This is a genomic window from Pontiella desulfatans (assembly GCF_900890425.1).
GTDB classification, from domain to species: domain Bacteria; phylum Verrucomicrobiota; class Kiritimatiellia; order Kiritimatiellales; family Pontiellaceae; genus Pontiella; species Pontiella desulfatans.
This window is the reverse complement of sequence record NZ_CAAHFG010000001.1, coordinates 3,574,759-3,805,444: the sequence shown is the minus strand read 5'-3', so window position 1 is coordinate 3,805,444 and position 230,686 is coordinate 3,574,759. Positions and strand designations below refer to the sequence as shown.

The following is a 230,686-nucleotide window of genomic DNA, read 5'->3' as shown; positions in this document are numbered from 1 at the left end:
ATACCAAGCGGATCGGGCAGCTGCGGGAGCTCAGCCAGAAATACGCAAAAATAAAACCGGTCGATAAGAAGCGGTTGCCCGACAATGAGTTGGCGAACCTGTTCAACGAAGCCAAGACGGCCAACCAAATGACGATGTACTACCTCTACTACCACCACATGCGCCGGCGTCCCGCCTCCGCATCGCCTGAGCAGCATGTTGCCCTGGCCGGGGCCGTGCTCGACAAGCTCAACTATGCCCGGCGTTCACAGAACCAGCCCCTGGCGCTCACCAAGACGGAGGAGGGCTACCATCTCGATTTGTCCCGCAGCTCCTACACCGTTTTCAAGATCAACATTATTGATGTCTACCGCCGCAACGTGCTGGCGGCCCTGAAGCTGACTTCGCTGGATGTCAGCCATACCAAGCTCGATAATTTTTACGAGTTGCGTGGCATTCGGTTGCAGGAACTGCGCATGGCCGGGGTTAAGCTCGAGAATCCAAAGCAACTCTACAAGCAGATCGAGCCGTTCCGCCTAAAACGGCTTGTGCTGGATGTCGAAGACTATCCGAAAGAGGTCATTGCGGAAGTCCGCAAGAATAAGATCGAAGTGATCGATGCCAAGAGGCTGGCGGCCCAGGCAAAGAAGCAAGCCGAGGCGAAGGAGCAATCCGCCGCAAAGAAAAAGAACGCGGCTCCCGCTACTCCAGCTCGTCCCGCAGGTAGCGAATCTCCTGGATCAACCGTTCCTTGACGCGGTTCTTGAGGCGGTAGACCGAGTTTTCCTTCAGGTCGAGTTCCGCCGCGATCTCCTCGACGCTTTTTCCCTTGAGGGTCAGCCGGAAGGCATCGACGGCCTTTCCCGAGAAGAGCGGTTCGATGTTCTCAAGCGCCAGGTTGGTTAGGTGGATCTCCCATTCGCGTTCGGCAATGTTGTCGATTTCCGGCAGGCGGATGGCCTTGAGGTAGGTGAGGGTGTCGTCCTGCCCCGCCTTTTCCAGGCGTTTGGCCTCGCGGGTGCGCTTGCGGATGAAGTCGGTCACGCAGTTCTTGGTTACGGTGCTCAGCCAGCTGCGGAAGCGGTTGATCTTTTCGTAGTCCATCTTCGGAAGGCTGTTCCAGAGGTTGATCAGCACCTGTTGCAGAATGTCTTCGGTGTCATGTTCCGAAATGTTCATGCTGCGGATGATGGCGTAGATGTAGCGCCGGTACACCTGCACGAATTCTTCCCACGACTGTTCGTCCTGCTGGTTCTGCACGCGTTGGATGAGCGTGGCCCGAGTCTGGTACTGGTCTTCTGCTGCCAAAATAAAACCCCTCTGCATTTCGCAAATCACACAAGCTATGGACATGTGTGCCGAAAAGCAAAACAAAACGCCGCCCGTATTGGTGATCCGAGTTGCCTCAAATTAAATGACACCGAAGCATCCGATAGGATGCGGGCGGAAAGGATTCGTTGACTCACAAAAAATCACACCCTGTATACAGGGAGGATGAAAGAGATGAGTTGCGAAACCAGAATGGAATACATCGCGGTACAAAAACGCCGCTATAGGCGCGCGGAAAAGGCCTACAAGACCCGGTTGCTCGATGAAGTATGCGCGGTATGCGGCTATGATCGCAAGCATGCCACCAAGCTGCTCAACGACTCGTTTACGCCCTCCAGGGGCAAACGCGGCCGCAAAGGCGAGTACGACTCTGCTGAATTGCGCAAGACCCTCAAAACTCTGTGGCTTCGTTCTGGACAACTGTGCGGGAAGCGCCTCAAGCCTGCTATGCCACATTGGCTGAAGCACTATGAAAAACATTACGAACCGCTATCGACCGAATGCCGTGAAAAGCTACTGAGAATCAGCCCGGCAAGCATCGACCGGGTGCTCAAACCCTTCAAAGCGCAGTACCAGCGAAGGCGCAATACCGGTACCAAGCCCGGCTCGCTGCTCAAGAATCAGATCCCAATCCGCACCTCCACCGAGGACATCGACCGGCCCGGCTATCTCGAAGCCGACACAGTAGCCCACTGTGGCGGATCGATGAGCGGGGACTTCATCTGGTCGATCACCTATACGGACATCATAAGCACCTGGACGGTAACCCGCGCGGTCTGGAACAAAGGCGCTGAAGGCGTGATGCACCAAACCCACGACGTGGAAAACAAGCTGCCCTTCGCCATCCTGGGCTTCGACTGCGACAACGGCAGCGAGTTCCTCAACCACCATCTCACGCGCTACTTCCTGCAACGCAAACAGCCCGTCTGTTTTACACGCAGCAGACCGTACCACAAGAACGACAACGCCCATGTCGAACAAAAGAACTGGACGCACGTGCGCGAGTTGCTCGGCTACGACCGGCTCGACAACCCGGCCATGATCAGAGAGCTCAACGCACTCTACCGCGACTGGGAACGGCTCAACAACTTCTTCAAACCCTCGTTCAAGCTAAAAAGCAAGGTTCGCGTCAAAAGCCGGTACAAAAAGAAATACGATGCCCCCGCCACGCCCTTTGACCGCCTGAAGGTCAGCGGCATCCTTGGCGAACAACAGGAGGCTGCTCTGCAACGCGAATACGAAACGCTCGACCCTTTCGAGCTGGGCAATCGCATCCAGCGCCGACGTCGCAAGATCGAAAAAATGAAGAAAACCGGCGAGTCCGCCGCAGTCGGGGAACCCGGGTTCCCCGACTGCCTCCCCACCTTGACAACCCCCGAATTAGAGGGTACCCATTAATGCAGTCAAACGACTCCTCATCCGCACCTCTACGGTGTCATTTATTTTTGAGGCAACGCGGATCCAGGATGTTTTTATAGTGTTAACAGGGGTTGACATTGCGCGGCAATACACCTAAAAAGGCAACAGTTTCAGGGTGAACCAGTCTCCTGCCCTTGGATTCCCAACCATGACTTCCAATCCAACCATTCATGTCGGATAAAAAACGCTATCCAATTGTACTCGGCTTGACCGGGGGGATTGCGTGCGGAAAGTCGGAAGTTGGCCGGATTCTTGGCGAGATGGGGTTCGCCGTGTGCGATGCCGATCGCGTCGCCCACGAACTGATGCGCAAGGGGACGCCGGTGTTCCAGCAGGTTGTGGATTCTTTCGGAAACCATATTCTCGCGGACGACGGCGAAATCTCGCGTCCGATCCTTGGCAAAATCGTATTCGAAAACCCTGCCCGAAGGACAGAGCTCGATGCGTTGGTTCATCCGGCGGTAAGAGTTGCGCTGGAGGGGTGGATTGCCGAAAGGCGATTCAACGGGGAAAACGCCGCGGTTCAAATTCCGTTGTTGTTTGAGAGCGGAATGGAGACGCTGGATTGGGATGCGGTTTTCTGTGTTTCCAGTAGTGGGGAATTGGTTCTTCAACGACTGGGGATGCGGGGCCTGGGGCGGGAAGAGGCCATGTTGAGGATCCAATCCCAGATGCCGCTCGCCCAAAAGGAGGCACGCGCGGATCACGTGGTGCCAAACCTTGGAACCTTGGAAGAACTGGAAGCGGCTGTTCGGCAGGCCGTTGAACAAACTGCCGTGCGAAAGGGTTGAAATGAGCGACGAAAACGAAGTTGTGGTTGAAGTGGTAGAGGGCGCACCTGCGCCGGCAAAGAAAAAGGCCTCCAAGAAGAAAGCCTCCAAGAAAAAGGCCGTCGCCAGGAAGGATGGGCCCGCGCCTGCGGAAACGCCTGCAATGGGTGAACCTGCCGCCGAAAAGCCGCAGGAAGCTCCCGCGTCCGAAGAATCCGCGCGGCAGGCTCCGGCGGAAGCCGCTTCCGGGGAAAGGCCGGCCGAACCCAACAACGACCGCCCCCAGCATCAGCAGCGCGATCGCTTCAACGGTAAGCACAACAAGAAAAACCGAAACAAGAACAAACAGCAACAGCAGCAGCAACAACGCCGCAGCGAGGAGCCGCCGCCGAACACCGAAAACCTCCCTACATTTTCCCTGCACGAAATGCAGGTCACTCCCATCAACGATATCAAGGCCTTGGCCGAACAGTATGGGCTCCAGGACTATGCCGGCTACAGCAAGCACCAGCTGATTTTCGAGCTGCTCAAAAACCATGGCCGCCGCGGCGGCCCGTTGAATGGCCGCGGAGTCCTGGAGGTGCTGCCCGATGGTTTCGGATTCCTGCGCTCCCCGCTCAACAGCTACCAGCCCGCCCCCGACGACATCTATGTCTCCCCGTCGCAAATCCGCCGCTTCGGCATCCGTACCGGCGACTATGTCGAAGGTTCGATCCGCGCCCCGAAGGAAAAGGAACGGTTCTTCGCCCAATACAAAATCGAGCGGATCAACAAACAAGAACCCGAAATGGCCCGCAAGCGTGTGCCCTTCGAAAACCTCACGCCGCTCTTCCCGGATGAACGCCTCGTAATGGAAACCGATCCGAAGGAAATCTCCATGCGCGTCATGGACATCGTTACACCGATCGGTAAAGGCCAGCGCGGCCTGATCGTGGCACCGCCGCGTACCGGAAAGACCGTCCTCATGCAGAAGATGGCCAACAGTATTTCCGTGAACAACCCCGAGTCCAAGCTGATCATTCTCCTGATCGACGAACGTCCCGAGGAAGTCACCGACATGCGCCGCAACACCAAGGCCGAAGTCCTCGCCTCCACCTTCGACGAGCCGCCGGAGCGCCACACGCAGGTTGCCGAAATCGTGATCGAAATGGCGAAGCGCCTCGTGGAGCAGGGCCAGGACGTCATCATCCTGCTCGATTCCATCACCCGGCTCGCCCGCGCCTACAACACCACCTCGCCGCACTCCGGCAAGATCCTTTCCGGGGGGGTCGACTCCAACGCCCTGCATAAACCGAAGCGTTTCTTCGGGGCCGCGCGCAACATCGAGGGCGGCGGCAGCCTCAGCATCATCGCAACCGCGCTCGTCGACACGGGTAGCCGCATGGACGAAGTCATCTTCGAGGAGTTCAAGGGCACGGGCAACATGGAACTGGGCCTCGATCGTGAACTGGTTAACAAACGCATCTACCCGGCGATCAACATCGAGCGCTCCGGCACCCGCAAGGAAGAGTTGCTGCTGCACCCCGATGAACTGCAACGCGTCTGGACGCTCCGCAAGGCGCTCAAGGATGTGCCGCAGGTCGAAGCGATGGAGCTGCTCATCAACCGACTCAAAAAAACCAACAACAACCTTGAATTCCTCATGACCCTGCAAGGGGGATAGTGGAAACGATCCATGGAGCTGGACAAGGCGGTCGAATGACCGCCTTTTTTTTGCAGGCCAAAGTATATCATCCATCACCCACGATCGTGGGTGATGGATGATATACTTGTGGCGGCGGTCGCCCGAAAGTCTTTACATCCGATCTTTGTCCTTTATAGTGATTCCGTATTCGAGGGGACACCATGCGAACGGCAAGAAAAGTAAACGCGGTGTTGCTGGCGGGCGACCGGCGGGCCAGCATCCAGTTGCACCATGAAAACAAGGCCTTCCTGGAACTCAACGGCCAGCCGTTGTTGATCCATGTGCTGAAGGCGCTGCTCGGGGCGGAGCTGGTTGGCGAGGTGGCGGTGGTCGGGCCAGCCAACCGGATTCGGGGCGCGTTGGAGGCGGTCGGGATCGATGAACGTGTGATCGTGGTCGAGCAACGCGAAAACATGATCGAGAACTTCAAGGTGGGCTATGTTGCCTCGCTGGGGCTCGATGTTGCGGTTCCTTTCTGGGACTTGAAGGGATCTGGGCACGATGCAACTCCCGTGCTGGTTGCGCCGTGCGATATCCCGATGTTGCTGCCGGAGGAGGTCGATGAATTCCTGAAGCGCAGCAACATGCATGAGTACGACTATTCCATCGGCGTCACCTCCCGCGATCTCCTCTCGCTCTATCATCCGCGGGAGGGCAAGCCGGGCATCCAGATGGTCTATTTCCATGTGAAGGAAGACCTCATGCGCCACAATAATCTGCACATGGCCAAACCGCTTGTGCTGGATCATCTCGACTACATAGAAAAGATGTACGAATGGCGCTACCAAACCCGTTTCGCCAACATAGTGCGCATGCTGTTTTCGTTGTTGTTCAACGGGTGGCGGCTGATGAAGAGCCTACGCATTTTCATCCTCATGCAGGTTTCGCTATACTACGACCGTCATGGCCATCCGCATCTTTCCGATCGCCTGCGCTCCCTGGTTGGTTTCAATCGCTTGTCCGAGGGGATTGGCAACGCGCTGGGGGCTCGCGTCCAGATCGTCTACACCCACTTTGGCGGCGCCGCGCTCGATGCCGACAACGAAAAAGACCTTGCGGTCATCGAAGAACGCTACGATGAGTGGATGGCGCTCCAGCGCAGCATGCACACCTAGCCGCGCGAGATATCTTCGACCACGATGCGGTTGCCGTGGACTTCGGTGATGCGGACGGGGGTTTGGCGTTGGATGTAGTCGCCGTGGGTGACCACGTCGATTTTCCGTTCTCCGAAGTAGGCGGAACCACCGGGGCGCAGGTCGGAATGGGCAACGCCTTCAAGGCCTAGCAGGGTTTCATCTTCATCCACGTCTGGCACAACCGCATCCAGTGTCAGGGTCTGGAAGATCCGGGTTTTGGGAAGGAACTTCCCCGCGGTTACCACCAGGGCAAATGCGCCGAGGAACGAGAGCATCACCTTCAGAAAAGGGATGGAGAAGGTTTCGGGCGAAAAATCGATGGGGCGCCACTTGCCGGGCATGCGCTCGCTCATGGCGCTGATGAATGAAACGAAGATCAGCAACAGGCCGCTGAAACCCATCACGCCGAATCCCGGAGTAACGAATATTTCGATGCCCAGCAGGATGACGCCGAGCATGAACAGGACAACGTCCTCCATGCCGGAGAGTCCGGCAATGTGGTGCCCGGCAAAGAAGAGCAAAAGGCAGAGGATGCCGGCAATGCCGAAGATGCCGAAGCCCGGGGTTTTGAATTCCAGCCAGATGCCGCCCAGTCCAATCATCATCAGAATGGGGGCGATGGCGGCGATCAACCTAGCCAGCTTTTCGGCGGCCGTGACCTCGAGCGTTTTCTTTTCCGCACCTTTTAGGCCAATCGTTTCCAGCATTTCGTCGATGTCTTCCACGGTGCCTTTGGAGAACAGGGGGCGTTGCTCGTCGCCGACGAGTTGTTCGGCCTCGGTGTTGGTTAGGGTCAGCACATTGCCGGCCTTGCTGATGACCTGGTCGCCAATCTTATACTCGATTTCGGCCCGCACCATGGCTTCCGCAAGTAGAGGGTCATAGCCCCCTTTCTCGGCGGCCGAACGAACTTGGGCGGCCACATAGGAGGTCATCTTTTCCTTCTCGGCCGCCGGCAAATCCTGCACGCCGCCCGACATGCCCATGATGATCGGGGTGATGTCGCCGATCAAGGTGCCGGGAGCCATGTATATGTTGGGGGTGGCCAGTGCAATGAATGCACCGCCGGAGATGGCTTCGCGGCCAACAAAGGTGTAGAGGGGAATGTTGGCCCTGGTTAGCTCGTCGATAATGGCCACTGCGGCATCGACCCGTCCGCCGGGGGTGTCCATGTCGAGGATGATGGCATCGGCGTTGTTGCGCACGGCATCGGCGACGCCGCGGCGCACGACGTAGAGCAGGGCCGGCTCGATCATCTTTTTGATGGGGATGATGTAGACGAGCGGGGTCTGGTTGGTCTGCTCCGCCCGTGCGCTGCCAAGCGTGAGCAGGGCCAGGAGGGTGAATAGTAAATTACGAATCATGGTGCGCTCTCCGTTACTTCAGCTTCATTCTTGCGCGAACCGCTAAAAAGGAAAGGCAAAACTTCCAATGTCTGGAAAATGCGCGTATTAAGAACCTCATGATTCTCGAAGGAAAAAGGGCGTTGGTGACCGGTGGCGCGGTGCGCATCGGCAAGGCGATTACGCAGGCGCTCCAGGCGGCGGGCGTGGAGGTCGTGGTGCACTACCGCCATTCACGCGGGGAAGCCGAGGCGCTTTCCGACTATGCCGTCTGTGCCGATCTCAGCTCGCCGGACGATTGCGCCGACCTGATTCGGATGGCCGGTTCCATCGACATCCTCATCAACAACGCTTCGCTTTTCACCAAGGATCGGTTGGCCGGATCAACCCCCGAGCGCGTTCGGCGCGAGTTCCAGGTAAACCTGTTTGCCCCGCTGGAATTGACCCGCCGGTTTGCCGATCAAACGAATCGGGGGGCGGTGGTGAATCTGCTTGATCGTCGTATTCGCGCCAACGATCCCTCCTGCCTTCCGTATGCCATCTCAAAAAAAGGGTTGGAAGAGCTGACCAAGCTGACGGCCTTGGAACTGGCGCCGGGCATACGCGTCAATGCGGTGGCCCCGGGGCCGATCCTGCCTCCGCCCGGCGACAGTGGCGATGGGTTTGCCGAGATGGCCGGCAAGGTGCCGCTCAATCTTTTCCCGACTCCCGAAAACATTGCCGAGGCGGCGCTCTTCCTATTGCAGGCCGATTATTGTACGGGACAGGTGATCTTTGTCGACGGCGGGCAACATCTGTTAGGAAACGGAGTTTAACCATGGATCGGATCTTTATTCGCGACTTGGCGTTGCGCTGCATCATCGGGATCTTTCCCGAAGAACGGCGCGAGAAACAGGACATCGTCATCAATGTCGAAATGCATGCCGACCTGCGCAAGGCGGGGCGGTCGGACAACCTGGACGACACGGTCGATTACAAGTCGATCAAGAAAGCGATCCTGAAGCTGGTCGAAGGCAGCGGATTCCAATTGATCGAAGCGCTCGCGGAAAACATTGCCGAAATCGCACTGGCCAACGACAAGGTCGTGAAGGTTGTTGTTACGATCGACAAGCCGGGCGCATTGCGCTTTGCGAAAGCTTCGGCGGTGGAGATTACGAGAAAACGTATGTAGTTCAGCCTTTGGGCGGCGCTGTGGAAAGGCCACCTGAAGGCGAAACCGCGAACGGATTTACTCCACCGAACCTTCGAACTCGCCCATCACGCGGAACTTGTCGTAGCGATCCTGCATAATCTGCTCCGGCGTCATGGCCATGAGTTCTTCGAGGTTCTTGAGCAGCGCGGTTTTTAGATTGGCGGCCATGGCCTCGTGGTCGGTGTGCGCTCCGCCCTTGGGCTCGGGGACGACTTCGTCGGCCAGTTTGAGCTTGATCAGATCCTTGCCGGTAATCTTGAGTGCTTCCGCCGCCTGGTCGGAGAAGGCGCGGTCTTTCCAGAGAATGGCCGCGCAACCTTCCGGCGAAATAACTGAATAGTAGGCGTGCTCAAGGATCAGGATGCGGTTGCCGATGCCGATGCCCAATGCGCCGCCGCTACCGCCTTCGCCAATGATCACGCAGATGATCGGAACCTTGATGTTGAAGCTTTCGCGCAGGTTGACGGCAATGGCTTCGGCAATGTGGCGCTCTTCGGATTCGAGCCCGGCATAGGCGCCCTTGGTGTCGATGAGCGAAATAATCGGCACGTTGAACTTATCGGCCAGCTTCATCAGGCGCAGCGCCTTGCGGTAGCCTTCGGGGTGGGCGCAACCAAAGTTGCATTCAACGTTGCTTTTGGTGTCGCGACCTTTCTGCGAACCGAGGATCATGACTTTCTGGCCGTCGATTTTGGCAAAACCGCCAACGATGGCGCGGTCGTCGCGATGGATTCGGTCGCCATGGATCTCGACGAAGTCGGTGGTCATGGCGTTGATGTAATCCATGGTGTAGGGGCGGTCGGGGTGGCGCGCCACCTGCACCTTTTGCCACGCGGAAAGATTGGCATAGATCTCGGTGCGGGTCTGCTCGATCTTGTTCTGCATGTTCTTGATTTCATGGGACACGTCGATGTCCTGTTCCTGGCTGAAGGCTTCAAGTTCGTTTAGCTTGGATTCCAGTTCCTGAACGGGACTTTCAAAGGGAAGGCTGAATTGTGCGCTCATGCGGTGCTCCTCGTGGACAATTTATTCAGTGATTATAACGGTAGTTTTGCGCGGAACCAGATCAAATAATTCCTCAACATCCTCGTTTAGCATGCGGATGCAGCCCGCGCTCGACTGCTTGCCGATACTGTCGCGTTCCCAGGTGCCGTGGATGCCGAACCCCGTGATTTCCGGGTGGTCGACGGACGTGATGGCCATCCATCGCGTGCCGAGCACGTTTTCCGGATCGCCATATTCAATCTGCTTGCCATCGGAGAACCGCGTCCACGGCGGCTCAACGATCTTGTCGTAGATCGTGAATTCAACGGCAGGGGTCTTCCCGAATTTCCCGGTTCCAACGGAATAGCGCTTGAAGATCTTGTCGCCATCCATCAGGTCGAGCGTGTTCTGGGTTTTGGAGACGCGGATGCTGAATTCGCTTTTGTAGACTTGCAGCCGTGCGCCGGCTCGGATGACATCGGTCTCCATGCCGTTCATGGCTTTGATCAGCGCCACGGTGGTGTTGTATTTTTTCGAGATTTTGGAAAGGCTGTCGCCCGAGACAATCGCATAATATTCCTTGCCGGGAATCATGATGGGCGATTTCAGAAGCTTCATGTTAACATTGCCCAGCATCTGGATGGCTTGGGCGTCGGGGGTTTGGGCCACCAGCTTATCGAGCGTGATCTTTGCTTCGGCCAGCTGGCCCGCGTCGAGAAATGCCTGGGCATCGGAAATGACCGCTTGCGATTCCGCCGTGGAGGTAACGGTCATGATCGGTGCAGGGAGTGCCGGGGTAGGCATGGCCGGAGCCGCTGCGCCGGCAAGCGGGGCCGGGGGCGGGGCGGCCATGTGGGCATCGGGCTCGACGTCCTTCCCCTTGAACTTGTTGTAGCCAACGATTCCGCCGATAACAATCAAGTGGAGCACGACGATTGTAATGAAGACGCGCTTGAAACGCCCTCCGCCGCGATTGGTGTAGGTGCCTGCATAAATTGGTTTTGCCATAGTCTTTTGCCTTCGTTTGGTACAAGCTTCTCATTTATGCACAATCAGCTTTTACCGTGCAATCATAACCGCATCCCAGATTGCCAAACACCGGTTCCATCCAGATGGCGCAACCCAAAAACATCTAATTAGATTTCACGGCCGTCAATTCCAATTAGACGCTCATCGACGCGATTCATCCGTTTGTGATTGGAATCGGGGACGGATTGCCGGTAGGTTGCCTTGCTTTAGCCATGAAAATTTTGCTCATAACTCCGCCTCTGCTGCAACCGAACACGCCCTATGCCGCCACTCCTTTGCTGGCGGCCTGGCTTCAGTCGGTAGGTCACGATGCCGTCCAGGCCGATCTGTCGCTCCAGCTCTTGCTCCGTCTATTCTCGAGAGAGGGGGTTTCGACGCTGACTCGCGAACTGGATATTCCCGAAGATGCCGCCGAACCCTATCTCAAGACCATCGATGAGGTCGTGGCCTTCCTCCAGGATCGGAATCCCGGTGCCGCAGAAAGGATGGTTACACGAGGTTATTTGCCGGAAGGGGAAAACCTGGCCCGTGCCTACGAGGAGGATGAGCAACTGGGCTGGGATTTCCGCGGGCTGGATATCCATGACCGCGCGCGGCATTTGGCCAGTCTATACCTCGATGATATTGCGGACGTTGCCGCAGAGCTTGATCCGAACTTCGGCTTCTCGCGTTATGCGGAAAAGATTGCGGGAAGCCTCCCGGACTTTGCTGTCCTGCAGGAGGAACTGGAAACCAACCATTCCATTTTCATCCAATGGCTGGATGAGCTGGCCGATGCCGCCATGGCTATGCACCAGCCTGACCTGGTGGCGCTCACCGTTCCCTTCCCGGGGTGCCTTGTGGGCGCACTCGCCATTGCCCGCCGCATTTCCCACACCTCACAAGGTGTGAGAATCGTGTTGGGGGGTGGATATGCCAACACCGAGTTGCGGGAGTTGGCCGATCCGGCCATATTTGACCATGTGGATGCCATCACGCTCGATAGCGGTTTTGTTCCCCTTCAGCGTCTGGCGGATGGTGGCGAACTGGTGCGGACCTACGTACGGGAAGGCGGGAGCGTGGTTTTCCGGAATGCGGAGGTTGTGGAGGTGGCCCACAATGAGCTTCCTCCGCCGGCATACGACGGCTTGGATCTCGACGGCTATTTCGGAATGTTCGAGACCTTGAATCCGGTAACGAGCCTGTGGTCGGACGGGCGCTGGAACAAGCTGGTGCTGGCGCATGGATGCTGCTGGAGCCGTTGCGCTTTTTGCGATACCTCCATCGACTATATCTGCCGGTATGATCCAGCCACACCCGCAACCATTTGCGATTGGATCGTGCACGTCCTTCACCAAACGGGGTTCAATGGGTTCCACTTTGTGGATGAAGCGTTGCCTCCGGACTTGCTGGAGGGAGTATGCGACGAAATCCTGCGGCGGGGCCTGGAAATCGAGTGGTGGGGCAATGTCCGATTCGAAAAGCGATTCTCCAGCAGTTTGATTGGGAAAATGGCCGATGCGGGGTGTATTGCCGTAACCGGCGGGTTGGAAACCTGTTGCGACCGGACGCTCAAGCTGATGCGCAAGGGGATCGTGGTGGAGCATGCCACCCGGGTGCTGGCCGAGCTGGCCGAGGCGGGCATCATGACCCATGCCTATCTCATGTATGGATTCCCGACCCAGACGTTCGCCGAAACCCTGGTTGCCTTGGAGACCGTGCGCGACCTGTTTGATGCCGGGATTCTTCATTCCGCCTATTGGCATCGGTTTGCGCTTACGGCCCATAGCGATGTTTCGTTGCATCCCGATCTCTACGGCATCCGCCTGCTGGAGGCGGTGAAATCCACGTTCGCCGTCAACGAAATCCCTTTCGAGGGCGATTTCGACCATGATTTGGATGCGGTGGGCGATGCGCTGAAAGCGGCAACATACAACTACATGCTCGGCATCGGGTTTGACTTGCCGGTTTCGGAATTCCTGGCCCGTGCAGAAAGCTAGTTTTTACAGTTCTAATTTGGGTCTGTTCTGCTAATTTCGGGAATTTCCAGTGTCACCAGGGGTAGATGAACAAAGTTGCATCCATAGTGTTGGGGTTGTTGTTGGGCGCGCTGACCATAAGCGCCGTGGCGCAGGAAACCAACGGGGTTGCCAAGACGGCGGCACCGAAGGTTACCGCCGTGTATGGTGTGACGGCCGACGACTATCTTCCCGTTCAGGAGATTGCACGCCAGCACCTGCGCCCCAATGTGCGCCGTGCGGCCGCGCGCCCGGCCTTTGATCTTCCCGATGCCTTCTACTTCATCGGTGGCCCGATCTTCCTGTTGCTGCTGCTCCGCGTTCTCGTGATTTTCCTGAACGGATTCGAGGAAAAACGCAAGGAAGAGCAGCGGGCGGCGGCGAGCCAAAGCGCCAATCCCGAATAATCCGGCTTGCCCCGGGCCCTTCTTATTTGGATACTCCGCCGGAATATGCTCAGAACGTTAAAGATTAAAAACCTCGCGCTCGTTGACGACGTCCAGGTCGGGTTCAACGAAGGTCTCAATGTCATCACCGGCGAAACCGGTGCCGGCAAGTCGCTGATGATCGGTGCCTTGCGCCTGTTGCTAGGCGAACGCGCCGATAAATCGATGATCCGCACCGGCGAAACCTCCTGTTCGGTGCACGCCGAGTTCGGCCTCACCGATACGGCGCAAGTGGACGCCATTCTCTTGGATATCGGGATGGAACCGTGCGATGGCGGCCTGCTGATCATCCGCCGCATCATTACCGAAACCTCCAGCAAAACCATGGTGAACGACGACCCGGTTACCCTGCAGGTGCTCAAGCGCCTGGGGGAGGTGCTGGTCGATATGCACGGCCCCTACGACCACCAATCCCTGCTCGACCAGGGGGTGCAGCTCGAAATCCTTGATGCTTTCGGCCAGTTGGCGGAAACCAAGGCCGCCTATGCGGTCGAATACGTTAAATATCGCGAAATTCAAAAACAGATCGACGCGCTCAATTCCGACAACGAAGAAGACCTCGAACGCCAGATCGAATTCCTCGACTACCGGGTGAACGAAATCGAAGCCGCCAACCTGAGTGAGGACGAAGAGGCCGAGGTGGAGGAGGAACACAGCCTGATCGCCAACGCCCAGCAGGTGATTGGGCTGGCCAACGGCGCGGTCAGCGCCTTGACCGAAGGCGAGGGATGCGCGTTCGATGGCCTTGCCACCGCCCAGCAGGCGCTCAACCAATTGGTCAAGCTGCTTCCCGAGGCGCAGGATTGGCACGACGAAATCGAAAGCGCCGTCACCTCCGTGCAGGAGGTGGTCCGGTCCATCGAAAGCTCCGCCGCAGGCATCGAGGGCAGTGCGGAACGGATGCAGTGGCTCGACGACCGGCTCACGACCTACCAAACCCTCAAACGCAAATATGGCACCACCGTCGAGGACGTGCTGGCCAATGGCGAAACCTGGAAACAACAGCTCCAGGAGCTGCGCGGACGCGACAAACGCCGCGAGGAATTGCGGCGCGAGCAGGAGCTCGTCTACAAAGCGCTTGAACAGGCCGGGCTCAAACTCCGCTCCGCGCGCGAAAACGTGGCCGACAACCTATCCGAATGTGTTACCCGCGAGCTGGTCGATATTGGCTTCGAACACGGGTTTTTCGATGTGCAGATCAATCCGTGTCCGCCCGGCGCAAGCGGCATGGACGAAATCGAGTTTGGTTTTGCACCCAATGCCGGCGAGGATATGCGGCCATTGCGCATGATTGCCTCCAGCGGGGAGATCTCCCGGGTCATGCTCGCCACCAAGGCGGTGCTGGCCAAGCAGGATCAGATTCCCGTTCTCGTGTTCGACGAGATCGATGCGAACATCGGCGGCGAAATCGGTGGCGCGGTCGGGCGCAAGCTGGCCCAGGTGGCCCGGTGCCACCAGCTGCTCTGCATCACCCATCTCCCTCAGGTCGCCGCCTGCGGAACGACGCATCTGGCGGTTTCCAAGAAGGTTGAGGATGGCAGGACCTTCACCGAGGTCGAACTGCTCGACGACGAAACCCGTCCCGAGGAAATCGCCCGAATGCTCGGTGGCAAGGATTCCACCAACGTCACCCTCCAGCACGCCCGGGAAATGCTCGGACTCTTCTAGGCGTCCTGGCTGGCGCTGATGATGCGGATGGCATCGAGGCGCAGGCGGGCGGCGGCCAGGGTTTTATCGAGTTCGGTGATGGCGCTGCGCGCGTGGGCGAGTTCTTCCTTGCGAATGTTGTTGTTGATCTTCTTGAGATATTCGAGCCGTTGGTATTCCTTCCCCAAGGTTTCAAGCATGTTGCGGCGCGCGTCGGCAATGGTGGACTCGGCGGCCTGCTCAGCGAGCGGGCGCGTTGCTTCAATCATTGCGGGGATCATCTGCGTACGGATCGATTCATGCTCCAGCAACTTCCACGGGTCGGCGTCTTTCAGATGCCGTTCGCCGGTTCCGTCCATCGCGCAGCCCGCATGGTTGACGGTGATGCTGACCGGGGTGGGGGGCAGGAAGCGGTCGGCGTTAAGCCCGGGTGGCGCGACGGTTTCCAGGACATAGATGGCCTGAAGCTTGAGCGGGGTTTCCTGGGTGGGGTCCACGGCCATGGCGCAACTGCCCCGTTCAGACCCGATAACCAGCTCGCCGGCTCCGGTCACCATCGGGTGGTCCCAGCTCATCAGGGTGGTGTCCGGGCGGATCAACGCTTCATCCCGGTTGAACGTGATCCGGATGCCCTCGGGTTTCAGCGGGAACCAGTCGTCGAACATTTGGTCGGGGCGGATGTGGTAGGAGGTGGCGTCGAGCGCCTCGGCGTGTACGCCGTAGTGTTCGAACATCTCCAGCAGATAGGTTTCAAGGTCGGTCGACTGTTCGCATTCGTTGATTTGCCGGGCCACATCGTTGCCGATGTCGGGGCGGAAGGACGAGAGCTCCAGTAGACGGTCGCGCCCTGCGGCGATTTGTGCGCGCAGGGTCTCGTAGAACGCATGGGTTTCGGCGATCACTTCATCGGTGACGTCATCCAGCCGGGTTTCAAAGCGCTCCAGCAATTCAAAGCCTCCAACGACCGGCTCGGCGAAGGCGTTGAGCCCTTCATGCAGCCACCGCACAACGTGTTCCTCTTCCGTTCCCTTCAGGTAGGGCACATGGATATGGACATCGCCGCGCTGGCCGATGCGGTCGAGGCGGCCGATGCGCTGCTCCAGCAACTCGGGGTCGCGCGGCAGATCAATCAACACCAGGTGCGAGGCCACCTGGAAATTGCGGCCTTCGCCGCCCATTTCCGAAACCACCATCACGCGCGCGCCTTCCGGTTCGGCGAACCAGGCGGCCTGGCGGTCGCACTTCACCAGATTCATCTGCTCGTGGAAATGGGCCACGTCCACCCCCGAGCGGTTGCGGATGGCATCGACAATCACGGAAACCTCGAAACGGGTCCGGCCGATCACCAGCACCTTTTCCTGGGGGTTTTCGCGCAGGAAGGCGAGCAGCCAGTCGAGGCGCGGATCTTCGGGCCCCATTGTGTCGGCGCCTTCCGGCAGCTCCATCGGTATGGGGTCGGGAATCCGCTTCGGGAAGCCGGTCATGTTTCTGCGCGTGTTGCGGAAGATGACGCGCCCAGGGCCGTGGCGATCCAGCGCTTCGGCCCGTTCCTGTTCGTTCATCGTCTCCAGTCGTTCCCCGATCTCCGCGGCAACCTCGGCATAGCGATCATGCTCAACCTTGTAGGTCTCGAAGTCGGGATAGCGTTGCGGGTCGAGCAGCCGCAACCGGGCGAAGTGGCTTTCGAGCCCCATCTGTTCCGGGCTGGCTGTGAGCAGAAGCAGGCGCGGGATGCAACCGGCCAGCCGCTCGACCACGCAATATTCCGGGCTGGTTTGTTCCGGCGACCAGTGCAGGTGGTGGGCTTCGTCGACAATCAGCAGATCCCAGTCGCACGCGATGGCCTGCGTGGCGCGCTCCGGATTCTCCGTGAGAAACTCGATGCTCGAAAGGATCAGCTGGTCGTCGTGGAACGGGTTGATGCCGGGTTCGGTGGCTTCGATCGCTGCGCAACGTTCCTCGTTGAAAATACTGAACGAAAGATTGAACCGGCGCAATAGTTCGACAAACCATTGGTGAACGAGCGCGTGCGGGACGAGAACCAATACGCGCCGGACCAACCCGCAAACCATCAGGCGATGCAGGACGAGGCATGCCTCGATGGTTTTTCCAAGGCCCACTTCATCGGCCAGCAGGACGCGCGGCAGGGGGCGTGCGCTCACTTCCTGCGCAATATAGAGCTGGTGGGGCAACAAGTCGACGCGCCCGCCCAGCAAGCCGCGCACCGCCAGCTGGCCATGTCGGTGGCGCGCATTCAACGCGGCCACGCGTAGGTCGAACAGGGCGTTGGCATCCACATGGCCACCCAGCAGGCGGGTTTCCGGCCGGTCGAAGCTCGAGGTGTCGCACAGGTCGGCTTCGATCAGCTGCGTGCCATCCGCCGCCCCGTAGAGGAGCAGTCCGTTTTCCTCGGTAATGGTTTCGACCGTCAGCCGGGTGCCCTCGCGCGATTCAATTTCGTCGCCCTCGGCAAAGCGCACGCGCTTGAGCGGAGCCATGTTGATGGCGTAGTGCCGCATCTCGTTGGCCGCCTGGTAAAACACCTGCACGGTGCGGGCGGTGGCGTCCACAACCAGCCCCAATCCAAGCTCGGGCTCCGTTTCGCTGATCCAGCGCTGTCCTTTGAAATATTTTTGCATAGCGGCGGAACCTACCGAATTCGCGCAAGCTTGGGAATAAAGATCTGGAGTGCGTCCTTCTGGGGATTTGTGTTTTGAATCGATGCAAATCGGCGTATTCTCCTGCTTATTCCGGATGGGAGGTTGTCTTGCGTAGGATTGGTTTATTCAGGATTTCCACGGGCGTGCGCATGGGCATGCTGTTGGTCTGTTGGAGCATTGGCTCCGGAGGGAATCCCTTGAGCGAACCGGATTCCATGGGCAAGGAGCCGCGTTCCCTGCAAACGCCGGAGCGGTTTCGTGAAAACCTGAAACAAATGGAAACCGCTTCCGTTCGGGGCAAGGAGAACAAATATGCCGTTCTCGTGAATGCCGACAAAAACAACCGCCTGCACGGAACAAATATCAGCAAGGCCTACAAGGCGTTTAAGGCCGCGGGCTTTTCCGATTCCGACATTATTATTCTCAATCATCTAAACCCGCGTTCCGATATGAGCCCTGACAGGCCATATCCAACCACCACTTCGAATCATGAAATGTTCAAGGACACGTTGACGGCTCTTTCCCGGATTGTTGATTACAACGATCTCCTCTTTGTCTACTGCACAGGCCACGGCAAGCGGGTCGGGGGAGCGATCACGTTGGCTTTCCGAGATCAAACAATGTCGGCCATGGAATATTGCCAGCTACTGGAAAAGATCAGCGCCTTAACGATCGTGAGTGTGATGGATCAGTGTTACTCCGGCGGTTTTTCAAGTGCCATCGAAAATTCCTATGCACCGATCATCTCGATCACGGACACCGATGAAAAGCATGCGACGTATTGCCAACATTTTGCCGAACAATTCTGGAGTTCGTTTTCCCGGATCGATTGTTCCTCAACCGGAACCCTCACCAATTCACTCGAAGCCATTTTTTCGGAAGCATTGATCGTCCATAAGGACAAGCTCAAGCAAACGCCTGCCCGAACCCGCGGAAAAATCACCTATTCAAAAGGGATGGGGTGGTAGTGTTGTAGGGTAGGGCGGGGTGTCCCACTCCGCCGTTCGGTGGATCGGCCCTGCGCACGTGGCGGGCGCGCGGTGACACGCGTCCCTGCCTTTTGGATTTGCCAACCCGTTCATCTGGCTGCATCATCCAATCATGTTGCCGGAACGCAAAACACTGCCGCATGGAATTCCTTCCTGGGTTGAGGATGGCGCGGAATATTTCATCACGATCAATACGCAACCAAAGGGTAAAAACCAGCTTTGCACCAACGAGGTTGCCGATGTTCTCTATCGGTCGCTTATATTCTATCAAGAACGCGGCGATCTCTGGTTGCACCTGCTCGTTCTCATGCCTGATCACTTGCATGCCATCATGAGCTTTAACCGTGATGTTGGAATGCTGAAGAGCATCAAGGAATTCAAGAAGTATACGGCGAGGATGTTGGGTGTTTCATGGCAATGCGATTTCTTCGACCATCGGTTGCGCAAGGATGAAAGCTACATCGAAAAGGCCCATTACATCCGCATGAATCCGGTTCGGGCGGGGTTGTGTGTTCAACCCGAAGATTGGCCCTACGTTTGGGAGAATCGCCCAGGGTAGGGCGGGGTGTCCCACCCCGACGCACGGCGGATCGGCCCTGCGCACGGGCGGACGACTGAGGACAGTCGTCCCTACCCAGGGTAGGGCGGGGTGTCCCACCCCGCCGCACGGCGGATCGGCCCTGCGCACGGGGCGGACGACTGAGGACAGTCGTCCCTACCCAGGGTAGGGCGGGGTGTCCCACCCCGCCGTTCGGTGGATCGGCCCTGTGCTCGGGGCGGACGACTGAGGACAGTCGTCCCTACCTCTTGATTAGCTCGATCAGTTCCTTCAGCATCGGGGTGGTTGTGTCTTCTTCCAGGCGCGGGTGCATGCCGCCAAAGGTGCGGTATTGCTTGTCTTCCGAGAGCATGACTTGCCGCTTGCGGACGATGACGGATTTAAGCCCATGGTCGGCAGCGACGATGCGTAGCTCGGCGATGAGCATGAGGCGGTGGACTTCCTGCGGCAGCCTCCCGAAGCGGTCTTTGATCTCGCGCTTCATCAGGGTGATTTCCTGCTTGGTGGCCAGGGCCGACATGCGCTGGTAGAGGCGCAGGCGCAGGTTTTCGTCCTCGATATAGTCGTAGGGGATGTACGCTCCGTTTGCCGCGGTCCCGGTTTTCGGGGAGAGGTCGAGAAAGTCGATCTTGACGGTCACGTCCATGAGCGGCGGTGGCTTCTTGCCCTGCAAAATGGCGATGGTGCGCTTGAGCAGCTGGCAATAGAGGTCGAACCCGACGGCGGAAATGTGGCCGCTCTGCTTGGCCCCGAGCATGTTGCCGGCACCGCGCAGCTCGAGGTCGCGCAGGGCCAGGCGGAAACCGGAGCCGAGGCCGGTGTAGCGCTTGATGGCGTTCATGCGGTCGCGCGCGGCATCGATCATGTCGCCGCCGGGCGAGAGCATCAGGAAGGCGAAGGCCTTGTGGTTGGAGCGCCCGACCCGTCCGCGCAGCTGGTAGAGATCGGACAGTCCGAAGCGCTCGGCGTTTTCGACAATCAGCGTGTTGCAGTTGGGTATGTCGACACCGCTTTCAATGATGGTGGTGCAGAGCAGGACATCGAACCGGCCTTCAACGAAGGCGTGCATAATCTGCGAGAGTTCCGTTTCGCCCATCTGTCCGTGGGCAACGGCGATGCGGGCTTCGGGCACCAGCGTCATCAGCCGGGTTTCGACGAGATGGATGGTTTTGACGCGGTTGTGCAGGTAGAACACCTGCCCGTCGCGGTGCAGCTCGGCGCGGATGGCTTCGGTAATAATCTCCTCGTCGTAGGGAATCACGTTGGTATCGACCGGCTGCCGTTCCTGCGGGGCGGTCTTGATGGTGCTCAGGTCGCGAACCCCGGTCAGGCTCATGTAGAGCGTCCGGGGAATCGGCGTGGCCGACATGGTGATGACGTCCACCTGTTTGCGCAGCTCTTTGAGGTGCTCCTTGGCGGTGACGCCGAAGCGCTGCTCTTCGTCGATGATGACGAGCCCGAGGTTCTTAAAGTTTACATCCTTGGAGAGGATGCGGTGGGTGCCGATGAGGATGTCGACCTCGCCTTCGAGGGTTTGGACGAGCGTCTTGTTTTGCTCGGCGCGGCTGCGGAAGCGGCTGACCATGTCGATCCGGATGGGAAAGGCGGCCATGCGTTCGGCAAACGTGTCGTAGTGCTGCTGCGCCAATATCGTGGTTGGAACGAGCACCGCCACCTGCATGCCATCCATCACCGCCTTGAAGGCGGCGCGCATCGCGACCTCGGTTTTGCCGAAGCCAACATCGCCGCAGAGCAGGCGGTCCATCGGCCGCAGTTTTTCCATGTCGCGTTTCAGTTCATCGGACGAAGAGAGCTGGTCCGGCGTTTCGGTGTAGGGGAAGGCCGCTTCGAATTCGGCCTGCATGGCGGTATCCTTGGAGAAGCGGTAGCCGCGTTTCGCCTGGCGTTCGGCCTGGGTCAGCAGCAACTGGGAGGCGAAATCCTGAACGGCTTCCTCGGCCCCTGCCTTGTCGTTTTTCCACTTCCGTCCGCCGAGGGTGTGCGGCTTGGGCGCATTCTTGCCCATGCCTTTATAGCGGGTGAGCAGGTGCGCCTGCGTGACGGGGAGATAAACCTTTTCGCCCTTGGCATATTCGATGCAAAGCACTTCCATGCTTTTGCCGCTGAAGGACGTCTCGACAAGGCCGAGATATTTGCCGACGCCGTGCTCGACGTGCACCACGAAATCGCCGGGCTGGATGTCGGCCGCTTCGGAAACGCGTTCCTGTTGCTTGTGGAATCGTTTGGCGTTCCGGGCGTGGGCGTTGCGGTTGGTGTGGTAGGCATAGAAGTCGGATTCGGTGACGATCAGGAATTTCCGGCCGTGGTCGATGGCGCTCTCGTGCAGTACGCCGTGGTGCAGTTGCAGCGCATCGAACCCCTCCAGCTCTTCATAAAGCTCCCTGAACCGGTTCAGGGTGCCCCGGGTTTCAAAATAGAAATGCACGCTCCAATCGGCGGAAGCATCGGCACAGCGCTGATCCACGAACCGGCGGCGGGCCTGTTCGGCCTCTTTCGGATGCGTGTCATAGGAAACCGATACGAGTCCGGTATCGTAAAAATCAAAGCGGGTATTTATTGCTTGCCCGCTTCGCTCAAGCCGAGTAGCCGCCAGGCTCGCTTCATGGGTGCCGTTGCGCCTTTGGGCGAGATCTTCCGCCGCATCTGGATTAACGATCAGGGTGTTTTCGGGGAGAAGGTCGGTAATTGGGCAGGAGTCTTCGCCGGCAAAGCCAAAGTCCATTTGCGGGAGCTGGACGGAATCGATCTTCTCTATGGAGCATTGGGTCTGGTCATCGAAATAGCGGATGGAGTCGATTTCGTCGCCGAAGAACTCGATACGCACGGGGCGGGGGGAGCCGGGGGGCCAGCAGTCGAGAATGCCGCCGCGCAGCGCGGCCTCTCCCTGGGAGTAGACTTCCACGCCAAATTCATAGCCGGCATCCGACATCCAACCGGTCAGGGTTTGAGGATGATGTTCCTCCCCGACCCTAAGCGTTTGAACCGCCAGTTCGGATTCCCCCGCGAGCGGAACCTCCTGCTCCAGCGCCTGCGGGCAGGTGACGATGATAAACCGGACCCCACGGAAAATGTCACGATCGTGACTTTTTCCGTGGGGTCCGGGAGGGGTGAGGTATTGGACAAGTTTGAGGTGTTCCCCGAAGACGGCGGGATCCTTTTCCATGGGTTGGAAGAGGTGGATGTCTTGCGGCGGGATCGACGGGGCGCCTGCGGTATCTTCCACAAGCGTGCGCAGCGATTCGTGGAGGCGTTCCATTTCGCGGACATCGGCGGCAATCCATAGCACGTTTTGTTTGAGGATCTGGAAGATATCCCGGCAGAGCAGGGCTTGCGCGCAGATGGGGGCGTCCACCACCCGCGCATGTTTCCCGGTAAACCTTTTAAGCACCGCCGGATCGACCCCGGGGGTGCTTGTTTTGTTCTCTTCGACTGCCATGCTGGGAATGTAGGTGAAGAAAACCCGGATTGGAAGGGTGGACTTTGTTCTCTCGGCCGCTATTATTGGAAGCTTGTTGGAGAAAGGGGCAAAGGAAATTATGGATACGGATAAAAAACTAAGCGGCATCTCATGGAAGGATTTCAAGGCTCTTCCGCTAACGGAGAAGGGGGGCTATTTCCAGTCGGAACCACCGCATACGCTGATCGCGCAGCAGTTCACCCGCACCAAGTTGGAGGAACTTTGCACATTGGCCACGCGCATTAAACGCATCAACAAACGCCGCGAGGGGGCAAACTTCCTGAAGACCCTGCTGTCGGATAAGCGGGCGATGCTCTATTTCGCGCAACCTTCTTCGCGCACCTACCTTTCGCATAACGCCGCGTGCCAGATTCTCGGCCTCGATACGATGGACGTGCGCGACACGAAGACCTCGAGCGAGGTGAAAGGCGAGTCGCCGGAGGATACGATCCGGACCTTCAGCTCCTATGCCGACATGATCATCATGCGCCATCCGGTCGGCGGCTTTGCCGAACGTGTGGCCTGGATGCTCGCGCATACCGGCCGCGAGATTCCCGTGCTGAATGCCGGTTCCGGGTCGGATCAGCACCCGACGCAGGCCTTGCTGGACATCTATACGCTCGAACGCAGTTTCGAGAAGATCGGTGGAGTGGATGGAAAGCACGTGGTTTTCGTGGGCGACCTGATGCGGGGCCGGACGGTGCGCTCGCTGGCCTGGATGCTGACGCTCTACAAGGATGTGACGCTCTATTTCGTGGCTCCGGAACAATTGCAGATTGGCCAGGATATCCTGCATCTGCTGGACCAGGCCGGAACCCGGTATGTTGTGACGCAGGATTTCGCCGGGATCATGCCGATCGCGGATGCCATCTACATGACCCGCATCCAGGACGAATGGGACGCCGAAGGCGAAAGCAGCACGATCGATACTTCGGGTTTCAGTATCGGCGCCGAGCACATGGACATCATCAAGGATACCTGTGTGATCCTGCATCCGTTGCCGCGCCGCAAGGAAATCAGCACCGATATCGACAACGACCCGCGCGCGGTCTACTGGCGCCAGATGCGCAACGGCATGTGGATCCGCGCCGCCCTGATCCTAACGACTTTCGGCCGGCAGGATGAGGTGAACCGATATTACGACGACTACAAACCGGGAACGTGAAACGTGACGATTGAGACGTGGTTTTTTCACGACTCATAACTCACGCATCACGACCCACGTATCACGAGGTAAACTATGGAACATTTGATTTCACTGAAGGAATGGAGCCCGGAGAAGATCCGGGACGTATTGGATTTGGCGCGGGATGTGAAAACCAACCCGGCCAACTACCAGGATGCCATGGCGCGCAAGACGTTGCTGATGATTTTCGAAAAACCCAGCCTGCGAACGCGCCTTTCGTTCGAGGCCGGCATGACCCAGATGGGCGGCCACGCCATCTACTACCACACCGGCAACTCACCGATGGGCAGCGGCAAGGAGAGCATCAGCGACTCCATCAAGACCGCTTCGCGTTTCGTCGATGTCATCATGGCGCGCCTGTTCAAGCACGACGATCTGTTGGAGATGGCTGAGTATGCCACGGTTCCGGTGATCAACGCGCTGACCGACGACAGCCATCCCTGCCAGATTCTCGCCGACCTTCAGGCGATCGAAGAAAAGAAGGGAAAGCTGGCGGGGCTCAAGCTGGCCTATCTCGGCGACGGGTTCAACAACGTGACGCACTCGCTGATGTTCGGCGGAACCAAGATGGGCATGCATGTGAGCGTTGGCTCCCCGGCGGGCGAGGACTATTCGCCGCGCGCCGACGTCGTGGCCGACTGCGCGGCATTTTCCGCCGGCTCCGGAGGTTCCGTATTCGTGACCGACGATCCGGTGGAGGCCATCAAGGATGCCGACGTGGTCTACACCGATTCCTGGATGAGCTACCATATTCCGAAGGATCAGGAAGCGGCGCGGATCGCCAAGTTCATGCCCTACCAGGTGAACAGCGGGCTGATGGCGCACGCCAAGCCGGATGCCATCTTCATGAACTGCCTGCCGGCCATCCGCGGCTGCGAGCAGACCGCGGAGGTGATCGACGGTCCGCAGTCGATTGTGTTCGACGAGGCCGAAAACCGTCTCCACGCCCAAAAGGCTGTAATTCTCACCCTTTGCGGCGCGGCCTAGACGTTTCGAGATGCGGATCCTGATCGTCAAAACCAGTTCGCTGGGGGATCTGTTCCACGCCTTGCCGGCGGTGCATCTGCTGAAGCAGGCCTATGGAGCGGAGATCGATTGGGTGGTGAACTCGGGATATGCCGGTTTGGTGGACTGTTTTTCCGATGTGCGGAAGGTGATTCCCTTTCCACGCCAAAGCCTCTTCTCCAGTTTTGGGAATTTCCGCAACGCACTCCGGGAAGAGACCTATGATCTGGTTGTGGATTTCCAGGGCCTGCTGAAGAGCGCCATGGTCTGCCGGATGGCCAAGCGCTCGAAAGGCGCCCGGATCCTTGGCACGTCGGGCCAGCGCGAAGGAGCGCGTTTTTTCTATTCCACCGTCGTCGGGAAAAAAAACAAGAACCGGCATGCGGTCGAGGAAAATCTCGATGTGCTCCGTTTTCTGGGTAAGCCGGAGGAACCGCTTGAGTTCCCGATCCGCTTTCCGGTGGTCGATTTCCCCTGCCTGGAAAAGCATCCGGTGGTGGTGTTCGCACCCTGCTCCCGGCACGAGGCGAAAAACTGGCCGTCGGAACGGTTTGTTGAACTCGGCGAGCATCTCGATGCCCAGATTGTCTTGGTTGGTTCCCCGGACGATACCGAAACCTGCACGAGGATTGAAAACGCCCTCCCGGAGGGATCGGCCACCAATCTGTGCGGCAAGACGTCGTTGCTGGAGCTGGGGGGCGTTTTGCAACGGGCCGATCTGGTGGTAACCGTCGATTCGGGGCCGATGCACATGGCTTCGGCGGCGGGGACGCCGTGCCTGGCGATCTTCGGCCCGACCGATCCGATGCGGGTGGGGCCTTATGGCGGGCAGCACCGGGTGTTGAGGAATTCCTTGGTGAAAAACTATTCCAAGCAGGACTTGGAGAGTATTAAAATGGTGGAAACAATCGAAGTTGTAAAAAATGCTAGGGAGATGCTGAACCATGAAGCTATGGGACTATGATGCATTTATCTTGGACTTGGACGGCACCCTGATCGACTCGGGGAAATACCATGCGCAGGCGTTTTCCGATGCCGTGCTGGCCCATAGCGGCTATTCCTTGAAGCCGGACGAGCATCACGAATTCTTCGGCAAGCATAGCACGTGGTACGCCGAAACCCTCAACGAGCGATACGGTCTGAGCTTGGATCCAGCCAAAGTGCTGGAATACAAGCGCGGGCGGGTGCAGGAAATCTTCAGGGCCGAACTCTTTTCCGGCGCGCGCGAGTTCCTCGAGTTGTGGCATCGGAAAAAGCCAATGGCCCTGGCGACCAACTCGCCGTTCAGTTTTGTTAAGCCGGCCCTCGAAGAGGCCGACGTGCTGAAATTTTTCGACTGCATCACCACGGGAAGCGATGTCGTCAACCGCAAGCCCGATCCCGAGATTATCGAGGTCACTGCGCAAAAGCTGCGGGTTGATCCCCTCAAGACGCTGGTGTTTGAAGACCAGTTGATCGGAATCGAGGCCGCCCGCGCCGCCGGCGCAAGGGTGGTGGCGGTCGATAACAACCAACCCGTCAACTATCCGGTGGATGTCGCCGTGCACACCTGGCGCGAGCTACTCAAATTATCGGAGATGCAATAGTGGAACCACAGCTTTTGATTTTTGATTTGGATGGAACCTTGATCGATTCCCGCGCCGACCTGGCGGCGGGGATCAACCATATGCGATGCCACTATGGATTGGCTCCCTTGCCTCTTGAAACCGTCAGCGGATATGTCGGCAACGGTGTGCGGAAACTGGTGGAGCGATCGTTGCAGGGCGCGGAGGTGGATGTTGACGAAGCGCTGGCGATCAACAAGGCCTACTATGCCGGGCATTTGGTGGTTCATACCTATCTCTACGACGGCGTCGCCGACGGAATTGCCGAGCTGGTGAAGGCGGGCCACAAGGTGGCGCTGCTCACCAACAAGCCCGGCGAACCGAGTCGCAGGATTCTCGAACATTTTGGGTTGGCGGACCGCTTCACCTCGATTATCGGTGGCGGGGATGTGCCTAACCTCAAGCCGGAACCCGACGGAATCCTTGCCTGCATGGAAGCGGCCGGCATGGATGCGGCCACGGTTTGGATGGTGGGCGACAACTATACCGACTTGGCGGTGGCCGAAAACGCCGGGGTGAAGAATGCCTATGTCCGGTATGGGTTCGGGGAAGAGCGGGGGTATAAAGCGGACGCATATTTTGCTTCGTTTTCGGAGTTGGTCGGGTACTTTGTCTGAGCCATGAAAACCTATCTTTCCGAAATATTCAGTTCCATTCAGGGTGAAGGCCCCTATGTCGGCGAGCGCCATCTTTTTGTCCGCTTCTGCGAGTGCCATCGCGCATGCATCTATTGCGACACCATTACCGAACGCACCGAGACCGTGCTGATTGAAATGGAGCCGGGGTCTGGCAAATTCGAACAGATCCCCAATCCGCTGGCCATCGACCAGGTGATGGAACTGGTTCGGAAGATCGATGGCAAAAAGACCAACAAGCGCATTTCCCTCACTGGCGGCGCCCCGTTGTTGCAGGCCAACTACCTGCAAGAGTTGCTTCCGCAGCTCTGCGGCGACGACCACAACATCTATCTCGAAACCGCCGGCGATCTCCCGCAGCAGTTGAAAACAATCATCGAATGGATCGATGTGGTGGCCATGGATATCAAGCTTTCCAGCGTGACCCGCGAAAAAAACACCTTCCCTGCGCACTGGCAATTCCTGAAAACCTGCCGCGATTTCGACGTCGAGGTGTTCACCAAGCTGGTGCTCTCCGCCGAAACCCACGAAGGCGAACTGATGGAGGCGGTCAAAGGCATCAAGAAGGCCGGGGGCGCGGATACGCTGGTCGTCATCCAGCCCATGTCGAAAGCCCGGAAAACCGACGCGGTTCCAAGTGGTGCCCAGTTGTTGCGTTGGCAGGACAAGGTTTCCGGCGTGCTCCCCAATGTGCGGGTCATTCCACAAACCCATAAAATGTTGGAGATGCTCTAGTGAAAAAGGCAGTGGTTTTGTTGAGCGGCGGTCTCGATTCCGCAACGGCCATGGCGATGGCCCTGAATGAGGGCTATGAAGTCTATGCGGTTTCTTTCCGCTATGGGCAGCGCCATTCCATCGAGCTCGATTGCGCGGTGGAGCAGGCTTCCGAAAAGGCAAGGCAACACAAGATCGTCGATATCGATCTCGGTTCGTTCGGAGGCTCCGCGCTGACCGCCGATATCGACGTGCCGAAGCACGATGATGTGGGGGAATTGACCGACGAAATCCCCGTGACCTACGTTCCTGCGCGCAACACCGTCTTCCTTTCCTACGCCCTGGCCTGGGCGGAGGTGCTCGAAGCCTACGACATTTTCATTGGCGTCAACGCGCTCGACTACAGTGGCTATCCCGACTGCCGCCCCGAGTTCATCGCCGCCTACGAAGCCATGGCCAATCTCGCCACCGTTGCCGGTGTACAGGGGAAAAAATTAACCATCCATACCCCGTTGATTGATCTAACCAAGGCCGAAATCATTCAACGCGGGCTTGAATTGGGCGTCGATTACGCTAAAACCACCAGCTGCTACGACCCCGCCCCCGACGGGCGCGCCTGCGGATACTGCGATTCGTGCCTGCTACGCAAGAAGGGGTTCAGTGAAATTGGACAAAGCGACCCTCGGGAATATGTGTAGATGTACTGCGTATTTCGTATTACGTACTTCTTGACTCTTCCGGCAGGAACCTGACCATACGCAATACGCAACAAGGAATACGACCCATGCCTAAAATGAAAATCTACAAGGAATTCAAGTTTGATTCTGCGCACTGGCTGCCGAATGTGCCTCCAACGCACAAATGCGCCAACATGCATGGGCATACCTACTACATCGAAATCCATGTCGAAGACGAACTCGATCCCAAGCTGGGGTGGGTCATTGACTTCAATGATGTTCGACGTGTGGTTGATCCCTTGGTCGACCAGCTCGATCACAAGGTGCTGAACGAAATCGAAGGGCTGGAAAACCCAACCGCCGAATACATCGCCCTATGGTTCTGGAACCAGACCAAGCCCGCCCTGCCTCAGCTCACGCAGGTGGTCGTGAAGGAAAATCCCTCCAACGTCTGCGTCTATTCGGGCGAATAGTCCGGTTTATGGACGAACGCGAAGCACCAGGGTCCGGATGATTGGTATTCCTTCGCGTATGTGGCGGTCTTCTGTGAAAAACTATGCTTCAGCGGAATCAATCTTCACCGCAGAGGTAATGCCGCCGCGCGCGGTGAAGTCGCCGTTCACCACCAGCCGCTTGGGCTTTAGCTGTTCGTCGAGATCCGAATAGATCCGGTTGACGATTTCCTCGTAGAAGGTGCCGGTCTGGCGGAACGAGAAGAGATAGAGCTTCAGCGACTTGCTTTCCACGCACAACGTGCCCGGAATATACTCGATGGTAATCGTCGCAAAGTCCGGCTGGCCGGTAATCGGACAGAGCGAGGTGAACTCCGACGTCTGGAAGGTGATCCAATAGTTCCGCCCCTGGTTCGCGTTTTCGAAGGTTTCCAGTTTCGCCTCGTCCGGGCTGGTCGGGTAGCGCGTTTCACCCTTCTTGAGCAAGGTGAGTCCGGTCAGTTTGGTTTCGTCGGTCATAGCATGTTCCATTTCGTTGAAAATCCGCGCCATCATATCCACCCTTTGGAAATGGGCAAGCGCGAACCACCGCGGTCGACGATTGGTCCGGACGGAAAAACTGACGGCCGTCACATTTTCCGTCCGGAAATGAACACCGGGATGGGGGATGGGTCAATGAATTAAGCGCTTTGCAAGATTGACCGGATTCGTCGGTTTCGGTCTACTTTGCGGACTTTGAAAGGAAAGCATGTTCAACAACGAACCTAGAAACATAGGAAGCATGGTGGGGATTTCCTCCTCCGTGAAGTTTCTTCTGATCCTGAATGTTGTGATTTTTGCCCTGGATGCATTGACGTCGCAACGATTGCTGACCGAAAATTTTGCCTTGCGCGCAAACTGGTGGATGAATTTTGAGATCGGCCAGTTGTTCACCTATATGTTCATTCACGGGAGTTTGAGCCATTTGATGGTGAATATGCTGGGCCTGTTTTTTATCGGCCCAACGGTGGAGCGCACCATTGGGGCATTCCGCTTCTTCATTCTTTATTATGTGAGCGGCATTCTGGGAGGGCTGGGGTGGTCGCTCATTGCGGATCCCTTCCCTGTTGCCGATGCATTTGGAAATACCTTTATGCATTATCCGATCTGCGTCGGCGCCTCCGGCGCGGTGATGGGTATTCTCGGGGCCTTCGGCGCGCTATATCCCAATGCGAAGCTGCTGCTCTGGTTCGTGATTCCCTGCCGGGCCTGGATGCTGGTGCTTGGATTGGCGATCTGGGAGCTGCACGAAACCATCAGCGAGCCGTTGATTGGCGGAATTGCCAATGCCGCCCACCTGATTGGCGGTGTTGCGGGCTTCTCCTATGCCATATCGCTCAAACACCCGCATCTGGTTGATGAATTCAAGGCCAGGATTCCCGGTTTGGGAAAAAAGAAGCCCAGGCCCAGCAACGCTCCCCGGGCAGAACAGCTTTCCAAGGAGGACGTCGATCGCATCCTCGACAAGATTGGCAAGGAGGGCATGGGCGCCCTAACGCCTCGCGAGCGTGAAATGCTCAAACGCGCCACGCGCGGATAATCATTAACCACAAAGGCTCCAAGGACTCTAAGAAATATCCATCTTCGTGTTCTTTGTGTCTTCGTGGTTAGCCTTTTTCTTCCAGCGCTTTGATCTGGTCGCGCAGTGTGGCGGCGCGTTCGAATTCCAACGCTTCGGCGGCTTCGAGCATTTCCTGTTCGAGTTGGTGGATGGTTTCGCCGACGCTGTATTCCACGCCATCCTCGGCCACGGCCATCTCGACGGTTTCCTCGGCCGTCTCGTAGATGGTTTTCAGACTGTCCTGGATTTCCTTTTTGATCGCCTGCGGAACAATGCCGTGTTCCTCGTTATAGGCGCGCTGCTTCTGGCGCCGGTGGTCGCACTTGTCGAGCATGCGTTGCATCGAGTCGGTAATCTTTTCGGCATACATGATGACGAGCCCATCAATGTGGCGGGCGGCGCGACCGGCGGTCTGTACCAGCGCGGTCTCGGAGCGCAGGAATCCCTCCTTGTCGGCGTCGAGAATGGCAACCAGTGAAACCTCGGGCAGGTCGAGTCCCTCCCTCAATAGGTTGATGCCGATCAGGCAGTCGACCGTTCCGCTGCGAAGCTCGCGCAGGATGTCCACCCGTTCGAGGGCATCGATGTCGGAGTGGAGGTATTGCACCTTCAGCCCGGTCTTTTCGAGATATTCGGTCAGATCCTCCGCCGTCCGCTTGGTGAGCGTGGTCACGAGGGTGCGCTCGCCGCGCTCGGCGCGGATGCGGATTTCCTCCATCAGGTCGTCGATCTGATTCTTGAGCGGGCGGAGTTCCACCGGTGGATCAACGATGCCGGTGGGGCGGATGATCTGTTCGATCGGCGTCCCGCCATGCTCCCTTTCAAAAACGCTGGGCGTGGCGGAGAGGAAGATCATCTGGTTGGTCACCGATAAGAATTCATCGAAGTTCATCGGGCGGTTGTCGAGCGCCGAGGGCAGGCGGAAGCCGTGCTCGACCAGCGTCCCCTTGCGGGCCTGGTCGCCGTTGTACATGCCGCGCACCTGCGGCAGGGTTACGTGCGATTCATCGACGATGGTCAGGAAATCGCCCGTGAAATAATCGAGCAAACATTCCGGCCGATCCCCGGGGTTGCGTCCCGCGAGATGCCGCGAATAGTTTTCGATGCCGCCGCAAAAGCCGATCTCCTTCATCATTTCCAGGTCGTATTCCGTCCGCATCTTGATCCGTTGTGCTTCGATCAACCGGTTTTCGCGCTCGAACACCGCCACCTGCTGCTCCATCTCCTGGCGGATGGCCACGAGGGCGGCATCGATCTTGGTCTGCGGCATCACGAAATGCTTGGCGGGGGAAACCATGATGTGGTCATTGATTTCGAGCACTTCGTTGGTGAGGGGGTCGATCTTTTTGATGGCTTCGATTTCGTCGCCCCAGAATTCAAGGCGGATGGCATAGTCCTTGGCGTAGGAGGGGAAAATATCGAGCGTGTCGCCGCGCACGCGGAACTTGCCGGCGCCGGGTTCATAGTCGTTGCGTTCATACTGGATCTCGACCAGCTTCTTGAGCACGGCATCGCGGTTGGATTCTTCGCCCACGTTGGCGCTGACGACCATTTTTTTGTAGTCCTCCGGCGAGCCGAGACCGTAGATGCAGGAAACCGAGGCGACGATGATGACATCCTCGCGGTTGAGCAGGGCATCCGTTGCGGCCAGTCGGAGCCGTTCGATCTCGTCGTTGATGGCGGAATCCTTCTCGATGAAGGTGTCGGTCTGCGGGATGTAGGCTTCGGGTTGGTAATAGTCGTAGTAGGAGACGAAATATTCCACCGCATTGTTCGGGAAGAAGGCTTTCAACTCGGCATAGAGCTGGGCGGCAAGCGTCTTGTTGTGCGAGAGCACCAGGGCGGGGCGCCCATGGCGAGCAATGGTGTTGGCCACCGTGAAGGTCTTGCCCGATCCGGTTACCCCTTCCAGCGTCTGGAACTTTTGGCCCTTCGCCAGTCCGGCGCACAGCTTTTCGATCGCCTCCGGCTGATCGCCGGTCGGCACGAAATCCGCAACAAGTTGGAAGGGGTAGTTCATAAGGCGAGAGGGCTCAGCCCATTCACGGGATCATGCGATCAGACGAAGAATATCCTTGGGGAGCTTGGCTTTGATGGGCGACATTGTGTAGTCGCGCAGGTTTCGCGTTGCGATAACGTCCGCGCCGCAGGCGAGTGCGGCAGCGGCCTGCATGGCGTCTTCGAAATCCTTCATGTTGAGAGAGAGGGCGCGTTGCATGTCGATGGTCGATACGGGAGCGATCTGGATGAACCTGAACAGGTCGTCCAGAAATCCCCTTACGGCCTTGTCGTTTTGGGTTGAGGTGCAGAGGTAGTAGAAGTTCGCGGCCGAATGCCATGCGGCGAATCCGGTCGCCTGTCCATTCTGCAACGCATCCAGCAACTTGCCGGATGCATCCGCGAACGGGGCGCGACCCAAGGCGACGTCGAGCAACACATCCGTGTCAATTAGGATTTTCATAGATACTTCTTGCTGAGTTGCTCGAAGCGCGGGTCATCTTTCCCGGAAATGGAGATCCTACCTTGCCAGCGTTCTGAAAAGCGGTCGGGTTGGCCACTCGTCAGTTTGGCAAGCGATTCCTCGATCACACTCGATAGGGAACGGTTGTGTTCGCGCGCGTAGCGCTTGGCCTGCGGAATGAGTTTGTCATCCATTGTAACGGTCAGCTTGGTTTTCATGGTGTACGTATGATTCCACGCGAGTACGTGTTTTTTCAAGCTCAAAAGCTGTCGTTGCGGTTTTGGTTCAGGTTCATCTGATGATTGATTGCGCGAGCTGTTCCGGTAAGCTTCGCGCATGATTATAATGCGATGGGTGACAAGGATGGGGATGTGTGCCGTGGTTGGAACGTTTCTGTTCGGAGACGGGGCCATGGCGGATGGCGGGGATTCAATCAGCAACATTGTGGCTCGGTTGCTGGAGCTTCCATCTCCTCCGCCCGATTGGCGAGAGCAGCCCAAGGAGCGCCTTGTTCCAGTTGAGCTTCGCCATAAAGATAAGGTGCAGGAGGAGCCTCCCTCCGAGGAGGAGCTTCGAAGGAGGGAGCGCGCTTTCCGGGCCAAGTTGATCAAAGAGGCTGAAAGCGCGCGTTTTGATGGAGAGTACAACTCTCGCCACGAGACGCCGCTGAACCGTCTGGCGGAATATGATTGGAGCGCAGCCAAGCCGATCCTCGAGAAACACGCCAAAGGCGATGACGTGCGCGTGGCCGCCTATGCAACGGGGTTGCTTTATAAGCATGGCGATGAAGCAACCCGAACCGAACTTCGAGCCAAACTGCAGTCCATGGTTTTTGAGGAAGGCTTGCCGGCTTCCACCCGGGCGATGGCGTGCGAGCGCGTGCTGGAATCGGATTGGCCAGGACGGGACGAATATTTCCTGCATCTGCTTGGCTCCTTGCCCAAGTTGAAGGAAGGATATTTGAATTATCGCCCGCTTGAAAATTTTGTGGAGGCCAATCCGGATCATTGGATTCCCGTCTTGACGGAATGGGTCGATAACGAAAACCGGGTTGCGCATGAGCGAGTCGTTAGCTGCCTGGTTCAATTTAATCTGAAGGATGCGCGCGCAGACGCCCTGCGTCCTTTGCTTCCCTGGCTGGACGATCCGGAGTGGGCAAAGGCGAACATGGGGCGGTTGCGATTGATTCAAAGCCTGGATCGTGTTTGCATCCCCGAAAGCGTGGACGGGCTTATGTGGGTCGCCGGGCATGACACGGGATTCCGCTTGGCAGGGGCGGCGGATGATTTGGCCTATTATGATGCAACGAACGCCGTCCCCATCCTAAAGGAGGCGTTGAGCCGGGAAAAGCAGAGCAACCATCGACGCAACGTAATTGCCGCGATCCATGCATTGAACGGATTCAGCGACGACGAGCTTGTTGAGGGAATCGAGGCGTTTGCGGTGCAAACCGCTCGTGGGAACAACGAAAAACCTCATGAAGACCTTTCGTCGCTTTTGGGGCCCAGCAAAAAGTCGACCGAGTTTGCCATTGGGCAGTATGTCGCTGCTCCCGAGCGGATAACGGCGCCGGTTGTCGACCTGCTGCAAAAACGGGCAGGGCAGCTAAAGGTCGGATCTCCGGATGTTGCGGAAATCATCCTCCAAATTTCTTTGGCGGGGGACGATGTCGCGAACGGGCAGCGGATGCTCGATGCACTGGCCGAACCGGAGCTCTCCGAGGAATCCATTTTAGTCGTGTTGAATACTCGGGAGATGCTGCGGGAGCATTATCTGGCACGGCTGAGGGAATTCGGCGCCCGGGGCGGAGGCGTTGCAGGAATCGCGGCAGTCCTTGCAGGAAGCCCCGGGAAGGCCATCGAAATTCTACAGGGCGATGACCGCGATGCCCAGTTGATGCTGTTGGCCTGTGCAAGGCTCGTGCGGGAGCCGCTTCCCGTCGAGATGCTGATAGCTCGTTGGGCGCAAGTGAACGATCCGTTGCTTGGCAACGCCATTGAGCGGTATCTGGAAGCCGACGACAGTGCCGAGGCGCGTGCCGCGATTCTTGACCGCTATCCTTCGGAGATGCGCATTCTGGGTGCGTTGCAGGGATTCGATCCCGGCCACGGCTCTTTTTCCAAATTTGCCGGATGGGAAAAAGTGCTCCGCAAGCGTTTTTCGGGGGAGTCGCCGCCCAACGAAATCCATGCGCTTTTAAGCGCGGGGTATTGGGGTAACCGGGGGCAGATTGTGGTCGGCGTTCGGGATGGAAAAGGAGAGTTGACGGCTTATTACAGCAACGGCCGCTACGCAGTGCGGGAGCTTGCGGAAGAGGAGCTTGCTCGTTTGAAGCTTTCCATCAAGCAGAATAATTTTGACGGCCTGGCGCCGCTGAACATTCCCGTGTGCGATGGTATTCAATATGAATATGTCCATCTTGCAGCGAATGGCGGAAGGCGGGTTTATATGAACAATCCCAGCAATGCGCAGGATGAAGCTCCGGTCTATGATTTCATCACCCAGTTGTTTCATGGACTTGAAGCTGCTGGCGGACTCGCGCTGCACTACGGCTGTGAAAGTCAAGTCGATGGATTCTCCGTTCTGCATGCTGCATTTGAAAACAGGGTGGACGCCGTTTGGACGGGTGCGGGTGGCATCCGGGTTTTGGTCGATTCAAACGACGACGATCCCCCTCAATGGCATCGGTTTGAAAACGGTCGGGTTGGGGGTATGGTTCCGCAGCCCGATGCATGCCGGATTATTGGCTCCAACGATGATGTCCCGAAACGTTTCCGGTTTCCGGAACACCTGAACAACCATCCTTGGCAATCCGGGACGACGGGGGGGGTGGTTCGCGCAAACTTCGATGGCTTGTGGTTATGCGAAAAAGACAAGACGCCTATCCTATTGAACGCTGGCGCCCATGCCGACCCCATCGTTTCCCCCGACGGAAGGTGGGTGGTTGCCGCGAAGGCCGAGCAGGGCTGGGCCAAGCCGAATATTCTCATTCGCTACGACCTTCTTCACGATGTGGAGCACATTGTGGACATTCCGCCAGCGGGGGATTTGAGTCCCATCGCCCATATCCCGGCGCATGGGAAATTTCTTGTCGTCCGGGTTGAGGAAGGGTCGGGGGATGCCGAAGATAAACCCAAGGTCGCTTATTATCTGCTCGATCCGGCAACCGGGGAGCATGAGATGGTTGAGGGCTGTTTTTCCCCGCTCTTTGACTTGTCATACCGCCCGTTGCAACCATCGAAGAAACCAGGGTTCCATTGGGCTGCCATCAACCATAGCATACATGGCGGAGCTGAGATCGGGCTGTATGATATGGAAAACTTTGCATTCAGCCCTGTCGTGCAGATTCCGTCGGTGTTTTTCGATAGCATGGACATGTGGGTGGATAAAGAGCGCGAGCTGGTGTACGTCGCGGTTAACGGCGACCTTGTCCGGTTTGCGTTGCCGCGGAATTAGTTCGGTGCAGGGCGACGGGGCAGGCGGAAAGGTGGCATGCCAATAACAGTTAGTTTCAGGCGGTGTCCAGTCGGGTGCTGCCGGATGCGTTGTCTGTTGAAATAAACAAACCGAAGGGGAAGAGATGATGAAGAAAAGCATTCTATATGCGGTGCTGGCTTGTGCCTGCGCTACGTTTGCCGCTGATAAACCCAATGTGTTGATTCTCTATGCCGACGACATGGGCTTCGGCGATCTGGGGGCCAACAACCCGGATTCAAAAATACCCACGCCCAACCTCGACCAGCTTGCGAGCGAAGGCATGCGCTTCACCGATGGCCACAGTTCATCCGGCATCTGCACGCCGAGCCGGTTCGCCCTGTTGACCGGCCAGCACCATTGGCGCCGGTTCCACGGCATCGTCAATGCGTTCGGTGAATCGGTTTTTGAACCGGACGATTTTACGTTGGCCAAAATGTTCAAGTCGAAAGGCTACAGCACGGCGGCGGTCGGTAAATGGCATCTGGGCTGGGACTGGAATGCGTCCAAACGGGAAAACGTACCGAGCGAAACCGTGGGGGAGGGGAAAAAGAAAAAGAAGGCCTTCAAGCCGGAAGCCTTCGATTGGAGCAAGCCGGTCACCGGCGGGCCGCTCGACCAAGGGTTCGATTATTATTTCGGCGATGGCACCATCAATTTCCCGCCGTATTGCTTTATTGAAAACGACCGGGTGGTGGAAGCGCCGTCGGTGATGATGGACACCAAGCTGTTCAAGAAGATCCCCGAAGGGAGCTGGGAGTTCCGTCCGGGGCCGATGGTCGATGGTTGGGATCCCTACCAGGTATTGCCCTCGCTGGCGGACAAGGCCGTGGCGTGGATCGGGAAGCAAAAAAAGGACCAGCCGTTCTTCCTGTATTTCGCATTTCCTTCGCCCCATGCGCCCATCATTCCGAACGATGAATACCGTGGGAAATCCGAGGCCGGGCCCTATGGCGATTTCGTGTTCGAAACCGATGCGATGGCCGGCAAGATCCTGCAGGCTCTGGAGCAGGGCGGGTTTTCCGATAACACCATCGTGGTGTTCACGGCCGACAACGGGCCGGAAAAATATGCCTATGAACGTCTGCAAAAATATGGCCACTGGAGCTCCGGCAAGCAGCGCGGCCTGAAGCGCGATGTTTGGGAGGGAGGCCACCGCGTCCCGTTCGTCATCAAGTGGCCGGGGCGCGTCCAGGGCGGATCGACCTCCTCGGAAACCGTCAGCCAGGTCGACCTAGCCGCAACGCTTGCCGCGGAAATCGGCTATGACCTAACCGCCAAGGAAGCGATCGATAGCTATGATCTTGCGCCGGTTCTCGACGGCAAGGAGCTCAAACAACCGCTTCGCGAGGCAACCGTGCAAAACACCTATGACTCGGCGTTTGCCTTGCGGAAAGGCGACTGGATGCTCATCGACGCCAAGAGTGGAGAGCATTCCAAGAGTCCGGGGTGGTTCAACGAAGCACGCGGCTATGGCAAAGACGGAACACCAGGGTTGCTCTACAATCTGGCCAAGGATCCGGCGCAGCACGAAAACCTCTATGCCAGCCATCCGGAAAAAGTGGCGCAAATGAAGGCGCTGCTCGAGCGCTACAAGGGCGGCGAAGGCTGCGCCCCGCATGCGAAATAGGATCAACCACGAAATACACTAAATACACGAAAGACTGGCGGCGGTTTGGTTTTCGTGTGGTTCGTGGTTCCAAAAATCAGTGGAGAAGCCAATGAAGAAAAGCATCATAGGTCTATTGGTTGGCCTTGCCTGTTCCGTGGGCGGAGCGGAGCGGCCGAACATCTTGTTGATGATGGTGGACGATCTGGGGTTCGCCGATTTCGGGTGCTATGGCTCCGAGATCGAGACACCGCGCATCGATAAGCTGGCGGCCGAAGGCTTGCGCTTCTCGCAGTTCTACAACACGGCAAAGTGCCACTCGTCGCGCGTGTGCCTGCTCAGTGGCCTCTACTGCAACCAGGCGGGCAACACCAAGCTCAACCGGGCAACCACCATCGCCGAGGTGCTGGGCAAGGCCGGATACTTCACGTCGATGGCCGGCAAGTGGCATCTCGACAAGCAACCGACCGATTTCGGGTTCCAGCGCTACTGGGGCCATCTCTCCGGGGCGACCGACTTTTTTGTGGGCGACAACACCTTCCGGCTCAACGGCGGGGAGTGGAACGAATTCGGCGACGATTTCTACACGACCGATGCCAATGTGGATTGGACGATGAAGTTTCTCGACGAGGCCTTGGAAACCGGGAAGCCGTTCTTCCACTACATTGCCTTCAACGCGCCGCACTATCCCTTGCAGGCCCCCAAGGAAGACATCCGGAAATATCTGGGCCGCTACGATGCCGGGTGGGGCGCCATCCGCAAAGCACGTTTCGAAAAACAAAAGCAACTCGGCATCTTTCCGCAGGACATGAAGCTTCCGCCCTTGCCCGAGCATGTGCCGGGGTGGGAAAGCATGACCGTTCACCAGCGCGAGTTCGAACGTTTCCGCATGGCCATCTTTGCCGCCATGGTCGACCGCATCGACCAAAACATCGGCCGTTTGGTGGATTATCTGGAAAAGAAGGGGCAACTCGAAAACACACTCATCATGCTCTGCTCCGACAACGGCGCCTGCCCGTTCGAACGCAGCAAGAACATCGATATCCCGCCTTGGGAAGGGAAGTCCTACTACCTCTACGACGCGAGCTGGGCCACCGTTGGCAATACACCGCTCAAGCACTACAAGCAGACCCAGCACGAAGGCGGCATCTCATCGCCCTTGATCGTGCATTGGCCGGGGAATCTCAAGAACACCGGTGGGTGGGTGCGCAGTCCGGGCCATCTGGTCGATTTCATGGCCACCTGCATCGATGTGGGCGGGGCACAATATCCAACCGCCATAAACATTGAACCCTTGCAAGGCAAATCCCTCGTGCCGTTGTTCAGGGGGATCGACCAACCCAGGCACGACGAAATCTACTTCGAGTTTTCCGGTTGCCGCGCCCTGCGCATGGGCGATTGGAAGCTGGTGAGTTTCTACAAAAGCAAGTGGGAACTCTACAACCTGGCCGAAGACCGCTGCGAGCAAACCGACCTGGCCGGAACCTATCCGGAACGCGTCGCCGCGATGTCGGCGCGGTGGCACGAGTTGGCATCCGGAACCGATAAGCTTCCGGAAAAGAAGAGCGGACCGGTCAGCGGCCAGCCCTCGCCCGGTTCCAAGTCGTCGTGGCATGATCCCGCGGTTTTCAAAAGTTGGGAAAAACCCGTTTTTTAGAAATCCGGGATTGCGTCGGCCAGGCCTCGGAGGGTAAAAAAGCAACCTATCTAGAGAGCGGGAGTAATTCAGTGGTAGAATGATTGCTTCCCAAGCAATTCGTCGCCGGTTCGAGTCCGGTCTCCCGCTCCATTTTTCTAGGGTTTATCTTAGCGGATAAGCCCTTTCTTATTGGTTCATGTGTGCGAAAGCGCAAGTGCGGGAAAAGTTGATAGCCCGTGATGTTTCTTGAGTAAAACTGATCATTGGCGGAAACAATGCGGAAACGTTTTGAATGTGGGCTTGGAGGGTGCGGAAAGGTGTCGGCGCAGGAATTGGTTGAAAATATTTGGTGAAATTGAAGTTTTCCGCACGAAATGTATGCGGGCCGAGCGGATAAGCGGTTAGAATAGAGCGATGAAAAAAGTAGCAACAGCTAAATTCATGAGGTCAGGACGTATCGAAATAGTCGTTCAATGTGAACGGGCAGGTGCGTTTTGATGTTGGCCTCGACAGGGCTATGCGGCGGCGCGGTAATAGTGCGAAATGATCCCGCCGAGCTTCTTTTCCCGTTTAATTTCACCTTCAGTTGTGGGTGTGAAATCAACGTTAAGAACCTTATTGCCGATCTCTTTTCCTTGATGAGGCCGTGTGAAGTTGTAATGCGCCAGCCACTCTCGGTTGATGTAGTCAAGGTGTTCAAGGCTCAGGCAGATAAAGTGGTCAAGGCATTGGGATTTCACGGTTTTTACGAATGCTTCCGCGAATCCATTAGCTTGGGGGGTGCGCGGTGGAGTTCGGATTATTGTCGTTCCCGAACCTTCCCAGAACGTATCGAAGCTCGCCGCGAATTTCGTATCGCGGTCACGGATGAGATGACTTACTCCGACTCCAATATCATCCAGCCACATGGAGGCGTTCCGCGCTTGTTGAAGCACCCAATTTTCATCGGGATGAAACGTGGCCGGGCTCATGAAGACCCGGCGGCTTCCGAGGTGGATAAAGACCAGAACATACGCGTCGAATTTCCCTTTAAGCGTATAGACGGGCTTCGAGAAAAAATCGATTGCGACGAGAGTCTCAATATGCGAGCTGATAAACTTCGACCAAGTGCTGTCCGGGTTCTTATACGCCTTATCCGGCACCGGGTTTATGCCGTTTCGCTTCATGATGTCACGGATCGTTGTCCGCCCGATTTTAATGCCCAACTTTTTGAGTTCCCCGTGAATCCTTTTGTATCCCCATCCAAGGTTCTCTTTGGCAAACCGGAGAATCAACTGGATGATGCTCGCATCCGTTTCTGGACGTCCGCCCTTGCGCTTCGGTTTCTTGCCCGCCTTCTTCCGCAGCCAGCCACAGTAGGTCTTTGGTTTCACGACCAGCATGACATCCGAAATGTCGTGGTCGATCAATGCCCCCAATCGCATCAGTTCCGCACGTTCGTATTCCTCTGTAATAATTCGCGGATCATCAATGCGGTCGCAAAGCATCTGGATCTGGTATTTCAATATCTGAAGACGCGCATCGTATCGCGGCATGAAAAACCGCGAAATCAGAATAAAAACCACCTGCAAAAACCAAGAATCTGCGTTGCTCTTCCCCAAAACCAACTCCCCTTAAATCCGTTGCCGTACATGAACTTGCGGGAGGCGATACCTTTCCGCACCCCTAAAAAAACTAACCAAGCGGGAGAATTTACCGTGGAAGAGTGAGTCGAACCATCGAAAAGCTGGATTTGTCGGTGGGTTTGTGGAATTCTTCAGTTCGTTTATTTATTTGAGAGGTTTGACTATGCCGACAATTTCCATATTTTACGGGATTCTGATTAAGATGTTTTTCTATGACACGGAAAAACATCATGTGCCGCATATCCATGCGGAGTATCAGGGTGATATGGCAGTGTATTCCATCGAAAACGGAGACGTGCTGGCCGGAAAACTTCCGCCTAAAAAGAACAAACTGGTTGTGGCGTGGATCGAGATTCATAAAGAAGATCTTATCGCCGATTGGGAACTCGCTGTTAATGGTCAAAATCCTTTGCCAATCCGGGGGTTGGATCAATGATTATTCAGGAAGTAAAACCCCTCGAGGCAGGGGTGCTCCAGGTCGTAGCTGAAGATGGCCGCTCGGGAACAGTCGATGTCAGCCCGTATCTTGATTCTCCTGCGTTTGCTCCTTTGAAGAACTGGGATGCATTTGTTCAGATTCGAAATGGGAAGTATTACGTGGAATGGACCTGTGGGGCAGATCTATCTGCCGACACACTTGAGGCCAAAATGAAATGGTCGTGAATGGTTAGAAATGCTGTTCGGGAAACTGGGGTTGCGAACGGGTCTAAGTTCGCATTGCTATCCAGTAAGGAGTACCGTTCAAGACGATTGTTCAAAAATCGAAACTCGCGTCATATTGACCCGGTTTCGCGCTTTTCTGTTGCAACACATTGCCATTACCTAACTTAACTTTTGGAGAATCAGGTTCGCATCGCTATCCTGATCGTACCGACCCGAATGGAGAGTCATTTTTAGAAGGTTCGCATTGCCATCCTTATGTTGCACACCACATAAGGATGGTTATGTTGCGTGGTTGATTATGTTGCGAAGCGTGCGGATGAATAGCCTCCTGTTGATGTTGGCACAGGAAGGTCGCAACATAATTTCCGGTTGTGCGACAGGCTCGTAAGGAATTCGATGATGCCGAGTTCTTTCCATTCCGGCATTTCAACGGGGCCTCCCGACCCTGGCGGTGGTAGTTTTTCCAGGGCTTTGCGTTTGCGCTCGACGCTGACTTCGATGTATTGGCTCGTGGTTTTGATATCGGCGTGACCGAGCCATTCCTTGACGATGGTGATGTCGCTTCCGGTTTCGATGAGGTGCAGCGCGGTGGTGTGGCGAAAGAGGTGTGGCGTGATCTTCAGATCGTTTAGGCTTGGGCTTTTTTCGGCGGCGTTTTTCCCGTGGAGTTCTATTCGCCGACCGATTCCAAAGCGGGTGATAGGCTCTCTTTTGTTGTTTAGGAAAAGGTGGTCGGAGTGGACGCCGGCGTGTTCCCTTGCCAGTAGGTAGGCCTGGATGTGCTGGACGGTTTCATCCCAGAGCGGGATAGTGCGGGTTTTCTTTCCTTTGCCGGTGAGGGTGACGGTTGCCGGATTTTCGAAGCGCAGGTCGCCAATGCACAGATCGGCGATTTCCTGCACGCGGGCGCCGGTGTTGTAGAGTAGCTGAATAAGGGCTTTGTCCCGGAGCCCGATGAGGGTGGAGGTGTCGATGGAGTCGAGGATGGCGCGGACTTGTTCAACGCTGAGGCTGGGCGGAGGCTTGTGGTCGGTCTTTTTGGATCGGATGGCCTGGATGCATTCGTTTGGGAGCATGAGTTCGGGATTTTCGCGGGCGGCGTAGTGGAGGAAGGATTTGATGGCGGCGAGCCGCTGATTCCTCGTGGACTGGCTGTTGCCGCGGTCATGTTCGAGGTGGTCGAGGAAGTCGAGAACCTCCTTGGAATCGAGCATTTGCACACTGAGTTTTTCAGGCAGCTTGTTTTGTTGTTTGCAGAGATGCTTGATGAACAGGCGCAGGGTGTCGCTGTAGGCGGCGATGGTGTTTTGCGATGCGCCGCGTTCGTTGGTGAGGTAGGATGTAAAGAAGCTGGTGATGAGACGGCTGAGGCTTGGGTTCATTGGTTTTCCCCGTTGGGTTGGATGAAGCGGTCGCGGATTTTTCCGGATGCATCGAGCAGGGTTGCGGCATCGATATGGATGTAGCGCTGGGTGGCCCGCGGGTTGACGTGGCCCATGGCGACGGACAGGACGGGGAGCAGGGTTTGAATATCTTTGCCTTCGCGCCGCCACCGGGCCAGGCATTCGCTGGCGTAGTTGTGCCGGAGGTCGTGCAGGCGCGGTGGCGGATCGCCGAGCAACCCGCATTGCGTGCGCAGCTTCCTGAATGCGCGTTTGGCCTGCGGGTAGCTGAGTCGTTTGTTTGGTGCGCCGACGAGCAAGGGCGCGGAGTTTCCGTTTCCCGCATGGAACGAGCGCAGGCCGAGCCAGGTATTGAGTGCTTGAACAGTGGATGGAGCCAGGGCGACGAGCCGGTCTTTCCCGAATTTGCCGCGGCGGACGAAGAGGGTGCTGCGTTCAAGGTCGATATCGCCGAGGTTCAGGTTGATCGCCTCGGAGATCCGCAGCCCAGTTGCGTAGAGCAGGCCGAAGAGGAATCGGATGCATGCGGCGCGGATCTTCGGAGACAGCTTCGTGGCCGCATCCATCAATGCGCCAACTTCGGCGGCCGTGATGCGGTGGAACCGAATGCTTTGCTCAACAGCGGGCAGCCGCCGCAAGGGCATCACCTGGCTATCGGGGCGGAAGGCGTTAAGGTATAGGCTGAACTGATGTACGACTCCCAGCCTGCTGTCCCGCGTCTTCAGCTTGAGATGCGCAAGGCTTTCAAGATAGCCGGAGAAGTGTTCGCTGCGCAAAAATCCGTCCGGGCAGTCTTCCGAGCAAAGAAAGCGGTCAAAAAACTTCAATCTGTATGCCCGGTCTGTGTAGTCAAGCCCCTGCATCTGCTTATGCACAACAAAACGCTCCATCATGTCGGAGAGCGGACTTTCAAAAGAGGTTTGAGGGTTCATCGTCCACCTCCCGGCCATGGCAGCGCCGCCTGGCGCAGGCCGTCGAGATCCACCTTGGAGTAGACCAGTGTGCAGGCGGAATCGCGGTGCCCAAGCTGGTCGACCAGATCCTTGAAGGGCACCTTCCCGACCATGCGGCTCGCAAAGGCATGACGGAACCCGTGCGTCCCGTACGACACCCCGTCGGGGAGCACCATGCCAAGCCGCCGGATCCGCCGTCGGATGACTTCCGATAGTTCGTTCGCGGCAGGAATCGGCCCAAAGGGCTCGCAAAGCATAAGGAAAACCTCGGCAGATTCCGACTCCGGGCGACCGAACAGAACATACTCGGAAAGCAGGTTGCCCGCCTCCGCAATCAGGTGCTGTTCAACCGGTCGGCCTCCTTTTGCCGCCGGAAAATGGATGCGTTCGTTTGGCCAATCGATGTCATCAAGCCGCAAGCGGCGGATCTGCACCCCGCGAACGCCGTAGGTGGCCAGCAGACAGATGATCGCCGAATCGCGCATTCCTTCCGTCGTGCTCCGGTCGATGCTGCTGCGCAACCGTTCAATGCACTCGTCGGGCAAGCCACGGGGAACCATCCCGAGCTGCCTGCGTTTTCGTATCGGAACCAGCTCCGCCAAATCCCTCCCGATTCGGGAGGTCCGATGTGCAAAGCGCAGAAAGGATCGGAGCAGGGTTTGCATTCCTGCCAGGGAACCCGGGCTGTATGCCCGGGCATAATCCTGAAGAAAATCGCTGATTGATCCCGGCGATAGCGCTTGGAACAACTTGTCGGAAGACGCGGGCGGGCCGAAATGGCGGAAAAAGCGGCAGAGGTAGCAAATCTCAAGCCTGATCGTCTCCAGCGTTATGCCGCGAATCCGAAATGCATCCGTGCAAAACTGCTCAGCTAAAATGCATAATGAAGGCGGAAGGTCATCGGGAATGCGAAAGGTTTCCGAATGCATAATAATCTCCTTGTATGTTGGTTGTTCACATACAAGGAACACTACGCTTCGACTGAGGAATTATGTTGCGATCTCTACTCCAAATATCGGGTTTTGCTCAGCAAAAGGAACCTTCGCAACATAATAAACCACACAACATAACCATCCAACCGGGCCGACCATTTATTTTTACGGCGAACTCCTTCGGGAATCGCCGTTTTTTTATGTCCTCAAAACACCCGTTCATAACCGTAACTGCTTGAGGTGGTTGCGTGAACGATTTGAGGTGCTGTACGCCGAATTGCCGCTCCCGTATCATTCTCCCAACCCCGAATTCACGATTTTGTAGTCCGATTTCTCCTGAGATTCTCCGTTCGCTCTCCGTTCTCCACAAAGTTAAACCCCAGTTACATCCGACTCGGTTACCTTACGATATGGCAAAGCGAACTCTTTCTTCGTGCTAATTTCCCCCTCAACCCCAGTATCATCCAGCAAGGTGCACCGGCCATGTCTTAAGGCGAACTTTTTATCTCTGCATGTGACGGTATGGCACAGTTTGCTCTCCGCGACCTCTGAAGGTAAACCCCGGTTCATCCTGATCGGGTATCAGGGAGTCCAGTTCCTCGCGGAGCTGCTGAAGTTCGTTGGCAGGATCAGGCATCAGTACCTACAGTTCCAGAACCTGCTTCAGCTTATCTATGGATTGCTTGTGTTTTTGGGCGTCCATGTTGTGGATGTTTCTAAGCTTCCATTGAAGCGCGGGCAAGCGCTCAAGGTGCTCAATGGGTATGCGATTCCATTCTGGTTTGCCTGTTTTGATCGAAAGTAGAAACAGCCTTTCATTTTCTGACAGACTCTCTTTCAGCTCACGAACAAGGCGGGTTCGTGTTTTCGCTAATGTCTCGATGCTTATTGGCTCACGGGCCATGCCTGCAAACTGCGAGGCATACAGGTTTTCGAGAGGTTGGTTATTGGGGGTGAGCAGCTCCGCCATAGGCCGCGGGTGTCCCGCGAGATATATTGTGCAGGCCGTGCGGATTTCATCGCTAAGTCCGAACCGCTCGAACATCAGATGGACATCAAACAGGTCTCGGGGATGCTGTCGGTCTAGTGCCGCTGCGATTTTTCCGCCATAAAGATCGGCGATAGACAGAACCCGGCACTCCAGAAAAAGTTCGAACAGATCCTGGGCATCAGGGCAGAGCAGGCGTGTTTCCTCTGGATGCACAGCCCCTCTGAAAACGAAATTCGGCTCTACTTTAATGGTGGCTGCCGGAGAGTTAACGACCAGTCGCCCGGTCACCCCGGCCACAGGCTGATGGGTGACGGAACATTCCGGCAGTATCGATTGTATTTTACCCGAAAGTGACTCAAGTGTCTTCGAGATCTCTTGAAGAGCTTCATGGCGTGGGATCAATGGAAGAAAGGCCAAATCAATATCAACGGAAAGCCGGGGCAGGTTCTGCACAAAAAGGTTCATGGCTGTCCCGCCCTTCAGGGCAAAGCTGTCGTATTCTTGGATCAAAGGTAAAACGCTGAGCAGCAGCTTCACTTGGTTTGAATAAGCGGGATTAAACATCAGACACCCCTTCCGGGCGGGGAACGGTGATCAAGAATTCCTGATCCAGTTTGCCTCCCTTGTAGACCACCCGCTTTCCACTTCCCAAATCCACTTTCTCCATATCCATGTATTTAAACCATGGATGACCGCAATCCCGAGCCATCCATAAAAAAAGGCGTTTGACCCGAACGGACTTACATGTCTGCAAAAGTTCCTGGCTCTCCTTGGGGCGAAGTGTGCTCAGCCCCTCAAATACAGTTCGGGCATGATCAAAATCAGAATTGTCTTTTATGCCATGGATCATTTCGAAAGCAGCCAGCTCCGGTGGGGACATTTCTATTTCAAAACTCTTATGCGGCACGGAACTCATCTGGAGGTTTTCCGCATTGCTGAAAAGGGATGCCGTGCGGTGTTGGATCTGAACGCCCCAATCCGTCTCGCGGAACCATGCGGGAAGCGGTTTAGCGCTCCCGCTGAATAGCTGGATGGATTGATCTGCATCCAAAGAAAGAAAATGCCCCATACCCTTGAGTCGGAGGGAACTCAACCCCCCAACATGAACTTTCAATCCAAGCTGGGACTGCAACGCATATAATCCACCCTGCCAATCGACATCGTCACCGTATCGTATATAGGCACCTTGTCCGATGCGTTCAAACCATCCCGATGAAACATACCTTCGTGCAAGGTTGTTTGATACTCCATGCACTGTCAGCCAGTTAGAAGTTAACACAGCCCCCGGAGCCATGTTTTGTAGCACGAGGTTTATTTTTGTTTGTTTTTGCGTACTCATGGTATGCATGTATTGCAAAATAAAAACCGACATGCAACTGCTTAGTGTGATGCAGAAAATGATGATCGGAGAATTTTTCCGTATCAGGTTTTAATCCTGCTCGGGCACCAGTCATGGCTTATGGCGAACTTTTGCTTCCGATTTATAATCCTATCAGGACACCGAGTCGGATAGAAATGCGAACTTTTTACAACCCCAGTTTGGGCAGCATAAAAGACTCATCTGTAATCTGTTGATTATTAGTGTTTAGGGAGTGTATTGGTCACTATATTAGCATGATAAAACTGGGGTTTAGTCCGTAAGTTCAAATCCTATCAGGCCGACCATAGTTTTTGGGTGCAAACCCATGGCGTCAGGTTCCCGAACTGACCCAAGTGCGGCGAGATAGCTCAGTCGGTAGAGCAGCGGATTGAAAATCCGCGTGTCCCCAGTTCAATTCTGGGAGTCGCCACCACTTTCCTCTTTTCACTCTATAGTTGTATAAAATGCAACTATAGCTGTCTATCGGCACACTTTCAGTGATACACATGGTACACACGTACGTGTGAGAAAGTAGTAGGATAGATATGATGGTGGACCTCAAAACAAAGAATCTCCAGAACCGAAAGGGAAACCTGCGTTTCCGCATCAGGGTACCTGCGGAGTGCCGGGCAGCCCTCGGGGGCAAGGCGGAGATTGTAAAAGCCCTCGGTCTAAAAGAAGACCGGATATCGGAAGCCAATCTCGAAGCTGAACGCCTGGCTGTTGAATGGAATGAAAAGTTTGAAAAGATCCGCAAATCCGCGGACCCCTCGCGGTTGGCTGTGAGTCTGCCATCGGGCCGGCAGCTAGAGGAGATGGTCAGAAACCTGCTCATCCACCGAAACGCCGTGCGCGAGCTAGATTCGGTGCTGGCAAGGTATCCTCTCCCTCAATGTGAGGAATACCTGAATGAGATCAAGGAAGAGCACAGCATACTGGTTGGTTTGATCCGCAGTGATACCCTGACTGAAGAGAGGCTGGGCCACCTACGCGTCCTGGGGCTTCTCAGCGGTTACGACGCCAATAAACCGCTAGCACCATGTTCGATCGAGGGCATGCGCCACCCTGAGTACGATGTCTGGGAGGATGACGAGGACGCGACAGACCACAGCGTCTGGACGCTGGCAACGGCGCTGGGCGTGCAGGATGACCGACGGGGGCTGCGCGGTATTCTCCGGGCGCTGAGAGATGAACTCGAGTACATGGCGCGGGAAATAATAAATGAATTCCCGCAATTGGATGTCGTGGAACAATGGGGGGATGTCCTCGGGCTGAAACGGGCGTTGCCGGTGATGGATTATGCGGATGATACCCCTGGAACAAAGGATCAGGGACCCGCTATTGCCGATGTGCTGGCAGAGTGCCTGCGGCTGAAGAAGCGTTCTGTGAAGAACGAGGACGCTATCAAAGGCGAGGTGAATAGTTTTCTGGAGTGGCATGGTCTGGATGGCGCAACCACCCCAATCAAATCCATCAAAGTCGAGATGGTTATCGACTACCGGGACAACTGCCTTTGTCGTCTTCTTCTTAATGCCAACAAGCTTAGTGATACCAAAGATCTCGGAGTCAGAGAACAGGTGGCATACGCCGTGAAGAACGAGAGTAAACGGCTGAGTATTACCACGGTCAATAACAGGCTGACCCGCCTCGGCGTTGTATTTGGGTTTGCGAAGAAAAAACATTATGTGCCGTTTGCCGTGTCCGAGGACATGCATCTGGAGAACAGGGCTAAAAAGGCCAAGTTGTCAGGGCGGGCGTTCGATGGATATACGGCCGGACAGATGAATAAATTGATGACTTATCTTGATGATAACCGGGATAAGCACAAGGCGCATTATGAGTGGCGGTATTGGATTCCGCTGCTGGTGGCGTATACCGGTTGCCGCGCCAACGAACTGGCTCAGTTGATCCCTGCCGACGTCAAGAAAGAGGGGGATATCTGGTATCTGGAGATCGGGGATGATGAGGCCAGTAACCAGCGTATCAAAACCGAATCCAGTGTTCGCCGTGTTCCCCTCTGCCAAAAGATCCTGGATCAGGGGTTCATCGCCTATGTCGAAGGCATCCGGAAACTGACGGATAAGAAAAATCCTAATGGCCGCCTATGGCCGAGTCTTACTTTCTGTGAGAAAAACGGCTGGATCAGAAAGCCTTCAGTCTACTTCAACCAGACTGTCAAGGTGGAGATCGGAGCCGTGGATAACCACCGGGGGCTTCACGGCATCCGGTCGAATGTGAGCCGGGCGCTGCAAAGTACCGGTGTGAGGCAGCGGGTTATCGATGAACTGGCCGGACATGAAAACAAAGAGGCCAGCAGGGTGGCCATGAGTTATCAGGGGCGGTTGCAGCTAAAGGAACTGGCAGAAGCCGTTGAACTGCTGGACTGGGAGAAAGAGGATGAGTGAGCGGGGAGCAGATAATACCTGACGCCTGCTTCCGTCGCAGTTCATTCTCTATGCCTACAATGGAAAGTACGCAACCCGCGCAATTGCTAAATTGGTTGGCTGTAGTACAACGAGTGTCACCAACTGAATCGAGCGATGGCGAGACGGTAGTGCCTAGTAATTCAGATTGCATTGGGATTTTCCGATGCCGTTGCGCTGAATCCGCGTAGTATGGTAACAAGATTCGATCAATGGAGAACGCCTGTGCCTGAAAACTATATTCGTCAATATGCCGCAAATATTCTTTCATATGAGCCGTTTATCAGAGAATTGGTGAACGAGGATCGGGCGGGAAAGAAGAAGATTGAAGGTGATAACCCCTCTAAAATATTCCGGGCGGCTATCGATACGTTGAACAAGCCGGTTATTGGCGACGATGCTCAGAAAGTCTTGGGGGACCTCCGAAAATTTTATGATGCAGGAGATGCGTGTATTTGGCCTGAGCGGATTGAAAGATATGTGCAGAGCATTTTCCCTCCTCCAATCGTTTGTCCATACGTGCAGAAAAAAAAGAGATCAGATTTACGTAGGGATGAAATAGCAATAGATCCGACCATCCTCAACGCGGAACGTGCTGTGAATGTTGCTCGTTGGATGAATCGACTTCAATATCTGGTTACAAAAAAACCAGAGGACTGGATGGAGTGGGAGTTGCTGAAACCTCGACCATATGACGTACAGGCCATCAAAAGGGAAGTTGATGCGCTGCAGGATGATTGCGGAGGCTGGCTGGAGTATTTTTGTGATGAAGACGGTTCCCTTCGTTCGCCTGCGTACAATGAAATTAGCCTGTTTTTGGAAAAAATTCTATTGGAGCCTGATGAGAACCGGCGTCAGTACTTAGCTTCTGCATTTGGTTGCCTCCAGAATTTCTTCATGGAAAACAGTGTGCATAGGCTTATTTTTGAGGACGGAAAATTGACAAAATGGGAACCTGATTTATTCAGATTCGAACGCCCTGATATGATTGAGGGGAAATGGGCTGGCAGCGGCGTGGGGACCGTAAGGGTCGTGATGCCCGCCGGTTGTGCAGGAGTCGGCCTAAATAACCATTTCCCGCGCGAGGCATATCGTGTGGTTGCCGAGCAGGTTTCCCCTTTACGCAAAAAGGAGCGGAATGGAAACCGGGCAACCGGTATATCTGATGAGCAACTGATTCAGGTTATTGTCAGTGTGATGGAAGACAAGGCGCGGGAGGCGAAAGAGTTTGTAGCTAAAAACCGTACACCAAAGAGCTACTACAATGATGAAATGATGGATTATCTGGAGAATAAGTCTATTGCTTTGTTCGATGTAAAGCCTACCAAAGCGAGACAATCTTTTAGCAAAACCAGATTTTACCGCAAGCGGCTGGCCGGCATTTCCAAAAAAGCCGGAAAGTCGAACCTTTTGGTTGATAAATTCGATGAGTGGCTTAAGGCGTTGAGATAAAATTATATCATGTAAATATCTGTAACACTTTCACATACATCTCTTTGTAGAAATATACAATAGAGTTGTGGTGAAGTGTATTAAGGTATAATCGACCGCTAATTCCTCTATATATAGATTCCTTCCTGAAAGTTGGACATGGAGTCCTTCAACACATACAACCACAGGAGAAAAAATGAGTAAAATCGAAGAAGCAGGAAGTGGAAATAATAGTGAAGTAACTTTGGAGAGCTTGGGAAGTTTCGAGGATTTCGCAAGATATTATGCCGCGATAGATGGTATGGAACTCCTGAATGAAAAAGACCTGAGGGTTTACATCCTGGGGCTTTTAATTCATGCAGTTGAAGAGGTAAAGGCAACTTCAGGGGCGATAACGGGGCGGAATGCAATCTGTCCTCAGAGCTGGCCCTTGGAGAGAGCTTTCAAATTGGCCACATTCAATAAATCTGAATATAAGTGTTATGTAGAACACTTCGTTGATGAAGTTGAAATCTCTTTCGCCATGGACATTGCCGAGTTTCTCATGAGTCGTGAAAATCAGGTTTCTTTTCAGGATCTATTTATTACGGCTGATAAAATCCTCGGTCGTATCGGTGAAATTCAAGAAACAGACGAATTCATGGAGCTTAAGTCCAGATATCAGGAATCCTGTCATCGGGGATTTGATTTTTCAGATGTAATTCGCGACGGAATGTTACTTGGGCTCACAGTGTCTAAGCGATGGGGATCTAGGTTTGATGATTATGAGATGCATCATGCAAGTGTTTTGGCACGGGCCTGGAGTAATATTTCTAGCATCGGAAATTTTCATACCTATACCTTTGAAGTTGTGAGCCAAATCATACTTGATTATATGAGCATGGACACTAGCTCTATGTGCCAAGAAATAATGGCACAGTCGAAAGAGGAAGTGTGCCGAACGGGCGGCTCGCATTTGGATTTTTTGTATGACGCTGTCATCGCCTCATTTATCAATGACCCGCAGGATCTCACCTTAGAGAAACTTGAGGAAGGTCGGTATTTTGAGCGAGCCGCGGAGCAAGCTAGGACCCGTTTCACCGAGATGTATCCGGAACTCACCTGCGAGCAGGCTGCATAGTCGGGGTTGATTTGAAAAAGGTAATTCAATTAATGGGGGCGGCTTTGCCGCCCTATTTCAACCCGCCGGTGGAGAGCCTTATTAAGTGGATCATAGATCTGCTTAAACGTGGCGAAATATTAATGATCGTCGCGTCGGAGTATGTCCCTGTTTCCGTTCGGGTGATTGGGGCGCAGTTAGCCGTGGATCTTTCATCACTTGGGTTGAAGGTTGAGTTTCTCAACTATGACGCACCAAAAGTTCGTCAGGATATTTTCCGGGCGGAGGAAAGTGCCAAGGCGTTGCTTTCAGAGCAGGGGACGAAACATCCCCTAAGCTTCGGTTGCCAGCCTTTAGGTGAACTGCATGTGGTTGAGTATCTTCCCTTTTATGGTCTAACAGATACGGCGTCACATATCCGTGAGAATAGTAAGGGTGCTGATGTAATTATTATCAATGCCCTGCCGAGAATGGTCGGGGATATCCATGTACGTAAGGAGTCTCTTAGCTGGGTTCGAAAGAAACTCGGCCTAGCAGCTCGGGCTTCTGACGTTGCCATCATTCTGCTGAACCATACCCGGGAATCCCTATTGGAGAAGCCTCCTACGTTTCGGCCGGAAATAAATCACGCGAAGGGTATGAAACACGTTACCCATACGGTAGATCATGCCCTGTTCATCGGAAACGGGGATAAGCGGGATAAGGGTCCGCGCTACTTCTCGGATCCCCAGGCGGATCGGCATAGTCTGATTTATATCGATCCTGAACTGGGACGTTTCCGCAATCTTGGAGCTCCAGGGCTTTTCTATCAGGCAGACGGAAGGAAGTTTGTAATGACCCTTACAGCTATCGAGGCAGGTTTCACTTCCTGCGCCGATGTCGCCTCACATATTGAATCCCTAAATTGTATGAAACCATTCGTTCTTCCTGAACTTAAAACATTGGAGATTAAAAATGAAAATAAACTCTTCGCTAAGCGCGAAAGAATCAGTCCTTGGTAACGCCGTTATGCAGCTGGATGAAGATAGCATACGTAATGAACAGTACCATGCAGTCACTGGCCTACGAGTCATATCAGAAGATGTTCCAGTACATAGCGTTCCTCGGGATGAGCGCATGGCAATCGCACGGTGGTGGTTCAAGCTCCCGTTTGCCGCACTGATTGCCTGCGCTTGCCGTCAAAAATTGAACATGCACGACTGTATAAAAACCGGGCTGATAAAAGGTCTGAACCAGTACCAAATATCTCTTTTATGCTGCCATGGTAATCACACGGCACTGATGGATGAATTTATTTGGGATCCAGACGATCATGCCCGTAATGAACAGCTGGTGTGGTTTGAGGACCTCCAGCAGTTGGCCAGAGAAAATGCCGCCCCCGAACAATGGCCGCGTCAGCGTTTCGAGGATGAGGTTGCCGAGGCTTTCGAAATGTATTTAGCCGCCAGTGCTAATGGGCTGCTAACGGGCCCTATCACGGATTTTACAGGTAACGATGATATTATTAGTTCAATTTATACGGCCCATGCATGGTTGCGGGAAACCTATTCTGAGCTGCTGGATGAAACATGCAGCGCTAACGTGCAGGCCCTGGCATAGACTGAAATAATCAACGGGCATCCCTATACGGGGGATGCCCATATTTTATGAGGTAGTATTATGATTATGAAATCAAACGCGGGTGCAGGGGCGACCTATCTGCCGGGTATGAGTTTTATTCAGCGCCTGTTTGGCGGAGGGCTTCCAGATGGAAAGCTGATCGGTCTGGTCGGCCCAAGCGGTGGAGGGAAGACGCTGCTGGCAACCCAGATAGCTGAGGCGGAGGCATCATTGGGAAAGACGGTAGGTTATATCGGTCTTGAGTTTCAAAATCTATATAAGAAACGGTTTAAGAGGTTGGTGTATGGGGCCGGTGACAGTGTTGTTGATCCGCTGGTGAATCAGTTGCGTTCTGCGGAGTGGAAGGTGTTGTGCTCCCGAATACAACTCCTGCAGAAGCAAGTCGTCCGTGGCTGGACTACAGAAAATGTAGAAGCCTATATCGCACAGAATCAGGATGATCTGGATCTTGTTGTTATCGACCAGCTTCAACAACTGCTTAACGGGCGGGATGTGAGTCATAAATCCATAAAAGCTATCTGCAACAAACTCCAGACTGTCGCGGCGTTATACGGGATTCCAATCCTCCTGCTGCACCAGGCGCGGTCGGCTATGGCTACCGGAGACGCTACTGTATGCCCGACAGCCGGTGACGTTATGCAGTCCCGTGATTTTGTCACCAAATTAGTGGATGAATGCCTGATGATCGGCGGGGACGGGGGCGGGGATGAAAAAGTCTGCTGGATCGCGAATCCAAAATCCAATCATCGAGAGTTGGCGTGGCTTGATGGGGCCAACGGCAGGTTCCGGAGTTTGGGAAGGCCGGGAGAGTTTTTTGACGTAGATATGGACCTTGGGAAATTTGTGCTGAGCGCAGAGGCTGAGTCGTTGGGGTTGCGGAGCGCCCCCGATGTCGCGGGGTATCTTCAGGCTGGATTTGCGCTCGGACAGGAGCCTGCTGTTCAGCCTGAACTTCCGGACGTGGAGGTGGTGTGATGAGTGGTGTACTTTTTTTCTCGGGAGCAAACTGCCTCCCGGTTGTCAGCAAAGCCGGGGATCAGGAGCAGCTGTTGCGTGCCGCCGGCCAACTGGTGAGTTCAATGACACCTCGGCAGGGTCTTGTTCTTGTCGCGTTATTCTGTCGTGGTTCGTCGGCAGATATTAAGTCAACATTGATTAGGTTGTGTCTGTTTTTCAGGGCTTATGGTCGCAGGGATATACTCGATTTACTTTCATCCGATCCGATAGCTAAAGCAGGTGAAGTCGTATCGCTTGTCAGTGAGCATGAGATGCTGGATCTGTATAATAAGCTGACGGGCATCGAGCCTGATGCCGAAGAGCTGAAAGCCGAGACAAAGATGTTGGACTGCCTCTTGGAAGGCGATCCGTGCATGAAATTAATTACTCACTTCAAGGCCGATCTCGCCATCCGGTTAAAAGAGCTGTTTGTTGTTCATCGCACCCGTGTCGGTGATGCCGCGGCCATACGTGCCGATAACCGGTGTATGGTCTCTGCGCCGCAATACGATGATACGCGTTACAAACCCAGGCATTGGCAGTCTGTTGTCGAAGACTTTGCCCTGAATGGGATTTATCCGCCGGCCTTTCTCAAAGAATGGGGGCGGCTTTATCAAAGCGTGCCGTGGCCGGAGTCGTGCCGGAACTTGTTTGAAGGTTACGAGTCGCCCAGGGGCCGGGAGCCGGTTCGGCACCGGTCAGTTGACCGGATCCTGATCGAACTGTTGGAGGGGGAACTCAGATCGGCAGACACCGCGAGGTTGGCACTCAACGCATCGGCGCTGAGTGTGCAGGGATTGTATATTCCGCGTTGCCTATGGGGTGAGCTGGCCTGGTCCTTACTCGACCGGTATAGGCGAACTACGGGGCTCATAAGCGATCTCAGATCGTTTGATGCCAGGATGAGTATGTCCATTCCCGAAGCCGAAGTCCTAGTTTAAAAACCGTGCCCGACCGCTCTATCGCGGCTTCCTGCCGCCAGGGTGGTCAGGGCATCCGCCACAAAGTGGGGGTCGTGGTAGAGCGACAGCATCCAGAACGGGAACTCCGCAAACGTTCTGAAGGCATCACACAGCCCCGCCTTGGTCGGAGGAAATTTTAGCCATGGGCCTTCCGACATGAAGGTTGTGGGGAAGTCGGAGGTTTTGGGGAATGCTTCCTCTGGTGACTGCAGCTTTTCCCCTCCCTCAGCAAGGGCGATAACAGTGGTGCGCCATACCAAGTTATATTTATCGTCGCTGTCTTTATCATAGTTGGCTGTCCGAACCCTGTACGGCAGCGTTATTACATAATCTTTCAGCCAGCCCTTGTTCCTGCCCTTGCAGGCGCTCTTAACCGCCTTCTCATACATAGCCGGATCACTGTTTACATCGAAGGTGCGTCGGTCGCACGGCGTGGAGAAGTGCGTCACACAGACCTGCATATCTTTCTTCAGTTCAGCGACGATCTCAGTGAACATGTAGTGGATTTTTTCGTAGCGGCACCACGGGCATAATCGGTACTGCCCACAGGAATACTGCTGGCTAAGGTTGTTGCCCACGCCCTGGTTCGGTGTGCAGAAAAACATACGTTTAAGAAGTCGGAGGCTTTGGATGAGTGTGTCATCAGGAATACGGCTTGCAGGAAGCTCCATGGCAACCTCATCGTCTTCGAAAGGGTAGGGTATCAAGGGGGTATGACTTCTGTCTTTGAGAAGATTATATAAGCTGGAGGCATTGGCCCGGTATCGTCGGGAAATATAGGCCACCCGACGCGCTGCTTTGTAGATGTTGGATTTGGGGTCATTTGTTTTTATATCAACCATCTGGTGAACCCAGCTGTTTGTGTCCTTCAACTCGCTCTTGAAAGCATCCAGCTTGCTCACATGACCGTAAACAGCGTCATGGATATACCGGTTGTGGAGGTACTCGGTTCCGTCCTTTCCCTTTCGGTTATCATAGATTACGCCGGTAATCTTCAGCGGGTTACTCGGTCCCCAGGCTTTAACAATATATTTTGGAACGCTGTGCAAAAAACTCCCCCCAATCAAAAATGACGATAACTCGCATATACCTTATCTAAAGATAAGCGGATTCCTTTTTCTTTTTTTACCCTCTGGTCGGCGCGAGCCGGAAGCGCAAAACCTCCAGGAGGGTAAAAAAAGAAAAAAGTAACCACATTGTATAATGGTATATGCGAGTTATCGGCAAAAGTGAAATCCATTTTATTTTGGAACACTGTACCAAAATTTTGAAGCGCTGGAAGGATTTGTATTTCCTCCGTCATCATGGGTGGGGCTCATAAATGGCCGGTATTTCGCCGTATAGACCGTGATATAACCCTGAAAACCCTGAAAATCATGAAAAATGGTTAAAATGATCATAAAAGATGTAATAATATAGTAGAGAGGAGAAGGATTGGTTCCGTAACCCCTCTGACAGGCCCTTCAGCTGATGCTGTCGGGCCTTTTTCGTGTTAACACTAAATATGGAGATCACCATGACTAAGATTACAGGAAGCTATTCTAAGAAGCTCCCGACAGAGGCACGGTTCAGTTCTGAATCTGTATTCTGCAGCATCGAAAAAGAGATCGGATCTGATGCTACGGCATCTGAGATCCAGCGGGCTATTGCCGAAACATTTGAATTGGTTCGTGATAGCGTCGAGTCAGAACTAACCATTGGCCGGGGTGCCCAGCGACCACGTCGCCGGGAGGAACGCCCGCATGATCGTCGTGACCATGATAACGGCCGCGGTACCGATCAACGCTGTACTAATCGCCAGGTTCAATTCATCCTTCGCTTAGGACAGGAACAGAACCTCGGCCTTCCTGAATTAAACCGCAAGGTTGCCGAACTCTACGAGGCCGGTAACGTGTATGACCTCAGTAAGCGCGATGCAAGCGCCTTCGTTGATGTGTTGAAGGCCGCCGCTTAGCCCAGGTCACTACCAACCCCGAATCAAGCCCCGTCGTCCACTGTGGATGGCGGGGTTTTTATGTGTAACCCAAGGAGAAAATGAACCATGACACAGTCATTAAGCCAACTGCGGCAGCGTCCGCACCTTTCGAACAGTCAGATAAATCAAATTCTGAATTTATGTAGCTTGCAATTCTATTATGAGCGGGTTGCTAAGCTACCAAAGCCATTCGTATCTAACTCGTTAGTGTTCGGTACCTGTGTGCACAAGGTGTTGGAGCACTACTATCAGTGGATCCAGCGCGGTGAACAGCCTGATGTCGATTCTCATATCGAAATGTTCTCAGAACTCTGGAAAAAAGCTAACAACGAACAAAATATCAAGTTCGGTGCGAAGACTAGTTTCGAGTCACTGGCGGATACCGGCCGGAAGGTGGTGAAGTGCTTTATCGATAATGCCGATCCCAAGGAAAAGGTGTTATCGACGTCTCAAGCCTTCTGTGTGCCCGTGCACGCGCCCGATGGCTCGGTAGTTGAAGATCCTCTAGTTGGTGAATTCGACCTGGTTGTTGAGCGTGATGGCAAGCCTGTGATTGTTGACTTCAAAACAGCTGCACGAAAATGGAGTGCCGGTCATGAGCACAAGAGCTTTCAGGCAACGGTGTATAGTTACGCATGGCATCAGATGTATGGAGGAATAAGGCCGGAAGTTGCGTTCAAAGTGGTTACCAAAGCAAAAGAGCCATCACATGAATATCGTTCCACCCGCCGCTCCGCTAAACAGGAACTGAGGATGGCAACGCTCATCTCGAAAGCGCAACAGATCGTGAAACACGAACTCTGGTATCCTGCGGAGACCGGGTTCTATTGCGGAGATTGCCCTTATGCTTCGGCATGTAAAGAATGGGGCAGTTCTTCGGGAGGTCGCCGGGTCCAAAAAGCGGCGTAGCAATATGCTAAAGTTGATCCTTGAGAAACAATAATTCTGGATTTTAAAAAATCCAAGTCCACGAATCGCTGTTTTTTTCGGGCGTGAGTGGACTTTTTTTGTAACGGGTGACAGCGTTTTTGGTCGATTTGGAGCCGTTTATTATCTAAACGGGCTCTAATTGTTCCAATAAATCCACATCCGGCCTTCATTTGAACCAATGGAAACGGGGCTAAACGCGAGTTTCTTAGGAAATTGGCGTTTAGCTCTCTTTTAGGCCTTCCTCCGGAATCCGAAAATCAGAACCCGAACTCAGAATCTGAAAATGGGTTTATGCTAAAAGTTAGCATGTAGGCACGTAGTTTTCCGCACACATCACCACTGATTTCCTCCTGTGATCAGGCTATCTCCACACCGCTTTAATTAACCAATAAGGAGATACATATGATCATGCAATTAACCACGGAGCTTGCTGTTATTCGGGAGCGCGAAGAACCTGGACCGCTGTTGACGAAGCCGGAACACGTCGCCGAATATTTAGGCGATATCAAGAACCTTGCCCAGGAAGTTTTTGTGGTCATTGGTCTGGATGCAAAAAATCATGTACTGCAGCGGCATCTGGTTTCACTGGGAACCGTATCGAGTGCACTTGTTCACGCCCGAGAATGCTTCCGCCCTCTCATATTGGACGGAGCTTCAACGGTTATCCTTGGACACAATCACCCCTCGGGACAACCGACGCCCAGTGCAGAGGATATCAAGATTACCCGCCAGCTCATCAGTGCCGGAGAGGTCATCGGCATAAAGGTGCTCGATCACGTAATCGTTGGGAGCCAAGGTCATTTAAGTTTGAATGAAGCTGGGCTCGTTCAGTTCTGATCTGGTTTCGGAATGCCGTACCAAAAAGCACAGGCACAGGAGCCGCATCCATCACCGGGTGCGGCTCCTGTGTGTTTACCCATTTGTGATTGCACCGCCAAGCGTTGCCATCCGGTAACACGAAGAAGTAAGAGGCCGTCCCCGTTGGAGGGGCGGCCTCTCGTTGTTTAACCCTAAACAAGAAAGTGAGGTGCCCGATGGGTGCTTATGAAAAAATCAATGCAATGATCACCGAGCGTTTGGTGAAGAGGATCGAGGAGACCGGCGAGATTCCATGGCGGAAGCCCTGGGCCTCGGTGAGTCTAATGCCCCGAAACCTCGTAACAGGAAAAAACTACCGGGGAGTGAATGTGTTTTTACTCCACATGCTCGGGTTCGAGAGTCCGTACTTCCTTTCCATGAAGCAGATCAATGCGATGGGCGGGAAAGTGCGGAAAGGAGAACGCGCATGTCCCGTCGTCTTCTGGAAAATCGTGGAAGCTGATGATCAGGATGATCCCGATGCAAAGACCTATGCCTTCCTAAAATACTACCGCGTTTTCAATGTGGCCCAGTGTGAGGGGCTTCCCGAAGGAAAGGTTCCGGTTATCGAGGTGCCGAAGCGTAAACATGATCCGATTGAGGTTGCAGAGCGTGTCGTACGTGACATGCAGAACCCTCCGCGGGTCCGGCATGGGTGCCGCCAGGCCAGTTACAGTCCGGCATTCGATACGGTATCGATGCCTAACCCTGAAGTGTTTGACTCGGACGCCGCGTATTACGCTGCGCTTAATCATGAGCTGGCGCATTATGCCGACACTGGGATTATGCCGAATTGAGTTTCAATGGAATTGATTGCCGGGTGAATTCGAGAAACTGATTCGGCATAACATTGCAAGAATCGATCTTGCAAGATGTTGTGTTTTGTTTCCGATTTGCTCCTTAACAACGATAAGGAGCAACAAATGAATACGCATCAACAAACAACGAATGAAGCCCATGTAACCGCCCGCGAACTGTTCGGGGAGCACGTGTCCTCCTTCCGGCAATATCTTGTCGGCCACAACTATGTGACCAATACTGTCCAGCAATACATGCGGTGCGTGGGGGCTCTTGCGGCGACCATGAAAGCAGACGGAATCGCCGTCGGGGAGTTGAACGAGGCATTGGTTCTGGATCTTGTGGACAGGCAGGGATGGCCCGAAGGACGTCACTACTACGCCGTCACGATCGCAAAGCGCTTTGTTCGCTTCCTGCATGACCGGGGAGTGGGACAGCTTCCACCTCCCCCGACGGAGAAGGAAATCGCAAGAAAGGAACTGCGTAAGGAATACGAATCCTACCTGCGCCGACAACGCGGATTGAGTGAAAGTACGATCTTTGGTTGCTGGCACCAGGCAAACCGTTTTCTTGAATACCGCTTCGGTGAAGAGGCTGGAGACCTTTCAAAAATCACGGCGACCGACATCATTGACTTCCTCCAGCATGTAACCGGCAGAAAACCGCCGGTACGGAATAAGACGGTTTCCACTCCCCTGAGGAGCTTCTTTCGCTTCCTGTTCCAGACCAAGCGAAACGGGGCCAACCTCGCCAAGGGCATTCCAAGCGTGGCCCAGTGCTACGGGAAACGGTTGCCCGTGCATCTGACTTCCGAACAAACCGAAGTCCTGGTCGATGCGGTTCGTGGCAATAAACCTACGAGTCGACGGAACCATGCGATGGTGCTGCTGCTCGCCCGGCTCGGGTTGCGTCCACAGGAGGTGATCCGTATTCAAGTCGATGATATCGACTGGAGGGCCGGTGAGATCGTCATCAGGGGCAAGGGCGGTCGGCATGACCGGCTTCCCCTTCCGACCGACGTGGGCGAAGCCATTGTGGAGTACATCCGGAACGACCGGGTCACGGAGTCGAGAACGCTCTTCGTGTCGAACCACGCGCCGCACAAGCCATTCAAAAACGCCGAGGTACTGAATACGGTTCTTGTGAAAGCGTTCGCGAAAAGCGGACTGACGCCGCCAATACCGTATACCTGTACGCACATACTGCGGCATAGCCTGGCGACCAACCTCGTGCGGCAGGGCGCATCACTCGACGAGGTCAGCAACCTGCTTCGCCACCGGAGCCAGACAACAACCATGCTCTATGCGCGGATGGATGTGGACGGCCTGCGATCAATCGCCTTGCCTTGGCCCGGAGAAGGAGGTGCCCAATGAAAACCTTGAATAGAGAGCTTGAGCGCTACCTGTCCATCCGGCGAGGCCTTGGGTATAAACTGAATACGGATGAACGAATCCTTCGCAGGTTCATCGAGTTCATGGAGCAGGAAGAAGCGGCGCACATCAGCACCGGCTGTTTCCTTCGCTGGAAGGAGGCATTCGGGCATGCAAACACGCAAACCTGGTCGAGACGACTGACAGTGGTCAGAATCTTCGCCCAGTGGATGCACGGCATCGACCCCCGCCACGAAGTGCCGCCGCAATCACTGATACCCGGCCATGTCCGCCGCTCCCGGCCTTACATCTACAGCGAAGAGGAAATCAAGATGATCGTTGAAGCCGCAGCGGAGCTTCCTTCCCGCAACGGCATCCGTCCGCTGACCTACTCGACGTTCTTCGGACTCATCGCCGTTACCGGCATGAGAATCAGCGAAGCCGTTTCGCTCAATGTTGCCGATGTCGATCTCGAGAATGGAGTCGTTGCCGTACGAAAAGGAAAGCTGGGCAAGGAACGCTTGCTGCCGGTCTCTACGGATACAGCGGAACGGCTGGTTGCCTATGCCGTCGAAAGGGATCGGCTAAACGAATCGACACCCTCGGCATTCTTTATCTCGGATCATGGGGAACGGCTGGACGCCTGCGCCGCCCGCTACAACTTCGCCATCGTATGTCAGCGTGTCGGGCTGCGACCGGTTCAGAAGTTTTTCCGGCACGGGCGCGGGCCGCGCATCCATGACCTGCGGCATACTTTCGCCGTCCGCACGATGCTCAACTGGTACCGGGATGGAAAGGATCCGGCCCAGGAAATGATCAAGCTCGTCACCTACCTCGGGCATGAAAAGCCCGCACACACCTACTGGTACATCGAGGCGGCTCCTGAACTGCTAGAACTGGCGTCCCGCCGTGCGGAAGAATCCGCAGCAAGGGAGGTGGAATCATGAACGCGCTGACACTACCCGCTCTGGTTCAACTGTTCTTCACCGACCGGCTCACCATCCAGATAAACGCAAGTCCCAATACGATCGCCAGCTACCGGGATACCTTCCGCCTGCTGTTGCGCTTTGCCGGGGAACAACACGGCAAGGTGCCGACGAAACTCCGGGTCGAAGATCTGGATACCGAACTGGTGGGCGACTTCCTCGCCTATGTTGAGAACAAGCGCCGCAACTGCGCCCGCAGCCGCAATGCCCGGTTGGCCGCCATCCGGTCCTTCTTCAAATTCGTGGCCATGACCGAACCGGCATACCTGCTCCAATGCCAGCGAATACTGTCCATGCCCAGCAAGCGCCATGAGCAACGTACAGTGGAGTTTTTGGACCGCCGGGAAATGGATGCGCTGCTGTCTGCGCCGGACCGGTCCACATGGATCGGGCAACGCGATCATGCCATCCTGACACTGGCACTGCAAACCGGACTTCGAGCATCGGAGCTAATCAACCTATGCCAATGCGATCTCATTGCCGGAACTGGTGCGCATGTCCAGTGTATGGGTAAAGGTCGAAAACAGCGCCTCACGCCTCTCAGGAAAGAAACCCTTTTGGTCATGAAGAACTGGCTTCGGCGGTATGGCGGAACTGAAGACGGGCCGCTCTTTCCAACCATCAGGGGAGGGAAACTCAGTCGAGACGCCCTGGAACATCTTGTGCGAAAGCATACGCTCACGGCTTCGAAAACCTGCCCCTCGCTGGCGACCAAGCGGGTGAGTCCGCATGTGCTTCGGCACAGCACCGCCATGGAGTTGCTGCACCACGGGGTGGATCAAACCGTTATCTCGCTATGGCTTGGCCATGAATCCGTTGAAACAACGAGAATCTACCTGCACGCCGATCTGCACCTTAAGGAAAAGGCGTTGGAAAAAGTGATGGCAACGGCCTCGAAACCAGGGCGGTATCTCCCCGCTGACAAGCTACTCGCCTTCCTCGAAGGCCTATAATTATGCCTAATGGCCGTACCGAACACCCTTTGACTGCAAGGGTGAAATCATTCGGTACGGCATAATCCCAGTGTCGGCATAATGCGCCTTATGCCGATATCGGCATAAGGCGCACAGCACCGGCCACGAAAAGCGGTTGGCACGGAATGCCATCATGAATCCGAACGGGTTCGGTTCGCATGCCTACTCGCAGGAAGAGCTGGTGGCTGAGATGACGTCGGCGTTCCTGAGTGGATACACAGGGGTTCTCATGAACACCGAAGAGAATCAGGCTGCATATCTTGCCGGATGGCTTAAGCGTCTGAAATCAGAACCAACGATGCTGGTGAAGGCCGGTGCTCAGGCACAGAAGGCCTTCGACTATATCGTCGGAGAGTACCAGGAGGTTGCAGCCAAAAGTGAAAAGCCGGTTGCAGACGGCATGGTGGCCGAAAGGAAGGCGGCTTAATGGACTACGAAAAGCAACTGCTGATCGAAGCCCGTGCCGCGATCCGGGAGTTGCCGAACCACCGTTGTGAGATCATTGATCTTTACACGGTGGCAACCGGCGAGATTGAGGAAGGTGGTAGCGCTGCCCATGAATACGAGTTGTTTGTGGGCAGTGTGGATGAAATCAGAAAAGAAACGTTAACAGGAGCATAACATGAATACAGCAACAGACACGGGCCGGGCCTCAAAAGGGACCCGGCTTTTTTCGTTGGGGCAGGTCGTCTGCACCCCCGGTGCCATCCAGGCATTGGAAAACACCGGGCACTCCGCAAGTGAGTTCTTAGTCAGACATGCCTTGGGCGACTGGGGGGATTTGTGTGCCGAGGATAAGCAGGCCAATGACGAGGCTATCGCTGACGATCTTCGGATTTTGTCGGCGTACCGACTGCAGGACGGCGAGCGGATATGGATTTTGACGGAAGCGAACCGGTCGGTAACGACACTGCTGCTGCCCGAAGAATACTAACTGGAAGGTGATCAGATGAATAATGAATATGAAGAGTATGAGGACGATTATGAAGACTATCCTCCACGGTATCGACCGCCTCGTCGCCGACTGCGCTTTTCCCTCCAATGGAAATGGTCTGTGTTGGCTTTGTTGGTGTTGGCACTAGTCTCACTGCGTTTTTGCAGTGGAGGTCGTCAGGAGCCAAATACGGAGCTTCCGCGCAAGCAAACGGTTCGCGTGGTATCCATGAGTGAGATCGATCTTCGTGTCAGGGCCGCAGCTGTTTCCGCAAGGGATAAAGCTGCGCGCCATGCAGAGGAATCGGTCCGGCATTGGGTTGACGGCCTGCGTCGTCGCAATGTGGAATTCTGTGACTGGTATTTCAGTTACCTTACAGCCAACTCGCTTGAGTTGCGTGCGCTGGGATACCATCTGGCAGATACGGTACTTGTTGAAGCCATTGCCGGACAGCAACCGACAGCGGAAGAGCGTCTGGAGGATGTGGTAAGTGAGGCGTATGCCGCACGGGTTCTTCATCCTTCAAGTGCACAGCTGAAAGTTGAGAGTATTTGTCGCACAAGCGTGGAAGTCTATCTTCAGTCCCTGAGTCAGCAGTTATCAGGGCTGGAGGCTGAGTTCGAGATTGCGCAGGCTGATTGGCCGCAGTACCTCGAGGGGCTGTCGAGATTAACACTGTCTATTGAAAATGGAAGACAGGTGCCTGTCGTCACAAAGGCGGTGATGGCCGGCAGCGGTATTGCCGTGGCCAAGGCTGTAAAGGTCGGAGGCGGGCAACTCCGGAGTCTGGTGGTTAAGGCCGGTGGTGATAGGCTGTTGACCGGAGGCGCACGTGTTGGCGGTAAGTTTGTAAAAGGTGCTGGTTGGTGGCTGGCCATCGGCCTGACTGCGGCTGATCTCATTGACCACAGGCACACCGTCAGCGTTAATCGCCCGGTCCTTGAACGCAGCCTGAACGAATATCTCGATGAGTTGGTCCAGTTAACGCTGTATGACTCGCAAACAGGCATTGTGCCTGTTATCGACGGTGTTCAGCGTGATGTTCTCAGCCGGATCGAAACTGAAGACAAAAGCGAGAGGTAATTAAGTGAAAGCAATTGTAATGAAGAGCGGCGGACGGGCTGATGGCGACTTTGGTCGCATGCGCTCTTTGCTTGCGTGTGTCGGAAAAGACAAAATGCGTCCAGAACTCCATTATATCCTCGTTGAAAAGACGAAGGGCGGGGTGTATGCGGTTGGTTGCGATGGACTGCGGCTACGCCGGGATCTGTTCAGGATCAAGGCGGAGCCCGGCCTGTATGAGATTAAGGTAAACAACAGCCGGGAGATCCGGCTTGTGCCCAGTCCGGTGAAGGTACGCTATCAAGAATACCGTAAAATCATCCCGAGTCATGAATCTGAATCCACGTATAGTACCGTAGGCAAAAGCTCGCGGTTTGCCATGTGGGTCGGGGCGGCGTTGGGGTGTTATGTTGACCCAAAGCTAGTACCTATTGCGCATGATGAATACGGCGAGATTCATGTTCAGAAGACAGACGGTGGTATCATGCCTCTGGTGTTCCAGAATGACCACACTCTGGTTGTGGTCATGCCGATGAAGCTGGATGGCCATGTCGGGGAGCAACTCGATCGAATGCAATTAGACCGGTTACGCCGACAACGGAAAATGAAAGTGACTAAATCCAGTAACAAAAAAGAACCCACCTCATGGTGGACAACGTTGGTAAGGCGCAAGGCGGCTTAGCCGCCGGGAAGAAGGCGGTGGACTACCCATGCCTTCTTTTTTGCTGACGAAAAATGGACTATGGGGTTGTAGGCACCCTAAGTTCAAATCCAACCGGGCCGACCAATCTTTCTTACGGCGAACTCATTGTGAGTTCGCCTTTTTCATTTTTACGCCTATTTACACCAGTAAATGCGGGATTTACGGATTCTCTCCCGGTGACTAATCCCCCAAAAGAAAAATTCTGAGCCAACGTTCTCGCGAAATTCTCCGTTTGCTCTCCGTTCTCCGCCGAGTTAAACCCCAGTTTTTCCCGATAAAAGCCATGTCGCCTATAATTTGCTCCAGCAATTCGTGCAGAAGAAAATCCCGTTTCTGGTCATCGACTGGAAGCGGAGCTACCGAAACCTCAAAAGCCTGCCGGGATTGGAAAATCTCGCGGTCTACACGGTGGGCCGGAAGGCTCGTCCCTTTCCTTGGAACCCGCTGCGTCCACCACGGAACATCCACCCCCAGACCTGGATTCAGATTTTATCGGATGTGCTGGAAAAGACCCATGTGTCCGGTCATGCGTCGCCCTTATCGAATCTATGTGAGAACCGGACCGGTTTCTCAGTCCTGCCGTAAATGATTGTGGGATAAATAACCGCTTGAATTATCCCGTCCTTGCAAAAAATATCCCTTTCCTACCTATTCGGACGATAGGTATATAAACAGTAATAGAAAACAGTTTTCCATGGCGCGAAAGGAAAGTTTGGAACTGCTGCTGGATTGCAAACAGCTGGAGCTGACATGTTGCAACCCAGACTCATGGATCCATAAAGAAATTCAGAAAGAGATCGAATATTTACGAGGAAGATTGTCCCGGCTGGATGTCAACACCCTTTAAATTGAACGGTTCAAGTCGCCCGAAAATGAATAGTAGGTGAGGAACAGGCCGGGATTAGGGAGTTCTTTAAGGTCATATTCTTTAACCATCGCGCACGGATAATAGCCCATGTGGTCTGGTTCTCGCCCATAGCGATTTTCTTCTTCGCTCATCCGATTGTCTTCGCTGTCGGGTTCAAGCTGATTTCCTTTCCACACCTCGAGCAGTTCCGTGTCGAGATTAGCAATGTAGGCCCATTCACAGTGAAGGCTGTCATGGATAAAGTCCGATGCGTCCGGCATGAACATCAGCTTCCCATCCAGATAGGGTTTCAATGATCCCTGCAAAGGTTGATAGAGTTGATACATATCTGTGGGAGTTGTTCTGTATTCCAGATCCGGAAAATGCCGTCTAACTTCGGTTTCCGCCAAACAGGAATGCTCATCCAGCTTGCGGGTCTCCGGAATGGAGACGATGTTTTTGATACGTTCGCGTGCCATGTTCCAGTCATCTACGTTTCGCAGCTCATGCAGTATTCTGAGCCCCAGTAAATCCGGCTCGGAGTCGGCATGATTGTAAACCAGTCGGTCTTTTTCCCGATATCGGAAACCTAATAATCCTTGTGTGGTCATTTTATTTTCACCACTGGATAGGGAGGACACGAGGTTTAAATAGTTATCACCACATTGATGGGGATCCTCATGGGTGGAAAAATGGTTCAACGCCCGTTAGCGGCGTTTCTGGATGAATAATATACCCGAACGGGTTAATTTTTGTTTAGAAATGGGTTGTTATACCCGAACGGGTTTAGTAATAACTTTAGTAATTAGATTATACCCGAAGGGGGATAGCATGAGTGATCCGTTGATAACATTTATAAAGGAACGCCGCCGATCCGTAGGGCTGACTCAGAAAGGTTTGGCTGATCGGGCCGGAGTTGGGCTGCGTTTTGTCCGCGATCTGGAGCAGGGTAAGGAATCACTTCGTTTAGACAAGGTGAATCAGGTTCTTGTGTTGTTCGGCCATCGTATGGAACCGGTTGCTTTCCGTATGGAGGTGGAAGATGAGGAGGGCTGAAGTTCATATGCAAGGGCGGTTGGCTGGAACACTGGAAGAGCGGGACAACGGTTATATGTTTTCCTATTCGCCGGATTATCTCGGTCTTGTGGGTGCGTCGGCCATCAGCTTGTCGCTTCCGCTCCAGTTGGAATCTTTTGAGGACAAGCGGTTGTTTCCGTTTTTCGATGGATTGATTCCGGAGGGCTGGTTGCTGGATATCGCTGAACATACATGGAAGCTCAATCCGCGTGACCGCATGGGTTTACTGCTGGCCTGCTGTCGCGACTGTATTGGCGTGGTTTCCATTGTTCCAACGGAGGAACCAAATGAGTAAGGCAACTTGTCACATATGTCTCCAACCTTTGGAGAGTGCGGAAGGACTCTACCATGGCTCCTGCTGCAAGAAACTGTTTGGTTCCAATCGGCCTCCAATTTTTCCCTATGCGTGGAAGGAACTCAATGAACTGGCGGAAGAGATTGTTCGGCAGCATGTCACCGTTCCTGGCGTTCAGCCCAAGCTCTCGGTGCATCTTGAGCGGGGAGGGAGACGGCAGGATTCGAGGTTGACGCTGGTTGGTTTGGAGGGTGGCTATATACTTAAGCCGCCGGTTGCTCAATATCCTGAAATGCCGGAGCTCGAACATGTGACAATGCGCATGGCTGGATGCTTCGGTATCGCGACGGCTGAGTGCGGATTGATTTCGCTGGACGACGGGCAGTTGGCCTTCATTACAAAACGTATGGATCGGGATGGGGAAAACAAACTTCATATGGAGGATATGTGCCAGCTCACCGACCGGTTGACTGAGCAAAAATATAGAGGCTCCCTGGAGCAGGTCGGCAAGGCGGTTCTTCGCCATTGCGATAATTCGCTGTTTGACGCTCTCCGCTTTTTTGAGGTTTCCGTATTTTGTTTTCTTACGGGTAATTCGGATATGCATCTGAAAAACTTTTCATTGCTCTATCAGCCGGGAGATACGGTTAATCTGTCGCCAGCCTACGACTTGGTTCCAACCCAATTGTTGCTGCCAGAGGATGAAGAGGAATCAGCTCTTACGGTCAATGGACGTAAAAAACATCTAGGACGTAATGACTTCATACGCATGGCAGAATCCTTGCGGCTAACCGAAAAACAGACCGGCAATACCTTCGACCGTTTTTCGGCGAACCGTGATGCCTCCCTCCAAATCCTGGAAAAGGGATTTTGCAGTCCCAATATGAAGGAACGCTACAAGATGCTGCTTTGCGAAAGGGCAGGACGTCTTGGGATATAGATGCTGTTGTTCGGTATCCTGTCAGGTGCACCAGCTCTGTTGCGCATAATCAAATTTGTTCGCCGTATCGGTTTGCGCTACATTCCGATTATTGAGTCATGCTGAAAGGAACTGATTTATGAAACGCCGCGAATATATTCAAACAATGGGAATGGGCACCGGGCTGATACTTTGCAGCAGTGGTGCCCTGCTGAAGAACAATAAACAACCGAACCTGCTGTTTATTTTTCCCGACCAGATGCGCCGCGAAGCCATGGGCTTCTGGCAGAACGATGCGTTTAAGAAGGGTCTGCGTACGCAGTCCGATCCGGTGGTTACGCCGGTTCTGGATAAGCTGGCGGAAGAGAGTGTGGTATTCACGCAGGCGGTCAGCACCTGCCCGATCTGCAGTCCATATCGGGCCATGCTGATGTCGGGCATGTATCCGGCTCAGAACGGGGTTGCCAATAACTGCCGTCACGATCGAGATGAACATCTGAAGCACGACATAGACTGCTTCACCGATGTACTCGCTTCTTCCGGTTACGATACCTGCTATGTGGGCAAGACGCACTGGGAGCGGAATGATCCGCTGTTCGATGAAAAGGGGCACTACATGGGGACCACCCAGCCTCCCGGCGGACACCACATGAATCCGTACGATACGTATATTCCCCCCGGACGCGGTCGGCATGGCAACGACTATTGGTTCCAGTGCGTTAAAGACGATCATAAAGATCCGCGCGTTTATTCCAGCGAGCCGGATCGCATTGAAGGTAAAACCGACGGGCAGCAGTATCGTCCGGAAATCTATTCTCCGAAACTGGAAGCTGATGTGCTGGTGGACTATCTGAAGAACAGTGCAGGACAGCGTAATGCATCCAAACCGTTTTCTGTTATCTGGGCGCCGAACCCTCCGCATAATCCATACGCATCTGAAGACGATTGCGATGAAGTGGCTTACCGCGAATTTTATAAAGACCAAAACGTAAGCGATCTTCTGATCCGACCCAACGTTGCCGAGGCCGACAAGGCCACGAAGGAACGGGCTGAACTGAGTGTGCCGTTCTATTTTGCCAACGTAACCGGTGTCGATAAACAGATCGGACGCGTTTTCCAGGCATTGGAAGAATCGGGCGAGGCCGATAACACCATTGTGGTCTTCACCGCCGACCATGGCGAAATGATGGGCAGCCACAACCGTTTTGGAAAAACCGTGATCTATGAAGAAGCGTTCTGTATTCCGTTTATGATCAAGTATCCAGGAAAAACCGCCGGTACGCTCGAAGACCTGATGCTGGCTCCCGTGGATGTAATGCCGACCGTGCTCGGCCTGCTGGGCCTCGGAAGTCAGATCCCAAAGGCGGTTGAAGGCAAAAACTTTTCGCACGAGATTTTGACCCGCGACTGGTCGAAAACGGAAAAACCGAAGTCAGCACTGTTTATGGATAATGCCGACACCGTGAAGGGCGTCCGCACCAACCGCTATACCTTCCAGATTGACCATCAGGGTAAGCAGATGCTCTTCGACAACGAAAAAGATCCGTATCAGATGAAAGAACTGAAACTTTCGGATCTTCCGAAGGCGGATGCCGACTTCATTGTTTCGGAACTCGGCATGTGGCTGGCAACTGCCAACGATCCATGGTTCCAGGAAAAGACGCAGGCCGCGGTGATTAAATATCCGGCCTGATGGTGTTCGTGCGGATTACGCGCCCTCCACTTCGTCGAGAGGCTCGTCCTACAACGTTGGTTATTTTAACTGACGTTGTTTCCTTGTTCCACGTTGTAGGACGCGGTTCTCTGCGGAGCAGAGGCCGCGTTTCGGAGGTCTGGCCCGAGGTTCGGTCCACGCGCCCCCTCGTTCCTCGGGAGGCCCGTCCCACAACGTTGATTGGTTTCTTGGCGCAATCCATGGTGTTCTATTGCGCACATGGATTGTTGATGAACATGCAGTAAATGCCATACTTTTCCGGATTCAACTGAGGAATAAAAAATAATGGCATTTAAAGTATCCGATCCTGACTACGAGCGCAGTCCTTTCACCGGTATGACGCGTGAGCACTGGGTGCAGGCGGCAAAGTTTCTGGTCGATGGAGTTTTTCGGCACGTCGGTTCGAGCGATGAACCGATTGTAATCCCGAAACAGTCGGAGGTCTGCTATCCGCAAGCGGACGAGCCGCCTCACCGTTTTCAGGCGGCCGAGTTTGAGGGGCTTGCGCGCACCTTTATGGCCGCCGCGCCGGTGATCGCCGAAGACCCGTCGGCCGAGAGCAACGGAATCCGTCTTCGCGACTATTATGCGCATCAGATTCTGCTGGCGTCCGATCCGTCGTCGGATCGCTATGTGGGTTCGATCTCTGAGTTTTTCGAAAAGTACGAAAGAATGCAGTATCAGCAGACGGTCGAGGGCGGGGCGCTGGCCGTCGGGCTGATGCAATGCCGCGAGCAGATTTGGGAGCGCTATTCCGATGCCGAAAAGGCGCAGGTTGCCGCGCTGCTTTCCGACTGGGGGCACGGGCAGACCATCGGCCACAACTGGCGCTTTTTCAATGTGCTGATGCTTACGTTTCTCAAAGTAACCGGCTATGAAGTCAACGAGCTGGTTTTGAAAGATCACCTGCAGCATTTGATGGCGCAGTATTCCGGCGATGGCTGGTATAGCGACGACCCATGCTACGACTTTTACAATCCGTGGGGCTACCATTTCTACGGGCCGCTCTGGTGCCGCTGGTACGGCTATGAACATGAGCCGGAACTTGCCGCCGTCATTGAGCAACGCAACCGCGAATTCATCGTCAACTGGCCTCGCTTCTATTCGCGCGACGGCAAGCAGCTGATGTGGGGCCGCAGTCTCATCTACCGCTTCGGCAGCTCCGCCGCCCTCGGCGCGCACTTCCTGATGAACGACCGCGTGCTGAACCCCGGTTTTGCGCGCCGCTTGGCATCAGCCAATATGCTGCAGTTTATGGCGCGCGACGATTTGTATGTAAACGGGGTTCCGTGCCTCGGCTACTACGGTCCATTCGACCCGCTCGTGCAATTCTACAGCTGCGCCGCCAGCCCGTTCTGGGTGGCCAAGATTTTCGTGGCGCTTGCACTGCCCGCTGATTCGCCGTTTTGGACCGCAGAGGAAAACGAAGGCTTCTGGCCGGAACTCGGAGACCGAACCGAGATCGTCGAGCTCGAAGGCCCCGGCATTCAGGTTATCAACCGCGGCGACACCGGCGGAACCGAAATCCTGACCGGCAAAGTGCCGCAGCACATGCCGTATTACAACCAGCTTTCCTTCAATACAGAGTACTGCTACGAGGATCTAAACGAAGAGGGTAGCAACCCGATCAACTACTCGCTCAGCGACGGGCTGACCGAAGGCTATCGCCTGCCGCTCACCATCGGGTTCAGCAAGTTTAAAGACGGCGTGATGTACCGCACGCTCAACATGAAGGCCGGCGGCGGCTCAAACTCGCTGTTGGGCTATGTGCCCAACAAAGGCATGGAGCGCATCGATCTGGCCGATATTATTATTCCCGGCGGCGTGATCCGTGTGGATCGTATTAGGATGCCGCTGAGTAATACGCTACACCTCGGTCATTATGCGCTGCCTCATCTGGATGGGAAAGCCGCGGTGGTTGCGTCGGGTTCCAACACGATCCGGGCTTCGATAGAAGGCCGAAAAGTTGCGATGACTGCTGTGCATGGATGGGATGGGTTGAACGCCGCTGTGCATCATAGCAAAAATGCGGAGGCTGACGACAGCACTGTGATTTATGCCGAGCGCATCGATGCCGAGCGCTACGGAGGAATGGAAATCCTGATTGCCGTAATGCTGCATCGTCAGGATGACGGGGAATGGACGGACGATGAATTAATGCCGATCCGTTCATTTGAGATCCTACCGTGGGCTCCGTCCGGCCAGCCCTGCGGTGTTCGGATTGAATTGAAGGACGGTCGTAGCTTCACCATCGACTACGGCAACGTCGAAGGCTGCCTGCGCGGTTAGTGTGAGGGATCGACTGATGAAAAAAATTCATTGTCATCCCATAGATATTGAAAAAAAAGGCTGGCATGTGCCGTTGAAATCCTCCACTCGGAGGGTATGAAAAAACAACATAAACACAAGCCAGCCGGACATAGGTATACAACCTTGAAACAATTGTGCAATCTGATTCCCGGACACATGGTGTCGAGCCTTGCGCAGAAGCATGGCGTGGACATTCAAAGCCGGACGTACACGCCGTGGAGCCATGTGGTTTCTTTGCTGTACGCCCACTTCTCCCATGCACTCGGACTCAACGATGTGTGCGACGCGCTCCAGATGAACGCGGCGGCGCTCTCTACCATCCGCGGCGCGGTTCCTCCGTCGCGTAACAACCTGAGCCACGCGAACAAGATCCGCAACGCGGACATGGCCGAAGAGCTCTACTGGTGCATGATGAAGCATCTGATGGATACAGTCCCGGGCTTCGCGAAGGGCAAGGTTCGGCGCGGATACCTCCGGCGCTTCAGCAAGACGATCCATGCGCTGGACTCGACCACGATCCAGCTCGTCGCCAACTGCATGGACTGGGCGAAGCATCGCCGCCGCAAGGCTGCGGCCAAGTGCCACCTGCGCCTCGACCTGCAAAGCTTCCTGCCCCGGTGCGCCATCATCGACACGGCGAAGCACCATGACAGCACGATGACCCAAAGCCTGTGCGCCGAGCTCAAACCCGGTGAAATCGCCGTGTTCGACAAGGCCTACAACAAGTTCAAGCATCTTTTCGAGCTGACGGTGCGCGGTGTCTGGTGGGTTGGCCGGGCGAAGGACAACATGCAGTACAAGGTGGTGCGCACCCTCGAAACCACCGGGCACAAGCGCATCCTGCGCGACGAGGTCATCGAGATGGTGGTCGAAGCATCGAAGAAAGCCTATCCGTGCGAGTTGCGCCGGGTCGTGGCGCTGGTCGAGATTAACGGCAAGGATGTCGAAATCGCCTTCATCACCAATCACCTGGAGTGGAGCGCGTGGACGGTCGCCGAACTCTACCGTTGCCGCTGGGACATCGAGGTGTTCTTCAAGGAGATCAAGCAGACGCTCCAACTCTCCGACTTCCTGGGCTACAGCGCCAACGCCGTGCGCTGGCAGATCTGGATGGGGCTGCTGGTCCACCTGCTGATGCGCTGCCTCGCGTTCATGCACGGATGGGAGCACAGCTTCAAGCGGCAGTTCACTGTTGTGCGCGCGGTGCTTTGGCGCCGGTGGAACCTGCCCGCCTTGCTGGATTCCTATGGGACAGCCAAACCGCCCGGCCGCATACGGGGTGCGCCGGAACAGGCGTATCTGCCGGGGTTTGTCTAAGAGCTGTGGGACAGCCATATGCACAAAGCGCGGAACCATGGTTAACCTTCAACAAAAAATCGGAATTGACTAAATGAATCGGACATCAGAAACCTTAACAAAAACGGGGTTTTACTCTCCGTCAGCACCACCTATGGGATGAATGTGAAAAAAATTATTAAACTGATGGTTGGGGTTTTTGCGCTGGGTGCTGTTTTGCCGGGGCAGACTGCGGCGGCAATGGGCGGAAGGGTGATCGACGAAAAGACCAATGTCATTGTGGTGCTGGTGGACGACCAGGGTTTCGGCCAACTGCCCGTTTATTCGGATGACTATCCTGATGAAATGCTGCTTCTGACGAAAACCACAGAGCGCTATCGTTGTGACGAGCAGAAAGCAAAGGCTGCCGCAAAGGTCTGTATGCCCAACCTGCAAAAACTGGCGGACAATGGTGTCACCTTCATGAACGCACACGTCACCTCGCCGGTCTGCGGGCCGTCGCGCGCCGCGCTGCTGACCGGTCGCTACCAGCAGCGCTTCGGCGCCTACGATAATTGCGATCTCGTGAAGGCCGGATTGCCGGTTTCTGAAACGCTACTGCCTGAGCTGTTCCAGCGGGCCGGCTATCGTACGGCGATGATCGGAAAGTGGCATGTCGGCAAGCGTACAAAAACGCCGCTGCCGCTGCAGACAAACGATTACCACAAAAATTCGATTGCCCACTGTATTCCCGAACACCATCCGCTAAATCGAGGGTTCGACTATTACTTTGGTTTCAACTCCTCCGGCACGACCTACTACAATTCGCCCAGCCTTTTCCGCGGGTTTGAAAATGTAAAGGCCGAAGGCTATGCCACCGATCAGTTTACCGACGAGGCAGTTCAGTTTATCGAAGAGTCCGGCGCTGATCCGTTCTTTGTCTATCTTGCCTACAGCGCGCCGCACATTCCGCTCGAAGATGCCGCGCCCGAAAAACACCAGCGTTTCGACACCGGCAACCCGGAGGTCGACAATTATTACGCCACGCTGGCTGCCGTCGACGACGGTCTCGGCAAAATTTGCCAAACATTGGAGAAACGGGGAGAGCTGGAGAATACGCTGATCTTTTACCTGAGCGACAACGGCGCGGTGATCGATTCGCCCCAGCCGATGAACGGCCCGTTTCGCGGGAATAAAGGCATGTTTCGCCATGGCGGCATGCATGTCCCGATGATTGCCCATTGGCCTGCAAAGCTGAAGCCATCGAGGCATACGCCGCGCGTGGCGTCGATTGATGTACTGCCCACCACACTGGCCGCCGCCGGCATCGGGCTTCCGGAAAATCTCGATGGCGTGGATCTGGTTCCTACCCTCGGAACAAACGAGGATGCGCACGAGGCCATCTTTTGGGCCGGTCCGGACATTATGCACTGGAGCGAGGACAATAAAGCGTTCTGGCGCGATTACTGGGAATACGTCACCGAGCGAACCGACGATGCCCCGAGCAGTCCGCATGTGGCAGGCGAAGCATCATGGGCTGTGCAGAAAGGCCGGTGGCTGCTGCGCTGCAACGAAGTGACGGGTGCGGTCGAGCTGTTCGATGTCTGCGCCGATCCCGGCGAGCGTAGCGAAGTGTCCGCTGCGCATTCCGAAATCGTTGACGCACTCCGCGCCGACTATAAAGTCTGGGCAGCAGGTCTCGCGAAGCCGTTGGCCTGGAGCGAAGAGCAGTATGAACGGTTGGTGAAATAGATAATGAAAAACAACGTAATTTTCGTGGAGCAGTTTTAATGGTGGTTATCGCCGGGGCGTGTTTGGCCAGCTCCTGCATTTCAAAGGATCGCAAAACGCTCTACCTGTTCCTGCTCGGTCATCCCGAGCCCGGCGCTTAAATTGAAATTCTGGATTGAGGTTCCCGACACGGAGCTGGATGAGATCGCAACCGTCTTCAAGATGGAGCTGAATGAACCTTTAGGGTGGAATTAGTCATGCGCCACAGACCGCCTTTGTTGTGCCGCGATAACAGCGTTCGGATGCGCTAAAGATAATAATCAGAACTCAATCTTTGCGGGTTCGGTTATATCCTTCAATTCGTGATCCTGATTCCCGTAACGGACACAAACGTCTTTTTCATATCCGGGATGGATCACGGCCTCGAGAAGCTTTCCACCCGCCCACTTCATATCGACAATAAATCCACCTCTGGTTTTCAGGCCCGAAACCTGTCCCTCCGGCCAGTTCTCCGGCAGGGCGGAGAGCAGGTGAATGAACCCATCATGACTTTGCACCAGCAACTCGGCCACTCCGGCCGTAAAACCTAAAACCCCGTCAATCTGGAACGGGGGACCTGCATTCAGCAGATTGAGATAACGACCGCCTTTCTGTCCCGGGGACACATTTTCAGCCGGAGCAAACCTGAACACATTGAGCAGCATCTCTCGCGCCTGTGCGGCATCATGCAAACGAGCCCACCAGGCCAGCTTCCAATTCACAGACCATCCCGTATCGGCATCATTTTTGCCTGCCTGCCCCTTGGCCATTTCTCCCGTCCGCATCTGTAGCGACACCCGGGCCGCCGCCCAGCCTTCGGGATCTTTATTGGGCGTCAGTTGATCTCCGGGAAACAGGCCGAACAGATGCGAAACATGACGATGCTGATCATCGGGCTTATCCCAATCCTCACTCCATTCCTGCAACTGGCCATATTTGCCGATTTTCGGAACATATAGATGATCCAGACGTTCCTGCAGCACGACGGAAAACTGCTCATCAATTCCCAGCTCCGAAGCCGCGGTAATACAATTGCTGAACAGGTCCCGGATCAGCTGCATGTCATACGTGCAGGCCTTGGAGATCGACAGTTGCTTGTTGTCCACGGTTTCGAACCAGTTTTCTGGAGAGACCGACGGACACGTCACATACATTCCATCTTCATCTTTAATCAGCCAGTTCAGACAAAACTCGGCCGCTTCACGCATAATGGGATAGGCCCGATGCTTAAGAAATTCCCGATCTCCGTGAAATACATAGTGCATCCACAAGTGCTGGCACAACCACGTTCCGCCCAGCGGAAGAATACACCATCGCGGCCGCTCAATCCCCGCAGGAGCGGTTTGCATCCACAGATCGGTTGAGTTGTGGCACAGCCAGCCCTTGGCTCCATAATTCGTGCGTGCTGTTTTTCGACCGTTGGGCCTTAAATGATCGATCCAATTAATCAGCGCCTGCTCACACTCCGGCAAATTGGTTGTCCAACTGAGCCAATAATTCATCTGGGTATTCAAGTCATTCGTCCAGTTCGACATCCATGACGGGCGCATAAAAGGATTCCAGATGCCCTGCAGGTTGGCGGGCAATGTTCCCGGCCTGGAACTGGAAATAAGCATGTAGCGGCCATACTGGAAGGTTAAGGCCACCAAATCCGGATCTTCATTTTCCGCATAAAGCTTGATCCGCTGATCCGTCGTCTTGGAGGCGTTCCCGTTTCCCAGCCGCAGGCTGACCCGGTCAAACAGTTTTTTATAGTCATCACAATGCCGACGTTGAAGCTCGTCATAATCCATCTGGCTGATTTTATGGAGAGTTTCTTCCACAATTTGGCGGGGGTTAATCCGGCTCAACCGCGGAAAGACATCAAACCGATCAAAATTGGTTGCAGCAGAAAAAACAAGCATGACAGCATTCGCCTTTTCAACACGCACCCCGTTCTCATGCTTTCGCATCCGCCCTCCTTCGGGGATCACTCGAAGTTGTGCGTAGAATGAAAGCCCTTCTTCTTCCGGATCATAAAAAATCACCTGATCCGCCTCGATCCCTTCCCTTTCAACATGAGAGGGGGCCTGCCCCTGCAGAATACAGGAATTGCCCTTGGCGAATGACTCATGTTTCAGGCGTGATGACAGTCGCACTCGACAACTGATCTTTCCGGGTTTATTCGCGGTCAAACGAATGCACATCACATTGTCCGGCGCAGATACAAAATATTGCCGGTGAAACTCTACGCCGCCAACCTCATACGTTACGCTGGACAGCGCCTGACCAATATCGAGCGTCCGCGCGTAGTTGAGTGCCTCGCCTGTATGCTCCAAAGTCAGCAGGAGCTGCCCCAGCGGTTGGTAGGATTCGTTGTAGGTGCCCTGGATCTTGTAGGCCAGATCATTGGCCAACTCGTAATCTTTCTCAAAGACGGCTTTTCGAATCCGGGGCAGATACTGTTTCGCATTCGGGTTGTCCGTTTCCCGCGGATGACCCGACCACAGCGTCTCTTCGTTCAGATCAATGACCTCATCCGAGACTTTTCCCCAGACCATGCCGCCGATTCTTCCGTTGCCGATGGGCAGGGCCTCGTTCCAATGGGTTGCAGACCGATCATAGTGCAGCAATGAAGACCCTTTCCGAGGATCTTTCAGCTGGCCGGTGGATGAATTTTGCAGTGCAGCCTTTGCAGACATTAAACCGCCCGCGCAAGAACCCGTCCCACCGGAAGCGGCCATGATTTGACAAAAATTACGCCTGCTCATGGAGTTAATTGAATGTGTATGTATTTTTCCCATAGTGTTCTCTTCTTTATATTACAATACCATGAACCATCAGTTTCCGATGGCTGATAAAAACTCATCGGAATAAAATTCTGATCGACCCGTAAGTATAAAAAAGGCCTGCTTCGATGCGCTTTTAAAGGGGTAGCCGATATAAGCCCATTCTGCATCCTGTTGTTCCAGTCCGGGGCGGCCTTCAATGTAAATGATGCTCTCCTCAACGTCTTCTAACACCTCGATGGATTTTATGTTATAGATGTTGCTGACATCAGCACCAAATTCTGCCCGTCCCCACTTTCCGATATATTGGTTTGGATTATTCACACACCCCTTCAAACGAAAAAATCCGAAGTCCGTATCTGCATCCTGCTGATAGCCGGCCTTGTGAATCAGCAGCTTTTGAAGGGGGGGCGATGCGAATTTCCATCCGGCACCGTTAACCGAGGAGTCCCTGAGCGTAACTGCCGCCCAGGGTTTTTCCGCCTGCTGACCCGCCTTCGAGGCCCATGCCCCGCGCCCCGTGAAATTGAGTCCATCGAGGGTTCTTGTTTTCTGGTCATAGCTGGAATACAGGTAGTCGATTCTGCCCGAATCAAAAACGACGCGTACCGCAAACGGCTTTTTGTGTTCTTCTGCGCATTCTACCTCCTGCTCAAAATAGACCGTTCCAATCTCTTGAATCCGGTCCCCGTTTTTCCGATCCGCAAGGTCATGTTCATAAATGAGCGGCGCAATGCTCTGCAGGTTCCCTGCCGAGCCGCGTGGGGCTTCCCGACGGACATATAGGTGAGGCGTAAATTCCATCGGAGGAGCGTCGGCCGGTGGAGTCCATTGTTTTGCGTAGGGATCCCGGATTGGGTCAATCGTCTCCCCGCTGAGCAATACGGTATTTTCGCTGCCGGTCCCCCATATACGCATGCGGACTCCGGTCTTCTCGGTCACCCATTCCACGCTCCATGATTCGGTTGCATCCAGAACGTCCACATTCCGGAAGAACTTCTCAGCGAACCAGGGCTGTTTCTTGATCCAGTATTCCCTTGTTGCATCGGCCTGTTCCTGCGGAACCTTTTTGGCGGAGCAGGTTGAACTTGAGTTTTCACCCAAAGGGGCCTTCATGCCGATCTGGTGCATGTCTCCACCCGCAATACGATGAAAATCAGCCAGATAGGATGACGTCCCATGCACCGGAATCAACATCAACATCCTATTGCGGAATTGAACCCCTTTCTCAACCGGCCCGGGGGATGCTGCATCCAGCGAAACGACTAACCCTTCAGGTGAGTATTCATGCATTGCCGTACGCCGCCAATGTTTGTAATCCAACTCGGGTTTCCGGTTTGTGTAGCTCCGGAACCCGATCTTACGCAGTTCGATCAGCTCCTCCACGGTTTTTGCGGATTCAGGACTATAGGTCAACGCCGGCTTTACAGGTGGGGGATTCGCAACAATATATTTCTCGTACTCAACCCGAAGAGCTTTGCCGGCATCGTCCAGAACCGGTTCATTCCGCCAATAGACAGCAGATCCATTCTGCCCCGCCTCGAACGTGGTAAAGTATCGATACCAGGATTTGCAGTACCCAAACTTTGGCAATAACTCTGCGCCGCTCCCCCAAAGCACAATCGATAAATCGTCATTGTGGTGATGATAGAATTTTCTCGGGGAAAGGCTGAGCCCCAGATAGGTTCGATCTTTACTGCACATCGGAAAATATCCCCATCCCGCATCAGGGTGGATCTCATTCGTCTGAAACTCTCGATTTCCTGTCGGAGTTGTAATCGTGGTATCCGCCAGCCGAACGCGCTCCCCATTCGGATATCGAAAGTTACCGACTTTCACACGACGAGCATGATTCATGCTTTCCCCGATATAGTCATCCAGTAATGAACCTTCAGCAATCAACCTTTTGTTCAGGGCATGCTCCCTCGCAATCTGCAGACTCCTCAGCGTAAGCCGCAGATTACCAACCACCTGTGCCTGATAAGAGCCCCCTTCCGCCTCCGCCCCGTTATATGTTGTATATTGCCTGACAATCGCTTCGATAAAGTGTGCGCAGTCCAGCAAGGCCTTTGGATAGTCGCAATACACACCGATCAGCACCATGCTTTTAAGCTTAGAGCCGAAAACGTTCCCGGGATTGGAATAACCGTCCTCACCCCCGTTAAGCCCATTGATCATGTACGCAACATAATTTTCATGTCGGTCGATCAATGCCTGCCGAACCTTTTCCTGCTGCGTTTGGGGATCTCCAAATTTTTCCCATGCTGCGGTACAGTTTCTAACGGAATGAAAAGCCAGCATCCATACCGTTTCAACGGCGGGCATTCCATGATTGCCCATTCCTGCAACGCGCTGGATCGAGGTTCCTTTTTCAATAGCGGGAAGTTCATTTTCATGGAAGGTATACTGATTGAGATGCACCCCTTTTTTGTTTTCAGCAAGAGACAGCAGGATCTCGACGCAGCGTTTTGCGTAGGCCTCGTCCTGTGTCCGCTCATACAGAAAAAACAGCGTGGAAATCAATCCGATATGCTGGTGCCCATTCCTCTCCTTGGGAACCGTGTCATACAAGCGCTCAAGCAGCTCCTGCTGCATCGCGCTTTCCAGGCAATAGTTCACCCCGTTCTCCGATTGATATACATCGAACTCCAGCGATTCCCCGTGCATTGTTAAGCTGACCGTATGGTTCGCCTTGAACTTTTCAGAGGGATAGATGATTTCCTTGCAGCGGGTGCAGACCAGTTTTCCCTGATTTAAATCCAAAGGATAGCTGTTCCGGGTGAATTTAGGCTGGCAATTCGGGCAGTTTACTCCTTTGCCCTGATACCCATACATCCACATTTCGAGCGCTTCGATTTCTTTGACTTTTTCCCAGCCCCCGATATCGGACAGCAAGGCGTCGTAATGCTCCTTCAGTTGCGGGATGCTCCTTTTGGCCAGAATATCTTTTGATGCCCTGACAAAGGAAAACAGATCAGGATAGTCCACTGCGGGATTCCCTTCCACCACAGGAGCCGGATTAATCTTCTCCGGCTGTTTTCCCAATGTTTCAGTGCAACCACAGAGCAACAGGATAATGGCCAGCAATACCGCATGCCGTTTCAACATGATTATTTCTCCAGATAAAAGTGGGTTGTTTTTCCGTGGCGGCAATTGAGGATTATGGATGTGCCTGCGGTATCCGCCTTCACGGAATGACCAAAGGCGGCATCCGTACGGATCAGCTTAAAGGCGTTATTCAGCGTAATCAAAAGCTCCACATCCCGGCTGGGTCCGGGCTCCTGATACCCTTCGCCATAGGGTTTGGAATGACCCCGGATATAGGATTTGTGTTTGAAATCCATGGCGTTCAAATCAGGGACAGCCACGCTCAGAATCAGCTGTCCGTCTTTTTCCTGAAGCATGACCAGGCATTCATGGCTTACACGGTCGATCAGACCGGTATTCAACGCGGTTCCCGCACCGAAGATGGCATATCCCGTTGTAGCCGATTTTTCATCCTCTACGATATGGGCAACATGATCTTGTCTCAGGACTCTGTAACCCTTCGTCTCCTGGCCGGAGCGGCGGCTTAATTCCTCCGCCGAGGTTTGGGGAATCACGACATATTCATAGGCCTGGTTGTCGGGCGATTTTCCGTGATGGATCCAGGCCGATGCAAAGTCACCCTGCGCGTATGGAGATCCTTTGACTTTTTTTGTGCGTTCGTTGTAGCGATATGAATAGTCATATTTCGGCGCTGTTTGATGCGCTTTTTTAACCGTAAGTTCTCCGCCGGAATAGACAATATATCCCGTTCCATAAGGATCGAGAATCCGGAGCGGTTTGTGTCCGGCAAACGACCTTTCGTAAGGGAAGGCCTTTATTTCCTGCGTTTGATCAACCCACAGTGCATCGTCTTTTTTTTGCAGCTGATTCTGGAACAAAACCGTTTCAACGGGGGCGTCTCCGCTTTGTGCAGATATTCCGGAGCCCAGACAGATTACGCGGTCTCCCATGCAGAAATAGGATTTCAATGCCTTCACCGGTGCAACGACATCCAGCTTTTTGCAGGAGGGATCAAAATTAAAAGCGGTGCTTTCATCCACCTTCATTGCGAACACGCCATCCCGGTTTTCCCGGTGCACTCCGCCCATGAATGTTTCCAGCGACTTCAACATTGCGATTTCGTCTTTAAATTCGAGCTCTTCCCAGGGCAGGGGGACAATGGTTGCTCCCGGGGCCCGATTCCAATCCCACCCGTCATTCTGATATCCGCTTGCTTGTGCACCCTCCCCATACATCACCTGCGCGGTTCCGGCGGAGAGATATCGGGCATAACGGTTTTCGACAATGTAGGTTTCACTTCCCCACGTGAAGCGGTTGTAGCCCTTGAACGTCATCATCCATCCATCTCTTCGATGAATCGCAAAACCCCCATAGGGGAACGTCCAGAAACCAGATAGCTCTTCTGCTTCAATACCTGCATCCTGAAACGAGGATGATTCCTCAGGATAGCCCCACAACCGCATATAGGCCGAAGCCATCTCGCGATCCAAAGGTCTTCCCGTCAGCGATGAGAGGGTCCGGTAGGCGGCTTTCAGGTCATACGAGGCTGTCAACGGATGACGGCCTGCCATTCCAAACCCGGTTTCCTGATTTTGCGTGTATAATCGAACGGACAACAATGCTTTTCTGAAGTTTGCCAGCGCCTCCTCCGAAACACGGTAGTCGCTTTCATTGAGCAGCTTGATCAGGGGCGGGATCGTCTGGAACGAGGCATTGGCATAAGCCGGGTAATGTCCCCAATGATGAAACGTGGTTCCGTCCATGCGAAACCCCCATTGGTCGTGCCGGGGATTTTCACGCTTATCCTGCGAGTCAATGGCGGTTGACAAAAACTCCGAATACCGCCGTAACAGGGCATCTTTCTTCCCTGCATCCGTAAACGAGAAAATGCAGGCTGGAATATTACTCATGTGAAGGCGGAAGAAATCAAAATTGGACGGTCTTTCCTTTTCCGGGAAAAACATGGAATACGCCTTTTGCTGCCAGCACAGCGAATCCCTGACCCGGGACAACAGCGCCGGATCCTGCCGTTCAAGAAACTCGCGGCACAGGAACATGCCTTTCGATAATTCGCGCGTTCTATACGAAACCGTCCCGACAAAAAGCGGCGATTTTCCGCGCCACCCCTGATCGAACAGATAGGTCAGCGAGTCGACGATCCGTTCCTCCAGCCGGCCCCGTTCCTCGGCGGTCAGGACATCCTTCCGGTTGCTGTAGGTTTCCGCCAGCTTGAGGAAAAAACGGCCAAACGCATTGAGCCCGGCAAAATCTGTTCCGTTTTTTAAACCCCAGCAGGATTCATAGTAGAAGGCTCTTCCCTCGGCGATCAGCGCGATCCCGCGAACAGAACCATCGGCTTGGCGCTCAATCCTGAATGTTTCATGGAACTGTTCGTCCAGCTTGATGAGTGCATTTTCCAGTCCGTCGCGCCCTCGTTTTTGACCGGGGCAGTATTGGCGGATGTATTCCGATTCGAGGCGGGTGATCTGTTTAATATTGCTTTCATTGAACAGGGGGCTTGCCGGCAATTGCTGCATCAGCTCGAAAGCGACCTTTTCCTCATTTTGCTTCCTCTGGTGTGCCTTTAAAAAACGGTTGTCCTCATAGCAGGCCAGAGCCAGATTATCCAGAAACACGCGTCCTGTTCCGCTCGGGCTGATGATGCGGAAGGTTTCGAAATCAATGGCCTGCCCCTTGGTCGGCACGCTGTCTGTCGCACCTGTATTGGACGCTTCCATAGAAAAATAGGGCATCTTGAGTAACGACCACCCTTCAAAGTTCAGGGGGAAGGCGAATCCAATCTCTGAACCTTCCACCCCAAACTCAAAACGCAGGGCCTGATCGGACTTCGCCTCATTGTAGATCCATGTAAAAAATGACGGGCTGGCCGGGAAAGTGTCCATATACTTCAAGCCGCTTTCGGCCAGCGTCATCGGTTTAAGTCCCGTTACAGACAACGCGCTGCTGTTTTCCCAATCCCACCGTAAGGCATGGCGGCCAAACTTGCTTTTTTCGGACGTGATGGAGATTGCTCCGTCTTGTGTCACGCGGTAATGCGACAGCACAGCGCGGTCTTCAAAATTATGGCGTTTAGACAATGCATCGTCAGCCCCAACAGGAAGGGAGAGAGCAAACAGGCTGGCCGGCAAAAGGCTGCGGGTGATCTGTTTAACAAAAGATCTTAAAACCAACTTATCTAACACAGAGCGAAGATTCACCGCCGGGTTCCTTTTTGTTTTATCCTCAATCATTGAGGGGTTCCATTGCAGGGTTTCTTTTGAAACGAATTTAAAAAAGCCCCGGCGTGAACCGGGGCTGTTGTCATGTTCGGGTTGATTTGTTTGTTAGTCCTGTTGGACTTCCAGTCGGATGAATTTGGCGTTGGTGGTCATCTCGGTGCGGTTGGTTACCGTTTTGAATCCATTGGTTTCCGCGGTCTCGCCCACCTGGAACACATCGTTGGTATCCCATGCCGGTACGCTGACCAGGTCGCTGTCTGAGCCGAGCGAGAAGGTCAATGCCGGATCATCGGTGCGTTCGTCATAGACGTGGTAGAACCAGCCGGTGTCCGCGTAGGTGGCCGGGGCCACGGTCGCGGCGTCGTCTTCGGTGGGGTTGCCGCCGAGGGCGTATTCCATCAGGTTGTCGAGTCCGTCCGGCTCATAGTCGGTTCCGGGCAGGGCATCGTCGCCAAACAGTCCGAATCCGGCGGCCCACGCTTCGAGCGCGCTGTCGTAGAACATTTCAATGCTTTCAATCGTGATTTCGATGTTGTCGATACAGACTCCATCTCCGCTGGTATAAGCGCCAACTCCGTTCGGTTGGCGGATCTGGATGCCGCCTGCCGAGCCGGCTTGGTTAACGGCGATTTCGTAGGAGCCGGTAACGGTGGTCCAGGTGGCATTGTCGTCGACAAAGTCGAAGGTCTGGGCCAGTGCTGAGCTGTCGTTGTTAAACCACGCGTCGGAGACATTGATGTTTTCGCTGTAGTTGCCGTAGTTGACCCGTACCGTCCAATTGGAGGGGACGATTCCCGCGTGGTCGGTGCCGAGAATGTCGAAGGACCAGCTTACGCGGGTTTTGTTCGTCAGGTTCATGTTGTCGACCCGGAAGTCGAGCTTCTGCAGGTAGATGCCTGCGTTGTTTCCCTGCGGATTCAGCGCCTGGAGGTACAGGCACTTTTCATGGCCTGTGCCCTTGTTGGCGATGATAAAGTCGGATCCGCTGCTTAAACCGTTCATGGCCAGCGTGTTGGCCACCGCATTCGACCCGACATAGGGTGCCGTATCGGAGGTGTAGTCGTAGGTGGGAGTGTTTGCCGACAGGGTGCCGCTGTCATCGTTGAAGTTCCATTTCAGGGTCTGTACGGACGGATCGACCAGCGGCAGAACGACATTGAGTGTATTTCCAACGCGGATTTCATCAATGGCAGCTTGCCCACCGAGACTGAGTACAACAGAGGAGAGGCTTCCAATGCCGCTTCCGGTTCCTGACATGGTATGTGTGGCGCTGTCCGCTATGTTATTCAGGTTGGTTGGGTTCAGCCAGACCGTCAGTGTATCGGTTTCGAGATTTGCTTCCAGAATAACCAGAACATTGGTGATGGCATAGGGGTTTGAGCTTGGTCCTGTACGTTTATCAATTCCTCCGGGAGCGCTCCATGCACCGAAATTACTTGATGTGGAACGGAATCCGGCCGCGAGGCTGGACAGCGGGTCAGCGCTGTTCCCGACCGGCGCGGTCTGCAGTCCAGTCTTTAATCCCCAACTGCTTCCGGCGTCGAGCTTCAGCAGATAACTCGCATAAACGGTGCCGGAGCTGAGTGCATCCAGCGCCAGCTGCAGATTCTGGGTGCCGCCGACGACATTGGTCATACCGGCGGATTGTCCGGATGTAATCAGGGTGTTGCCGAGGTCATCGGTATACTCCAGGCCGGTTCTATAGATCATGCGAAAGTTGGTGTTGGTGACGGTGAAGCCGGATCCGGTCGCCCCGGTTAGATCCACCCGGGCACCCATTACTCCGTCAAAACCTTCGTAAGCATACAGTGTTTCCGGCTCAACGGTTACCGAGAAATTATCGACATAGACGTCGCGGGCGGTGTTGTTGTTGTCTTCTTTAAAGCGGATTTGCAGGGTGTCGCCGGCATCTTCCGCTTTAACTTGATATGCCACCCCGAAATCTTTCGGTACATAGTTGACACCGGTAATGCCGTTCACATTAATGGAGGCTGTTTCGGCCAGCAGGGTGTCGTCGGTCAGGTTCCAGAGCTGGGCAATGTATTCTGACGAGCTTCCGTTGTCGTTGTAGGCGCTTCCGGTAAAGGAAATCAGAGCCCCTTCATCCATGGTTCCAGCAATCGTCAGGCCAATGGCTTCGTTGCCCGGGATTGCATCCACGGTGTCGAGTCGCAGGCCGCCGTCATCCTTGACGCCGTCGCCCGTGAGCGTCATGCCGACGGTATAGGCGAGCTTGGTGGCCGGGTCGCCGTCATCGTAATCTCCCGCGCTGGTTCCGTCATATCCGATGACGGTATTGGTTGCTCCAACGCTGACCCAGCTGCCGGAGGTGTCGCTGCTGAAGTCATCGCTTGTCGGTGTAATGGCCGCCATTGTGCTGGATGCGCCAAGCAATGCGCCTGCCAGCATGATTAATTTTCTATTCGCTATTTTCATCTCATTGCTCCTTTGTCGTGGTTGCTTTCAAGGTGCCTTGGGAAGGGTGATGGTGATCAGCCGCCAGTCTCTTCCCTCTGATAACTACTATTTAACCCTGAGTGTCATCAAAACCATAGCGGCAATGTGCGCAATAGTTCCTCCTGATTTGCGACAGGGATGATTCGCTATTTAGATCGTGATCGTGACGCAAATGGTGGGTGGTGATTGCGCTGATGTGGATTAGCTTCCGGATTGATGTGTGGTATTCTATTAGGTGGTGACAGGGAAAAGAAACACGGGTTGATTTATATGAATATATACATGCTCAATAATCTAAAGAATACAGTGTGCTGCCTTGTGATTTCACTGGCGACCGGTGTCGCGGCGCAGTCCGACTGGTGGAGCGGTTACGACGGAACCTGCGCTGACACGATTGCTTATTATTCGTTCGATGAGTCGACCGTTTACGCCAACGGAGCAAGCCTGTATTCGGCTGTTGTGCCGGATCAGCCGGATAAAACCTGGGATGCGTTCTACAGTACCAACACCGCCACCTGTTTCTTTGGCCCTGGTGGAAGACAGGGATTCGGCCTGCATGTTCCCGGCGGTTCAGATATCGCCTCCAAGTGCTCAACGCGGAACGGATCAAACATTTTTCCGGCAGCAACCGATCCAAGCCTGACGGTGGAATGCCGGGTGTTATTTAACAGCGTTGCCGGCATACAGTTTCTTGTCTCCAAGGGCAACGCCTGGTCCAGCAAGGGCGGATATGACCTCTGGTATGACAACAACGCTTTGAAATGCGCTTTCGGCGATTCCGACACCAACAAAATGATCACGACCGTTTCGTGGCTTCCATCGACCGGCGTTTGGCACCATGTCGCCTCCACATGGAATGCAGGCGATGACACCGCCCGCTTGTACGTCGATGGCGAAGAGCTCGTTTCCAAGGTTTTCAGTGGCAAATCGATTATCGACCATACGGGCCGCACACTCGCGCTCGGCCAGCGCTCGGTCAGTCTTTATACCGGCCTGAACGGCATCATCGACGATGTGCGCATCAGCGGCGTGGCCTATGAATTCAGCCGCCCCGAAAAGCCGGCGCGCGCCACCTACCCGTGGGGCGACAAATTCTGGTTCAGCTTCTATTCCACCATCGGAGACGATTCTCAATATGCTGTGGAACATGGTTCCTCCGGCATCGGGCCGTACTATGGCGGGATTGCAGGCCAGGCCGGTCCGCTGGCTGAAGCCGATGTGCTGGGTGCAAGCTTCAGCTATAAGGTGCAGCTGCCATCCATGATCGGGTTTTCCGCCCAAGCCACCAATTTTGTCTGGCCATCCGATGAAACGCTCATTGCAGAAACCAAAGCGGTTGTCAGCGCCGTAATGCATAATCCGAATATTTCCATGTGGGATCTGGTGCCCGAGGAACTGCGGTACTGGAGGAGCAATGAAATGAATTTTATTGAAATTGTGTCTGAGGTGATTCGGCAAACCGACCCATACGGGCGGCCTGTAATGATGTATGAACCCAACCACCGCAACGCCACCGCGCTGGCCGTCACGGTTCCATATCAGGATATCTGTGCTTCGGGAACCTATATTTCCACAACCAGCCCGTTCAGGCACAACCGCATCTGGGCACGCTGGTCGATGGAGCAGGAACTTGGAGCCATTGCCGCAGCTAACACAAACGCCGTGCCGTGGATCATGCTCTGGATGGCCGTCGATGCCATGGACGGCGAGGAGCATTGGATTAATGACTGGTGCCGGCACGACGCCTACATGGGCCTGATCATGGGCGGCAAGGGGATCAGTATCTGGTCCGGTTGGCGGCCGCGTTCCAGCTGGACAAACGACTTTCAGGCCTACTTCGACGGCTATCTATCCGTCGCCGCCGACCTCAATCTGGACAAAAATTTTGCGCCGGTCTTCATGGATGGAACTGAAGCGACCGGCGTAACCTATAGCATTACAGCCGGGCCGGCCGAACTGGAGTTGGTTTATCCGGCAGGGGTCACCAATACCTATCCACCGGTCACCTATACCCTGCGTGAATATCTCGGCCAGCAGTATCTCTTTGCCGTCAACTCCGCCACGCAGGCGGTCACCGTAACCTTCAGCGGCGTGCCCGATGCGATGCGTACCGACCTTTTCCAGGGTTTGGAAAACTCAACACCCGGCGGATCGTTCAGCAAAACGTTCGCCCCGTACGAAGTCACCGCCTTCCGTTTCGATGGATACGAAACGTGGCGTGATTCCCAATTCACCCAACAGCAGATCGACGACGGCCTCGGCGATCCCGACGCCGATCCAGACGGTGACGGCTGCGCCAATCGCGACGAATACATTGCCGGCACCGAACCGCTGGTTTTCGGCGACTGCTTTGCGACGGATCTCAGCTTTTCCAATGATTGGAAAACTGTCTCATTCCAAACGTCCAGCAACCGTTTCTACACCGTCGATCTTTCAACCAATCTGGTTGAGGGTCACTGGGTTCCAATGGTTGGAAACGAGCCGGGCACCGGAGCCGATTTTTTTGTCACAGACACTAATGTTTTTCCGAACGCTTTCTATCGCACACGTGTCAATCGTCCCTAACATCCCTTATGAAAAATCTACTCTGCATTCTTTTATCGCTCTGCTGTGGTTTGGCCGCGGCGGCGACTTCGATGACGACGGCCTGCCCAACGGCTGGGAATTCGACCATTTCGGTCACGTCACAAATGCCGTGGCCTCGGTCGATGCCGATGGCGACGGTTTCGATAACCTGTCCGGATTTATCTCCGGGTCAGACCCGACGAACGGGACTTCATTTTTTGCCGCATCTGCCGCGCAGGATCTTTCCGGATTTGTTGTTTCCTGGAACGCTGTCTCCAATCGCGAATACGGCGTCTGGCAGACCGGAACCCTAACCAATAGCTTTACCAGTCTCGCCAGCGGAATTGAGTTCCCGCAAAACAGCTACACCGATACCACTCACTATGCGGAGGCTGCCGGCTTCTATCGGGTGCGCTTAACCCCGATTTTCGGACCACCGGCTTAAGTGGAACCTGCGTCCTCAACATGGTACAAAAGGACGCATGGAAATGGGAAGAAAACGAAGAACATTCACGGACAAGTTCAAGGCCAAGGTGGCGATTGAGGCCATCAAGGGCGTGAAGACATTGGCGGAGCTGGCATCGGAATATCAGGTCCATCCGAACCAGATTTCGGATTGGAAGAAGCAGTTGCTTTCGAATGCGCCGGATCTTTTTGCATCGGGGAAAAAGAAGCAGGCTCAAACGGAAGAAGAGCTTACGGCTCCACTTTACGAAGAGATCGGGCGTCTGAAGATGGACGTGAAGTGGCTCGAAAAAAAGCTATGAGCCTGCCGCTTTCAACGCGCCGCAGCTGGGTGGAGCCCGGCACCGATTATTCGGTTCGGCGGCAGTGTAGGCTCGCAGGCGTCCCCAGATCGGGCTTCTACTACGACCCCGCCCCGGAAACGCCGGAGAACCTGCTTCTGATGCGTTTGATCGACGAGCAGTATCTCCGGCATCCGGAGTTCGGCTATCCACGCATGACGGACTGGTTGCGTGATCAAGACTATGATGTCAATCACAAGCGGGTCGCCCGCCTCATGCAGCTGATGGGGATTCAGGCCATCACGCCCGGTCCGCACACGAGCAAGCCCGCCCCGAGGCACAAGATCTACCCTTATTTGCTGCGCAATGTGGACATCGAACGGGTGAACCAGGTTTGGAGTACGGACATCACCTACATCCCGATGCGGCATGGATACATGTACCTGACCGCCGTAATCGACTGGTACAGCCGCTATGTGCTCGCCTGGGAGCTCTCAAGCACCATGGAGAGCACGTTCTGCGTTGATGCGCTGGAGCGTGCGCTGACGCAGGGGAATCCGGAGATATTCAACACCGACCAAGGAAGCCAGTTCACCTCGAACGCCTTCACCGGTGTCCTGTTAAACGAGAACATCACCATCAGCATGGACGGGCGAGGCCGGGCGTTGGACAACGTATTCATCGAACGACTGTGGTGGTCGGTGAAGTATGAGAAAATCTATCCCGCATGCTATGCCGACGGGCATGCGTTGCATCGGGGCCTTGACAGCTATTTTAAATATTACAACCACGAGAGGAAGCACAGCGCTCTGGACAAACGCACCCCCGCCGAGGTATTCATGGAAGGAGCAGTCAGAACATGATCGCAAGTGATGCCGTCGCTGCGCTCCGCCCTCGGCCCTCCGGGCCGCCCCTTCGGGGACGGGCTCCGCTCCGCGACGGCATCATGGAAGGGCGGCTCGTTGGCCGCCAGAACACGGAACAGGGAACCGCAGGTTCCACCTTAAGTTCACCGATCCGTGGTTTAAGATTGGGGGTAGGCGCAGGGTGGATGTGCAATTTCAATGATTAAATAAGGATGGAACGCAATGTTGGTAAACCAATGAAGATATTAGTGAAAAGAATACCAGTCCCGCGAAACGATCAGCTACTATTTGAACTAGGAAGGAAACAGATGATGAAGATGTGGATGTGGAGTGTTGCGGTATGGGTTTCGATGCTGGTGTCCGCCCGGGCGGATGGACCCAATGTGGTGGTATTTCTGGTCGATGATATGGGGGTGATGGATACCTCGGTACCGTTCCTGGCCGATGCTGACGGGCAGCCGAAGCGTTATCCGTTGAACGACTGGTATCGCACGCCGGGCATGCAGCGTCTCGCCGGCCAGGGTATCCGCTTTAATAGCTTCTGCGCCCAGAGCGTCTGTTCGCCGAGCCGCGCATCCATTCTCACCGGGCAGAACGCGACGCGCCATGGTACCACCACCTGGATCAGCCCTTACTCCAACAACAAGGGCAAGAACGGTCCCCCCGAATGGAATTGGACGGGTTTGAAAAAGGGCGATGTTACCCTGCCACGCGTGCTTTCCGCCAATGGCTACTGCACCATCCACGTCGGCAAGGCGCACTTTGGTCCCTTGAAGGGCGAGGGAAGCGATCCTCTGAATGTTGGATTCGATGTCAACGTCGGCGGCACATCCTGGGGAAGGCCGAAGAGCTACTATGCGGCAGAGCATTACGGAAACCATCCCAAATACAGCAAGGGTGGGAAAAAGATGACCCACAATGTGCCGCATCTCGAAAAATACTATGACACCGACACGTTCCTGACCGAAGCACTTACACTTGAAGCCAATGCACAGCTTGAAAAGGCCGTGGCCGAAAAGAAGCCGTTTTTCCTGCACATGTCGCACTATGCCGTGCATTCGCCGTTCAACTCCGACCCGCGCTTTGCCGCCAACTATGCGGAGGCCAATAAATCAAAGCAGGCTAAGGCCTATGCCACATTGATCGAAGGCATAGATAAATCGCTCGGCGACATTCTTGACCAGCTGGATAAGCTCGGCGTGGCCGAGGATACGCTGGTGCTGTTTCTCGGCGATAATGGGTCGGACGCGCCGCTCGGAGACAAGCACGACCACGCCTCGTCGGCGCCGTTGCGCGGCAAAAAGGGCACGCATTATGAAGGGGGCATGCGTGTTCCCTTTATTGCGGCCTGGGCCAAGCCGAACCCGGCGAACCCGTGGCAGAAAAAACTTCCGATTGCACAGGGCGTGCTTCAGCCGCAGCTTGGGACGGTCATGGATCTTTATCCCACCATCCTTGCTCTGGCCGGAGTTGAAACGCCGGCGGGCCACGTCGTCGATGGCGTGGATCTTGCAAAGCAGTTTGCCGGAAAACCCAACCCCTCCCGCCCCGAAGTTTTTCTGATGCACTTCCCGCACGGGCCGCACAATAGTGCCTATTTCACCAGCTATCGGTCCGGCGATTGGAAGCTCGTCTACGACTACAATCCCGGGGGCAAGGGAAAACCCCATCATGAATTATTCAATCTCAAGGCTGATCCCTTCGAAAACAATAACCTCGCATCGAAGAATCCTGAAAAGCTCGGACAGATGTTTGCCGCCATGGTCAGGCAGCTCGAAGCCGAAGGTGCGCTCTACCCCGTTGATGCCAAAGACCGCGAGTTAAAACCGGAACTGCTCTGAGCTTCACCGGCGGGAAGCCCGCCAGCGGGTTGAGCATCATTACTTGCTGCGATCAATGCTGAATCCCGCGTAATGATCACTCAAGAGGCATGAACCCCTTCAATGTTCAGGTTTCGTCTGCGGGGATTTTTTTAACGTAGACTTCTGCCGCACCCTGTCCCGTTAAAACGCACCGTAGTTGATAGCGTCCCATGTCGAAATGTGTTTCGAGATGAAGGATGGCCGTCTTCCCTTTGGGCTGTGCATGCGCAACCACACGCCCATCCTCGAGAAGTTCGACCGTCTTCAGTGACAGCTCGGACTCCTTGTCTGATGCAACCAGTGTGATCTGAAACTTCCCGGCGGTGGTAACGGCATTGCCGGCATCCAGTAATGCAGTAGGCGTCCCGTTACGGCACATCCCCAGCAGAACCCCGTGCTCCGCATCCCGCTTGACCGGTTTGAAATAGCCCATTCGCCACTGGAGGTATTGGTGCTGGACGCTGATGCCCGTGCGTTGTTGTTCATGATGCGCCGAAAACGCCAGGAGCGTTTCCAGATCCTGGGCTTCCCGCCGAGCCATGTACTGGTAGTAGAGCACCATGCCCTCGAGGTAGTCTGCAATGCGCTGGATACGCAAAGCGATCTCCGCCTCTTTGACTGTCTTTTGCAGTGCAAGGGTCTCCTTTCGCAATGCCTCTGCCTGATCGCGGACCTGCAGTAGCACGGCCGGGGGCGCCTCCTGCGAACGCATTCGTTTGTATCCGCCCGCCTGAACCTGCTCCAGAAGTTGCTGGAAAATCGAGCCAACCTGTTTTTCGTATCCCGGATAATACGCCTTGATATAAGCCGCGAGTCCCTGTTGCACATCGTACTGTTTGTGCCAAAGCGACTGGCGCAGGAAATGGTAGTTAAACGCCCCCTTCCACCAAACCTGAATCGGAAGATAGAGTGATACGGTTCCACGAAACCCGTTTTGAGCCAGATAGCTTCCCGTCCAATTCGCAAAATCAGGGCGGAGCCAGAACCATCCCCGCGCCCGCCAGTTGTCCGCCAGAAGATATTCAAATTGATAGATCCCGCTGGAGGTTTTGTTTTCAATCCAACCGCGCTCCAATTCTTTTTTGCTTTCGAGATTCGGACAATACAGAACCGTCATGTTGGACGGGATGGGCTGTTCGGGCGGAGTCAGTGTCTCCGGCGTATAAGCGAGGTGTTCCACCATCAGGTTTGGGCGAGCCTTCGCAACTTCCTGCGCCACCAGCTTAATGCCCTCGTACACCGCATAGGGGTTGTTGCTGCAGGGTTCGCATTTGCAATATCCCCCACCATCCAAAGGCCATGTTCCGACGATATCAATCCAGGTGTTATTTTTGACATACGCCACAAGCGCTTCCGCATAGTATTTCATCGCCTCTTGGTTGCTGTAGCAAATCTGCCCCTTGACCCGCCTGCCTTGGATTTCGGCAAACCAGTCGGGGTGGACTTCAAAGAGCGCGTTGCGGTCCAGGTACTCATGGGTGTTGTGTTCGCCCAGGTTGATGATGAATCCACGATCCATGATTTCCGGAAGCAACGCCTCGCGGGTCTTTCCCGCAAAGAAGACTTCCTGAGCCAGACCGGGTCTGTGAGCCGGACGATCCTGGGAGAGCAGCACATAATTAAAGCGTTGCTTGGCCATCCAGTCGAGGGTGGCCTGGCAGATGGGCAATTCATCCGAGCGCACGCCATAAAGCGCCAGCCCGCGCCACTCCACCTGCGGCTCGTGGGTCAGGTTGATTTCGGGAAGGGCCTTGATCGTCGGAACAATGTGCCACGCCTCTTCAGGATAGAAGAAGCTGCAGCCACATCGTTCCAGCAATTCGTACACGCCATAAAGCACCCCACGTGCCTGGGCGGCTTCGATGATGATGCGCCCACGGTCGGTTGTGATGCGATATCCGTCCCATCGCAATTCACTCGCGGGGTTCAATTGCAGATGAATCCGGGCGGGGGCTGCATCGGCATCAATCTGCCCGATGGCCTTCACCGCTCCGCCCATTTGATTCAGATAGGATTGCAACTCCTCTGCAGCAAAACGGACGACGCGTTGTTGCTTAGCCGGCGTACTGTAGCTGATCTGCACGACGTCCTGGATTGTAAGGGCTGCACCAGTCGAAGTCCTGGCGTGCATGCAAACCAGCGCCGCCAACAGAAACTTGATGCCGAATGCCATGCGACTTCTGGAAAAAATGATGGTTCTCTTCATAGGTTCTCGCTGTTTTATATGGAAGTCACACAGTGGGCTGACGTGCCCCCACCAGCGAGTCCATGTTTTAAGTTGGGATTTGGGTTAAGTCAACTGTCGGTGGAGACCGCAGCGGCAACACGGCCTGGGTGATGTTTTCCGTTTTTGTTTTTCATCAGAGGGTTTTCCCGCCTGATACTGTTATGGATTCTGAAGATGCGGCGGTATCCACATCATGCACACCACCTTCGTCCGATGTGTATAAGTTTAATTCAGGTTCCTGCAAAAACATAGTGGCAATGTGCGTAATACGACCTACTGATTTGCGCCATGCCTCTTGGCCAGTTTGACGCACTGATGATACTCAGCGTTTCAGTGCACAACCCCGTCCAACTCAATAGACAGGGAGAATGTAGCCCATGTTCGGTGCTAAGTGAAGCGTTGCGTAAATAAAGGGTCAATATTGTGCTAATTTTCACTTCGCGTTTTCGGGGCCTGGAAGTAGTATGCATTTAGTGAAGAAAGACGCGATTGTTGATGTTGAAGACGATGTGTGGAACCAGGTTTACAGCCGCCGCAGGAAGAAATCGAATCGCATCTATACGGCTGAGTATTCAACCAATCTTGTTTCCGGATCATGGTTTCCAATGGCTGAAAGTCAGGCCGGGAACGGATCCGTTATCGCAGTGGCTGATATCAACAACCTCGATAACTGCTTCTACCGCGTAAAGGCCAAACATTGAATATACGCTCGTTAACTTTGCAGTGAGTGACGTTCTTCAGCTATGCAGATTGGTTCGCTCCGCATTGTAGGACGCGGTTCTCTGCGAAGCAGAGGCCGCGTTTCGGTGGAGCAGGGAAGATGAAGGAAGGGGAATGATATGTTGAAAAAGTGGGTGGTTGTGCTGATTGCAGGTGTCCTGACTGGATGTGCACCGGAAGAGATCGATCCGGTTTCGTCGTCTGCTATCGAGAAAAAGACGCCTGTATCTGTTGTGAAAATAAATACACCGGTTGTCCGCCCGCCCGTACATGCGCCACCCACGCCATCGTCGTTCCCGGACAAAAGGTCTGGGCGCTTGTAAACTTTCAGTCCTTGGAAGAGCCGCTCGGCCCCTTTCTTTCCATAAGCCAGCCATGCCTCGTTTTGCTGAAACAACAGGATAACGGCGATCTCCGGGTCAGCGTTTCCGATCCGCGCCTGGAACTGACCGGCACCACTACTGCGCCGCCGGTGGACGTGGTTCTGGAAGTCAAGGGCAGCTATGAACCGGCCCAAGCCGTCGCCGGGGTATCGGCGAATCCAACGACCGGCGGAGGAACCGAGGTTGTTGTTCGATGCGCCGAAGGCATGCCCTCCGCCTTCACATTGCGGGCGCGGTAGCTAACGGGCAATGCGCCCCCTCGTTCCTCGGGAGGCACGTCCTACACGTTGTGTTTGTTGTGAAGTGTTTTGTTGTTCATCCTACGTTGCAGGACGCGGTTCTCTGCTCCGCAGAGGCCGCGTGGTCAGCGCGCGGTGATGAAGGCGGTTTTTAGCGTCGGCACCTGCAGGTCGAATGACAGGGTGGCAACGCCGTTTTCGATTTCAACGTCCGGCTGCGCATCGACCCACTTGGCGTTTTCCAAACATTGGAAACTTTTGCCGTCGATTTCGTTGGCGGGCAGTTGGAGGATGACGTTTTCGGAGGTGTCGTAGATGACGTTGGTGCAGGCGATGGAGATGCCGCCTTCGATGTTGTGCGCATGCACGTGGAAGGGGTGACCGCAGGCGATGGTTTGGCCGGGGCCGCCCATTTTAAAGAGCACTTTTGTCCAGTATTCCTGGCGTACGCGGTTGAAGTAGGCCATGTAGAACTGGCCGGTTCCGAGGGGATAGGCGGTGGTGTAGACGGTGCCGCCGAGCTCGTTGGAGAACAATCCGGATCCGGGGAACTTTGCGTCGAACTCGGCACCTTTGATTGTGGAGAGTGTTTCGACGTCGCTGGTGAATTCGAGCACGCCGATCGGGTCGGCGCAGCGCTGGGCGCACATGCGCGGCTTTACATCGCCTTCCATTTTTCCGAAGAGGGATTCTTCGACTTCTTCGAGCGAGTAGGCGGAGTCGTCGAGCTTGACGCGCGAGACGTTGCTGACGCCGATGTGTCCGCCGAAGCCGCGCTCGACGAGCACTTCAATGCTGGGCAGGTCGAGGATGATGTTCTGGCTGAGCAGGGTTTTGATTTCGTCATCGGAGTAGCAGCGCAGCGTCTGGTCGGAAACCGCAAAAATGTCCCCGGGTTCGCCTTCAAGGTCGCGTGTGAAGGAGTGGCTGATGCCGAGGATGTAGAATACTTTACTCCATTCGGTAGAGTTGCCTTGAAGGTCGTTTAGCGAGCCGCCGCCGGTATCGAACTTGGAGAGGTCCTCGCCGGTGTACATTTTTGCGCCGCCGCCGGAAGCTCCGGCACCGGTCTGTTTGTGTTCAGCAATGTCGGGGCTGAAGAGAACCTTAACGCCGCGCGCATTGCGGTCGTCGAGCTTCAGGCCCATGAGGGCGTCAAACAGCGCGCGCTGTTTGCCGAGGGCTTTGCCGAAGGCGCGGTCGGCATAGGTGTTCATGCCCATGTTGTCAAAGTGGTTGATGGTGATGCCGCGGGAGCCGTAGAGGATGCCGTTGGTCATTTCCCAAATGGAATAGTTGTGCGAACCGGAGTAGGGGCCGCAACGCGGGGAGTTTTCGAGCTCGGGGTAGATGTCGGCGTCGCGGTCGAGCTCGGCGACCGTTTGGCGCGAGTAGCACGGGGTGGTCGTGATGGGCGGCTCTTCGGTGTAGGGCGGCATATGCGGCCGGATGAGATAGTTTTCATCGTCTTCCGTAAAGATATCCATGAGGCCGTTCCAGTCGCGGCTTTCAATGCTCTGCACGTCGGGTATAGAAGACATCAGGCCGATCCTCATGTCCGGCTTAGCGGCTTTGAGGGCGTCGGTGAGGGTCTGTGCCGGTTCGCTCAATGCGGCCCATGCGAGTTCGAGCCATTTTTCCCGCCAGGGATGCGGTTCGCCGGGTGCGGTAATGGCCGCAACCACCTGTTCACGTGAAACACTTTCCTCTCCGACCATGTTGGCAAAGCGGTCGAGGCAGTGCTGGCAGAAGCAACCGCCATAGCCCATTTCGCCGCCATGGTTGTGCAGGCGCCAGTCATCTTCGACCCAAAGGGCCACCGGATCGATGCCGTTGCAGAGATGAACAAAATACTCGCAAAGGTATTGCTGCCAGTTTTCACAGAGCGGGCAGGCGGTGATCCCGTTGTCTGCTCCGGTTTCCCCCACCATCAACCGGAAATTCTGTCCTTCGTGAGGCGTGCGGCCGCGTGAACAGTGGTACGTAGTCGTCCACGGATTGAGGCTGGTTTCCACGCCATATTTTTTAAAGATTTCCTGGGCTTTTCCGATCGCTTCGATCCACGGATCGGAACGTTCAGCCGTCGGATGTCCGGAGCTGCGCTCTTCGGGCATCAGCAGGAACATGACTTCGTTAATGGTCGATTCCTGAATAAAGGTTTCGAGCTGCTTAAGGTTTTCTTCAAGGCCGTTAAACGGGTCGAGGCCATAGCGGAGGATGATCTTAAATGGTTTATTACTGGTCATGGTATTTCCTTCTCTAATTGAACGAAAATTATGTAGGTAGACCTCGATCGCCGCAATTTTATATATGCGCAATAAGATGGGATTAATTGCGTCAAATAGTTACGAGATCTTTTTACGAAAGCCAGTTGCGGACAAGCCGGTTTCTTTGCGGAAGGTATCTTCGAATCGGTTGGTGCTGTTGAATCCCGATTCTTTTGCGATGCGGGAGACCGGCCAATCCGTTTGTTCCAACAGTTCTTTTGCCCGCTCGACATGACAACGGCTGATTTCCTTATAGACGCCGTGCCCTACAATATCCTGAAACCGCCGCTCCAGTGAACGCCGGGAAATGGGCATTACGCTCATAACATCGGAAACATCGATGAAACGGGAAGCATGGTTGCGGATATACCGCAGTGCGTCGGCGACATAGCGATCATCAACGGTAAGAAAATCCGACGAGTTGCGCAGCACCACTCGTTCCGGCAGGATCTTGACGTGATTGCTTTCGAGCGGCCTGCCCTGCATCAGGGTGTCGAGCATGGCTGCGGCCTGATATCCGAATTCTTCACCACACATGGAAATGCTGGAAATATTGGGATGGGCCAGATTGCAGAGAATTTCATCATTATCCACACTGATCAGGCAAATGTCTTCGGGCACCCGCAGTCCCAGTTTATCGCAGGCCTGGAGAATGCCGTAGGCCACCCGGTCGTTGGAGGCCAGCAGGCCGACCGGTGGCTGCAGTTGTTGGAGTGCAGCAAGGTAATAGCTGGATTCAACCCAGTTGGTATCAAGCTGTTCGGTAGAGGACGCCGGAAGAATCCAGCATTTCGTACAGGGTGCATTCTGTTTGGCGAGCGTCTGAGTAAAGCTGTTACACCGCAGAATACTGTAGGCCCAGTCTTTGGGGCCGATATAGGCAAAGTGATCCAGATTGTGTTCGAGGAGATGGTTGGCCGCCATTTCGCCGATGGCCTCATTGTCAAAGGTGATCGTCGGGAAGGGGATGTTTTCGAGTGCGGCGGCAGTGTTAATCACCGGTACGCCCCTTTTCTTAAGCATTGCAATATGGGCTTTCTGATAGACCGGGGCAATGATGCCGTCGCCCTCCCAGGATCGTAGATCTTCCCAGGTCGACAGGGCGATCGGTTCAGCACTTCGGATATCAATATCCCACGACCCATGCTTGCGCATGTAGGCAATAACTCCGTGCACCATCTTGCGCGTAAAACCTGACGTCAGAGAAAACCGCAGGGCCACTTTTTTCCGTTTTGCCATATCGCTCCTTTCCCATCACCATCGGCGGTGATGGATTATTTATGCCTATCGTTGTGGAAGCACATCCTCGAGGTCGGTTCCCATGCGCAATTCGTCAAAGCAGCCGGTGGCGATCGTGTTTTTTTTGAAACTGAATTTCCGGACAGGGTTCAGTTGAAGCCCTGAAATTTTGAGGGAGGCCTGGACGGCAATCTCCGCATCGCGCAGATCGGTCGGGTTCAGGTAGGCGAGGATTTTTCCGTCGGCTTCGCCGGACCCGGCATTGACCACTTTCAATATGACGAGGGTTAAATCGGTGGGCGTACTTCCGGGCTTACTCTTGAACAGCCCGTCCCGGGGCAGCCCGTTTCCGGTTTTCATGGACTGGATCCGCCAGCGGTTCTGTTCGGCCCTTCCATTCATAAACTTAAACTGCATTTCACCGGCGGCATCCAGAAACATGATGTCCCAGCCATAACCGACCTGCTTATCCATTTGGGTCAGAAAGGAAATCCAGAAGGTGCCGGTCAACTCATTCTCGAATTCGCGGTTTAGTGTAGTATTTCCGGAACCGATGGCTCGCAGACCCAGCGAACCGTCTTCGGTCTTCAGCACCCTGTTCTTCGCATCGGTATAAGCAGGCGAATAACTTTGGGCGAGGAATCGCTGAGTATTATCCGTATTGTCAGAGGTGTCGATCACCCATGGTCCTGAAAAACCGGTGCCTCCCGTTTTTCCGTTCAGGCTCATGCCTATGGGGTAGGTTGCGGAAAACCCGTCATAAACCTGTATCCGGCTCTGGGCGTTCGGAACTGCGGCTGCCGCGAGAATCCCGATCGTCAGCCATGAGATGTTGTTCATTTTCATATTTTACTTCCTGTGGTTTAAGCCGCTGCGCACGCAGTGCGACCACTAACTTACCCCTTTGCCATCCCGAGCCAAATGCAGATAATTGCGCATAATTTCCTGTCAATATGCGTCATTATACGATCTATCTGTCGCATTTCAATGTGTATAAATGCGTAATTACTCTCTTTGAAAATGCGGGAAGGTCGTGGAATATAGCTGGCATTCAAACCGAAGCCGGAGACCTTAATGCAGAAAGCCCATCGTTTCATCCTATCCCACTTCAGGCATCCCTATATGAGGATAGTTTGCATACTGCACCTGTTGGCCGGAATCTCATGCGGCGCGATGGACTTTCCCTATGTGGCGGAAGATCCCGCTTCTCCGATGCTATCTTTCGAGTCAGGGGCACTGCCGGCATCGTTATCGGTTCAGGGAGCCGAAGTAGAGCTGAGTGGAAAGCATTTTATTAACGGTTCCCAATCGTTGCGCTGGAGTTGGAAAGAGCCGTCGAATCTCTATTTCGACCGGGTCATTCCTTATGTGACAGGCCAGGAAGCAACTGATGAACTGGCACGCGGAGCTGTCTGTATTTTTTCATTCTGGGTCTACAGCGAAAAGGCGCTGCCCGGGGCCCGCTTGCGGATAGATTTCGGCCGCAATGACTGCGGATTTGATTTTGGTCTCGGTTTTACGGGCTGGCGTACATGTTCGGTCGCGTTCGATCGCGATATGGAGGGCATCCCGCAGAAGGGGATGCGCGGCCTCCGCATCACGGCCCCCTCGCAGGTCGCTTCCGGGGAACTGTTTATTGATCGCATCATTTTGGCTAATATCGATGATATCCGCTATCAGTGGGCAGATCCACAGGTCCCTTTTGTCAAGGGAACCAAAGCCGCTCCGGTGGAGCTGACGCCGCTGCCCCGAGTGAATGCGGACCACATTTCTGATCGGCATCGTGCAGATCTCGACCGGATAAATAACCATATCGTGCAGAGCTTTCTTCCTGCAGCGCCGGCATCCCTGGAAAAGGTGGCTGCGTTGGAGCAGCAGTTTGAGACCCTGGAGATCCGGGAAGAAGAGGGCATCATATCAGGGCGGCATGTTTTAATGATGCGCCGCGCGCTCCACGATCGTCAGGACTCCGTTTATCCCCGCAGAATGACGGCACAGGATGAACATTTAATGAGCCGGTATACCGAGTTCCGGGACTACACGGAACTGATGCAGGAAATGGCTCAGTGCTATCGCGCTCTGGAAACATCCGACCCGGCCGCCGCCCGGCTGCGGGAGATGTATTTGCAGATGAACCGCCATCTGCTGGATCAGGGATGGCAGGATGGAAGTGCACTTTTCAGCACGCACCATTACGGCTATGCATCGCGAGGCTGGTATATTTCCACGTTCCTGATGGCTGACGAGCTGGGCACCGCCGGCATGCTGGATTCAACGGTCCGGGCGCTGATTTGGTTCATGCGTGAAAAGGTCGATTTTGCCGCCATGGAATTCGACCGCAACCAGGGAGCCGATCTTGATTATATCAACACGATTGCGAAGTCGCATTTACTGACCATGCTGGCCATTCCGGACGAGGCGGTTAAAGTGGCCCTGGTGACGCAGTTCCGGGATTATTTTTCAGCTATGCTGGCGGCCGACACACCGGGAACCATGGGGGGAATCAAGGTGGATGGTACGGCCTTCCATCACGGCGGAAACTATCCTGGCTATTCATTTCCGGCCTTTATCTCGGCGGGTTTTCTATGCCGTGCGCTCAATGACACGGCGTTTGCAATTAGGCCGGCCGCGCTGGAGAATTTTAGTGCGGCATTAACGGCGGCCACCCTTTACAGCAGTCCTGAAACAGGCATGGCCCTTAGTGGCCGTCACCCATTCGGCGAGTCATCCATTGAATCCCTCGAACCGGTTTATCAGGATCTTGAAATCTGCGGTTATCCCGTAGCGTTGGATCGGAACCGGATGCCGTCCGGTCATTGGTCATTTAATTACGGGTGTTTCGGGATTCACCGGTGGGGCGGAAAAATGGTCACCCTTAAAGGGTTTAACCACTATGTCTGGTCGTCGGAAATCTACACTATGGACAATCGCTATGGGCGCTATCAGTCCAACGGAAGCCTGCAGATCTATACCGCAGAGGGGCGCGCCGCCAGCGGGTTTGAGCAGGAAGGGTGGGACTGGAATCGAAATCCCGGAACCACGATGATTCACCGGCCGCTTGATGTGCTTGAAAATCCACTGGAGGGAACGTTGATGGTGCGCTCCGATATTCGATTCGGCGGCAGCTCAAATTTAGGAAACCGCTATGGGATTTTTGCCACCGATCTGTTTGAGCCGGATATGGAAAACTTTGATCCGGACTTCAACGCCCGCAAATCCATGTTCTGTTTTGATAATCGCATCATTTGCCTGGGCGCCGGAATTTCGAACGGGACCTCGGAATACCCAACTGAAACTGTTTTGTTTCAACACACGTGGAATGAAGGGAGTTCCAGGGTCTGGATGAATGCCTCCGAACCGCTGGAAAGCAACCCTGTATCGCAGGAGTCGAACCGCGGAAGCTGGTTGGTGGATTCTCATGGGAACGGGTATTATGTGCCGGCTGGAAACCAGGTGAAGCTGGCCGTTAAGAAACAGGGTTCCCGTCACAATAAAACCAAAGAGCCCACGGAAGGAACCTTTGCGTCCGCATGGATCGACCATGGCAAAGCCCCGAAGGAAGCAACCTATGAATATGTGGTTCTGCTCGATGGAACGCATCAGAGCATCGCGGCCTTTGCGAGCGATCCGTCGTATCGTGTCCTCCGGAATGATGCCCAGGCGCAGATCGTATATGACCGGGAAAGCGGCGTCGTCGGCTATGCCCTGTTTGATGCGTACCAAGGGGACGAGGATGATCTGCTCCAAGCGGCTGATCAACCTTGTCTGGTCATGGCCAAATCATGGGGAAAAAACCTGGCGCTGAGTATCGGCAATGCCGACCTGCGCATCCCGGCAATGGGGGATAGTTATACCAATGACGAGGAAGCGCGTCCCGGTTATGCCGAGATTGTCCTGCGAGGCAAATGGCGGCTGGTCAAGGAAAATGCCGATGTGAAAACCAAGGTTTCCGGAGGTAGAACGCGCGTTGTGGTCAATAATATCCGCCACGCCATACCCGTGCAGCTCAAGTTTACAGGGGCAAATTGAAACGGCAGGAATCAGGCGGATGCATGATGTTAATCACTGAATGGGTGGGAGAAAATGGACAATAGATCTTTAATCATGCGGTGTATACTGTGCTTCCTGGCGGCTATGTGCTCGACAGCAGCTCAGAAAGAGCGGCCAAACGTGATTGTTGTATTGGCTGATGACCAAGGCTTCGGGCAGCTTCCGGTCTATTCGGCCGACTATCCCGACGAAATGCTGTTTCTGACAAAAAATACGGAGCGCTATGCGTGCGACGAACAGAAGGCGATGGTTGCGGCCAAGGCATGCATGCCCCACCTGAACAAGCTTGCGGCAAATGGCGTTACCTTCATGAATGCACACGTGACCTCGCCGGTGTGCGGGCCATCCCGTGCGGCACTGATGACCGGCCGCTACCAGCAGCGTTTTGGCGCCTACGACAACTGGGACGTGTCGAAGATGGGCGTGCCTCTTTCGGAAACGATGCTGCCTGAGCTTTTCCAGAAAGCGGGCTACCGCACGGCGATGATCGGTAAGTGGCATCTGGGCAGGACCATCAAGACTCCGTTGCCGGTGCAGACCCATGATTATCACAGGAACGCTATTGCTGGTTGCGCACCTGAGCACAATCCGATCAACCGCGGGTTCGATCATTATTTCGGATTTAATTCGTCCGGTACCACCTACTACAATTCGCCGAGCCTTTTCCGCGGGACGGAGCACGTCAAGGCCGAGGGATATTTAACCGACGAATTTACCGATGATGCCGTACGTTTCATCGAGCACGCTGGCGGCGAACCGTTCTTTATCTACCTCGCCTACAGCGCGCCGCACATCCCGCTGGAAGATCCGGCCCCCAAACAATACCAGCGCTTTGATACCGGCAACAGCGAGGTTGACAACTATTACGCCTACATCGCCGCCATCGACGACGGGCTCGGAAAAATTGTTTCCACACTGGAGACCGAGGGGGAGTTGAAAAATACATTGATCTTCTACCTCAGCGATAACGGTGCCGTGGTGGAATCGCCCCAGCCGATGAACGGGCCGTTCCGTGGCAACAAGGGCAGTTTCCATCACGGCGGCATGCACGTGCCGATGATTGCCCACTGGCCGGCCGGGCTGAAGCCGGTACGGTTCGAGCCGCGTGTTTCCGCCCTGGATGTGCTGCCCACGGCATTGGCCGCGGCGGGCATCGGGCTGCCGCCCAACCTGGATGGCGTGGATCTGCTGCCGCATATCGAAAGCAACACCGAGCCGCACGAAGCCCTTTATTGGGCCGGACCCGAAATCATGCACTGGGATTTTGTCAATGCGGCATTCTGGCACGACTATAACGAGTATCTCTCCGAGCGCTCCGACGATTTGCCCAGGAGCTCGCTCATGGCCGGCGAGGCCTCGTGGGCCGTGCAGAAAGGCAAATGGTTGCTGCGCCGGAACGAAGTGACCGGAACGACGGAGCTGTTTGATCTGGACGAGGATCCAGGAGCGCGATCTGAACTGTCCGCCCGGCATCCTGAAGTGGTTGAACGCTTAACGAAGGATTACAGGGAATGGGCTGCCGGTCTTCAGGAGCCGCTGCTGTGGAGCATGGAAGAATACAGGCGGTTGATGAAGTGATGAAGTGGATTTGCATAGTCTTATTGATGGCCGCGGTTCCGTGCTACGCCGAACGTTTAATGGCAGGAACCTCCTTTGAGGAAAAGTCTGTCCTGGAGCATGTTTCCGGCGAAGGTTTTGAGCTGGACGGCTCCCGTTCGCAGTTCGGATCAACTTCGTTGAAATGGAGCGGCAGTACGCTGGCGTTTTCAAAGATCCGTCCGTTGTCCCCGGAAGAGAGCGGTGCAGCATTCGGTTCGCATTTTTCGCTCAGTCCAACGTTTGTGATGTCGATTTATAACGACTCGCCGGTGGACGAAAAGCTGCGCGTGGAGTTCAACGGCACGACCCATTTTGAGCTTCATCTGAATTTTCAAGGATGGCGCACCGTCTGGGTGCCGTTCTCCGAAATGGACGGTATGCTTGATACGCTGGAATCGGCGCGCATGATTGCGCCGCCGTCTGCCGGGCCGTTATGGATTGATGACATCATTTTCAGCCAGTATATCGACGATCGTCACCCGTATCCCGGGTTTGAAGTGCCGTTCATTAAAGAGGGCGGCCTGCGGGCGTGGGATCACTGGATCCCGGAAATCGGTGCGTTTGAACAACTCGTCTCCATGGAGGTGGAGCCGGTTACGGCCGGGATTCTCGCCGACCTTGAGACAGTTGAAGCGCGCCTGCGCGCGGCCTATGAGACGACGGATCTGACGCCCGCCGGAGCGGAAGATTATCGTACATCGATGTTGTTCGATCTGCCGCTGAAAATGGGTATGCAGGTTTCCCCGATCCGTTACATTGACGCGGAATACAACGACCTGCGCGATTTCGGGCAATGGATGCTCAAGGTGGCCCGGGAATACGGAGCAACCGGAGAGACTGAATTAGAGCAGCTTTTCGCTGACGGCGCGCGCTACTATCTTGACCAGGGGTGGGGCGCGGGCAGTTCGCAGGGAACGATTCATCACATCGGCTACAGCACCCGCGAACTGCAGACGTCCTTTTTCCTGATGAAGAATGTGCTTCGTGAAAAAGGGTTGCTTGATGCCATAGGCGATGCGGTTCGCTGGCAGCTCAACTTCGCCGAAATGCTTGATGCCGCACAGCATGAATCCAATCTCGACTATTACAACACGCAGTCGGTCTATCGGATGATGTCCGCTTTTCTTGCGGATGATCCTTCGTGGCAGGCGGCCTGCCTGCGGCTCTATTCCGATCACCTGACCGCCATTCTGGCCATGACCAACTCTCAGGGCTTCCGCCCCGATGGAACGGCATGGCATCATTGGGGGCACTATCCGGCTTACGCAACCGGCGCATTCGACCGCATACCCGTCAGCCTGAAGGCGCTTTCAGGTACAGCGTTCCGCATCGGAGAATCCGGTCACGCCAATTTTAAACGAGCGATCATGGCTTCGACGGTCTACAGCAACCCGCACTATTGGGGACTGGGCCTTTCCGGCCGCCACCCGCTTGGCGGCAGCATCATGAGCCTCAAAGAGGCCTTCCTCGCGCTGGCGCTGAGCGGAACACCCGACGGCAGGCAGCCGATTGATCCGGAGGTTGCTTCGGCCTACGTCCGCCTTTGGGGGAATCCGCCCGGTCATGTTTTTCAGGGTGTGGAAATCAACACGGCACCGCCGAACGGTCATTGGACCTTTCCCTATGCCGCGCTCAATGTGCACCGCCGCGCCGACTGGTCGGTCAATATCAAGGGCTATAACCGATATGTCTGGGCTTCAGAGCTCTACGGCCTGGACAACCGCTATGGTCGCTATCAGTCCAATGGTACCGTGCAGGTTCTGCCGAACATGTCACAGGAAGCGGCGGGCTATGTTGAAGACGGCTGGGACTGGAACCATCCGCCGGGGGGCACCACCGTGGTGCTGCCTTTCGAGGAGCTGGAGCCGGAGGAACCGGTGGTCATGTTCAAGTCAGAAGAAATCTTTGCAGGAGGCTGCACCCTCGGCGGTAACGGGATCTGGGCCATGAAGCTCAATGAGGGCGATGGGTTTACCATTGATCCGGGCGCGGAAAAAATGGCGTTTCCGAACAGGCTTCAGGCTCGTAAGTCGGTTTTTTGTTTCGGCGGACAACTGCTCTGCCTCGGTTCAGGTATTGAGGCGGATGGAGAGGAACCGGTTCATACCACCCTGTTCCAAAACGGTATCACCAGCACCAACGGTGCAGTGCGGCACGAAGGTGAGTGGCTGGTCGATCCGATCGGCACCGGCTATAAAATACTCGATGGTGCAGAGCCGGTCATTACCGTGGGCGAGCAGGTTTCGCCCAATAATAAATATTCCCTGCGGCAGGGCATTGGGAAAACAGGCACAAAACCTGATGCGAAAGGTCTGTTTGCGAAGGCGTGGCTTGATCACGGCCCGGCTCCCAAAGACGCATCCTACGCTTATCTGATTGTACCGCTGTTTAACCACCAGCAGGTTTTTCCGGTTCTTGAAGTCCTGCGGCAGGATAATCAGGCACATGTGGTTGCGGATCCCGAAACCAGAACCGCAGCCTATGCCTGCTTCGAAAAGGGGGCTGTTGATGCCGGCCTGCTGGAGTCGGTCTCCGATCCGTGCCACGTGATGATTCAGGATGGCGATACCCTGAAAGTGGCCGTTTCAAACCCCGACCTGCAGCAGCTTGTTGAAGCGGTGAAGCATCATGCGCTGCACCCTTCGCCGACTCGGTTTACGACCCTGCGGTTGAAAGGTCACTGGAAGCTGGAAAGCTCTGCCGAGGCCTGGACGGTCGCCGAGGGCGATTCGACCCTGCTGACCGTGAAATGCAGGGATGGAGCATCCATCAAAGTTGAGCTCGAAGAGAACCATGCTTCGAAACGGTTACGGGAAGCGCAGCAGAATAAGTCGACCGGTTCCAGAGCCTCGAACCCTGCGCTCCCGGAATTATTCCGTAACTATATGGAGGTGTTTTATGAGTCTTGTTCTTGAGGCCGCGCGGTATCCAGCGTATGGAACGCCGTCTGCCATGGCTTACAGCACCGACCGTGATGGCAGTCCGGTTGAAGGCGGAACGGTTCGGTTTGCCTGGGACAAACAGGGGTTGCACCTTGATGCGGTGCTGGAGGATTCTTCTTTGATTGCTCTCAACCGGGATGATGAACAACTGCACTATGAAAGCGGTGATGTATTTGAACTTTTCCTGAAACCCACAAACGCACTCCATAAATGGGAAATGTATGCGACGCCCTTTGGAAACAAATCAACGTTGTTTTTCCCGACATGGCCAACACCTTTATCACCGCAGGAGGCCTTAGAGAATCATGAATATCGGGAACTAAATGTTGTTTCTGAAATTACGGAGACCGGTTGGAAGGTGCGCATGTTTGTTCCCGCTTCACAGCTCACGGCATTAGGAAGCGGGTGGGGCGATGGAACAGAATGGACGGTGTTATGCGGGCGCTATAACTATAACTCCGAAGATCTGTTAAACCCTGAGCTGACCATGGTGCCGGCACTATCAACGACGGATTATCATTTGACGGATGAATATGGCCGACTTGTGCTGCTTCCCTGAGGCGGACATATATAACACTTTGAAATTATAGTTGCGCAAATCACCTGCTTGCATTGCGCAAAATGTTCGTTGCGACATCAAGCCTGATACGATTGTCTTATACCAGCAACCGTTCATGTGATCATTCTGGAGAGAGACTATGTCATTAGATTTAAAAAATTCTGAAACCGTGGATGGACTGGATTCCACTTGGTTAAATGGGAATCCATATGCGTTTAAAGTGGAAAATCCGGATTTCGAAAATAGCCCCTTTACGGGAATGACACGCCGGCATTGGCTGGACGCTGCAAAATTCCTGATCGAAGGGGTGTTCCAGCATGTGAATAATATCGACGATCCTATCATTCTGCCGAAGCAAAACAAAATAAGCTATCCCCAGCCCGATGACCCCAGGCATCGTTTCCAGGCGGCGGAATTTGAAGGCATTGCCCGTACCATGATGGCGGCCGGGCCGGTGATTGTGGATAATCCCGATACCATCTGTAACGGGATTAATATCCGTGATTATTATGCCAATCAGATTTTGCAGGCGACCGATCCAAAGTCCCCGCGCTTCTGGGGACGCAATTCTGACTTTCAAAAAGAATATGGCCGTATGCAGTATCAGCAAACGGTCGAGGGTGCCGCACTGGCCATTAATCTCATGGCGACGCGCGAGCAGATTTGGGATCGGTATTCTGATGCGGAAAAACAGCAGATTGCAGATCTGTTGTCGGACTATGCCCACAGCCTGACGATCGGCCACAACTGGCGCTTTTTCAACGTGCTGATGCTGACCTTCCTGAAGGTGAATGGCTATGCGATTGACGAGTCGACCTTGACCGATCATCTACAGCATCTCATGAGCAACTATGTCGGCGACGGCTGGTATATCGACGACACCAACTATGATTTTTACAATCCATGGGGCTTTCATTTTTACGGCCCGCTCTGGTGCAAATGGTACGGCTATGAACACGCGCCCGAACTGGCCGCGATCATCGAAAAACGAAATAAGGAGTTTATCGTTAACTGGCCGCGCTTCTTTGCGCGCGACGGCAAACAGCTCATGTGGGGCAGGAGCATCATCTACCGCTTTGCCGCCTCCACCGCATTCGGCGCACATTTCCTGACAAACGACCCGGTGCTGGATCCCGGATTTGCGCGGCGCATTGCTTCGGGCAACATGCTTCAGTTTTTATCGCGCGAAGATCTATTCGTCAACGGTATGCCATGCCTCGGCTATTATGGTCCATTCGAGCCGTTGATCCAGTTTTACAGTTGCGCTGCCAGCCCGTTCTGGCTGGCCAAGTGCTTTGTGGCGCTTTCACTTCCCGAGGATTCGCCCTTCTGGACGGCGGAAGAAAATGAAGGCTTCTGGCCGGAGCTGGGCGACCGCACCGAAACCGTCGAACTCCCAGGACCCGGCATGCAGGTAGTCAATCACGGAAAGACTGGAACCACCGAACTCAGAACCGGCAAGGTGAAGCTGCATGAAACCTATTATAATCAATTGCAGTTTAACCCGGACTTCCCTCTGGAGACTGAAACACCAGGCGGTTCCAACGCGGCCAGCTATTCGATCCGCGAAAAGGATATGGGCCAAGACTTTCGCATTCCTCTCGACTATGCATTCAACAAGATTGAAGACGGCATTCTCTATCGTCTGCAGAACACGCAGCCGGTCGGCCTGGGCGATCCGAACAAAGGCGGCGTTAGCCGTGGCCCCGAACGCATTGACCTAGCAGATATTCCAATTCCTAGCGGAATCATCCGGGTTGATCGCGTGCGTGTTCCATACCGCTACGAACTGCAGCTTGGCCACTTTGCATTACCGCACCTCAACGGCAACGCTGCCATCTTCGAGAAGGTGGGCGCTGGTCTGATGGCTTCAATTGCCGATGGCCGTAAGTTGGCCATGATTCCTGTACATGGCTGGGACAGTATTAAAACGGAAGTGCACAAGGGGCTGAACCCGGAAGCCGATGAAAGCACGGTGATCTATACCGAACGCATCCGCGAAAAGGACTATTCCGGCATGGAGGTTTTTGTGACCGTGCTGCTGCATCGCCTCGATGGCGGCGACTGGACGGACGATGAACTCAATCCCATCCAGACAATGGAAGTCCTGCCGTGGGCACCCTCTGGCACTGCGTGCGGTGTAAAGCTTGCGCTGAAGGACGGCCGCGAATACCTCATCGACTATGGCAATGTCGACGGGCGAAGAATCATTTAGCGACTTCGTCGCGGTCTTAAGGTCGAAAGTCTGAAGGTCTAAGGTCGCAAGTCGGATTTCCGGAACCTTCGACCTTCAGACCGATGGGAAACCACAACACCGAGCGCTTCGAGTTAGCCTTTCAGAAACTGCTCGAAAAAGCGCTACCGAATACCGCAAGCAACAGGTCAAACCTTAAAAAAACATTAAACTATTGCGCAAATAGTGGAGATAGATTGCGCATAATGAGAATTGCTCGTATTTCGTCGGTTGTTTATCTTTTCAATGGTTTGGATTCGTATGGACTAACGCAAGGAAGGTTTACTGATGGTGTTGAGTAAAAACACGTTTATGCAGCTGACAGCTGTATTCGTCTTGGCTTTTTCGCTGCAGACTGCTGCGGATAAACCGAATATTCTGATTGTGGTGCTGGATGATTTCGGCACCGGCCATTTTGCGCCGGTGGCTAAGCAGCTTGAATTGGATGAGGTCGACCCTGATTTCAAGGCCTACACCGATGGGCTGGGCGAAACCTACGATAAGGAAGTAGCGTTGGACGCGGCACGTCGTGCCATGCCGTTTATGGAAACGTTGGCGGAGCAGGGAGCAGTCTTTAGCCGTGCATTTGCCGCCAGCAGTCTGTGTGCTCCGTCGCGCCAAGGGATTCTTACCGGTACTAACCCGACGCAGTGGGGGGCGTACCGAAATATTGATATCAACGTGTGCGGCTTACCGAAGGGGCGCTGCCTGGTGGATCGTTTCCAAGCCGTGGACTACAACACCGGTTATGTCGGCAAGTGGCATGTGGGTGCCCGCGACCACTCCATCCAAGAAAAGATTCTCGCAAATGGAGGTTCTGATGAAGAGGTGATCGATGCCGGTTACTGGGGCTCAGTCTGCGAGCGCGATCATCCGCTCAACAACGGTTTTGACTATGCCTTTTTCTACAATCGCTGGGAGTGCGAGTTTTACAACTCCAAGCTGATTTGGGAAAACCGAAAATACACAGGCAAGCAGTCGGAATACAACACCGACCAGTTTACCCGCCAGGCGATGGATTTCATGGGTCTAAGTTTGGACGAAGGCAAGCCGTTCTTCATGGAGCTGGCGCTACACGCCGTGCATATTCCATTAGACGTCGATGCGCCCGCCAATTATGCGAAGCGATTCAACACCGGCTACCAATCGATCGACCGGTTTTATTCCCATATCTACGGCGTCGACCAGTCGATTAAACGCATTGTCGATATGCTTAAGGAACGCGGCGAGTGGGATAACACCATTCTGTTCTTCATGTCCGACAATGGTGCCACCTGCAAGGTGGGCGACGGTGATCTCAGCCTCGTTCCCGGCAACGGTCAGTATCGCGGACACAAAGGGCAATATTATCTCGGCGGCACGCGCGTGCCGCTCATGATGATTTGGCCGGACAAAATCAAAAAGCCGATCCACGTTGAGCAAGCCGTTTCATTGATGGATGTGATGCCGACTGCACTTGATGCCGCCGGTGCAGATATCCCGGACAACATCGATGGGCGCAGTCTTCTTCCAATCATTGAAGGAAAAGAGTTGGTTCAGCATAAGCAACTCTACTTTGCCGGTATCCATGCTCCGGCCTGGGGTTTTGCAGGCAAGAAGACGCTTGTTAATGCGCAACAAAAACGCGACCTGTGGCATGGCGCATGGGCAATCGTTGAAGGCGACTATATCCTGCGCTATGTAGGCACGCTTGATCCCGAGTTGGAGCAGGAGTTTCCTGATGGGCGCGAAGCGTTCTTTTCGCTCTACAACATGAAAGGCGATCCGTTGGAACAGAACGATTTATATGCAACGAATCCGGAAGTCGCGGAGCGCATGAAGGCGAGCTACAACCAATATGCCGAAACGCTGCCACCTCCGCATGGCTGGGATCGCAAGCGCTGGGAAGAGCTCGTTCCAAACTCTGGAAAATATCCGAAAAGAAAACCCAAGGTGGTTGAACCTGAATAAATTTTGATTAATCACGACTCATGAAAGGATTTAACCATGATCTACCCCCAACGTACCCGCACCCGCGATCTCTTTGAATTGAATGGCATCTGGAACTTTGCCCGCGAGCTGGAGCCCGGCGATTTCGCCAACGGCTTCACGCCGGGGAAACAGGTGGCCGTTCCCCTCGATTGATTTTTAATGTATAAAAAGGAAGTGCTCATTATGTTAGGAAATTGGGATTATCTCGTTATCGCACTGTATCTGCTATTTACGATGTCGATCGGAATGGTGTGCCGCAAGGTGGCCAAAAACTCGTCCGACTTTTTCCGCGGCGGCGGCAATATGCTGTGGTGGATGACGGGTATGTCGGGCCTTGCTTCGGGGCTGTCGGCCTGGACCTTCACGGCGGCGGCGACCCGGGTTTACGATATGGGGTTTTTCATGATCGTTCTCTATTGGCTGTGGGTGCCGGCCTATTTGATTATCTTTTTCTTTCTGGCCAATCGCTACCGCCAGATGCGCATCATCACCGTGGCCGATGGAATCAAGCGACGCTACGGCCGCTTTACCGAGCAGTTCTGGATCTGGGTTCAGATTCCGGCCAACATGATGATTGGCGCGATGTGGCTGATGACCGTTTCCATCTTCATGAGCGCGGCGGTCGGCGTGCCGCTTAACCTGTGCATTCTGATTCTCGGGATTGTAGTAACCTGCGTTTCTCTCGGCGCGGGCGCCTGGTCGGTTATTGCCTCCGACTTTGTTCAGATGACCATTATCATTGTCGGTGCAACGACGGTGCTGATTCGGTCCATCACCTTGCCGTCGGTCGGTGGCGTTGATGGATTCATGGAACAGATTCCGGAAGGTTTTACCAATTTTTCGTCGGTGGAATCGCCCAGTATCTGGATCGCGTTTCTCCTGCTGAGCATGGTCATGCGCATCATGCAGGCCTCCGATCTTTCGCAGGAAGGAGCCAAGTTTCTTTCCGTCAAGGACGGGCGCGAGGCCAGGAAATCGGCAGCCATGCTTACGTGTGGATACTTTCTTGTGCCGATCATTGCATTTGTTCCGGTGATGGTGTGTTCGTTTGTTTATCCGGATCTGTCGGAGCTTTTCCCGAAGATGGAAAACCCGACCGAGGGGGCCTATATGGCCATTGCCGCGCACGTCTTGCCGCGCGGCATGGTGGGGCTGATTGTCTGTGCCATGTTCGCGGCATCGATCTCGAGCATGGATACCGCCTTGAACCGCAATGCCGGATTCTGTGTGAAGAACTTCTATAAGGAATTTATCCGTCCGGATGCCGATGAAAAGGAGCAATTGCTGATGGGACGCGTCTTCACCGTTATTCTTGCAGTCGTACTGATCACCCTTGCAACCACGCTGGCGAATAACCGCACGATCGGGCTGTTCGAATTTTCCAACCTGGTCTTCTCGTTGGTCATCCCGCCGATGGTGGTGCCGGCCGTATTTGGCTTCGTCTACAAAAAGACCCCGGTCTGGACCGGGTGGAGTACGGTCATTGTTGGCTTCGCCGCAGCCTTTCTCACCAAGACCTATGTCTCGACCGATGCCGCCGGAAAATATGTATTTGGATTTGGCGACCGCCCAATGAACTCCCTCGAAAGCGGGGACGTTACCTTCATGGTGATTACGGCGGTCACGCTGGTTTGCAGCATTTCCTGGTTCTTCTTTACGTCGTTGTTCTACAAGCGTGTAACGCCCGAGCACAAGGAATCGATCGAAGCGCTGTTCTCGGACATGCGCACCCCGATCGACCATGTGGCAGAGCACTCTGAAAACAGCGATGCCACCCAGTACCATATTGTGGGATCGCTCAACCTGATTCTGGGCAGTTTGCTGATGTGCGGCTTCCTTATTCCCAACAGCTTCAGCGAACGGATGGTCTTTATCTATTGTGGGGGTGCGGTGGCTGGCGTCGGCGGAATCCTGCTCTCCATTTACCGAAAGAAAATCAAAGCAGAGAGCTAGGCTTGTTGACGAAGAATGCTGGCCAGAAACGGTTGCAGAGGGAGCCGATGAACAGAATCGTGAGTTGTTTTATTATCGCACTCGGCTTATACGGCTGTACGGATGAGGTTCCTTCACCGCGCGTCGGGGAAAAGGCTCCCATGCTCGCCACGGTTGAGGAAGCCCCGGATGTTGGTGCGAAGGAATCTATGCCGGAGGATCCGTCGAATATATCCAGCCTTTAGAAGCAGTTCAGGGGGGCGCGGCAGTCGGGAGAAGAACCGGAGTTGGCTGACTTTTCCTATGCGGGTTACCACAGAGGTGAAAAATCGATTCCAACGGTCGACTGGAAGGTGTTTGATGTTACACGGGCGGAGAATTTAAAATTAAACGACTGGGTAAAGTAACCATGTATTCACCGGAGTGTTCACTGGTATTTGGATTGAAGGATGATTTCCGTTCGGCGTCTGTTAAAGTACGGAAGTTGATTTTAACGAAAGTAGAATAGGGCAACTAAGGAATGATGATGAACTATATTGGATTGATTAGTTGTGTTGGTTTATTGGCAATCCCCGCTTGGGCGGGATCGTCCATGAAAGTGAATTCAAAACCCAATGTATTAATGATTGCGATTGATGATTTGAATGATTGGGTCGGGTTCATGGACGGGCATCCGAATACAAAAACCCCTCACATGGATCGCTTGGCCGCTCAGGGTACTATATTCATGAATGCCCATACGGCAGCGCCGCATTGCGGGCCGTCGCGCACGGCACTGATGAGTGGATTGCGTCCATCGACGACCGGAATATACGCACATGTTTTTGATGAGGACTTGGAGAAGACTCCGGCGGGACAAGGCATTTATCTGAGCAACTGGTTTGAAAACAACGGTTATAAAACCATGGGTAAAGGTAAGATCTTCCACCACTGGGCGCCGGAAGGAGCCTTTCAGGAATTTGATGGCACACGCGAGGCACCACGTTTTGGGCCCAAGCCGGAGAAGCGCTTTACGTGGGATACAATAGGAACAGGCACGGACTGGGGTGTTTATCCCGAACGCGATGAAGACCTGCCGGACTTTAAAACGGCAGAATGGGCGGTTGAACGTTTGAAACAAAAGCATGATGAACCCTTTTTTATGGCGGTTGGTTTTGTGCTGCCGCATGTACCGTGGTATGCGCCGCAGAAATGGTTCGATTTGCACCCCCTTGAAGAAATAGAAACACCGCCCTATCTGAAGGGCGATCAGGACGATGTACCTCCAATGGCTCGTAAAATTGCCGAGATGCTACATATGCCAACGGCGGACTGGGCAAAAGAAAGTGGGGAGTGGAAGCACATTGTTCAGGCTTACCTTGCCACCGTGTCGATGGTTGATCATTGCGTGGGCATGGTGCTCGATGAATTGGAGCGCAGCGGGTATGCGGAAAATACGGTGGTCGTGCTCTGGTCGGACCACGGCTATCATTTGGGCGAAAAGAACCGGTTTGCCAAACAGTCGCTTTGGGAACGGGCGACCCGTATGCCAATGATCTTTACGGCGCCTGAATTTAAGGGCGGACAATCGACGGATGGGCCTGCTTCGCTGATGGATCTATATCCTACGTTGCTGGAGTTGTGCGGCCTACCGGCAAATCCAAAGAACGAGGGGGTTAGTCTGGTTCCCCTGATGCGTGATCCGAAGGCAAAATGGAATCACAATGCCATAACCACCTATGGCGAAAACAACCACGCCGTGCGGTCGCAGCGCTATCGTTATATCCGCTATGAGGATGGCAGCGAGGAACTATATGATTGCCTGAAGGATCCCAATGAGTGGAAGAATCTTGCAGATAATTTGGAGTACGAGGAAATTAAAAAGGAGTTGGCTAAATCGCTCCCGAAGATAAATACACCTTGGTCGCAGCATACCTATCTGCGCTGCAACGATTATTTTACCGGAAAATCTCCTGAAGTTCAAAAATAGGATGCTGCTATGTTCGTTCACGATGTAAAATGGAAACTGGCTGGAATTAGTATTCTGACAGTGCTGTTGTTGTCCGGTTGTGCCTCATCAGCTTCCTCCGAATGGAAACTCGCGTTTAGCGATTCCGGTTCTGAGAAATGGCAGGAAGGTTGGTTTCTTGAAGGCGCTAAGGCTAGCGTAGTGAATGGCGAAACGGGGATGACCTTTTCTTCGGGCCCGGTGCCGTTGGAGCAAGCGAGCCACGCCGTGTTGTGGACGAAGCAAAGTTTTTCGGGTGATATCAAAATTGAATACGATTACACCCGACTTGATTCGATGACCAATGAAACGGCGGTTAACATTCTCTATGTCCAAGCGACGGGGTTGGGTGCTGAGGAACTGCCAAACGATATTTTTAAGTCGACTCAGCAACGCGAAGTGCCGTGGATGAAATCTTATTTTCTAAACATGAATACGTTGCATATTTCCTATTCCACCACCGGGCCGAAGCGCTCGCACTATGTCGCGGCACGCCGATATCCAGCGGCGGATTTAACGCATTTCCAGAAGGAAACCCAGATCCAGCCCATCTATGAAAACATCGATCTGTTCCAGCCGAGTGAGACCTGCCATATCACCGCAGTGAAAGAGGGGAGACGGTTGGTTTTCTCCGCAGAACGCGATGGGAAAATTCATTCGTTCGACTGGGATTGCTCTTCCTTTCCGCCGGTCACCGAAGGCCGAATCGGCTTCCGCCATATGTGGGCGCGAAGTAGTTGCTATAAAAATATCAAAATATACACCAAAAAATGACGTTCCATTGTGGGATACGACCCCTTCATTCGGAGGCGTTTTATGCCGCAATCAATAGCATGGATTCTGCCGGCTTTGTTAATTTCTGGAATACCGTCTCAAATCGTTCGTGTGGCATCTGGCACTGTGGGGACGTTGGCCGATTTATTCACCAATCTGCAAAGCGGCATACGGTCTCCGCAAACCAGCTATACCGACACAACGCACGTTGCTGAAAGTGCAGGTTTCTACAAGGTGACGTTAAGCTGGCTCCATAGCCTGTTTGTCGAATTCCAATTAAATGAGACCCTTCGGTTACGCAAATCATCGGTCTGGATTGCGCAATATATCAGTGTCATTTTAACCCGTTTGGATTATTGTTACATCAGATGAAACCACCCGAGGGCATGTTTTTATGCTGTGCAAAGATTATACCCTAGTCACGTATGTGAAGGGATTTAACCGATGAAAAGATTGATCAAAAAGACAAAGGGAGTGGTCAAGGGTGCGCCAAGCGGTTTTGTGATCAGCCTGATGGTTCATGCCGCCGCCTTCTTGCTGGCCGGCATGTTGGTGGTTTTCACGGTTCATCAGAAGGAGGAGAAAAAATTTGTTCCACCGAAGCCGGTTGAGCGGCCAAAAATGAAGCTCAAGAAACCGAAGGTGAAAGTTAAGAAAACCGCGAAACCCAAGTCGACGACGCGAATTGTCACCAAGGTAAAACGTGCCAGCATGCCCGATATTCAATTGCCGGAAATGAGCGGCATGACAGATGGGATCGTCGGCGGCATTGGCGGGTTTGAAATCATACCGGATCTCGAACAGGTCACGTTGTTCGGCGGCGGTCAAACCATCGGCAATGACTTCAAAGGCACCTTTTATGATTTCAAGCGCGATCGCCGGGGGAGTCCTGTTCCAACGGGTCGCGAGGGTTTTGTTCAGGAACTCAAGGAGTTTATTCGCAAAGGGTGGAAAACGTCTCAGCTTGCCCGTTACTACCGCTCTCCCCGAAAGCTCTACGCCACCGCGTTTGCAGTTCCTCCGGTTCATTCTTCATTGGCCCCGGCTGCGTTTGGTGAAGAGGACACGATCGGCTATCTCTGGGCAGCGCACTACAAGGGGCAACTGGTTCATTATGAAGATATCAAGTTCCGGTTCTGGGGCTTGGGCGACGACATCATGGCTATTCGGGTGGATGGAAAAGAGGTGCTCATCGCCAACTATCCAAGTGAAGATGCACAAATATTTACATCGATCTGGGACAGCAACGACAATGATTCCCGGAAGTATTGGCTGGGCGATCACTATTCCGTGGTCGGCGACTGGATTGAGCTAAAGGCCGGAGAAGCACTTCCGATGGAAGTGTTGATTGGTGAGACTCCCGGAGGGCTGTTTCAGGCCATGCTCTGTGTCGAAGTCGAGGGGGTGGAGTATCCACGGAATGACATGCTTAACGGGCCAACATTGCCGATCTTTAAAACGGAAACGCTTTCGGAGGATCTTGTGGACAAAATCCATAGCGACCTCTACCCCGGAGATGCAACCGTCACAAACGGTCCGGTTTTTCGTGATTATGCACCAAAGCAAGTAGCGAACAGCGCCGCTGGTTCATCGCCTTTGGAGCCGGAACTGGAAGAGGTTTCGGAATCCAATAACGGAATGCGCATCTGGACGAGTTCCTCCGGAAAAACCATTGAGGGTAAGTTTGTGGCGCGTGTTGCCGGGCAGGCATTGCTCAGTAATTCAAAAGGCAAGCAGGTGAAAGTGCCGGTGGAGCAGCTTTCTTCGGAGGACCGAACCTTTATCGGTCTCGCCGACCCGCCCGACTTTGATATTAAATTTTCCAAGACAACCGAACAGGTCATGCCTCCCGCACAATCTCCACTTAACGCTGGGGAACGACCTTATCAGATGTTCGATTTTATCTTTGAAGCAAGTGTTCGGAAAAAAGGTACAAGCGTTTACAAGTACGAACTGTCCGTCGATTATTATGCCTTTGCCGAGGAGGTAGATGGCGATAACTATAAGCTGGTGGATCACCAGGCCAGTTCGTTTGTACCATCGCCCGAAAACAAGGAAACCCATTCTTTCTCAGGTGAAGAAGTGCGGATCGGGCAAGTTGCCGTGCGTGCTTCTGCTCCCTTGCGCGGAACAAAATATGGAGGCTTTCTGGTTACCCTTACCGATGAACGCGGTAGAATCATCCAGCATAAAACTTCGCACGAGTGGTTGTTCGAAGATTTGGATAAGCTGATAAAAATCCCTGTTGGAAAACACTTCGACAAGGAGTTAAATCGCGTTGGTCCGCCGCGTCCCGGTCCCGCCGATCGTCCCGATTGGTTTTAACGTATTTGGTAATTGTATAATAATAAGGAATGGTTATGGAACGTCGTGATTATTTAAAAACCGTTGGTGTTGGTTTGGCCATGTTGGGAAACAGCACACATGCTGCAAAAAAAACAAAACAGCCCAACCTGCTCTTTGTCTTTCCCGACCAAATGCGTCGCGAGGCGATGGGGTTCTGGCAAAAGGATAATAGGGGTATTCACTTCGCTGGACTAAGTCTGTATCTTGTGGTTTCTTCCCCTGACCGACAGGGATATTTCCTTGAACCGAACGGGTTCCATAGCGACTGCATTTTGTAGCAGACGGTAAAGCAGCATTCCCCGCGAGCGGGAAGTGCGCCGGTTGAAGCGGAACGTGTATTCGTCGAGATAGTATGCCAAATGCTCGTGACTTACTGCGCCCTGATGTGTTCCGCCAAGCCACCGCTTAAGCAAACTGGCGACTCGATGGCAAAGGGGGAGCAGGTTCGCGCCAACATCCTCGGATTTCCGAACGACTTTATGGTCGTAGCCCAAAGCTCCCAAACCATTGTACCCCTTCCACCCGTCCGTCTTCACCTGCGTACCCGGATCAACCGTTTCTCGGATGGCCCCTTCAAGGCTTTTGGATGAGGCATCGGGTATTTTTACAAGGCGAATGCGACCGACGGCCTTACCATTCTCCTGCGCCACGATCAGCACAAGGGTCTTGCCTTCGGCTCCGCGCCCCCGTTTCCCGGGCCTTGTGCCGCCTATGAAGGTTTCATCCACCTGCACGGTTCCGGCCAGTCTTTCCCGTCCCGGACGTACCATCGCCCGGCGGAGCTTGTGCAGCCACGTCCATGCGGTCTTGTAGCTTCCGAGGCCGAGAACGCGCATCAGTCCCAAGGCGCTGGCTCCGTTCTTCTGGCTTGTCACCCACCAGATCGCCCTGAACCAGGACGCCAGCGGTTTGCGGGTGCCCTCAAAGATCGTACCCGAGGTTACAGATGTTTAACGACTGCACGTCTTGCACTTGAAAAGGCCGTCTGACAGTCGCCACGACTCCCCATGGCCACAGGCCGGGCAAAGGAAGCCGTTCGGCCATCGCAATGATGCAAGATAGTCGCGACATGCTTCTTCACTTGAAAAGTTCAGTTCCAATTCTTCCAGATCCTTTGGATACGCTTCCATGAAACGTGTGTACCACAACATGTGGGTCTAGTCCATCGAAGTGAATACCCCTAAAGGATAAATATAAGAATGTCCTGCGCACCAAGACCGATCCGGTCGTTACCCCTGCACTCGATAAGCTGGCCGAAGAGAGCATTGTCTTTACGCAAGCCGTAAGCACATGCCCGGTCTGCAGTCCATACCGCGCCATGCTGATGTCGGGCATGTATCCCTGGCAAAATGGAGTCGTTAATAACTGCCACGAGACCCGGCAGGACAGTTTGCGGCACGACATCCAATGCTTCACGGATGTGCTTTGTTCGGCGGGTTATGAAACAGCCTATGTGGGCAAGACCCATTGGGAGCGCAATGATGCGCTGTTTGATATTAACGAGAACTATGTTGGCTCGACCTCCGCTCCGGGCGGAAATCGGTTTAATCCATATGATACCTACATTCCGCCAGGGCGCGGACGACATGGCAACGATTATTGGTTCACCTGTGTGAAAGATGTGCATAAGGATCCTCGCGTCTATTCCAACGATCCGTTGCGCATCGATGGGAAGAAGGATGGCGAGCAGCATCGCCCTAAAATCTATTCTCCGTTGCTCGAAGCCGATGTGCTGATTGACTACCTTAAAAATACAAAGGGCAAACGCGACACCTCAAAACCATTCTGCGCGATCTGGGCACCCAATCCGCCGCATAGCCCGTACGGCTCCGAGAAGGATTGCGATGAGATGGCCTATCGTGAGCACTATAAAGACAATTCTTCGGACGAGTTGCTGAACCGTCCGAATATTGCTGAGTCGGATGCAGAGAATCTCGCCAGAGCAAAAAAAAGTATGCCGTTCTATTTGGCCAATGTCACAGGTGTGGATAAACAGTTCGGCCGAGTTCTTCAAGCGCTGGAAGCCTCTGGTGAGGCCGACAATACGATTGTGGTGTTCACAGCCGATCACGGCGAAATGATGGGTAGCCATAATAAGTTCGGCAAGCTGGTCATTTATGAAGAGTCGTTCTGTGTGCCTTTCATGATTAAATATCCGGGTCTCACAAAACACCGGCTAGAGGATCTGATGTTAGGACCGGTTGATATCATGCCGACGATGCTCGGTATGATGGGGCTGAAGAGCCGGATTCCCGAAACGGTGGAGGGGAAAAACTATTCGCACGAAATCATTACGGGCGTCTGGTCGACACAGCCCAAACCAAAATCGGCTCTGTTTCTCGGCTACAACAACAAGTTTAAAGGCGTACGCACTGATCGTTATACGTTCCAGATCGATGATGCAGGAGAGCAGTTACTTTTCGACAATGAAAAGGATCCGTATCAAATGAACTCGCTCGCCGTTGCGGACATTCCCCAAGCCGATGCGGACTTTATCCTTGGTGAACTGGGCCGCTGGCTGAAAGAGTCAAATGACCCTTGGTATCGCGAACGCATGTTTGAGGATCGGATTAACTATGGCTGACCTGTTCGGAAATTATGATGGGTGCGGAAAAGTATCGCACTAAAATCGATAATAAAAACAGATGCGAAACGAGCGATATTGAGCTGAAAATCTGGGAAACGGAACGGAAAAGTTAGCAACACGAAACGATGGGAAACCAGAAAGAAAAATCGCTGAAATCAAGGCGCACGAAAACAACCGTTCAGTTTGAATGGGGAGGTGGGTTTTGATGTTGGCAATGGTAGGACTACGAATGCACTGTCTGAATATTAGTCACAGCAAGTTAGAGCAATGAGATCGGATGAAATGAAGTAGTTTGGAGCAAGAATTGAATCGGTGAATGACCGAAAAATAGTAAAGTCTACGGATGAAAGTTGGAAAAATAATCAAATTTACGGAGTCAGGGCGCGTTGAACTTTCCGTTCAGTCAGAACGGAAAGGGGAGTCTTGCTAATGATGAGGAACGTGGAACTAAGCGGCTTCTCGGTAATACCAAGAGATTATGCCGCCGAGTCGTTCTTCGCGTTTAACTTCGCCGGAAGAAGTAGGTCTGAAATTTGCATCCAGGACTTTGTTTCCGATGTCTGTTCCTTGATGAGGTCGATGGTGATTATAGTATGAAAGTGACCTGTCCGGAAATTAGTCACAGCGGTTTTGAGTAATGAAATCAGTTAGAATCGATTGGTTTTGACCTAAAATTATATCGGTTGGAGAGGCGAAGGTAGTAAATCAAGTAGATGAAAGTCGGTAAAACAGTCAAATTTACGCAATCAAGGCACGGTGAATCCTCCGTTCAGTCTGAACGGGGAGGGGACTTTTTCTAATGATTGTGTTCAGGGAACTACGCAGCGTCGCGGTAGTACCACGAAATGACTCCGCGAGTCGTTGTTCCCGTTTGACTTCGCCCTGATCGGTCGGTTTGAAATCAACATCAAGAACGTTGTTATTAATGTCAATTCCCTGATGAGGACGTTGGTTGTGGTAGTACTTCAACCATTCTCGATTAATGTAATCAAGATGATCCAGGCTAAAGCAATAAAAGAGATTCAAATATTCAGATTTAATTTTACCAATATAGCATTCTGCGAAAGAATTTGCCATAGGCGAGCGCACCGGAGTCTTATGGACTTTCGCACCTTCGCTTTTCCAAATGACATCGAAACGTGTCGTAAATTTTGTGTCGCGATCACGAATCAATCCGGTCGCCTTAACGCCGATATCGTCCAACCACATGGTGGCATTACGAGCCTGCTGAAGAACCCACTCATCACATGGATGAATAGTCGGGAGGCTCATGAAAACCTTCCGACTTCCCAGGTGGATAAACACAAGTACGTAGGCATCGATTTTTCCCTTGAACGTGTAAACCGGCTTGGAGAAAAAGTCGATCGCGACGAGCGTTTCAATATGGGATTTGATGAATTTCGACTATGTGCTGTCCGGGTTCTTCATAGCCTTATCCGGAACCGGGTTGAGGCCGTTGCGTTTCATAATGTCGCGGATTGTTGTCAGGCCGATCTTAATGCCCAAGTTGTGCCCTGCTTCGCAGTGGCATCCCTTCGGGACAAACCATAGGTTTGCTTTCCGTTTGCTTCGCAAGCCGTAATGTTCAGTTCTCCAAAGATTCGCTTATATCCCCATCCAAGGTTTTCGGTGGCGAGTCTAATAATCAATTGGATGATTCCCTCATCCGTTTCCGGACGTCCGCCTTTTCGCTTAGGTTTCTTGCCCGCCTTTTTCCGAAGCCAGCCACGGTAGGTCTTTGGTTTCACAACCAACATGACATCGGAGATGTCATGGTCGATCAATGCCCCCAACCGCATCAACTCCGCCCGCTCCTCTTCCTTCGTAATGAGTCGAGGGTCATCAATCCGATCACAAAGCATTTGGATCTGGTACTTCAATATCTGAAGACGCGCGTCGTACCGCGGCATGAAAAACCGCGAAACAAGAATGAAAACCACCTGCAAAAACCAGGAACTACCGTCTGCCTTCTCCAAAATAAGAAACCTCAAAACCTTCTGCTGTTAAATCATTTGCGGGAGGCGATACCTTTCCGCACCCCTATGAAATCAAGGAGTTTGGAAATCTACCGAAGTGGAGGATGTCGAGCCACCCCAAAGCGAGAAATTGTTGACGAAAATTGGCTCGAATTCGTCGCGTTCCAACTGGGGTTTTCGGAGGGCTTAAGTTCGCCACGAATTTCAGGACTACCTGATCGGATTACGAACTTTATGCGAAAAAGTTCACATTGCCATCCAGCTCGGTACCGATAGGGGTGCGAAACAAACTTTCGCTTTTCACATTGCCATCCAGCAAGGATACCTGATTTATAAAACGGGCGGAGAAACGGTTCACATTGCCATCCAACTGCCCCGACCAACTTTTCATACGGCGAACTCCTTGCGGATTCGCCTTTTTCATTTTACGCCTATGTTTCCCAATAAAACGGCTTTTCCGGATTCTCCATCCCCACTTAACACCTAAAACTTGCTACTTAACACCGCCGCATAGCGGCATATTCTCCGATGGCTCTCCGTTCTCCACAAAGTTAAACCCCAGTAACATCATAATCGGTTACCTTTCGATATGGTAAAGCGAACTCCTATTTCCCTCCAATCTTCCCCTCAACGCCAGTTCATCCTGAGCGGGTAACTCCGTTTTAAGAGGGTTTTTGTTTTGGAGATCTGCACCATGCCTGACGCGAATCCATACTGTCTCAGGACATTTTACCTAGTGAAACCTGCAGTAGAAATAATAGGGGTGTTGTCGTGTATATTATGAGTACCTATAGATGTATTCAGCGTGTGGCGGGAATGTCCAAAATTTTGGCAGGGATGTGCAATCTAAATATTTCCAGGTTTGATTTATTGGTTATAACGCAAACAAGGGCTGTGCTCGTCCTTGGCGGGATAAACCAAATAGGAGATGGATATGAAGAAGAGGTTATTCAAATTTTCAACAGCCGCGATGGTTTTGGCGGCGGGGGCGGCTTCGGCGGCTGAGCCCGTTATATTTACGGAGGGCTTTAACTCGGACTATTCGTCCCAATGGACGGCTAATATTTCATCTGCGTTCGGTAATGCGGCTCCCGGGATTACCAATTCGGGTACGGCTGGGTTTGAAGGCGATGGATTTGCCGTGATTAACTGGGACCGGGCGGATACGGATGGAGCCGTTAATGTGACTCAGTGGAACCATGTTGATCTCGAAGTGGTTCAGCTTGCCGGGGTAACCTATACCTTTACCGGTGACTTCGGTTGGCGCAATGGTTCGACCAATGCGATTAATGATGTGTTTATTCATTCTGGCCAGAGTGGATTCAATGGTAATGGAGATGTGCCAACCAATTTTGAAATTGGCAGCATTCCTTCCAATACGCTGCAAACGGTCAGTTTCAGCTACACCACCGTTGAAGCCGATGTGGGCGCGATGCTGACTTTGAAGATCAATCTTGCCGACAAGGATTTTACCAACTCGGTTGTAGAACTGCTCGCGGATGACTGGAATGTGACCAAATCCGTGTTTTATGAAGGCTTTAACTCGGATTTTTCATCGCAGTGGGATACGTATAATTCCATCGGATTTGGTGTGGCTGCTCCCGGCATCACCAATGCGGGAACCGCTGGGTTTGAAGGCGATGCTTTTGCTGTAAAGCTGGCTGACAGCACCACTATTGGTGCGACCTCGATTGATCATCGCAGCTATGCCAACCTTCCCACGGTTGAAGCTGCTGGGATTAAGTATACCTTTACGGGCGAGCTCGGCTGGCGCAACGGATCTTCAAACGCGGTGGCGGATTTGTTTTTCCATACCGGTCAGTCAGGATTCAATGGTCAGGGAAGCGTTAGCGCATTGGAAATCAGCAGTATTCCTTCGAACACTCTTCAGACCATAACCTTCAGCTATACCACGGATGAAGATGATGTGGGTGGGTCTCTTCAGCTTCGGGTTAATATTGCGGATCGCAACACTTCAGCCGACTCGGTGGAGCTGATTGCCGACAACTGGCTCGTAACGGCGGAAATCGACACGGTTGTTCCTTTCGCGGAGACTCCATACCAGAATGACGGCAACAACCTGATTCCGAATGGTGAGTTTGATCAGGTATCGAACATCGTTGTTGGTGCGAGTACTGAAACGTTCAACCTGAACGGTTCATTCGGTGATTTTAATCCTTTCTGGGGTTCCACGGCCGATCTGGTTGGTTGGACACCTTTTCAGGATGATCCGAACGGGCTGAGTACCAATGTAGGTACGCCTCACGCGGATGATGGTGGCGTGCCGGTTTTGGACGGTACGTTCTATCTGGATACCACGATCAGTACGAATATTTCCGAAGTTACGCTCAACTCCGCGATGGACTACCGCAACGGACTGGTACAGTCGAATGCGCTGGATGGGGTAAGCATTGATTCCGGCAAGATCTATCAGTTTGTGGTTGGCGCTGGCCTACCTGAGTTCGACACTACCGATACGGCTTCCGGCTTCCTGACAGCCGCATTGACAGACGGTTCCGGCGTACCGATTTCCGGAGCGATACGTACGGATGTGATCGACCTTTGGGGGGAAGGCCAGACTCATGCAATCGCCAGTGTCAGCGGAACTGATCTTATTGCCGCGGGGCAGGTCAATGTCTCCTTCGATCAGGTTTGCACCAACGATATTCCCGGGTATCCGGTTGCTCCCGTGAATAATAGTGGGGCTGTAGTAGCGCAGGCAAGGGTTTTCTTGGCGGCGCTCTATGTACAGATTACCCCGGAATTGGGTGACCTGAACCACGATGGTGAGGTGGATGAAGCCGATGTGGCTTTTACTCAAGCTCATTTGGATGGATCGGTTGACGGTGGACTCACCGCAGAGACCCGCATCGCCAACCTGATGCTGCAGGGCATGACCGAAGCTGAAGCGCTGGAATACCTGAACCTGACCGAGTTCGATTTCAACGGCGACGGATCCTTCAATGCAGACGATGTGACCGCTCTGGAGGACAGCCTGTATACCCTTCCTTCTGTGACGGTTGAGCCGGATGCTTCAGGTACCAACCTGGTCATCAAATGGAACAGCAACAAAAACTGGCAGTATGACCTGGTGGCTACCAATAATCTGGTTATCGGTGGAGCTGTCAGCAACTGGCCGGTTTATCAGGGTCATGAAAACATCGATGCCGATCTCTCCGATAAAACGAATGAGGTGGTGATTGTTGGGGCTGATCCTTCAATGTTCTTCAGCGTGATTGAGCATGAGCCGGTTCTGATCGGGTTGCAGACAAACGTGCTGAGCATTGTGAATGGAAGCTTTGAGGATACGGTGAATTTTGTGAGCGACTGGAATGCAACCAGAGACAATGGTGCCACACCGCTGGGCACGGCCGCCATTAATAGCAATACTGCATCTTATGACGGTAATATCAGGCTCCGCTTCAAGGCCAATCAGGTCTATGAAATGAATCAGGATATTCAAACGGTTAAGACGGGCGACCAGCTTGAGGTGATTTGCTCTGCGGCCTATAGAGGGTCCGCTGGGGGCACCCCGCTCACGACAGGCGTTAATTTAATCCTGAATATTGATGGAAATCCGGTAAGCACCGTTGCAATGGAGCCGCCTTATCCGAGTAGTGGATGGTATCACTACACGAACACCCATACGGTCGTGACCGGTGGTATGCTGAACATTGAGCTGGATGGCTATGGCCAGGATACCTGGATTGATTATGTAAGGGGTACGATTATTACAACCCCCTAATCGAGCTTCTTTGCTCACAAGTGGAAGGGTTGAAAAACCCTTCCGGCTTTAACCAATAGCCCCGGCCATCCGTCGGGGCTTTTCTGTTGGGTAGGGAGGGCTGTCCTCAGCCGTCCGCCCGTCTGCCGAGCCGTAGCTCGTAATTCCAATTGCGAGTTCCCGATCGCTGGGGTTTCCGTTCGTGCGGATACGCGGAATCGGAATTCCACGCTACGCCGTTCCTGCTCAGAGCCGTAGTTCGTAATTCCAATTGCGAGTTCCCGTCGCTCGGGTTTCCGCTCGTGCAGATACGCGGAATCGGAGTTCCACGCTACGACTCTACTCTTGATTGATTTTACGGTAGGCGCTGGGGGTGTGGCCGAGGTGTTTTTTAAACTGGCGGGTCATGTAGGAGTTGTCCTGGAAACCGCATTCGTAGGCGATGTCTGTGATGGACATTTTGGAGTGTTTGAGCAGCTCGCAGGCCTGGGTAAGGCGCAGGTTGGTGAGGTATTGGTTGGGCGACACGCCGGTGGCTTTCTGGAAAACGCGATAGAAAGCGCGTTCGGACATGTTGGCCATTTTAGCCAGTTCCGAAACGGAAAGCGGTTCGTACAGCGTTTGTTCCATGTGAGCAATGGATTTGGCGATCTGCATCAGTTTGGTGGAATCTTCTCGCGATACATGTTCGTACCAACGGCCGAGCTTGCCAATCAGCAGGAGCAGGAGGCTTTTGGAGATGAGGCGGAAACCCGGATTCTGAGCCTCCATTTCGCGCTCCATTTCCTCAATAATATTACGGGCTTTCAAGAGCTCTTTGTCGTGCAGGTGCAACCGGCTGTTGAAGTTTTTCTTGCGAAGGTTCGGCTCGAGTCGGAACAGAGCATGGAAGCCGGGCAGGTGGGTCATATCGAGGCTGTTGAGTCCCATGATGTCGGCATCGAACAGCACATTGCACAGATGAAGATGGTTGGTGTCTTTATAGGCATGTTTCTGTCCCGGATTGAGCACAAATACATCACCGGCGACAATAGGGTATTCAAATCCTTCGACGATGTTGATGCCGTTGCCTTCATAGACAATGACCAGTTCGGTGAATTCGTGGGAGTGTTCCGGATAGTCCGGGTGTTCGGGCACATCGCGGATGCCGATGCCGACAAAGGCATCATCGAAATAGTTTTCCTTGCTCAGGTTTCCGGTGCGGATATTAAACGTGCTGTATTTCATGCGAGCACTATACACGATCGATTCCGTGATGCCATAATTTGTGGCAGGATTGTTATAATCGTGCTTTTTCCTGGGTGTGTATGAGTTGGCGGAATCGTCACAATCCTTGTCAGGGAAGTACAAGAGATGATTCGTGAGTTATTGCACACTCTTACCTGGACCTAAAGAAGGATCAGTTATGAAGCCGGATGTTGCAGTATATTATTTTCCGAACTATCACTCGGATGCGCGAAACCGAAAACAGCATGGTGCGCATTGGACGGAGTGGGAGTTGGTGCGTCGTGCCGAACCGCGTTTTGAAGGCCATATCCAACCGCGCCTGCCGGCCTGGGGTGAGACCGATGAAGCCGATCCGGCGATTATGGCCGAAAAAATCAATGCAGCGGCGGATCATGGGATGGATACCTTTATTTTTGACTGGTACCATTACAACGATGGACCGTTTCTGGAGCGCGGACTGGATGAAGGGTTTCTGAATGCGCCGAACAATGACCGCATGAAATTTGCGCTGATGTGGGCCAACCACGACTGGCTGGATATTCACCCGATGAAGGCCTGCGATGATGCACTGGAAAATGCCACGCTGCTCTATCCGGGAGCGGTAACGCCGGAAACGTTTGAAACGATCATGAACCACTGCATTGAGCGCTACTTCAAGCATGACTCGTATTGGCTGATCGACGGATGCCCGTATTTCTCGGTTTATGAAATGACCAAGTTGATCGAGGGATTCGGCAGCGTTGAAAAAGCGCGGGAACTGTTTGATCTGTTCCGTGAAAAGGTCAAAGCCGCTGGATTCAAAGATCTGCATTTGAATGCCGTTTTCTGGAATAATCCGATTCTTCCGGGGGAAACTGCGCCGACCGATTCAAAACAGCTGGCCGATGAACTGGGCTTTGACAGCGTAACGTCCTATGTCTGGATTCATCACTATGCGCCGGACGAGTTTCCAAAGGTTGAATACAATGATATTCGCGATGCCTACATGGAATATTGGGCGGAAGCGGAAAAGAAGTATGACCAACCTTATTATCCGAATGTGACGATGGGGTGGGATGCCTCGCCGAGGACGGTGCAGTCGGATTCCTATGAAAACCGCGGTTATCCGTTTATGTATACGATTGATAACAATACGCCGGAAAACTTTAAAACGGCCCTTCAAATGGTGAAGGATCGACTGGATGCCCGGCCGGTGCCGCATCCGTTTGTCACCATTAATGCATGGAATGAATGGACCGAGGGCAGTTATCTGGAACCGGACCGGGATCAGGAGCGCGGGATGGGGTATCTTGAAGCCATCCGCGATGTGTTTGGGGTGAATAAGAAACCTGCGGAAAAATCCCTTGCTCACTAATGTGGAAGAGACATGGCCACAAATTATACCGTGCAGATTGAGAAATAAACGCAAAGTTGCGAAGGTCACGGAGTCCCGCAAAGCTTTGCGAAACTTTGGGTTCTTAGCGTCTTTGCGTTGATAGAATCTCGTAGGAAGAGCCTGCTTTATGAAAAGAAGACCCAATTTTTTATTTATAAATGTCGACCAGCTCCGCTACGACGCACTCGGCGCGACGGGAAACCCCATTATAAAAACACCGAATATTGACCGCATTGCAAAGCAGGGACTTTCTTTTACCCGGGCCTATACGCCTTTGCCGAGCTGTTGCCCGGCACGTCAGTCTTTAATGACCGGTAAAATTCCCGAGCGGCATTCCGGGATCTGGAACTTTGGCGGGGGCGGATCGCTGCCGGTTCCGGAGGTCAAACCGAATGGCGATGGCTGGGTGCCGCGCCTGCGCGATGCGGGATACCGCACGGCCTACATCGGGAAATGGCATGTGCATCCGGAACTCGATCCGACGCATTACGGGTTTGAAACCTACAATGACGAGCCGAATGATAATTATGACACGCCGCACAAGGCGGAAAAATATCCGGTGGATAATCCCTGGCCGGAATTTCCGATCGGTCATTATGAAACGCTGCCGGTGGAAGCGTGTCATACGCATACGCTGGCCCGGCGTTGCATCTCGAAGATTGATGAACTGAGCGGGGAAGATGCGCCCTGGCATATCCGGCTGGATCATTCCGAGCCGCACCTGCCCTGTGTCCCGGCGGAGCCGTATGCTTCGATGTATCCGCCCGAAACCATTCCGCCCTGGGAAAACTTTGACGAAAATTTTGAAGGGAAACCCTATATCCAGAAGCAGCAGTTGAAAAACTGGTGTCTTGAAAACTGGAGCTGGAAAGAGTGGTCGGTCTACATGTCCGGCTACTACGGCATCATTTCCCAGTTGGACGATGCGATCGGAGAGGTGCTGGATCACCTCGAAGAAAAGGGGATGATGGAGAATACCGTCATTATCTTTACCACCGACCATGGCGATGCCGCCGGCAGTCACAGGCAGATTGACAAGCACTATGTCATGTATGAAGAGGAAACCCATGTGCCGCTCTTTATCCGCTGGGACGGCGTGACTACACCGGGATCCTCCTGCGATGACTTTGTCAGCCACTATCTCGATCTGCCGGTAACCCTGCTGGATCTGGTTGGTCTTCCAGTGCCTGGAACCTATCAGGGACACTCCTTGCTGCCGATGATGCGGGGGGAGAAAAATCCGTCGCGCCGCAATTTTGCTTTTTCATCCTATAACGGCCAGCAGTTTGGCTTATACTGTCAGCGTATGATCCGTGATGATAAATATAAATATGTATGGAACGCCACCGCGGTGGATGAGTTCTATGACCTCGAAAACGATCCCTTCGAGATGAAAAACCTAGCCGCCGAAAACGAGGATTCCGATCTCTGCCGCCATTACCGGAAAAAAGTTTACGAGGTCTTCGCTGAGCTTCACGACCCGCTGGTGACCGGTCTGTGGAACGCCCGCTATCTGACGGGCCAGCGTCAGTGATGGTCAGGTCACCCAAGCGAAGCCCGTTCGATGAGACGGGGCTGGACATAGGTGATGTTGTTGTAATCAGGTTCGGCCTCCATCGTGCGTAATTGCAGAATCAACTGTTCGGCCATGGTCTGGGGGTCGGGGCAGAGGCTGGCCAGTGGTGGATCAGCCTCGGCGGCTTCGGGGCTGTCGTCGAATCCGATGACCCGGGTGTCCTGCGGAATACGCAGGCCGCGGTCATGCAGGGCGCTGAGCAGCATCATCGCAGTCGGGTCGGAAAGGGCAAAGTAGCCGGTGGATTCTTCCTGAGCGGCAACGATTTTTTCAATTTCCCGCATGCGCGGCAGGAGATCCTCGGGCAGGGGGTGTTCGGAAATATCGCTCGAAAGGTTCCCGTGCTGCAACCAGGTACGTTTGAAACCCAGGGTGCGCAGTTCAAAGATTTCATGCCATGCATCCGGATAATACTGGCTCTCCCCGAGCAGGACGATTTTCTTCGGCTTGCGTTTGCAAAAAGCCTGTCCGGCCACTTCTCCGCCATGGAAGTTGTCGATACGCACGCCGTTGGGCAGGTGGTAGTTCAATGGGGCGGCCAGGGCGGTGACGAATGTTCCTTGTTTTTTGAGCGTCTTGAAAAAGGGGAAGCTCCAGGACGCGGCCAGAATGACGGCTTTGTAGGGGTTCAGGTCGGTCGCCTTCAGTTTTTTATTTTCGGTGCCCAGCAGCAGGTCGAGTTCGATGTTAAATCCGTCCCTGTTTGTCACAAGGTAGCTGTAGATTCGTTGAAGGAAGGGGTTGGCCAGTGCCATGTTTCCATGACCGACAAAGGCGAGCTTCAGGGGTTTATACCCTTCGTGGTTCAGGCGGAAGCGCGGATGTACCAGGTAACGTCCGGTCGGTGTCGTGCTTACGAAGCGCTCTTCCTTAAGCTGGAGCAGGGCACGCCAAACGGTATTGCGCGGATAGCCGGTTAGATCGACCAGTTTCCGCACCGCGGGAATCTTCCCGTCATTGGAAAGTTCTCCGGATCGGATTTTTTTTCGGAGGATTTCGCAGACGGCATCCGTCTGGGTCAGCGTTGTTTTTATGGGGGTATCGTTCATTTGTCCCAAACCCTAGACATGATGTCCCATCAATGTCAAATGATATAAAGAGACAAAATGGGACAAAACAGTTGACGGGTCGTCATATTAGAGTAGGGTGTGCTCATCGGTCGGGAATAGGTTCCGGCCCTTGGGTGATAAAAACGGAGAGGACGAATCATGAAAAGATGGTTGTACAGTATCGGCTTGTCAGTGGTCAGCGGCATGGCGGCGCAGGGGGCTCTGGTTGCCGAGTGGAATTTTGATGATGAAACACTCAATGAAACGCTGAGTGGTGTGACCCGGAGGTTAAGTCACCGGTCCGGAACCACAGCTAACACGCCGGCGGCCTATACCAATGACACGCCGACGGGAAGCGGCTTTGCTCTGGATTTAAGCACGGATCTGGATCACTGTCTGGTCGTGACCGGCAACGACGGCACCGGCTGGGCGGAACCCTCCAATATGACCTATGCCGCATGGGTTAAGATTGATGCCTGGGATGCAGCGGATAACCAGTGGAACACGGTATTCTCTAAACAGACGCCCTCGACCGGTTTCCGTCTGACCCGTATTGCCACCCAGGCGGGTACCGGCACCGATTTTATTCCCGCAGCAGGTAATATTGCTCGCGATGGAGCGCCGGTTGTGGATCTCACGGATGGGCAGTGGCACCACGTGGCCTTTACCTATGATTCAAGCACCAGCAACCTGGTCTACTACATCGACGGTTTTGCGGAAGCCTCCAATCCCGGAGCGGTCTACACGCCGGCCACGACAACCCATTTGACCCTCGGGGCTTGGAATACGGCGGGAATTCGGGGAGCGAACGGGCTGTACGATAACATTCAGATTTATGACACGGCACTGAGTGCCGTGGAAATCGCTGAACTGGTCAATCCCCCGGACGAGGGCGGCGAAGAGGTTCTCTTCTTTGATGACTTTGATGCCGCCAACGGAACCAGCCTGTATGATCCGGCAGGGCGCGCGACCGGAACGGTGGCTCATTTGGTTAAATACGGCTGGGTGACCGACACCAATGATGTGGTTGTTGATGGCGTCCTGAACTGGGATGCCAACGGCGATAAAGACGTGTTAAACGAACAGCCGGTTGCGAACGGGCAACAGCTGTTCCGCTTTGCTTCTTCAACGAATTCCGGTCATTTCAGCTGGTTCCCCTATGTGGGCGGAAAAGTGTGGGATCTGGAATATGATATCCTGACCGGTAACAGCCAGCCGCTGAACCTTGGCCTCAGCGATATTACCAGAAATGGGACGCTGAAAACCTATGATGATGCAAACTATGACTTCGGGGTCGGAAACTTCGGGGTCGGCCTGCGGTACGACACGGATGATGATGCAGGAGCTGATTCGAATCACGTTGCCAATGTGTTCCCCGACCGGGCAACCGTCTACAATATCCGGGTGCGCTTTAATGAGCCGTTGGGCAAGGCCACCATCTTTGTTAATGGTCTGGAGGTCGCGGAGGCAGCCGGCCTCGATTTTGAGGCGGATAACCGCTACCTCACGTTCGGCGAGGGAACCAAATATGCGGGTTTTATTGACAACCTTAAAATTTCCATTCCCGAAATCACGATCGAGGTGGAACCCTTTGATGCCATCCCGACCGTGGATTTGATTGCTAACGGCGGGTTTACTCAGATTACGAATGAAACTCCGAGCGGTACCGGCGGCTTTAATGTTATTGGAAGCTTCGGCGACTTCTCCGCCTACTGGGGACGAACAGCCGAGGTCATTGGCTGGTCGCCTTATTACGACGACCCGAATAATCTGAGAACACGTATCGGCAATGTGCACTCCAACGATTTCGGCGCGGACATCCTCGATGGCACGTTCTATCTGGACACGCTGATCGACGCGGACAGCAGCTGGGTGACCCTGAATTCGTCGATGGACTATAGAAACGGGTTGGTTCAGACGGATGTGCTCAGCGGAGCAACCATCAATCCTGCTGCTACGTACCAGTTCCTGGTCGATGCCTGGCAATCCAACCCTGGCACGGATCAGTCCCAGGCCACGTTTACTGCGGCGTTGACCACCGATTTCACCAATACGGCTTCCGCCGTGGCCGGATCTCTGTTCTCCACAACGGCGACCAATCTGCCGAGTGCGGCCGGCACGCTTCAGACGAATGTCATCAGCGGCGTCGATCTGCTGGCCGCTCAGGGCGGGGGTTCGGTTGACGTGGTCTTTGAACAGATTAATACAGAGGCCATCGTCGACTATCCGAACGGAACTCCCAATCCGATGGATCCAGACCAGGTTTCCCAGGTTCGGATCGGCGAGATCTCGCTGAGCGTAATCGTTCCCGAGGGTGACCTGAACAAGGATGGCATTTTGAGTCCCGCCGATGTGGACCTGGCCAACACCTACCTGACTGGTGATGGCGGCGACGATGCAGCCACCCGCCAGCAGGATCTGGCGGATATCGGCATCGTGGGAGAAGATGCCCTGATTTACCTGAACCTGACGGAATTCGATTTCGACGGCAACGGCTATTATGATGCGGCCGATGTCGCGGTTCTTCAATCTCTGCTGGGCGATGAGGATATCGTGATCACCGGAATTTCTTCAGACGCGCAGGGCAACATTGTGGTCGAGGCTTCCGGGTTATATGCTGGCAAGGTGTACTACCTGATGCGTGACGCCAGCCTGACGGTTGCCCCGGTATTTGATGATGTGGCTGACAGTGTCCTAGCCGGAAGCGGTTCCGCCACGCTGACCGATACGAATGCACCTTCAGGTTCAGCCTTCTATCGCGTAACAGACTAAGAGGAAAAAGATAAAATGCGCGACCCGTCTCTTTAAAGGGAGGCGGGTTTTTGTTAGAAAAGAGAGCGTGAGAAGTCGGATAGTGAATATATTCAAATCCATTGGTTTAGCCTTTTTGGCGGGCAGTGTGCAGGCGGCGGTGCTGGTTTCATCGGATGGTGCCTGGAGCACCAATGGCATCAATAGTATGTCGAATAACGGCATGCAGACCAACTCGCATAACGGAGGGACGTTCAGTCAATGGGGCGGGGCATCGTTCAATGTAAATGCGGAAACACAGACCCTGGATATGCAGGCTCCCGCACTGGTTTATACCGCCGGCTACACGTACAGCTACAAAGCGTCGGCCGCCGCCGCACAGGAAAACATGATTACCAATCAGGTGGTCACGCTGCTGGCCGATGGCGCTCCGGTTGCCGCGAGCCGTGTTTCCGGGCCGAATGTTTTGGGAATATTCGGTTCTGATAATCGGAATTCGATTTTCGGCTATCGTACGATCGAAACCGGCGATCCGTTGATCGGCCAGACCGTCGGATTGCGCCTGAGCAGTGAAGGGAGCCAGTCGCGCTTCCGGGCGGACGGCGACTCGAATCTCCGGGCGACGCTGACCTCCCATGCCGGATTCAACAGCGAGCTGCCATCCGGCCATGCCGCAACGGGCACATTGTTTGAAACCGAATTTGAAATGGATGCAGGAGGATTGATTACAACAGCCAATCCTGTGGGGATGGCGGTTGCCGCGGGGGCAGAGCTGGTGGTTACCAATGCCGCGGACAGCTATTTTCGACTGAACCTGAATGCGGAAGGAGCCCGCAACCGTTTCGAGCTGGAGGCGGCCGGGGAATTGTTCCAGGCAGAGACCACCTATCGCTTGAGCTTCCTTGCCCGGAAAATGATTGAGAACGACCTATCGCAGAATGAGATCAACATCATTCTTGGCGATACCTGTACAAATACGCTGACGATCAGCACGGCGGCGAACTTTTATTCTTTTACGGTCAATGCGGATGAGCTCGCCCTGGCCGGAAACAGCTTCACCATTGAATTTGTGCCTGAAGGGGCCACGGTGACCAACTCGGTCAATCAATACCGGATCTACAACCTCGAGGTGTCGGCCGAATCGTTGAGTGCCGGAGTCGCGCACCTTTACCAAACCTCTTTCGAGACAAATGGTTCCGGACTGGTGGCCTCCGATTATATTCGGGATATGGCGTTTTCCGGAACAGGACGCTTTGACCAGGATGCCGGTTCAAACTGCTATGTGCTCGGGGGCACGGAATCGCTGTCTGTTACATCCGCGGACGATACCTTCCGAATCGGAACCTCTTATGAAATCGCATTCCAGACGCGCGGACCATCGCCTGTAGTCGTCTCAGCCGGATCCTTTTCGACCAACCTTGTAGTCGGTACGGAATATGTTGACTGCGCTCTGATTGTTGATGCGGATAAGGTCGGAATCAGTGATGAACCGCTGAGCCTTACGCTGGGAGGAGCGGGAGCAGGTGAAACCTTTATTCGCAGCCTGAAGCTTTCGGCGGTATCCCAGGCCATCGGATGCTGGTTTGAAGACAGTAATATGGGAACCAACGGCGGGATTCCGCCGGACTTCTTCTCACGCTATGATGCCGCGAACGTGGCTTCCTGGACCAATTCACTCGAAACCATGGAGGTCTATTATCTCCGCTATGCCACCTACCGGGACTGGTTGAAAACGAATTCGGTGATGAAGACCCGGATGGCGGAGGTGTTCAACCAGTACGGGATCAAGGTGGCGCTGGATGATACGGAGGCCACGTGGGGGCATGCCAAATATAATTACAATACGCCGAGCTATCAAAAGTCGATCGATGCGCTGCAGGATCTTGAACATCACGGTTGGAATCTGTGTGCAGTGGGCATGCAGAGTGTTCTTTCCAAACCCTGGCGGGACGGACCCTACGACATGAGCTGGCGTATCCTCGATATCGTGGAATACATCAAACAGGTAAAGCCGCATTTCCCCGACCTGGAATACGGGGTGATCGATGCCATGCCGGCCAAAGGGTGGGAGTATAAGAGCCACTATTCGGCGTTGAAAAATGCCGTGGAAGAGGCTGGGTACACGCTCGACTTTATCGAGCAGGATTTTCCCATCGACTTTGCCATTACCGGTTCGCGTACCTATGAAGAGATGGTCGAGGCGGAGCATTTCGCGCGCTTTGCGCTGGGCTGGAAATCGGGCCTGTATCTCACCAGTTCCCGTGGCGGGCAGACCAGCGATGAGCTGTGGCGCTCCGATGTGATTTTCGGACTGGATCAATACCTTGTCGCCGGAGCTGCTCCGGAACGCATCACACTTGCGGCCTGGTACCCGCATCCGGTTTATACCGCGCCCGATGAAACGGATCCGGCATTGAATCCAAACGGATCAACCATGCTGGGCACTTTCCTCTTAATGGATGAAAAACTCAGTGAGCACGGATTTGTTGGATCACCCGAATCGGTGTCAGTCTCCGTTGACTCAGACCAGCCGCTTAAACTCGTTGCGGACTTTGAAGCCGCGAAACCTGTATTTCAGTGGGACGCGCTAACCGGGCGTGAATATAACCTGTACGCCGCAACCAATCTACTCTCCGGTTTTGAGTTGGTGAGAGGCGGAATGAGCTATCCCCAAAACAGCTATACGAATGAAACGGTCATGACGAACCGAACTGTTTTCTATAAACTGGAAGCTGTGAAACCGTGAAGAAGGCTTTTGTAACAGTTTGTTTGCTCGGCGGCCTTGCCGCGAACGGCACCCCGAATTATCGGCGGGGCTTTGAGTTTGACGTTGCCGGCAATACGGAAGGCTGGGCAGCCAACAACGCCGCCATCAGCTCGGCAGCAGGCCTGTTTTCCGGCTCTGCGACGGCGGGGGATCCCCAGGTTTTCAAGGCGGGATTTTCCTTCCCGGGAAGTGCATCGAGCGGAGTGCTGGTTCGTCTGCGTTCCTCGGTGAGCGGAGGGGTGGATCTGTTCTGGGGCCGGGTCGGTGCAGACGGCTATGCGGCTGACCGGCGCATCAATGTAGGTTATTCCGGAAGCGGCGAATTCCAAACGGTCTTTTTTGAAGCCGCCGGCCATGATCAATGGGACGAGCAGACCATTACCCGTCTGCGGCTCGACCCGCCCGGCGGCGCGGGCGCGTTTTTCGACATCGACTGGATTCGGGTGCTGTCGTGGGACTACGACAACGATGGCTGGCGCGATCATGTGGAGGGCGCAGGCGATGACGACGGCGACGGCCTGCTCAACCTGGAGGACCCCGACCGCAACAACGACGGCACTTCTGATGCCTGGATGCGTTCGATCGACAACCCGCCGGGTGCCATGCACTTTGATTTTGAAACCGCCGGTGATCTGGAAGGGTGGAGCACTGCGAGCCTGGATATTCAGTCCCATACCAACGGAACGGTTACTGCCGCGGTCAACGGTTCGGACCCGAAAATGATAAGAACCGCAACGTATCTTCAGTCGGGACTGTTCGATGGACTGGCCATTCGCCTCTGCACACCGCAGGCCGGGAGTCTGAAGCTCTATTGGGGTCGTTCGGGCGCCGACTCGTTTAGCGGTTCGAGACTACTCAGCCAGTCGGTGCCAGCAAGCGGCGGAGCGCCGCAGACCGTTTATTTTGATCTCACCTCCGCCTCGGAATGGAAGGGCTATGTGATTACCCGCCTGCGGCTGGATACGGATTTCCCGTCCGACGTTCCGTTTGAGATCGACTGGATCCGCACTTCGGACGGCGATTATGACCGCGACGGCCTCAGTGATGCCGCCGAGGGAACCGGCGACCCGGACAGTGACGGGCTGGCCAACTTTGAAGATCCGGACAGCGATGGAAACGGCGTTTCCGATGCGCAGGAAACGGAGCTTGGGTGGGATCCGTATGCGGCAGTCGAATCCGGCTTTGATTCGGATGGGGATGGGGCCGGGGATGTTCAGGAGATCATTGCCGGAACGTCTGTCAGTAATGCCGCGGATTATCCGTTTATTTCGCTCTCAATGCCAGAGGTCGGCACCACCGGAAAAGCGGGTCGTTCCTACGCACTGCAAGTTACGAGCAACCTGACTTCGGAAGGCTGGAGTGAAAATGGGTCGGTGTTTCATTTAACGACGAATCAGCACGTTGCATGGACCCTGCCGGAGGATGAGGAGCAACTGCTCTGCCGCACACGCGTCCGTGGTTTCATGGATGCACCCGTTTCTTATCTGGATGGAAGACCTGCCGCTGAAACGGGAGCGACGGAGAACGGGATTCTCGATAATGGAACGCTGCGGTTGGAGTCGGCCTTTGCCAACGGCTGTTCGTTCACCCATTTTTCCGGCCCGTCGGGCGACAACCTCATCAATATTCACGATCAGGGTCGCCTGATTCAGCAGAGTTATTATGCCGGACAGAACCTCGACCGCACGGCTGAGGGACAGAGCCCGAGCTGGAGTCCATGGCCGTGGAACCCGATCCAGGGCGGCGATGCGTCCGGCAAGGCATCGGAAGTGCTGGAAGTGAGTGCGGCCGAGTTCGGCGGCGGCGTTTTCACCCGCACGGTGCCGCTCTTTTGGGACATGACCACCGGCGAGAAGGCGCAGTGCGTGATGGATCAGTGGAACGAGTTTGAGCCGGGGATGTCGAACGTGGTTCGCGTCACCTGCCGGCTGATTGTAAACCGGGATGCGGGCGATGCCTGGGGCGATCCGATTCCGAAGCACCAGGAACTGCCTGCGACCTATTTCATCCGGAACCTTTCCAAGGTGGTCACCTATACCAACAGTGTTCCATGGACCGGCGGGGCGGTAAGCGAACTCAGCTATTCGCCGGGGCCGCCGTGGTTCCGCGCCGACCCCAGCGAATTCTGGATGGCGATGGTTGATCCCTCCACGGACACGGGCGTGGGGCTTTTCAGTCCGATCGGCGACACCTTCTGGTGGTATGGCGCTGCCGGCAATCCGCCGGGTGGACCGACCAGCGGGCCGACCATGCACATGGCGGCGCTCGCCACGGTTAAGCTGGACCGTCACCATATCCTGATCTACCGCTACTGGCTGATCTGTGGTGACCTCACCGAAATCCGCAGCAAAGTCTACGAGCTGCATACCCTTCACCCGCACGGATAGTGCATCAGATAAAGGAACTAATGATCAAACAACTCTTACTTGCATTTTCCCTGGCAACTGCGGTGATGGCCGAACAACCGAACATCATTTTTGTTTTGGCGGACGATCTGGGCTACATGGATCTGGTCTCGTATGCGTCGCGCGTCAGGGGTGTGGATCGGGATGAATGTTATTATGAAACGCCGAACCTCGACCGGCTGGCAGATCAGGCGGTGGTGTTCACGCAGGCTTATGCCTGTCCGCTCTGTTCGCCGACGCGTTCCAGTCTCATCACGGGAAAATATGCCGCGAGCCAGGGCTTTATGACCGCTACACCCGGCGGGTACGAAACCTATTATAACCAGGGTCTGGAAACGCCGGACGGGTTTTATGATCAGGATGGGCTGGAAAACAAAACCGATCGCGCTCCCTGGCCGCTGACCCAGGGGATGTCCAACATTGCGCTGCCGCAGAGCGAAACCACGATTGCCGAAGCGCTGAAAGGCTACAACTCTGCCTTTATCGGGAAATGGCATCTGGGGGGGCATGGGTCCGAAGGCTTCTCGCCATCCGATCAGGGCTTCGAGGAACTGGCGTGGTTTGACTCCGGAGGATCGGTCTATTTCGATTGGCGCGACCGCTGGAACCGGAAAAAGAAAGATCATCCGAGAATGGCGCAGGATGAACTTCATCAAGGAAATGCCGGTGAGGAAACCGGCGAGGAATACCTGACCGACGATCTGTCCGTGCAGGCCTGCCGCTATATTGAACGGCAGGCAAAATCGGACAAGCCGTTCTTTCTCTATTTCTGCCAGTTTGCCGTGCATACCCCGTTCGGTGCGAAGCCGGACGATATTAAACATTTTGCTCAAAAGAAAACGCGGGGATGGAACAACCATGCCAACCCGACCTATGCCGCAATGCTTAGAAGTCTGGACGACTCCATCGGTGCCATGTTCCAGGCCCTGGAAAAAACCGGGCAGGCGGATAATACCGTGATCGTTTTCATGTCCGACAACGGCGGTATTGAGCATCCCGACGAAAACGGTAAACCGGCCGTCAGCTGCAATACGCCGCTCAAAGGTGAAAAGGCGTTGGTCTACGAAGGCGGTATCCGTGTTCCGCTGATGGTCTGGTATCCCAAATCGGTTAAGCACGCGCTTTGCGATGTGCCGGTTGACTGCAACGATATCTATCCAACCCTTCTGCAAATCGGTGGCGAGTCTGCGATGTCCGGCGACGGGCAATCGCTGGTGCCGCTGCTGGGAGACCCAAAGAACAGTGCGAAGCAATATTCCCGCGACACCTTTTTCTGGCACTATCCATTCTATGTGTCCGTCGGTCTGAAAAAGGGCGACCTCACCGCTCCGCGCTCCGCGATCCGGAAAGGCGACTGGAAGCTGATCCTCGACTGGGAAGGCGGTCTGGAACTATATAATATCCGCAAGGATATTTCGGAGACCTCCGAGCTCTCCGCAAAAGAACCCGAGCGGACGCAGGCCCTGTTTAAGGAATTGGTCGGCTGGCTGAATGCAACGGTCGAGAGCCGCTACATCCCGAAGACCAACAGCCGCTACGATCCAAACCATGCCGAGGCGCGGCCGTTTAAAAATATTTTTGAACAACATAACATGGACTGGCCGACGGGCCGGATATCGAGAGTGGAGAAATGATGAAAAGGTTGAAAATATCGTATGGGCAGGCCAGCGGCCTGCGGTACTATTGCCGTATCGCCCGCATCCTGCGGGCTCCGAAAGCCGCAAAGATTGCGGCGGTACGGAACGTATCGCAGGCGGCTCGCCTGCTTCCTGAAGAGATTGGCGTATGCTTAAACCGCGGGGCGAGTACTATGAAAATGTGGATGGTTGGGTTCTTGATGGTTTTAACAGCCGTGGTGCATGGCGCGAAGCAACCTAACGTCATTGTCATCGTAACCGATGATCATGGGTATGCCGATTTCGGGGCCTATGGGCTGTCGGACGATATCCGCACGCCGCATCTGGATAAGCTTGCCGCGAATGGCGCGTTGATGACGCATGGCTATGTGACGGCCCCGCAGTGCATCCCGTCGCGGGCGGGTGTTGTGACCGGGCGCTACCAGACTCGCTTCGGGCTGGATGGAAATTACTATGCGCCGATGGATATCAACGAAACCACGATTGCCGAACGCCTGCGCGATGTCGGGTATGCCACGGGGTTTGTGGGTAAATGGCATCTGGAACCGAATCGCAACAGCCGCCACTGGATGGAAGGTGCCTGGCCGGAAGGGCTGGAGCAGAAGAACCCACGGGTGCCGGATGAGTTGATCAAACCCTACCTGCCGATGAACCGCGGGTTCGCGGATTATTACGACGGCACGATGAACGTCTATTTGCGCAACTATGATCTGGATGGAAACGACATTCCGCACGAGCGCGAGGTGGATCAGAAAACCTTCCGGGTCGACAAACAAAGCGAAGCCGCGCTGGCGTTCATCAAGCGCCATAAAGATGAGCCCTTTTTCCTGCACCTGGCTTACTTTGCCCCGCATGTGCCGATGGAAGTTGTAAAGAAACATTTTGACCGTTTCCCCGGCGAAATGGCCGAACGCCGCCGCTGGGCTCTGGCCTCCATTGCGGCCATTGATGACGGCGTCGGCGCGATCGTTGAATCTTTACGCAAGTACGGCATCGAAGACGACACGATCATTTTCTATTTCGGTGATAACGGAGCACCGCTCAAGATTCATATGAAGGATGATCCGTTCGATAAACCCGGTTGGGATGGTTCGCTTAACGGGCCGATGGTCGGCGAAAAGGGCATGTTGTCCGATGGCGGGATCCGAGTGCCGTACCTGGTCTATTGGAAAAATAAAATTCCGGCGCAGGTCTATGACCGCCCGGTGATTTCCCTCGATGCCGGGGCCACGGCGTTGGCGCTGGCCGGTGTGAAAACGAAGCCCGGCGTAATTGATGGGGTCAATCTGATGCCGTATCTGGCGAACGGGCAAAAAGACGATCCTCATGAAGCGCTCTATTGGCGCTTCTGGGGACAGTCGGCCATTCGTGAAGGGAAATGGAAGTTCCATGAGTTGGAAAACGGCGTGCGCATGCTTTTTGATATGGAAACGGATGCGCAGGAAAACCGGAATGTGATTGATCAGCATCCGGAGCTGGCCGACCGCCTTCAGAAGAAGTTGGCAATCTGGCGCGATGCGCAGCAGCGCCCGGGCTTTGTCGAAACGTTCGGGCGGGAAGCCCCGTGGTACAAGCACTACTTTGGAGTCGAGTAGAATGGAGAGGACGGTTCCATTAAAGGTACGCGTGGCGTGGGGTGTGGGCGGCTGGGCGGATAATTTTATCTTCCAGGTGCTCATCATCCTCGCGCTGCCGATTTACAATATCGAGCTGGGCATTGATCCGGTCTGGGTCGGCGTTGCGCTGATGGTTCCGCGCCTGTTTGATGCGATTACTGACCCGCTGATGGGCAATATTTCCGATAACACCCGCAGCAAATGGGGGCGTCGTCGCCCGTGGATTTTTATCGGTGCGCTGGTTTCGGCCATTCTATTGCCCTTGCTCTGGATGCCTCCGTTTTCGGATAAGGTCGCAATTATTATTTATTTCGGCGTCATCAGCACCATCTATGCGCTGACCTATACGATGTTTGTGGTCCCGTATACCGCACTTGGTTTTGAGCTGACGGATGATTATGACGAGCGCACCAAAGTGATGAGCTGGCGTATGTATATCGGCCTGATTGCCGGGCTGTGCATTCCGAACCTCTATGTCTGGTGTCAGAGCGATTTCTTCGGCGGCGACATTCTGACGGGCGCGCGCTGGGTCACCACCCTGGTCGGCCTTTCCGTGCTGATCACCGGTTGTCTGCCGGCGCTGCTTTGCCGTGAAAAGGTCATTGCGAAACCGCAGCCGAAAATAAAACTTGGGAAGGCGATCCTGGAAACGATCAAGGACAAACCCTTCCGGCTGCTGCTGAGCGGTTACATCATCATTATTACGGGACTGCTGACCTCGGGGGCCATTGCGCTGTATGTGAACATCTATCATGTCTTTGGTGGCGATAAAAAGCTGGCGGCTGAGGTGTCGGCGCTCGGCGGTATGGCCGGCGTTGTCGCGGCCTATCTAGGGGTTCGGCTGGCCGGGTGGATTTCCGCAAAAACCGGCAAGCGCGAAACCATGATCGGCGGGCTCAGCCTCGCGCTGCTCTCTGTCGGCAGCATGATCTATACGATGCAGCCGGGGTTCGAGGTCACCGAAGTGCTGGGCTTCAAATTCCACCCGCAGATTCTTTCGTTTATCTTCTATGGCATGGGGCAGCAGGCTTGCTGGCTCATGATCGATTCCATGACCGCCGATGTATGTGACGAGGATGAACTGCGAACCGGCCTGCGCCGAGAAGGCATGTTCGGAGCCGTTAAAAGTCTGGCGCTGAAAGCCGGGGTGGCACTGACGGGGCTGACCGGCGGACTGGTGATTAAGCTGGCCGGTGCATCGGACGCCGCGCAGGGTGTTTCGCCGGAGGTGGCGCAGACGCTGAAAACCCTTTTTGTGTCGGTCCAGTCTGTCGGCCTGGTGGCCGGTATTCTGGTCTTTGTTTTTTACCCTATCACCCGCGCGAAATCGGAAGAAACGCGCCGGATCTTAGATCAAAGGAAAGCGATATGATTCAACTAAATGACCATAAGAAATCTAAACTGGATATGAAGGCGATGATATCCGATCTTCTGAAAGGAACCCTCGCAGAGGCGCAGAGGTCGCAGAGCCAGCCTGAATATCTATACTCAGCGTTCTCTGCGCCTCTGCGAGGAATAAATCGTATTTCTCGGTTGAGAAGTTTATTCGGTTGCTTCTCTGTTATGTTGGTTTGTGGATGCGGTGCGTCGTCGGACGATGGCTGGGAATATCTGGATAACGGAACCCTGAAAATCGGGGTGGATCGGTCGCGCGGGGCGTGTATCGGCTATTTTGGTGAAAGCAAGACGGGGCGCAACCTGCTGAACCATTATGATGAGGGGCGTTTTGTACAGTAGTCGTATTATGGGCAGACGGACGGTTCCGACTGGAATGGGAAACCCTGGGTGTATAACCCGATTCAGGGCGGCAGCTGGGATCGGGTTCCTGCCAAGGTTCGCGACTTTAAAAAGACATCGAAAAAGCTCTACGCGAAGATTGAGCCGCGTCATTGGGCGAGTGGAAAGCTCTGCCCGGAAATGGTGATGGAAGAGGCGATTGTGCTGGACGGAAGCGTTGCGCGGATTTCGTTTCGGATGAGCTATGCCGGGGAGGATCAGGGCGAAGCTCGGCATCAGGAACTGCCGGCGGTCTTTATTGATGGCGCTTTACCGAATTTTTTCTATGAAAAAGCGGGGGTGTTAACCAACGAAGCTCCGCGTATTCTTGCGGAAAACGGGCGGGAGGGTGTTGACGGGTTGGGTCTGGGGGCTTCGACGTCGGAATGGGTGGCCTATCTGGATGACGATGGCTGGGGCGTCGGCATCTATACGCCCGGTACCACCGAATTCACCGCCTACCGCGCTCGCGGTGATGGCACCACCGGGGAGAAGGGGTCGGCCTGTTCGTACGTCGCTCCCTTGCGCACGTTTTCGCTTACCAAAGGGTTGGAAGTGAAATATGATGTCTATCTCACAATCGGCACCCTCGACGAAATCAAAGGCCGCTTTGAGAAGCTGAAGCAATAACCGAATGAGTGGTGAACCACGGAATACACAGTAAACACGAAACTACGTAGGATATTTTTCCGTGTGTTCAGTGTATTCCGTGGTCGAATATCAGCTGAAATGGCATTTATGTGCCATTTGTTGGCGGAAAACGACTATTTTTAAATAGTGATGAAGAGGTAATTTATGATCATGGAATTGAGCGAATTTAAAAATCCCGGTGTGGAATGGCGCGGAAAGCCGTTCTGGAGCTGGAACGGTAAACTGGAAAAAGACGAGCTGCTGCGTCAGATCGATGTGATGAAGGACATGGGCATGGGCGGCTTTTTCATGCACAGCCGCACCGGTCTGGAAACGGAATATCTTGGTGATGAGTGGTTTGAACTCATCAACGCCTGCGCCGACTATGGCGAATCCATCGGTATGGAAGCCTGGTTGTATGATGAGGATCGCTGGCCATCCGGTCTCGCGGGCGGCATCGTATCGAAACATCCGGAGTTCCGCCAGAAGGCGATTCTGTTGGAAATCGATCCGGAAGGGGAAGGGGAGAACGTCGTTGCGGAATTCACCTGCGATCTGGATGGGGTGGTCTGTACCCATGTAGAGCAAGGCAGGCAGGAAGGTACGTATCGCACGCATCCTGCGGGCCCGGACAGTCCGCAAGGCGATGTGGAATCCGATGCGCGGGGCCTGCAGGATGCAGGCGGTACATTTTCTTCTGGCCGGCTGGAAGCCGGCGGTACGGAAAAACGAACGCGATTACGTTTTTCGATTGTCGAGCAGGGTAAAAACGGGTTCTACAACGGATATACGTATATCGATACGATGAATCGCGACGCAACCGACGCATTCCTGGAATCCACGCATGAAAAATATGCTTCGAAATGCGGTGACCGGCTGGGAAAATCCATCAAGGGAATCTTTACCGACGAGCCCCACCGCGGTGCGCTGTTGGACGGCTTTTCCATGTATCGCGATGACGGCGCATATTGCGCACCCTACACCCAGGTGCTGTTTGTGGAATTTGAAAAGCGCTTCGGCTATGATTTGAAAGAGCGTCTCCCCGAGTTGTTCCTGCAGGTGGATGGCGAACGGATCTCGCAGGTAAAATGGCACTATGTTGAACTGCTGCAACAGCTGTTTCTTGAAAACTTTGCGATCCCCTGCAAGGCGTGGTGCGAAGAGCGCAACCTCGTTTTGACCGGGCATGTGTTACATGAAGATAATCTGACCGCGCAGACCGCGATGTCGGGCTCTATGATGCGGTATTATGAGCACATGACTTCGCCGGGCGTGGATGTCCTGGGGGAGCACAATCTGAATTACTGGATCGTCAAGCAGCTGGCTTCGGCGGCGCGGCAAACCGGTAAGACGCAGCTGCTTTCCGAACTTTACGGTTGCACGGGATGGCAGATGCCGTTCGCGGGGCACAAGGCCGTCGGGGATTGGCAGGCGTTGCTTGGTATCAACCTGCGCTGCCACCACCTATCGTGGTACACCATGCGCGGCGAGGCGAAACGCGATTATCCGGCGAGCATTCTGCATCAGTCGGCCTGGCACAAAGAATATAAGCAGGTGGAGGATTATTTTGCCCGTTTCGGTTTCATGATGGCGCAGGGCGAACCCGTCTGCGATCTGCTGGTGCTCAATCCGGTGGAAAGCGTCTGGGCACAGGTTCACCTCGGCTGGTCGAACACGCTCGCGTTGCAGGATGAGCATATCCAGGGGCTGGAAGAGCATTATCAAACCCTCTTTACCTGGCTGCTCGGCTCGCAGGTTGATTTCGATTATGGCGACGAGGCGATGCTTGCAGAGCTCGCATCGGTGGAAGGTCAGACGTTGAAGGTGGGATGTGCGAAATACAGAACCGTACTCATCAGTGGTGTTGAAACTATTCGGAGCAGCACGCTGGACCTATTGGATCAGTTTGCGGCCGCTGGCGGAAAAGTGGTTATCGCGGGCGATGCCCCGACGCATGTTGACGCAAAGCAATACGCCATAGGGAATACGCAATACGAACGCATCGCATTCTCAAAAGACGCCATTCTTGCCAGCGTTCCGAAAGCGGGGGCCACGGTTGATGATCCCGATATTTTCGGTCAGCTACGCGAAACGGACGATGGGTTGATTTTTGCGGCGCTGAATGTGAACCGGGAAGAACCGGTGGAATGGGCGACGGTTCAAATCAAAACCGATGATCCAATCATGGAGTGGAATTGTGAAACCGGCGAGCGCGTTCCCGTCGAAACGGAATCTTCCAAGGGCTGGAAATCGTTTACGACCGATTTTCCAAAGGGTGGACAAAAGCTCTGGGTGGCAAATAATGTAGACGCGATGCCCTCGTCGCGTTCCATACAGCCGCAAAGCGAGGGGGCGCGAGGCATGCTCGCGAAGGCTTCTGCGATCGAAGGCCCGTATACATTTTCGCTGGCGGAGCCGAATATCTGTGTGCTGGATTTCGCGGAATATCGACTGGGTGACGGGGAGTGGAATCCGGCCAAAGAAGTTTTAAAAGTCGATCAGGTGGTACGGGATCGCCACGAGGTGTATCGGCGCGGCGGACAAATGCTTCAGCCCTGGTTTGTGGCACAGCACCCGGTCGAGGAGCTGTGCGATGTGGAACTCCGGTTCAGTTTTGAGATTGAAGCCATGCCGGAATGGCTGGAGCTCGTTATTGAGGAGCCGGAAAATTTCAGCATCGAAATGAATGGACGACCGATCGATACTGCTCAAACCGAACCGTGGATCGACATCGCTTTGCACCGCATCCGGATTTCTTCTGATATTCCAGTGGTTGGAAAAAATGAAATCGTCCTGAAAACGCGCTATACGGAAAACAGCAATCTGGAGGCAATCTATCTGCTCGGGGAGTTCGGAGTTCAGTTGGGCGGCATCCTGCGAACATTGGTTCCCATGCCAGGAACGCTGGAAGTCGGCGATATCGGTGCGCAGGGCTTCCCATTCTATTCCGGCGGCATTACGTATCAGGTTCCCGTTCCGGAAAACGCGCGGAAAATCCGCCTGCCGGAAATCGGTGGCGCCTGCGCGAAGGTGAACGGCCGGGTACTGGGCTGGGACCCGTTTGAGGCCGAACTGTCGGGGTCGGACGAAGAGGTCAATGTCGAGGTTGTACTGACGCGTCGCAACACCTTCGGGCCGCTGCATGATGCGGTTCAGGATCGCTACTGGGTGGGGCCTCAGCATTTCATCACTGAAGGCGATGAGTGGAGCGATGAATGCATTTTTGTTCCATCGGGGCTCTTGAAGCCGGTGGAGATTGCAGTGGCTTCGCCTCGGTCTCACTGTCAGAACGTCGAACCTCAAAAGTCGGCCGAGTCCGTGGGGTTGTGCCTTTAGACCCTTTTACTTTTTACCTAATAACAACTTTGGAGAGATCGCCATGAACTCTATTTACCTGGGCGTTGCGTTGGCAACGGTGGTTTGCATGAGTGGATGCAAGGAGCAGCAAACGAATATTATTTTTATTCTGGCGGATGACCTGGGGTATATGGATGTGGGGGGCTATGCCGAACATGTGACCGGAACGCCCGTGGCCGACCAGTTTTACGAAACGCCGAATCTCGACCGCCTGATGAAGGAAGGGCTCAGTTTTTCCCGTGCCTACGCCACGCAGCTTTGTTCGCCGACGCGTGCAAGCCTGCTGACCGGGCGCTATGCGCCGAAGCTGGGGTTTACCACGGCCTCATGGCCGGGTATGCCCACGTATCACATGGAAGGCCAGACCCCGCCGGCCGGATTGCACCCGCAGGATGTGATTTATCATTTTGACAAAATCAAGGAACAGCAGGCCTGGAAAAACGGCGGATCGATCACCGCGCTGCGTTCGGAGGAGATCACTATTGCCGAGCAGTTGCCCGGTTATCACAGTGCCTTTCTGGGGAAATGGCATGTGGGCGGGCACGGAGCGGAAGGCTATCAGCCTGCCGATCAGGGCTTTGACCCGATTGCCTGGTTTGATGCCGGCGGGTCGCCCTATTTCGATTGGCATGCTAGATGGAACAATACAAAGACCTATTCACCGAAGATGGCGCAGCAAGAACTCCAGGTCGGGGATGCAGGGGACGATACCGAGCAGGACTATTTGACCGATGACCTGACCCAGAAGGCCCTGACCTACCTGGATGAGCGCACCGGAAAAGACAAACCATTCCTGCTCTATTTTAATCATTTTGCGGTTCATGGCCCGTGGCAGTCGCGTTCGGATTATCAGGAATACTTTGACGGTAAAGCGTCCAAAGGATGGAATGGGCACGACAACGCGGCGTACGCGGGCATGCTGAAGAGCCTGGATGATTCGGTCGGCGCATTGATGGAGAAACTGCGTGAAACGGGGCTGGATAAAAATACGCTGGTGGTCTTCATGTCCGATAACGGCGGGCTGCTGGAAGTTCCGAAGGGAAAAATTACCAGCAACGCACCGCTGAAGGGCGGCAAGGCGATGCTGAATGAAGGCGGCACCCGCGTGCCGTTGATTGTCTGGGCACCGGGGCGTGTTCCTGCAGATGCGTGGAGCGATGTGGCGGTGCATTGTACGGACATCTTTCCAACGCTTTCCGAGGTCGCGGATTACGGTGTGGATCATGAAATCGATGGTCAGTCACTGCTGCCGCTGCTGAACGATCTGGACAACTCCGAAGGACATTACGACCGCGATACCTTCTATTGGCATTATCCCTTTAACGTCAGCCTGAACGATGTTGATCACGGCCTGCCGCTGACGCCACGTTCTTCCATGGTGGAGGGCGACTGGAAACTGATTTTCGACTGGCACGGTAAGCTGGAACTCTACAATCTGGCTGATGATCTTTCAGAGCAGAACAATCTGGCAGACGCTATGCCGGACCGCGCGAACGAGATGTTTGAAGATCTCAAGGAGTGGTTGGAAGAAAATGTTGAGCCCCACTATTTTCCAACACCGAACCCCGACTACGACGCGGCGCAGGACCACCGCCCATATCCGTTCAGAAATTTGTGGACGGATTAGTCCCTCTCTATTCAAATCCCATCATGTTTGCGACGGATATATTTCACAGAAGCACGCAAAGGAAAAGGTTTCCATACTTCGCGTTCTTTGCGGCCTTCTGTTAAAAAATGGTTCCGGCTCTGCCGGGTTGGGTTAAATCACTTTCAACCGCTTCTATCGGGAGGAAGTTACTTATCCATAATTCCAGTGTATGGCGTGAAAATGCCATAGATTGGCAGGAATGTACTATTGGCTCTTTTTGGCCCTCGGTATATTGTGTGGTATGTCTATCAAATCGCACTCCATATTGTTCCTTGCCATGGCTCTCAGTTTAACTGCAGGAGCGAGCCTAGCCGATAAACCGAGCGAGCGACCGAATATCATTTTTATCCTGACGGATGATATTTCACCGCGGGATTACGCGCTCTATGGCGGTAAAATCGAATCGCCGGTGCTCGAAAAGATGGCGGCCGAAGGGCTCTATTTTGAAACGGCCTGGGCGACGCCGCGCTGCATGCCGACCCGCGCCATGCTGCTGACCGGAAAGTATGCCTTTCGGCAGAAGGTTTTTGAGAATCAGGTCAATCCGCGCGGGGAGGATGGTCGCATCAAGCCGCTGGGCGAGCGGTTCCCGAATACACTGGGATCGCTGATGACTGCGAATGGATACCGATCGGCGATGGTTGGCAAGCTCCAGACCGGCGATGTGAAAAGTTATGGCTTCACGCGCTGGTGCACGGTGGATCACGATGCGGATAAGCGGGTCGGCAAGTTTAAGGTGTTCGACATGCGCCATGCGAGAATGGATGAGGATGGAACCATTGTTGATCGTGAACATGTCCACAGCACGGATGCTTTATTTGAATACCTCCACCGTTTCACCGCGGAAAAATCAGAGGATCCCTGGTTTGTTTATATGCCGATGAATCTTCCGCACTCGGTGCGCAACCCGGAGAATCCCACCAAGTGGGGGCCGCCGTGGGTGCCGGTGCTGGATGAAGATTGGAAAAAGACGGGGGAGATGGTGCAGAATGATTTTGAGGCGTGTGTGCGCTACATCGACTATAAGGTTGGCCGGTTCGTGGAGCATCTGAAAAAGACGGGTCAGCTGGAGAACACCATCATCATGTATGCGGGGGACAACGGAACGAACCTCTATGGAAAATCCAATCCGGATTCCGAAAAAGGGCCGCGTATTCCGTTTGTAGTTTATGCCCCGGGCTACCTGAAGCCGACCGGCGCCAATCCGGAGCTGGTCGATCTGACCGATGTGATTCCCACCTGTGTGGAACTGGCAGGCGGCACGATGCCGAAGGATGATGTCTTCGATGGGCACAGCTTTGCGCCGCTGATTCTCGGCACACCCTTCGAAGGGCGTGAGTGGATCTTTTCGCAGTGGTACGGTTGCCGTTGGCTGCGTACCAAACAATGGCTGATTGATGGGCGCGGACGACTGTATGATTGCGGGGATAACCGCAATGAATGGGTTAAAGGCGCCTATACCGATGTGACGGAATCGCGCGATGAACGCGTAGTCCATGTGCGCAAGGAGCTGGAGAAGGTTTTAGAGCAACTGCCCGCGCCGGACTTCAACGATCCGGAGCTGGCCGGCCAATGGAAAAAGCAGTGGTTGAACAGTAAAAAGTTTGTCGACCCGTATGTGCCGCCCTATCTGAAATAATGGATGTTGGAATAATGGATTATTGGAGTAGTTGATTAATGAAAAAAAAGTTCATATGGACGGTTTTGTGCGGCCTCGGAATGTCTTCCGGGGGGATGGCTGTGACGGAAGAGACGTTTAAAAATCCGCCGAACGATTACCGCATCACCCAATACCAGTTGACGTCCCAGACGCTGGAAAAATATCCGCAATATGGCGTAGGTGGCGTGATGGGGTTTTTCTACAGCATCCTCTATCCGGAGTGTGGAAAACAGCAATATAAGATGGGCGAAAACGGGCCGGAGATCATTGGCGAGCTGGTGGATGCCGCGCGGGCGATTGACTATAAGGTGTGGCTGGCGGATGACTGGGGCTATCCCAGCGGCATGGCCGGTGGACGCGTTGTAGCGGAAAATCCTGATTTTGAAGTGCGCAGTCTGGTGATGCTGACCCAGAAAGGGCAGGGGGAAGAAACGATCGATTTTTCCCTGCCGGATGATCTGCATGACATAATCTATGCCTCACTAAACTCTGTAAGTAATGGTGCGGTACAAGTGCCGGTTGAAACCGGGAGCCGGAGTCTCTCGGGCAAAGGGGTTTCCGGGGATTGGAAACTTCGGGTATTCGCCCGGTATACCCGGAATAAAGATACGCAGGGACAGTCCACGGTTCGGCAGTTCGGTCATGCGGGTCGGTATCCCGATTTGATGAACCGCGAGGCGATGTCGCGGTTTCTTGCGAATATGCATGAGCCGATTCTGGCGCAGATTGATGATCCGGCCAGCAAGGTAGAAGGGTTTTACTGCAATGAGCCCAATCTCATGCAGACGCATTGGAATGGGAAAACAAAAGCGCCGTATGCCTGTGCGCCGTGGAGCGATGCACTGCCGGCCCGGTTTAAGACCATGCACGGCTATGACCTGTTCAGCGTATTGCCTGCCGTTTTTGAGGGCGAAGACGATGATGCCCGCCGGGCACGCATTCATTATCGGCAGGCGGTGGGGGATCTGCTGACCGATAGCTTTTCGCGCCAGATCCGCGAGTGGTGCAACGAGCGGGGAATCAAATCCAGCGGCCATTACCTGCTGAACGATTATCTGACCCAGCATGTGCAGGGCTACGGCGATTTGATGAAATTTGTGTCCGAGTTCGATGTTCCCGCTCTGGATATTCCCATCCCCAATCCGGATCAGTTTCTGGATTTCCGCTATCAGCAGTCACGTTTTTTCAGTTCGGTCGCGGCATGGAAGGAAAAGGATCAGGTGATCATGTTGCTGGACCCCATCATTGGAGGATATGGCCTGACGCGTCTTTCTCCGGATCTCCCGCTGCTGCTGAACTCGATCAATATGGCCTCATTTCATGGCGTTACCCTTTTTACGTCCTATCTCCCTTTTGAAGCGCGCAGCGGAGAAGGAGAAACGGGTCGTCAAGAAGCGGCCAAGGGGTATACGGCGGAAGAATTTCGCTTTGTGAACGAATACACCGGGCGTATTACGCAGGTGCTGCGCGGCGCGAAACGCGATGCCGGCGTAGCCCTCTATTATCCCATTGCGATGTTCCAGGCCGATCTGCTGGCTTCGGATATGGGATGGGGGAAAATCAATCAGCTGCATCAGGACAAACAGGAAGCCTGGGATGCAACCGAGCTGACGCTGATCAACGGCGACGTCAGCTATATGATCGTGCATCCGGAAGCGGTGGCCGACGCGGAAATCGCTGGTGGCCATTTGAAGATCGGCTACGGGTCGTATCACACGCTGGTGATGCCGGCGATGGAATTCCTGCCGCTGGATGTGGCGCAGCAACTGTCCCGTTTTCAGGAGTCAGGTGGAAAAATTATCTGGGTGGATTCGGTGCCCTATGCCGCGGAACATGCAAAACATGATGCTGAGGTGAAAGCGCTGCTGGAGCAGGTTTCGGCTACGGATATGAAGGGTGTGGTTCCAGCCATTGGAAATTCATTCTCTGACGATTTTAATCTGACGTTTTCGCCGGGAAGCGATCAGCTGGTGGTGGGGCGATTCCATCAAAAAAATAAGCCGGTCTATTTTCTGGTCAACCGGATGCAGGATGAGCTTCCGATAAAAATCATAGGGGAGGGACAGGTGAAACTGCTCGACCCTTCTACCGGTGAAATCAGTTCGGTTCGGTTGCCGGCCAAACGCAAACTGGGTGCGGTTCGGTCCCTGATCGTCATGCCCTAAGGAGAACGTATGGAAAAAATAAAAGACAAACCGGCTATGAAAGAAAAGCTCGCGTGGGGCCTCGGCGGCTTCAGCGAGCAGATTGCGGTGAATGGACTCAACAGCATGTTCATGCCCGTGTTCAATATGGGGTTCGGGCTCGATTCAAAACTCATTGGCTGGGCGATTACCATTCCGCGGTTCTTCGATATGATCTCCGATCCGCTGATCGGGAACATGTCCGATAACAGCCGGAGCCGCTTTGGGCGCCGCCGGCCGTTTATTCTGATCGGCGGCATTTTTATGGCGTTGATCTTCGGGCTGACTTATATGGCTTCACCCTACATGGGGCAGTGGGCCATGTTTGCTTATGCGGCGGTGGCCTGCATTCTTTTCTATCTCGCCTATACCGTCTATTCGGTTCCCTATACCGCGCTCGGCCTGGAACTGACCGATGACTATGATGAGCGCGCCCATATACAGAAATATCGACTGATCTTCAGCTCGGTCGCTACCTTCACCATCCCCTGGATCTATAAGGTCTGCCTGATGGCCGGTGAAAAGGCGCGGGCACTGGCCGCGCAGGAACAGGTTGCATGGTATGAAAAACCGCTCACGTTGTTTCCCGGCCTCGCGGCGGATGCATCCGTTAAGATAGAGGTGCTGGGTTCGCGCTATGTGGCCTGGGCCTGTGCGTTATTTATCATTCTGGCCATTCTGCCGACCTCATTTCTTGTTAAAGAGCGCGGGAAGATCACCGGGAAGGAAAAGATCGGATTGTTGAGCTCGGCAAAACTGGTTTCCAAAAACAGGCCCTTCGCTTTCCTGCTGGGCATGATCCTGCTGGTGATTACCGGAATGTATTTTGTGAATCCGCTCTTGATGTATCTGAATATTTTCCATGTGTTCGATGGGGATAAAGACGCCGGTGCAACCTTGATGGGCCTGTTCGGAAGTGTGCAGGCAATTTCGATGCTCATCAGTTCATTTATTGTTCCCTATCTGGTGCAGCTGCTGGACAAAAAGAAAGTGCTTATGATCGGACTTTTTACCGGCGCATCGGCAACCCTGCTCAATCTATTTCTGGTGAATCCGAACTATCCGAAACTGCAGCTGATCTCCGCCGCCATGCTCGGATTCGGAATGAATTGCTGCTGGCTGCTTAATGGGGCCTTTATTGCCGATGTCTGCGATGCAGACGAACTTGAATTCGGCTATCGCCGCGAAGGCATGTTTTCCGCATCGTTCGGTTTTATTGTCAAGCTGGCCTTCACGGTGATCGGGGTGGCGTTGGGCTATCTGATTGCAGCTGCGGGTTATGAGGCCGGCGCAGATACTATGACCCCGGAAACGATTCGGCGTTTACGCTGGTTCCTCGTCCTCTTCCCGACGGCCTGTCTCGCGGGAGCGGCTGTTATTATGAAATTTTATCCGCTGACCCGTGAACGTATCCACGAGATTCAGGCGGAGCTGAGCAAACGACAGGAGCTTATCTCCAATGATTAACAGAACGTTAGTGCTATGTGTATTGTTTGCCACGGCCGGGATTGCTTCAGCTTCGGAGCGCCCCAATATTCTGTTCATCATGGCGGATGATCTCGGGGTAAAGGATCTGGGTTGTTACGGGAGCGACTATTACCGAACGCCGAATCTGGACCAACTCGCGGAAGAGGGCATGCGCTTCTCGCGCGCCTATGCGGCGTGCAATGTCTGTTCACCCACGCGGGCGGCGATCCTGACGGGTCGAACTCCGCACCGCGTGCAGTTAACCGATGCGCTGCCCTGGGATCGGCTGGCGGAAAATCCGAAAATGATTCCGCCGAATCATCTCAAGGAACTGCCATCTAATCTTCCAACCTTTGGAAAAGCGTTGCAACAGGCCGGTTATCGCACCGCGCTGTTCGGGAAGTGGCATCTGGGTAACGAGGAAACGTTTTTCAACGAAGGCGAACACAAGGCCTATGGCTTTGATGAAGCGGCTGACTGTTCGGGGCAGGAGAAAAGGCGCGATAAGGGCGTGGATGAATTGACCGACCTGACGGTTCGTTTTCTGGAAGAACATAAAGACGATCCTTTCATGGTGTGCCTGATGCATCATGTGCCTCACGTTCCGATGGCCTGCCCGCCGGAAGCGGAGGCGCTGTATGACGATGTGCCGAAAGGAAAATTCCAGAAGAATAAAAAATATGCCGGCATGGTTTCGCATCTTGATCAGTCCATCAAAACCGTGATGGATAAACTGGCCGAACTGGAGCTCGATAGAAATACCGTTGTGATTTTTACCTCCGACAATGGCGGCCTGAAAAATTTGACCAGCAACAAGCCGTTCCGCGGCGGCAAAGGGGATGTGTATGAAGGTGGAATCCGCGTTCCGCTACTGGTGCGCTGGCCGGGGCGGGTTGCGGCGGAAGCCGTTAGTGATGCGGCGGTAATCAGCACCGATTATTTTCCGACCTTTCTGGAGATGGCCGGTGTGAAGCCGATGACGAAAGCCCATGTGGATGGCGCGAGCATGCTTCCGTTTCTGAAAGGAAAGGACGCTGATCCACGAACTTTAGTTTGGCATTTTCCACATCGAGACCATCCCGCCTCCGCAATTGCGGTGGGCGACTGGAAACTGGTTCGTCATATTTTGAGTGGCGATCAGGCGTTGTATAACCTGAAGGACGATCCCGGAGAGTTGAACGATCTGGCTGCAAGGTATCCCGAGCGGTTGGAACGGCTGGTCAACATGCTGGAGAACCATTTGCAGTCTTCCGGCGCGCAGCGCATGCGCCCCAATCCGGGGTGGGATGCGGAACGCCCGCCTGGAAAAATAAAGAACTACGGCGTGTTTTATCCAGAGGGTGGAAAAGTTTACCAGCAGGTTAAAAAACCTTATCCAGAATGGTTTCATGAGACAGAATAAACGCAAAGGTGCAAAGAAATCAGAGGCGCGCAAAGCTTTGCGGTACTTAGCGATCTTGGCGACTTTGCGTTAAAATTGTTACATGGAGAACAAACTGATGAATCGAAGAAGCAGACCAAACATACTTTATATTTTAACCGATCAGATGCGCTCGACGGCGATGGGGTGCGCGGGCGTGGAAAAAGTTAAAACCCCGAACATTGACCGCCTGGCAGCGCAGGGCACGCGCTTTACCAATGCGGTGGCGAATACGCCGTCATGCGCACCGTCGCGCGGTACGATGCTGACCGGTTTGCATACGCTCTCGCATGGCGTGGTGAATAATGAAATCCAGTGTAAGAATGACGGACCGACCTTTGCAGGTGCCTTAACGAAGAGCGGATATAAATGCGGCTACATCGGCAAGTGGCATCTGGATGGTGGACCGCGCACCGGTTTCACACCGCCTGGACGGCGGCGACTGGGCTTCAATGATTACTGGGCGGTGGCGAACTGTACGCATGATTACATGAGTTCGTTCTATTATACCGAAGAGCCGAAACCACATTTTATTGAAGGTTATGAACCGATTCACCAGACCGATCTGGCTATTGACTACATGAAAGAAAAGGCCAAGGCGGATGATCCCTTCTTCCTGATGCTCTCCATCGGAACGCCGCATGATCCCTACCGCGAAATGCCGCCGGAGCTGCTGGAACGCTATCCGGCAGATGATGTGGAATTGATGGAGACCAACAGTATTTATGTGCCCGGCGAAATCATGCAGGCGAAGAAAGAAATCCTTGCGGGGTATTATGCCCATGTCATGGCGCTCGATGATCAGGTGGGACGCTTGGAGCAGACCTTGAAAGAGCAGGGACTCTATGAGGACACCATTGTGGTGTTCACCGCCGACCATGGCGACATGCTCGGCAATCATGAGCAGTACTATAAAAGCCAGCCGTGGCGCGAGTCGGTCGGTATTCCACTGCTGATGCGCTGGCCCGGAAACATTCCGGAAGGGCGGGTGACCGATGCGCCGATCAGTTTGATCGAGCTCACCTCTTCCCTGATTACGCTGACCGGAACTGAAATTCCCGAAGCCATGCAGGGCGATGATCTTTCTGCATTGATCCTGGGCGATGAAACGGCCGCGCCGGATTCCGTATTCATCAATTTTGCCGTCGATGTGCACTGCATTCCCGCTCCGCCGTTCCGTGGCGTGGTGACGCGCACGCACACCTACGCCGAAACTCCGGAAGGTCCGTGGGTGCTGTATGACGATAAAGCCGATCCCTTCCAGAAAAACAATCTGATCAGCTGGGCAAATCGGGACAATCCGGATGTGGCGGCGCTCCAGCAGGAGTTGCACAAAAAACTGCGCGGATGGCTGGAGCGTACGAATGATCCGTTCGACGACGGTGACACCGTCAGCGATAAATACCAGCCCGGCCACGTCGGCGGTGTCCTACCCATCGAAGATCCGCCGGACTATTTTCCTCCGCTCCCGCCGAACAGCACGGCGGCAGGTAAAGGAAGGTAACGATTTAAGGCATCATCAGAGCACCGTCCGGTTTATTCTTCAGGTCTGTTTCCGGAAGCTCTTCGGGGTCATGCCGTGTTGTTTTCTGAAGGCCGTGGCAAAGTACTGGCTGCTGGAAAACCCACAATCGAAAGCAATATCGATGATTTTTTTTGCGGGATGGTTTTTCAGCTGTCCGGCCGCGGCATCCACGCGGAGCCGGTTGAGGTACTGGACCGGTGTCTGGTTGGTGAGTTTTCGGCAATAATGAGTAAACCGCGTCACCCCGAGTCCGCAGCTTTCCGCCATACTGTCGAGCGTCCACGGTTCCGCATAGGTACTACCGAGTGAATCCAGAAAGAGCTGTACACTGCGGCGGGCATCAATCAGCGATTTACTCAGCCGGACCTCCTGTGTGCGGAAAAGTTCGAGCAGGTGAATCAGGAGTTCATTCGTATAAATGGCAATACGGGACAGGCTCTGTTTTTTACGGATGGTTTTACCGATTTCCCGGAAGCAGGTTCGGATCTCCTCTGTTGCCGGCCAGACCGGTTGTTCATTTTCGCGCAGGATGGTGGTCAGTTCTTCGAGATCATGGGGTGTAATGACGAGCCAGTCGGGCCAGGTCCAATCCTGATGGGGTTGCCGGACGCCGACGTCGATGATGATCCAGTGTAGACGTCCGATATCAATATTCGGCGCGCCGAGTTGGTGGGGTTGCCAGGGTCGGGTGATGGCCAGTGCATCCGGCTGGAGCTGCAGGGTGGTTTCTCCCACGGAAAAGGAGAGGGTGCCGGTTTCGAGAAAGGTCAGCTCAATGCCCTCATTACGATGCCAGGGCAGGCCCCAGTTTTGTTCCTGTTGGGCATCCCAGTAGCCTACTGACTGGAGGCCGGGAAGCAGGGTGTCGGGAATTGGTTCGCCCGGGTAGGAGGCCCGGCCCAGGGCCGATAGTTCAAGTGCTCCCTGTTCAACCGCCTTAATCAGCGGTTCACAGGAGTCGGCATGATAGGTTTTACCCTGTTCTTTGTAAATGGGTACGCGCTGCTGATGCATACAGCCATAGTGGCTCCTCCGTTTTGTAGACAAAAGGAAAATGTTTAAAATCCTTCACTGAAAGGTTTGGGACGAAATGGTGTTGCCCGTGCGCTACGATGCAGGCTGAATTTAAAAGGAGTCTGAAATGAAGATTGGATGTTTTGCATTGGTTCAGCCGTTTTTACCGGTTGCCGAACAATTGAAGCTGATTAAGGAAATGGGCATCGACTATGCGGATGTGACCGATAATCATGATGGGGGAAGTCTGGGGGCGGAATATGGATTTGCTGAAACGGTGAGTCTGGATAGTCATCCGGCTAAAATTAAAGCGATGGCGGCTGAGGCCGGAGTCGAGCTGACGGCCTTCTGTGCCCATGCGAATCTGCTCGATCCCGTTTCACCCGACGTCTATTCCACGCACCAGATTATCAAGGCAGTTCGTTTGGCCGCCGAGTCCGGGATCGACCACGTGATTACAACCGAAGGTGATCCAAAAACCGAATTCGGGCATAACCTGAGTCCGGAAGAGCGGATTTTCGCGATTACCGAACGTCTGCATGTTCCCATTCAGTGGGCGGAAGAGCTGGGGGTTAAACTGCTGATCGAACCGCATGGCATTGTGACCGACAGCGTCGACCAGATGGAAAAGCTGCTCGATAAACTGGGGCACGAAGAGACCGTAGGAATCTGCCTGGATACCGGAAACAGCTGGCTGGGCGGGGCGGAACCGATTGACTATGTGAAACGCTTCGGTACCCGGATTCAGCATGTGCATTGGAAAGATATGTCCGAAGTGTGGGTTGAGAAACGTGGTACTATGTATGGGTGCGGTATGGCGGTCATTCCATTGGGTGATGGCGTTGTCGACATCCCGGCGATTGTCAATGAATTGAAATCCGTTGGCTTCAATGGAGCAACCACACTTGAGATTGCCGGCGAGGAAAACGTGAAAATATCCATCGAACGTCTGCGCACCTGGATTGGATAAGGAGAGTCATCTTGAATACAACGCGCCATAATTTTTTAAAATCGTCTGCCGTGCTGGGTGCAGCCGCTGCGTTCCCGTCGATTGTTCCGTCAACCGTTTTGGGTCAGGGTGGAACAACGTTGCCGAGTAACCGGGCGACAATCGGCATTATCGGATGCGGCTCCCGGTCGCGATCCTGCGGGGAATATCTGCAGGGCGATAATGCTGAAATCGTGGCGGTATGCGATCCGTTCCTCAGTCGCCGTCAAACCAGAGCAAAAGAGTGGAACGTGCAGGATCAGTATGCGGACTTCCGGGAGGTACTGGCTCGAAAGGATATTGATGCGGTACATGTGGTGACTCCTGATCACTGGCATGTGCCGATTTCTTTGATGGCCGCGCGTGCGGGCAAGGATGTCTATTGCGAAAAACCGCTGGGGTTGAGTATTGAACAGAACCTGGCCGCACGGGCCATTACGGAAAAGCATAACCGGATTTTCCAGTACGGAGCCCAGCAGCGTTCCATGCAGCACCTTCGTATGGGTATTGAGCTGGTGCTGAATGGACATATCGGTGAGGTGAAGGATATTTATGCTTGGGCACCGGCCGGTCAGTCGGGGGGCTCCACGGAAGCCCAGCCGGTGCCGGAAAACGTGGATTATGATCTATGGCTGGGGCCGGCTCCGAAAGCACCGTTTTCTGAAGAGCGCACGTCTAACCGGGGCTCCTGGTATATTTATGATTAGGGGTATTCACTTCGCTGGACTAAGTCTGTATCTTGTGGTTTCTTCCCCTGACCGACAGGGATATTTCCTTGAACCGAACGGGTTCCATAGCGACTGCATTTTGTAGCAGACGGTAAAGCAGCATTCCCCGCGAGCGGGAAGTGCGCCGGTTGAAGCGGAACGTGTATTCGTCGAGATAGTATGCCAAATGCTCGTGACTTACTGCGCCCTGATGTGTTCCGCCAAGCCACCGCTTAAGCAAACTGGCGACTCGATGGCAAAGGGGGAGCAGGTTCGCGCCAACATCCTCGGATTTCCGAACGACTTTATGGTCGTAGCCCAAAGCTCCCAAACCATTGTACCCCTTCCACCCGTCCGTCTTCACCTGCGTACCCGGATCAACCGTTTCTCGGATGGCCCCTTCAAGGCTTTTGGATGAGGCATCGGGTATTTTTACAAGGCGAATGCGACCGACGGCCTTACCATTCTCCTGCGCCACGATCAGCACAAGGGTCTTGCCTTCGGCTCCGCGCCCCCGTTTCCCGGGCCTTGTGCCGCCTATGAAGGTTTCATCCACCTGCACGGTTCCGGCCAGTCTTTCCCGTCCCGGACGTACCATCGCCCGGCGGAGCTTGTGCAGCCACGTCCATGCGGTCTTGTAGCTTCCGAGGCCGAGAACGCGCATCAGTCCCAAGGCGCTGGCTCCGTTCTTCTGGCTTGTCACCCACCAGATCGCCCTGAACCAGGACGCCAGCGGTTTGCGGGTGCCCTCAAAGATCGTACCCGAGGTTACAGATGTTTAACGACTGCACGTCTTGCACTTGAAAAGGCCGTCTGACAGTCGCCACGACTCCCCATGGCCACAGGCCGGGCAAAGGAAGCCGTTCGGCCATCGCAATGATGCAAGATAGTCGCGACATGCTTCTTCACTTGAAAAGTTCAGTTCCAATTCTTCCAGATCCTTTGGATACGCTTCCATGAAACGTGTGTACCACAACATGTGGGTCTAGTCCATCGAAGTGAATACCCCTATTTATGATTATGCCATCGGCTTCATTGCCGGATGGGGGGCTCATCCCATCGATCAGCTGCAGTGGTGGGCCGATGCCGCCGGAAAGGGCATTCCTGCAACCTATAAAACAACCGGTGTACTGCCGACGGAAGGTCTGTTTGACACCGTAACGCACTGGGATATGGAAGCCACGTATGCCGATGGAACCCGTCTTTGGTTTACCGATAGCCAAACGGCCTTCAAAAAGCAGGCCGCGCCCGGAATTGAACAGCTTCAGAAGTTTGCAAACTGCACGCAGTTTGTGGGTGAAAAAGGCTGGGTGGCCATTTCCCGATCCGGGTTAGTGACTTCCTCGGAAGAGTTGCGCAGAAAGGCCAAAGATCCCGGAGAGATCCGGCTGTCGCAGAGTAAGCGCCATATGTTGGGCTTTGCCGACGCCGTGCTGACGCGCGAGCAACCGGTCGGTACACTTGAATCGGCGATACAGTCCGACCTTATCTGCCACATGGGCGATATCGGGGTGCGTACCGGAGAGTCACTGCGTTGGGATCCAGTGAAAGAAATGCTTGTTGGCAGTGTTGATGCCATAAAAATGATGCACCGCCCGATGCGTGCGCCGTGGAGCCTGTAGAAAATGAAACGGTCATTCCATAGGATAACGTGGCTGGCTGCGGTTCTGGGGATGCTGTCGGCGGGGCTATCGTCGGCCGCTCCCGCGCGGGTGGTGATACTGACCGGTGCAAATAATCATCAGTGGCAGGAAACAACGCCGCTCCTGAAACAAATGCTGGAAGAGGGCGGTGCCATGCAGGTGGATGTCATAACGGACCCCGAACGGCTGACCGCTGAATTTCTTGCTGATTATGAGGTGTTGGTCAGTAACTGGAACACGGCGGGCAAAAACAATAATCCACCGCCGTGGTCAGAAGAACTGAAGAAAAACTATGTTGAATTCGTGCGCAACGGCGGGGGCCATGTGGTGGTGCATGGGGGATCTTCTTCCTTCAACGAATGGGAAGATTACCTCGCCATCGGCCTGGCTACGTGGAAGCCCGGACAGACGCGCCACAAACAAGCTCATGCATTTGAACTCCGTGTTGTGGATACGAAACATCCGGTTACTCAGGGTGTGGAGCGTCAGTTGATCACCGATGAACTCTGGTATAATGCCAAGGTTCATTCCGGAGCGAAGGTGCTTGCAGAAAGCTTTTCAAAAACAACGGAGCAGTGGGAGCCGTCGGTGTTGGTCGGCACGTTCGGGCAGGGGCGTTGTTTTACGATTCTGCTGGGGCATGATGCTGAAAAAATGAATCAGGATGCCTTCCGGAAATTTTTAAAACAGGGAACGGGCTGGGCTGCGTCCTTATAAACCTCTAACATGCTAGTTTCGTGAACACCTCTTCGGAGTTTGAAACGAGGTAGGGGATATTATTAAGGGTTTAGCGCTAATGGATGATTTAAAATTATTGGAGCATGTGCCGATCTGCGCCAAGGTGGTGAGCCGCGATTTAAAACTGATGTATATGAGCAAGGCCGGGATCGAAGGGCTCAGTATTGATGATATCACTGAATTTTATGGGAAGCCCTATCCGCTCGAATTTTATCCGGATGATTTTCGCACAGAAATGATCAGCAGGCTTCAGCGGGCGGGCGAAACCGGAGAGCCGGACCTTATGGAGGGGGCGGTGAAGAATCTGGACGGTGAAGTGCGATGGTATCAGTCGAGTATCGCGCCGATTCGAGGTGCTAATGGAGAGGTGGAATCTTTTAACGTCGTTTCCATTGATACGACGAAACGTCATCTTGCAGAAGAGGCGCTCTTGAATAGTAAAAAGCAGTTGCAGGCATTGGCTTCAGAGCTCGTACTGGCTGAAGAAAAAGAGCGGAAGCGCATCGGAACACTGCTGCATGACGGGATTTGCCAGAACCTCACCTATCTTAATATTTTGCTGGAAAAGGCCGGGGAAAAGGCCGATGGCGCGGATGAAGCCCCCTGTTTGAATAAGGCAAATGAAATGCTGGGGGAAATTCAGGATGACATCCGTTCGCTCATATTGGATTTAAGTGCTCCTGAACTCCAGGAGCGGGGGCTTGAAGGGGCTGTTGAGCAGTGGTTGGCCAGACGGGTTGAAGACAGCAGTCCATTCCGAACCGAGCTTGTGTCTGAGGGGGAGCAACGTTCGCTTGATGCGGATATCGAGACACTTTTGTTCCGCAGTGTGAGGGAACTGGTGACCAATGCCGTAAAACACAGTCAGGCCGATCTGCTCATGGTAAAACTGCTTTGGGAGGTGGGCCAGCTTTGTATCATGGTCAAGGATGATGGTGTTGGTTTTCCGATACAGCACGTAGGGGAGGAGTGTAATGGACTTGGCTTATTCAGTATTCGTGAACGCATGAACCAGTTAGGCGGTTCGTTTGAAGTGAATACGGCACCGGGGAAGGGCTGCGAGGCTGTTCTCCGTGTTCCGCTGTGTTAATACCGGCTTACATCCGATTTAAACCGGTCTAAGTTGACGCTTTATAGCTGGCGGGGAAGTGCGATCGGTTGGCGGAATCGTACAATCCATTAAGAGCCGCGGGTTTGTATATTTTCTGCTGTTACACTAATTACCAAAGGAATCAGTCGGCCATGAAAGTTGCGTATAATGATAAGCTGTATTTCAATGATGATGGATCGATCCGTCTGGTGGATTACACGCTCATGCCAAAGGGAAAGAATCCATGAAGTCCCTCCATTTAAAGTTAGTCCTGGCTATCGTCTTAGTTTTTACATCGGTTTCGGTAAAAGCGCGTAAACCCCATATCGTGGTGTACTTGTCCGACGACCATTCCATGGTGGATTCCAGTCTGTATGACGAGCCCGCCGTGCCGACACCGGAAATGGAAAAGATGGCCGCCGAGGGCATGGTTTTAAATCACTGCTACGTGGCCTCGCCGAGCTGCGGACCGAGCCGAGCTGCCTTCATGACGGGCCTAATGCCTTCACGCAATGGGGCCGAACCGAACCACACGCAGCCGAAAAAAGGCTTTCATTCGCTCATTCTGGATATCAGAGCAGCAGGCTATAAAACCGCAAGCTTCGGTAAGGTGGCGCATCAGAAAGGCAAGGATACGTACGGCTTTGATTTGGTTGACCGTGATGTCAGCCACGAAGTCATGAAAAAAGGGGTGCTGGATTTTATTGCGTCTGAACCGGACGGTCAGCCGTTGGCGATCTTTGTCGGGACCTCAAACCCGCACACGCCATGGCCGATGGAAAATCCCGTGGCTCCGGATTCGGTGCGCATTCCGCCGATGTTTCCTGATACGATGCAGACCAGGGAGCACATGGCGGCCTATGTGCAGGAGGTGGTCGATTTGGATATTCTCCTGGGCGAGCTGCGGGCCATTGCAGACGAGAAGCTGGGAGATGACGTACTCTTCATCCATTCCAGCGATCACGGAGCCAACTGGTCGTTCGGGAAATGGAACCTATATGATTATGGAATTCGCGTACCGTTCATTGCCACCTGGCCGGGTAAAATCAAACCCGGCACCAAGTCAGATGCCATGGTGAGCTGGGTGGATCTCCTGCCCACGGTGATCGACGCGGCCGGGGGAACCGTGCCGGCCGATCTGGATGGCGCGTCTTTTCTGCCGGTGCTGATGGGAAAAAAGAAAGACCATCGGGATGTAATCTATACAACACATGCGGGGGATTGCCTGCGTCGGAAAACCGGTATCGTGGCCACCAACATTTATCCATCGCGCTCCATCCGAAATCGCGAATGGAAATTGATCTACAACCTGAATCCGGAAGCGGCCTTTACCTGCTGGAGCGACATTTACCGTAAGCCCGGGCGCGCAGAATACTGGAACGAATGGGCGGAGCTGATGAAAACGGACGCCAAGGTGAAGAAGCAGCTCGACCGCTATTTTAAACGTCCCGAAATCGAACTCTATCATGTAACGGAAGATCCGTGGGAAATGAAGAACCTTGCGAACAATCCGGAGCATGCCGAACGGATTGCCACCATGAAAAAGAAACTGGAAGCGTGGATGGAATCGCAGGGCGACGAACGGTTGGTCTGCGGTCCGCTGCGTCCTCTTGATCAGCCGGAAACCTGGCATCCCGATTATTTTCCGAATCATCCCCATACCGGTCTGACCGTGGGGAAGTAATAACGTATGAGAGCAGCGCTATTGAACCTTTTCCAGTTCTACAGCATATTGCTTCGCTTTTCTCCGCCCCCCTTTGACACTAATCACTTCATTCTTATACCCCTCTTTTTTAATGGTAGCTATTTTGCTGCCACGCCCTTTTGTCCCGAAAAGAGGCGTGTGCTACACCGTGTTGTGTTGCTGCATGGCGGTGTAATGCTAAATGCTGGCAGAAAACTACAAGCTGAAATGGGTTTCCTGCCTCTATTCTGGATCGGATGAGGACAAATGATGCAGATGCAGGGGTGAGGACCCGGGAACCGTTCCTTCAGGGGTTCTATATCGACGTGTGCGATGTGCCGGACCAGCCTGATGTGCCGGCCCGCGCACATGCGTTTACAGAACTGGCCGTTATCTGCGAAGGGCAGGGGATTTATTGCTGCGATGGCGATGAATATCCGGTTGCAGCCGGGGACGTTATCGTCATTCATGCCGGGCAGCGCTATGCATATCGGGAAACCCGGAAACTTTACCTGCGTCGGGTCCTGTTTGATCGTGAACAGCTTGGGCTGGACAGTCTCAATATTACCCATTTCCCCGGTTTTTATGCGCTGTTTATTCTGGATCCCGATGATTCGCCGAACGCAGGTATGGACAGTCTGCTGCATCTGGGGGAAAAACAGCTCAGGCGCACGCGGGAACTGATTGATGAGCTGCAGCGGGAACTCATAAAACAGAATCCGGGGTTTAAGATGGTGACGCAGCACCTGCTGTTGTTTCTGATCGGCAAACTCGGGCGGTGGTATAACCAGATTAACCGCAACCATCCGGAATCCGACCCGCGGATCACGCGATCCATACGCTATATGGAACAAGAGTTCTATGAAGCTCTTACGGTTGAAGAGCTGGCGCAGAAGTCGAATATGTCGGAGCGGGCGTATTACCGGGCCTTTCAGAAAGCCACCGGCGTTTCGCCGAACCAATATCTCAACAGCCTGCGGTTGTCGCAGGCGTGTGAATTACTCAAACATTCCCGGATGTCGGTCACGGAAGTGGCACTCGAGTGCGGCTTTCAAAGCGGTAGTTATATGAACCGCCTGTTTAAAAAACATCTGGATATCACGCCGCTGTCCTATCGAAAGATGAATAAGGTGTAGTTGAGTGATGGGGGACGTTTTGCGGGGACTGAAAAAACGCGATTTATGAGAGACGTGCGCGAAGCGCTTTGGAGTGCGGTGGGAAGCGAAGCGCCACACCGCTTTTTATCCGCAAAGAGCGGTGTCGCCTCGTACCTCGTTGCCACCGCACTCCAGGGCGGCTGCGCCGCTGAAAGGATCTATGATGAAAAAACCTATTTGGATTACTGCAGTGCTGTTGCTGATTGCACCGGCTCGCGCGGAATGGGGGACGGCCGAATGGATAGGCTATACGAACGATACCCGGACTGGTTCGTCTGCCGAGCGGTTGGTGCATCCTAAACGCATGAAAGAACCGGAATCCCGCCGGGTGTATGTTTCGCCCCTGTTGCGCAAAGGATTCACGGTGGACAAGCCTGTTCGCTCCGCGAGCGTCAAGGTTTGCGGACTGGGGCTGCACGAGTTGTATCTGAATGGTGAGCGAGTAGGGGATCAGGTGTTGGTACCTGCACCCACGTCGTATGACCGCCGTTCGTTTTATACTGTGTACGATGTCACCGAACATCTGCTTCAGGGAAATAACGCGCTGGGGCTTTGGCTGGGCAACGGCTTTTATGGTCAGGATTTTGCATTTGCTGCGCCGCGCCTGCTGTATGGCGCACCGAGGGCAAAGCTGCTGTTGACGGTTGAGTATACGGATGGCAGTAGAATGGAGGTACTATCGGATCTCACATGGAAGGCCGCGCAGAGCCCGATTGTTTTTGATAATCTCTACGCCGGTGAAACCTATGATGCCCGGAACGAAATTCCTTGTTGGAGCGAACCGGGCTTTGATGATGCGGCATGGAACCCCGTCGAGCAAATGGGTCCGCCGACGGATACGGTGCTGAAACAGGAGCTTGAACCGATCCGGAAAATGCGCGCGGTTCAGCCTGTTTCGGCTTGGGCAGCCGATAATGGCGACTGGATTCTGGATCTCGGTGAAAACATGGCGGGATGGATAGAGCTGAATCTGGATGAGCCACGCGGCACGGAAATCGAACTGCGTTTTGCCGAGTTGCTCATGCCGGGGCGCAAGGCGATTGATACTGCGTCGACCGGGGTTCACGCAACCGGGGTCGAGCAACGGGACATTTATATCTGTAAAGGCGGGGGCGAAACCTGGGAACCGCGCTTTACCTACCACGGGTTCCGTTATGTACAGATCAAAGGTCTATCGAAGAAGCCCGACCTCGATGATTTTACCGGCTGGTTTGTGCACACCGACCTGAAGCGTACGGGTTCGTTTGAATGCTCGGAACCGCGGATTAACACGTACTATGAGGTTTCGCTGCGAACGATCGAAGGCAATCTGCACGGACTCTTGAGCGATTGCCCGCACCGCGAACGCTGCGCATGGTTAGGCGACATGCATGTGACGGCCGAGACGATTAACATGAACTACGCAGCCAACAACCTGTGGCGGAAGCATGTGAAGGATTTTAAAACGGTGCTCGGCGTGGAAAAAACCGTGGCCCAGCATTATCCCGAGGGGCAGCAACCGGAAAAAGATCCGCGTTCACCACCGAACATTGCCTGCGGAAAACGGCTGTGCGGTCAGGCGCGCCCCGACTGGGGTATGGCCGTGGTGCTGATACCCTGGTTCAATTGGCTGTATTACGGCGATCAGGAAACGGTTGAGGATGCGTGGCCGATGATGACGGACTATATGGAATTCCTCGCGGAAACCACCGTGCATAATCATCTGATCAAAGAAGGGTACGCGTATGGCGACTGGTGCCCGCCGGGTGGCAAGGACATGATTGATACCCCGCCGCAACTGTCGGCCAGCATTTTGTATTATCGCTCTAATATTCTGATGGCTCACATGGCGAAACTGCTAGGGAAACAGGGTGAAGTGAAGCCGTATTTGGAACGGGCGGAAAGGATAAAAGCGGCGATCAACCGGAAATATTTCAACCCGGAGGATAACCATTACGGCTCGCAGACCGGTACGGCCATGGCATTGACTGCGGGGCTGGCGCCGGACGGTAAGGAAATGGCAGTAGCGGCGGGACTGAATCACCTGATTATCGAGAAGGGAGGGTACACCACCGGCATCATGGGGCATCGCCATCTCTACACGGCATTGAATGATCATGGCTTCGAAGAAACCACGGCGATGCTGTGGCAGAAGACCGACTTCCCCGGTCTGGCCTATATGACGGAGACTCACGAATTGACGACCTGGCCGGAAGTCAACTCCTTATGGATCGAAGGGGAGCGCTACAGCGGACAGTCCTTCAATCATCCGATGCAAAGCGGGTTTGCGGTGACATTCCATGAAAGCATTTGCGGTATTCGCCCGAATCCGGACTTTCCTGGTTATGAACGGTTCGTTTTGAAACCCTGCTTCCAGCCGGGACTCGAATGGGCGAAAGCGGAATATGAATCCCCCAAAGGAAAAATTTCCAGTCATTGGAAACGGCGGGGCGATAATGTGGTCTGGAGAGTAGCCGTTCCGAAGAATTCATCTGCCCGGGTAGAACTCCCGGCAGGCGTTTTGGTGAACGGAAAAACGGTCGGAGCCGACGGGTTGAACCTCGCCGCCGGCGAATGGAATCTGGACGTGAGCCGGTAGATTTTTAAAAGGATGCATGCCCGCTGTCGCTACACTACACATATTCCATTGGAGGATTAGTTCAAAATCCTGGAAAACAGAATCAAACGTTCCAAGGATTGGAAACGCCTATGCGGAGCTGCGGGCTTTTGGGGCGTCCGCCTGCTTGCGGTAAGCGAGTGGGGAGCATCCGGTCTTTTTTTTGAAGAGGCGGGAAAAATAGTAGATCGATTCAAAGCCGAGCTGTTCGGCGATGTCGGCGACGGAGAGCGGGCTGTTGCGCAGGAGGTTGCGGGCTTTGTTGAGCCGGATCTGAATTTGGAACTGTCCCGGGGGCAGGCCGGTAATCTGCTTGAAGCGCTGCCGGAATGCGGAATAACTGATGCCGAGTTTGCGGGCGAGATCCGGAATGCCGATGGTCTGTTCGGCGTTTTTCAGGATGTGCAAACGGGCCCGGCGGATGAGGGCTTCCATTTCGCGGGCTTCGGCACTGCTGCAACGAAGGTTCGCCAGGATTCTCGCCACAATCTGCGAGGTTTGCGCCGCGATAATGTGTTCGAATCCGGGCGACTGGGTCTGCGTGGCTTCGGCGATCTCGATGAACAGCCGCAGAATCTGGTCGTCGTCGCCGATTGAAAGCACTGGCTTTTTCAGTGAAAACTCGTCATGACCCATGATGCGCCGGGCCTGCTCTCCATCGAATTCCACCCAGTATTCGTCCCATCCTGTTTCCGGGTTAGGCTGGTAGCGGTGCCACTCTCCGGGATGAAGAACAAACAGGTCGCCTTCCCGGATGGTGTGTTTTCCGCCGGAACGGGATTCAAAGATGCCGCCGCCGCGCGTGATATAAACCAACGTACAGCTGTCGAGCGTTCTGTCGGTGGTTACTGACATGTGGTCATCAGGATGCTGGCCGGGAGGATATGGAGTGTTCGGTGGAATGACCGTGTAGCCGGCATCGAGGACAAACAGTCCCCATTCCTCCGCTTCGGGCGATTGCGGGAGGTAACAGGACCAGGATTTTTCAAGTTTGTTCATGAAAAGTCATAATGTGCAAAAATGATGCCATTCTGTCCATTGTGAAATGAGTGTGGCTTGCTATTTTTTGTATTCGTCAGAATTGAAAAACAGTGAGGTTGCAATGGTTGCGTTGGGTGTTTTTTTGCATGCGGTGGGCGGTTTTGCCGCGGGGAGTTTTTATCTTCCGTTGAAGAAGGTTCGCGAGTGGTCGTGGGAGAGCGGCTGGCTGGTGAACGGGTTCTTTTCCTGGATCATTGCGCCAATTGTCATGGCATTGCTGACGGTGCCTGAGCTCTTTGGTGCCATTTTGTCCGCGCCGCCCGCAGCGTTGGGGTGGACGTTTTTGTTCGGCCTGCTCTGGGGCATCGGCGGGCTGACGTTCGGGCTGTCGGTTCGTTATCTGGGCATGTCGCTCGGCTACGGGGTCGCGCTGGGATTCTGCGCGGCATTTGGCACGCTGGTTCCGGCGATCTATGACGGAAGCATCATTCGCCTGCTCACAACCGGCCCGGGCTGGGTGGTCCTGTCCGGTATTCTGGTCTGCCTGATCGGTATTGGTATCTGCGGCTATGCTGGGCACCTCAAGGAATCCGCGCTGACCAAAGAGGAGGAGGATAAACAGGACTTCCATCTTGGGCGCGGGTTGCTGGTGGCCGGTTTTGCCGGGCTGATGAGTGCCTGTATGGCGTTCGCCTTTGCGGCGGGTAAACCCATTGCCGAGGCGGCGGCCGTTTCGGGCACCGGCGCACTGTGGGTCAACAATGCCGCGCTGGTGGTGATTCTGCTTGGTGGGTTCACGACGAATGCGGTGTGGTGCGGCTATCTGCTGCGCTCAAAAGGCAGCTGGAAAGACTTTGCCGATAATGGCGCGCCGCGCACGAAAAACTTCAGTTTCGCTGCGCTCGCAGGCGTTACCTGGTATCTGCAGTTTATGTTTTACGGCATGGGGTCGACCAAAATGGGCGAATATGACTTCACCAGCTGGACGCTGCATATGTCGTTCGTGATCATGGCGAGCAATCTGTGGAGTCTCTATCTTAAAGAGTGGGAGGGCACCGGTCGCAAGACCATCGGAACGCTGGTGGCCGGGATTCTCGTTATCGCCTTTTCCACCGTACTCATTGGTCTCGGCAACTGGATGCAGGGTGCGTCGGCCGCTCACTGATCATTTCTTAAAGGAGAAGAATATTATGAAAGCAGGAATATTTTCAATTGGACTCGATACCTACTGGCCGCAGTTTGACGGGCTGCTCGACAACCTGAACGGCTATCATGCCGAGATCCGCGACCGCATCGCGGGCATGGGCACCGAGTTGGTGGATGGCGGCATGGTGGATAATGTGGAAAAGGCACACGAGGTTTCAGCGCTGTTCAAGAAAGAGGACGTCGAGGTGATCTTTCTCTTTATCTCCACCTATGCGCTCTCGTCGACCGTATTGCCGGTGGTACAGAAAACCAAAGTGCCGGTGGTGATGCTCAATCTCCAGCCGGTGGCGCAGCTCGATTACGAGAAGTTTAATGCGTTGGGCGACCGTGGTGTCATGACCGGGGTCTGGCTGGAACATTGCCAGTCCTGCTCCGTGCCGGAGCTGGCCTGCGTCTTTAACCGCACGGGAATCGACTATCACGTCGTGACCGGCTACCTGCAGGAAGAGGAAGCCTGGCAGGAAATTCGCGACTGGGTGGATGCCGCCAAGGTCGCCGCAGGCATGCGCGAAAACCGCGTCGGGATTCTCGGCCACTACTACTGCGGTATGCTCGATGTCTATTCCGACCTGACCCAGCAGTCGGCCACGTTCGGCAACCATTTCCAACTGTTGGAAATGTGCGAGGTGTTTGAGCTGCGCAACGCGGTCACGAACGAAGAGGTCATTGCCAAAATTGCTGAATTCAACGAAAAGTTCCAGGTATCGGAAGAGTGTGAACCCTCCGAAATCGAGCGTGCGGCGAAAACTTCGGTGGCCCTCGATAAACTGATCGAAAAACACAAGCTCGGTTCCATGGCCTATTACTACGAAGGGCAGGGCGAATATGAAAACATCGTCACCTCCGTCATCGCGGGCAACACGCTGCTGACCGGCCGCAATGTTCCGGTGGCCGGTGAATGCGAAGTAAAGAATGTACAGGCCATGAAGATTATGGACCTGTTCGGCGTCGGAGGTTCGTTTTCCGAATTCTACCTTTCCGACTTTGTCGATGACGTGGTTTATCTCGGCCACGACGGCCCCGCGCATTTTGCGATTGCCGAAGGACGGGTCGGTCTCGTGCCGCTGTCGGTCTATCACGGCAAGCCGGGTAAAGGGCTGTCGATCCAGATGACCGTCCAGCATGGGCCGGTCACCATTCTTTCCGTGGTAACGCGCCGCGACGGCTCCGTCTTCCTCCAGGTGGCTGAGGGCGAATCGGTTCCGGGACCGGTGCTGCAGATCGGCAATACCAACAGCCGGTATCAATTCAGCATCGGTGCCAAAGGCTTCATGAACGATTGGTCCAAAGGCGGCCCTGCGCATCATTGTGCGATCGGCGTCGGCCACATCGGCGACAAGATTGAAAAACTCGGCGCGCTGCTGGGCATCGAGGTGAATCGGGTTTGCTGATTTTGCACCAAGAGGATGGCGCTGGACTTCAATTCTTGGGCAGTAAAGTGCTATTCTATAAACCTAACGATTCACTATGTTAGGGACATGAAAAATAGACTGAATAGTATTGTTTTCTTGTTGTGTGCGTTGGGGTGTGTTGCGGGTTGTGTGAATACGGCCGACGTTGATGATTCTGAACGGAGCAACGTTTCGCTCGAAGAGCGCTTTACCCATCCGTCGGATGAGGCGAAGCCGTGGGTGTATTGGTTCTGGATGGACGGCAATATCACCAAAGAGGGAATCACCGCCGACCTGGAAGCCATGGATCGGGTAGGGATTGAGGGTGCCCTGATTATGGGCGTCGGTCTGAATACCCCGCCGGGCCCGGCCGATTTTAATTCACCGGAATGGCGCGAGCTCTACCGGCATGTCGGTGATGAAGCCCGCCGTCTCGGTATGCAGATTACGCTGCATCAGTGCGATGGCTGGGCGACCTCCGGCGGGCCATGGATTACACCGGACCGCTCCATGAAAGTGCTGGTATGGAGTTCCACTACGGTGGATGGGTCCGATGCCGAAACCATTCAGTTGAAGCAGCCCGAAGCCAAACTCGATTATTATGAGGATGTGGCTGTGTACGCCGTTCCTGCGGCGGACGATTCGCTTACTTTGCCAAAAGAAATTCAGGTGAACGGGGAAGCGCGAACCGAACTGACGGACGGCGATGGAGCGACTGCGATTGAGGAAGTCAGCGAAATAGAAATCGATCTGGGTGAAGCCCAGACCCTTTCCACGGTTCAGTTCCTGATGGAATATGATTTTCATGTGAAGCTTCAGGATACGCCGACCACGGTGTTGGTTTCGGAAGACGGCAAGACGTTCACGCCCGTGGTGGACTTTGATTTAAATGTCTGTAACCGCCGCGCGCCTCAGTTGACGGTGACTGCTTCATTTACGCCGGTGCAGGCCAAAGTTATCCGCATCAAGTGTAAAAAACCGACCTTCGGGAAAGTGGAAGGCATCGAACTGTTTTCCGGTCCGCGGGTTCACCTGTGGGAGGCCAAATGCCAGTTTGCCCGCGAGCGCGGTGAGCATGGTGGCGAGACCTTCTGGTTCGATGCCCAGAATCCCGACCTCAGTTTGCCGGGACTGGATCGCAAGAACGTTATCAACCTCACGGACAAGCTGTCAGCGGACGGAACGCTGGATTGGAAGGCCCCTGCGGGGCGCTGGATGGTCTATCGCCTGGGCATGTCGACCAATGGAAAATATGTGCAGCCGGAAACCAATGCCGGACTGGGACTGGAAGTGGATAAAATGAGTGCGGAAGCGCTGAACTTCCATTTCGATTCCTTTGCCAAAGGCATGATTGCCGAGAACAATAAGGAAAAGGGGCACCCGATCTTTTCCGTGCATTCCGACAGCTGGGAATGTGATACCCAGACCTGGACGCATGAGTTTATGCAGGAGTTTGAAAAACGGCGGGGCTATTCCATGCTGCCGTATCTGCCGGTCCTTTCCGCCGGGGTTGTGGTGGGTGGTTCGAAGGAGTCGGAACGTTTTCTCTGGGATCTGCGCCGCACGATGGCGGACCTAATCGCCGACAACTTTTATGGCGCGCTGCGTGAAAAATGCCATGAGAACGGGGTGCTGTTCCAGAGTGAGGCGGCCGGTATGCAGATGCTGGTCTATGATCCGCTGAACTATGCCGCGAAGACCGATATCTATGTCGGCGAATTCTGGAAACGCCATCCGGGGCACTATCTGCGGCCCGACTGCAAAGTGGGGGCTTCCACGGCGCACACCTATGGGCGACCCTTTGCCGCTGCAGAGTCATTTACCGCCGGGTTCGGAACCTATGGTCAGGATCTGTTTGATTTCAAGGTGCTGGGCGATCTCGCTTTCTGCGCAGGCGTCAACCGCTACATTATTCATCGCTACTGCATGCAGCCGTTCAATAATGTGGAACCTGGCATGACCTTCGGACCGTACGGGATAATTTTTGACCGCGGGCAGACGTGGTGGGAAAACGGAGCGAAGGCATTCTGCGACTATGCAACGCGTTGTCAGTCGTTGTTGCAGACCGGAACGTTTGCGGCGGATGTGATTCATTACATCGGGCATGACGCGCCGAACTATCTCGGGTTCCGCGATGAAATCTGGAATCCGATTCCGGCCGGTTATGATTTTGATGGCTGCAACCTGGAAATCCTCCAACGGCTGGACGTGGAAAAAGACGGCACATTGACGCTGCCGAGCGGGATGCGCTACCGCGTGCTGCTGCTGCCCGGCCGCGAGCACATGACGATCGAAGCCGCCCGCGAAGTGGAACGGCTGGTAAACGCCGGCGCCGTTGTGGTGGGTAAAAAGCCGCTGCGCACACCGGGGTTGCACGACTGGGAGAAAAAGGATGCCGAGCTGGCGCAGATCGTTTCCAGGGTTTGGAAGAAGGTGTCGGATGAGCCGCTGGAAACCGTGCTCAACCATATCGCGCCGCCGGACTTTGACTATGACGCACCGGAAGATGTTAAGCTGAACTATATCCACCGCTATACCGATGAGGCCGACCTCTATTTTGTCGCGAACGAAAACCCCGACGCGGCGGCGGATACCATCCTGCGTTTCCGGGTGAGCGGAAAACAACCGGAGCTGTGGGACCCCTCAACCGGGGCAATGAAGCCGGTGGAAGCCTGGCGCGAGCGCGACGGTATTACGGAGCTTCCGGTTCATTTTGATCCGGCCGGATCATGGTTCGTGGTATTCCGTAAACCGGCAAAGGCTCCGGCAGATTCGGATTTCTCGATTCCTTCTGAAACCGTTGTGACGACGTTGAAAGGGCCGTGGGCCATTACCTTCCCGCCGAACCGTCAGGCGCCGGCGAGCGTTGAGCTTCCGGAGTTGGTGGACTGGTCGACGCATTCGGACGACGGCGTGAAATATTTCTCAGGCACTGCAACGTATACCAAGACCTTTAACCGGAACGGGAAGGGCGGCATGGGGGCTGTTTTGCTGGATCTCGGCGCGGTGGAAAACATTGCGGAAGTGATCCTGAATGGAAAGGATCTGGGCACACTCTGGAAACCGCCGTTTAAGGTGGATGTGAGTGGTGCGCTGGTGGAGGGCGAAAATACGCTGGAAGTCAAGGTGACCAACCTGTGGCCGAACCGTCTGATCGGTGATCATATCCTGCATCCCGACCCGGGTCTGGAATATCGGAATGCCGGTCGGCGCAGCGTCCAGAAATTTATTCCGGACTGGGTGCGCAATGGCGGGAAAAGTCCGGTCGGCCGCACCACCTGGGTACTGTGGGATCTGCATACCATCGACGAGCCGCTGCTGCCATCCGGCCTGCTGGGTCCGGTGCAGTTGAAGCAGGTTCGATGATGTACGGGCATTGTTATATGCGGAGAAGCAGTGCTGTAGGTTTTCTGGAGGGACGATGTCCTCATCGTCCGTGGACAACGGGCCCCCTGGTTGCTCACGTATCCGGTGTCCACCGGAAGCGATACATTCGAACGTTTGCCGTCCGCGTAATCGATAGTATGAAGGGAAATGAAATGATGAAAAAAACAGTTTGTTTATTCGGTCTGCTATGGGCGGGCCTGGCCCTCGCGGCGGATCAGCCGAATATTGTATTTATCCTAAGCGATGACCAGGGCTGGCGGGACTATGGCTTTATGGGTCATGAAACCATCCAAACCCCCGCGCTGGATAAGCTGGCGGACAGCAGCCTGGTCTTTGATCGCGGTTATGTGGCATCACCGTTGTGCCGGCCTTCGCTGGCCTCGCTGGCCACCGGGCGCTATCCCTTTGAACACGGTGTGGTGGGCAACGATGTGGATGGAAAAAACAACCGTGCGGAGTTGGATCAGCCGGTGAAGGATCGCTTTCATACGTTTCCAAGTTTCGTAAAATTGCTTTCGGAGAATGGATATCTGACGCATCAGTCCGGCAAGTGGTGGGAAGGCTCATTTCAGGATGGCGGTTTTACGCATGGCATGACCCATGGCGATCCGGCGCGAAAGGGAAGGCATGGCGATGTGGGGTTGAGGATCGGGCGCGACAACATGACGCCGGTGACGGAATTTATCGATAGGGCCGTTGAGGAGGAAAAACCATTCCTCTTGTGGTATGCGCCTTTCCTGCCGCATACGCCGCACAATCCGCCCAAACGGCTGCTGGATAAATACAGCGAGGAGGGACGGTCGGCCGATATTGCAAAATATTACGCCATGTGTGAATGGTTTGATGAAACCTGCGGTACGCTGTTGGACGCTCTGGATGAAAGGGGACTGCGCGAGAATACGCTCATTCTCTATATCTGCGATAATGGCTGGGCGCCATACAGCAGCAACCTGGACGACCCGAACCAGAAGACATGGAAAGGATTTGCCCTGCGTTCCAAGGGATCGCCGTTTGAAATGGGCATACGTTCTCCCATCATGGTTTCATGGCCGGGGCACGCGGAGGTCGGGCGGAGCCCGGACCTCGCCCACGCCATCGATTTTTTTCCGACCATCGCCGCCGCGGCGGGGGTCGAAGCTCCGGCCGGGCTGCCGGGCATCAACTTGCTGGATGAAGATGCGGTACGTTCACGCCAGACGGTATTCGGTGTGTGTAATACGGTGATGCAGATGAGTGTCACTGATCCCGATGATACACTGCAGTATCTCTGGTGTATCGAGGGGGATTGGAAGCTGATCCTGCGTTACCCGGGGAGGGATACAAGCCCGTATAGAAAACTCCATGCCTGGGACAAAGCACCCCTACGTTTGTACAACGTGAAAAACGATCCGCATGAAAAGAACGATCTCGCGGCTGCGCATCCGAAAACCGTTGCACGGCTGAAGACGAAGATTGAAGTATGGCGCAGTAACTAGTGTCCTGATTCAGAAATAGATTTACATTTGATTTGTTCCATTTGGATGCAGAATATTTCCGAAGTTGCGGAAGCATACTGAAGTATGTGACGAAAACTTCGGTAATATTCTGGGCCAAAGGGGGCGAACCCCTCCGGGGCGGATGCTTTTGGTGCTCAACAGACTAAAAATCGACAACGATGCTCGCATCGCCTTACGTTTTTTAGTCCCCTGCGCATCCAAAATCATTCCGTCAAATATAAACCTATTTATGAATCAGGACACCAGGCCGCAGGAAAACAGTGCCCTGAACTCACGTTGTGGCTGAATCCTTCTATATACTGGCAGGAATATACAATCAATACCACCATCGGTGTGCTTAGTTGGAAACCGTCTCAGTTGATCAGCCGTTGTGTGCCGGTCAGCTGTCCAAATAAGGACGAATCAGATGCGGAATGGCTGTTGTGTGATCGTATTGCTGTCTGCCTTAGCGGGAGCTCAGGTGGAAGCGGGCGGGGTTGACTTTTTTTTCGAGGGGTTTAATTCCGGATTTTCGAGCCCATGGACGGACGATTCCTGGGGCCGGGGTGTTTGGGGGGTAACCCGTTCAGAAATCCGGCCGGCCGGGGATGGAGGAACTGCCGGAACCGAAGGAGACGGGTTCTGCGTGATGAAGGTCACAGCGAAGCCCGTGGGCACACCCAAGCTGGTTTGCTGTCACAATGTAAACCTGGGTGAGGTCACTGAGGCCGGTGTGACCTATTCCTTTACCGGAGATTTCGGGTGGCGCAATGCGAGCCGGGAGGGCGCGCAGTCAGATTATTCATTTAAACCCAACAAAAACGGTTTCAAGGTGGGTGTGGATGGCCAGGTATTCGGGAGTTCCTATCCTTTTAATTTTGGGGAGCGCACGGATGGGGAGCACCGGTTTACCCCATTGTCGTTCTCGTATACGACGGTTAAGCAGGATATCGGAAAACCGATCCAGCTTTCCCTGACGCTGCATGGAGAAAACTCGGTAGACGGCTCGGTGGAACTGTTGACCGATAACTGGAACGTCACCGTCACAGGAACGGCCGGCGCAACTCTTCCACAACATCGACGTGACGGGTTGGAAGCAAATTCAAAGGCTTTAGGGCTTCTGTTGAACTAGATGGCTGTCGCAATGGCGGTTTAGTTCCATTTCGTGGCGGGGATGTCCTAGCCTATGCCGGATGAATGTTCTATTTTGTTCGGATGAAAAATAGACTGAAGTGGGTAGTGCTCTCATTGGGGTTGATGGCGACCGGCCTTGTGGCGGCGAAACAACCGAACATCATTTTTATTGTTACGGATGACCATGGTTTTAACGATCTCGAAGCAACGGATATGCGCGATGAGGTCGATATGCCGAACATCCATAAGCTGACGTCCGGCGGTGCGCTGATGACGCAGGCCTACTGCACGGCGCCGCAGTGCGTGCCGTCGCGGGCGGGCATTGTGACGGGGCGGTACCAGCAAAAGTTTGCGATGGAGGCCAACGGCGAAGGGCCGTTGCCGAAGAGTGAGACGTCTATCGCTTCGCGCCTGAAGAAGCTGGGGTATAAAACCGGCCACGTCGGCAAATGGCACCTGGAGCCGAACCGTCAGACGAAAAAATGGTTTGAGCAGGTCGGCTGCACTAGCATGGCCGATGCGCCGGTCGAGGCGGTTAACGCGCACCGGCCGCAGGGCTTCGGCTATGATGAATATGCGCAGGGAACCGGAAACAAATACTGGTCGAACTTTGATGTGAGCGGTAAAGAGGTCGAACCGCAGGAAATCAACTACAAGATTTATGAGAAGAAATCCCACGCGGATAAATTCCGCCTTCAGCTCCAGACCGAGCTGGCGCAGCGTTTTGTTGAACGGCATGCGAAGGGTGCGGAGCCGTTTTTCCTGTATCTCGCCTATTACGGACCGCACTCACCGCTGGATGCACCGGCTTCACTGACGGATCAGGTGCTGTCAGTGGAAGAGCTGGTGGCGAAGGGATACGACAACACCAAAAAGCCGTATAAAAATCGAATCAATTATGCGCGGCCTTATACGGAGGCCGAAGTGCGGCAACAGGGATTGGCCTTACTCAAAGGCATCGATAACGGGGTCGGCGAGCTCATCCAGACCTTGGAAAAAACAGGCGAGCTGGACAACACCATCATCTTTTTCATGGGCGACAACGGCGCGCCGTTGGGAACAAAATCGTGGGATGGGTCGGTGAACGATCCCTGGCATGGCTCAAAAGGGATTATCTTCGAGGGCGGCGCGCGGGTTCCTTATTTTGTGTATTGGAAAGATGTCATTAAACCGCAGGTGTTTGATAAGCCGGTAAACACGCTCGATGCCGGGGCGACTGCCGTGGCGCTGGCAGGAAGCGATCCGGCAAAGGATTCCATGCTCGACGGCGTGAACCTGATGCCGTTCCTGACGGGGAAAAAGAAAGGCGAACCGAGCCGATACATCTATCAGCGCTATATGAACACCGCCGCCGTGATCAGCGGAAAGTATAAATTCATGATGCACGAAAACGGCGAGGAACTGCTGTTTGATGTGTCGCTCGAACAGCCGGGCGCGCATAATACCGACAAGGAATTCCATGAGACCCACAATCTTATCAGCGAAATGCCCGAAAAAGCCGCAGAGCTGCGCAAAGCGCTGCTCGATTGGAAAAACGAGCTTCCGGTACCGGAGTATGACGGCGGGTTCCATAGCAGCCTGATCGAATTCGCCGAAAAGCGCTGGGGTTTTCGGGAGAGGTAAGGTAGGGCTCGATCGCCGAGCGAGCCGCGCGACTGCACTGAACATTTGCACCCTTACTCTGTCGTATAGTATTGGCAATGGTCGTGCTTTTGCCCTGAAGGGGCAACACAGGCAACTGGCGCCTCTCTGGATTGTTTTGCCCCTTCAGGGCAAATGGATCGGGGCTGCGCAATCCTTGGACTGCGTCCAAGGCTAAAATATGTAGTGCCATTGGCACTTTTTCGACCTGAGTAGTTACGCCTCGGGGAGATTGAAATTCCAAACATCCAAGCGGGCTGGCTTGGCAGAATCGTCGGGAAATTTGGCAGGGAATTACCGGAACGCTTCTTTTCGCTATGGTTTATTGGGTATAGCTAGGAAGAGGGGACGCTCGGGATGTCCCGGATGTTGTGAATCAATACAGGAGGCAGGAAATGAGAAAACGTACGTTATTCAGTATCATTCCAACGTTGGCGCTGGCCGCGGGATCGGCTTCGGCGCAGAGCTCAAATATTTTTGCGGAAGGATTTAATTCGGGATTTTCGAGTCCTTATTCCGCAACCTGGGGGACTCCAGTGTTTGGAGACACCAACCCGGGTATCATTACGGACGGTTCCATTGCCGGAATCGAAGGCGATGGATTTGCTGCGGCAAATGTAAATCAATCAGCTACCAACGGGACTGTTGTCATTATCGGCAGCATGGATGTGGATACGGGATATGCCATTCAACAGGCCGGGGAGGTCATCACGTTTACGGGGGATTTCGGCTGGCGGTATGGTAATGCAACCACCGCGAGCGATCTGTCCATTCACAACGGTCAAAGCGGTTTTAATATCGGTGCCAAGACCGGGGTAACCGATGCTCCGATTACTTTTAATTATGGCGCACAGGCTGCGGGAACGCTGAATGCGGTCACCTTCAGTTATACGACGGTTGAGGATGATGTCGGAGAGACCGTTACGCTCAGAGTTCGTCATGCAGATGCCAATGCCGTGGCTAATCTCACTCAGCTGCTGACCGATAACTGGCTGGTGGACGTTGGGGTCCCTGAGCCGGAGCCGGGACCAACCAATGCAACGCTGGTGGTCGGTGTGCGGGCGGATGGACTTTCTTATTATTATAATCCGCAGAACGGAGCCTCGGCGTATGTGAATAACGGCGCAATTGTTGAGGAGGATAATACTAAAGTCGGCGATGTGATTGGCGCGCTGGGGTATGGCGGCAGCTTCTACTCCTTCGGGCAGGTCACCAGCTCAACAAACACCGCGGTACTGGGCGAATACCGCGTCAACCACATTCCGCTGACCAATGTCTACCATACGGTGGATGGAAATATCGGTGGTTCTGACTTTACCCGGAATATTCTAACGAATGCCGCAGATGCTGACTTGATCGATTTTGCGCATGATGGAGCGGACTTCTGGTTTTTGGCCGATGACGGAGGGGTTTATCAGAACAGTTCCACCAATGCCGCGTTTACGTTCAGCAATACGGTGGCTGGAGTCTATCATTCATTAAGTTTCCAGGAAAGTAAGCTGGTTGCAGGTGTGACCACGGACAGCGGGCTCTCTCGCGTCGTGACATATGACTCCGGTGCATTCTCCACCCTTTGGTCTCAAGGGGGCGGAGCAGTAAGCAATGGCATTACGCAAGTCGCCGGTGATATGTCAGGATTCGTTTTCGTTTCGCGGACGGACGGGCTGGTTTACGAAGTATCATCCGGGCAGGATTATTTTGGAAACAGCGGACAGTGGGGCGGATCGCCAACAGATTCCGCGCTCGGTTTGGTTGCGGAGGTGAACAGCTATCTGCAAATCAATACGTCCGGTGCGGTTTATCTCCGGGATGTCGCCAAGGAGAATGCGATTGCGCAACTGGCGACACTTAACGGCAGCGGATTTGTCGGGCTGGCGGTAGTTGATGTTGCGGTTCTGCAGGCGGGTTACGCAGAGTGGAGTGTCGGTTATGGCCTGGTCGGCGGGGCGGATGACGATGATGACGGCGATGAGCTGTCCAACATCTATGAATATGGTCTGGGGGGCAACCCGACCAATGCTGCCGACCAGGGCACGCTGCCGACCCTGTCGGTCTCAAACGGTGTCGCCCGTTATACTCATGTCCAGCTCACCGATCCCAATGCCGATATCATCTATACCGTTGAGCAGACTCCGGATCTGGTTAATACAGAGTGGACCAATGCCAATTGGAGCGCGGTGACAACCAACATCACGATCGATGTGAATTTTGATGCTGTGGAATATGAGGTTTCGGGTCAGGACGAACTGTTCTTCCGGTTTAAGATCAATCAGCTTTAGGTTGGAAATGGGGTTGTTTAAGCAACCCCCTCTTGTCATTTAAAAAGGAACCAAAATGCGAAAACGAATATTATACCATGGCATTACGGCCTTGATACTTGTTGCGGGATCCGCCTCGGCCTCGGTGATCTGGAGCGAGGGGTTCAATTCTGGTTTCAGTTCTCCCTACTCCGCCAGCTTTGGGGCTCCTGTGTTCGGCTCAACGGGGCCCGGCATTCAGACCGATGGTTCGTTGGCGGGTATCGAAGGCGATGGATTCGCTTCGGCCAATTCCAGCCAGACGAATGTTAATGGTGTGGCATCCATTCTCAGCGGCATGGACATCAGTCTGGGTGCTGTGGCTGAGGCCGGGGTAACCTACACCTTTTCCGGCGATTTCGGTTGGCGTTTCGGAAGCGTGGCCGCGGCATCCGATCTGGCGGTTCACGCGAATCAATCTGGATTTCGGATCGACGGAACGAAAGTCAGCGGGCCTTCCTCCAACTTTGTGTTCGGTGATCTCGCTTCGAGCCAATCCGCCAATAATCTGGGACAGTTGACCTTTGATTATACGACGGTGGCCGGAGATGTCGGGAAGGATATCCTGGTTCGGATCCGCATTGTGGACGAACACGATGTCGGCACGCTCACGCAGCTGCTGAGCGACAACTGGCAGGTAACCGCAATTCCTGAGCCGGCCACGCTGGGGATGGTTGCCGCGTTTGGAGGCACTGTTCTGTTCATCCGCCGCCGTTTTATGATCTGATGGTTCAGTATGTTCCTGCTGGAACTGAAAAGCCCCGGTACCCGCCGGGGCTTTTCAGTTTTTGGAGTACTGAACTTCAGTTCAGCTTTTCAAAACGGGTCGGTGAATCGGAGCGTTTTGAAAAGCACAAGTGAACTTGCGCACTCCAAATCATTCTTCGGGTAGGCGAACGCTACCCCTTGGGGTTTTCCAGGCATTGGAAAACTTCAGGCAGATCTTTTCAACACCTTCGCTTTCACATTTGCATTCTGCACCAGATGGTCAAGCATGCCGCCCGGGGTGATGTGGGGCCGCCAGAGTTGATCGGCATTTTCCAGTACTCTTCGGCCACTTGGCCGGTTGCTTTCATGTGTCCGAACAACTCCTGGCGTTTATCCGCACAGAGCGTCACAAAATAGAGCCCGCCGTCGGCATAGTTGTGCCCTTTCAGCCGGATGGAGCGCCGGTGGTGGATGTCTGGATTGTAACGGTTTTTGACCATGAAAAAACTTTGTCATAAATGATTGTAGAGCTCAAGTTGCAGGTTTTATGCGGTGTTCTTTGCTGGCAGGAATCTCCTGATTTCTGGCAGGGATGTCATGGTAATTGAACAGGAATCGTGGTCGGATGGTCGGTAATTATTAGAGGATTTTGTGATGACGGTTTTTTTGAAGGGTTGGATATTGGCAGTGTGCGTTTTGGCTCTGACGCTTCCGGTGCATGCATCGAACTGGCGGGGGACGCAGGATCGTGACTGGTCGAACGGCGGAAACTGGCAGGGCGGAAGTGAGCCCGGATCCGGGGATCATGCCTACGTCTACCTGACGTCGAACGATCCTGAAGTTGTGTCGGGCGGCCATGTCTGCAGGAATGTCTATCTGCCGGCAGGGTGGCAGGATGCCGGGTCGGTTACGCTGACGGTTGATGGCGGTTCGCTGAATGCCTGGGCGATCTATTGCGGGTCATCCAGTGCTGCGCACACGGGCAACCTGCTGGTGCGCGATGGGTCGGTGACGCTCTCCGGCCATCTGGAGGTGGGCCTTTCCTCCGCCGGCGGCGATTTTACCATGACCGGCGGAACGCTTTCCTGCAGCGCGCTGAAGATCGGTGCTGACAGCAATACGGTGGGCACGGCTTATCTGTACGGCGGCGCGGCAGTCTGTTCCACACTGCAATTCGGGGATGGGGGACTGCTGGATATAGGGAACGGTCAGTTGACCATTACCAATCCTTCCTCTCGTATGGCGGTTCGCCTGCTGATTGATCAGGGAAAGATCACGGCCTTCGGCGGAGCAGGGCGGATTCTTTTCGGAAGCGTCGGAACGGATCTGGTGCTGACGGCAGAGCTTAATACTGCTCTGGCCAAATCGCCGAGCCCGGCCGACCTGACCACGCAGGTTGCATCCGGCAGCTCGAATCAACTGAGCTGGACAGCCGGAACAGGGGCGAGCAGCCACAATGTTTACTTCAGCTCAGATGCTGAGAATCTGGCTTTTCAGGGAAACCAAACCGCGACAGATTTTAACAGCGGCGTATTGCAACCGAATACGGTCTATTATTGGCGGGTGGACGAAGTGACCGGCTCCACCACAAACCGGGGCGAAATCTGGAGCTTCCGCACCGACAACCCCGGTGTCAACCGCCCGACCATCGGCGTGATCCGCTGGGATATGTATTCCGGTATGGCTGCTACGCAGGCGCAGGAGCTGGGCTATTTGCCGGGCGATTACGGGTTCCTGGCTCCGGCAAAGTGGAATTGGCGCGCTCCGTTTTTCTGCCGCTACACCAACGATGTTCCATGGATCGACCACGCCGCCAACGGGGCGGTCGGCCCCGTTTGGTTTAATTCCGAGCAGGAGTTTTCGCTGACTCAGGAGGCCACCGAGCAGGAGATCGCTTTTGCAGGAACTGCAGGGGCAAAACTCGATTATTGGATTTTCGGAACGGCTCCGGCCTCGGCCGGCGGAAACGGTTGGGGGCTGACCTGGAACCTGGATGCCTTCCTCGAAAGTGAGCGGCGGTTGGAAATCAATTATGCGATGATGTATCGGCTGGATTCGATCGATGACTGGCCGGAGTTTGAACTCGCTGTTGAAGAGATGGTCTGGCAGGCGAAGCAACCCAACTACCAGACGGTACTCGATGGACGACCGATCATTTACTTCATCAGCTACAAAGACCTTTCCGTTACGCTTGGCGACCCGGCGGATGGATCGACCGTGACCAATCTGGCCGCAGCGGTTCAAGTGATCCGCGATGCCTTTATTGCGGACGGGCTCCCGGATCCTTATCTGGTGGCATCGGCCGTTCCGGCACATGCGCGTAATGAAAGCAATTGGATCGACGGCGGCGGGTTCGATGCGGGCAATGATTATCGCGGCGGATATGGCGGCACGGCCCCGCCGGGAACTCCGTTTTCAGATTTGGCGGACAACATCGAGCCGTATTGGGACCAGAATGCAAGCAGCCTTTCCGCTGCGCTGATTCCAGCGGCGCCTTGCGGCGTCAACTCGGAGCCTCGCACGGAAAAGGGACATGGCGGAAACACACACTATCAGGAGCCGGAACCAGGCGACCTGACCGAATTGATGAATCGGGTGATGGACTATGTGGTTGAAAACCCGGTGGAGTGCGAGGCCAACACCTTTTCCATGTATTCCTGGAACGAGCATTCCGAGGGTGGATTCCTGTGTCCGCTCATGAACACCAACGGCAACTATGACCTGCCTGATTCCCGCCGTCTCGATGAAGTGGGCGCGGCCGTGAACGCCTATGAACTGCCAAAGGAATCGGTGCTGGTTTGTGTGCGCGAAGACGGCGCAGTGTACCGCACATCAACGGGCAGTTTCGATCCGGTCTTTGCATTTGATCTGACCGCTGGCGAAGATTTGGTGATTTCCGCGGCGTCGGACGACCGCTTTGTCTATGGCCTGCTCGACAACAACGGCGTAGTGCGCGCAGATCTGCTGGGCGGGTATTTTCCGGATGTGCAGATGATCGGCACGTTCAGCGGCGCGGTCGGCTCGTTGACCGGACTGGATGTGAAGGGCGGGGCGGTCTATGCGGTGGACGATACCGGACGGGTTTATAAAAACTTCAGCTCCACCCCGGAGATTACGCTGAGCGGCAGCGGTTTTGTGGATATTGCCGCGCAGTCGTCCGTCGCTTTTCGTGGGTTGTATAACAACGGCGGAGTCTATGTCTGGACGCGGGATCAGGATGATACGTACTTCAACTTCAGTAACAACGGCGGGGCAGCCGCGATCGCCAGCGAATCCGGCAACGGCTATTATGCGCTGCGCGACGATGGCTATGTTTATGGTCCCGACGCGAAGGTTTTTCAGGGGAACTTCAGCAGCAATGCGGTGGACATCACGGTGGTCAATTCCAACGACCTTTATACCGTGGCCGATTCCGGTGCCGTTGTGCGTTCGCTGAACGGCGGGGGCGAAAGCACCTTTGGTACGCTCGATGCCGGTGCATCGGTTTTTGTGGCCATCGACCGGGTTGAGATCAGCTCCGGCGAGCAGCTCGCGCGCGTTCCTAATGTGATTGTGATCCTGACGGACGATCAAGGCTACACCGATCTGGGCATCCATGGCATCGATTCGAATGTGGACACCCCGGCGATGGATACGCTGGTGGCAAACGGGGCGTTGATGACGGACGGCTATTCTTCCGCACCGCAGTGCTCGCCTTCGCGCGCCGGGCTCTTGACCGGGCAATACCAGAACCGCTTTGGATTCCGTACGAACAATGATACACCGCTGCCGCTGAGCGAAACGCTGAATGCTGAACGCCTGCGCGACAGCGGATATGCCACCGGTTTTGTGGGCAAGTGGCACGTCAGCCCGTCGGATGTGGAATATCCGCGCCCCGACTCGGAATATGAACCGTCGCAACGCGGATTCGATGATTACTGGACCGGCAAGCGTTCGCCCTACACGGTGAACTATGATTTGAGCGGAGCCTCGGTTTCGCATCAGGTGGTCACCGATGCTCGCAATCGAATCACGGTGCAGGGCGAAGCCGCCGAGGCCTTTATCGGTCGCCATGCGGATGAGCCGTTCTATCTGCACCTTGCGCTGTTTGGTCCACACATTCCGCGCATTGATACCAATGATGTCTACTATACCGCATTTCCGGAACTCGACTATCCCGACTATGGCGATGACCTCGACGATGTGCGTCGGCAGGGCTTGGCGTTGATCAAGGCGATGGACGATGCCGTCGACGGCGTGATGCAGAAACTGCGCGATCTCGGCATTGAAGAAGATACCCTGATTTTGTTTGCGAGTGACAATGGATCGAACCCCAAGTTCTGGGAGACGGTCCCGGGGGCAGATACTCTTGAGAAGTGGACGGGGTCGGAAAACATTCCGCGCCGCGGCGAAAAGGGAAGCCTCTGGGAAGGCGGCATCAATGTGCCGATGTGGGCCTACTGGAAGGGGACCATTCCCGGCGGACAGGTCATCAACGATCCGGTCATTACACTCGACTTTGCGGCGACGGCACTGAAGCTGGCCCGCGGAGCCGTTCCGGCTGAATATGATGGGGTGGACCTGCTGCCGCGTCTCAGTGGCATGACCGGTGCGGTCGAGCGGGTTGAGCCGCTCTTCTGGGACTGGGGTAATCCGGGCGAGGGCGAGCTTGCCATTCGCAAGGGCGACTGGAAAATGCGCCGTTCCGGTGCAGGCGATTATCTGTTCAACATTGAGGATGATCCCAACGAATTGACCAATCTGGTTTTCCAGCTTCCGGCAAAACAGGAGGAGCTCGAAGCCGACCTGATGGCCTGGCAGGCGACGCTGCCTTCAAACGGGCGCGCCTTTATGGGCGATACCGCCGGCGATCTGGCATATATTTATGGCGCGCCGCCCCATATCTCGGCCATAGCTTCGCCCGACGCGCCGGATACGACCGACTCTGATGGCGACGGAATGACGGATGTGGATGAAACCGCTATGGGTCGCAATCCGAACCATGCAGGCGATCTTGCTTTTGAATTTAATGAGCCCGGCGAGTTTCGTTTCTATTCCGAAGGCGATTTCGAAGGGTGGAAGCCGACCTCTGTTACCGATCCTTCGACGACCAATGGCCTGCTGGTCGGGCAGGCTTCTAACGGGGGGCGTTTTGTTCATAACGCATTGGGTTTTTCCGCCGACGAGGTGCCGTACCTTCTCGTGCGAATGCGTTCACCGCAGGCGACCGCATTCCGCTTCTATTGGGCACATACGGATGACGACTCGTTTGCCGGTTCGCGCCTGTTTTACTCTACCTATAACAGTAATCTGACCGAGACCATCATCATGCCCATGGCCGGGGATGCCGAATGGGACGGTCGTACGATTACCCAGCTGCGGTTTAATCCAGTGAATGCGACGGCTGATTTTGAGGTCGATTATATCAGTGCCTCCGCGGGCAATCTGGATGGGGATGCCATGTCCGATGTCGAGGAAGCGGTGGCCGGAACCGATGCGGCCGATGCCGGTTCAATCTTCACGCTGGTGCCTGACGAATCCGGCGATTTTAAGTGGAACGGTAAAGCCGGACGCAGCTACACGGTTTGGCAATCGCCGGAACTCGTCCCGCCGGACTGGTCCAACGCCACCAACATCGGTGTGCTTGCAACCAACCAGCTCATTGAGCTGTCGTTGCCTCATTCCCCAACCTCCGGCTTCTATCGGGTGGAAGTCGAATATCCGTGAGGTAGGGGTGGGGGACGCATCGATGAAGCGTCCGCCCGTCCGAAGAGCCGATCTGCTATGCGGCGGGTTCGTCGAACCCTGCCCTACCTGAAGCTGTTGCGGAATTCGCGCGGAGTGACGCCCATGTGTTTTTTGAACTGCTTGGCCATATAGCTGCTGTCCTGGAAGCCGCATTCGTAGGCGATGTCGGTGATGGATTGTTCGCTCTTACTGAGTAGTTCTGAGGCCGTGGCGATGCGCAGGTTCGTCAGGTATTGGTTGGGGGTGGTGCCGGTGGCTTCCTGGAAAACCCGGTAGAAGCCGCGCTCCGACATATTGGCCATTCGGGCCAGTTCTCCGATGGCGAGCGGTTCGTTATAGTTCCGTTCCATGTGGGCCATGCAATGCGCGATCTGCATCAGTTTTCCTGGTTTGTTTTCTGCGGATTGGTCGTACCATCGCGAAAGCTCGCCGATGAGCAGCAACAACAGGCTTTGGGAAACCAGCCTGAAGCCCGGCTGTTTTTTGTCCACCTCCATTTCCAGTTCCTGGATCATGGCCTTGGCTTTATGTAGCTCTTTGCTGTCAAGGCGGAGGCGGGTGCTGAAGGGTTTGTTGCGCAGTTTCGGTTCCAGAAGGAACAGGGCGTGGAAGCCGGGCAGGTGGCTCATATCGATGCCCTTGATGTCGAGCAGGGTGCTGTCGAACAGCACGTTGCACAGGTGCAGGTGGCGGGTTTCACGATAGGAGTGGCTGGAGCTTTCGTGGATGACGAAGACATCGCCTTCAGAGATCGGATAGTCAACCCCGTCCACGCAGTTGATACCGCTTCCCGCATAGACCACAACCAGTTCGGTGAATTCATGGGTATGCTCGGGATAGTCCGGGTGTTCAGGCACATCGGTGATTTGGATAAGGAAATCCTGCAACCAGCTTTTGCGCAGCCTTCCGCTTTTTATTTTGAAGGAATCGTATTTCATCGGGCCTTAGGACTGGTGGAGGTTTCGGAATTCCCGCGGGGTCATGTTCATCTGTTTCCTGAATTGCTTGGCCATGTAGCTGCTGTTGAGAAAACCGCATTCATCGGCGATATCGGCAACGGGCATATCCGAATGCCGGAGCAGTTCGGCAACCTGGATCAGACGCAGGTTGTTCTGGTACTGATTAGGGGACGCGCCGGTAGCCTGCTGGAAAATGCGGAAGAAGGCGCGTTCCGATATGCCGGCCATGGCAGCCAGTTTTTCAATGGCGAGCGGCTCATAGTAGTGTTGTTCCATGTAGGCGATAGGCTGGGCGATCTGCATCAACCGGGCCGTGTTTTCGTTTTGGCACAGGTCGAACCAGCGCGCGAGTTTCCCGATCAGCAGGAAAAGCAGGCTCTGGGTGATCAACCTGAACCCCGGGGTTCTTGCTGCTAATTCCTTCGTCAGTCGTTCGATGATGCCCCGTGCTTCCATCAGCTCTTTTTGCGGCAGGTGCAACCGGCTGTTAAAGTCGGTTTTACGCATTTTCGGTTCCAGCCGGAACAGGGCGTGAAAGCCGGGCAGGTGGCTGATGTCGACGCCGCAGGTTTCGAGCAGCGGGCTGTCGAACATCACATTGCACAGGTGCAGGTTTTTGGTGTTCCGATAGGAGTGCTTTATGCCTTCATGAATCACGAACACCTCGCCTGCAGAGACCGGGTAGTCGTATCCATCGACAGTATTGATGCCGTTGCCTTCGTAGACGACTACCAATTCGGTGTAGTCGTGCGAGTGTTCGGCTCGTTCCAACTGTTGGGTCTCTTCCCAGATAGCGATGCTGTAGCCATAAAACAGCATCTCCTTGGTCAAATGGTTGTAGGTTTCCTGTTCCACACGGGGTCCCGGTTTGAGTGAAAGGTGATAATACACGGAAAGCCTCTCGAGGCCATATTTTTGTTGGCAGGATTGTCATGATACATGCAGGGTTGTCATGGTAATTATTCGGATTTTATGGTTAAATGCTTTCTAATTATCTCAGGCGTTTACATGGCGGTGGTTTCGGGATGTTGAGGGAGCAGGGATCCATTTTTCAGCCAGCGATTCGGTAATTGCTACAGCCCGTTCATGTCCTGATGTTGATCCCGAAGTGAAACTGATTTATAAATCTACATTCCAATAATTTACAGGGGGCTTGAATGATGTCGTTGCAGAAAAACCTTTCGATTATTTCCGTGTGTTCCACGCTTGCTTTATCCGCGGTCGCGAAACCGAATGTGGTGCTGATTGCGATTGATGATCTGAATGACTGGATCGGTTGCATGGGCGGGCATCCGCAGGCGCAGACGCCGAACATGGATCGGCTCGCCAAACGCGGGGTGCTGTTTACGAACGCCCATTGCCAGTCGCCCGTCTGCAACCCGTCGCGCGCCAGCATGATGAGCGGGATTTATCCGGAAACCAGCGGACTTTATTTTCTCAGCCCGCCGCCGGCGGAATCGCCGGTGCTGATGAAATCGACCTTTATGCCGCAGCGTTTCCAGGACGAAGGGTATTATGTGACCGGCGCGGGTAAGCTGTTCCATAATGGCGGCCAACAGAACGAAAAATATATTCCAAACTTTGGCGGCAACTTCGGCGGTTTCGGTCCCATGCCGAAGAAAAAGATCAGCCCTTATCCCGGTCATCCGCTCTGGGACTGGGGTGCGTTTCCTGAAAAAGATGAACAGATGCCGGATTATAAATGCGCGAGCTGGGCGATTGAACGCCTATCCGAGGATGTTGAAAAGCCGCTTTGGCTGGGCATCGGCTTTTTCCGTCCGCATGTGCCGCAGTATGCGCCGCAGAAATGGTTTGATCTGTATCCGATGGAAACCTTGCAATTACCGAAGACGCTGGAAAATGATCTGGAGGATCTTTCGGAATATGCCGTCAATCTGACCACGCTGGAGCATGTCTCGCCAACCATGGAGTGGGTGGAGGAAAACGACGAGTGGAAACCATTGGTTCAGAGCTATCTCGCCTGCGTAAGCTTTGTGGATCATCAGGTGGGGCGTGTGCTCGATGCGCTGGATGAGCGGGAAGATGCGGACAATACCATCATCGTGCTCTACACCGACCACGGGTTCCATCTCGGAGAGAAACGCCATTTTGCCAAGCGCACCATCTGGCAGGACGGGGCGGGAACTCCGATGATTATCGTAGGCCCCGGGATTAAGAAAGGCGCGGTCTGCGACCTGCCGGTGCAACTGCTCGATATCTATCCGACGCTGCTGGATCTTACGGGCCTGAAAGCGGATCCAATGCACGAAGGAAACTCGCTGAAGCCGTTGCTCGAAAATCCAAAGGCCGATTGGCCGCATATGGCACGTTCAAGCTTTGGTCCCGGCAATGTCGCCATTATTTCGGAAGGCTATCGCTACATTCGTTATAACGATGGCTCTGAAGAACTCTATGACCGCAAAGCTGATCCGCACGAGTGGCATAACCTGGCAGAGAATCCGGAAAAGAAAACGGTGCTCAAAAAACACCGTGCGCAACTGCCATCCACCTATCATCCTGCTCTGGAAGGTAACTCCACCGGTCACAAGGCCTTCAATGCTACCGAGGCCAGGCGCTGATCACGCGGAAGGATGTAGCTGTACTGCTGTCCTTCGGTAATTGGAGGGAGTGGTGCCGAAGGCGTTGCGGAAGGTTCGGTTAACGTTGGAAATATCCGAGAAGCCGCAGTCGTGGTAGATGGTGACGACCTTATCGCCGGTGCAGCGATGGCGGAAGAGTGCCGTTCATTGGCGGGATTCTACTATTCGAAGGAAAGACGATTCCATACGGTGTATGGATGAAAACTATCTTTCTTAGCCTTATGCTTCCTTTGGTTGCGTGCGGTGCTGTTCGAGCGGCTCAACCGAACTTTGTCATAATCCTGATCGATGATATGGGCTGGGCGGACAGCTCGACCTATGGGTCGGAGTATTATCAGACGCCGAACCTGACGCGGTTGGCGGAAGAGGGTATGCTTTTCACGGATGCCTATGCGGCGGCACCGCTCTGTTCACCGACGCGGGCCAGCATTATGTCGGGGCTTCATCCCGCACGTTTGAGGATGACGCAGGCGATTGTGCCGAGCGCTGTATCCGACCCGAAAGCCCTGCCGCCGCGCAAGAATGAATATGTCGGCCGGGTGCAGAACCGGGATCATATGGATTTGGACATCACGACGCTGGCGGAGGCACTTAAGCTGGGTGGATATCACACCGCGCATATCGGTAAATGGCACCTGGGACCGATCGACCGGGAATGGAGTAGCGAGGACCACACGTATAATGCGGAGCACCAGGGATTTGATTTTGTGATCGGCGGGGCGCACCTGCCGGGGCCACCGGATTATTATTCTCCTTATTCCGATGGCCGACCGGGATATACGATCCGGAATCTGGAGCCGGGGCCGGAGGGGGAATACCTGAATGAGCGGTTGGCGGAAGAGAGCATAAAGTGGATTTCATCCGTTAAGGATTCCGGGAAGCCGTTCTATCTGAACTTCTGGCACTACGCGATCCATGGACCGGTGGTGGCGAAGAAAGACCTGCTTCCAAAATATATTGAATCGCGCGATCCTGACGCCGGGCAGCGATGCCCCGAATTTGCGACTATGATTGAGAGTATGGACACCAGTATCGGTATGCTGCTCGACTGGCTGGATCGTCCGGAAAATGCGGAGCTGAAAGCCAACACCTTTATTCTGCTTAGTTCTGATAACGGCGCGGTGATTCACAATGAGGTGAATGGAAATCCGTGGAGCGCGAATCGCCCGCTACGCGGCGGAAAAGCCAACATCTATGAAGGCGGCTCGCGCGTGCCCTGGATTGTCCGCTGGCGGGATACACCTGCGGGAACAGAATGCAATACGCCGGTGGTGAGTACCGATATTTATCCAACGGTACTGGATCTGGCCGGTTTGGAGCCGAATACCGAGCTGGATGGAAGAAGCATTGCCCCGTTGCTGAATGGGGAATCGCAGAAGACCGAACCTGTTTTTGTTCATTTTCCGCACGATATGGGCATGCTGAATGCGGCGTCTTCCTTTGTGCGCGACGACGGCTGGAAACTGATTCGGTATTATTGGGCCGCCGGACCGGACCACCATCATTATGAATTGTTCAACCTGCGGGACGATCCGCAGGAGGCGGTCAACCTTGCCGGACACTATCCGGGCAAGGTGAGGGCGTTAGACGCCTTGCTGGAAGCATTTTTACAGGAAACGGGGGCATTGACCCCGCTTCCGAATCCCGACTATGCCGGAACGGAATTCCCGCCGCCCCGCAAGTCCCGTAACTCAACGCTTTCAAAAGCCTCCCGTCGTCCGGAAACCTTGAAACTTGCGCTCGAAAAGTTCCAACCGTTGGAAAACGGATCCAGGATCATCCAGCTGATGGACGAAAAAGGCGTGAAACGGAAAAGTACTGCTGTTATTTATAAAGGAGCTGACTGGATATCGGTTGAAAACCGTCCGGATGGTTCGGTAAAGGTTTCATGGGATGTCGCAAAAAAGAACGGCCCGGCTGAAATCCTGTTTGGATGGTGCGGCGGATCTACGGCTACAGAGGTCGATGACTGGACGCTGGGTCCTTATAAAATGGTGATACAATGATGTTGCGCTGGATGAAAAAAACGATCTTCGGGCTGGCTTTATGGACGGGGATGTCGCTGCAGGCGGCACAGCCCAATTTTATCGTGATCCTGGTCGATGATATGGGCTGGGCGGACAGTTCGACCTATGGGTCGGACTATTATCAGACGCCGAATCTGACGCGCTTGGCGGAGGAGGGGATGCTCTTTACCGATGCGTATGCATCGAGTCCGCTCTGCTCGCCAACGCGTGCGAGCATCATGGCGGGGCAGCACCCCGCTCGTCTCCGAATGACCGTTGCGATTACGCCCAAGAGCGTGGCGGAGCCAGAGGCCTTGCTTCCGGAGGGGAATGCCTATTGTGGAAAGGTGCAGAGTAAGAGCCATTTGCCCCTAGAGGTTTTTACCCTCGCCGAGGCGTTGAAAGAAAGCGGGTATAATACGGCGCATATCGGAAAGTGGCACCTGACGGAACGGGGGATGGATGAATTTCGCGCGGAGCATCAGGGGTTTGATTTTGTGATCGGCGGCGGTTCCCTGCCGGGGCCACCGGATTATTATTCGCCGTATAAAAACAGTATCCCGAACCTGAAGGCTGGGCTGAAGGGCGAATACCTGAATGAGCGCCTGGCGGAGGAATCCATAATGTGGATCGAATCCGTTAAGGATCAGGATAAGCCGTTTTATCTCAACTTTTGGCACTATGCGGTGCACGGGCCGATCATCGCCAAAAAGGATCTGTTGCCGAAATATGCTGAGCTGCGCAATCCGGATGCTGATCAGCGCTGTCCGGAAATGGGGACCATGCTCGAAAGCATGGACAACAGTATCGGCCTGCTGCTCGACTGGATGGACCGTCCGGAAAACCGTGAGCTGAAAAAGAATACGTTGATTTTGCTAACTTCCGATAATGGCGGGGTGACGCATAAGAAGACCAAGGCGGGTGACACGTGGACCTCGAATCGCCCGCTGCGTGGCGGAAAAGCCAATACCTATGAAGGCGGGTTCAAGGTGCCGTGGATCGTGAGCTGGCCCGGGAAAATTGAGGCGGGCCGTGTGAATGAAACGCCGGTGCAGACCACCGATATTTATCCGACCCTGCTGGAACTGGCTCGCGTGAAACCGCAGGCGAAACTGGATGGCCAGAGCATTGTTCCTCTGTTGGCGGGTAAGCCGATGGAACATCAGCCGATTTTCACCGATTTCCAGCATGTCTTTGGCGCCATGTGCGCGCCAAGCAGCTGTGTGCGGGTGGGCGACTGGAAACTGATCCGGTTCCACCATGCGGGTATGGATGCAAAATCGGACGCGTTTGAATTGTTCAACCTGAAGCTGGATCCGGCGGAGGCCATCAACCTCGCAGGCTATATGCCGGAAAAAGTCGCTAAGTTGGACCAGTTGATTGAGGAACATTTAAAGGATTCGGATGCCTTGCTGCCGATTCCCAATCCTGACTTTAAGGGCAACCCGATCAAACGTCGGCATAACCCGAAGCAGGCGCCGGATCGGCCTGCAGCACTGCGACTGGCGGAAACTGAAATCCGGACCGCAATAGCCGGAAAACAGGATTTCCAATTATTGGATGAAAAGGATCGTCCGCGTAAAACCCATGCGCTGGTGCTGGAAGGGGCGGAGTGGGTTTCGGTCGAGAACCGTCTGGATGGAAGTGTCGAAGTAATGTGGATAAAACCTCCGATCAACTCCGAGGCGAAAGTCCTGTTCGGCTGGAAGGGCGGCGCGACCACGATGGAGATTAATGACTGGACGATTCCGGCGAGTGAACTGATTTTGAAGGGTAACTCAGGATTAAAAAATTAAAGGATAGATCATGCCATATTCAAAAATTCATCCGGACGACATGATTCTTCGCGATCATCTGGCCTATGACCGAACCGTTCTGGCTAATGAACGAACTTTTCTGTCCTATGCGCGAACTTCGATTACCTTGATCATTGCCGGAGGAACATTAATTAAATTCCTGCATCAGGAAGTTTTAATGCTGTCACTCGGTATTGCTGTTTTCAGTATGGGCGGAATCGTTCTGCTCATCGGGATCCGCAGATACCGCTCGGTAAAGCGACGCCTGTCCGTGGCTTATGAAGAACCTCCGGTAAGCTGATCGATCATGACTCCCGAGATTGAATCACTAGCCAACCAGCAGCAATGGTAATACGTGGTCTCGCCGAAAATTAATCCACGTCAAGAATGACTGGTGATATAGAGTGAAGTTGAATTAGTTGGGTGAAAAGATATCCGTTTGAATCCGATAAAGCGGTTAAGGCGTCGGATGTGTTTCCGGCCCCTCGGAAACTCAAAGAATTCGTAAACGTATCGAAGTGGAGGATTCTGAGCCACTCTAAAGCCGGATTAGAATACGAAAAAATCCAGCGAAAGATGTCTGGAATTGCACCCCCCGAAAACTAATCCGTAGCGATAATGCCAGAAAACATTGGCCAAAGTTTGGGAGTTGGTTCGAAAAGATATCCGCTCAGAGCGAGTGAGTTGGTTGAAGCTGGTGACAATACGATGGAAAATGACCGGATTTATGCCGTCAGGGTATGACGAAAAATCCGTTCAATCTGAACGAGAGGTGTTGCGCTGGTGGTGTTGGAAGGGCAGGGCTAGGCAGCTTCGCGGTAGCAATACGAGATTACTCCACCGAGGCGTTGTTCTCGCTTAATCACACCTTTGTCGGTTGGTTGGAAATCAGGACGGAGAATCTTGTTTCCGATATCTACTCCCTGATGAGGACGGTGGTTGTTATAGTAATTAAGCCACTCTTTGTTAATGTGATTTAGATGATCCAGACTGAAGCAGATGAAGTGGTTAAGGCATTGTTTCTTAACGATACCTATGCTGGCTTCCGCGTATTCGTTTACTTGATGAGTATATATCGAACGTTAAAGTAGCAATGAACGACCTATAAGAGGCGATAACGGCGAATTTCTCTGTAGAGATTGTGTGCTCGTAGCATGCTGTTTTACTATAATTCATCATTATGAGACCGAAACTTAAAATCACCTCCAGTACCTACTCCCGTGAAGACCTTCTTGATCATATCGACGATGCTCATTTCCAGAAAAACTGGAAGGCAAAGCGTCGGTACCAGGTCATCCTTTATGCCTTGTCAGGAAAGTACACTACCGATGAAATCGCAGAGCTAGTCGGGTGTAGCCGGGCGAGTGTAACAAACTGGGTAAGGCGCTGGCGGGAGGGTGGTACTTGGGCATTGGAGAAAAACAACTACAGGCCTACCCGCCAACCTGCACTTACCGAGGAAATGATAGTCGATTTAGTCGAGCATCTGACAGCGGGCCTGATAAGCGGGGGTAAAGGACATGAAAGCATACAGGTCTGGCTGAAGGAAAGGTATGACCTGGACCTGGCGATTACGGCGGTGGACTACTGGTATTCAAAAATCTGGGATCGGTTCTGTAAGGGGGAGTTGCAAGACTGCGACGGTTTTCCGGATAATCCTCATAAAGTTGATCTGAGACTTCGGAAGAGGATGGAGGGTCAGGATAAGAAGAGGGCAGAGCGGGAAAGGAGACGTCGGCAGCTGAGTCAGGTAGCTTAATGCCAACCGTCAACGCCTGCTGTGGCAGGAATCAGCAGGAGTTCGATACGCGGCTCCAACTTTACCAGGCATATCACCATCGATAATTATGAGGCGGTTGATTGTACGTTTGGTGTCTCAGTTTAGGCTTTCGAGTGGGACACACACATGATACACATTCGGTGTTGTTAGATCGTTTTATGGTGATCGGAAAAACAACGTAACGTGTTAGCTATAAGTGTGATGTGACAGGTTAAAATCGGTTTTGTGAGGCGATTCTGGGAGTCGCCACCACCTTTAACCTCTGATCCTTAACGGGTTGGAGGTTTTTTTGTGCCTACATGATTTTATGATAAATGATGCATTAGCGGCATGAAATGGCCATAAAAGTCGCTTGTGCGTTGCATTTCGGTTGCATTCTTTCTTGGCTGTTGCATGTGGGCATCATGGGCATCTATGATGATTGAATTCTTTTCTTTTTCGCACATTTTTTGGATAAATACCGGATGCCTAGAAAAAAGAATACTTCGTTGCCGGATATCCTCGCCCTCGAAATCACCAAAGACCTGGAGGCCGCCTGCCGCCATCGCCGAGGATTTGAAGGCGACAACATAAGGTCATCCTGCAGGATAGCCTTTACATCAGCGAGGGTTAGTCGCTAGGCGGTCCTGTCGTTCTTTTGCTGTTCGACCTTGAGTGCTTCGAGTTCTTTTTCGAACCCCAACCGAGGACCTCTTCATCCACTTTGCCCTGGTCGTGACATGCACCCATTGTCCTAACACTCCCTATACATTACATCTAAATGTCTCTGATCAAATTAATGGCGTAGGGATGCCCAAATTAAGCCTGCATTATATGCGGTCATAACTTCGTTGGGACTTGGTTCCATCTACGATCCAAGCGGGAGAAATAACAAATTTCTGTCGTTCCGACAGCGCCTTCCGATATTGCTTCGCTTTGCTTTGAGGAGGGGCTGTTTCCAAGAATCAGCGCAACTAACCATTACGCTGATCGTCATCTTCCGAATATCCTTCCGGAAGATAATCCGACCATTTCAGGGTGTTGTCATCCACGATCTCGTAGACAGCGAGGAGTCCGTAAGTGTTTTCCAACACTACATAGTCCTTTCCGCCTTCGTTGATGGTCGTAGGGTCTGACGGGGCAGGTGCATGTTCCCCAAATTTTTGGAAATACGCATCGACTGCTCTTGTGAATATGTCTTTTTCGTCCATTATTTATCACCTCCTTTCCATACTACCTTGGATATCAGAGGAGTCTTTAGATCGTCAATAGCATTTTTGCCTTTACTTCACATTCATCCCATAGGTGGTGCTGACGGAGAGTAAAACCCCGTTTTTGTTAAGGTTTCTGATGTCCGATTCATTTAGTCAATTCCGATTTTTTGTTGAAGGTTAACCATGGTTCCGCGCTTTGTGCATATGGCTGTCCCACAGCTCTTAGACAAACCCCGGCAGATACGCCTGTTCCGGCGCACCCCGTATGCGGCCGGGCGGTTTGGCTGTCCCATAGGAATCCAGCAAGGCGGGCAGGTTCCACCGGCGCCAAAGCACCGCGCGCACAACAGTGAACTGCCGCTTGAAGCTGTGCTCCCATCCGTGCATGAACGCGAGGCAGCGCATCAGCAGGTGGACCAGCAGCCCCATCCAGATCTGCCAGCGCACGGCGTTGGCGCTGTAGCCCAGGAAGTCGGAGAGTTGGAGCGTCTGCTTGATCTCCTTGAAGAACACCTCGATGTCCCAGCGGCAACGGTAGAGTTCGGCGACCGTCCACGCGCTCCACTCCAGGTGATTGGTGATGAAGGCGATTTCGACATCCTTGCCGTTAATCTCGACCAGCGCCACGACCCGGCGCAACTCGCACGGATAGGCTTTCTTCGATGCTTCGACCACCATCTCGATGACCTCGTCGCGCAGGATGCGCTTGTGCCCGGTGGTTTCGAGGGTGCGCACCACCTTGTACTGCATGTTGTCCTTCGCCCGGCCAACCCACCAGACACCGCGCACCGTCAGCTCGAAAAGATGCTTGAACTTGTTGTAGGCCTTGTCGAACACGGCGATTTCACCGGGTTTGAGCTCGGCGCACAGGCTTTGGGTCATCGTGCTGTCATGGTGCTTCGCCGTGTCGATGATGGCGCACCGGGGCAGGAAGCTTTGCAGGTCGAGGCGCAGGTGGCACTTGGCCGCAGCCTTGCGGCGGCGATGCTTCGCCCAGTCCATGCAGTTGGCGACGAGCTGGATCGTGGTCGAGTCCAGCGCATGGATCGTCTTGCTGAAGCGCCGGAGGTATCCGCGCCGAACCTTGCCCTTCGCGAAGCCCGGGACTGTATCCATCAGATGCTTCATCATGCACCAGTAGAGCTCTTCGGCCATGTCCGCGTTGCGGATCTTGTTCGCGTGGCTCAGGTTGTTACGCGACGGAGGAACCGCGCCGCGGATGGTAGAGAGCGCCGCCGCGTTCATCTGGAGCGCGTCGCACACATCGTTGAGTCCGAGTGCATGGGAGAAGTGGGCGTACAGCAAAGAAACCACATGGCTCCACGGCGTGTACGTCCGGCTTTGAATGTCCACGCCATGCTTCTGCGCAAGGCTCGACACCATGTGTCCGGGAATCAGATTGCACAATTGTTTCAAGGTTGTATACCTATGTCCGGCTGGCTTGTGTTTATGTTGTTTTTTCATACCCTCCGAGTGGAGGATTTCAACGGCACATGCCAGCCTTTTTTTTCAATATCTATGGGATGACAATGCCTTTACTTCAATATTTTGAAGGTCGTTTTTAGGGGATGCAACATCCAAGAACTCAGCGAACTGCCACGGGTTACTGGCTGAACACTTCAACCGGTGTCAGGCACAACAAGTAGCTACACAAACTACAGGAAAACCAAGACATGAGGGTAGGGGGACTGTAAGCTATCCAATTACGGAACAGGCCGCTACGCGTACTGTTAAGGTATTCCGCGCAATCCTGCCCATTGGCTTCCAATGCATGTAAGTCCCTTGGTGAAGGTGTCGGTGGGTTGAGATATTTCCCGGATCGTCCGCAACCTATTCCCGAATCGGTCCGTTTTTTTGCGGGTATGTCCCATGCACCCATCCCATCATTCTATATAATGTTTCCACGACTTTTACTCCTGCTATAATCCGCGCTCTTTTGGTTAAGAATATGTGCTACCGGGAAGGGTGTTTCGCTTTTTCCTGTCGCGGAATGCAACGGTGAAAGCTAACGCACGGGATTCAAAATCCCGCACCTTCGGGTATGACGGTTCGAGTCCGTCCTCCGGCACCATTGTCTTTTATGCTGTTATCTATGAGTATAAGCATAATCCATAGTTTCAAACAGTTACTTCCGGACTACTCCTGATCCAACTGTCAAACCTCCTGAAGTACATCTGAAATACATCATTTATTTCGCGGTCGCTATAGGGTCTGCCCTGTCTTTTGCGGAGAACCTACGAAGTGTTGCTGGGAGTCATTTGAGTTCTGCACTGGGAGTGTAGAGGTCGCTGGTTCGAATCCGGTGAGGCCGACCATCTTCTGATTTCTGCCTCAGTCATGTAGGCATTTTCACCCAGTCATCGCTGTTCATGACACCATGAGGAGGCTTTCTACGCGGTCCAATACCACGTTCCAGTTATCAACGTCCCCTAGTTCCCGCAAGACCTTCAGCCCCAGTGTATCTGGCTGAGAATCAGCATGATTGTAAATTAACTTGTCGGTGTCATTGCACCTGAATCCAATAAGTTCTCGTGTTGACATTTGTTATCACCACTATAGAGGGAGGACCCTGGATTTAAAAAGCTGGTGTCGATTCCGTGGGAAGTTGAGGTTCAACGCCCGTTAGCAGCGTTTTCCAGTTGGGGATGTTGAGCCTGTATTTCGGCCTGTCATCAGGCCGACCACTTCCGTTACTGCAAGTCTGAGTCTGTGAACTCTGCAAACTGATGGGGAAGATCTAGGCTGTAGGTGCGAAGTTTTTTCTTCATTTCGGCAAGGACTCCGGCGTATTCCGGTTTCTGGGCCAGATTGGTTTGTTCGTTTGGATCCTCAGTCAGGTTGTAGAGCTGATCGTCGTCGTAGTAGCCCGGAAATTTTTTGTCTGAGTTGTATCGAACCCGAGCAAGATTGCTGTCCCCGACCGAATAGGTGGTTCCTTCCTGATTAAAGTCGCGCCGGTTGTCCGGCGTTATTTTTGCCTGAATCTCTTCCGGGAAGCGGGTGGCGATGTATTTCCACTGTTTTGTGGTCACGGCCCGGGTGTAGGTGATTTCCTGATAAACGGCATCCTGTATTTCTGCGGGATTGCCGTGCAGTGCGGCGGAAAAGCTGCGTCCGTCAAACTGTTTGGGGGCAACTTTTTTTCCGCATAAATCCATGAGGGTCGGGACAATGTCGACTGTGCTGACCAGCGTGTCTACAACGGCCGGCTTAATGCCGGGAGCCCGGATGATCAGCGTGGTTTTTCCCATGTTACAGGTCATTTTTTCATGTCGCTCATGATCGCTGACCAGCACAACGATTGTGTTGTCGGCCTGTCCGTTTTCCTCCAGTTCCTGAAGGATCCGGCCTACGGCATCGTCCAGCCAGATGGTTGCCGCATAGATGCCTTCGGCTTCTTCGTCCTGAAACGGTCCGGCCTGGGCGACCCGTTCTTTGAGGTTGGCGTAAGAGGGCTGGATGTTGAGATGTTCATCGCGATAGCCCAGAAGGGAGGCGCGCGGATCACCGTTGAGGGCCCCCATGGCACTGGGGACATGCGGCAGGGTCGTGGCCATGTAGAGCAGGAACGGTTTGGCGGGGGGTGTGCTTTTGAGATAGGAAACGGCCTGATGGGTCAGCCAGTGCTGATGATGGGTCATCAGTCGCTGTGAAAGCGGAAGCCAGAAGATGTTGGTCAGGTACACGGCGCGGGCCTCGTCGAATCCGGCTGTTTTTTCAATGAACCGGCAGGCGGTTTTCTGGTTTTCGATGTAGTGAGCTGCCATTTCCGGATCCTGGGGTTCGGAGACGGCCGGGATGTGGCGAAGAATCGGCAGGCCGTTATGCCATTTGCCGACATACCCGGTGTGGTAGTCGTTGAGGAAAGTAGCCAGCGTTTCGTCGCCCGGCTCCAGATTGGTGTTCCAGCGGATGAACGCGTTCGTCGTGTCGGGACATTCGTTTTCGCGCAACCATTTCGAGCGGGAGGCATACTGACCGGTGAGGAGGTTGTAGCGAGAGGGGGTGCAGACGGCCGAGGTGGCATAGCAGGAGGTAAAGCGGACGCCTTCGCGGGCGAGCTGGTCGATATGAGGAGTCGGAATGCTTCCGCCGTAACAGCCCAGATCGGCCCGGTCCAGATCGTCGACGACCAGATAGAGGATGTTGGGTTGTTCTGCGGCCCGGCCACTGGCAGCAGCCATCGTGAAACAGAAGAGCGCGGCGAAAAGAGTGGTGGTTTTAGATTTCATTTCGATGATCCTTCTTTGTGTTATCAACATCTGATGCGAATGGCCCGGCCGCCTGCACCGGCGACCGGGCTTTCCAGTTTACTTCATGAGTTTAAGATTGCGATCAATTAGTTCCATGCGTTGCTGCACGCAGGCAGCACTGCGGAGGGGGTCGACGGGTGCGTTTTTGCAGTAGTCGACCAACTGGGCAAGGGTGCTGGTGGCCACGTGACAGCGGGTGTCGCTGGACGCATAGTAGATGAAGACCTCGTCGCCGCGCACGACCGCGCCGTTGGTGAAGACCACGTTGGATACATCGCCGACGCGCTCTTCTCCCTCCGGTACAATCAGGGCTCCGCCCGGTGTATATTTGGGAACCCAAGGGCGTTCCAGCTCGGTCATAAAGGCATAAATGATATAGCGCAGGCCGGCCGCGCAGCCGCGCACGCCATGGACGATATGCAGCCAGCCTTCGTCGGTTTTAATCGGCACACAGCCGGCGCCGTTCTTGACCTCTTTGATGGTGTGATACACTTTTTCATCAATGATGGTCTCTTCGGGGATCACGGCGTGTTCAATATCATCGGCCAGCCCCCAGCCGATTCCGCCGCCGGATCCGCAGTCGATAAAGCCGTCCTGCGGGCGGGTGTAGAAGGCATATTTCCCGTCCACAAATTCGGGGTGCAGGACGCAGTTTCGCTGCTGGGGCGACGGGGTTTTCAGGTCGTCGAGGCGTTCCCAGTTGACGAGATCTTTGGTACGGGCAATGGCGTTCTGCGCTTCAGCGATGGAGGTGTCGTGTTCCGGTGCAGAGGGATCTTTTCGTTCGGTGCAGAACAGGCCGTAGATCCAGCCGTCTTCGTGCTTGATCAGGCGCATATCATATACATTCGTGTCGGGTCGGTCTGTTTCCGGCATGACGACCGGCTTGTCCCAAAAACGGAAGTTGTCTGCGCCGTTATCACTCTCCGCCACAGCGAAGAAGCTTTTGCGATCCGACCCTTCGGTGCGCACCATCAGGCAGATTTTTCCGTTGAACTCAATGGCTCCGGGATTGAGTGCCGCATTCACTCCGATTCGTTCCATCAGGAAGGGGTTGGTTTCCGGGTTCAGGTCGTAGCGCCAGTGCAGCGGCGCGTGCGCAGCGGTGACCACCGGATTGGTCCATTTCGTATAAATGCCGTTTCCGGGAAGAACCGGTTCATTTTTTGCCTGAATCAGGCCTTCGTGCTCCGCCGTCAGCGCGGCCATACGTTCATCAAACAGATTGCTCATTGTTCGTTTTCCTTTTCTATCGCTTAACTCGTTCAAATAATTCCAGCGCCATGCGGCCGTTATGGTAAGGGCCTTTCCAGATTCCGGCCTTGTCTTTGGGGATCGGACTTCCGTCCTCAAACCGTCCCCAGATCCATTCGCCGCCTTCGCGGTCGATCAGCTGCTCGCGGATATAGGCCCACGCATTGCAGGTGACATCCAGATACTGTTTTTCGCCGGTCATCTGATACAGATTGAAGAATCCGACCACCTGCTCGGCGAGCGCCCACCAGTATTTTTTGGTGTCAACCACGCCGGTGGCGTCGCCTTCCCACTGAACAATATCCGCTTCATCAATACCTTCGTTGTAGATGGTTGTTCCCATCTTCAGGGCAATCGGGGTGACTTGATCGATCAGATCTGAATCACCGAGAATGGTGGCGGCTTCTTCGAGCAGCCAGCTGCCTTCAATATCGTGGCCGTAGGAAATGTGCTCGTTGCTGGCCGTCCACTGCGCATCGAAATAGAGCTTGAAGTGGTGGGTCTGAGGATCGACGATTTTTTCGCACATCACCTGAACCAATTCGCGCTGTTTGGCGCGCAGGCCGGTATCGTCCCAGGCCAGCAACAGGTTGGAGTACGCCTCCTGGATGTGCAGGTGCGTATTCATCGACTTATGGGTCGGCTCCTCATCTTCGCCGAGAATCATAGGCTCGACGGTTTTCCAGTCTCTGGAAGCCCCTTCAAAATAGCCTTTGTGCTTCGGGTCGTATGCGTGCGTTTCGATCAGGTCGTAGAGTTCGCGCGCTTTCGCCAGGGGCTTGTCCGACCCGGTTGCCCGGTGCAGCTCGGACAGTCCATAGATGGCGAAGGCCTGCACGTAAAACATCTTCTTGGTGTCGAGCGGATTGCCCTGCGTATCCACACTCCAGAAAATACCGCCGAACGAGTCGTCCCACAGCTTGGTGGTTAGAAAATCACAGGCGGCCTGCGCGGCGGCCAGATAGTCAGGATTGCCGAGCAGACGGTAGGCCCGGGCGAAGGTCCACAGAATGCGGCTGATATAAATTCCGCCCTTTGAGGCCTCCCGGTTCAGTGTGCCGTTGAAGTCTATCTGGCCGTAGAATCCGCCGTTGTTCCGATCGATCATCTTCAGCCAGAACGGCAGGATATTGGTCTGCAGGTCCTCCAGCGTTTCTTTGGCGAGGATCCGGCAGATCCGGTCGTGTTCAGTTGTTGTCTCCATGTATGTAAGCTCTCAGAAAGGTTATCGTTCAAAGTTGTCGTCAAGAAAAGCGTTCAGGCCATCCAGGGTGAAATCCGGGTAGGGCTCCCGATTCATGCCGATCCACGCTTCGGGGCCGATGCCGAGATTGCCGATGGCCTGACTCTGCGCTCCTCGGGAGATGACATCCTGTTCGGTGTAGTAATTCACATTGTTGTTGGCCATCAGATTGCCGCGGCAGGAGGCATCCTCATCGATTCCGGTTTGCATCGGCATTTGGTCACCCCAGTTAAACAACGCATTGCCGGTTATCTGAACACTGGAGGTGCCATTGCGCAGGATAATGCCGTTGCGCAGCGTTTTATCATGTGCCCGCACACCGGTATCGATGATGTTGTTCGCGGAAACTGTTCCCCACTTCACATTATCCAGAATAATTCCGTGATCGCGGTGCCAGCAGAAGATGTTGCTCGACAGGTTGATTTCATGGGAATCCTGCACCACAACACAGTCTTTCTCCACCTGCAGTGTGCGGCAGCCGGAGACCAGAACGCTGTTGCTTTCGGAGTGAATGTGAATGCCGTTTTTACCGGGATGAAGAATCAGGCAGGAGGTGATGTTCAGCACCAGCGCGTGTTCGCATTCGATGCCGTTGCCGCCGCCGTAGATGGTCAGCCCGGTCACCAGTCCGGGCAGAAAATCGCCGCCGCGGCCTCCATCTCGCAGATTTTGCATGAACAGGTTGGATTTTTGATTATCGGCCAGCTGACAGCGTGATATTTCGCATAGAAAACTGTTTTCACGCATCCATATGCCGTACGAGGCGAAGCCCTTGCAGCGAACCTCGCGAATCTGGCAGCACCCGCTGCTGTGAAGGAGGATTCCCGCCACGCCGGTTCCGCGGGCCGCAGGGCGGAGACTCAAGTTGCAGACGGAAGCGTAATCTTTATCCTCGCAGAGAATGCCGATTCCCTGTTCATTCGCCGCAGTGAGTTTTAGGCAGGTGGCGACGCCTTTTCCGCGGAGTACGCAGCGGCTGTCCAGTTGAATGGGGGCGTTCAGTTCATAGGTTCCGCGGTGAAGCAGCACCTCCCCGCCTTCGCCGTTGAACGAATCGATGGCTCGCTGAATGACCCGTCCGGCATCCGGTGAGGAAAACAGATGTGCACCGGAGGCCTGTCCGCGCATGACGTACTCAGCGCGATCTTGAAAAATTTCGATATCTTCAATCATGGTTAGAGCTCCAGGTTAGATGTGAACCGGGCATGAGACCTTCAGCGCATGCACCCACTGCTTCTTTTGGGGTTCATCAGGGGCTTCAATTCTGCCTAGCGGGGCCGACTTGCCGAGTTCCGAATATTTATGTGATGCGAAGGGGTGGTAGGGCATCACATGTACTTCCCGGATATGGCTCAGCGAGTTTACCAGATCCGAGATTTGTGCAAAATGGCCGGGGCGGTCATTGAGGGTCGGGATGATCGGGCAGCGAAGGATGATGTCCGCACCCAGCGCGTTGAGTCGCTGGAGGTTTTCGCGAATCAATTGACCGTCCATGCCGGAATATGTTTCGTGTCGCGCCGGATCGGTTTCTTTGAGGTCAAACAGAAACAGATCGGTGAGTTCCACCATGTTTTCCAATGTTTGGAAACGCACCTGCCCGGAGGTTTCCACGGCCGTATGGATGCCCTCGGACCGGGCCGCAGAGAGCAGGGCTTCAGCAAATTCAGGCTGAGCCAGCGGCTCGCCACCGGAGAGGGTCAGGCCGCCGCCCGAGGTTTTATAGTACGCGCGGTCTTTAAGGACTTCCGTCATCACCTCGTCTACGCCCATGCGCTTGCCGATGCGTGTCAGGGCACCGAACGCGCAGGCTTCGGCGCACCGTCCGCAACGGGTGCAGTCGGCGCGGTCGAACCGATGATGCGAGTCCTCTTGGCTGAGCTGATGGCATCCCTCCGGGCAGGCTTCAATGCAGGCGCCGCAGCCGGTGCAGTGCTCCGGGCGCCAACCGATCTCGGGGCGAAAATCGATCGACTCCGGATTGTGGCACCAGAGGCAACGCAGCGGGCAGCCTTTCAGGAAGACCGTTGTGCGAATGCCCGGCCCGTCGTGCAGCGAAAACCGCTGAACATCGAAGACGGTACCGGCACTTTGTGGGTTGTCGCCCATCAGCAGTACAGTGTCCGGTGCAGGATTTCAGTCTGGTGTTCCGGCGGGAGGTCCACAAACCGCGCCGTCCAACCGCCGACACGCACCATGATATGCGAATAGTTTTTCGGCTCCTCCATGGCCTTCTGAAGGTCGTCGGGGTTGAGCACGGTAACCATCAGCTGCCAGCCGCCCTTTTCGAAGTAGGTGTCGATCAGTGCTCGGAATGCCTTGATGTTTTCCGGAGCAAACAGGCTGTGGCCCACCTTCAGGTTGTGAACGTAGCCGGAGTGCAGTTCATCGTGCTTCGACATGGAGTTGAGAACGGCGGTGATGCCGTTTTGGTCGCGGCCGGCGGTCGGCGCGCAGCCGACGGCAAACGCTTCGCCGTACACCCGTCCGTCCGGGGAGGCTTTGGTGTTGACCGCATAACGGATGCCGTCCGGGTTCAGGTTGCAATTAAGCAGGTAGTGCAGTCCGGCCGGTTTGGCTTTCTCGTTGGCATTTGCGCAGAGCCAGGCGCTGAGCTCTTTATGGAAGGTATCGATCACATCCAGGTCGTTGCCGTATTTCGGCGCGGCGAGCAGCATCTTCTGAATCTTACCGTAGCCCTGGAAGTTCGCGTCGCATGCCTCGACGATCTGTTCCAGCGTCAGCAGTTTTTTGTCGTAGACCAGGTCTTTGATGGCGATCAGGCTGTCGCAGACGTTGGTCAGGCCAAAGGTTTCGATGGTGGCGCCGAGGTAGCGGGTTCCGCCGTCGAAGCAGGCCTGGTTGCGCTCAATGCAGTCGTCAGTCAGCATGCTGATGAACAGGTAGGCGGCTGTTTCGCGGGCCACCTGATATTCCACCATATGGCGTCGGGCGAACAGACCATTCGTGTAGTCCACCTGAGCCTTAAGGGCATCGACCAGTTTTTCAAAGGTATCGAAGGTCTCAAGTTTGCCCGGCTGCAGTCCGCGCACTTCCTGCGTCTCGGTGCTGAACCCATTGTGCAGCACGAGATCGAGCGCTGTGACAAAGTTGATGATATTGTTGGGTGACCCGATGCTGATATGATCGACCGTCATCTCACCGCAACCCTGTGGCAGGTACTGTTCGGCTTCTTCGGCGGTTACGTCGAAGGCCTGTTGCGTCATGGGAATATGGCGTTCGTCGTTATAAAGCGTCGGGTGGACGCAGCCTTCTTTGAGGCATTCCATGGCCTTATCCATCAGTTCAGGATTCTGCCCCTTGTAGAAACGCAGCGTCGTCGTCGGTTCGGTCCGTTTGAGCTGCCGTGTTGCCTCAAGGGCTGCAACTGCAAACCGGTCGGCGTTGGCCTCATTGCGGCGACCTTTTCCGCCGACAATGATGCGGGCATTAAAGCGGTAGCTGCCGAAGCCGTCATCGGCCTGCTCGGAGATCAGGTGCCATAACGACATGATCAGCTCAAAGGCACTTGCCTCTGTTTCGATTCCGTTGTCGAGGTCATGCGCATAAAAATCGCCGAAGTAGACGTCCATACGGCCGTAGTTAACGGTGTCGATAATCATGTCATAGGCCCAGAACAGCTGCATCGCTTCGCTCAGGGTTTCCGGTTTGCGCTTCGTTACGGCGTCCAGCGCCGCGGCCATCTTCTGCAGTTCGCGTTTGCGGGCGGCATCGGTTGCTTCCTCGAACAGGTCGAGGCACTGCTTCCGGTAAAAATCGCAGACACTGACCAGCACATCGAGTCCCAGCAGCATCCCTTCGTACAGATCGGTTGAGTCGCCGTTGAGGGCGGCCGCCTCTTTTTTGCTGCCGATGAGCGCGCGCATGCCGGGAATGCCGTGCTGAAGCAGTTTGTCGTAATCCACGGACGTGCAGCAGACGCGGAAGAAGGTCGACGCATACTGGCACTCCATCGTCACGCGCCCAAAGCCATCTTTAATATCCTGCGGCAATGCCTGCATATATTTTTGGGAGGAAGCCTCCTTCATCCAGAAATCCATCATCTCCTGAATCGCACGCTGCTCGGCCTCATCATCCGTAAGCGAGAGCAACTGGCGCAGCGAAGAATAATCCGACAGATAGCCGCTCTGAGCTGTAGCCAAGGTGTCACGCACCTGCTTCTCTTCCGTCGTCAATGCGGATTCCGGTCGGCGATCGGTCTGCAGCACTTCGATATCGGAGTTGACCACATTCTCCAGCTGGAATCCGACCAAAGGCATATAGAGAAGTCGCCCTGCTATCAGATCATGATCCCGAACGGTCTGACACGTGGCGGGATACTGTTCGGACAGGCAATGCGCCTCGCGAATCGCAACGGGAGCGTTCTGATACTGCTTGTAGGTCTGGGTGAAACGCCAGGCAACCTGCAGCTTTGTGCGCAGCGCCTCATGATCAAACTCTTCCTGCCCGGCCGCCGTATGCTGCCCCGTCGGGACGCGAAAACCTTCGACATTTACATTCTTAAAATTCATTGTTATTTCCTTTTCTACGCGCAGTCAAATCTGCTTCGATTTCTCTCATTCGTTTTTCCGTCAACGGATAGAACCAGAGGGCAATGGCTGTGAGGATTGCTCCGCCCATGGGCAGCAGGCTGAGCAACAGCCGGATTCCTTCCAGGCCGCGCTCGGTCTGCTCCACATTGGCCTCGAATCCGTAGCCCGCCAGTACCCAGCCGGTGATGGCCCCGCCGATCGTCCAGCCCATTTTGAGCGCCATACTGCCCGCAGAAAAGACGAGGCCGGTTGCGCGCCGTCCGTCTTTCCACTCCCCGTAGTCGGCCACATCGGAAAGCATCGACCAAAGCAGGGCAAACGCCGGCTGGGAAATCAGATTGATGACCACCTGAAGGACAAAGAGCTCAACGAGAGCATCCGGCTTCATAAGATAGGTCATCCCCATCAGCACCGCGCTCAGCACCATCATGCCGATAAAGGTATTTCGTTTGCCCAACCGTACCGCGACAGGCTTCACCAGCATGGTGCCGACAATGGCCGCTAGCGAGCCGGCCACCATAAACGAGGTCGCGAGCGACTCCTTGCCGACATAATATTTAAAATAGTAGATGATCGACCCATTGCGGATGGAGACACATAAAAGAACCGCCATTCCCACGCCCAGCGTAGCCAGCCAGGGGCCGTTGCTCAGCAGGTTCTTTATATCGCGCCTGAAGTTGTTGTCCTGCTCTTTGGGCGGCTCAACCCGTTCCCGAGTGGAGGCAAAGGTCACATAGAAAAGCGCAATGGCCACAACACCGTAAATAATCAGCACCAGTTTAAAGCCAAGCGCTTCGTTCCCGCCACCGAGCTTCGCGACCAGCGGAAGCGTCAGGGCCTGCACCACCAGGCAGCCGACGAAGGCCAGCACGAATTTGTAGGAGGCCAGGCTGACACGGTCGTCGGGATTGGGGCTCATCACTCCCAGCAGTGCGCCGTAGGGCACATTGATCATGGTATAGGCCATCCCCACCAGCGTGTAGGTAATGTAGGCATAGATCAGTTTCTGTGTTGCACCGAGATCCGGGGTGCTGAAGGTCAAATACCCTGTGATCACCAGCGGCAGCGCCGCCCACAGCAGCCAGGGCCGAAATTTTCCCCACCGGCTTTTCGTTCGGTCGCAGATGACCCCGGCAATCACATCGTTGGCCGTGTCCCAGACCCGGGTCACCAGAAACATGGTTCCCACCGCCGCCGCGGAAAGGCCGAATACATCGGTGTAAAAATACATCAGGAACATTCCGAACAATTGCCAGAAAATACTCATGGCCAGGTCGCCGGTTCCGTATCCGATTTTTTCTCGGAAAGAAAGGGCGGATGCCGAGGGGGAGCGTTGCGTGTTTTGTTTGTGTTTCATAAGCCTGTTGTTGTTAATTGATATCTTTAAAGCTAGCATCGCCCTGTGTTGTTAAACAGGTTGATTCAGTTTAATTGAGGTGTGAAAATGTTGATCTGATACGGGCTGTATACAGCAAACGCTCTGCCGGAGCAGAGCATCTATGAATTCCGGGATTCCTAGATGAGGAGACGTCGCAGAAGCAGGAGGCCGGCTGAGGAGGCCGTGAGAAGGCCGAGGGTTGACGGTTCCGGAATGACCGTCAGGCTGAAGTTGTTCACCGTGTTGTCGAATTGAGTGGGTTCTTCTACGCCTCCTCCTGAAAAGCCGAACCCTACGTGGGTAATGTCCGGATTTTCAGTGTATGTGTAGGTGGCGCCGGCGAGTTCGTCGTTCCAGTACGTCGTGATCGTCCATGCGGATTCGGTGGTGTCGAGCACCAGTTTCATGGTGCCGGATCCTGAGGTCTCAACAAGGCTGCCAGTGCCATCTTCGGTTCGAATCGTATAGTCGCCATCGGCCCTGCGGAAGACTCGTGCGGCGGTGGCATTGTTGGTCGTAAAGGCCGCAGTGCCAGATCTGTCATCCCGGAAGCCCAGCCAGACTGAGTCGAAAGATGCGGTGCTGATGTTATTCAGGTCTGCGGAGAGGGCGTAGATTTTTCCCGCTTCCGCCGTGAAACCAAGCGATGCGTTGGAGGGATTATCGCCGGCGCCGTCCGTAATTGTGACCGCGGACCCTGTTGTTTTGATGGCTGCCCTCGAAAACCAGTTGGCGGTCAGGGTTCCCTCCGGGGCGGGGCGCGTATTGAGGTTGGCGCCGTTTCCGGTTCCTTCGAAGCCATCATAATAGTTGGTGATGACGCCGGCCTGAACCGCTGCGCCGATCAGCAGGGGGGTTATAAGGGGCAGAAGGTACTTTTGTTTCTGTTTCATCATTGTCGCCTTTTGTTTCACTGCGTTTGCAGCACGCTCCGTTGGCGTTACACTTATTTCAGTTAAGTGTCTAAAGGTAACAATGGGAAGAGGCCGTAAACAGCAACATTATGTTGAATACGGGTGTTGAAATGTTTATTCGGGGCGGTTTGGGTTCAGTTCCTTCGGGAGTTCTTTGTAGGCCAGCGGCGTGGTGCCCAGTTCGCTTTTGAATTGATGGAAAAAGTGGTTGGTGCTGGTGTATCCGCAGGCTCGGGCGATGGCTTCCATTGGCAGATCGGTTTCGGTCAGTAGATGCCGGGCTTTGGATAGACGCGCCTGTTTGAGGACAGCAATTGGGGATTGGTCGAATTCCCGTTTGAAGTGCAGAAAGAGGCTGGAGCGGGAGAGTTTGAAAAACTGGGCAATCTGGCTGACATTATAACCGCGCTCCAGTTCGTCATACATAAAGTTTCGAATGCGCTGGGCCAGGGAGCCGGGGGTTTCATCCATGCCGGTGTGGTTGGAGTCGGGGGAGCACAGTGGGATCATTTGGTAGAGCAGTGCAATGGCGGCGGCGTCAGAGACCACTCCGCAATGCCTTTCCTGCAGGGTAAAGAGTTCCTTCCAGAGGGTCATGAGCTGGGCCGGCTGCTGTATCTGTATGCGCTGGGTTCGGGGTTCCATTCCCATGGTCTTAATCAGTTGCTTTGCGCCGGGGCCAGCCAGACGGACCCACAGCATGAGGGGGTCGTTTTCGTCGGCTTCATCGGCGATGTAGGAATAGTGCTGCCCGGGCAGAATGGCGAATGCGCTGCCGGCTTTGATCCGGCTCTTCGGGTTGCGACCGAGCTGGTGCCGCAGAGTGCCGCGGTGAAGATAGTTGAAGCTGACATATCCGCCGTTGCGGTTGGATAGCAGGGTGTCGCCGCAGTTTTTTCGACCGATCGCTTCGGGCCAGACGGCGGCCAGTTGTGACAGCTCATGGGTCGGCCAGTAAAAGATTTCATCCATCGGCTTCATTCAACAAATTTACACTTGTATTTCAACGGAATCAAGCTGTTTGTCGGTGACGGTGGATGTTAGTTTTAAACAGATTATCGAAGTGTGCGCCCGCCGAATAGATGTGTGGCAGGGTAGTTGCGTATAGTATGGAGGAAGTGATTGATGAGTAAATTCGGGTTCATTTTTCTGGCGGGCAGTCTTTTTTTGCATACGCATTCGCTTGCACAGTTGAGCACCGGGGTTGATGCGATTGATCAGGTTCGGCAGGAGATGCGGAGGGTGCCGACGAATGATGAGAATTCGATGCATCGCCAGTCGGTGCTGTTTTCCTGGTTTCGACATATGATTCATCGCGGGATGGATCTGAGTTCGCTTCATGAGGCGGGATTGATTCTGTCTCAATGGGGGCCGGTGAAGCCGGAGCACTACCCGGTTCTTGATGAAGCCTATGCCCAAATGGAGGAGCTGCTGGAGCATCCGAATTTTATTTCCGAAGTAAGGGGCGATCCGAATTCGTTCAGTGAGAATGTATCTGAGACGGATTGGCCTGTTTTTGGCGGAGGGCGGAGCCAGTCTGGATTTTCTCCGGATGCCGGGCCGGTAATCGGCGAGGTGGCCTGGAAGTTTTCCGCCGGTCTGGCGTGGTACGCCGCTGCTGCTGTGGAGGACGGCCGCGTGTATGTGGCATCGCCGGGGCTGCGCACCCTGCTGTACTGTCTGGATGAACAGACGGGGCAGCCGGTCTGGACGACCGAGCAGGACGGATTGCAGATTTATTCCACGCCCAAAGCGGCCTCCCGACCTGTGATTCAGGACGATCGAGTGGTGATCCGCGCGACAAGCGGCAGCTGGGAATATGAGAAACAGGCGGACGGTCAGATCGTCTTTACAGATCGGGCAAAGCACATTTTCCATGTCGATAAAGCCAGCGGTGAGGTGGTGGAACAGACCGATGCCAACCGCATTGATTACCGTCGGGGCTACGCACCGGTTTCGGGCAATGAGGAGTGGATTGCGTTTCCCCGCAGTCGCCTGGATTTAACGAAGCGCCCGGCAACGGTCGGCATGCTGGATACCGTTTGTGTGAAAAACACGGCGGACGGAACCGGATGGGAGATGCGGGTCGGCGAGCTGTTCGGTGATATTCTGCTCGATGGCGACCTTGCGGTTGCCGGGACGGATGAGGGAAAGCTGTATGCCCTGAACCTGAATGGTCAGCAGCGCGTAAAATGGGTGTATCAGGCCAACGGCCCGATTCGCTGCACGCCTGCGGCGGCGGAAGACCTGCTGATTGCTGCCACAGAGACCGGGATGCTGCTGGGAATTGACCGTGAGAGCGGTGCACTGCGCTGGAGCACCCGCCTGAATCGGGGGAATCCGCGCGCATTTCACCTGTTTTCCAGCCCGATGATTGAGCAGGGTAAAATCTTTATTGGTTCGGCCACAAAAGAGCTCTATTGCGTGGACCTGCAGAGCGGCCGTCTGTGCTGGAAGGCGGAGACGGATGACTGGGTGCGAGCCAGGCCGTTTGTCCTGAAAGACAAGGTTTATGCGGCTACGCTGAGCGGGCAGGTCCACTGTATGCAATACAACGACTCATCCGTTCAGACGCTGTGGTCCGTGCCGGCCGGGGAGCATCAGATTTTCGCGGATTTGAGCGGCAGCGAGCGCGGCGTCCTGGTGAGTTCGTCCGAACTGTTTCTCTATTCGCTGAATCCGCAGAACGGACAACTACAGTGGAAACACAGCCTGCTGGAGTGTTCGTATGAAGACGGGGAGCGGATGGTGGCCGACGTGGTGGCTGGCGGCGGCGATTTCCAGAGTCCGCCTACGGTGTGCGACGGAATCGTGTATGCAGGGACACCCTCGCGCTTCGTGTTTGCCGTGGATGCGGCCAGCGGGGAGGAGATTTGGCGTTTTGAGACCTCTGGGCAGGTTTCCGGCGCACCTGGGGTGCAGGATGGGCGCGTTTATTTCGGCCAGCAGGGCGGCAATGACGAAATGTTCTGTGTGGATGCCAGGACCGGCGATCCGATTTGGACGAGCCACCCGGGCTGGGTTTGGGTCTCCAGTATGCCGGATGAGGGCCGTGTGTTTGCTGGAACAGTGGATGGCCGGATTATTGCGCTGGATGCCGGAAACGGTCAGGAACTGTGGGAGCATAAAACCAATGGCGGGGTCTATCCGTCGCCCGCAGTGGATGCGGATAAGGTGTATACCGGATCCTGGGATGGCGGGTACTATGCACTGAATAAATTTTCCGGCGCGCTGGAGTGGGTGTTTTCCTGCCCGTATCCCGATTCGGCCGCCGGAACGCTCTGGAAGGGTCGCTTTATTGCCCGAACCCAAAAGTCGCTGACAGCGATTGATCCGAACACCGGAAAAAAGATCTGGAACTTTGTCGATCCGCGCACGAAAACCGGGCACACCCGCATGAATTCCACCCCGTCGCATTCGGGCGATTATACATTTGCTTCCACAACGATTGATCACGATGGGGTCGCCATGGGCGCCCGGCTGTTTTGTTTGGATACGCATACCGGTAAAGAGCTTTGGCACTATGACGGTGCAGGCGGCTGGACCGGTTCGGTCTGCACGCCTGAGACGGTGATTTGCGGATCTTCGACGGATCATTTTGTGACCTGTCTGGCGCTGGAACCCAATCCGGATGGGAGTCCTCGAATTCTGTGGCGCACGAAGGTTGGCGGGATTTTTCAGGAGTCGATTCCGGCCATCTCAGGTCGCCGGGCGTATGTGTTGTGCACGGACGGCTATCTGTATGCCTTTCAGTAAGTGAATGTCTGATTTTTAAATATCATAAAGGAAAAACGATGAGAGATCTTGGAAGAAAATTTACGTTGTGTCTGGTCGCATCTGCGGCGGGGCTGACCGCTCTGGCGGGCAGTGAACAGCATCTTATTTCGCATTACGGGTTTGAGTCTCTTGCTGGAGGGAAAACCCCCAGTGCGATGAGCGGCAGCAAGCTGTCCGTTCCTCGCGATGGGGAGCTGAAAGGGCTTTTTGACAGTGTGGCGGGGCAGAGTATCTCTTTTTCCAAAATGAGTGCGCCGATCACCGTAGGCGATGCGGCGCAATCCGGGCCGCTGTCGTTCGCGTTCTGGGTGAAGACAGATGACCTCGCCGGCGAGGTCGTGATCTGCTCGGATTCCAAGGGCGCGTGGGCGCTGCAACACTCCAATGAAGGCCTCGTTCTGGAGGCGCAGAAGGGGAGCGCGAAGACGCGTCTGAATGCGGATTATTTCTTAACGGCGGGGAAGTGGTCGCATGTGGCGATTGTTTTATCCGGAACGCAGGCCGATCTTTATGTGAATAGCAGATTGAGAGGCTCGCTGGATGCGGTCGCTCGGTCGTCGCGGATTCAGTTTGGCGCAGCCGGTGCGGCCGCGATTTCTTTTGATGAGTTGCGACTCTATAATCGCGCGATCGGTGCGCCTGTGCTGGCGGAGGTCTATGAACAGGAGCGCTATGACATTTTTGGCGACGAGTACAGTCGGTTTGCGTTGCAAAGTCATTTAGACCGGGCGCTGTTTTGTCAGGCGATTTATATGCGCCCGTTTCAAGATGATATTTTCCGCATGTTCGGCAATGTACAGCCGCGGATGCTACTGGCGGCCGTCGGTATGTGGGGCCACGTCGACCAGTTTGACGAGGCGTACCTGCAGAAGGTGCGTCAGTTCTGCGACCGGATGAATGAGATTAATCCAGATACGCTGGTTGGCGGGGCGACTTTTCTGGATACGGTTTCGCGCAGGGTGCTCCCCACGATCACGATTCCGGATTATGTGTTTGAAGCCTTTGACCTGCCGATTCCGGCGGAACCACGGACCTTTAATTTTTCCGAAGCGGTGCTGGTGGATAATGCACGCAATGATCTTGGCCTGCCCGATATGAGCAAAAAGGAGGCGCAGTTGTGGCTGTTTTACGCCTCTTGTGAGCAGATCAAAGCCGGGGCGGATATGATTCATATCGGGATTCTGTCCGGTTCCACCAAGAAAGATAAAGGTAAAAGGGCTCTGGCGGATACCGTTCGGCGGATTCGGGCGTACTGCGACCCGATTTCCCGCAAAGGAAAAATCCTGATTTCATCCGGCAATTGTGTGAATCGTAATGGAATGAATGGGGCGGTCTCTGACGGCAAGCTGGTTTGTGATTTCGCCTGGTTTGCCAGTACCCCGAGAGAGGTTCCGGACTCCAAGTGGCAGTGCGAGTATGTGAAAGGGCATTCTCATGCCGGCTTCGGTCGGATGGCTGCCGGGTTTCATCCGGGCGGCTGGGATAGTCCACATCTTCCGTGGGTGGCCCATCTGGATACAACGCGCGTTCCGAACATGGAAATCGGAGTGCCGCATCTCGACAGCTGGTTCCCATGGGGCCTGACGGAAATCCGCTGGTTTTCCAATACGCTCACGAAAGAGGAACGCAATGCCTGGCTGCGGTATATGACCTATCGGGTGAAAGAGCTCGATCCGTTCTGTTCGGCCATGATGCCGGCGGCGCTGGTTCGTCCCGGCGATCCGGGACCCTACTATATGAATACGCCGAATCAGGCGAATGAATTTAAGGGGTATGATCAAGAGGAGTTCGTGAAGCAGCTCTGGGGCGAGGTGGAGTTCGGGTATAACCGCGAGCCGATCACCGTCCCGTCCATTTCCCCGGATAAAGATTATGGGACCGATATGGGGGCTGAGTATGAGGCCGAGAAGCTCAAGAGCTACCTCGACCGGAAGCGGGAACGCCTTCCAATTCTGACCACACTGGATCTGAATGATGAGCAGGTGCTGGCTTATCTGAAGTTTATGCAGCAGGACAACCTGACCCCGAAAAAAGTGGACCGGTTTATGGCTGATTTGCTGAGTGCTGAGCAGATGAAAATCTATCAGACGCTGAATGTGAAGAAGGTTATCAACGTTGGTGCCGGGCATTAGGTGCGCGTTATTGAGCCGAACTGTTCATCTTGGATGCCGGGCTTCCGACGCCCGGCATTATCGATAAGATGAACTGAGTTTAAGGGACAGAAAAGAAGCGATGGTGTTTCGCTTAAATTAATAAAAGGTGATTCTGATGAAAATATTTCGGTGCGTACGACTTTTAAGCGCTGCCGCCTTGAGTGCGGTCTTGTTGACCACGGGCTGCCGCGGGAGCCGGGATGTGCTTTCCTGCGTTGATCCGGTGATTGGGACCAGCGGTCACGGCCACGTGTTTCTGGGGGCGTCTGTCCCCTATGGAATGGCCATGGCAGGGCCGGTTAATGGTACCGATGAGTGGGATTGGTGTTCTGGATACCATTATCAGGATGATTTCATGATTGGGTTCGCTCAAACTCATCTTTCCGGAACAGGCATGGGCGACCTGTTGGATCTATGCATCATGCCGGTGACCGAGGATTATGATCTCGGTGCGCAATGTGACAAAAAACCCGAGGCATGCCCGTGGCTCAACCATTTTTCACATGCGGATGAAACGGCGCGCCCCGGCTATTATGCGGTGGAGTTGAAGGATCCTGCTACCCGGGTGGAGATTGCGGCGACCGAGCGCACATCCCTTTATCGTATTTCCTATCCGGATGCGGCGGAACGCAAGTTGTTGCTCGACACGCAGTTTCATATCCGTCACGACGTGCCAGTGAAAACGAGAATTGAGCAGCTCGATGATTCGACGTTCGTTGGCTACCGTTTCAGCGGCAAATGGGTTGCAGATCAGCGGCTGTTTTTTGTGATGAAATTCTCGGAGCCGGTCAAGAGACACCGCTATTATGATTACGGCGAGCGTACAGAAACCGCGGGCGACACGGTGGAGGCGGTGTCCGTTCGTGCGCAGTTCGATTTTGACTCGGGAGATGAGCCGCTTCACGTGGCATTTGGACTCTCGTCTGTCAGCGTTGAAAACGCGATGTTGAATCTGGAGGCTGAAAATCCCGAGTTTGATTTTGACGGGATTGTGAAGGCTGCGGAGGAAAAGTGGCGGAAAAAACTTTCCGTATTCTCTGTAAAAGCGGAGACCGAGGAAGATAAAACGGTTTTTTATACCGCACTGTATCACACCATGATGGCACCGACGCTTCATTCGGATGTGAACGGAGAGTATCGGGGCGCGGATCTCCAGGTGACGAAGAAGGATTTCAACTACTACACCACCCTGTCAAACTGGGATACGTTTCGGGCGACGACCCCGCTTTATACGATCATTGAACCGCAGCTGACGGAAGATCTGCAGAAAACGATGCTGGAACATTATCGGGTGACCGGAATGCTGCCGGTTTGGACGCTTTGGGGACTTGAAAACTGGTGCATGACCGGTGTGCACTCGGTTCCGATTCTGGTGGACAGCTACCTGAAGGGATATCATGCGATTGATGGAGAAGAGCTACTCGACGCGGTGGTGAAGTCGATGAACCAAACCGTCAACAACTCTCGACGCAGTCTGGTGGAATATCGCAAGTACGGCTACGTTCCGTATGATATCGGTCATGAGAGTGTGACCCGGACGCTGGAACTTGCCTTCAATGATTATTGCGTAGCCAAGCTGGCGGAGCACCTCGGGAAAACGGAACTGGCGGAGTCGTATCGGGCCCACTCCAAGGCCTATCGGAAGCTTTACGATGAAGAGACGGGGTTCATGCGCGGGCGCTCCTCGGATAATTCCCACTTTCGGGAGCCGTTCGACCCGTTTTTTTCTACCTGGGACCGCGCCGTGGCTGATTACACGGAGGGCAATGCGTATCAGCACAGCTATTTTGTTCCACACGATCCGCAGGGGTTGATTGCGCTTCACGGCTCGGGCGAAAAACTGGCGGAACGTTTGGATCTGGTTTTTTCAACGGAGGTGGAGCTTGAAGAGGGACGAACCATTCCGGACGTGTCCGGAGTGATTGGGCAGTATGCGCACGGCAATGAGCCGTCTCATCACATGGCCTATCTCTACAATGCCGCCGGATTACCCTGGCGGGGACAGAAACTGGCGCGCCAGATTATGAAAGAGCTCTATACGGCGGCCCCCGACGGGGTGTGCGGGAATGAAGACTGCGGACAAATGAGTGCCTGGTATATCTTCAGCGCCATGGGCTTTTATCCAATGAACCCGATTTCGGGGGAGTATGAATTCGGAAGTCCGGCTTTTGATGAGGTGTCGCTTGCACTACCGAATGGAAAAACCTTTACGGTGAAGGCCATCAATAACAGCGATCACAATGTGTATGTGCAAAAGGTGATGTTGAATGGAATGGATCTGACGCGTTCGCACATCAAGCATTGGGAGATCATGGAGGGTGGTGTGTTGACCTTTGTCATGGGCCCGTCTCCGAATAAAGCACTTTTTTCAGTCGGTGAATAGGGATGATGCATCATTGGAAGTGAGCCGAGGGGTTCTGTTAAAACAGAGGATTGTGATGAAAAAGAAAATACTTCAACTGCTGGCCGGATGCGGTTTGTTGGCCGTTGCGGGCTGTGTGTCCCAGGATAATCAGGAAGTGAAGCGGACGACATCGTTGCGGCCGAACATCTTGCTGATTGTTGCGGATGATGTGAACTATGACAGCCCGGGATTCGCCGGCGGTGTGGCACCGGATGTGACCCCCAATCTGGATCGGCTGGCTCAGGAGGGCCTTTCCTTTAAGCGGGGCTTTACGCCGGTATCGGTTTGTCAGCCGGCCCGGCAGTCGATGCTGACCGGGGTCTATCCGCAGAATTACGGATCCGGTGGTTTTTATCCGATCGCCGAGGGGGTTCCAACGCTTACAGCGGCGCTGGCGGAGAACGGGTATCTGACCGCCAATATTCATAAGGTGCACCATATGCAGCCGATGGAGTCTTTCGGATGGACCTATACCAATGAGGAATTGGGGCTGACCGATCCCGATGGGGTGGTTGGCCGGGATCCCGCGGCGTTTGCTAAAGGCTTGCGCCGACTGATTGAGGAGGCTGACCGGCAGAACAAGTCATTCTTAATGGTGGCCAATTCGGCCGATACGCACCGTCCGTTTCACGGAGACGCCATTCCATGGGCGGGGCATATCTGGGGGGGAATCCCGGTCGACATCCCGGAGCCGTCGCGAATCTATGCGCCGGAAGAGGTGATAGTTCCGTCGGCGCTGCCGGATCTGCCTGGGATCCGGGAGGACCTGGCAAAGTATGCATCATCGCTTCGTCGGTTGGATGACACGGTGGGAGCGTGCTTGAATGTGCTGAAAGAGACGGGCCTGGAGCGCTCCACACTGGTTATTTTTGTGTCCGATAATGGGATGCCGCTGCCGTATGCCAAATTCGACTGCTTCCTCGGCAGCAACCGGATTCCGTTTTTGATGCGCTGGCCGGAGGTGATTTGTCCCGGAATCGATGCGGAGCATATGGTCTCGTTAATTGATTTAACCCCGACCATTCTGGAGCTGGCAGGTTTGCCCTCATTTCCCAAAACAGATGGGTATTCACTTGTCCAGCTGATGAACGGGGAGACGCCGGATGAGTGGCGCCAAGGCATTGTGTCGCTGCGAAATGAAGATATCAATTATGGCGGATACGTTAAGCGTATGCTGCGGGAACAACCGGATTTTCTGGAGTATCTGGATCAAGCCGGGTTTGTGCAGCGTCCAGATCACGAGGTGCCGGGAACCTATACGCGTTCGAAACAGACCCGCTCTTATTTTGATGGCCGTTTCGGGTACATTTATAATGGTTGGTATGATCCGGATGGGCTTAAAAAAAGCCGTTATGGCGCCGGGGTGCCCGGCGGCGATCCTTCGATGCTTGTGATGCAGGCTGCCGCGGAGACCAATACCGCAGTGAAGGCTCGTTATGAATCTTTTCTCATTCGTTCTCTGGAGGAGTTTTATGACTGGGAACGGGATCCCGGAGCGCATCACAACCTGATCGATCATCCGGAGGTTCAGAAGCAGGTGATGGCGGCTCGAAAGGGGTTGCTGGAGTGGATGACCGAATCGGGTGATTCGCTGCTCCCTGACTATCTGGAGCGATTGGGAGAAGATGGCGTGCGGCTTGAGAATGAGGCCATGGACGTCAAATCGAAATAGAAGGCTTTTCGATGATGGCGATTGACCATCAGGACCTGAGGGTTGTCAAATTATGAGTCATGCAGCGTATTTTCGAGTGATGAAGCGGGTTCGACAGGCTTACTGTGTTTTATTGGCGGGAGCGGCGGTGGCTATGGCCGGTGTGCCGTTGGCGGATCTGCAGGCCCGGCTTGATATCGGAGAGGATTTGTTGCTGCAACCCGGAAGCGAGTGGGAAGTCTCGGCTCCGCTGCGGTTCCGGGTGCCCGGGCAGCGGATTGAAACCGCAGGCGATGTGCTGCCGTCGCAGTACGCACGTCTTCGTCTGGCTCCCGGTTTGGCGGGAACCATCATTTCCGGCGAAGGGGTGTCGGAGATTTCGATTCGCAAGTTGGTACTTGATGGGAATCGCGATCAATTTGACCGGAAGAAAGGCACGCTGCCGGCTAAACCGTTTGTGGATTTGGGTGGACCTGGTGCGGTCGCGCAGACCGTGAGTCGATGCATTTTGTTGAATACGCGCTGTTCCGGTGGGTGGGGTGCCATTCATGTTCGTGAAGGCGGACGGGATATTCAAGTCACAGACAATGTCGTTGTCGGCTCCGGTCCGGATCTGCGCGGGAATGGAACCGCTCCGCATGAGCTGCCGTATGGCTGGGGCGACGGGATCTCAATGGCGTCTCCGGACAGCCTGATCCGCAATAATCTGATTATTGATGCGACCGATCAGGGCATTATGATTCAAGGCGCTCCCGGAACACTGATTCAGAGTAATGTGGTGGCCGCTGTTTCGCGGGAGATGCTGGCGGGCATTGCGCTGTATGAACCTTTTTCCGATTACCGGATGAGTCCGCCTGAGGCTGAACGCTATGATTATTCGGGCGTCGTGGTTGAACGCAATCTAATTGATGCGTTCGGCGGGCGGATTCATGTTGCGATTCCCATGGGACCTGCGGCTTGGAACGGACGTCTTCTTGGCAAGACGCTGGTCGGGGCAACCGTCCGTGGAAATGGTCTGTCTGGTAACGCGATGGGCTACGGCTATGTTGTGAATGGGGTGGATCGGTTTACGGTGGTGAGCAATCGTAGCGAGGCGGTTTTCTCCGGGCTGGGCGACGGATTTAATGGGCGTAAGCCGGTACCGCCTGCCGCATTTCTTTATACCCCGTCCGCCGCGGGTACAAGTGTCCTTCAGTCCGAATTTAAACCTGCCGGATCGGACCTGGTCGGTATACCGCGTAATGCATGGGAACCGAGAAATATGCGCGGCTTTCGGTCGGTGGGCTATGGCGATGCGGAACTCGAGGCCGTGATTCGGGCCGCTTTTCTGGAAATGCTCGGACGGGATCCGCTGCAGGGTGAATTGACGCACTGGTCGGACTGGCTGAAGACCTCGGAGGTGAATGCGGATTTTTTGCGCGTGCAGCTGATGGTTTCGCCGGAATTTGTTCAACGTTTTGGGCGGGTTTCTCCGGACAGCCTGCACGCCTGGCGGGGGCGGCGTTGGCTGACGAGGATTATTGAGGGCATTGAGAAGTTGTCGGATGGTACACCTGAGAAGTGGCCGTCGGCCCGGAGACTTCATGCCTGTCTTTGGGCGCAGCTCTACGTGCGATGATGAATTAATGGAAAGGATATCGGAGATGTGGAATCGAAAGAATTTTTTGAGTAAACGGGGGTGTGCGGCCTGGCTTTTGTCGGCTGTTTGTTGTGTTGCGGCTTTCATTTGTGCGCAACAACCTCCGAATGTTGTTTTTAATAGGTAAGGGTCAATAATGGACAGGAAGGAGTTAGAGATGAGTATTCCGGAACAGGCAAGACAATTTGATTTGTGGATTGATGGTGCATATGTTGCTTCAGAGGGCGGTCGTTATATTACCCGCACCAGTCCGGCGCATGAATGTGAAGTGACACGGGTGCCGGAGGGAACGGCCGGGGATGTCAACCGGGCGGTAGAGTCCGCAAAGGCTTCATTTGAATCTGGCGTCTGGTCCCGTATTTCCGGGGCGGAACGTTCGGCCGTATTGTATGCCGTAGCGGATCGGCTGGTTGAACGTAAAGAAGAACTCGCGATGCTGGAAACGCTGGAAAGCGGCAAGCCGCTGACCCAGGCCGGTTTTGAAGTGGAATGGGCGGCGGGCCTTTGGAAGCATGCCGCGGCCCTCTGCCGTCACCTCTATGGTGAGAGCTGCAATACGTTGGGCGCGGGCACGGTATCGATGACCCTGCGTGAGCCGATCGGTGTGGTCGGCCTGATTACGCCGTGGAACTTCCCGCTGCTGATTGCCAGCCAGAAAGCGCCGTATGCGCTGGCGGCCGGCTGTTCCGCCGTGATTAAACCGTCGGAACTGACCTCGGCAACCACGCTGCTGCTGGCAGAGGTGCTGAAAGAGTGCGGCGTGCCAGATGGCGTGTTCAACGTGGTGACCGGTTACGGCGCCCCGGTTGGGCAGACCCTGTGCGAGCATAAAGATATTGAGATGATTTCGTTCACTGGCTCTACAAATGTCGGTAAGGCCATCGCGGCGACCGCGGCCTGCAACCTGAAAAAAGTCTGCCTGGAGCTGGGGGGTAAGAACCCGATGATTGTGATGGATGACGCAGATCTCGAATCCGTAGTGGATGCGGCCCGTCTGGGAGCCTTCTTTAACATGGGCGAGTGCTGTAATGCCAGCAGCCGTATCCTGGTTCAGGACGGCATTGCAGACACTTTTGTTGAAAAGCTGACCGAGTTTGCGAAAGGGCTGGATGTGTCGGATCCGCTGAATGACGCATCCAAGCTGGGCGCGATCATTAACGAGGCGCAGGAAGCAAAGATCCTCGGGTATGTACAGGCCGGCCGCGAAGCCGGGGCGACCGTATGTATGGGCGGTAATAAAGTGGA

At 54.5% G+C, this 230,686-nt stretch carries 167 protein-coding genes, 2 tRNA genes and 4 pseudogenes (2 of these 173 running past the window's edge); 121 read left to right on the top strand and 52 right to left on the bottom strand.

Annotated features, from left to right (window positions below; translation table 11 throughout):
- On the top strand, nucleotides 1–734 hold the 3' end of the coding sequence (locus E9954_RS13400) for a serine/threonine protein kinase (RefSeq protein ID WP_136079656.1). Its footprint begins 1,462 nt before the window's first position; 734 of the gene's 2,196 nt are visible here — the last part of the coding sequence; its start codon lies beyond the left edge, outside the window; the stop codon is at nucleotides 732–734.
- Here E9954_RS13400 and E9954_RS13395 read toward each other — a convergent pair.
- Entirely contained in the window at nucleotides 682–1,287 is a 606-nt protein-coding gene (locus E9954_RS13395; protein WP_222847176.1) for an RNA polymerase sigma factor, read from the bottom strand. The genes E9954_RS13400 and E9954_RS13395 overlap by 53 nt on opposite strands.
- 195 nt (nucleotides 1,288–1,482) lie before the next feature.
- Between E9954_RS13395 and E9954_RS13390 the strand changes: the two genes are divergently transcribed.
- The 4 genes from E9954_RS13390 to E9954_RS13375 all read left to right on the top strand — a co-directional run bounded on the left by E9954_RS13390 (nucleotide 1,483) and on the right by E9954_RS13375 (nucleotide 6,296).
- On the top strand, nucleotides 1,483–2,706 hold the full coding sequence (locus E9954_RS13390; RefSeq protein WP_136077388.1) for a DDE-type integrase/transposase/recombinase: 1,224 nt from the start codon (nucleotides 1,483–1,485) through the stop codon (nucleotides 2,704–2,706).
- 191 nt (nucleotides 2,707–2,897) lie between these two features.
- The gene (gene coaE, locus E9954_RS13385) at nucleotides 2,898–3,518 is read left to right on the top strand and encodes a dephospho-CoA kinase (RefSeq protein ID WP_136079654.1); all 621 of its coding nucleotides are present in this window, start codon (nucleotides 2,898–2,900) and stop codon (nucleotides 3,516–3,518) included.
- 1 nt (nucleotide 3,519) lies between these two features.
- The gene (gene rho, locus E9954_RS13380) at nucleotides 3,520–5,160 is read left to right on the top strand and encodes a transcription termination factor Rho (RefSeq protein WP_136079653.1); all 1,641 of its coding nucleotides are present in this window, start codon (nucleotides 3,520–3,522) and stop codon (nucleotides 5,158–5,160) included.
- A gap of 182 nt (nucleotides 5,161–5,342) precedes the next feature.
- A complete protein-coding gene (locus tag E9954_RS13375; protein WP_136079652.1) occupies nucleotides 5,343–6,296 on the top strand; it encodes a nucleotidyltransferase family protein in 954 nt (317 codons plus the stop codon).
- Here the strand turns inward: E9954_RS13375 and E9954_RS13370 are convergent.
- Nucleotides 6,293–7,681, bottom strand: a complete 1,389-nt coding sequence (locus tag E9954_RS13370; RefSeq protein WP_136079651.1) for an NfeD family protein — start codon at nucleotides 7,679–7,681, stop codon at nucleotides 6,293–6,295. The two genes, E9954_RS13375 and E9954_RS13370, sit on opposite strands and share 4 nt — an antisense overlap.
- A gap of 98 nt (nucleotides 7,682–7,779) precedes the next feature.
- Between E9954_RS13370 and E9954_RS13365 the strand changes: the two genes are divergently transcribed.
- Nucleotides 7,780–8,475 (top strand): SDR family oxidoreductase, encoded by a 696-nt coding sequence (locus E9954_RS13365; RefSeq protein ID WP_136079650.1) that lies wholly within the window; start codon nucleotides 7,780–7,782, stop codon nucleotides 8,473–8,475.
- 2 nt (nucleotides 8,476–8,477) lie between these two features.
- A complete protein-coding gene (gene folB, locus E9954_RS13360) occupies nucleotides 8,478–8,831 on the top strand; it encodes a dihydroneopterin aldolase (protein WP_136079649.1) in 354 nt (117 codons plus the stop codon).
- 57 nt (nucleotides 8,832–8,888) lie between these two features.
- Here the strand turns inward: folB and E9954_RS13355 are convergent, their stop codons facing one another.
- Entirely contained in the window at nucleotides 8,889–9,857 is a 969-nt protein-coding gene (locus E9954_RS13355) for an acetyl-CoA carboxylase carboxyltransferase subunit alpha (protein ID WP_136079648.1), read from the bottom strand.
- Between the two features lie 21 nt (nucleotides 9,858–9,878).
- Nucleotides 9,879–10,844 carry a L,D-transpeptidase family protein gene (locus E9954_RS33030; RefSeq protein WP_136079647.1) on the bottom strand — a complete coding sequence of 322 codons (966 nt, stop codon included), beginning with the start codon at nucleotides 10,842–10,844 and terminating at the stop codon, nucleotides 9,879–9,881.
- Between the two features lie 233 nt (nucleotides 10,845–11,077).
- Here E9954_RS33030 and E9954_RS13345 point away from each other — a divergent pair, with 233 nt between their 5' ends.
- From E9954_RS13345 to recN, 3 genes are all read left to right on the top strand, one after another.
- Complete coding sequence (locus tag E9954_RS13345; RefSeq protein WP_136079646.1) at nucleotides 11,078–12,844, top strand: B12-binding domain-containing radical SAM protein; 1,767 nt, start codon at nucleotides 11,078–11,080, stop codon at nucleotides 12,842–12,844.
- Nucleotides 12,845–12,909: 65 nt separating this feature from the next.
- Nucleotides 12,910–13,269, top strand: a complete 360-nt coding sequence (locus E9954_RS13340; RefSeq protein WP_136079645.1) for a hypothetical protein — start codon at nucleotides 12,910–12,912, stop codon at nucleotides 13,267–13,269.
- 45 nt (nucleotides 13,270–13,314) lie between these two features.
- Nucleotides 13,315–14,976, top strand: coding sequence for a DNA repair protein RecN (gene recN / locus E9954_RS13335; RefSeq protein WP_136079644.1), 1,662 nt, complete (start codon nucleotides 13,315–13,317; stop codon nucleotides 14,974–14,976).
- Here the strand turns inward: recN and E9954_RS13330 are convergent.
- Nucleotides 14,973–17,594, bottom strand: coding sequence for an SNF2-related protein (locus tag E9954_RS13330; RefSeq protein ID WP_168442231.1), 2,622 nt, complete (start codon nucleotides 17,592–17,594; stop codon nucleotides 14,973–14,975). The genes recN and E9954_RS13330 overlap by 4 nt on opposite strands.
- Before the next feature lie 128 nt (nucleotides 17,595–17,722).
- On the opposite strand from E9954_RS13330, the gene E9954_RS13325 reads away from it, so the two are divergent.
- Nucleotides 17,723–18,583 (top strand): C13 family peptidase, encoded by an 861-nt coding sequence (locus E9954_RS13325; protein ID WP_136079643.1) that lies wholly within the window; start codon nucleotides 17,723–17,725, stop codon nucleotides 18,581–18,583.
- A gap of 133 nt (nucleotides 18,584–18,716) precedes the next feature.
- Nucleotides 18,717–19,163, top strand: a complete 447-nt coding sequence (locus E9954_RS13320) for an REP-associated tyrosine transposase (RefSeq protein WP_136079642.1) — start codon at nucleotides 18,717–18,719, stop codon at nucleotides 19,161–19,163.
- 241 nt (nucleotides 19,164–19,404) lie between these two features.
- Here the strand turns inward: E9954_RS13320 and mfd are convergent, their stop codons facing one another.
- Nucleotides 19,405–22,620: a transcription-repair coupling factor gene (gene mfd, locus E9954_RS13315; RefSeq protein WP_168442230.1), complete on the bottom strand. Its 3,216-nt coding sequence runs from the start codon at nucleotides 22,618–22,620 to the stop codon at nucleotides 19,405–19,407.
- Nucleotides 22,621–22,720: 100 nt separating this feature from the next.
- Between mfd and pyrB the strand changes: the two genes are divergently transcribed.
- From pyrB to queD, 8 genes are all read left to right on the top strand, one after another.
- Entirely contained in the window at nucleotides 22,721–23,806 is a 1,086-nt protein-coding gene (pyrB, locus tag E9954_RS13310; protein WP_136079640.1) for an aspartate carbamoyltransferase, read from the top strand.
- Nucleotides 23,807–23,881: 75 nt separating this feature from the next.
- Entirely contained in the window at nucleotides 23,882–24,814 is a 933-nt protein-coding gene (gene argF, locus E9954_RS13305; RefSeq protein ID WP_136079639.1) for an ornithine carbamoyltransferase, read from the top strand.
- A 10-nt stretch (nucleotides 24,815–24,824) separates the two neighbouring features.
- Nucleotides 24,825–25,796 (top strand): glycosyltransferase family 9 protein, encoded by a 972-nt coding sequence (locus E9954_RS13300; protein ID WP_136079638.1) that lies wholly within the window; start codon nucleotides 24,825–24,827, stop codon nucleotides 25,794–25,796.
- Complete coding sequence (locus tag E9954_RS13295; protein WP_136079637.1) at nucleotides 25,777–26,418, top strand: HAD family hydrolase; 642 nt, start codon at nucleotides 25,777–25,779, stop codon at nucleotides 26,416–26,418. Before E9954_RS13300 ends, E9954_RS13295 begins: the two co-directional genes overlap by 20 nt.
- Nucleotides 26,418–27,053 carry an HAD-IA family hydrolase gene (locus E9954_RS13290; RefSeq protein ID WP_168442229.1) on the top strand — a complete coding sequence of 212 codons (636 nt, stop codon included), beginning with the start codon at nucleotides 26,418–26,420 and terminating at the stop codon, nucleotides 27,051–27,053. The genes E9954_RS13295 and E9954_RS13290 overlap by 1 nt, the downstream gene beginning before the upstream one ends.
- 3 nt (nucleotides 27,054–27,056) lie before the next feature.
- Complete coding sequence (locus tag E9954_RS13285; protein ID WP_136079635.1) at nucleotides 27,057–27,806, top strand: 7-carboxy-7-deazaguanine synthase QueE; 750 nt, start codon at nucleotides 27,057–27,059, stop codon at nucleotides 27,804–27,806.
- Nucleotides 27,806–28,483: a 7-cyano-7-deazaguanine synthase QueC gene (gene queC / locus E9954_RS13280; RefSeq protein WP_136079634.1), complete on the top strand. Its 678-nt coding sequence runs from the start codon at nucleotides 27,806–27,808 to the stop codon at nucleotides 28,481–28,483. Before E9954_RS13285 ends, queC begins: the two co-directional genes overlap by 1 nt.
- 86 nt (nucleotides 28,484–28,569) lie before the next feature.
- Nucleotides 28,570–28,935, top strand: coding sequence for a 6-carboxytetrahydropterin synthase QueD (queD, locus tag E9954_RS13275; protein WP_136079633.1), 366 nt, complete (start codon nucleotides 28,570–28,572; stop codon nucleotides 28,933–28,935).
- An 81-nt stretch (nucleotides 28,936–29,016) separates the two neighbouring features.
- Here queD and queF read toward each other — a convergent pair whose 3' ends face one another.
- Nucleotides 29,017–29,433, bottom strand: coding sequence for a preQ(1) synthase (queF, locus tag E9954_RS13270; protein ID WP_136079632.1), 417 nt, complete (start codon nucleotides 29,431–29,433; stop codon nucleotides 29,017–29,019).
- Between the two features lie 229 nt (nucleotides 29,434–29,662).
- On the opposite strand from queF, the gene E9954_RS13265 reads away from it, so the two are divergent.
- On the top strand, nucleotides 29,663–30,493 hold the full coding sequence (locus E9954_RS13265) for a rhomboid family protein (protein WP_136079631.1): 831 nt from the start codon (nucleotides 29,663–29,665) through the stop codon (nucleotides 30,491–30,493).
- Nucleotides 30,494–30,560: 67 nt separating this feature from the next.
- On the opposite strand, the gene uvrB is transcribed toward E9954_RS13265, so the two are convergent.
- The 3 genes from uvrB to E9954_RS13250 are packed head-to-tail and all read right to left on the bottom strand — an operon-like array spanning nucleotide 30,561 to nucleotide 33,193.
- Nucleotides 30,561–32,534 (bottom strand): excinuclease ABC subunit UvrB, encoded by a 1,974-nt coding sequence (uvrB, locus tag E9954_RS13260; RefSeq protein WP_136079630.1) that lies wholly within the window; start codon nucleotides 32,532–32,534, stop codon nucleotides 30,561–30,563.
- Nucleotides 32,535–32,564: 30 nt separating this feature from the next.
- Complete coding sequence (locus E9954_RS13255) at nucleotides 32,565–32,975, bottom strand: PIN domain-containing protein (RefSeq protein ID WP_136079629.1); 411 nt, start codon at nucleotides 32,973–32,975, stop codon at nucleotides 32,565–32,567.
- Nucleotides 32,972–33,193, bottom strand: coding sequence for a DUF6364 family protein (locus E9954_RS13250; RefSeq protein WP_136079628.1), 222 nt, complete (start codon nucleotides 33,191–33,193; stop codon nucleotides 32,972–32,974). The genes E9954_RS13255 and E9954_RS13250 overlap by 4 nt, the downstream gene beginning before the upstream one ends.
- 160 nt (nucleotides 33,194–33,353) lie before the next feature.
- Between E9954_RS13250 and E9954_RS13245 the strand changes: the two genes are divergently transcribed.
- From E9954_RS13245 to E9954_RS13230, 4 genes are all read left to right on the top strand, one after another.
- On the top strand, nucleotides 33,354–36,431 hold the full coding sequence (locus E9954_RS13245; protein ID WP_136079627.1) for a HEAT repeat domain-containing protein: 3,078 nt from the start codon (nucleotides 33,354–33,356) through the stop codon (nucleotides 36,429–36,431).
- Nucleotides 36,432–36,558: 127 nt separating this feature from the next.
- The gene (locus tag E9954_RS13240) at nucleotides 36,559–38,079 is read left to right on the top strand and encodes a sulfatase family protein (protein ID WP_342793763.1); all 1,521 of its coding nucleotides are present in this window, start codon (nucleotides 36,559–36,561) and stop codon (nucleotides 38,077–38,079) included.
- A gap of 91 nt (nucleotides 38,080–38,170) precedes the next feature.
- Nucleotides 38,171–39,715, top strand: a complete 1,545-nt coding sequence (locus tag E9954_RS13235; RefSeq protein WP_136079625.1) for an arylsulfatase — start codon at nucleotides 38,171–38,173, stop codon at nucleotides 39,713–39,715.
- A gap of 57 nt (nucleotides 39,716–39,772) precedes the next feature.
- A tRNA-Gly gene (locus E9954_RS13230) sits at nucleotides 39,773–39,847 on the top strand.
- Nucleotides 39,848–40,212: 365 nt separating this feature from the next.
- Here the strand turns inward: E9954_RS13230 and E9954_RS13225 are convergent.
- Nucleotides 40,213–41,298: an integrase core domain-containing protein gene (locus E9954_RS13225; RefSeq protein ID WP_222847175.1), complete on the bottom strand. Its 1,086-nt coding sequence runs from the start codon at nucleotides 41,296–41,298 to the stop codon at nucleotides 40,213–40,215.
- A 187-nt stretch (nucleotides 41,299–41,485) separates the two neighbouring features.
- Between E9954_RS13225 and E9954_RS13220 the strand changes: the two genes are divergently transcribed.
- Together E9954_RS13220 and E9954_RS13215 are read left to right on the top strand one after the other, a co-directional pair.
- Nucleotides 41,486–41,758 carry a DUF4160 domain-containing protein gene (locus E9954_RS13220; protein ID WP_187357951.1) on the top strand — a complete coding sequence of 91 codons (273 nt, stop codon included), beginning with the start codon at nucleotides 41,486–41,488 and terminating at the stop codon, nucleotides 41,756–41,758.
- A complete protein-coding gene (locus E9954_RS13215; protein WP_136060483.1) occupies nucleotides 41,755–41,985 on the top strand; it encodes a DUF2442 domain-containing protein in 231 nt (76 codons plus the stop codon). Before E9954_RS13220 ends, E9954_RS13215 begins: the two co-directional genes overlap by 4 nt.
- 296 nt (nucleotides 41,986–42,281) lie before the next feature.
- Here the strand turns inward: E9954_RS13215 and E9954_RS13210 are convergent, their stop codons facing one another.
- The 5 genes from E9954_RS13210 to E9954_RS13190 form a co-directional block, all read right to left on the bottom strand.
- Entirely contained in the window at nucleotides 42,282–43,367 is a 1,086-nt protein-coding gene (locus tag E9954_RS13210; protein ID WP_168442228.1) for a tyrosine-type recombinase/integrase, read from the bottom strand.
- Nucleotides 43,364–44,320 carry a tyrosine-type recombinase/integrase gene (locus E9954_RS13205; protein ID WP_168442227.1) on the bottom strand — a complete coding sequence of 319 codons (957 nt, stop codon included), beginning with the start codon at nucleotides 44,318–44,320 and terminating at the stop codon, nucleotides 43,364–43,366. The genes E9954_RS13210 and E9954_RS13205 overlap by 4 nt, the downstream gene beginning before the upstream one ends.
- The gene (locus E9954_RS13200) at nucleotides 44,317–45,270 is read right to left on the bottom strand and encodes a tyrosine-type recombinase/integrase (protein WP_136079622.1); all 954 of its coding nucleotides are present in this window, start codon (nucleotides 45,268–45,270) and stop codon (nucleotides 44,317–44,319) included. Before E9954_RS13200 ends, E9954_RS13205 begins: the two co-directional genes overlap by 4 nt.
- A gap of 646 nt (nucleotides 45,271–45,916) precedes the next feature.
- The gene (locus E9954_RS13195) at nucleotides 45,917–46,828 is read right to left on the bottom strand and encodes a nucleotidyl transferase AbiEii/AbiGii toxin family protein (RefSeq protein ID WP_136079621.1); all 912 of its coding nucleotides are present in this window, start codon (nucleotides 46,826–46,828) and stop codon (nucleotides 45,917–45,919) included.
- Nucleotides 46,821–47,636, bottom strand: a complete 816-nt coding sequence (locus tag E9954_RS13190; protein ID WP_136079620.1) for a type IV toxin-antitoxin system AbiEi family antitoxin — start codon at nucleotides 47,634–47,636, stop codon at nucleotides 46,821–46,823. The genes E9954_RS13195 and E9954_RS13190 overlap by 8 nt, the downstream gene beginning before the upstream one ends.
- A gap of 345 nt (nucleotides 47,637–47,981) precedes the next feature.
- Here E9954_RS13190 and E9954_RS13185 point away from each other — a divergent pair.
- The 8 genes from E9954_RS13185 (at nucleotide 47,982) to E9954_RS13150 (ending at nucleotide 56,134) form a co-directional block, all read left to right on the top strand.
- Nucleotides 47,982–48,057, top strand: a tRNA-Phe gene (locus E9954_RS13185).
- A gap of 112 nt (nucleotides 48,058–48,169) precedes the next feature.
- A complete protein-coding gene (locus tag E9954_RS13180; protein WP_136079619.1) occupies nucleotides 48,170–50,029 on the top strand; it encodes a DUF6538 domain-containing protein in 1,860 nt (619 codons plus the stop codon).
- A gap of 243 nt (nucleotides 50,030–50,272) precedes the next feature.
- Nucleotides 50,273–51,499, top strand: a complete 1,227-nt coding sequence (locus E9954_RS13175) for a hypothetical protein (protein ID WP_136079618.1) — start codon at nucleotides 50,273–50,275, stop codon at nucleotides 51,497–51,499.
- A 175-nt stretch (nucleotides 51,500–51,674) separates the two neighbouring features.
- Nucleotides 51,675–52,598, top strand: a complete 924-nt coding sequence (locus E9954_RS13170) for a hypothetical protein (protein ID WP_136079617.1) — start codon at nucleotides 51,675–51,677, stop codon at nucleotides 52,596–52,598.
- 11 nt (nucleotides 52,599–52,609) lie between these two features.
- Nucleotides 52,610–53,578 (top strand): hypothetical protein, encoded by a 969-nt coding sequence (locus tag E9954_RS13165; RefSeq protein ID WP_136079616.1) that lies wholly within the window; start codon nucleotides 52,610–52,612, stop codon nucleotides 53,576–53,578.
- A complete protein-coding gene (locus tag E9954_RS13160; RefSeq protein ID WP_136079615.1) occupies nucleotides 53,532–54,176 on the top strand; it encodes a hypothetical protein in 645 nt (214 codons plus the stop codon). Before E9954_RS13165 ends, E9954_RS13160 begins: the two co-directional genes overlap by 47 nt.
- Nucleotides 54,177–54,236: 60 nt before the next feature.
- Nucleotides 54,237–55,172, top strand: a complete 936-nt coding sequence (locus E9954_RS13155; RefSeq protein WP_136079614.1) for an AAA family ATPase — start codon at nucleotides 54,237–54,239, stop codon at nucleotides 55,170–55,172.
- Entirely contained in the window at nucleotides 55,172–56,134 is a 963-nt protein-coding gene (locus E9954_RS13150) for a hypothetical protein (protein WP_136079613.1), read from the top strand. Before E9954_RS13155 ends, E9954_RS13150 begins: the two co-directional genes overlap by 1 nt.
- On the opposite strand, the gene E9954_RS13145 is transcribed toward E9954_RS13150, so the two are convergent.
- Together E9954_RS13145 and E9954_RS13140 are read right to left on the bottom strand one after the other, a co-directional pair.
- Entirely contained in the window at nucleotides 56,131–57,204 is a 1,074-nt protein-coding gene (locus E9954_RS13145) for a hypothetical protein (RefSeq protein ID WP_136079612.1), read from the bottom strand. The two genes, E9954_RS13150 and E9954_RS13145, sit on opposite strands and share 4 nt — an antisense overlap.
- Before the next feature lie 14 nt (nucleotides 57,205–57,218).
- On the bottom strand, nucleotides 57,219–57,461 hold the full coding sequence (locus tag E9954_RS13140) for a hypothetical protein (protein WP_136079611.1): 243 nt from the start codon (nucleotides 57,459–57,461) through the stop codon (nucleotides 57,219–57,221).
- Nucleotides 57,462–57,671: 210 nt separating this feature from the next.
- Here E9954_RS13140 and E9954_RS13135 point away from each other — a divergent pair, with 210 nt between their 5' ends.
- The 13 genes and pseudogenes from E9954_RS13135 to E9954_RS13075 all read left to right on the top strand — a co-directional run bounded on the left by E9954_RS13135 (nucleotide 57,672) and on the right by E9954_RS13075 (nucleotide 67,330).
- Complete coding sequence (locus E9954_RS13135) at nucleotides 57,672–58,109, top strand: hypothetical protein (protein WP_136079610.1); 438 nt, start codon at nucleotides 57,672–57,674, stop codon at nucleotides 58,107–58,109.
- A gap of 87 nt (nucleotides 58,110–58,196) precedes the next feature.
- A complete protein-coding gene (locus E9954_RS13130; RefSeq protein ID WP_136079609.1) occupies nucleotides 58,197–59,039 on the top strand; it encodes a PD-(D/E)XK nuclease family protein in 843 nt (280 codons plus the stop codon).
- Nucleotides 59,040–59,462: 423 nt separating this feature from the next.
- On the top strand, nucleotides 59,463–59,897 hold the full coding sequence (locus tag E9954_RS13125) for a JAB domain-containing protein (protein ID WP_136079608.1): 435 nt from the start codon (nucleotides 59,463–59,465) through the stop codon (nucleotides 59,895–59,897).
- Nucleotides 59,898–60,094: 197 nt separating this feature from the next.
- Nucleotides 60,095–60,715 (top strand): ArdC-like ssDNA-binding domain-containing protein, encoded by a 621-nt coding sequence (locus tag E9954_RS13120; RefSeq protein ID WP_136079607.1) that lies wholly within the window; start codon nucleotides 60,095–60,097, stop codon nucleotides 60,713–60,715.
- Between the two features lie 126 nt (nucleotides 60,716–60,841).
- On the top strand, nucleotides 60,842–62,089 hold the full coding sequence (locus E9954_RS13115) for a site-specific integrase (protein WP_222847174.1): 1,248 nt from the start codon (nucleotides 60,842–60,844) through the stop codon (nucleotides 62,087–62,089).
- Nucleotides 62,086–63,033 carry a tyrosine-type recombinase/integrase gene (locus E9954_RS13110; protein WP_136078976.1) on the top strand — a complete coding sequence of 316 codons (948 nt, stop codon included), beginning with the start codon at nucleotides 62,086–62,088 and terminating at the stop codon, nucleotides 63,031–63,033. Before E9954_RS13115 ends, E9954_RS13110 begins: the two co-directional genes overlap by 4 nt.
- Entirely contained in the window at nucleotides 63,030–64,025 is a 996-nt protein-coding gene (locus tag E9954_RS13105; protein WP_136078975.1) for a tyrosine-type recombinase/integrase, read from the top strand. The genes E9954_RS13110 and E9954_RS13105 overlap by 4 nt, the downstream gene beginning before the upstream one ends.
- A gap of 121 nt (nucleotides 64,026–64,146) precedes the next feature.
- Nucleotides 64,147–64,473: pseudogene (locus E9954_RS13100) on the top strand (zincin-like metallopeptidase domain-containing protein); the annotation flags it as partial.
- A complete protein-coding gene (locus E9954_RS13095) occupies nucleotides 64,473–64,667 on the top strand; it encodes a hypothetical protein (protein WP_136079605.1) in 195 nt (64 codons plus the stop codon). The pseudogene E9954_RS13100 and the gene E9954_RS13095, both read left to right, overlap by 1 nt.
- Before the next feature lies 1 nt (nucleotide 64,668).
- Nucleotides 64,669–64,980, top strand: a complete 312-nt coding sequence (locus E9954_RS13090) for a hypothetical protein (protein WP_136079604.1) — start codon at nucleotides 64,669–64,671, stop codon at nucleotides 64,978–64,980.
- A 15-nt stretch (nucleotides 64,981–64,995) separates the two neighbouring features.
- Nucleotides 64,996–66,063 (top strand): hypothetical protein, encoded by a 1,068-nt coding sequence (locus tag E9954_RS13085; RefSeq protein WP_136079603.1) that lies wholly within the window; start codon nucleotides 64,996–64,998, stop codon nucleotides 66,061–66,063.
- Between the two features lie 4 nt (nucleotides 66,064–66,067).
- A complete protein-coding gene (locus tag E9954_RS13080) occupies nucleotides 66,068–66,724 on the top strand; it encodes a hypothetical protein (RefSeq protein WP_136079602.1) in 657 nt (218 codons plus the stop codon).
- A 333-nt stretch (nucleotides 66,725–67,057) separates the two neighbouring features.
- On the top strand, nucleotides 67,058–67,330 hold the full coding sequence (locus tag E9954_RS13075) for a hypothetical protein (RefSeq protein ID WP_136079601.1): 273 nt from the start codon (nucleotides 67,058–67,060) through the stop codon (nucleotides 67,328–67,330).
- A 258-nt stretch (nucleotides 67,331–67,588) separates the two neighbouring features.
- On the opposite strand, the gene E9954_RS13070 is transcribed toward E9954_RS13075, so the two are convergent.
- Nucleotides 67,589–68,203 (bottom strand): hypothetical protein, encoded by a 615-nt coding sequence (locus tag E9954_RS13070; RefSeq protein WP_136079600.1) that lies wholly within the window; start codon nucleotides 68,201–68,203, stop codon nucleotides 67,589–67,591.
- A gap of 220 nt (nucleotides 68,204–68,423) precedes the next feature.
- On the opposite strand from E9954_RS13070, the gene E9954_RS13065 reads away from it, so the two are divergent.
- The 7 genes from E9954_RS13065 to E9954_RS13035 all read left to right on the top strand — a co-directional run bounded on the left by E9954_RS13065 (nucleotide 68,424) and on the right by E9954_RS13035 (nucleotide 76,934).
- Nucleotides 68,424–68,648 carry a type II toxin-antitoxin system Y4mF family antitoxin gene (locus E9954_RS13065; RefSeq protein ID WP_136079599.1) on the top strand — a complete coding sequence of 75 codons (225 nt, stop codon included), beginning with the start codon at nucleotides 68,424–68,426 and terminating at the stop codon, nucleotides 68,646–68,648.
- Nucleotides 68,635–68,964: a HipA N-terminal domain-containing protein gene (locus tag E9954_RS13060; RefSeq protein WP_136079598.1), complete on the top strand. Its 330-nt coding sequence runs from the start codon at nucleotides 68,635–68,637 to the stop codon at nucleotides 68,962–68,964. Before E9954_RS13065 ends, E9954_RS13060 begins: the two co-directional genes overlap by 14 nt.
- Nucleotides 68,957–69,904 (top strand): HipA domain-containing protein, encoded by a 948-nt coding sequence (locus E9954_RS13055; RefSeq protein ID WP_136079597.1) that lies wholly within the window; start codon nucleotides 68,957–68,959, stop codon nucleotides 69,902–69,904. The genes E9954_RS13060 and E9954_RS13055 overlap by 8 nt, the downstream gene beginning before the upstream one ends.
- Nucleotides 69,905–70,022: 118 nt before the next feature.
- A complete protein-coding gene (locus tag E9954_RS13050; protein ID WP_136079596.1) occupies nucleotides 70,023–71,576 on the top strand; it encodes a sulfatase family protein in 1,554 nt (517 codons plus the stop codon).
- A gap of 306 nt (nucleotides 71,577–71,882) precedes the next feature.
- Nucleotides 71,883–73,886, top strand: a complete 2,004-nt coding sequence (locus tag E9954_RS13045; RefSeq protein WP_136079595.1) for a DUF2264 domain-containing protein — start codon at nucleotides 71,883–71,885, stop codon at nucleotides 73,884–73,886.
- Between the two features lie 96 nt (nucleotides 73,887–73,982).
- A complete protein-coding gene (locus tag E9954_RS13040; protein WP_136077916.1) occupies nucleotides 73,983–75,224 on the top strand; it encodes an IS4 family transposase in 1,242 nt (413 codons plus the stop codon).
- 144 nt (nucleotides 75,225–75,368) lie between these two features.
- Nucleotides 75,369–76,934, top strand: coding sequence for a sulfatase family protein (locus E9954_RS13035; protein WP_168442226.1), 1,566 nt, complete (start codon nucleotides 75,369–75,371; stop codon nucleotides 76,932–76,934).
- Nucleotides 76,935–77,233: 299 nt separating this feature from the next.
- Here the strand turns inward: E9954_RS13035 and E9954_RS13030 are convergent, their stop codons facing one another.
- The 4 genes from E9954_RS13030 to E9954_RS13015 form a co-directional block, all read right to left on the bottom strand.
- The gene (locus E9954_RS13030) at nucleotides 77,234–79,633 is read right to left on the bottom strand and encodes a glycoside hydrolase family 95 protein (protein ID WP_168442225.1); all 2,400 of its coding nucleotides are present in this window, start codon (nucleotides 79,631–79,633) and stop codon (nucleotides 77,234–77,236) included.
- Between the two features lie 138 nt (nucleotides 79,634–79,771).
- A complete protein-coding gene (locus E9954_RS13025; protein WP_136079592.1) occupies nucleotides 79,772–82,339 on the bottom strand; it encodes a hypothetical protein in 2,568 nt (855 codons plus the stop codon).
- 491 nt (nucleotides 82,340–82,830) lie between these two features.
- Nucleotides 82,831–85,866, bottom strand: a complete 3,036-nt coding sequence (locus tag E9954_RS13020; RefSeq protein ID WP_168442224.1) for a chondroitinase family polysaccharide lyase — start codon at nucleotides 85,864–85,866, stop codon at nucleotides 82,831–82,833.
- A 246-nt stretch (nucleotides 85,867–86,112) separates the two neighbouring features.
- Nucleotides 86,113–88,443, bottom strand: a complete 2,331-nt coding sequence (locus tag E9954_RS13015) for an autotransporter outer membrane beta-barrel domain-containing protein (RefSeq protein WP_136079590.1) — start codon at nucleotides 88,441–88,443, stop codon at nucleotides 86,113–86,115.
- A 303-nt stretch (nucleotides 88,444–88,746) separates the two neighbouring features.
- Here E9954_RS13015 and E9954_RS13010 point away from each other — a divergent pair, with 303 nt between their 5' ends.
- The 4 genes from E9954_RS13010 (at nucleotide 88,747) to E9954_RS12995 (ending at nucleotide 94,482) form a co-directional block, all read left to right on the top strand.
- Nucleotides 88,747–91,029, top strand: coding sequence for a LamG-like jellyroll fold domain-containing protein (locus E9954_RS13010; RefSeq protein WP_168442223.1), 2,283 nt, complete (start codon nucleotides 88,747–88,749; stop codon nucleotides 91,027–91,029).
- Nucleotides 90,983–91,474: a hypothetical protein gene (locus E9954_RS13005; protein ID WP_168442222.1), complete on the top strand. Its 492-nt coding sequence runs from the start codon at nucleotides 90,983–90,985 to the stop codon at nucleotides 91,472–91,474. Before E9954_RS13010 ends, E9954_RS13005 begins: the two co-directional genes overlap by 47 nt.
- Nucleotides 91,475–91,517: 43 nt before the next feature.
- Nucleotides 91,518–92,638 (top strand): IS3 family transposase gene (locus E9954_RS13000; RefSeq protein WP_407947718.1). Its coding sequence is split into 2 segments (ribosomal slippage): nucleotides 91,518–91,781 and nucleotides 91,784–92,638, totalling 1,119 coding nucleotides; the frame shifts between segments, so codons are not numbered across the junction.
- A gap of 320 nt (nucleotides 92,639–92,958) precedes the next feature.
- Nucleotides 92,959–94,482: a sulfatase-like hydrolase/transferase gene (locus E9954_RS12995; protein WP_136080236.1), complete on the top strand. Its 1,524-nt coding sequence runs from the start codon at nucleotides 92,959–92,961 to the stop codon at nucleotides 94,480–94,482.
- Nucleotides 94,483–94,588: 106 nt separating this feature from the next.
- On the opposite strand, the gene E9954_RS12990 is transcribed toward E9954_RS12995, so the two are convergent.
- On the bottom strand, nucleotides 94,589–96,709 hold the full coding sequence (locus tag E9954_RS12990) for a DUF4838 domain-containing protein (protein WP_136079587.1): 2,121 nt from the start codon (nucleotides 96,707–96,709) through the stop codon (nucleotides 94,589–94,591).
- A gap of 485 nt (nucleotides 96,710–97,194) precedes the next feature.
- Here E9954_RS12990 and E9954_RS12985 point away from each other — a divergent pair, with 485 nt between their 5' ends.
- Complete coding sequence (locus E9954_RS12985) at nucleotides 97,195–97,431, top strand: hypothetical protein (RefSeq protein WP_136079586.1); 237 nt, start codon at nucleotides 97,195–97,197, stop codon at nucleotides 97,429–97,431.
- Between the two features lie 185 nt (nucleotides 97,432–97,616).
- A complete protein-coding gene (locus E9954_RS12980; RefSeq protein WP_136079585.1) occupies nucleotides 97,617–98,072 on the top strand; it encodes a polysaccharide lyase beta-sandwich domain-containing protein in 456 nt (151 codons plus the stop codon).
- Nucleotides 98,073–98,197: 125 nt separating this feature from the next.
- On the opposite strand, the gene E9954_RS12975 is transcribed toward E9954_RS12980, so the two are convergent.
- The 3 genes from E9954_RS12975 to E9954_RS12965 form a co-directional block, all read right to left on the bottom strand.
- Entirely contained in the window at nucleotides 98,198–100,318 is a 2,121-nt protein-coding gene (locus E9954_RS12975) for a hypothetical protein (protein ID WP_136079584.1), read from the bottom strand.
- A gap of 99 nt (nucleotides 100,319–100,417) precedes the next feature.
- Complete coding sequence (locus tag E9954_RS12970; protein WP_136079583.1) at nucleotides 100,418–101,578, bottom strand: AraC family transcriptional regulator; 1,161 nt, start codon at nucleotides 101,576–101,578, stop codon at nucleotides 100,418–100,420.
- A 45-nt stretch (nucleotides 101,579–101,623) separates the two neighbouring features.
- Complete coding sequence (locus E9954_RS12965; protein WP_136079582.1) at nucleotides 101,624–102,424, bottom strand: hypothetical protein; 801 nt, start codon at nucleotides 102,422–102,424, stop codon at nucleotides 101,624–101,626.
- 276 nt (nucleotides 102,425–102,700) lie between these two features.
- Here E9954_RS12965 and E9954_RS12960 point away from each other — a divergent pair, with 276 nt between their 5' ends.
- The 13 genes from E9954_RS12960 (at nucleotide 102,701) to E9954_RS12910 (ending at nucleotide 121,950) form a co-directional block, all read left to right on the top strand.
- On the top strand, nucleotides 102,701–105,607 hold the full coding sequence (locus E9954_RS12960; RefSeq protein ID WP_168442221.1) for a chondroitinase family polysaccharide lyase: 2,907 nt from the start codon (nucleotides 102,701–102,703) through the stop codon (nucleotides 105,605–105,607).
- 141 nt (nucleotides 105,608–105,748) lie between these two features.
- On the top strand, nucleotides 105,749–107,206 hold the full coding sequence (locus tag E9954_RS12955) for a sulfatase family protein (protein WP_168442220.1): 1,458 nt from the start codon (nucleotides 105,749–105,751) through the stop codon (nucleotides 107,204–107,206).
- Nucleotides 107,170–110,142: a chondroitinase family polysaccharide lyase gene (locus E9954_RS12950; RefSeq protein ID WP_168442219.1), complete on the top strand. Its 2,973-nt coding sequence runs from the start codon at nucleotides 107,170–107,172 to the stop codon at nucleotides 110,140–110,142. Before E9954_RS12955 ends, E9954_RS12950 begins: the two co-directional genes overlap by 37 nt.
- The gene (locus E9954_RS12945; RefSeq protein WP_136079578.1) at nucleotides 110,126–110,728 is read left to right on the top strand and encodes a DOMON domain-containing protein; all 603 of its coding nucleotides are present in this window, start codon (nucleotides 110,126–110,128) and stop codon (nucleotides 110,726–110,728) included. Before E9954_RS12950 ends, E9954_RS12945 begins: the two co-directional genes overlap by 17 nt.
- Nucleotides 110,729–110,867: 139 nt before the next feature.
- Nucleotides 110,868–112,943 (top strand): DUF2264 domain-containing protein, encoded by a 2,076-nt coding sequence (locus E9954_RS12940; RefSeq protein WP_136079577.1) that lies wholly within the window; start codon nucleotides 110,868–110,870, stop codon nucleotides 112,941–112,943.
- 306 nt (nucleotides 112,944–113,249) lie between these two features.
- The gene (locus tag E9954_RS12935; protein ID WP_136079576.1) at nucleotides 113,250–114,911 is read left to right on the top strand and encodes a sulfatase family protein; all 1,662 of its coding nucleotides are present in this window, start codon (nucleotides 113,250–113,252) and stop codon (nucleotides 114,909–114,911) included.
- Between the two features lie 36 nt (nucleotides 114,912–114,947).
- Nucleotides 114,948–115,085 carry a hypothetical protein gene (locus tag E9954_RS32475; protein ID WP_168442218.1) on the top strand — a complete coding sequence of 46 codons (138 nt, stop codon included), beginning with the start codon at nucleotides 114,948–114,950 and terminating at the stop codon, nucleotides 115,083–115,085.
- 30 nt (nucleotides 115,086–115,115) lie between these two features.
- Nucleotides 115,116–116,885: a sodium:solute symporter family transporter gene (locus E9954_RS12930; RefSeq protein ID WP_168442217.1), complete on the top strand. Its 1,770-nt coding sequence runs from the start codon at nucleotides 115,116–115,118 to the stop codon at nucleotides 116,883–116,885.
- A gap of 47 nt (nucleotides 116,886–116,932) precedes the next feature.
- Complete coding sequence (locus E9954_RS32470; protein WP_168442216.1) at nucleotides 116,933–117,109, top strand: hypothetical protein; 177 nt, start codon at nucleotides 116,933–116,935, stop codon at nucleotides 117,107–117,109.
- Between the two features lie 275 nt (nucleotides 117,110–117,384).
- Entirely contained in the window at nucleotides 117,385–118,833 is a 1,449-nt protein-coding gene (locus tag E9954_RS12925) for a sulfatase (protein ID WP_222847171.1), read from the top strand.
- Between the two features lie 9 nt (nucleotides 118,834–118,842).
- Entirely contained in the window at nucleotides 118,843–119,625 is a 783-nt protein-coding gene (locus E9954_RS12920; protein ID WP_136079574.1) for a DUF1961 family protein, read from the top strand.
- 42 nt (nucleotides 119,626–119,667) lie between these two features.
- The gene (locus E9954_RS12915) at nucleotides 119,668–119,997 is read left to right on the top strand and encodes a hypothetical protein (RefSeq protein WP_136079573.1); all 330 of its coding nucleotides are present in this window, start codon (nucleotides 119,668–119,670) and stop codon (nucleotides 119,995–119,997) included.
- A gap of 72 nt (nucleotides 119,998–120,069) precedes the next feature.
- Nucleotides 120,070–121,950, top strand: a complete 1,881-nt coding sequence (locus E9954_RS12910; RefSeq protein ID WP_136079572.1) for an SHD1 domain-containing protein — start codon at nucleotides 120,070–120,072, stop codon at nucleotides 121,948–121,950.
- Between the two features lie 212 nt (nucleotides 121,951–122,162).
- On the opposite strand, the pseudogene E9954_RS12905 reads toward E9954_RS12910, so the two are convergent.
- Nucleotides 122,163–123,101, bottom strand: a pseudogene (locus tag E9954_RS12905) (IS1595 family transposase).
- A 44-nt stretch (nucleotides 123,102–123,145) separates the two neighbouring features.
- Here E9954_RS12905 and E9954_RS12900 point away from each other — a divergent pair.
- Entirely contained in the window at nucleotides 123,146–124,555 is a 1,410-nt protein-coding gene (locus E9954_RS12900; protein WP_136079571.1) for a sulfatase-like hydrolase/transferase, read from the top strand.
- 741 nt (nucleotides 124,556–125,296) lie between these two features.
- On the opposite strand, the gene E9954_RS33025 is transcribed toward E9954_RS12900, so the two are convergent.
- The 3 genes from E9954_RS33025 to E9954_RS12885 all read right to left on the bottom strand — a co-directional run bounded on the left by E9954_RS33025 (nucleotide 125,297) and on the right by E9954_RS12885 (nucleotide 126,958).
- Nucleotides 125,297–125,830 (bottom strand): transposase, encoded by a 534-nt coding sequence (locus tag E9954_RS33025; RefSeq protein WP_222847170.1) that lies wholly within the window; start codon nucleotides 125,828–125,830, stop codon nucleotides 125,297–125,299.
- Between the two features lie 212 nt (nucleotides 125,831–126,042).
- The gene (locus E9954_RS33020) at nucleotides 126,043–126,420 is read right to left on the bottom strand and encodes a hypothetical protein (protein ID WP_222847169.1); all 378 of its coding nucleotides are present in this window, start codon (nucleotides 126,418–126,420) and stop codon (nucleotides 126,043–126,045) included.
- Between the two features lie 346 nt (nucleotides 126,421–126,766).
- Nucleotides 126,767–126,958: a hypothetical protein gene (locus E9954_RS12885; protein ID WP_136079570.1), complete on the bottom strand. Its 192-nt coding sequence runs from the start codon at nucleotides 126,956–126,958 to the stop codon at nucleotides 126,767–126,769.
- 510 nt (nucleotides 126,959–127,468) lie between these two features.
- Between E9954_RS12885 and E9954_RS12880 the strand changes: the two genes are divergently transcribed.
- Nucleotides 127,469–130,279 carry a dockerin type I domain-containing protein gene (locus E9954_RS12880; RefSeq protein ID WP_136079569.1) on the top strand — a complete coding sequence of 937 codons (2,811 nt, stop codon included), beginning with the start codon at nucleotides 127,469–127,471 and terminating at the stop codon, nucleotides 130,277–130,279.
- Between the two features lie 318 nt (nucleotides 130,280–130,597).
- Here the strand turns inward: E9954_RS12880 and E9954_RS12875 are convergent, their stop codons facing one another.
- Complete coding sequence (locus E9954_RS12875) at nucleotides 130,598–131,485, bottom strand: AraC family transcriptional regulator (protein WP_136079568.1); 888 nt, start codon at nucleotides 131,483–131,485, stop codon at nucleotides 130,598–130,600.
- 178 nt (nucleotides 131,486–131,663) lie between these two features.
- Between E9954_RS12875 and E9954_RS12870 the strand changes: the two genes are divergently transcribed.
- Both E9954_RS12870 and E9954_RS12865 read left to right on the top strand, forming a co-directional pair.
- Nucleotides 131,664–132,839 (top strand): glycosyltransferase WbsX family protein, encoded by a 1,176-nt coding sequence (locus tag E9954_RS12870; RefSeq protein WP_136079567.1) that lies wholly within the window; start codon nucleotides 131,664–131,666, stop codon nucleotides 132,837–132,839.
- 148 nt (nucleotides 132,840–132,987) lie between these two features.
- Nucleotides 132,988–134,394: a sulfatase-like hydrolase/transferase gene (locus E9954_RS12865; protein WP_136079566.1), complete on the top strand. Its 1,407-nt coding sequence runs from the start codon at nucleotides 132,988–132,990 to the stop codon at nucleotides 134,392–134,394.
- Between the two features lie 8 nt (nucleotides 134,395–134,402).
- Here E9954_RS12865 and E9954_RS12860 read toward each other — a convergent pair whose 3' ends face one another.
- Nucleotides 134,403–135,485: a substrate-binding domain-containing protein gene (locus E9954_RS12860; RefSeq protein ID WP_136079565.1), complete on the bottom strand. Its 1,083-nt coding sequence runs from the start codon at nucleotides 135,483–135,485 to the stop codon at nucleotides 134,403–134,405.
- A 159-nt stretch (nucleotides 135,486–135,644) separates the two neighbouring features.
- Here E9954_RS12860 and E9954_RS12855 point away from each other — a divergent pair, with 159 nt between their 5' ends.
- From E9954_RS12855 to E9954_RS12785, 15 genes are all read left to right on the top strand, one after another.
- Nucleotides 135,645–138,257, top strand: a complete 2,613-nt coding sequence (locus E9954_RS12855) for a LamG domain-containing protein (protein WP_136079564.1) — start codon at nucleotides 135,645–135,647, stop codon at nucleotides 138,255–138,257.
- 82 nt (nucleotides 138,258–138,339) lie between these two features.
- Nucleotides 138,340–140,982: a hypothetical protein gene (locus E9954_RS12850; RefSeq protein ID WP_136079563.1), complete on the top strand. Its 2,643-nt coding sequence runs from the start codon at nucleotides 138,340–138,342 to the stop codon at nucleotides 140,980–140,982.
- On the top strand, nucleotides 140,979–143,390 hold the full coding sequence (locus E9954_RS12845) for a hypothetical protein (RefSeq protein ID WP_136079562.1): 2,412 nt from the start codon (nucleotides 140,979–140,981) through the stop codon (nucleotides 143,388–143,390). The genes E9954_RS12850 and E9954_RS12845 overlap by 4 nt, the downstream gene beginning before the upstream one ends.
- A gap of 20 nt (nucleotides 143,391–143,410) precedes the next feature.
- Nucleotides 143,411–145,042 (top strand): sulfatase, encoded by a 1,632-nt coding sequence (locus tag E9954_RS12840; RefSeq protein ID WP_136079561.1) that lies wholly within the window; start codon nucleotides 143,411–143,413, stop codon nucleotides 145,040–145,042.
- Nucleotides 145,039–146,640 carry a sulfatase family protein gene (locus E9954_RS12835; protein ID WP_222847168.1) on the top strand — a complete coding sequence of 534 codons (1,602 nt, stop codon included), beginning with the start codon at nucleotides 145,039–145,041 and terminating at the stop codon, nucleotides 146,638–146,640. The genes E9954_RS12840 and E9954_RS12835 overlap by 4 nt, the downstream gene beginning before the upstream one ends.
- A gap of 1 nt (nucleotide 146,641) precedes the next feature.
- Nucleotides 146,642–148,033 carry an MFS transporter gene (locus tag E9954_RS12830; protein WP_168442215.1) on the top strand — a complete coding sequence of 464 codons (1,392 nt, stop codon included), beginning with the start codon at nucleotides 146,642–146,644 and terminating at the stop codon, nucleotides 148,031–148,033.
- Nucleotides 148,030–148,398 (top strand): hypothetical protein, encoded by a 369-nt coding sequence (locus tag E9954_RS12825; RefSeq protein WP_136079559.1) that lies wholly within the window; start codon nucleotides 148,030–148,032, stop codon nucleotides 148,396–148,398. Before E9954_RS12830 ends, E9954_RS12825 begins: the two co-directional genes overlap by 4 nt.
- 48 nt (nucleotides 148,399–148,446) lie before the next feature.
- Nucleotides 148,447–149,067, top strand: coding sequence for a hypothetical protein (locus tag E9954_RS12820; protein WP_136079558.1), 621 nt, complete (start codon nucleotides 148,447–148,449; stop codon nucleotides 149,065–149,067).
- A gap of 165 nt (nucleotides 149,068–149,232) precedes the next feature.
- The gene (locus E9954_RS33490; protein WP_136079557.1) at nucleotides 149,233–152,403 is read left to right on the top strand and encodes a glycosyl hydrolase; all 3,171 of its coding nucleotides are present in this window, start codon (nucleotides 149,233–149,235) and stop codon (nucleotides 152,401–152,403) included.
- Nucleotides 152,404–152,446: 43 nt separating this feature from the next.
- Nucleotides 152,447–154,051 (top strand): sulfatase, encoded by a 1,605-nt coding sequence (locus tag E9954_RS12810; RefSeq protein ID WP_136079556.1) that lies wholly within the window; start codon nucleotides 152,447–152,449, stop codon nucleotides 154,049–154,051.
- 298 nt (nucleotides 154,052–154,349) lie between these two features.
- Nucleotides 154,350–155,711 carry a sulfatase family protein gene (locus E9954_RS12805; RefSeq protein WP_168442214.1) on the top strand — a complete coding sequence of 454 codons (1,362 nt, stop codon included), beginning with the start codon at nucleotides 154,350–154,352 and terminating at the stop codon, nucleotides 155,709–155,711.
- 38 nt (nucleotides 155,712–155,749) lie between these two features.
- On the top strand, nucleotides 155,750–157,897 hold the full coding sequence (locus E9954_RS12800; RefSeq protein ID WP_136079554.1) for a glycosyl hydrolase family 2 protein: 2,148 nt from the start codon (nucleotides 155,750–155,752) through the stop codon (nucleotides 157,895–157,897).
- A 9-nt stretch (nucleotides 157,898–157,906) separates the two neighbouring features.
- Nucleotides 157,907–159,382 carry an MFS transporter gene (locus E9954_RS12795; RefSeq protein WP_136079553.1) on the top strand — a complete coding sequence of 492 codons (1,476 nt, stop codon included), beginning with the start codon at nucleotides 157,907–157,909 and terminating at the stop codon, nucleotides 159,380–159,382.
- On the top strand, nucleotides 159,375–160,784 hold the full coding sequence (locus tag E9954_RS12790) for a sulfatase (RefSeq protein WP_136079552.1): 1,410 nt from the start codon (nucleotides 159,375–159,377) through the stop codon (nucleotides 160,782–160,784). The genes E9954_RS12795 and E9954_RS12790 overlap by 8 nt, the downstream gene beginning before the upstream one ends.
- 97 nt (nucleotides 160,785–160,881) lie before the next feature.
- On the top strand, nucleotides 160,882–162,306 hold the full coding sequence (locus tag E9954_RS12785; RefSeq protein ID WP_168442213.1) for a sulfatase family protein: 1,425 nt from the start codon (nucleotides 160,882–160,884) through the stop codon (nucleotides 162,304–162,306).
- A 39-nt stretch (nucleotides 162,307–162,345) separates the two neighbouring features.
- On the opposite strand, the gene E9954_RS12780 is transcribed toward E9954_RS12785, so the two are convergent.
- Entirely contained in the window at nucleotides 162,346–163,341 is a 996-nt protein-coding gene (locus E9954_RS12780) for a helix-turn-helix domain-containing protein (RefSeq protein WP_136079550.1), read from the bottom strand.
- A gap of 127 nt (nucleotides 163,342–163,468) precedes the next feature.
- Between E9954_RS12780 and E9954_RS12775 the strand changes: the two genes are divergently transcribed.
- On the top strand, nucleotides 163,469–164,311 hold the full coding sequence (locus E9954_RS12775; protein WP_136079549.1) for a sugar phosphate isomerase/epimerase family protein: 843 nt from the start codon (nucleotides 163,469–163,471) through the stop codon (nucleotides 164,309–164,311).
- 11 nt (nucleotides 164,312–164,322) lie between these two features.
- Nucleotides 164,323–165,036 (top strand): Gfo/Idh/MocA family oxidoreductase, encoded by a 714-nt coding sequence (locus E9954_RS12770; RefSeq protein WP_222847167.1) that lies wholly within the window; start codon nucleotides 164,323–164,325, stop codon nucleotides 165,034–165,036.
- Between the two features lie 19 nt (nucleotides 165,037–165,055).
- Here the strand turns inward: E9954_RS12770 and E9954_RS12765 are convergent.
- Nucleotides 165,056–165,994, bottom strand: a pseudogene (locus E9954_RS12765) (IS1595 family transposase).
- A gap of 40 nt (nucleotides 165,995–166,034) precedes the next feature.
- On the opposite strand from E9954_RS12765, the gene E9954_RS12760 reads away from it, so the two are divergent.
- The 6 genes from E9954_RS12760 to E9954_RS12735 all read left to right on the top strand — a co-directional run bounded on the left by E9954_RS12760 (nucleotide 166,035) and on the right by E9954_RS12735 (nucleotide 173,926).
- Entirely contained in the window at nucleotides 166,035–166,658 is a 624-nt protein-coding gene (locus E9954_RS12760; RefSeq protein ID WP_136079547.1) for a hypothetical protein, read from the top strand.
- Between the two features lie 3 nt (nucleotides 166,659–166,661).
- Complete coding sequence (locus E9954_RS12755) at nucleotides 166,662–167,396, top strand: ThuA domain-containing protein (RefSeq protein WP_136079546.1); 735 nt, start codon at nucleotides 166,662–166,664, stop codon at nucleotides 167,394–167,396.
- Nucleotides 167,397–167,475: 79 nt separating this feature from the next.
- A complete protein-coding gene (locus E9954_RS12750; RefSeq protein WP_136079545.1) occupies nucleotides 167,476–168,507 on the top strand; it encodes a PAS domain-containing sensor histidine kinase in 1,032 nt (343 codons plus the stop codon).
- Between the two features lie 244 nt (nucleotides 168,508–168,751).
- Complete coding sequence (locus E9954_RS12745; protein WP_136079544.1) at nucleotides 168,752–170,191, top strand: sulfatase family protein; 1,440 nt, start codon at nucleotides 168,752–168,754, stop codon at nucleotides 170,189–170,191.
- Nucleotides 170,192–170,448: 257 nt separating this feature from the next.
- A complete protein-coding gene (locus tag E9954_RS12740; protein ID WP_136079543.1) occupies nucleotides 170,449–171,327 on the top strand; it encodes an AraC family transcriptional regulator in 879 nt (292 codons plus the stop codon).
- A gap of 181 nt (nucleotides 171,328–171,508) precedes the next feature.
- On the top strand, nucleotides 171,509–173,926 hold the full coding sequence (locus tag E9954_RS12735) for a family 78 glycoside hydrolase catalytic domain (RefSeq protein WP_136079542.1): 2,418 nt from the start codon (nucleotides 171,509–171,511) through the stop codon (nucleotides 173,924–173,926).
- A 108-nt stretch (nucleotides 173,927–174,034) separates the two neighbouring features.
- On the opposite strand, the gene E9954_RS12730 is transcribed toward E9954_RS12735, so the two are convergent.
- Entirely contained in the window at nucleotides 174,035–174,943 is a 909-nt protein-coding gene (locus E9954_RS12730) for a helix-turn-helix domain-containing protein (protein ID WP_136079541.1), read from the bottom strand.
- Nucleotides 174,944–175,046: 103 nt separating this feature from the next.
- Here E9954_RS12730 and E9954_RS12725 point away from each other — a divergent pair, with 103 nt between their 5' ends.
- The 8 genes from E9954_RS12725 to E9954_RS12690 all read left to right on the top strand — a co-directional run bounded on the left by E9954_RS12725 (nucleotide 175,047) and on the right by E9954_RS12690 (nucleotide 188,183).
- Nucleotides 175,047–176,090, top strand: a complete 1,044-nt coding sequence (locus E9954_RS12725) for an L-rhamnose/proton symporter RhaT (RefSeq protein ID WP_136079540.1) — start codon at nucleotides 175,047–175,049, stop codon at nucleotides 176,088–176,090.
- Between the two features lie 25 nt (nucleotides 176,091–176,115).
- Nucleotides 176,116–177,522 (top strand): L-fucose/L-arabinose isomerase family protein, encoded by a 1,407-nt coding sequence (locus E9954_RS12720; RefSeq protein WP_136079539.1) that lies wholly within the window; start codon nucleotides 176,116–176,118, stop codon nucleotides 177,520–177,522.
- A gap of 87 nt (nucleotides 177,523–177,609) precedes the next feature.
- On the top strand, nucleotides 177,610–180,888 hold the full coding sequence (locus tag E9954_RS12715) for a glycosyl hydrolase (RefSeq protein ID WP_168442212.1): 3,279 nt from the start codon (nucleotides 177,610–177,612) through the stop codon (nucleotides 180,886–180,888).
- A gap of 173 nt (nucleotides 180,889–181,061) precedes the next feature.
- Complete coding sequence (locus E9954_RS12710; protein WP_222847166.1) at nucleotides 181,062–182,384, top strand: sulfatase-like hydrolase/transferase; 1,323 nt, start codon at nucleotides 181,062–181,064, stop codon at nucleotides 182,382–182,384.
- A gap of 646 nt (nucleotides 182,385–183,030) precedes the next feature.
- Nucleotides 183,031–183,516, top strand: coding sequence for a hypothetical protein (locus E9954_RS12705; RefSeq protein ID WP_136079537.1), 486 nt, complete (start codon nucleotides 183,031–183,033; stop codon nucleotides 183,514–183,516).
- A gap of 83 nt (nucleotides 183,517–183,599) precedes the next feature.
- Nucleotides 183,600–185,141 carry a sulfatase family protein gene (locus E9954_RS12700; RefSeq protein ID WP_168442211.1) on the top strand — a complete coding sequence of 514 codons (1,542 nt, stop codon included), beginning with the start codon at nucleotides 183,600–183,602 and terminating at the stop codon, nucleotides 185,139–185,141.
- A 413-nt stretch (nucleotides 185,142–185,554) separates the two neighbouring features.
- Nucleotides 185,555–187,438 (top strand): hypothetical protein, encoded by a 1,884-nt coding sequence (locus tag E9954_RS12695; protein ID WP_136079535.1) that lies wholly within the window; start codon nucleotides 185,555–185,557, stop codon nucleotides 187,436–187,438.
- 55 nt (nucleotides 187,439–187,493) lie between these two features.
- The gene (locus E9954_RS12690) at nucleotides 187,494–188,183 is read left to right on the top strand and encodes a hypothetical protein (RefSeq protein ID WP_136079534.1); all 690 of its coding nucleotides are present in this window, start codon (nucleotides 187,494–187,496) and stop codon (nucleotides 188,181–188,183) included.
- A 235-nt stretch (nucleotides 188,184–188,418) separates the two neighbouring features.
- Here E9954_RS12690 and E9954_RS12685 read toward each other — a convergent pair whose 3' ends face one another.
- Complete coding sequence (locus E9954_RS12685) at nucleotides 188,419–188,664, bottom strand: hypothetical protein (protein ID WP_136079533.1); 246 nt, start codon at nucleotides 188,662–188,664, stop codon at nucleotides 188,419–188,421.
- Nucleotides 188,665–188,818: 154 nt separating this feature from the next.
- On the opposite strand from E9954_RS12685, the gene E9954_RS12680 reads away from it, so the two are divergent.
- Nucleotides 188,819–193,870, top strand: a complete 5,052-nt coding sequence (locus E9954_RS12680) for a sulfatase-like hydrolase/transferase (protein ID WP_136079532.1) — start codon at nucleotides 188,819–188,821, stop codon at nucleotides 193,868–193,870.
- 83 nt (nucleotides 193,871–193,953) lie between these two features.
- Here the strand turns inward: E9954_RS12680 and E9954_RS12675 are convergent, their stop codons facing one another.
- On the bottom strand, nucleotides 193,954–194,829 hold the full coding sequence (locus E9954_RS12675) for a helix-turn-helix domain-containing protein (RefSeq protein ID WP_136079531.1): 876 nt from the start codon (nucleotides 194,827–194,829) through the stop codon (nucleotides 193,954–193,956).
- Nucleotides 194,830–194,835: 6 nt separating this feature from the next.
- Entirely contained in the window at nucleotides 194,836–195,705 is an 870-nt protein-coding gene (locus E9954_RS12670) for a helix-turn-helix domain-containing protein (protein WP_136079530.1), read from the bottom strand.
- Between the two features lie 302 nt (nucleotides 195,706–196,007).
- Between E9954_RS12670 and E9954_RS12665 the strand changes: the two genes are divergently transcribed.
- Entirely contained in the window at nucleotides 196,008–197,429 is a 1,422-nt protein-coding gene (locus E9954_RS12665) for a sulfatase (RefSeq protein ID WP_136079529.1), read from the top strand.
- On the opposite strand, the pseudogene E9954_RS33665 reads toward E9954_RS12665, so the two are convergent.
- A pseudogene (locus tag E9954_RS33665) lies at nucleotides 197,430–197,564 on the bottom strand (helix-turn-helix domain-containing protein); the annotation flags it as partial.
- 83 nt (nucleotides 197,565–197,647) lie between these two features.
- On the opposite strand from E9954_RS33665, the gene E9954_RS12655 reads away from it, so the two are divergent.
- Genes E9954_RS12655 through E9954_RS12645 form a run of 3 tightly spaced genes read left to right on the top strand, consistent with a single transcriptional unit; the run spans nucleotide 197,648 to nucleotide 201,553 of the window.
- A complete protein-coding gene (locus E9954_RS12655) occupies nucleotides 197,648–199,456 on the top strand; it encodes a sulfatase (protein ID WP_136079528.1) in 1,809 nt (602 codons plus the stop codon).
- 11 nt (nucleotides 199,457–199,467) lie between these two features.
- The gene (locus tag E9954_RS12650) at nucleotides 199,468–201,252 is read left to right on the top strand and encodes a sulfatase (protein ID WP_168442210.1); all 1,785 of its coding nucleotides are present in this window, start codon (nucleotides 199,468–199,470) and stop codon (nucleotides 201,250–201,252) included.
- A gap of 10 nt (nucleotides 201,253–201,262) precedes the next feature.
- On the top strand, nucleotides 201,263–201,553 hold the full coding sequence (locus tag E9954_RS12645; RefSeq protein WP_136079526.1) for a DUF202 domain-containing protein: 291 nt from the start codon (nucleotides 201,263–201,265) through the stop codon (nucleotides 201,551–201,553).
- 502 nt (nucleotides 201,554–202,055) lie between these two features.
- Here E9954_RS12645 and E9954_RS33895 read toward each other — a convergent pair.
- Nucleotides 202,056–202,328 carry an integrase core domain-containing protein gene (locus E9954_RS33895; protein ID WP_136080231.1) on the bottom strand — a complete coding sequence of 91 codons (273 nt, stop codon included), beginning with the start codon at nucleotides 202,326–202,328 and terminating at the stop codon, nucleotides 202,056–202,058.
- A gap of 104 nt (nucleotides 202,329–202,432) precedes the next feature.
- Between E9954_RS33895 and E9954_RS12635 the strand changes: the two genes are divergently transcribed.
- Complete coding sequence (locus tag E9954_RS12635) at nucleotides 202,433–203,011, top strand: helix-turn-helix domain-containing protein (protein WP_136079525.1); 579 nt, start codon at nucleotides 202,433–202,435, stop codon at nucleotides 203,009–203,011.
- A gap of 974 nt (nucleotides 203,012–203,985) precedes the next feature.
- Here the strand turns inward: E9954_RS12635 and E9954_RS12630 are convergent.
- The 11 genes from E9954_RS12630 to E9954_RS12575 form a co-directional block, all read right to left on the bottom strand.
- Nucleotides 203,986–204,222 (bottom strand): hypothetical protein, encoded by a 237-nt coding sequence (locus E9954_RS12630; protein WP_136079524.1) that lies wholly within the window; start codon nucleotides 204,220–204,222, stop codon nucleotides 203,986–203,988.
- Nucleotides 204,223–204,447: 225 nt separating this feature from the next.
- Nucleotides 204,448–205,689 carry an IS4 family transposase gene (locus tag E9954_RS12625; RefSeq protein WP_136077916.1) on the bottom strand — a complete coding sequence of 414 codons (1,242 nt, stop codon included), beginning with the start codon at nucleotides 205,687–205,689 and terminating at the stop codon, nucleotides 204,448–204,450.
- Between the two features lie 1,226 nt (nucleotides 205,690–206,915).
- On the bottom strand, nucleotides 206,916–208,457 hold the full coding sequence (locus E9954_RS12615; protein ID WP_168442209.1) for a sulfatase family protein: 1,542 nt from the start codon (nucleotides 208,455–208,457) through the stop codon (nucleotides 206,916–206,918).
- A 78-nt stretch (nucleotides 208,458–208,535) separates the two neighbouring features.
- Complete coding sequence (locus E9954_RS12610) at nucleotides 208,536–209,711, bottom strand: glycoside hydrolase family 130 protein (RefSeq protein WP_136079522.1); 1,176 nt, start codon at nucleotides 209,709–209,711, stop codon at nucleotides 208,536–208,538.
- 16 nt (nucleotides 209,712–209,727) lie between these two features.
- Nucleotides 209,728–210,936: an AGE family epimerase/isomerase gene (locus E9954_RS12605; protein ID WP_136079521.1), complete on the bottom strand. Its 1,209-nt coding sequence runs from the start codon at nucleotides 210,934–210,936 to the stop codon at nucleotides 209,728–209,730.
- 21 nt (nucleotides 210,937–210,957) lie between these two features.
- Nucleotides 210,958–212,148 (bottom strand): right-handed parallel beta-helix repeat-containing protein, encoded by a 1,191-nt coding sequence (locus E9954_RS12600; protein ID WP_136079520.1) that lies wholly within the window; start codon nucleotides 212,146–212,148, stop codon nucleotides 210,958–210,960.
- A gap of 15 nt (nucleotides 212,149–212,163) precedes the next feature.
- Nucleotides 212,164–213,081 carry a glycyl-radical enzyme activating protein gene (locus tag E9954_RS12595; RefSeq protein WP_136079519.1) on the bottom strand — a complete coding sequence of 306 codons (918 nt, stop codon included), beginning with the start codon at nucleotides 213,079–213,081 and terminating at the stop codon, nucleotides 212,164–212,166.
- Nucleotides 213,081–215,504, bottom strand: a complete 2,424-nt coding sequence (locus E9954_RS12590) for a pyruvate formate lyase family protein (RefSeq protein ID WP_136079518.1) — start codon at nucleotides 215,502–215,504, stop codon at nucleotides 213,081–213,083. Before E9954_RS12590 ends, E9954_RS12595 begins: the two co-directional genes overlap by 1 nt.
- Nucleotides 215,494–216,882, bottom strand: a complete 1,389-nt coding sequence (locus E9954_RS12585; RefSeq protein WP_136079517.1) for an MFS transporter — start codon at nucleotides 216,880–216,882, stop codon at nucleotides 215,494–215,496. The genes E9954_RS12590 and E9954_RS12585 overlap by 11 nt, the downstream gene beginning before the upstream one ends.
- A gap of 158 nt (nucleotides 216,883–217,040) precedes the next feature.
- Nucleotides 217,041–217,799, bottom strand: coding sequence for a PEP-CTERM sorting domain-containing protein (locus E9954_RS12580; RefSeq protein ID WP_136079516.1), 759 nt, complete (start codon nucleotides 217,797–217,799; stop codon nucleotides 217,041–217,043).
- A gap of 132 nt (nucleotides 217,800–217,931) precedes the next feature.
- Nucleotides 217,932–218,798 (bottom strand): helix-turn-helix domain-containing protein, encoded by an 867-nt coding sequence (locus E9954_RS12575; protein ID WP_136079515.1) that lies wholly within the window; start codon nucleotides 218,796–218,798, stop codon nucleotides 217,932–217,934.
- A 144-nt stretch (nucleotides 218,799–218,942) separates the two neighbouring features.
- On the opposite strand from E9954_RS12575, the gene E9954_RS12570 reads away from it, so the two are divergent.
- From E9954_RS12570 to E9954_RS12545, 6 genes are all read left to right on the top strand, one after another.
- Nucleotides 218,943–221,573, top strand: coding sequence for an outer membrane protein assembly factor BamB family protein (locus tag E9954_RS12570; protein ID WP_136079514.1), 2,631 nt, complete (start codon nucleotides 218,943–218,945; stop codon nucleotides 221,571–221,573).
- A gap of 38 nt (nucleotides 221,574–221,611) precedes the next feature.
- On the top strand, nucleotides 221,612–223,726 hold the full coding sequence (locus E9954_RS12565; RefSeq protein ID WP_136079513.1) for a LamG domain-containing protein: 2,115 nt from the start codon (nucleotides 221,612–221,614) through the stop codon (nucleotides 223,724–223,726).
- A gap of 136 nt (nucleotides 223,727–223,862) precedes the next feature.
- A complete protein-coding gene (locus E9954_RS12560; RefSeq protein WP_136079512.1) occupies nucleotides 223,863–226,130 on the top strand; it encodes a GH92 family glycosyl hydrolase in 2,268 nt (755 codons plus the stop codon).
- A gap of 55 nt (nucleotides 226,131–226,185) precedes the next feature.
- Entirely contained in the window at nucleotides 226,186–227,823 is a 1,638-nt protein-coding gene (locus E9954_RS12555) for a sulfatase family protein (RefSeq protein WP_136079511.1), read from the top strand.
- Between the two features lie 52 nt (nucleotides 227,824–227,875).
- Nucleotides 227,876–229,420 (top strand): right-handed parallel beta-helix repeat-containing protein, encoded by a 1,545-nt coding sequence (locus E9954_RS12550; protein WP_136079510.1) that lies wholly within the window; start codon nucleotides 227,876–227,878, stop codon nucleotides 229,418–229,420.
- A gap of 178 nt (nucleotides 229,421–229,598) precedes the next feature.
- Nucleotides 229,599–230,686 carry the 5' portion of an aldehyde dehydrogenase family protein gene (locus E9954_RS12545; protein WP_222847165.1) on the top strand. It continues 388 nt past the right edge of the window, so the window shows 1,088 of its 1,476 coding nt (coding positions 1–1,088); its start codon is at nucleotides 229,599–229,601; its stop codon lies off the right edge, out of view.

Coding starts and splice junctions, on each gene's coding strand:
- E9954_RS12755 (WP_136079546.1), top strand. CDS start 166,662: ATGAAACGGTCATTCCATAGGATAACGTGGCTGGCTGCGGTTCTGGGG.
- E9954_RS12570 (WP_136079514.1), top strand. CDS start 218,943: ATGAGTAAATTCGGGTTCATTTTTCTGGCGGGCAGTCTTTTTTTGCAT.
- E9954_RS12550 (WP_136079510.1), top strand. CDS start 227,876: ATGAGTCATGCAGCGTATTTTCGAGTGATGAAGCGGGTTCGACAGGCT.
- E9954_RS13070 (WP_136079600.1), bottom strand. CDS start 68,203: ATGACCACACAAGGATTATTAGGTTTCCGATATCGGGAAAAAGACCGA.
- E9954_RS32475 (WP_168442218.1), top strand. CDS start 114,948: ATGATCTACCCCCAACGTACCCGCACCCGCGATCTCTTTGAATTGAAT.
- E9954_RS12700 (WP_168442211.1), top strand. CDS start 183,600: ATGAAAAATAGACTGAAGTGGGTAGTGCTCTCATTGGGGTTGATGGCG.
- E9954_RS12995 (WP_136080236.1), top strand. CDS start 92,959: ATGTGGATGTGGAGTGTTGCGGTATGGGTTTCGATGCTGGTGTCCGCC.
- E9954_RS12855 (WP_136079564.1), top strand. CDS start 135,645: ATGAAAAGATGGTTGTACAGTATCGGCTTGTCAGTGGTCAGCGGCATG.
- E9954_RS13095 (WP_136079605.1), top strand. CDS start 64,473: ATGGACTACGAAAAGCAACTGCTGATCGAAGCCCGTGCCGCGATCCGG.
- E9954_RS12580 (WP_136079516.1), bottom strand. CDS start 217,799: ATGATGAAACAGAAACAAAAGTACCTTCTGCCCCTTATAACCCCCCTG.
- queF (WP_136079632.1), bottom strand. CDS start 29,433: ATGACCGACGAAACCAAACTGACCGGACTCACCTTGCTCAAGAAGGGT.
- E9954_RS12720 (WP_136079539.1), top strand. CDS start 176,116: ATGAAAGCAGGAATATTTTCAATTGGACTCGATACCTACTGGCCGCAG.
- E9954_RS13295 (WP_136079637.1), top strand. CDS start 25,777: ATGAAGCTATGGGACTATGATGCATTTATCTTGGACTTGGACGGCACC.
- rho (WP_136079653.1), top strand. CDS start 3,520: ATGAGCGACGAAAACGAAGTTGTGGTTGAAGTGGTAGAGGGCGCACCT.
- E9954_RS12635 (WP_136079525.1), top strand. CDS start 202,433: ATGAGACCGAAACTTAAAATCACCTCCAGTACCTACTCCCGTGAAGAC.
- E9954_RS13045 (WP_136079595.1), top strand. CDS start 71,883: ATGGCATTTAAAGTATCCGATCCTGACTACGAGCGCAGTCCTTTCACC.
- E9954_RS13355 (WP_136079648.1), bottom strand. CDS start 9,857: ATGAGCGCACAATTCAGCCTTCCCTTTGAAAGTCCCGTTCAGGAACTG.
- E9954_RS33030 (WP_136079647.1), bottom strand. CDS start 10,844: ATGGCAAAACCAATTTATGCAGGCACCTACACCAATCGCGGCGGAGGG.
- E9954_RS13015 (WP_136079590.1), bottom strand. CDS start 88,443: ATGAAAATAGCGAATAGAAAATTAATCATGCTGGCAGGCGCATTGCTT.
- E9954_RS12965 (WP_136079582.1), bottom strand. CDS start 102,424: ATGAAAATGAACAACATCTCATGGCTGACGATCGGGATTCTCGCGGCA.
- E9954_RS12910 (WP_136079572.1), top strand. CDS start 120,070: ATGAAAAGATTGATCAAAAAGACAAAGGGAGTGGTCAAGGGTGCGCCA.
- E9954_RS13265 (WP_136079631.1), top strand. CDS start 29,663: ATGTTCAACAACGAACCTAGAAACATAGGAAGCATGGTGGGGATTTCC.
- E9954_RS12715 (WP_168442212.1), top strand. CDS start 177,610: ATGAAAAATAGACTGAATAGTATTGTTTTCTTGTTGTGTGCGTTGGGG.
- E9954_RS12675 (WP_136079531.1), bottom strand. CDS start 194,829: ATGAAATACGATTCCTTCAAAATAAAAAGCGGAAGGCTGCGCAAAAGC.
- E9954_RS13055 (WP_136079597.1), top strand. CDS start 68,957: ATGAGTAAGGCAACTTGTCACATATGTCTCCAACCTTTGGAGAGTGCG.
- E9954_RS13345 (WP_136079646.1), top strand. CDS start 11,078: ATGAAAATTTTGCTCATAACTCCGCCTCTGCTGCAACCGAACACGCCC.
- recN (WP_136079644.1), top strand. CDS start 13,315: ATGCTCAGAACGTTAAAGATTAAAAACCTCGCGCTCGTTGACGACGTC.
- E9954_RS12875 (WP_136079568.1), bottom strand. CDS start 131,485: ATGAAATACAGCACGTTTAATATCCGCACCGGAAACCTGAGCAAGGAA.
- E9954_RS12830 (WP_168442215.1), top strand. CDS start 146,642: ATGGAGAGGACGGTTCCATTAAAGGTACGCGTGGCGTGGGGTGTGGGC.
- E9954_RS13375 (WP_136079652.1), top strand. CDS start 5,343: ATGCGAACGGCAAGAAAAGTAAACGCGGTGTTGCTGGCGGGCGACCGG.
- E9954_RS12785 (WP_168442213.1), top strand. CDS start 160,882: ATGAATCGAAGAAGCAGACCAAACATACTTTATATTTTAACCGATCAG.
- E9954_RS13170 (WP_136079617.1), top strand. CDS start 51,675: ATGAGTAAAATCGAAGAAGCAGGAAGTGGAAATAATAGTGAAGTAACT.
- E9954_RS12795 (WP_136079553.1), top strand. CDS start 157,907: ATGGAAAAAATAAAAGACAAACCGGCTATGAAAGAAAAGCTCGCGTGG.
- E9954_RS12985 (WP_136079586.1), top strand. CDS start 97,195: ATGCATTTAGTGAAGAAAGACGCGATTGTTGATGTTGAAGACGATGTG.
- E9954_RS12925 (WP_222847171.1), top strand. CDS start 117,385: ATGATGATGAACTATATTGGATTGATTAGTTGTGTTGGTTTATTGGCA.
- E9954_RS13085 (WP_136079603.1), top strand. CDS start 64,996: ATGAATAATGAATATGAAGAGTATGAGGACGATTATGAAGACTATCCT.
- E9954_RS13030 (WP_168442225.1), bottom strand. CDS start 79,633: ATGTCTGCAAAGGCTGCACTGCAAAATTCATCCACCGGCCAGCTGAAA.
- E9954_RS12685 (WP_136079533.1), bottom strand. CDS start 188,664: ATGGTCAAAAACCGTTACAATCCAGACATCCACCACCGGCGCTCCATC.
- E9954_RS12655 (WP_136079528.1), top strand. CDS start 197,648: ATGAAAACTATCTTTCTTAGCCTTATGCTTCCTTTGGTTGCGTGCGGT.
- pyrB (WP_136079640.1), top strand. CDS start 22,721: ATGGATACGGATAAAAAACTAAGCGGCATCTCATGGAAGGATTTCAAG.
- E9954_RS12975 (WP_136079584.1), bottom strand. CDS start 100,318: ATGACCAGTAATAAACCATTTAAGATCATCCTCCGCTATGGCCTCGAC.
- E9954_RS13130 (WP_136079609.1), top strand. CDS start 58,197: ATGACACAGTCATTAAGCCAACTGCGGCAGCGTCCGCACCTTTCGAAC.
- E9954_RS12825 (WP_136079559.1), top strand. CDS start 148,030: ATGATTCAACTAAATGACCATAAGAAATCTAAACTGGATATGAAGGCG.
- E9954_RS33025 (WP_222847170.1), bottom strand. CDS start 125,830: ATGAGCCTCCCGACTATTCATCCATGTGATGAGTGGGTTCTTCAGCAG.
- E9954_RS13040 (WP_136077916.1), top strand. CDS start 73,983: ATGAAAAAACAACATAAACACAAGCCAGCCGGACATAGGTATACAACC.
- E9954_RS13180 (WP_136079619.1), top strand. CDS start 48,170: ATGATGGTGGACCTCAAAACAAAGAATCTCCAGAACCGAAAGGGAAAC.
- E9954_RS12920 (WP_136079574.1), top strand. CDS start 118,843: ATGTTCGTTCACGATGTAAAATGGAAACTGGCTGGAATTAGTATTCTG.
- E9954_RS12590 (WP_136079518.1), bottom strand. CDS start 215,504: ATGAATTTTAAGAATGTAAATGTCGAAGGTTTTCGCGTCCCGACGGGG.
- E9954_RS13140 (WP_136079611.1), bottom strand. CDS start 57,461: ATGATGACGGAGGAAATACAAATCCTTCCAGCGCTTCAAAATTTTGGT.
- E9954_RS12650 (WP_168442210.1), top strand. CDS start 199,468: ATGAAAAAAACGATCTTCGGGCTGGCTTTATGGACGGGGATGTCGCTG.
- E9954_RS12710 (WP_222847166.1), top strand. CDS start 181,062: ATGATGAAAAAAACAGTTTGTTTATTCGGTCTGCTATGGGCGGGCCTG.
- E9954_RS12740 (WP_136079543.1), top strand. CDS start 170,449: ATGAGGACAAATGATGCAGATGCAGGGGTGAGGACCCGGGAACCGTTC.
- E9954_RS13250 (WP_136079628.1), bottom strand. CDS start 33,193: ATGAAAACCAAGCTGACCGTTACAATGGATGACAAACTCATTCCGCAG.
- E9954_RS13255 (WP_136079629.1), bottom strand. CDS start 32,975: ATGAAAATCCTAATTGACACGGATGTGTTGCTCGACGTCGCCTTGGGT.
- E9954_RS12775 (WP_136079549.1), top strand. CDS start 163,469: ATGAAGATTGGATGTTTTGCATTGGTTCAGCCGTTTTTACCGGTTGCC.
- E9954_RS13285 (WP_136079635.1), top strand. CDS start 27,057: ATGAAAACCTATCTTTCCGAAATATTCAGTTCCATTCAGGGTGAAGGC.
- E9954_RS13340 (WP_136079645.1), top strand. CDS start 12,910: ATGAACAAAGTTGCATCCATAGTGTTGGGGTTGTTGTTGGGCGCGCTG.
- E9954_RS12575 (WP_136079515.1), bottom strand. CDS start 218,798: ATGAAGCCGATGGATGAAATCTTTTACTGGCCGACCCATGAGCTGTCA.
- E9954_RS13235 (WP_136079625.1), top strand. CDS start 38,171: ATGAAGAAAAGCATCATAGGTCTATTGGTTGGCCTTGCCTGTTCCGTG.
- E9954_RS12930 (WP_168442217.1), top strand. CDS start 115,116: ATGTTAGGAAATTGGGATTATCTCGTTATCGCACTGTATCTGCTATTT.
- E9954_RS33020 (WP_222847169.1), bottom strand. CDS start 126,420: ATGCTTTGTGATCGGATTGATGACCCTCGACTCATTACGAAGGAAGAG.
- E9954_RS13240 (WP_342793763.1), top strand. CDS start 36,559: ATGAAGAAAAGCATTCTATATGCGGTGCTGGCTTGTGCCTGCGCTACG.
- E9954_RS13120 (WP_136079607.1), top strand. CDS start 60,095: ATGGGTGCTTATGAAAAAATCAATGCAATGATCACCGAGCGTTTGGTG.
- E9954_RS12790 (WP_136079552.1), top strand. CDS start 159,375: ATGATTAACAGAACGTTAGTGCTATGTGTATTGTTTGCCACGGCCGGG.
- E9954_RS12600 (WP_136079520.1), bottom strand. CDS start 212,148: ATGATTGAAGATATCGAAATTTTTCAAGATCGCGCTGAGTACGTCATG.
- E9954_RS12645 (WP_136079526.1), top strand. CDS start 201,263: ATGCCATATTCAAAAATTCATCCGGACGACATGATTCTTCGCGATCAT.
- E9954_RS12800 (WP_136079554.1), top strand. CDS start 155,750: ATGAAAAAAAAGTTCATATGGACGGTTTTGTGCGGCCTCGGAATGTCT.
- E9954_RS12680 (WP_136079532.1), top strand. CDS start 188,819: ATGACGGTTTTTTTGAAGGGTTGGATATTGGCAGTGTGCGTTTTGGCT.
- E9954_RS12560 (WP_136079512.1), top strand. CDS start 223,863: ATGAAAATATTTCGGTGCGTACGACTTTTAAGCGCTGCCGCCTTGAGT.
- E9954_RS13155 (WP_136079614.1), top strand. CDS start 54,237: ATGATTATGAAATCAAACGCGGGTGCAGGGGCGACCTATCTGCCGGGT.
- E9954_RS13365 (WP_136079650.1), top strand. CDS start 7,780: ATGATTCTCGAAGGAAAAAGGGCGTTGGTGACCGGTGGCGCGGTGCGC.
- E9954_RS13390 (WP_136077388.1), top strand. CDS start 1,483: ATGAGTTGCGAAACCAGAATGGAATACATCGCGGTACAAAAACGCCGC.
- E9954_RS13210 (WP_168442228.1), bottom strand. CDS start 43,367: ATGAACCCAAGCCTCAGCCGTCTCATCACCAGCTTCTTTACATCCTAC.
- E9954_RS12730 (WP_136079541.1), bottom strand. CDS start 174,943: ATGAACAAACTTGAAAAATCCTGGTCCTGTTACCTCCCGCAATCGCCC.
- E9954_RS12610 (WP_136079522.1), bottom strand. CDS start 209,711: ATGAGCAATCTGTTTGATGAACGTATGGCCGCGCTGACGGCGGAGCAC.
- E9954_RS13150 (WP_136079613.1), top strand. CDS start 55,172: ATGAGTGGTGTACTTTTTTTCTCGGGAGCAAACTGCCTCCCGGTTGTC.
- E9954_RS12780 (WP_136079550.1), bottom strand. CDS start 163,341: ATGCATCAGCAGCGCGTACCCATTTACAAAGAACAGGGTAAAACCTAT.
- folB (WP_136079649.1), top strand. CDS start 8,478: ATGGATCGGATCTTTATTCGCGACTTGGCGTTGCGCTGCATCATCGGG.
- E9954_RS12630 (WP_136079524.1), bottom strand. CDS start 204,222: ATGGACGAAAAAGACATATTCACAAGAGCAGTCGATGCGTATTTCCAA.
- E9954_RS12665 (WP_136079529.1), top strand. CDS start 196,008: ATGATGTCGTTGCAGAAAAACCTTTCGATTATTTCCGTGTGTTCCACG.
- E9954_RS12745 (WP_136079544.1), top strand. CDS start 168,752: ATGAAGTCCCTCCATTTAAAGTTAGTCCTGGCTATCGTCTTAGTTTTT.
- E9954_RS12595 (WP_136079519.1), bottom strand. CDS start 213,081: ATGGGCGACAACCCACAAAGTGCCGGTACCGTCTTCGATGTTCAGCGG.
- E9954_RS12960 (WP_168442221.1), top strand. CDS start 102,701: ATGAGGATAGTTTGCATACTGCACCTGTTGGCCGGAATCTCATGCGGC.
- E9954_RS32470 (WP_168442216.1), top strand. CDS start 116,933: ATGAACAGAATCGTGAGTTGTTTTATTATCGCACTCGGCTTATACGGC.
- E9954_RS12565 (WP_136079513.1), top strand. CDS start 221,612: ATGAGAGATCTTGGAAGAAAATTTACGTTGTGTCTGGTCGCATCTGCG.
- E9954_RS13205 (WP_168442227.1), bottom strand. CDS start 44,320: ATGAACCCTCAAACCTCTTTTGAAAGTCCGCTCTCCGACATGATGGAG.
- E9954_RS12945 (WP_136079578.1), top strand. CDS start 110,126: ATGAGTCTTGTTCTTGAGGCCGCGCGGTATCCAGCGTATGGAACGCCG.
- E9954_RS13110 (WP_136078976.1), top strand. CDS start 62,086: ATGAAAACCTTGAATAGAGAGCTTGAGCGCTACCTGTCCATCCGGCGA.
- E9954_RS12880 (WP_136079569.1), top strand. CDS start 127,469: ATGAAGAAGAGGTTATTCAAATTTTCAACAGCCGCGATGGTTTTGGCG.
- E9954_RS13195 (WP_136079621.1), bottom strand. CDS start 46,828: ATGTTTAATCCCGCTTATTCAAACCAAGTGAAGCTGCTGCTCAGCGTT.
- E9954_RS12870 (WP_136079567.1), top strand. CDS start 131,664: ATGAAGCCGGATGTTGCAGTATATTATTTTCCGAACTATCACTCGGAT.
- mfd (WP_168442230.1), bottom strand. CDS start 22,620: ATGGCAGTCGAAGAGAACAAAACAAGCACCCCCGGGGTCGATCCGGCG.
- E9954_RS13220 (WP_187357951.1), top strand. CDS start 41,486: ATGCCGACAATTTCCATATTTTACGGGATTCTGATTAAGATGTTTTTC.
- E9954_RS13300 (WP_136079638.1), top strand. CDS start 24,825: ATGCGGATCCTGATCGTCAAAACCAGTTCGCTGGGGGATCTGTTCCAC.
- queD (WP_136079633.1), top strand. CDS start 28,570: ATGCCTAAAATGAAAATCTACAAGGAATTCAAGTTTGATTCTGCGCAC.
- E9954_RS13010 (WP_168442223.1), top strand. CDS start 88,747: ATGCTCAATAATCTAAAGAATACAGTGTGCTGCCTTGTGATTTCACTG.
- E9954_RS13105 (WP_136078975.1), top strand. CDS start 63,030: ATGAACGCGCTGACACTACCCGCTCTGGTTCAACTGTTCTTCACCGAC.
- E9954_RS12725 (WP_136079540.1), top strand. CDS start 175,047: ATGGTTGCGTTGGGTGTTTTTTTGCATGCGGTGGGCGGTTTTGCCGCG.
- E9954_RS13135 (WP_136079610.1), top strand. CDS start 57,672: ATGACTAAGATTACAGGAAGCTATTCTAAGAAGCTCCCGACAGAGGCA.
- E9954_RS13320 (WP_136079642.1), top strand. CDS start 18,717: ATGTTGCCGGAACGCAAAACACTGCCGCATGGAATTCCTTCCTGGGTT.
- E9954_RS13090 (WP_136079604.1), top strand. CDS start 64,669: ATGAATACAGCAACAGACACGGGCCGGGCCTCAAAAGGGACCCGGCTT.
- E9954_RS13065 (WP_136079599.1), top strand. CDS start 68,424: ATGAGTGATCCGTTGATAACATTTATAAAGGAACGCCGCCGATCCGTA.
- coaE (WP_136079654.1), top strand. CDS start 2,898: ATGTCGGATAAAAAACGCTATCCAATTGTACTCGGCTTGACCGGGGGG.
- E9954_RS13200 (WP_136079622.1), bottom strand. CDS start 45,270: ATGCATTCGGAAACCTTTCGCATTCCCGATGACCTTCCGCCTTCATTA.
- E9954_RS13330 (WP_168442231.1), bottom strand. CDS start 17,594: ATGCAAAAATATTTCAAAGGACAGCGCTGGATCAGCGAAACGGAGCCC.
- argF (WP_136079639.1), top strand. CDS start 23,882: ATGGAACATTTGATTTCACTGAAGGAATGGAGCCCGGAGAAGATCCGG.
- E9954_RS12835 (WP_222847168.1), top strand. CDS start 145,039: ATGATGAAAAGGTTGAAAATATCGTATGGGCAGGCCAGCGGCCTGCGG.
- E9954_RS13050 (WP_136079596.1), top strand. CDS start 70,023: ATGAAACGCCGCGAATATATTCAAACAATGGGAATGGGCACCGGGCTG.
- E9954_RS12555 (WP_136079511.1), top strand. CDS start 226,186: ATGAAAAAGAAAATACTTCAACTGCTGGCCGGATGCGGTTTGTTGGCC.
- E9954_RS12615 (WP_168442209.1), bottom strand. CDS start 208,457: ATGAAATCTAAAACCACCACTCTTTTCGCCGCGCTCTTCTGTTTCACG.
- E9954_RS13005 (WP_168442222.1), top strand. CDS start 90,983: ATGTTTTTCCGAACGCTTTCTATCGCACACGTGTCAATCGTCCCTAAC.
- E9954_RS12940 (WP_136079577.1), top strand. CDS start 110,868: ATGTCATTAGATTTAAAAAATTCTGAAACCGTGGATGGACTGGATTCC.
- E9954_RS12865 (WP_136079566.1), top strand. CDS start 132,988: ATGAAAAGAAGACCCAATTTTTTATTTATAAATGTCGACCAGCTCCGC.
- E9954_RS12990 (WP_136079587.1), bottom strand. CDS start 96,709: ATGAAGAGAACCATCATTTTTTCCAGAAGTCGCATGGCATTCGGCATC.
- E9954_RS12690 (WP_136079534.1), top strand. CDS start 187,494: ATGCGAAAACGAATATTATACCATGGCATTACGGCCTTGATACTTGTT.
- E9954_RS12750 (WP_136079545.1), top strand. CDS start 167,476: ATGGATGATTTAAAATTATTGGAGCATGTGCCGATCTGCGCCAAGGTG.
- E9954_RS12625 (WP_136077916.1), bottom strand. CDS start 205,689: ATGAAAAAACAACATAAACACAAGCCAGCCGGACATAGGTATACAACC.
- E9954_RS12585 (WP_136079517.1), bottom strand. CDS start 216,882: ATGAAACACAAACAAAACACGCAACGCTCCCCCTCGGCATCCGCCCTT.
- uvrB (WP_136079630.1), bottom strand. CDS start 32,534: ATGAACTACCCCTTCCAACTTGTTGCGGATTTCGTGCCGACCGGCGAT.
- E9954_RS12860 (WP_136079565.1), bottom strand. CDS start 135,485: ATGAACGATACCCCCATAAAAACAACGCTGACCCAGACGGATGCCGTC.
- E9954_RS12735 (WP_136079542.1), top strand. CDS start 171,509: ATGATGAAAAAACCTATTTGGATTACTGCAGTGCTGTTGCTGATTGCA.
- E9954_RS12980 (WP_136079585.1), top strand. CDS start 97,617: ATGTGCACCGGAAGAGATCGATCCGGTTTCGTCGTCTGCTATCGAGAA.
- E9954_RS12970 (WP_136079583.1), bottom strand. CDS start 101,578: ATGGCAAAACGGAAAAAAGTGGCCCTGCGGTTTTCTCTGACGTCAGGT.
- E9954_RS33490 (WP_136079557.1), top strand. CDS start 149,233: ATGATCATGGAATTGAGCGAATTTAAAAATCCCGGTGTGGAATGGCGC.
- E9954_RS12605 (WP_136079521.1), bottom strand. CDS start 210,936: ATGGAGACAACAACTGAACACGACCGGATCTGCCGGATCCTCGCCAAA.
- E9954_RS13370 (WP_136079651.1), bottom strand. CDS start 7,681: ATGATTCGTAATTTACTATTCACCCTCCTGGCCCTGCTCACGCTTGGC.
- E9954_RS12840 (WP_136079561.1), top strand. CDS start 143,411: ATGATCAAACAACTCTTACTTGCATTTTCCCTGGCAACTGCGGTGATG.
- E9954_RS12810 (WP_136079556.1), top strand. CDS start 152,447: ATGAACTCTATTTACCTGGGCGTTGCGTTGGCAACGGTGGTTTGCATG.
- E9954_RS13060 (WP_136079598.1), top strand. CDS start 68,635: ATGAGGAGGGCTGAAGTTCATATGCAAGGGCGGTTGGCTGGAACACTG.
- E9954_RS12935 (WP_136079576.1), top strand. CDS start 113,250: ATGGTGTTGAGTAAAAACACGTTTATGCAGCTGACAGCTGTATTCGTC.
- E9954_RS13115 (WP_222847174.1), top strand. CDS start 60,842: ATGAATACGCATCAACAAACAACGAATGAAGCCCATGTAACCGCCCGC.
- E9954_RS13125 (WP_136079608.1), top strand. CDS start 59,463: ATGATCATGCAATTAACCACGGAGCTTGCTGTTATTCGGGAGCGCGAA.
- E9954_RS13160 (WP_136079615.1), top strand. CDS start 53,532: ATGAAAATAAACTCTTCGCTAAGCGCGAAAGAATCAGTCCTTGGTAAC.
- E9954_RS12695 (WP_136079535.1), top strand. CDS start 185,555: ATGAGAAAACGTACGTTATTCAGTATCATTCCAACGTTGGCGCTGGCC.
- E9954_RS12915 (WP_136079573.1), top strand. CDS start 119,668: ATGCCGCAATCAATAGCATGGATTCTGCCGGCTTTGTTAATTTCTGGA.
- E9954_RS13215 (WP_136060483.1), top strand. CDS start 41,755: ATGATTATTCAGGAAGTAAAACCCCTCGAGGCAGGGGTGCTCCAGGTC.
- E9954_RS12885 (WP_136079570.1), bottom strand. CDS start 126,958: ATGAAAAAGGCGAATCCGCAAGGAGTTCGCCGTATGAAAAGTTGGTCG.
- E9954_RS12805 (WP_168442214.1), top strand. CDS start 154,350: ATGGCTCTCAGTTTAACTGCAGGAGCGAGCCTAGCCGATAAACCGAGC.
- E9954_RS13190 (WP_136079620.1), bottom strand. CDS start 47,636: ATGTCGGTTTTTATTTTGCAATACATGCATACCATGAGTACGCAAAAA.